At 62.5% G+C, this 223,519-nt stretch carries 234 protein-coding genes, 2 tRNA genes and 1 pseudogene (2 of these 237 cut by a window edge); 110 read left to right on the plus strand and 127 right to left on the minus strand.

The window, feature by feature from the left end; genetic code table 11:
* From arfB to ribA, 5 genes are all read left to right on the plus strand, one after another.
* Positions 1-13, plus strand: partial view of an alternative ribosome rescue aminoacyl-tRNA hydrolase ArfB gene (gene arfB, locus GRI32_RS06475; RefSeq protein ID WP_160590594.1) — the 3' portion only. It extends 404 nt beyond the left edge of the window; 13 of the gene's 417 nt are visible here — the last part of the coding sequence; the start codon falls outside the window, past its left edge; its stop codon occupies positions 11-13.
* Between the two features lie 138 nt (positions 14-151).
* Positions 152-319 carry a 50S ribosomal protein L33 gene (gene rpmG / locus GRI32_RS06480; protein ID WP_160590595.1) on the plus strand — a complete coding sequence of 56 codons (168 nt, stop codon included), beginning with the start codon at positions 152-154 and terminating at the stop codon, positions 317-319.
* Between the two features lie 64 nt (positions 320-383).
* Complete coding sequence (locus tag GRI32_RS06485; RefSeq protein ID WP_160590596.1) at positions 384-1,091, plus strand: LolA family protein; 708 nt, start codon at positions 384-386, stop codon at positions 1,089-1,091.
* A 315-nt stretch (positions 1,092-1,406) separates the two neighbouring features.
* The gene (xth, locus tag GRI32_RS06490) at positions 1,407-2,213 is read left to right on the plus strand and encodes an exodeoxyribonuclease III (protein ID WP_160590597.1); all 807 of its coding nucleotides are present in this window, start codon (positions 1,407-1,409) and stop codon (positions 2,211-2,213) included.
* A 53-nt stretch (positions 2,214-2,266) separates the two neighbouring features.
* Positions 2,267-3,292, plus strand: a complete 1,026-nt coding sequence (gene ribA, locus GRI32_RS06495) for a GTP cyclohydrolase II (RefSeq protein ID WP_337190174.1) — start codon at positions 2,267-2,269, stop codon at positions 3,290-3,292.
* Positions 3,293-3,296: 4 nt separating this feature from the next.
* Here ribA and GRI32_RS06500 read toward each other — a convergent pair whose 3' ends face one another.
* From GRI32_RS06500 to recQ, 6 genes are all read right to left on the minus strand, one after another.
* Positions 3,297-3,560 (minus strand): DksA/TraR family C4-type zinc finger protein, encoded by a 264-nt coding sequence (locus GRI32_RS06500; protein ID WP_160590598.1) that lies wholly within the window; start codon positions 3,558-3,560, stop codon positions 3,297-3,299.
* A gap of 54 nt (positions 3,561-3,614) precedes the next feature.
* The gene (locus GRI32_RS06505) at positions 3,615-4,598 is read right to left on the minus strand and encodes a right-handed parallel beta-helix repeat-containing protein (protein ID WP_160590599.1); all 984 of its coding nucleotides are present in this window, start codon (positions 4,596-4,598) and stop codon (positions 3,615-3,617) included.
* A gap of 61 nt (positions 4,599-4,659) precedes the next feature.
* Positions 4,660-5,670: an LLM class flavin-dependent oxidoreductase gene (locus tag GRI32_RS06510; RefSeq protein ID WP_160590600.1), complete on the minus strand. Its 1,011-nt coding sequence runs from the start codon at positions 5,668-5,670 to the stop codon at positions 4,660-4,662.
* A 63-nt stretch (positions 5,671-5,733) separates the two neighbouring features.
* Positions 5,734-5,949 carry a type II toxin-antitoxin system antitoxin gene (locus GRI32_RS06515; RefSeq protein WP_160590601.1) on the minus strand — a complete coding sequence of 72 codons (216 nt, stop codon included), beginning with the start codon at positions 5,947-5,949 and terminating at the stop codon, positions 5,734-5,736.
* A gap of 7 nt (positions 5,950-5,956) precedes the next feature.
* Positions 5,957-6,871 carry an SPFH domain-containing protein gene (locus GRI32_RS06520; protein ID WP_237437422.1) on the minus strand — a complete coding sequence of 305 codons (915 nt, stop codon included), beginning with the start codon at positions 6,869-6,871 and terminating at the stop codon, positions 5,957-5,959.
* Positions 6,872-6,982: 111 nt separating this feature from the next.
* On the minus strand, positions 6,983-8,809 hold the full coding sequence (recQ, locus tag GRI32_RS06525) for a DNA helicase RecQ (RefSeq protein WP_419866763.1): 1,827 nt from the start codon (positions 8,807-8,809) through the stop codon (positions 6,983-6,985).
* Positions 8,810-8,949: 140 nt separating this feature from the next.
* Here recQ and GRI32_RS06530 point away from each other — a divergent pair, with 140 nt between their 5' ends.
* Both GRI32_RS06530 and GRI32_RS10700 read left to right on the plus strand, forming a co-directional pair.
* Entirely contained in the window at positions 8,950-9,246 is a 297-nt protein-coding gene (locus tag GRI32_RS06530; protein ID WP_160590602.1) for a hypothetical protein, read from the plus strand.
* A gap of 20 nt (positions 9,247-9,266) precedes the next feature.
* Complete coding sequence (locus GRI32_RS10700; protein WP_202386003.1) at positions 9,267-9,500, plus strand: hypothetical protein; 234 nt, start codon at positions 9,267-9,269, stop codon at positions 9,498-9,500.
* A gap of 96 nt (positions 9,501-9,596) precedes the next feature.
* Here the strand turns inward: GRI32_RS10700 and GRI32_RS06535 are convergent, their stop codons facing one another.
* The 5 genes from GRI32_RS06535 to GRI32_RS06555 form a co-directional block, all read right to left on the minus strand.
* Positions 9,597-9,848 (minus strand): hypothetical protein, encoded by a 252-nt coding sequence (locus GRI32_RS06535; RefSeq protein ID WP_160590603.1) that lies wholly within the window; start codon positions 9,846-9,848, stop codon positions 9,597-9,599.
* A 72-nt stretch (positions 9,849-9,920) separates the two neighbouring features.
* On the minus strand, positions 9,921-10,187 hold the full coding sequence (locus GRI32_RS06540; protein WP_160590604.1) for a GlsB/YeaQ/YmgE family stress response membrane protein: 267 nt from the start codon (positions 10,185-10,187) through the stop codon (positions 9,921-9,923).
* Between the two features lie 83 nt (positions 10,188-10,270).
* Entirely contained in the window at positions 10,271-11,083 is an 813-nt protein-coding gene (locus tag GRI32_RS06545; RefSeq protein ID WP_160590605.1) for an undecaprenyl-diphosphate phosphatase, read from the minus strand.
* A gap of 106 nt (positions 11,084-11,189) precedes the next feature.
* Complete coding sequence (locus GRI32_RS06550) at positions 11,190-13,313, minus strand: M13 family metallopeptidase (RefSeq protein WP_160590606.1); 2,124 nt, start codon at positions 13,311-13,313, stop codon at positions 11,190-11,192.
* Between the two features lie 208 nt (positions 13,314-13,521).
* Positions 13,522-15,309, minus strand: a complete 1,788-nt coding sequence (locus tag GRI32_RS06555; RefSeq protein WP_160590607.1) for an ABC transporter transmembrane domain-containing protein — start codon at positions 15,307-15,309, stop codon at positions 13,522-13,524.
* 225 nt (positions 15,310-15,534) lie between these two features.
* Here GRI32_RS06555 and GRI32_RS06560 point away from each other — a divergent pair, with 225 nt between their 5' ends.
* On the plus strand, positions 15,535-16,758 hold the full coding sequence (locus GRI32_RS06560) for a polyhydroxyalkanoate depolymerase (protein WP_160591093.1): 1,224 nt from the start codon (positions 15,535-15,537) through the stop codon (positions 16,756-16,758).
* Positions 16,759-16,820: 62 nt separating this feature from the next.
* On the opposite strand, the gene GRI32_RS06565 is transcribed toward GRI32_RS06560, so the two are convergent.
* Positions 16,821-18,206, minus strand: coding sequence for a putative O-glycosylation ligase, exosortase A system-associated (locus tag GRI32_RS06565; RefSeq protein WP_160590608.1), 1,386 nt, complete (start codon positions 18,204-18,206; stop codon positions 16,821-16,823).
* Positions 18,207-18,210: 4 nt separating this feature from the next.
* Complete coding sequence (locus tag GRI32_RS10705; protein WP_237437423.1) at positions 18,211-18,438, minus strand: hypothetical protein; 228 nt, start codon at positions 18,436-18,438, stop codon at positions 18,211-18,213.
* Positions 18,439-18,491: 53 nt separating this feature from the next.
* Here GRI32_RS10705 and GRI32_RS06570 point away from each other — a divergent pair, with 53 nt between their 5' ends.
* The 5 genes from GRI32_RS06570 to GRI32_RS06590 all read left to right on the plus strand — a co-directional run bounded on the left by GRI32_RS06570 (position 18,492) and on the right by GRI32_RS06590 (position 28,904).
* On the plus strand, positions 18,492-19,721 hold the full coding sequence (locus GRI32_RS06570) for a TIGR04063 family PEP-CTERM/XrtA system glycosyltransferase (RefSeq protein WP_160590609.1): 1,230 nt from the start codon (positions 18,492-18,494) through the stop codon (positions 19,719-19,721).
* 70 nt (positions 19,722-19,791) lie between these two features.
* Positions 19,792-21,774, plus strand: a complete 1,983-nt coding sequence (locus tag GRI32_RS06575; RefSeq protein ID WP_237437424.1) for a hypothetical protein — start codon at positions 19,792-19,794, stop codon at positions 21,772-21,774.
* 215 nt (positions 21,775-21,989) lie between these two features.
* Complete coding sequence (gene gltB, locus GRI32_RS06580) at positions 21,990-26,645, plus strand: glutamate synthase large subunit (protein ID WP_160590611.1); 4,656 nt, start codon at positions 21,990-21,992, stop codon at positions 26,643-26,645.
* A gap of 11 nt (positions 26,646-26,656) precedes the next feature.
* Positions 26,657-28,093, plus strand: coding sequence for a glutamate synthase subunit beta (locus GRI32_RS06585; protein WP_160590612.1), 1,437 nt, complete (start codon positions 26,657-26,659; stop codon positions 28,091-28,093).
* A 106-nt stretch (positions 28,094-28,199) separates the two neighbouring features.
* Positions 28,200-28,904, plus strand: coding sequence for a nuclear transport factor 2 family protein (locus GRI32_RS06590; RefSeq protein ID WP_160590613.1), 705 nt, complete (start codon positions 28,200-28,202; stop codon positions 28,902-28,904).
* Positions 28,905-28,921: 17 nt separating this feature from the next.
* Here GRI32_RS06590 and GRI32_RS06595 read toward each other — a convergent pair whose 3' ends face one another.
* The 5 genes from GRI32_RS06595 to ung all read right to left on the minus strand — a co-directional run bounded on the left by GRI32_RS06595 (position 28,922) and on the right by ung (position 32,544).
* The gene (locus tag GRI32_RS06595; protein WP_237437425.1) at positions 28,922-29,413 is read right to left on the minus strand and encodes a murein L,D-transpeptidase catalytic domain family protein; all 492 of its coding nucleotides are present in this window, start codon (positions 29,411-29,413) and stop codon (positions 28,922-28,924) included.
* Positions 29,414-29,649: 236 nt separating this feature from the next.
* A complete protein-coding gene (locus tag GRI32_RS06600) occupies positions 29,650-30,252 on the minus strand; it encodes a GNAT family N-acetyltransferase (RefSeq protein WP_160590615.1) in 603 nt (200 codons plus the stop codon).
* Positions 30,249-30,584, minus strand: a complete 336-nt coding sequence (locus GRI32_RS06605; protein ID WP_160590616.1) for a TraR/DksA family transcriptional regulator — start codon at positions 30,582-30,584, stop codon at positions 30,249-30,251. The genes GRI32_RS06600 and GRI32_RS06605 overlap by 4 nt, the downstream gene beginning before the upstream one ends.
* Positions 30,585-30,812: 228 nt before the next feature.
* Positions 30,813-31,781, minus strand: a complete 969-nt coding sequence (locus GRI32_RS06610; protein WP_160590617.1) for a TauD/TfdA dioxygenase family protein — start codon at positions 31,779-31,781, stop codon at positions 30,813-30,815.
* Between the two features lie 82 nt (positions 31,782-31,863).
* Positions 31,864-32,544, minus strand: coding sequence for a uracil-DNA glycosylase (gene ung / locus GRI32_RS06615; protein WP_160590618.1), 681 nt, complete (start codon positions 32,542-32,544; stop codon positions 31,864-31,866).
* 81 nt (positions 32,545-32,625) lie between these two features.
* Here ung and GRI32_RS06620 point away from each other — a divergent pair, with 81 nt between their 5' ends.
* From GRI32_RS06620 to GRI32_RS06630, 3 genes are read left to right on the plus strand one after another with little or no spacing between them, the layout of a single operon-like run.
* Complete coding sequence (locus GRI32_RS06620) at positions 32,626-33,243, plus strand: ribonuclease D (protein ID WP_160590619.1); 618 nt, start codon at positions 32,626-32,628, stop codon at positions 33,241-33,243.
* A gap of 27 nt (positions 33,244-33,270) precedes the next feature.
* Positions 33,271-33,927 carry an LPS export ABC transporter periplasmic protein LptC gene (lptC, locus tag GRI32_RS06625; protein ID WP_160590620.1) on the plus strand — a complete coding sequence of 219 codons (657 nt, stop codon included), beginning with the start codon at positions 33,271-33,273 and terminating at the stop codon, positions 33,925-33,927.
* Positions 33,928-33,968: 41 nt separating this feature from the next.
* Positions 33,969-34,520 carry an LptA/OstA family protein gene (locus GRI32_RS06630; RefSeq protein WP_160590621.1) on the plus strand — a complete coding sequence of 184 codons (552 nt, stop codon included), beginning with the start codon at positions 33,969-33,971 and terminating at the stop codon, positions 34,518-34,520.
* Positions 34,521-34,535: 15 nt separating this feature from the next.
* Here the strand turns inward: GRI32_RS06630 and GRI32_RS06635 are convergent, their stop codons facing one another.
* The 4 genes from GRI32_RS06635 to GRI32_RS06650 form a co-directional block, all read right to left on the minus strand.
* On the minus strand, positions 34,536-35,249 hold the full coding sequence (locus tag GRI32_RS06635) for a hypothetical protein (RefSeq protein WP_160590622.1): 714 nt from the start codon (positions 35,247-35,249) through the stop codon (positions 34,536-34,538).
* On the minus strand, positions 35,246-36,505 hold the full coding sequence (locus GRI32_RS06640) for an O-antigen ligase family protein (protein ID WP_160590623.1): 1,260 nt from the start codon (positions 36,503-36,505) through the stop codon (positions 35,246-35,248). Before GRI32_RS06640 ends, GRI32_RS06635 begins: the two co-directional genes overlap by 4 nt.
* Positions 36,506-36,750: 245 nt before the next feature.
* Positions 36,751-37,008, minus strand: coding sequence for a hypothetical protein (locus GRI32_RS06645; RefSeq protein ID WP_160590624.1), 258 nt, complete (start codon positions 37,006-37,008; stop codon positions 36,751-36,753).
* Positions 37,009-37,146: 138 nt separating this feature from the next.
* Positions 37,147-37,578: a lasso peptide biosynthesis B2 protein gene (locus tag GRI32_RS06650; RefSeq protein WP_237437426.1), complete on the minus strand. Its 432-nt coding sequence runs from the start codon at positions 37,576-37,578 to the stop codon at positions 37,147-37,149.
* 269 nt (positions 37,579-37,847) lie between these two features.
* On the opposite strand from GRI32_RS06650, the gene GRI32_RS06655 reads away from it, so the two are divergent.
* From GRI32_RS06655 to GRI32_RS06680, 6 genes are all read left to right on the plus strand, one after another.
* The gene (locus GRI32_RS06655; protein WP_160590626.1) at positions 37,848-38,720 is read left to right on the plus strand and encodes a hypothetical protein; all 873 of its coding nucleotides are present in this window, start codon (positions 37,848-37,850) and stop codon (positions 38,718-38,720) included.
* A gap of 2 nt (positions 38,721-38,722) precedes the next feature.
* Positions 38,723-40,621, plus strand: coding sequence for an asparagine synthetase B family protein (locus GRI32_RS06660; protein WP_160590627.1), 1,899 nt, complete (start codon positions 38,723-38,725; stop codon positions 40,619-40,621).
* 17 nt (positions 40,622-40,638) lie between these two features.
* Complete coding sequence (locus tag GRI32_RS06665; RefSeq protein ID WP_160590628.1) at positions 40,639-40,797, plus strand: lasso RiPP family leader peptide-containing protein; 159 nt, start codon at positions 40,639-40,641, stop codon at positions 40,795-40,797.
* Positions 40,798-40,887: 90 nt separating this feature from the next.
* Complete coding sequence (locus GRI32_RS06670) at positions 40,888-42,012, plus strand: methyltransferase domain-containing protein (RefSeq protein ID WP_160590629.1); 1,125 nt, start codon at positions 40,888-40,890, stop codon at positions 42,010-42,012.
* Positions 42,009-42,857, plus strand: coding sequence for a phosphoenolpyruvate carboxykinase (ATP) (locus GRI32_RS06675; protein ID WP_160590630.1), 849 nt, complete (start codon positions 42,009-42,011; stop codon positions 42,855-42,857). Before GRI32_RS06670 ends, GRI32_RS06675 begins: the two co-directional genes overlap by 4 nt.
* Positions 42,857-43,141: a PqqD family protein gene (locus GRI32_RS06680; protein WP_160590631.1), complete on the plus strand. Its 285-nt coding sequence runs from the start codon at positions 42,857-42,859 to the stop codon at positions 43,139-43,141. Before GRI32_RS06675 ends, GRI32_RS06680 begins: the two co-directional genes overlap by 1 nt.
* A gap of 23 nt (positions 43,142-43,164) precedes the next feature.
* On the opposite strand, the gene GRI32_RS06685 is transcribed toward GRI32_RS06680, so the two are convergent.
* On the minus strand, positions 43,165-44,817 hold the full coding sequence (locus GRI32_RS06685) for an ABC transporter ATP-binding protein (protein WP_237437427.1): 1,653 nt from the start codon (positions 44,815-44,817) through the stop codon (positions 43,165-43,167).
* Positions 44,814-46,031: a nucleotidyltransferase family protein gene (locus tag GRI32_RS06690; protein ID WP_160590632.1), complete on the minus strand. Its 1,218-nt coding sequence runs from the start codon at positions 46,029-46,031 to the stop codon at positions 44,814-44,816. Before GRI32_RS06690 ends, GRI32_RS06685 begins: the two co-directional genes overlap by 4 nt.
* 217 nt (positions 46,032-46,248) lie before the next feature.
* Here GRI32_RS06690 and rfbA point away from each other — a divergent pair, with 217 nt between their 5' ends.
* From rfbA to GRI32_RS06715, 5 genes are read left to right on the plus strand one after another with little or no spacing between them, the layout of a single operon-like run.
* Positions 46,249-47,100 (plus strand): glucose-1-phosphate thymidylyltransferase RfbA, encoded by an 852-nt coding sequence (gene rfbA / locus GRI32_RS06695; RefSeq protein WP_160591097.1) that lies wholly within the window; start codon positions 46,249-46,251, stop codon positions 47,098-47,100.
* 8 nt (positions 47,101-47,108) lie between these two features.
* Entirely contained in the window at positions 47,109-47,654 is a 546-nt protein-coding gene (gene rfbC, locus GRI32_RS06700; RefSeq protein WP_160590633.1) for a dTDP-4-dehydrorhamnose 3,5-epimerase, read from the plus strand.
* Positions 47,651-48,511: a dTDP-4-dehydrorhamnose reductase gene (gene rfbD / locus GRI32_RS06705; protein ID WP_160590634.1), complete on the plus strand. Its 861-nt coding sequence runs from the start codon at positions 47,651-47,653 to the stop codon at positions 48,509-48,511. Before rfbC ends, rfbD begins: the two co-directional genes overlap by 4 nt.
* Positions 48,504-49,559: a dTDP-glucose 4,6-dehydratase gene (gene rfbB / locus GRI32_RS06710; protein WP_160590635.1), complete on the plus strand. Its 1,056-nt coding sequence runs from the start codon at positions 48,504-48,506 to the stop codon at positions 49,557-49,559. The genes rfbD and rfbB overlap by 8 nt, the downstream gene beginning before the upstream one ends.
* A 16-nt stretch (positions 49,560-49,575) precedes the next feature.
* Entirely contained in the window at positions 49,576-51,606 is a 2,031-nt protein-coding gene (locus GRI32_RS06715; RefSeq protein ID WP_160590636.1) for an acyltransferase family protein, read from the plus strand.
* Positions 51,607-51,612: 6 nt separating this feature from the next.
* Here GRI32_RS06715 and GRI32_RS06720 read toward each other — a convergent pair whose 3' ends face one another.
* Both GRI32_RS06720 and GRI32_RS06725 read right to left on the minus strand, forming a co-directional pair.
* The gene (locus tag GRI32_RS06720; protein ID WP_337190190.1) at positions 51,613-52,761 is read right to left on the minus strand and encodes a rhamnosyltransferase WsaF family glycosyltransferase; all 1,149 of its coding nucleotides are present in this window, start codon (positions 52,759-52,761) and stop codon (positions 51,613-51,615) included.
* Positions 52,762-53,010: 249 nt separating this feature from the next.
* Positions 53,011-54,036, minus strand: a complete 1,026-nt coding sequence (locus tag GRI32_RS06725; RefSeq protein WP_160590638.1) for a class I SAM-dependent methyltransferase — start codon at positions 54,034-54,036, stop codon at positions 53,011-53,013.
* 164 nt (positions 54,037-54,200) lie between these two features.
* Between GRI32_RS06725 and GRI32_RS06730 the strand changes: the two genes are divergently transcribed.
* The gene (locus tag GRI32_RS06730) at positions 54,201-55,694 is read left to right on the plus strand and encodes a flippase (RefSeq protein WP_160590639.1); all 1,494 of its coding nucleotides are present in this window, start codon (positions 54,201-54,203) and stop codon (positions 55,692-55,694) included.
* A gap of 53 nt (positions 55,695-55,747) precedes the next feature.
* On the opposite strand, the gene GRI32_RS06735 is transcribed toward GRI32_RS06730, so the two are convergent.
* Together GRI32_RS06735 and GRI32_RS06740 are read right to left on the minus strand one after the other, a co-directional pair.
* Positions 55,748-57,724, minus strand: a complete 1,977-nt coding sequence (locus GRI32_RS06735; protein ID WP_160590640.1) for a hypothetical protein — start codon at positions 57,722-57,724, stop codon at positions 55,748-55,750.
* Between the two features lie 77 nt (positions 57,725-57,801).
* Positions 57,802-58,071 carry a spike base protein, RCAP_Rcc01079 family gene (locus tag GRI32_RS06740; protein WP_160590641.1) on the minus strand — a complete coding sequence of 90 codons (270 nt, stop codon included), beginning with the start codon at positions 58,069-58,071 and terminating at the stop codon, positions 57,802-57,804.
* A 366-nt stretch (positions 58,072-58,437) separates the two neighbouring features.
* Between GRI32_RS06740 and GRI32_RS06745 the strand changes: the two genes are divergently transcribed.
* Positions 58,438-58,860, plus strand: a complete 423-nt coding sequence (locus tag GRI32_RS06745; RefSeq protein WP_202385972.1) for an acyltransferase — start codon at positions 58,438-58,440, stop codon at positions 58,858-58,860.
* 64 nt (positions 58,861-58,924) lie between these two features.
* Here GRI32_RS06745 and GRI32_RS06750 read toward each other — a convergent pair whose 3' ends face one another.
* The gene (locus tag GRI32_RS06750; RefSeq protein ID WP_160590642.1) at positions 58,925-59,965 is read right to left on the minus strand and encodes a glycosyltransferase; all 1,041 of its coding nucleotides are present in this window, start codon (positions 59,963-59,965) and stop codon (positions 58,925-58,927) included.
* A 113-nt stretch (positions 59,966-60,078) separates the two neighbouring features.
* Here GRI32_RS06750 and GRI32_RS06755 point away from each other — a divergent pair, with 113 nt between their 5' ends.
* Positions 60,079-60,741, plus strand: a complete 663-nt coding sequence (locus tag GRI32_RS06755) for a class I SAM-dependent methyltransferase (RefSeq protein WP_160590643.1) — start codon at positions 60,079-60,081, stop codon at positions 60,739-60,741.
* A gap of 88 nt (positions 60,742-60,829) precedes the next feature.
* Here GRI32_RS06755 and GRI32_RS06760 read toward each other — a convergent pair whose 3' ends face one another.
* The 5 genes from GRI32_RS06760 to GRI32_RS06780 all read right to left on the minus strand — a co-directional run bounded on the left by GRI32_RS06760 (position 60,830) and on the right by GRI32_RS06780 (position 67,348).
* A complete protein-coding gene (locus GRI32_RS06760; RefSeq protein ID WP_160590644.1) occupies positions 60,830-61,711 on the minus strand; it encodes a DUF6492 family protein in 882 nt (293 codons plus the stop codon).
* Between the two features lie 3 nt (positions 61,712-61,714).
* Positions 61,715-63,103, minus strand: a complete 1,389-nt coding sequence (locus tag GRI32_RS06765) for an O-antigen ligase family protein (RefSeq protein ID WP_160590645.1) — start codon at positions 63,101-63,103, stop codon at positions 61,715-61,717.
* A gap of 55 nt (positions 63,104-63,158) precedes the next feature.
* The gene (locus GRI32_RS06770) at positions 63,159-64,391 is read right to left on the minus strand and encodes a glycosyltransferase (RefSeq protein ID WP_160590646.1); all 1,233 of its coding nucleotides are present in this window, start codon (positions 64,389-64,391) and stop codon (positions 63,159-63,161) included.
* Between the two features lie 165 nt (positions 64,392-64,556).
* Positions 64,557-66,731, minus strand: a complete 2,175-nt coding sequence (locus tag GRI32_RS06775; protein WP_237437428.1) for a GumC family protein — start codon at positions 66,729-66,731, stop codon at positions 64,557-64,559.
* 14 nt (positions 66,732-66,745) lie between these two features.
* Positions 66,746-67,348, minus strand: a complete 603-nt coding sequence (locus GRI32_RS06780; protein ID WP_337190176.1) for a polysaccharide biosynthesis/export family protein — start codon at positions 67,346-67,348, stop codon at positions 66,746-66,748.
* 369 nt (positions 67,349-67,717) lie between these two features.
* Between GRI32_RS06780 and GRI32_RS06785 the strand changes: the two genes are divergently transcribed.
* A complete protein-coding gene (locus GRI32_RS06785) occupies positions 67,718-68,296 on the plus strand; it encodes a hypothetical protein (protein WP_160590649.1) in 579 nt (192 codons plus the stop codon).
* Here GRI32_RS06785 and GRI32_RS06790 read toward each other — a convergent pair.
* The 3 genes from GRI32_RS06790 to GRI32_RS06800 form a co-directional block, all read right to left on the minus strand.
* The gene (locus GRI32_RS06790) at positions 68,269-69,507 is read right to left on the minus strand and encodes a glycosyltransferase family 4 protein (RefSeq protein WP_337190177.1); all 1,239 of its coding nucleotides are present in this window, start codon (positions 69,505-69,507) and stop codon (positions 68,269-68,271) included. The genes GRI32_RS06785 and GRI32_RS06790 overlap by 28 nt on opposite strands.
* An 11-nt stretch (positions 69,508-69,518) precedes the next feature.
* Positions 69,519-70,784 (minus strand): nucleotide sugar dehydrogenase, encoded by a 1,266-nt coding sequence (locus GRI32_RS06795; protein WP_160590650.1) that lies wholly within the window; start codon positions 70,782-70,784, stop codon positions 69,519-69,521.
* Positions 70,785-70,937: 153 nt separating this feature from the next.
* Complete coding sequence (locus GRI32_RS06800; RefSeq protein ID WP_160590651.1) at positions 70,938-71,810, minus strand: acyltransferase family protein; 873 nt, start codon at positions 71,808-71,810, stop codon at positions 70,938-70,940.
* Positions 71,811-71,925: 115 nt separating this feature from the next.
* Between GRI32_RS06800 and gmd the strand changes: the two genes are divergently transcribed.
* Together gmd and fcl are read left to right on the plus strand one after the other, a co-directional pair.
* The gene (gmd, locus tag GRI32_RS06805; RefSeq protein ID WP_160590652.1) at positions 71,926-73,002 is read left to right on the plus strand and encodes a GDP-mannose 4,6-dehydratase; all 1,077 of its coding nucleotides are present in this window, start codon (positions 71,926-71,928) and stop codon (positions 73,000-73,002) included.
* Positions 73,002-73,931: a GDP-L-fucose synthase gene (gene fcl / locus GRI32_RS06810; RefSeq protein ID WP_160590653.1), complete on the plus strand. Its 930-nt coding sequence runs from the start codon at positions 73,002-73,004 to the stop codon at positions 73,929-73,931. The genes gmd and fcl overlap by 1 nt, the downstream gene beginning before the upstream one ends.
* An 11-nt stretch (positions 73,932-73,942) precedes the next feature.
* Here fcl and GRI32_RS06815 read toward each other — a convergent pair whose 3' ends face one another.
* The 5 genes from GRI32_RS06815 to GRI32_RS06835 all read right to left on the minus strand — a co-directional run bounded on the left by GRI32_RS06815 (position 73,943) and on the right by GRI32_RS06835 (position 80,072).
* Positions 73,943-75,247 (minus strand): exopolysaccharide biosynthesis polyprenyl glycosylphosphotransferase, encoded by a 1,305-nt coding sequence (locus GRI32_RS06815; RefSeq protein ID WP_160590654.1) that lies wholly within the window; start codon positions 75,245-75,247, stop codon positions 73,943-73,945.
* A gap of 273 nt (positions 75,248-75,520) precedes the next feature.
* Positions 75,521-76,555 carry a DNA polymerase III subunit delta gene (gene holA / locus GRI32_RS06820; protein ID WP_160590655.1) on the minus strand — a complete coding sequence of 345 codons (1,035 nt, stop codon included), beginning with the start codon at positions 76,553-76,555 and terminating at the stop codon, positions 75,521-75,523.
* 45 nt (positions 76,556-76,600) lie between these two features.
* Positions 76,601-77,101, minus strand: coding sequence for an LPS assembly lipoprotein LptE (lptE, locus tag GRI32_RS06825; RefSeq protein ID WP_160590656.1), 501 nt, complete (start codon positions 77,099-77,101; stop codon positions 76,601-76,603).
* Positions 77,101-79,638 carry a leucine--tRNA ligase gene (leuS, locus tag GRI32_RS06830; protein ID WP_160590657.1) on the minus strand — a complete coding sequence of 846 codons (2,538 nt, stop codon included), beginning with the start codon at positions 79,636-79,638 and terminating at the stop codon, positions 77,101-77,103. Before leuS ends, lptE begins: the two co-directional genes overlap by 1 nt.
* A 23-nt stretch (positions 79,639-79,661) precedes the next feature.
* Entirely contained in the window at positions 79,662-80,072 is a 411-nt protein-coding gene (locus tag GRI32_RS06835) for a DUF3576 domain-containing protein (protein WP_160591103.1), read from the minus strand.
* Positions 80,073-80,489: 417 nt separating this feature from the next.
* Here GRI32_RS06835 and GRI32_RS06840 point away from each other — a divergent pair, with 417 nt between their 5' ends.
* From GRI32_RS06840 to GRI32_RS06850, 3 genes are all read left to right on the plus strand, one after another.
* Positions 80,490-81,248, plus strand: coding sequence for a hypothetical protein (locus tag GRI32_RS06840; protein ID WP_160590658.1), 759 nt, complete (start codon positions 80,490-80,492; stop codon positions 81,246-81,248).
* Between the two features lie 139 nt (positions 81,249-81,387).
* Entirely contained in the window at positions 81,388-82,110 is a 723-nt protein-coding gene (gene phbB, locus GRI32_RS06845) for an acetoacetyl-CoA reductase (protein WP_160590659.1), read from the plus strand.
* Between the two features lie 12 nt (positions 82,111-82,122).
* Entirely contained in the window at positions 82,123-82,362 is a 240-nt protein-coding gene (locus GRI32_RS06850) for a ribbon-helix-helix domain-containing protein (RefSeq protein WP_160590660.1), read from the plus strand.
* Between the two features lie 4 nt (positions 82,363-82,366).
* Here GRI32_RS06850 and GRI32_RS06855 read toward each other — a convergent pair whose 3' ends face one another.
* Positions 82,367-82,822, minus strand: coding sequence for a DUF305 domain-containing protein (locus GRI32_RS06855; protein ID WP_160591105.1), 456 nt, complete (start codon positions 82,820-82,822; stop codon positions 82,367-82,369).
* Positions 82,823-82,941: 119 nt separating this feature from the next.
* Positions 82,942-83,184 (minus strand): hypothetical protein, encoded by a 243-nt coding sequence (locus GRI32_RS06860; RefSeq protein ID WP_160590661.1) that lies wholly within the window; start codon positions 83,182-83,184, stop codon positions 82,942-82,944.
* Between the two features lie 140 nt (positions 83,185-83,324).
* Here GRI32_RS06860 and galU point away from each other — a divergent pair, with 140 nt between their 5' ends.
* The gene (galU, locus tag GRI32_RS06865) at positions 83,325-84,200 is read left to right on the plus strand and encodes a UTP--glucose-1-phosphate uridylyltransferase GalU (RefSeq protein WP_160590662.1); all 876 of its coding nucleotides are present in this window, start codon (positions 83,325-83,327) and stop codon (positions 84,198-84,200) included.
* Between the two features lie 125 nt (positions 84,201-84,325).
* Here galU and GRI32_RS06870 read toward each other — a convergent pair whose 3' ends face one another.
* The 4 genes from GRI32_RS06870 to glnE form a co-directional block, all read right to left on the minus strand.
* On the minus strand, positions 84,326-85,006 hold the full coding sequence (locus GRI32_RS06870; RefSeq protein ID WP_160590663.1) for a M23 family metallopeptidase: 681 nt from the start codon (positions 85,004-85,006) through the stop codon (positions 84,326-84,328).
* A 154-nt stretch (positions 85,007-85,160) separates the two neighbouring features.
* Positions 85,161-85,949 carry a ferritin-like domain-containing protein gene (locus GRI32_RS06875; RefSeq protein ID WP_160590664.1) on the minus strand — a complete coding sequence of 263 codons (789 nt, stop codon included), beginning with the start codon at positions 85,947-85,949 and terminating at the stop codon, positions 85,161-85,163.
* Positions 85,950-85,954: 5 nt separating this feature from the next.
* Positions 85,955-86,443 carry a peroxiredoxin gene (locus GRI32_RS06880; protein WP_160590665.1) on the minus strand — a complete coding sequence of 163 codons (489 nt, stop codon included), beginning with the start codon at positions 86,441-86,443 and terminating at the stop codon, positions 85,955-85,957.
* On the minus strand, positions 86,443-89,100 hold the full coding sequence (gene glnE / locus GRI32_RS06885; RefSeq protein ID WP_160590666.1) for a bifunctional [glutamate--ammonia ligase]-adenylyl-L-tyrosine phosphorylase/[glutamate--ammonia-ligase] adenylyltransferase: 2,658 nt from the start codon (positions 89,098-89,100) through the stop codon (positions 86,443-86,445). Before glnE ends, GRI32_RS06880 begins: the two co-directional genes overlap by 1 nt.
* 133 nt (positions 89,101-89,233) lie before the next feature.
* Here glnE and GRI32_RS06890 point away from each other — a divergent pair, with 133 nt between their 5' ends.
* On the plus strand, positions 89,234-90,214 hold the full coding sequence (locus tag GRI32_RS06890; protein WP_160590667.1) for an agmatine deiminase family protein: 981 nt from the start codon (positions 89,234-89,236) through the stop codon (positions 90,212-90,214).
* Between the two features lie 34 nt (positions 90,215-90,248).
* Positions 90,249-90,371, plus strand: coding sequence for a hypothetical protein (locus GRI32_RS10860; RefSeq protein WP_272916785.1), 123 nt, complete (start codon positions 90,249-90,251; stop codon positions 90,369-90,371).
* 180 nt (positions 90,372-90,551) lie between these two features.
* Here the strand turns inward: GRI32_RS10860 and thrS are convergent, their stop codons facing one another.
* On the minus strand, positions 90,552-92,570 hold the full coding sequence (gene thrS / locus GRI32_RS06895; protein WP_160590668.1) for a threonine--tRNA ligase: 2,019 nt from the start codon (positions 92,568-92,570) through the stop codon (positions 90,552-90,554).
* A gap of 147 nt (positions 92,571-92,717) precedes the next feature.
* Entirely contained in the window at positions 92,718-93,641 is a 924-nt protein-coding gene (locus GRI32_RS06900; RefSeq protein ID WP_160590669.1) for a beta-1,6-N-acetylglucosaminyltransferase, read from the minus strand.
* Between the two features lie 159 nt (positions 93,642-93,800).
* Here GRI32_RS06900 and GRI32_RS06905 point away from each other — a divergent pair, with 159 nt between their 5' ends.
* From GRI32_RS06905 to GRI32_RS06925, 5 genes are all read left to right on the plus strand, one after another.
* On the plus strand, positions 93,801-94,529 hold the full coding sequence (locus GRI32_RS06905; RefSeq protein ID WP_419866766.1) for an alpha/beta fold hydrolase: 729 nt from the start codon (positions 93,801-93,803) through the stop codon (positions 94,527-94,529).
* A gap of 15 nt (positions 94,530-94,544) precedes the next feature.
* Positions 94,545-95,345: a tetratricopeptide repeat protein gene (locus GRI32_RS06910; protein WP_160590671.1), complete on the plus strand. Its 801-nt coding sequence runs from the start codon at positions 94,545-94,547 to the stop codon at positions 95,343-95,345.
* Positions 95,342-96,325: an LLM class flavin-dependent oxidoreductase gene (locus GRI32_RS06915; RefSeq protein WP_160590672.1), complete on the plus strand. Its 984-nt coding sequence runs from the start codon at positions 95,342-95,344 to the stop codon at positions 96,323-96,325. The genes GRI32_RS06910 and GRI32_RS06915 overlap by 4 nt, the downstream gene beginning before the upstream one ends.
* 159 nt (positions 96,326-96,484) lie before the next feature.
* A complete protein-coding gene (locus GRI32_RS06920; RefSeq protein WP_160590673.1) occupies positions 96,485-101,215 on the plus strand; it encodes an NAD-glutamate dehydrogenase in 4,731 nt (1,576 codons plus the stop codon).
* 71 nt (positions 101,216-101,286) lie between these two features.
* On the plus strand, positions 101,287-102,525 hold the full coding sequence (locus tag GRI32_RS06925; RefSeq protein ID WP_160590674.1) for an NAD(P)/FAD-dependent oxidoreductase: 1,239 nt from the start codon (positions 101,287-101,289) through the stop codon (positions 102,523-102,525).
* Here the strand turns inward: GRI32_RS06925 and queG are convergent.
* Positions 102,509-103,582 (minus strand): tRNA epoxyqueuosine(34) reductase QueG, encoded by a 1,074-nt coding sequence (gene queG, locus GRI32_RS06930; RefSeq protein ID WP_160590675.1) that lies wholly within the window; start codon positions 103,580-103,582, stop codon positions 102,509-102,511. The two genes, GRI32_RS06925 and queG, sit on opposite strands and share 17 nt — an antisense overlap.
* Before the next feature lie 20 nt (positions 103,583-103,602).
* Here queG and GRI32_RS06935 point away from each other — a divergent pair, with 20 nt between their 5' ends.
* The 3 genes from GRI32_RS06935 to msrB are packed head-to-tail and all read left to right on the plus strand — an operon-like array spanning position 103,603 to position 106,353.
* Positions 103,603-104,586 carry an ABC transporter ATP-binding protein gene (locus GRI32_RS06935; protein ID WP_237437430.1) on the plus strand — a complete coding sequence of 328 codons (984 nt, stop codon included), beginning with the start codon at positions 103,603-103,605 and terminating at the stop codon, positions 104,584-104,586.
* Positions 104,586-105,851, plus strand: a complete 1,266-nt coding sequence (locus GRI32_RS06940; RefSeq protein WP_160590676.1) for an ABC transporter permease — start codon at positions 104,586-104,588, stop codon at positions 105,849-105,851. Before GRI32_RS06935 ends, GRI32_RS06940 begins: the two co-directional genes overlap by 1 nt.
* 10 nt (positions 105,852-105,861) lie before the next feature.
* Positions 105,862-106,353 (plus strand): peptide-methionine (R)-S-oxide reductase MsrB, encoded by a 492-nt coding sequence (msrB, locus tag GRI32_RS06945; RefSeq protein ID WP_160590677.1) that lies wholly within the window; start codon positions 105,862-105,864, stop codon positions 106,351-106,353.
* Positions 106,354-106,400: 47 nt separating this feature from the next.
* On the opposite strand, the gene GRI32_RS06950 is transcribed toward msrB, so the two are convergent.
* From GRI32_RS06950 to GRI32_RS06975, 6 genes are all read right to left on the minus strand, one after another.
* Positions 106,401-107,033, minus strand: coding sequence for a PilZ domain-containing protein (locus GRI32_RS06950; RefSeq protein WP_160590678.1), 633 nt, complete (start codon positions 107,031-107,033; stop codon positions 106,401-106,403).
* A gap of 158 nt (positions 107,034-107,191) precedes the next feature.
* Positions 107,192-107,277, minus strand: a tRNA-Leu gene (locus tag GRI32_RS06955).
* 36 nt (positions 107,278-107,313) lie between these two features.
* Entirely contained in the window at positions 107,314-108,435 is a 1,122-nt protein-coding gene (locus GRI32_RS06960) for a uroporphyrinogen decarboxylase/cobalamine-independent methonine synthase family protein (RefSeq protein WP_160590679.1), read from the minus strand.
* Positions 108,432-109,463 carry a uroporphyrinogen decarboxylase family protein gene (locus GRI32_RS06965; protein ID WP_160590680.1) on the minus strand — a complete coding sequence of 344 codons (1,032 nt, stop codon included), beginning with the start codon at positions 109,461-109,463 and terminating at the stop codon, positions 108,432-108,434. Before GRI32_RS06965 ends, GRI32_RS06960 begins: the two co-directional genes overlap by 4 nt.
* An 85-nt stretch (positions 109,464-109,548) precedes the next feature.
* The gene (locus GRI32_RS06970) at positions 109,549-110,088 is read right to left on the minus strand and encodes a VOC family protein (protein ID WP_160590681.1); all 540 of its coding nucleotides are present in this window, start codon (positions 110,086-110,088) and stop codon (positions 109,549-109,551) included.
* 96 nt (positions 110,089-110,184) lie between these two features.
* Positions 110,185-111,315: a CaiB/BaiF CoA transferase family protein gene (locus GRI32_RS06975; RefSeq protein WP_160590682.1), complete on the minus strand. Its 1,131-nt coding sequence runs from the start codon at positions 111,313-111,315 to the stop codon at positions 110,185-110,187.
* A 67-nt stretch (positions 111,316-111,382) separates the two neighbouring features.
* Between GRI32_RS06975 and GRI32_RS06980 the strand changes: the two genes are divergently transcribed.
* The 8 genes from GRI32_RS06980 to GRI32_RS07015 all read left to right on the plus strand — a co-directional run bounded on the left by GRI32_RS06980 (position 111,383) and on the right by GRI32_RS07015 (position 118,961).
* On the plus strand, positions 111,383-112,165 hold the full coding sequence (locus GRI32_RS06980; RefSeq protein WP_160590683.1) for a citryl-CoA lyase: 783 nt from the start codon (positions 111,383-111,385) through the stop codon (positions 112,163-112,165).
* A 21-nt stretch (positions 112,166-112,186) separates the two neighbouring features.
* On the plus strand, positions 112,187-112,921 hold the full coding sequence (locus GRI32_RS06985) for a DUF3800 domain-containing protein (protein WP_160590684.1): 735 nt from the start codon (positions 112,187-112,189) through the stop codon (positions 112,919-112,921).
* A gap of 59 nt (positions 112,922-112,980) precedes the next feature.
* Positions 112,981-113,388: a c-type cytochrome gene (locus GRI32_RS06990; RefSeq protein ID WP_160590685.1), complete on the plus strand. Its 408-nt coding sequence runs from the start codon at positions 112,981-112,983 to the stop codon at positions 113,386-113,388.
* An 85-nt stretch (positions 113,389-113,473) separates the two neighbouring features.
* The gene (locus GRI32_RS06995; RefSeq protein WP_160590686.1) at positions 113,474-115,144 is read left to right on the plus strand and encodes a GMC family oxidoreductase; all 1,671 of its coding nucleotides are present in this window, start codon (positions 113,474-113,476) and stop codon (positions 115,142-115,144) included.
* A 14-nt stretch (positions 115,145-115,158) separates the two neighbouring features.
* Positions 115,159-116,052 (plus strand): MBL fold metallo-hydrolase, encoded by an 894-nt coding sequence (locus tag GRI32_RS07000; RefSeq protein ID WP_160590687.1) that lies wholly within the window; start codon positions 115,159-115,161, stop codon positions 116,050-116,052.
* A gap of 3 nt (positions 116,053-116,055) precedes the next feature.
* Positions 116,056-117,237, plus strand: a complete 1,182-nt coding sequence (locus GRI32_RS07005; RefSeq protein WP_160590688.1) for a cytochrome P450 — start codon at positions 116,056-116,058, stop codon at positions 117,235-117,237.
* A 36-nt stretch (positions 117,238-117,273) separates the two neighbouring features.
* Positions 117,274-118,074, plus strand: coding sequence for an N-acyl homoserine lactonase family protein (locus GRI32_RS07010; protein WP_160590689.1), 801 nt, complete (start codon positions 117,274-117,276; stop codon positions 118,072-118,074).
* A complete protein-coding gene (locus GRI32_RS07015; RefSeq protein ID WP_160590690.1) occupies positions 118,071-118,961 on the plus strand; it encodes an NAD(P)-dependent oxidoreductase in 891 nt (296 codons plus the stop codon). Before GRI32_RS07010 ends, GRI32_RS07015 begins: the two co-directional genes overlap by 4 nt.
* Here GRI32_RS07015 and GRI32_RS07020 read toward each other — a convergent pair whose 3' ends face one another.
* Positions 118,962-119,189, minus strand: a complete 228-nt coding sequence (locus GRI32_RS07020) for a hypothetical protein (RefSeq protein WP_160590691.1) — start codon at positions 119,187-119,189, stop codon at positions 118,962-118,964.
* Between the two features lie 72 nt (positions 119,190-119,261).
* Here GRI32_RS07020 and GRI32_RS07025 point away from each other — a divergent pair, with 72 nt between their 5' ends.
* Positions 119,262-119,648: a hypothetical protein gene (locus tag GRI32_RS07025; RefSeq protein WP_160590692.1), complete on the plus strand. Its 387-nt coding sequence runs from the start codon at positions 119,262-119,264 to the stop codon at positions 119,646-119,648.
* A gap of 46 nt (positions 119,649-119,694) precedes the next feature.
* Here the strand turns inward: GRI32_RS07025 and GRI32_RS07030 are convergent, their stop codons facing one another.
* The 10 genes from GRI32_RS07030 to GRI32_RS07075 all read right to left on the minus strand — a co-directional run bounded on the left by GRI32_RS07030 (position 119,695) and on the right by GRI32_RS07075 (position 127,369).
* Positions 119,695-120,483 (minus strand): SDR family NAD(P)-dependent oxidoreductase, encoded by a 789-nt coding sequence (locus GRI32_RS07030; RefSeq protein ID WP_160590693.1) that lies wholly within the window; start codon positions 120,481-120,483, stop codon positions 119,695-119,697.
* The gene (locus tag GRI32_RS07035; RefSeq protein ID WP_160590694.1) at positions 120,480-120,698 is read right to left on the minus strand and encodes a hypothetical protein; all 219 of its coding nucleotides are present in this window, start codon (positions 120,696-120,698) and stop codon (positions 120,480-120,482) included. The genes GRI32_RS07030 and GRI32_RS07035 overlap by 4 nt, the downstream gene beginning before the upstream one ends.
* Complete coding sequence (locus tag GRI32_RS07040; protein WP_160590695.1) at positions 120,695-122,269, minus strand: phytoene desaturase family protein; 1,575 nt, start codon at positions 122,267-122,269, stop codon at positions 120,695-120,697. The genes GRI32_RS07035 and GRI32_RS07040 overlap by 4 nt, the downstream gene beginning before the upstream one ends.
* An 11-nt stretch (positions 122,270-122,280) precedes the next feature.
* Positions 122,281-123,426, minus strand: a complete 1,146-nt coding sequence (locus tag GRI32_RS07045) for a serine hydrolase domain-containing protein (RefSeq protein ID WP_160590696.1) — start codon at positions 123,424-123,426, stop codon at positions 122,281-122,283.
* A 12-nt stretch (positions 123,427-123,438) separates the two neighbouring features.
* Entirely contained in the window at positions 123,439-124,203 is a 765-nt protein-coding gene (locus GRI32_RS07050; RefSeq protein WP_160590697.1) for an SDR family NAD(P)-dependent oxidoreductase, read from the minus strand.
* Between the two features lie 156 nt (positions 124,204-124,359).
* Positions 124,360-124,770: a nuclear transport factor 2 family protein gene (locus GRI32_RS07055; RefSeq protein WP_160590698.1), complete on the minus strand. Its 411-nt coding sequence runs from the start codon at positions 124,768-124,770 to the stop codon at positions 124,360-124,362.
* Positions 124,770-125,261: a nuclear transport factor 2 family protein gene (locus GRI32_RS07060; protein WP_160590699.1), complete on the minus strand. Its 492-nt coding sequence runs from the start codon at positions 125,259-125,261 to the stop codon at positions 124,770-124,772. Before GRI32_RS07060 ends, GRI32_RS07055 begins: the two co-directional genes overlap by 1 nt.
* Positions 125,261-125,695 carry a carboxymuconolactone decarboxylase family protein gene (locus GRI32_RS07065; RefSeq protein ID WP_237437431.1) on the minus strand — a complete coding sequence of 145 codons (435 nt, stop codon included), beginning with the start codon at positions 125,693-125,695 and terminating at the stop codon, positions 125,261-125,263. The genes GRI32_RS07060 and GRI32_RS07065 overlap by 1 nt, the downstream gene beginning before the upstream one ends.
* A gap of 19 nt (positions 125,696-125,714) precedes the next feature.
* The gene (locus GRI32_RS07070; protein WP_160590700.1) at positions 125,715-126,113 is read right to left on the minus strand and encodes a hypothetical protein; all 399 of its coding nucleotides are present in this window, start codon (positions 126,111-126,113) and stop codon (positions 125,715-125,717) included.
* A gap of 23 nt (positions 126,114-126,136) precedes the next feature.
* Positions 126,137-127,369 carry a serine hydrolase domain-containing protein gene (locus GRI32_RS07075; protein ID WP_160590701.1) on the minus strand — a complete coding sequence of 411 codons (1,233 nt, stop codon included), beginning with the start codon at positions 127,367-127,369 and terminating at the stop codon, positions 126,137-126,139.
* Between the two features lie 129 nt (positions 127,370-127,498).
* Between GRI32_RS07075 and GRI32_RS07080 the strand changes: the two genes are divergently transcribed.
* Positions 127,499-128,677: an FAD-dependent oxidoreductase gene (locus GRI32_RS07080; protein WP_160590702.1), complete on the plus strand. Its 1,179-nt coding sequence runs from the start codon at positions 127,499-127,501 to the stop codon at positions 128,675-128,677.
* A 33-nt stretch (positions 128,678-128,710) separates the two neighbouring features.
* Positions 128,711-129,220 (plus strand): hypothetical protein, encoded by a 510-nt coding sequence (locus GRI32_RS07085; RefSeq protein ID WP_237437432.1) that lies wholly within the window; start codon positions 128,711-128,713, stop codon positions 129,218-129,220.
* A gap of 18 nt (positions 129,221-129,238) precedes the next feature.
* Here the strand turns inward: GRI32_RS07085 and GRI32_RS07090 are convergent, their stop codons facing one another.
* Positions 129,239-130,042 (minus strand): CmcJ/NvfI family oxidoreductase, encoded by an 804-nt coding sequence (locus GRI32_RS07090; protein ID WP_160590704.1) that lies wholly within the window; start codon positions 130,040-130,042, stop codon positions 129,239-129,241.
* A 105-nt stretch (positions 130,043-130,147) separates the two neighbouring features.
* On the opposite strand from GRI32_RS07090, the gene GRI32_RS07095 reads away from it, so the two are divergent.
* Positions 130,148-131,506 (plus strand): MFS transporter, encoded by a 1,359-nt coding sequence (locus tag GRI32_RS07095; protein ID WP_160590705.1) that lies wholly within the window; start codon positions 130,148-130,150, stop codon positions 131,504-131,506.
* Positions 131,507-131,534: 28 nt separating this feature from the next.
* On the opposite strand, the gene GRI32_RS07100 is transcribed toward GRI32_RS07095, so the two are convergent.
* Positions 131,535-131,915, minus strand: coding sequence for a nuclear transport factor 2 family protein (locus GRI32_RS07100; RefSeq protein ID WP_160590706.1), 381 nt, complete (start codon positions 131,913-131,915; stop codon positions 131,535-131,537).
* Positions 131,912-133,195 carry an MFS transporter gene (locus GRI32_RS07105; RefSeq protein WP_160590707.1) on the minus strand — a complete coding sequence of 428 codons (1,284 nt, stop codon included), beginning with the start codon at positions 133,193-133,195 and terminating at the stop codon, positions 131,912-131,914. The genes GRI32_RS07100 and GRI32_RS07105 overlap by 4 nt, the downstream gene beginning before the upstream one ends.
* 403 nt (positions 133,196-133,598) lie before the next feature.
* On the opposite strand from GRI32_RS07105, the gene GRI32_RS07110 reads away from it, so the two are divergent.
* Positions 133,599-136,178 (plus strand): TonB-dependent receptor, encoded by a 2,580-nt coding sequence (locus GRI32_RS07110; protein ID WP_237437433.1) that lies wholly within the window; start codon positions 133,599-133,601, stop codon positions 136,176-136,178.
* Positions 136,179-136,327: 149 nt separating this feature from the next.
* Here GRI32_RS07110 and GRI32_RS07115 read toward each other — a convergent pair whose 3' ends face one another.
* Both GRI32_RS07115 and GRI32_RS07120 read right to left on the minus strand, forming a co-directional pair.
* Complete coding sequence (locus GRI32_RS07115) at positions 136,328-136,609, minus strand: integration host factor subunit beta (protein WP_160590709.1); 282 nt, start codon at positions 136,607-136,609, stop codon at positions 136,328-136,330.
* A 223-nt stretch (positions 136,610-136,832) separates the two neighbouring features.
* Positions 136,833-137,171 (minus strand): GntR family transcriptional regulator, encoded by a 339-nt coding sequence (locus GRI32_RS07120; protein WP_160590710.1) that lies wholly within the window; start codon positions 137,169-137,171, stop codon positions 136,833-136,835.
* A gap of 179 nt (positions 137,172-137,350) precedes the next feature.
* Between GRI32_RS07120 and GRI32_RS07125 the strand changes: the two genes are divergently transcribed.
* Entirely contained in the window at positions 137,351-138,979 is a 1,629-nt protein-coding gene (locus tag GRI32_RS07125) for a peptide MFS transporter (RefSeq protein WP_160590711.1), read from the plus strand.
* Positions 138,980-139,047: 68 nt separating this feature from the next.
* On the opposite strand, the gene dxs is transcribed toward GRI32_RS07125, so the two are convergent.
* The 6 genes from dxs to rpe form a co-directional block, all read right to left on the minus strand.
* The gene (gene dxs, locus GRI32_RS07130) at positions 139,048-140,979 is read right to left on the minus strand and encodes a 1-deoxy-D-xylulose-5-phosphate synthase (RefSeq protein ID WP_160590712.1); all 1,932 of its coding nucleotides are present in this window, start codon (positions 140,977-140,979) and stop codon (positions 139,048-139,050) included.
* Positions 140,980-141,032: 53 nt separating this feature from the next.
* Positions 141,033-141,494 (minus strand): Fur family transcriptional regulator, encoded by a 462-nt coding sequence (locus GRI32_RS07135; RefSeq protein WP_160590713.1) that lies wholly within the window; start codon positions 141,492-141,494, stop codon positions 141,033-141,035.
* Positions 141,495-141,541: 47 nt separating this feature from the next.
* A complete protein-coding gene (gene msrA, locus GRI32_RS07140) occupies positions 141,542-142,216 on the minus strand; it encodes a peptide-methionine (S)-S-oxide reductase MsrA (protein WP_202385974.1) in 675 nt (224 codons plus the stop codon).
* Positions 142,217-142,529: 313 nt separating this feature from the next.
* Complete coding sequence (gene purH, locus GRI32_RS07145; protein WP_160590714.1) at positions 142,530-144,152, minus strand: bifunctional phosphoribosylaminoimidazolecarboxamide formyltransferase/IMP cyclohydrolase; 1,623 nt, start codon at positions 144,150-144,152, stop codon at positions 142,530-142,532.
* Between the two features lie 11 nt (positions 144,153-144,163).
* Positions 144,164-146,020 carry a heparinase II/III family protein gene (locus tag GRI32_RS07150; RefSeq protein WP_202385975.1) on the minus strand — a complete coding sequence of 619 codons (1,857 nt, stop codon included), beginning with the start codon at positions 146,018-146,020 and terminating at the stop codon, positions 144,164-144,166.
* Positions 146,021-146,100: 80 nt separating this feature from the next.
* On the minus strand, positions 146,101-146,760 hold the full coding sequence (gene rpe, locus GRI32_RS07155; protein ID WP_160590716.1) for a ribulose-phosphate 3-epimerase: 660 nt from the start codon (positions 146,758-146,760) through the stop codon (positions 146,101-146,103).
* Between the two features lie 276 nt (positions 146,761-147,036).
* Between rpe and GRI32_RS07160 the strand changes: the two genes are divergently transcribed.
* Complete coding sequence (locus GRI32_RS07160) at positions 147,037-147,495, plus strand: DUF2141 domain-containing protein (RefSeq protein WP_237437434.1); 459 nt, start codon at positions 147,037-147,039, stop codon at positions 147,493-147,495.
* Between the two features lie 46 nt (positions 147,496-147,541).
* Here GRI32_RS07160 and GRI32_RS07165 read toward each other — a convergent pair whose 3' ends face one another.
* Both GRI32_RS07165 and GRI32_RS07170 read right to left on the minus strand, forming a co-directional pair.
* A complete protein-coding gene (locus tag GRI32_RS07165) occupies positions 147,542-148,435 on the minus strand; it encodes a hypothetical protein (protein WP_160590718.1) in 894 nt (297 codons plus the stop codon).
* Positions 148,432-149,460: a diacylglycerol/lipid kinase family protein gene (locus GRI32_RS07170; protein ID WP_160590719.1), complete on the minus strand. Its 1,029-nt coding sequence runs from the start codon at positions 149,458-149,460 to the stop codon at positions 148,432-148,434. The genes GRI32_RS07165 and GRI32_RS07170 overlap by 4 nt, the downstream gene beginning before the upstream one ends.
* Positions 149,461-149,717: 257 nt before the next feature.
* Here GRI32_RS07170 and GRI32_RS07175 point away from each other — a divergent pair, with 257 nt between their 5' ends.
* On the plus strand, positions 149,718-150,914 hold the full coding sequence (locus GRI32_RS07175) for a M20 metallopeptidase family protein (protein ID WP_160590720.1): 1,197 nt from the start codon (positions 149,718-149,720) through the stop codon (positions 150,912-150,914).
* Between the two features lie 79 nt (positions 150,915-150,993).
* Here the strand turns inward: GRI32_RS07175 and GRI32_RS07180 are convergent.
* Together GRI32_RS07180 and GRI32_RS07185 are read right to left on the minus strand one after the other, a co-directional pair.
* Positions 150,994-151,070, minus strand: a tRNA-Arg gene (locus GRI32_RS07180).
* A 100-nt stretch (positions 151,071-151,170) separates the two neighbouring features.
* Entirely contained in the window at positions 151,171-151,575 is a 405-nt protein-coding gene (locus GRI32_RS07185; RefSeq protein WP_160590721.1) for a DUF6152 family protein, read from the minus strand.
* A gap of 182 nt (positions 151,576-151,757) precedes the next feature.
* Here GRI32_RS07185 and GRI32_RS07190 point away from each other — a divergent pair, with 182 nt between their 5' ends.
* The 3 genes from GRI32_RS07190 to GRI32_RS07200 all read left to right on the plus strand — a co-directional run bounded on the left by GRI32_RS07190 (position 151,758) and on the right by GRI32_RS07200 (position 153,654).
* Positions 151,758-152,558 (plus strand): hypothetical protein, encoded by an 801-nt coding sequence (locus GRI32_RS07190; protein WP_160590722.1) that lies wholly within the window; start codon positions 151,758-151,760, stop codon positions 152,556-152,558.
* 137 nt (positions 152,559-152,695) lie between these two features.
* On the plus strand, positions 152,696-153,046 hold the full coding sequence (locus GRI32_RS07195) for a hypothetical protein (RefSeq protein ID WP_160590723.1): 351 nt from the start codon (positions 152,696-152,698) through the stop codon (positions 153,044-153,046).
* 101 nt (positions 153,047-153,147) lie between these two features.
* Positions 153,148-153,654, plus strand: a complete 507-nt coding sequence (locus tag GRI32_RS07200; protein WP_160590724.1) for an MmcB family DNA repair protein — start codon at positions 153,148-153,150, stop codon at positions 153,652-153,654.
* Between the two features lie 74 nt (positions 153,655-153,728).
* Here GRI32_RS07200 and GRI32_RS07205 read toward each other — a convergent pair.
* Both GRI32_RS07205 and GRI32_RS07210 read right to left on the minus strand, forming a co-directional pair.
* Positions 153,729-153,908, minus strand: a pseudogene (locus GRI32_RS07205) (helix-turn-helix transcriptional regulator); the annotation flags it as partial.
* A complete protein-coding gene (locus GRI32_RS07210) occupies positions 153,901-154,359 on the minus strand; it encodes a hypothetical protein (RefSeq protein WP_160590726.1) in 459 nt (152 codons plus the stop codon). The gene GRI32_RS07210 and the pseudogene GRI32_RS07205, both read right to left, overlap by 8 nt.
* Before the next feature lie 148 nt (positions 154,360-154,507).
* Here GRI32_RS07210 and GRI32_RS07215 point away from each other — a divergent pair, with 148 nt between their 5' ends.
* The 11 genes from GRI32_RS07215 to GRI32_RS07265 all read left to right on the plus strand — a co-directional run bounded on the left by GRI32_RS07215 (position 154,508) and on the right by GRI32_RS07265 (position 164,668).
* Positions 154,508-155,227, plus strand: coding sequence for a sterol desaturase family protein (locus GRI32_RS07215; RefSeq protein ID WP_160590727.1), 720 nt, complete (start codon positions 154,508-154,510; stop codon positions 155,225-155,227).
* A gap of 47 nt (positions 155,228-155,274) precedes the next feature.
* On the plus strand, positions 155,275-155,640 hold the full coding sequence (locus GRI32_RS07220; protein WP_337190179.1) for a DUF2141 domain-containing protein: 366 nt from the start codon (positions 155,275-155,277) through the stop codon (positions 155,638-155,640).
* Positions 155,641-155,762: 122 nt separating this feature from the next.
* The gene (locus GRI32_RS07225; RefSeq protein WP_160590729.1) at positions 155,763-157,142 is read left to right on the plus strand and encodes a PAS domain-containing protein; all 1,380 of its coding nucleotides are present in this window, start codon (positions 155,763-155,765) and stop codon (positions 157,140-157,142) included.
* A gap of 65 nt (positions 157,143-157,207) precedes the next feature.
* Positions 157,208-158,350 carry a phosphatase domain-containing protein gene (locus GRI32_RS07230; RefSeq protein WP_160590730.1) on the plus strand — a complete coding sequence of 381 codons (1,143 nt, stop codon included), beginning with the start codon at positions 157,208-157,210 and terminating at the stop codon, positions 158,348-158,350.
* 52 nt (positions 158,351-158,402) lie between these two features.
* Positions 158,403-159,758 (plus strand): M48 family metalloprotease, encoded by a 1,356-nt coding sequence (locus tag GRI32_RS07235; protein WP_160590731.1) that lies wholly within the window; start codon positions 158,403-158,405, stop codon positions 159,756-159,758.
* Positions 159,759-159,768: 10 nt separating this feature from the next.
* Entirely contained in the window at positions 159,769-160,461 is a 693-nt protein-coding gene (locus tag GRI32_RS07240; RefSeq protein ID WP_160590732.1) for a DsbA family protein, read from the plus strand.
* Positions 160,462-160,542: 81 nt separating this feature from the next.
* Entirely contained in the window at positions 160,543-161,742 is a 1,200-nt protein-coding gene (locus GRI32_RS07245) for a histidine kinase (protein ID WP_160591113.1), read from the plus strand.
* A complete protein-coding gene (locus GRI32_RS07250; RefSeq protein WP_160590733.1) occupies positions 161,739-162,533 on the plus strand; it encodes a LytR/AlgR family response regulator transcription factor in 795 nt (264 codons plus the stop codon). Before GRI32_RS07245 ends, GRI32_RS07250 begins: the two co-directional genes overlap by 4 nt.
* A 122-nt stretch (positions 162,534-162,655) precedes the next feature.
* A complete protein-coding gene (gene nadC, locus GRI32_RS07255; RefSeq protein ID WP_160590734.1) occupies positions 162,656-163,519 on the plus strand; it encodes a carboxylating nicotinate-nucleotide diphosphorylase in 864 nt (287 codons plus the stop codon).
* A gap of 53 nt (positions 163,520-163,572) precedes the next feature.
* Complete coding sequence (locus GRI32_RS07260; protein WP_160590735.1) at positions 163,573-163,968, plus strand: hypothetical protein; 396 nt, start codon at positions 163,573-163,575, stop codon at positions 163,966-163,968.
* A 31-nt stretch (positions 163,969-163,999) separates the two neighbouring features.
* Positions 164,000-164,668, plus strand: a complete 669-nt coding sequence (locus tag GRI32_RS07265; protein WP_160590736.1) for a ribonuclease T2 family protein — start codon at positions 164,000-164,002, stop codon at positions 164,666-164,668.
* 3 nt (positions 164,669-164,671) lie between these two features.
* Here the strand turns inward: GRI32_RS07265 and GRI32_RS07270 are convergent, their stop codons facing one another.
* A complete protein-coding gene (locus GRI32_RS07270) occupies positions 164,672-165,127 on the minus strand; it encodes a nucleoside deaminase (protein ID WP_160590737.1) in 456 nt (151 codons plus the stop codon).
* Positions 165,128-165,277: 150 nt separating this feature from the next.
* On the opposite strand from GRI32_RS07270, the gene rpmB reads away from it, so the two are divergent.
* Positions 165,278-165,580, plus strand: a complete 303-nt coding sequence (gene rpmB, locus GRI32_RS07275) for a 50S ribosomal protein L28 (RefSeq protein ID WP_160590738.1) — start codon at positions 165,278-165,280, stop codon at positions 165,578-165,580.
* An 85-nt stretch (positions 165,581-165,665) separates the two neighbouring features.
* Here the strand turns inward: rpmB and GRI32_RS07280 are convergent, their stop codons facing one another.
* Genes GRI32_RS07280 through xseA form a run of 4 tightly spaced genes read right to left on the minus strand, consistent with a single transcriptional unit; the run spans position 165,666 to position 169,303 of the window.
* Positions 165,666-166,682, minus strand: coding sequence for an esterase-like activity of phytase family protein (locus tag GRI32_RS07280; protein ID WP_160590739.1), 1,017 nt, complete (start codon positions 166,680-166,682; stop codon positions 165,666-165,668).
* A 21-nt stretch (positions 166,683-166,703) separates the two neighbouring features.
* Positions 166,704-167,630 carry a M23 family metallopeptidase gene (locus tag GRI32_RS07285; protein ID WP_337190180.1) on the minus strand — a complete coding sequence of 309 codons (927 nt, stop codon included), beginning with the start codon at positions 167,628-167,630 and terminating at the stop codon, positions 166,704-166,706.
* Positions 167,627-167,830, minus strand: coding sequence for a DUF2093 domain-containing protein (locus tag GRI32_RS07290; RefSeq protein ID WP_160590740.1), 204 nt, complete (start codon positions 167,828-167,830; stop codon positions 167,627-167,629). Before GRI32_RS07290 ends, GRI32_RS07285 begins: the two co-directional genes overlap by 4 nt.
* A gap of 27 nt (positions 167,831-167,857) precedes the next feature.
* Positions 167,858-169,303 (minus strand): exodeoxyribonuclease VII large subunit, encoded by a 1,446-nt coding sequence (xseA, locus tag GRI32_RS07295; RefSeq protein ID WP_160590741.1) that lies wholly within the window; start codon positions 169,301-169,303, stop codon positions 167,858-167,860.
* Here xseA and purD point away from each other — a divergent pair.
* On the plus strand, positions 169,302-170,600 hold the full coding sequence (gene purD, locus GRI32_RS07300) for a phosphoribosylamine--glycine ligase (protein ID WP_160590742.1): 1,299 nt from the start codon (positions 169,302-169,304) through the stop codon (positions 170,598-170,600). The genes xseA and purD overlap by 2 nt on opposite strands.
* Here purD and GRI32_RS07305 read toward each other — a convergent pair.
* Entirely contained in the window at positions 170,597-171,358 is a 762-nt protein-coding gene (locus tag GRI32_RS07305; RefSeq protein ID WP_160590743.1) for a COG4705 family protein, read from the minus strand. The genes purD and GRI32_RS07305 overlap by 4 nt on opposite strands.
* Before the next feature lie 101 nt (positions 171,359-171,459).
* On the opposite strand from GRI32_RS07305, the gene GRI32_RS07310 reads away from it, so the two are divergent.
* Positions 171,460-171,969 (plus strand): helix-turn-helix transcriptional regulator, encoded by a 510-nt coding sequence (locus tag GRI32_RS07310; RefSeq protein ID WP_160590744.1) that lies wholly within the window; start codon positions 171,460-171,462, stop codon positions 171,967-171,969.
* Here GRI32_RS07310 and GRI32_RS07315 read toward each other — a convergent pair.
* Positions 171,966-172,961, minus strand: coding sequence for an adenosine kinase (locus tag GRI32_RS07315; protein ID WP_160590745.1), 996 nt, complete (start codon positions 172,959-172,961; stop codon positions 171,966-171,968). The genes GRI32_RS07310 and GRI32_RS07315 overlap by 4 nt on opposite strands.
* Before the next feature lie 97 nt (positions 172,962-173,058).
* Between GRI32_RS07315 and GRI32_RS07320 the strand changes: the two genes are divergently transcribed.
* The 3 genes from GRI32_RS07320 (at position 173,059) to GRI32_RS07330 (ending at position 175,183) form a co-directional block, all read left to right on the plus strand.
* The gene (locus GRI32_RS07320; protein WP_237437435.1) at positions 173,059-173,730 is read left to right on the plus strand and encodes an EI24 domain-containing protein; all 672 of its coding nucleotides are present in this window, start codon (positions 173,059-173,061) and stop codon (positions 173,728-173,730) included.
* 1 nt (position 173,731) lies between these two features.
* Positions 173,732-174,166: a hypothetical protein gene (locus GRI32_RS07325; RefSeq protein ID WP_160590747.1), complete on the plus strand. Its 435-nt coding sequence runs from the start codon at positions 173,732-173,734 to the stop codon at positions 174,164-174,166.
* A 75-nt stretch (positions 174,167-174,241) separates the two neighbouring features.
* Entirely contained in the window at positions 174,242-175,183 is a 942-nt protein-coding gene (locus GRI32_RS07330; protein ID WP_160590748.1) for a hypothetical protein, read from the plus strand.
* A 46-nt stretch (positions 175,184-175,229) separates the two neighbouring features.
* Here GRI32_RS07330 and GRI32_RS07335 read toward each other — a convergent pair whose 3' ends face one another.
* The 11 genes from GRI32_RS07335 to GRI32_RS07385 are packed head-to-tail and all read right to left on the minus strand — an operon-like array spanning position 175,230 to position 182,463.
* Positions 175,230-175,592: a HesB/IscA family protein gene (locus GRI32_RS07335; protein WP_160590749.1), complete on the minus strand. Its 363-nt coding sequence runs from the start codon at positions 175,590-175,592 to the stop codon at positions 175,230-175,232.
* Complete coding sequence (locus GRI32_RS07340) at positions 175,589-176,089, minus strand: GNAT family N-acetyltransferase (RefSeq protein WP_337190181.1); 501 nt, start codon at positions 176,087-176,089, stop codon at positions 175,589-175,591. The genes GRI32_RS07335 and GRI32_RS07340 overlap by 4 nt, the downstream gene beginning before the upstream one ends.
* On the minus strand, positions 176,086-176,616 hold the full coding sequence (locus GRI32_RS07345; protein ID WP_160590750.1) for an SUF system Fe-S cluster assembly protein: 531 nt from the start codon (positions 176,614-176,616) through the stop codon (positions 176,086-176,088). Before GRI32_RS07345 ends, GRI32_RS07340 begins: the two co-directional genes overlap by 4 nt.
* Positions 176,616-177,845 (minus strand): aminotransferase class V-fold PLP-dependent enzyme, encoded by a 1,230-nt coding sequence (locus GRI32_RS07350; protein ID WP_337190182.1) that lies wholly within the window; start codon positions 177,843-177,845, stop codon positions 176,616-176,618. Before GRI32_RS07350 ends, GRI32_RS07345 begins: the two co-directional genes overlap by 1 nt.
* Positions 177,836-178,240, minus strand: coding sequence for a hypothetical protein (locus tag GRI32_RS07355; protein ID WP_160590752.1), 405 nt, complete (start codon positions 178,238-178,240; stop codon positions 177,836-177,838). Before GRI32_RS07355 ends, GRI32_RS07350 begins: the two co-directional genes overlap by 10 nt.
* Entirely contained in the window at positions 178,240-179,007 is a 768-nt protein-coding gene (locus tag GRI32_RS07360; protein ID WP_160590753.1) for a SufD family Fe-S cluster assembly protein, read from the minus strand. Before GRI32_RS07360 ends, GRI32_RS07355 begins: the two co-directional genes overlap by 1 nt.
* The gene (sufC, locus tag GRI32_RS07365; protein WP_160590754.1) at positions 179,004-179,747 is read right to left on the minus strand and encodes a Fe-S cluster assembly ATPase SufC; all 744 of its coding nucleotides are present in this window, start codon (positions 179,745-179,747) and stop codon (positions 179,004-179,006) included. Before sufC ends, GRI32_RS07360 begins: the two co-directional genes overlap by 4 nt.
* Positions 179,747-180,292, minus strand: coding sequence for an endonuclease domain-containing protein (locus GRI32_RS07370; protein WP_160590755.1), 546 nt, complete (start codon positions 180,290-180,292; stop codon positions 179,747-179,749). The genes sufC and GRI32_RS07370 overlap by 1 nt, the downstream gene beginning before the upstream one ends.
* Complete coding sequence (locus tag GRI32_RS07375; RefSeq protein ID WP_160590756.1) at positions 180,285-180,524, minus strand: hypothetical protein; 240 nt, start codon at positions 180,522-180,524, stop codon at positions 180,285-180,287. Before GRI32_RS07375 ends, GRI32_RS07370 begins: the two co-directional genes overlap by 8 nt.
* Positions 180,521-182,032: a Fe-S cluster assembly protein SufB gene (gene sufB, locus GRI32_RS07380; RefSeq protein ID WP_160590757.1), complete on the minus strand. Its 1,512-nt coding sequence runs from the start codon at positions 182,030-182,032 to the stop codon at positions 180,521-180,523. Before sufB ends, GRI32_RS07375 begins: the two co-directional genes overlap by 4 nt.
* Positions 182,029-182,463 (minus strand): SUF system Fe-S cluster assembly regulator, encoded by a 435-nt coding sequence (locus GRI32_RS07385; RefSeq protein ID WP_160590758.1) that lies wholly within the window; start codon positions 182,461-182,463, stop codon positions 182,029-182,031. The genes sufB and GRI32_RS07385 overlap by 4 nt, the downstream gene beginning before the upstream one ends.
* Before the next feature lie 378 nt (positions 182,464-182,841).
* Between GRI32_RS07385 and GRI32_RS07390 the strand changes: the two genes are divergently transcribed.
* The 4 genes from GRI32_RS07390 (at position 182,842) to GRI32_RS07405 (ending at position 187,904) form a co-directional block, all read left to right on the plus strand.
* The gene (locus GRI32_RS07390) at positions 182,842-183,873 is read left to right on the plus strand and encodes a quinone-dependent dihydroorotate dehydrogenase (RefSeq protein ID WP_160590759.1); all 1,032 of its coding nucleotides are present in this window, start codon (positions 182,842-182,844) and stop codon (positions 183,871-183,873) included.
* A gap of 9 nt (positions 183,874-183,882) precedes the next feature.
* The gene (gene ggt / locus GRI32_RS07395; protein ID WP_160590760.1) at positions 183,883-185,613 is read left to right on the plus strand and encodes a gamma-glutamyltransferase; all 1,731 of its coding nucleotides are present in this window, start codon (positions 183,883-183,885) and stop codon (positions 185,611-185,613) included.
* 108 nt (positions 185,614-185,721) lie between these two features.
* Complete coding sequence (locus tag GRI32_RS07400) at positions 185,722-187,518, plus strand: AMP-binding protein (RefSeq protein ID WP_160590761.1); 1,797 nt, start codon at positions 185,722-185,724, stop codon at positions 187,516-187,518.
* Positions 187,515-187,904, plus strand: coding sequence for a hypothetical protein (locus tag GRI32_RS07405; protein WP_160590762.1), 390 nt, complete (start codon positions 187,515-187,517; stop codon positions 187,902-187,904). Before GRI32_RS07400 ends, GRI32_RS07405 begins: the two co-directional genes overlap by 4 nt.
* Position 187,905: 1 nt before the next feature.
* Here GRI32_RS07405 and GRI32_RS07410 read toward each other — a convergent pair whose 3' ends face one another.
* The 4 genes from GRI32_RS07410 to GRI32_RS07420 form a co-directional block, all read right to left on the minus strand.
* The gene (locus GRI32_RS07410; protein ID WP_160590763.1) at positions 187,906-188,433 is read right to left on the minus strand and encodes a hypothetical protein; all 528 of its coding nucleotides are present in this window, start codon (positions 188,431-188,433) and stop codon (positions 187,906-187,908) included.
* A 96-nt stretch (positions 188,434-188,529) separates the two neighbouring features.
* Positions 188,530-189,333 carry a thiazole synthase gene (locus tag GRI32_RS07415; RefSeq protein WP_237437436.1) on the minus strand — a complete coding sequence of 268 codons (804 nt, stop codon included), beginning with the start codon at positions 189,331-189,333 and terminating at the stop codon, positions 188,530-188,532.
* A gap of 66 nt (positions 189,334-189,399) precedes the next feature.
* The gene (gene thiS, locus GRI32_RS10785; protein ID WP_237437437.1) at positions 189,400-189,609 is read right to left on the minus strand and encodes a sulfur carrier protein ThiS; all 210 of its coding nucleotides are present in this window, start codon (positions 189,607-189,609) and stop codon (positions 189,400-189,402) included.
* 19 nt (positions 189,610-189,628) lie between these two features.
* On the minus strand, positions 189,629-190,000 hold the full coding sequence (locus tag GRI32_RS07420) for a MerC domain-containing protein (RefSeq protein ID WP_160590764.1): 372 nt from the start codon (positions 189,998-190,000) through the stop codon (positions 189,629-189,631).
* Positions 190,001-190,119: 119 nt separating this feature from the next.
* Here GRI32_RS07420 and GRI32_RS07425 point away from each other — a divergent pair, with 119 nt between their 5' ends.
* The 5 genes from GRI32_RS07425 to rpsI all read left to right on the plus strand — a co-directional run bounded on the left by GRI32_RS07425 (position 190,120) and on the right by rpsI (position 193,454).
* Positions 190,120-191,184, plus strand: a complete 1,065-nt coding sequence (locus GRI32_RS07425; protein ID WP_160590765.1) for a COX15/CtaA family protein — start codon at positions 190,120-190,122, stop codon at positions 191,182-191,184.
* Complete coding sequence (gene cutA / locus GRI32_RS07430; RefSeq protein ID WP_337190183.1) at positions 191,181-191,516, plus strand: divalent-cation tolerance protein CutA; 336 nt, start codon at positions 191,181-191,183, stop codon at positions 191,514-191,516. Before GRI32_RS07425 ends, cutA begins: the two co-directional genes overlap by 4 nt.
* Entirely contained in the window at positions 191,513-192,268 is a 756-nt protein-coding gene (locus GRI32_RS07435; protein ID WP_160590767.1) for a hypothetical protein, read from the plus strand. Before cutA ends, GRI32_RS07435 begins: the two co-directional genes overlap by 4 nt.
* 182 nt (positions 192,269-192,450) lie before the next feature.
* Positions 192,451-192,930 (plus strand): 50S ribosomal protein L13, encoded by a 480-nt coding sequence (gene rplM / locus GRI32_RS07440; RefSeq protein WP_160590768.1) that lies wholly within the window; start codon positions 192,451-192,453, stop codon positions 192,928-192,930.
* Positions 192,930-193,454, plus strand: a complete 525-nt coding sequence (gene rpsI / locus GRI32_RS07445) for a 30S ribosomal protein S9 (RefSeq protein ID WP_160590769.1) — start codon at positions 192,930-192,932, stop codon at positions 193,452-193,454. The genes rplM and rpsI overlap by 1 nt, the downstream gene beginning before the upstream one ends.
* 132 nt (positions 193,455-193,586) lie before the next feature.
* On the opposite strand, the gene GRI32_RS07450 is transcribed toward rpsI, so the two are convergent.
* From GRI32_RS07450 to GRI32_RS07460, 3 genes are all read right to left on the minus strand, one after another.
* The gene (locus GRI32_RS07450) at positions 193,587-193,955 is read right to left on the minus strand and encodes a response regulator (protein WP_160590770.1); all 369 of its coding nucleotides are present in this window, start codon (positions 193,953-193,955) and stop codon (positions 193,587-193,589) included.
* Positions 193,956-194,051: 96 nt separating this feature from the next.
* A complete protein-coding gene (locus GRI32_RS07455; RefSeq protein ID WP_160590771.1) occupies positions 194,052-194,909 on the minus strand; it encodes a metallophosphoesterase family protein in 858 nt (285 codons plus the stop codon).
* A 46-nt stretch (positions 194,910-194,955) separates the two neighbouring features.
* Positions 194,956-195,222 (minus strand): hypothetical protein, encoded by a 267-nt coding sequence (locus GRI32_RS07460; protein ID WP_160590772.1) that lies wholly within the window; start codon positions 195,220-195,222, stop codon positions 194,956-194,958.
* A gap of 249 nt (positions 195,223-195,471) precedes the next feature.
* Here GRI32_RS07460 and GRI32_RS07465 point away from each other — a divergent pair, with 249 nt between their 5' ends.
* On the plus strand, positions 195,472-195,780 hold the full coding sequence (locus GRI32_RS07465) for a UrcA family protein (protein ID WP_160590773.1): 309 nt from the start codon (positions 195,472-195,474) through the stop codon (positions 195,778-195,780).
* A gap of 46 nt (positions 195,781-195,826) precedes the next feature.
* On the opposite strand, the gene GRI32_RS07470 is transcribed toward GRI32_RS07465, so the two are convergent.
* The 4 genes from GRI32_RS07470 to GRI32_RS07485 form a co-directional block, all read right to left on the minus strand.
* Entirely contained in the window at positions 195,827-196,180 is a 354-nt protein-coding gene (locus GRI32_RS07470) for a hypothetical protein (protein WP_160590774.1), read from the minus strand.
* Entirely contained in the window at positions 196,177-196,935 is a 759-nt protein-coding gene (locus GRI32_RS07475) for a LytR/AlgR family response regulator transcription factor (protein ID WP_160590775.1), read from the minus strand. Before GRI32_RS07475 ends, GRI32_RS07470 begins: the two co-directional genes overlap by 4 nt.
* The gene (locus GRI32_RS07480; RefSeq protein ID WP_160590776.1) at positions 196,932-198,176 is read right to left on the minus strand and encodes a sensor histidine kinase; all 1,245 of its coding nucleotides are present in this window, start codon (positions 198,174-198,176) and stop codon (positions 196,932-196,934) included. The genes GRI32_RS07475 and GRI32_RS07480 overlap by 4 nt, the downstream gene beginning before the upstream one ends.
* 81 nt (positions 198,177-198,257) lie before the next feature.
* A complete protein-coding gene (locus tag GRI32_RS07485) occupies positions 198,258-199,784 on the minus strand; it encodes a fumarate hydratase (RefSeq protein WP_160590777.1) in 1,527 nt (508 codons plus the stop codon).
* Between the two features lie 137 nt (positions 199,785-199,921).
* Here GRI32_RS07485 and GRI32_RS07490 point away from each other — a divergent pair, with 137 nt between their 5' ends.
* Genes GRI32_RS07490 through GRI32_RS07505 form a run of 4 tightly spaced genes read left to right on the plus strand, consistent with a single transcriptional unit; the run spans position 199,922 to position 202,958 of the window.
* Entirely contained in the window at positions 199,922-200,521 is a 600-nt protein-coding gene (locus GRI32_RS07490) for a protein-L-isoaspartate O-methyltransferase family protein (protein WP_237437438.1), read from the plus strand.
* Positions 200,522-200,523: 2 nt separating this feature from the next.
* Positions 200,524-201,972, plus strand: coding sequence for a TolC family outer membrane protein (locus GRI32_RS07495; protein ID WP_160590779.1), 1,449 nt, complete (start codon positions 200,524-200,526; stop codon positions 201,970-201,972).
* A 58-nt stretch (positions 201,973-202,030) separates the two neighbouring features.
* Complete coding sequence (locus tag GRI32_RS07500) at positions 202,031-202,498, plus strand: DUF2497 domain-containing protein (RefSeq protein ID WP_160590780.1); 468 nt, start codon at positions 202,031-202,033, stop codon at positions 202,496-202,498.
* Positions 202,499-202,538: 40 nt separating this feature from the next.
* Positions 202,539-202,958 (plus strand): (2Fe-2S) ferredoxin domain-containing protein, encoded by a 420-nt coding sequence (locus tag GRI32_RS07505; RefSeq protein ID WP_160590781.1) that lies wholly within the window; start codon positions 202,539-202,541, stop codon positions 202,956-202,958.
* Here the strand turns inward: GRI32_RS07505 and GRI32_RS07510 are convergent, their stop codons facing one another.
* A complete protein-coding gene (locus tag GRI32_RS07510) occupies positions 202,959-203,255 on the minus strand; it encodes a hypothetical protein (protein WP_160590782.1) in 297 nt (98 codons plus the stop codon). It lies immediately after the preceding gene.
* A 120-nt stretch (positions 203,256-203,375) separates the two neighbouring features.
* On the opposite strand from GRI32_RS07510, the gene GRI32_RS07515 reads away from it, so the two are divergent.
* The 3 genes from GRI32_RS07515 to xth (GRI32_RS07525) are packed head-to-tail and all read left to right on the plus strand — an operon-like array spanning position 203,376 to position 204,982.
* Positions 203,376-203,804, plus strand: coding sequence for a CBS domain-containing protein (locus GRI32_RS07515; RefSeq protein ID WP_160590783.1), 429 nt, complete (start codon positions 203,376-203,378; stop codon positions 203,802-203,804).
* Between the two features lie 55 nt (positions 203,805-203,859).
* Entirely contained in the window at positions 203,860-204,189 is a 330-nt protein-coding gene (erpA, locus tag GRI32_RS07520) for an iron-sulfur cluster insertion protein ErpA (protein WP_160590784.1), read from the plus strand.
* A gap of 19 nt (positions 204,190-204,208) precedes the next feature.
* Positions 204,209-204,982 (plus strand): exodeoxyribonuclease III, encoded by a 774-nt coding sequence (gene xth / locus GRI32_RS07525; protein ID WP_237437439.1) that lies wholly within the window; start codon positions 204,209-204,211, stop codon positions 204,980-204,982.
* A 53-nt stretch (positions 204,983-205,035) separates the two neighbouring features.
* Here xth (GRI32_RS07525) and GRI32_RS07530 read toward each other — a convergent pair whose 3' ends face one another.
* The 10 genes from GRI32_RS07530 to GRI32_RS07575 all read right to left on the minus strand — a co-directional run bounded on the left by GRI32_RS07530 (position 205,036) and on the right by GRI32_RS07575 (position 211,565).
* Positions 205,036-205,656, minus strand: coding sequence for a cell wall hydrolase (locus tag GRI32_RS07530; protein ID WP_237437440.1), 621 nt, complete (start codon positions 205,654-205,656; stop codon positions 205,036-205,038).
* 269 nt (positions 205,657-205,925) lie between these two features.
* Positions 205,926-206,249, minus strand: a complete 324-nt coding sequence (locus tag GRI32_RS07535) for a DUF1491 family protein (RefSeq protein WP_160590787.1) — start codon at positions 206,247-206,249, stop codon at positions 205,926-205,928.
* A gap of 5 nt (positions 206,250-206,254) precedes the next feature.
* Positions 206,255-206,737 carry a PaaI family thioesterase gene (locus GRI32_RS07540; protein ID WP_160590788.1) on the minus strand — a complete coding sequence of 161 codons (483 nt, stop codon included), beginning with the start codon at positions 206,735-206,737 and terminating at the stop codon, positions 206,255-206,257.
* Positions 206,712-207,173: a PTS sugar transporter subunit IIA gene (locus tag GRI32_RS07545; protein ID WP_160591119.1), complete on the minus strand. Its 462-nt coding sequence runs from the start codon at positions 207,171-207,173 to the stop codon at positions 206,712-206,714. The genes GRI32_RS07540 and GRI32_RS07545 overlap by 26 nt, the downstream gene beginning before the upstream one ends.
* 123 nt (positions 207,174-207,296) lie before the next feature.
* A complete protein-coding gene (hpf, locus tag GRI32_RS07550; protein ID WP_160590789.1) occupies positions 207,297-207,863 on the minus strand; it encodes a ribosome hibernation-promoting factor, HPF/YfiA family in 567 nt (188 codons plus the stop codon).
* Positions 207,864-207,930: 67 nt separating this feature from the next.
* On the minus strand, positions 207,931-208,614 hold the full coding sequence (dnaQ, locus tag GRI32_RS07555) for a DNA polymerase III subunit epsilon (RefSeq protein WP_160590790.1): 684 nt from the start codon (positions 208,612-208,614) through the stop codon (positions 207,931-207,933).
* 46 nt (positions 208,615-208,660) lie between these two features.
* Entirely contained in the window at positions 208,661-209,266 is a 606-nt protein-coding gene (gene coaE / locus GRI32_RS07560) for a dephospho-CoA kinase (RefSeq protein ID WP_160590791.1), read from the minus strand.
* A complete protein-coding gene (gene aroE, locus GRI32_RS07565) occupies positions 209,263-210,123 on the minus strand; it encodes a shikimate dehydrogenase (RefSeq protein WP_160590792.1) in 861 nt (286 codons plus the stop codon). Before aroE ends, coaE begins: the two co-directional genes overlap by 4 nt.
* On the minus strand, positions 210,120-210,698 hold the full coding sequence (locus GRI32_RS07570; protein ID WP_160590793.1) for a Maf family protein: 579 nt from the start codon (positions 210,696-210,698) through the stop codon (positions 210,120-210,122). Before GRI32_RS07570 ends, aroE begins: the two co-directional genes overlap by 4 nt.
* Positions 210,699-210,719: 21 nt before the next feature.
* A complete protein-coding gene (locus GRI32_RS07575) occupies positions 210,720-211,565 on the minus strand; it encodes a pyruvate, water dikinase regulatory protein (RefSeq protein WP_160590794.1) in 846 nt (281 codons plus the stop codon).
* 300 nt (positions 211,566-211,865) lie between these two features.
* Here GRI32_RS07575 and hemE point away from each other — a divergent pair, with 300 nt between their 5' ends.
* The 9 genes from hemE to GRI32_RS07620 all read left to right on the plus strand — a co-directional run bounded on the left by hemE (position 211,866) and on the right by GRI32_RS07620 (position 220,875).
* Positions 211,866-212,891 carry a uroporphyrinogen decarboxylase gene (gene hemE / locus GRI32_RS07580; protein ID WP_160590795.1) on the plus strand — a complete coding sequence of 342 codons (1,026 nt, stop codon included), beginning with the start codon at positions 211,866-211,868 and terminating at the stop codon, positions 212,889-212,891.
* Between the two features lie 67 nt (positions 212,892-212,958).
* On the plus strand, positions 212,959-213,402 hold the full coding sequence (locus GRI32_RS07585) for a CopD family protein (RefSeq protein WP_160590796.1): 444 nt from the start codon (positions 212,959-212,961) through the stop codon (positions 213,400-213,402).
* Positions 213,403-213,575: 173 nt separating this feature from the next.
* A complete protein-coding gene (gene rho, locus GRI32_RS07590; RefSeq protein ID WP_160590797.1) occupies positions 213,576-214,832 on the plus strand; it encodes a transcription termination factor Rho in 1,257 nt (418 codons plus the stop codon).
* Positions 214,833-215,014: 182 nt separating this feature from the next.
* Positions 215,015-215,284, plus strand: a complete 270-nt coding sequence (locus tag GRI32_RS07595; protein ID WP_160590798.1) for a DUF6489 family protein — start codon at positions 215,015-215,017, stop codon at positions 215,282-215,284.
* Positions 215,285-215,292: 8 nt separating this feature from the next.
* Complete coding sequence (gene mnmE / locus GRI32_RS07600) at positions 215,293-216,570, plus strand: tRNA uridine-5-carboxymethylaminomethyl(34) synthesis GTPase MnmE (protein WP_160590799.1); 1,278 nt, start codon at positions 215,293-215,295, stop codon at positions 216,568-216,570.
* A 69-nt stretch (positions 216,571-216,639) separates the two neighbouring features.
* Positions 216,640-218,499, plus strand: a complete 1,860-nt coding sequence (gene mnmG / locus GRI32_RS07605) for a tRNA uridine-5-carboxymethylaminomethyl(34) synthesis enzyme MnmG (RefSeq protein WP_160590800.1) — start codon at positions 216,640-216,642, stop codon at positions 218,497-218,499.
* A gap of 56 nt (positions 218,500-218,555) precedes the next feature.
* Entirely contained in the window at positions 218,556-219,122 is a 567-nt protein-coding gene (gene rsmG / locus GRI32_RS07610; RefSeq protein ID WP_419866764.1) for a 16S rRNA (guanine(527)-N(7))-methyltransferase RsmG, read from the plus strand.
* Positions 219,119-219,895: a ParA family protein gene (locus tag GRI32_RS07615; protein ID WP_160590802.1), complete on the plus strand. Its 777-nt coding sequence runs from the start codon at positions 219,119-219,121 to the stop codon at positions 219,893-219,895. Before rsmG ends, GRI32_RS07615 begins: the two co-directional genes overlap by 4 nt.
* Positions 219,892-220,875, plus strand: coding sequence for a ParB/RepB/Spo0J family partition protein (locus tag GRI32_RS07620; RefSeq protein WP_160590803.1), 984 nt, complete (start codon positions 219,892-219,894; stop codon positions 220,873-220,875). The genes GRI32_RS07615 and GRI32_RS07620 overlap by 4 nt, the downstream gene beginning before the upstream one ends.
* Positions 220,876-220,947: 72 nt before the next feature.
* On the opposite strand, the gene GRI32_RS07625 is transcribed toward GRI32_RS07620, so the two are convergent.
* Both GRI32_RS07625 and GRI32_RS07630 read right to left on the minus strand, forming a co-directional pair.
* Complete coding sequence (locus GRI32_RS07625; protein WP_237437441.1) at positions 220,948-221,880, minus strand: glycine zipper domain-containing protein; 933 nt, start codon at positions 221,878-221,880, stop codon at positions 220,948-220,950.
* Between the two features lie 132 nt (positions 221,881-222,012).
* Positions 222,013-222,495, minus strand: coding sequence for a GAF domain-containing protein (locus GRI32_RS07630; protein WP_160590804.1), 483 nt, complete (start codon positions 222,493-222,495; stop codon positions 222,013-222,015).
* Between the two features lie 62 nt (positions 222,496-222,557).
* On the opposite strand from GRI32_RS07630, the gene GRI32_RS07635 reads away from it, so the two are divergent.
* Positions 222,558-223,519, plus strand: the 5' portion of a protein-coding gene (locus tag GRI32_RS07635) for a PQQ-dependent sugar dehydrogenase (protein WP_160590805.1). The gene runs 505 nt beyond the window's last position; the window shows 962 of its 1,467 coding nt (coding positions 1-962); its start codon is at positions 222,558-222,560; its stop codon lies off the right edge, out of view.

Here is a 223,519-nt window from a genome sequence, read left to right on the forward strand (position 1 = left end):
GGTGGATTGGTAGGGCAGGCTGGCAGGGCCTGTCTTGCTTGACTTTGCACCGATTCTGCCCCAATGGCCCGCGCTTGAGGGCGGCGCTTGCGCGTCGCCTGTATTTTTTCGGGCCTGACCGGCCCCAGCGAACCTTTTGGGAACTTAAGACATGGCGAAGCCAGCAACCGTCAAGATCCGCCTGAATTCGACCGCGGACACCGGATTTTTCTACGTAACGAAGAAGAACCCGCGCAACATCACCGAGAAGATGGTCTTCCGCAAGTATGACCCGGTTGCGAAGAAGCATGTCGAATTCAAGGAAGGCAAGATCAAGTAAGCTGAACTCCGGGAACGAACCGGGTTCACCATCGGTTCAATGCCCCACCGCCAGGACTGGGAGCATGAACACCTTGATTAGCTTCAAAAGCACGCCCTTCACAGGCAAGACACTGAGCGCCGCGATTGCCGGCGCTCTTGCCGTTTGCACGCCGCTTGCGCTGGTGGCTCCGGCCATCCCCGCCGCTGCGCAATCTGCATCGCAATCAACTTCGCAGGCCGATACCGCCAGGATCAACCGCGCCGTGCGGGCGCTTCGCGGCATCTCCACCATGCGCGCCGATTTCACCCAGACCGATCGCAACGGCCAGGTGGTGACAGGCGTGCTGACGATGAAGAACCCCGGCCGCATCCGCTTCGAATACGAAGAATCGGTCAATATGGTGATCGTCTCCAACGGCCGGTCGCTGACCATGGCCGATTATGACGTGCAGCAGCTGGAACGCTGGCCGATCAGCGATACGCCGCTGGGCGCGCTGCTCGATCCCGATCGCAACGTGGCGCAATATGGCCGCATCGTGCCCAGCGCCAATCCCAATGTGGTGAGCATCGCCGTTACCGTTCCCACCAGGCCCGAGTTCGGCGAGATCGTGCTGATCTTCCTGCAGAACAGCGCTGCCCCCGGCGGGCTGGAACTGGTCAGCTGGGTAGCCAATGATTCGCAGAATATCCGCACCACGGTGCGCCTGCGCAATCACCGTTATGGCGTGGCCGTTCCTGACAGCACATTTCAGGTTCGCGACCCGCGGCAATCGTCCCGTCGCCCACGCTGAACGCTTCGCAGGTGAAATGTTGTAGATTTGCGACAAACTGCGACGGTTTATTCATATCAGCGACAGGCTGACCTGCGTATAAATGATCTTGCAAGCCAGCCTCGGGCCCGGATTTCCCCCCTGTTGTCCGCCCCTCTAACAGGCAGCTTGCAAGCGTGACGAACGCTAAATGGAACCCTCGTCCCACTTGCCCCCGGGACGAGGGTTTTCCTTTGTCCGGGCCATGCGCCGCCAGACCAGCCGCGCCGCCCGCATGGCAATGCCCGGCTGCCCGACACCTTGCCGCCCGGCGCCTTCGCACCTAAGCACGTTGCCATGATCTCTATCGCCAGCTGGAACATCAATTCCGCCCGCCTGCGCATGCCCATAATCGCGCGTTTCCTTGAACAGGAGGCGCCCGACATCCTGTGCCTGCAGGAGATCAAGTGCCAGGAGCATCAGTTCCCCTACAAGGCGTTCGAGGAGCTGGGTTATACCCACTTCGCCGTGCACGGGCAGAAGGGCTATCACGGCGTGGCCACCGTCAGCCGCATCCCCATCAGCGAATTTTCGCGCCATGACTGGCAGGACAATGGCGAGGCGCGCCATGTCGGAGTGGAGCTGACCGGCCCCGAAGCGGGCGCCCTGGCGGGCATGGTGCTGGAAAATGTCTATATCCCCGCCGGCGGCGATGAGCCTGACCGCGCGATCAATCCCAAGTTCGGCCAGAAGCTCGATTTCCTCGAGCGGATGACTCGCTGGGCAGACAAGGTGGACCGGCCGACCATGATCGTCGGCGATTTCAACATCGCACCGCTGGAATCGGATGTGTGGAGCCACAAGGCGCTGCTCAAGGTCGTGTCACACACGCCGCTGGAAGTGGAGACGCTGAAGCGCTTTCAGGATGCGCATGGCTGGACAGATGTGGGCCGCGAGTTCATCCGCGATCCGCAGCGCTATTACACCTGGTGGAGCTATCGCAACAAGGACCACACGGTGAACGATCGCGGGCGCAGGCTGGATCACATGTGGGCCAGCCCGCAGCTGGCGCAGCAGGCCACCGGGCACCGCATCGTGGAAGATGCGCGCACCTGGGAAAAGCCGTCCGACCATATCCCGCTGATTACGGAGATGGCCAGCTGAGCGCGGCTCCCGCCTCGACCAGTGCATCCCCCGCGCGCCGGGTGGCGCAGGCGGTGGATGCCTTGCGCCACGGCTGGCCGATCCGGATTGGCGAGGCGCCCGTGCTGCTGCCGGTGGAAACCGCGCTGGCCCCGCAGGCCAGCTCTGACCGGGCGCTGATCTCCGCCGCGCGCGCCGCCACGCTCAAGCTGGCCAACCAGCGCGAGGCCGCCAGCGGCCATGCGCCCGTGCTGATTCGCAGTTCCGCGCCGATGGGACTGGATGAAGCGCGCCCGATTGCCGATCCCGCGCTCGACCTGGTGGTGCCGCTGAAAGGGCCTTTCCGGGCCGAGACCATCGCCTGCAAGGCAGAGGCCGAGGCGGCGATGGAGCTGGCGCGCTTGGCCGGCATATTGCCCGCCTTCCTGTTCGATCCCGCCCACGCCGGGGAGCCGGTGCGGCTGGCGGCATCCGACCTTGCCGCCTGGAGCGATCAGGTGGCGCTGACCATCGCCACCCGCGCGCGCCTGCCGATCAGCGCCAGCGAGGAAGCCGAGGTGATCGCCTTCCGCAAGCTGGACGATATGCGCGAGCATGTGGCGCTGGTGATCGGCAATCCCGATTTTGACCGCGTGCCGCTGGTGCGCCTGCATTCCGAATGCCTGACCGGCGATATCTTCGGCAGTCTCAAATGCGATTGCGGCCCGCAGCTGGACGCGGCGCTGGCGCGCATGGCGGAGGAGGCCAAGGCGGGCGGCTGGGGCATATTGCTCTATTTGCGGCAGGAAGGGCGCGGCATCGGCCTGATCAACAAGTTACGCGCCTATCGCCTGCAGGATGCCGGGTTCGACACTGTGGATGCCAATGCGCGACTGGGCCTGCCGGTGGAAGCGCGCGATTTTCCCGTGGCGGCGCGCATGCTCGATCTGCTGGGGGTGAACGCGGTGCGGCTGCTGACCAACAACCCGGCCAAGGTGGCTGCGCTGGAGGCGGCTGGCGTGACGGTGGCGGAGCGCGTGGAGCATCAGCTGCCTGCCAACGCGCATAACCAGCGCTATCTTGCCACCAAGCGTGACCGCGCGGGGCATCTGCTGAAATAGATTTTCAGCGCAGCTGGCTGTCCTTGCTTCCGCGCCGGTTGATCGCGGAATGGCGGATCTGGCTATCCTGACCAGACTGACAGGCCACGCAGCGGCGCACACCGGGAACGGCCATGCGGCGCTTTTGCGGAATAGGTTCACCGCAATCGTCGCAATATTCAGCGCTTTCGCCTTTGGGCAGGCGGGCGCGCGCGGCTTCCACCGCGTCTTTCACCGTGTCGTCAATCTGATCCTGAACCGCGCCATCGCGCGACCAACCGCCTGCCATATCGTGTCTCCTGCCCAATAAACCGATCAAGGGTGGGCTGGGTTCCGAACGGTGTCAGCGCTGCTCGTAGGTGGTCAGGCCCGGATCGAGGCGATTGTCCGAGATCCGGCTGACTTCGCCCGACCAGTCGGCCACGAAGGCGGAATTGCGGTCCACGCCCGGCGCAAAGCGCGCAGTGTTGGCCGCTACGGTCAGCCCGGCGCTGGAGTGATCGCGGCTTTCGGCAGCAACGGCGATGAAGGCGGAGTAATTCTCCTTGTCTCGCCCCTGCACGAACCAGTTGTTGGATATCTGCCCGCTGGCCCCGGCAGGCAGGTCGATCATGTAATTGGTTTCATGCCCGTTCGAATCGTCAAAGCTGCTGCTGGCCACGTCCACCCGGCCCGCGCGCAGTTTGACATAATGGCCGCCCTGCCCGCGCTCGAACCGGCTGTTGGTGATGCGCACCTGGCCATAATTGCCGGTGTAGATCGAATGGGCGCAGCCGCCCGATCCCTCGCACGTGCCAAGGCCGGAGAAGGTGGAGCGGTCGATCACCAGCGTGGAGCCGGTATCGTCGGCGGTCAGGATGCCCTGCTGGCTATCGCGGAACCAGCTTTGCGCCACGGTCAGGTTGCCGGCTTCCAGGCGAATGCCTGCGCCGTTGAAATCGCGCACATTCATGTTCTGGAAGGTGAGGCCGGACACTTCCGCCCCGCGCCCGCGCAACACCAGCGCGGCCTTGCCCTCGCAGGTCACGCCATCGAAGATCACTTCGCCCGGAACTGCGGCGAGATAGGAGATCACCCCGCCCTGCTGCACCGCGCACTGGCGGTGGGTGCCCACGGCAATAGCGATCGAGCCGCGCCCGTCACCAATCGCATCCACCGCCTGTTGCAGCGAATTGAAGGTCTGCCCGGTCTCGACAATCGTATAGGGGGCGGCAGGTGCCTGCGCGAACAGCGCCGTCAGCGGGATGGCCGCGATGGCGGCAGCGGCAAGGGCAGCTGCGAATTTCATCGACGGGCGGGTCGGCACAATTTGCGCATCATGGGTCATGCGTAGCGGACTACGCCAGATTGGTTAAGAGCTCGCAAAGCCTGTTCTCAGGTGCAAGTTCTCAGGCGAAAGCGGGCATGACCTCGCGGGCGAACAATTGCGCGGATCGCGTCACATCGTCCACCCGCAGATCGCCAAAGGCGAACCAGCCGACCATGTAATTGATGCCGCTGCCATCCGCCTCGCGCAGCACGAAGTCGCGCACGGTGGAGGGGCTGCCGGCGCAGCCGTGGCCCATCGCCTCGGCTGCGTCCCATTCGGGCGGATAGAGATCGCCCAGCGGAAATCCGCCGCCGCGATCTTCCCACAATCTGGCAAGGCTGGCGCGCCAGCGGGCATAGGCTGGCCGGGCCAGGTCGCGCGCCTGGGCATCGCTGTCTGCCACCACGATATGACGGCTGATGCCCACCAGCGGCAGGTTTTCCGCCGCGCCGCCGCCCGCTTCCCATTCCTTGCGGAACAGGCCGCTGACCTGCTTCACCCGGTCCCCCAGCGCGAGGCTGACGATATTGACGCCGTTATGCGCCGCCCAGGTGATCGATTCGGGACTGCCCGCGCCGTACCACAGCGGCGGATGCGGGCGCTGCACGGGGCGCATGGTCATGGGCACATCGTCGAAGCTGAAGAACCTGCCCTCGTGGCTCAGCCGGTCGCTGGAAAGACCCTTGAGCAGGACCTCCAGCGTCTCGTCAAAAATCTCCCGCTGCTGGGCCATGTCGATGCCGTAGAAACCCATTTCGATGGGCGAGACGCCGCGCCCCACGCCCAGCTGGAAGCGCCCGCCGGACAGCGCATCCAGCATCGCCACCTCCTCGATCAGCCGCAGCGGATGATACAGCGGAAGCAGATAGACCAGCGGGCCGAACAGGATGCGGCTGGTGCGCTGGGACAGGGCGGAAAACAGCATGCCGGGCGATGGCGCATGGCCCAGCGGCGTGCCGTGGTGTTCCGCCACATGGTAACAATGAAAGCCCGCCGCCTCATAGGCGCAGGCCATGTCCAGCCGCGCCGCCAGATGCTGTGCCAATGGCAGGCCGCTGTCATCGACATGGTCGAATACGCCGAATTTCATATGCACCGCTCTCCCTCTCTCCCGCCAGACTAGCGGGCAATCCCGGCCGGGCAATGGCGGATGCTAGTCTACCTTCGGCGGACGGCCACGGCGCGGGCGCTCGCCCATCGGCACATCAATGCCGCGCCGCTTCAACGCTTCGCGGATCAGCACTTCCAGCTCGGCATTGACCGAACGCAGTTCCGTGGCCGCCAGACGCTCCACCGCATCGTGGAGCGCCGGGTCGAGCCGCAGGGCAAAGGCTTTCTTGCCGGGTGTAGGTTTGCTGCGTCCGGCCATGGCGGAGTTACTGGTACAAAGATCCTGCGTTGACGACGGGGTTCACCTCACGGTCGCCGCACAGGACCACCATCAGGTTGGAAACCATCGCCGCGCGGCGCTCATCATCCAGATGGACGATGTCGTCGGCGGACAGCTTCTCCAGCGCCATTTCGACCATGCTGACCGCGCCCAGCACCAGCTTGGCGCGCGCCGAGATGACCGCATCGGCCTGCTGGCGGCGGAGCATGGCTCCGGCAATTTCCGGCGCGTAGGCGAGGTGGGTCAGGCCCGCCTCATCAACCACGATACCGGCGGCAGACAGGCGCTCGTTCAGCTCGGTCTGCAATTCGCTGTTCACCACGTCCGCATCAGAGCGAAGCGTGGTTTCCGCCTCCTCGATATCGTCATAGGGGTAGCGTGATCCGACCGTGCGCAGCCCGGCCTCGATCTGGATGTTCACGAACTCCTTGTAATCATCCACGTCGAACGCCGCCTGCGCGGTGTCGGCCACACGCCACACCACATTGCAGGCGATTTCGATCGGATTGCCGCGCAGATCGTTGATCTTGACCTTCTCCGAATGGATGTTGTGCGCGCGCACGGACAGTTTGTTGCGGCCCATCCACGGCCAGCGCCAGCGCAGACCTTCCTTGCGGTCTGTTCCCCGGTACTCGCCGAACAGCGTGATCACCGCGCCCTGGTTGGGCTGGATCATGTAGAAGCCGACCGAGAAGAACAGCACGGCAAAGCCCGACCCGAAAGTGGTCAGCACGAACATGATCTTGATCAGCTTGCTCGAACCCTTGGGCGGAATGCCCGTGCTCAGGACGAACAGCGCCAAAGCGACGATCGCCAGCAGCACCAGCAGCATGGGATAGCCGCTATACGTGCTGGCCGGGCCTTCCCGGCTGCGGATCATGGCTTCTTGCCCCTTTGACATATCGAATCTCCTGTTTGTTTAATTATGATATCATTATTATATCAAATTACAGGTTTTCGCAATCAAAACCGGATTTTCGGACCGGCAGCGGGCGGCCATTGTTGCTGGCCATCAATATTGGCGGATGATGGCCAGGAACGCATCGCCATAGGCTTCCAGCTTCCTGGCCCCGATGCCCGAGATAGTGCCCATCGCATCAAGGCTGCCCGGTCGGCGCGAAGCCATTTCGCGCAAGGTGGCATCGTGGAAGATGACATAGGGCGGCACCTGCGCCTCCGCCGCCAGCGAGCGGCGCAGTTCGCGCAAGGCATCGAACAGCGGATCGCCAACCGGATTGGGCGCCTGCGCGCTGCCCTTGCGGCCCCGGCGCTGGCTGCGTTCGGGCGGGCGAATGATCGCGACATCGCTCTCCCCCTTCAGGATCGAGCGGGCATCGCCGCCCAGCGCCAGCCCGCCATGTTCTGTCGCCACCAGCGCCCCGCGTGCCTGCAATGCGCGGGCGAGCGGCTGGAGCAGGCGCGCCTCCTCCCCCTCGACAATGCCGAACACGCTGAGCTGGTCATGCGCGCGCTGGGTGATGCGATCATCCTGCGCCCCGGTCAGCACTTTCTGGATATGGCCGAAGCCGAAGCTCTGCCCGGTGCGATAGACCGCACTCAGCAGCTTGCGCGCCAGTTCGGTGACTTCGATCACCTGCGGCGGCTCCAGGCAATTGTCGCAATTGCCACAGGTCTGCGGCGGGTCCTCGCCGAAATGGCGCAGCAGCACGGCTCGGCGACAGGTGGGCGTTTCCACCAGCGCGGCCAGTGCGTCCAGCCGGGTCCGCTCCCCCTGCTGGCGCGCCTCATCCACTTCGGACAGCCTTTGCCGCGCCTGCACGAAATCGCCCGCACCCCACAGCATCAAGGCCAGCGCGGGATCGCCATCGCGGCCCGCGCGCCCGGTTTCCTGGTAATAGGCCTCGATCGATTTGGGGATGCCGGCATGCGCCACAAAGCGCACGTCCGGCTTGTCTATCCCCATGCCGAACGCGATGGTGGCCACGATCACCATGTCCTCGCTGGAAACGAATGCAGCCTGGTTGGCGGCGCGCACTTCGGGGGCCAGCCCGGCGTGATAGGGCAACACCTGCCTGCCCGAGCCAGAGCCGGATCCAGACCGAGAGCCTGCGCCCAGCTTTTCCGCCAGTTCCTCCACCTTGCGGCGGGTGGGGGCATAGATGATGCCGGGGCCGGAATGCTCATCCAGCAGCGCGGCAAGCTGCGCGCCCATGCTGTCACGGTGGCGAATGGCGTAGCGGATGTTCGGGCGGTCGAACCCGGCCACGATCATCCCGTCCTCACCAATGCCCAGCTGGTGCAGGATATCGCGCCTGGTATGCGCATCGGCGGTGGCGGTCAGCGCCAGCCGCGGAACCTGCGGGAACATATCCATCAGCGGCCGCAGCTGGCGGTAATCGGGGCGGAAATCATGCCCCCATTCGGATACGCAATGCGCCTCATCCACCGCGAACAGGGCGATCCGGCCCTGCCCCAGCAGATCACGGAAATGCGGCTGGCTGGCACGTTCGGGCGCGACATAGAGCAGGTCCAGCGCGCCGCTGCGGAAGGCGTCCACCGTCTGCATCCCATCGGTATCGACGCTGGTCAGCGATGCCGCGCGAATGCCGTTGGCACGGGCCGAGCGCAGCTGGTCATGCATCAGCGCGATCAGCGGGGAGATGACCACGCAGGTCCCCTCCAGCATGGTGGCGGGCAGTTGGTAGGTCAGCGATTTGCCCGCGCCGGTGGGCATCACCGCCAGCGTGGATTGCCCGGCCAGCACGCGCGAGAGCACCTGTTCCTGCGCGCCGCGAAACTCCTCGAAGCCGAAGGTGCGGCGCAGCGCGGCACGCGCCTGTTCCAGCCCCGGCCGGTCAATCATGTCGGATGACGTCATCTGCCCACCGATTGCACAGGCTTTGCTCCACCGGAACCGGCGCAGGCGCTTTTTGCGATTTTATTCCCCGGCGCGCTGGGGTAATTCACCCTTATCAGGCGCAAATGCCTGAGCGGGACCATTCCACTGGAGATAATACCATGAAGAAAATCGCCCCCCTGGCTATCGCCGCCACGGCCCTGCTCACGCTTTCCGCGTGCGGTTCCACCACCGATGCATCCGAAGACGCGATGGCCGACACGGTCGAAATGCCCGCCGATCAGGCCCTGGCAGGCACGCCCGAGCCGGCAATGGATGAAGACGCCGTGACCGACGCCGCAGACGCCGCTTCTGGCGATGCGGAGATTGACGCGATGGAAGCCGCCGCTGCTGCCGAAGGCATGGTCAATGAAGATGTCGAAGCCGCCATCGGCAGCGCCGAATCGTCGATGGAATGAGTTGGGGAGTAAGGTGGGGAATGAGTGGGGGAGTAAGCGCGATCAACGCCCGATACCTCCCCGCCCTGGCCGCCTGCGCGATGCTGTGCGGATGCGGTGCGGGAGACAATGATCCCGGTCCCGGCGGCGTGAGCGTGGGGGAAGCGGCGGCGCTGGATCAGGCGGCCGAGATGCTCGACCAGCAACGCCTGCCCGCCGAAGCGCTGAGCGAGCCGGGCGATGAAGCGCCACCCGCCGCCGAACAGGCGCCCTAGCCAGGCAACCTAGACTGCAAACGAAAGGGCCGGCCCCGCCATGATGGCGGGACCGGCCCCAATTCTTGTCCGCTCCTGAAGGAGCGGCGCGGAAGTTTATTCCGCGGCTTCGTCCATCGCTTCGCCGGTTTCTTCCATGGCATCAGCGCGGTCTTCGGCAGCGTCGGTCATGGCATCGGCCTGGTCGTCGCTGATCATGCCGGCATCTTCCATGGCTTCGGCCTGGTCGTTCACGACTTCAGCAGCCTGCTCGCCTTCGTCTTCCATGGCATTTTCGTTGGCGCCGTCACAAGCGACAACACCCAGAGCCAGCACAGCAGCAGACGCGACAGAAATAATCTTCTTCATTGGTATTCCCCTTCAAGATTCGGGACGGCCAGGCCGACCCATAAAACGAGCCATCGGCTCATCACGCAAAATTCATCGCAATTCGCGGTGTCGCAAAATATTGACTGACGCCAGCAGGACGACAGAGCCGCCCAGCGAAATCAGCAACGCCGCGATACTATATCCCCCGGCCAGCAAGTTCCCTTCGCCGATCAGGGGATTGACCAGCAGCCCGCCAACCAGCGCGCCACCGATTCCCGATGCCAGATTGACCTTCAGGGCATTGCCGCCGGTCTGCAGGACAATTGTTGTCAACCAGCCAAGCAGCGCGCCGGATCCTATGAGGAAAATCAGGCCCATCCGAGATAGTTTCCAGACATCATGCCTAGAAAACACCGCGGCAACCGCTTGGTTCCAAGTCAAATTGCGGGGAGGCGCAAGCCCTAGCGCAGCGTCAGCCAGGCAATTGCCACTGTGCCCACCACGATCCGGTACCAGGCGAAGGGGGTAAAGCCGCGGCGGCTGACAAAGGCCACGAACAGGCGAATGACGATCAGCGCCACGATAAAGCTGACCACAAAGCCGATGGCGATTTCATACCAGCCCACGCTTGTGGTGCCGGCCATCAGCGCATCGCCCTTCTGGAACAGTTCCAGTGTGGTGGCGCCGATCATGGTGGGCACGGCCAGAAAGAAGGAGAACTCCGCCGCCGTCTTGCGGTTCACGCCCATCGCCAGCGCGCCCATGATGGTGGCGCCTGATCGGCTGACACCGGGGATCATCGCCGTGCACTGGGCCAGGCCAATACCGATCACCGTCTTCATCGGCAGGTCGGCAACCTTCACCTCGTCACCCGGGCTGGAGGCTTTTTCGATCCCGATAATGGCAATGCCGCCCAGGATCAGCGCCCACGCCACGATTGACGGGCTGCCCAGCATGATGTCGATATAATCCTTGAACGCCAGCCCCAGGATCACGCTGGGAATGAACGCCAGCAGGATGTTGCGGGCAAAGCGCAGGCCTTCGCTTTCCAGCTTCAGCACGCCCATGCCCGCGCCCCAGAATGTGGGCCAGTACTGATACACCACCGCCAGGATCGCGCCCAGCTGGATAACCACGTTGAACATCGCCCACTCATCGGCATCATAGCCGAACATCTCCGTGGCGAGGATCAGGTGGCCGGTGGAGGAGACCGGCAGGAATTCTGTCAGCCCCTCGACAATGCCGAGCAATACTGCGGTGAGAGTGGTGTCCATTGCTGCCGAGCAATTGGCAGGGCGGGCGGTTTAGTCAAGCCAAACCGCCCCCCAACATCAGCAGCCCACACCAGCGGCGCACCGTGACCCTGCGCCGCAACCTGTCCTACCAGATCGAAACGCGATCCTGCGGCGGCAGGTACAGCGGATCATCCTCGCCCACATCGAAGGCATCATACCATGCGTCCAGCTGGCGTACGGTGTTGTTGAGGCGGAAATCGCCCGGAGGATGCGAATCGGACAGCATTTGCGAACGCTTGCGCTCGGGCCGCAGCTTCTCGCGCCAGTTCTGCGCAAAGCCGAGGAAGAAGCGCTGGTCGCCGGTCAGCCCGTCAATCACCGGAGCCTCAGCTCCATTCAGCGACAGGCGATAGGCGCGGTAGGCCATTTGCAGGCCGACCACATCGCCCAGCGTCTCTCCCAGAGCCAGCCGCCCGGTCAGGCAGGTTTCCCCGTCATCGGTGCAATAGGCCTCGATCAGCGGAATGAGCTTGCCCGCGCGCGCTTCAAAGCCCGCCCGGTCCACGTCCTGCCACCAGTTGCGCAGCGTGCCGGTGCTGTCGAACCGCGACCCGGAATCGTCAAAACCATGGCCAATCTCATGGCCGATGATCGCGCCGATTGCGCCATAGTTCACCGCCGCTTCGGCATTGGGGTTGAAATAGGGTGCCTGCAGGATGGCGGCGGGAAACACCACCTGGTTGAAGATCGCCATGTAATAGGCATTCACCGTCTGCGGCAGCATGGCCCATTCGGTGCGATCCACCGGCTTGCCCAGGCGCGAAAGCGAATCCGCCTGATTCCACGCAATGGCGCTGATGCGGTTGGCCAGCGGATTGCCCGGCGTGATCTCCAGCCCGTCATACGTCTCGAATTCATCGGGATAGCCGATCATCGGGGTGAAGCTTGCCAGCTTGGCCCGCGCTTCGGCCAGCGTGGCCGGGGTCAGCCAGTCATTATCGTCCAGATCCTCACCCATCGCGCGCAGCAGGTTGGCCACCAGCTCATCCATCTGCGCCTTGCTTTCAGGCGGGAAATAGCGCGCAGCGTAGAGCGCGCCCAGCTGCTCACCCAGCAGGCCTTCAACCTCGCCGATGGCGCGCTTTTCACGCGGGCGCGGGCTGTCCTGCCCGCTCATCACCGTACCGTAAAAGGCGAAATTCGCATCATCGATGTCGCTTGGCAGCACGGCGGCATAGGATGACAGGAAACGCACCGCCATATAGGCCTTGAGATTGGCCAGCGGGGTCTGCGTGAGCAATTGCATCATCGCCGGCAGGCCGCCGCCCATCATGCCCATTTGTTCATCGTCCAGACCCAGCGCGGCAGCTTCTTCGGCATCGGGCAGCAACTGGCTGGCCAGGAAGCGATCGACATCGCCGAAGCCGCCCGATTGCAGCAGCGTCTCGGTGGGAAAATCGGGGGCGAGCGCGATCAGCTCGTCGCGGCTCAGCACATTATAGGTCAGCTCCGGAATGCGGAACATCTGGCTGTCCCACTCCAGTTCGGCCACCTGATGCTCAAAATCATACACCACGCGGGCCGCGGCCGCCGGATCGCCGTAGCCTGCCTTGCCCAGCATGAAGGTGAGGAAATCCATGTATGCCGCGCGGATTTCCAGGTTCCGCTCATTGTCGACCAGATAATAATCGCGGTCATCCAGCCCCATGCCGGTGAAGCCGACCGATACCACATAGGAATTGGGATCGCGGCTATCGACGGTGACGCCTGCGGAAACCATCGCCGGATAGCCCGGCTGTTCGAACAGATGGGCAAGTGCATCCAGATCGGGCGCGTTGAAAATCTGCGTCAGATAGGGATAGGCAGGCGCAAGCCCCGCCGCATCGATGGCAGGCCGGTCCGCATAGGCATTATAGGCATCGACAATGCGGCGCTGGGTGGTTCCGGGCGCCGGATCGGCTGCAACCAGCTCCGTCACCAGCGTCTCGACATCGTCCACCGCGCCTTCGGCCAGAATGTCGAACGGGCCATAGCCGGATCGATCGGCGGGAATTTCGGTCGCTGCCACCCATTTGCCATTCACATAGGCATCGAAATCGGCACCGGGATCGACCGACGGGTCCAGCTGCGTCAGATCGACGCCCCATGCGCCGAACGACATTGCCGGGGTGGCCCGCTCCGGCGCCTCCTGCGCCTCCTGAGCCAGGGCCGGCATGGCGGCGGCGAGCGCAATGGCGGAAATGCCGGTAGCGAATATCTTGCGAATCATCGAGCGTCCCTTGATCTGTTCCGCCGCGCAGGATCAGCGCCCGCGGAATCGAAGTGAAATATCGGTTTAGCGCCAAGCCCGGAAAGGCGACGTCATTCATCGGTTTCATATGATACTTCGTCGATTAGCAGGGGCTTAACCCCTGTCTCAATCGAATTCTCAACCGGAAACTTCGTGTGCTTCGCCGGTCAGGCGGGCAAGCGGGCCGTCAGGCGGCCTGATCGTCAAATTGCAGCGCGGCGAGATGGGCATAAAGCCCACCCTTGGCAATCAGGCTGGCGTGATCGCCCTGCTCGACAATGCGGCCATCGTCCAGCACCACGATCCGGTCTGCCGCGCGCACCGTGGCCAGGCGGTGGGCGATGACCAGCGTGGTGCGGTTCTCCATCAGCTTTTCCAGCGCCTGCTGCACCAGCCGTTCGCTTTCGGCATCCAGCGCGCTGGTGGCTTCATCCAGCAGCAGGATCGGGGCATCGCGCAGCAGCGCGCGGGCGATTGCCACGCGCTGGCGCTGGCCGCCCGAAAGACGCGCCCCGCCTTCGCCCAGATAGGTATCGAGGCCATCGGGCAGTTCGCGCAGGAATTTTTCCGCATTGGCTGCGCGCGCCGCGTCCCAGATAGCCTCTTCATCGGCATCCCACGCGCCATAGCGCAGATTGTCGCGCGCGCTGGCGGCGAACAAGACGCCTTCCTGCGGAACCAGCGCCATGCGTCCGCGAATGGCGGCAGGGTCGGCCTGATCCAGCGGAACGCCGTCCATGCGGATGGTGCCCACCTGCGGATCGTAGAAACGCTCCACCAGCTGGAAAATGGTCGATTTGCCGGCGCCCGATGGCCCCACGATGGCCACTGTCTCACCCGGCTCAACGGTCAGGGTGAACCCCTCGATCGCCTTGTCCTGCAAGCGCGTGGGATAGCTGAAGCCGACATTCTGGAACGACAGGCTGCCGCGCGGCGGCTCCGGCAGGGCCTGCGGACGCGCGGGCGGCGCGATTGCGGGTGCCTGGTTGAGCAATTCGTTCAGCCGACCAGCCGCACCGGCACCGCGCAGAAGATCCCCGTAAACCTCGGTCAGCGATCCGAATGCACCCGCCACCAGCACGCCGGTGAGCACGAAGGCGGCGATGGTGCCGCCCGAAAGCGTGCCTTCGGCCACCTGCATCGCCCCGCGCCACATCAGCGCGGTGATCGCGCCGAAGATCACCGCAATGATGATCGCGGTCATGGTCGAGCGCAGCACGATGCGCCGCCGGGCGGTTTCGAAAGTGGCCTCCACACTGGCGGCAAAGCGGGCCTGTTCGCGGCTTTCCTGGTTGAAGCCCTGGACGATTTTCATCGCGCCCAGCACTTCGGAAATCATCGCGCCGACATCGGCCACGCGGTCCTGGCTCTCACGGCTGACAGCGCGCAGGCGGCGACCGAACATGGCAATCGGAATGATCACCACCGGAATGGCCACCACCATCATCCCGGTCAGCGCGGGCGCGAGGTAAACCAGATAGGCCGTGCCGCCCACCGCCATGATGGCATTGCGCAGCGCGACCGAGACGGTGGTGCCCACCACATGTTCGATCTGCGCGGTGTCGGCGGTCATCCGGCTGGAAATCTCCGACGGGCTGTTCTCCTCGAAGAAGCCGGGGGACAGGCGCAGCAGGTTCTGCTGAACGGCAAGGCGGATATCGGCCACCACGCGTTCACCCAGCAGGCTGACGAAATAGAACCGGCAGGCCGTGCCCAGTGCCAGCACCACCACGATGCCGAACAGATAGCGGAACCAGCGGCCGATCTCGTCCGGGTTGCTGCCCTCGGCAAAGCCGCGATCGATGATCAGGCGGAAACCGGCGGGGATCGCCAGCGTGGCCGCTGCCGTCACCATCAGGGCGATACAGGCGAACACGATCATGCCGGGATAGCGCCCGGCGGCGCGGAAAATCATCGCCAGCGGACCCAGGTTATCTGCGGGCTCTACATCATCGGAGGAAGCGCGGCTGGCCATTTCGCTGCTGCGCCTAGCCGATAAGATCGCGCGATTGAAGCACTTGCCCGCCGGAATTCTGCATTATTGCGGTTTTTCCGGGCACAAGCCCCTTTTGCTGCAATGCAACATCGCTTACATTGGATGCACAAGTCAGGCTATGGCATGGTGCAGACAACACAATTGCGCGCCGTGCCGGGATCGCAGCAGATCCACCTGGCACATGGTTCGCATCAGGGGACGCACATGCTCTATTCCGCCTATGAAATGCATCGATCGATGATGCATTCGGCCAGCAATCTGGCGTCTTTCGGGGCCCAATTGCTGAGCAATCCGGCGCTTCCCATCGGGTATTTCGGCATGGGGCCAGCCATGGCCTCCGCGCTGAAGGTGTTCGCCCACGTCTATGAAGAGCGCGGCAAGCCCGAATTCGGCATCGAATCGGTCACCGTCGATGGCAAGGCCCATGCGGTGTCCGAAAACGTGGTGCTGGAAAAGCCGTTCGGATCGCTGCGTCATTTCAAGCGCGAGGGCCTGCCCGCCGATGCGCCCAAGCTGCTGCTGGTTGCGCCGATGAGCGGCCACTACGCCACGCTGCTGCGCGGTACGCTGGCGCGCATGCTGGAAAATCAGGAAGTGTGGGTGACAGACTGGGCCGACGCCAAGCTGGTGCCACTGTCCGCCGGTGATTTCGATCTGGACGACTATATCGATTACCTGATCGAATTCCTCCGGTTCATCGGTGAAAACACGCATGTGCTGGCGGTGTGCCAGCCCTCTGTTCCCGCCTTTGCCGCCACGGCGGTGATGGCGGCGGAAGGCGATGCGTGCCGCCCCGCCACGCTGACCATGATGGGCGGCCCGATCGATACGCGCGCCAGCCCGACCAGCGTCAACGATGTGGCGATGGACAAGCCGCACAGCTGGTTCGTCGACAATGTGATTGCCACCGTGCCGCTGAATTATCCCGGAGCGGGCCGCAAGGTCTATCCCGGCTTCCTGCAGCTGGCGGGCTTCCTGTCGATGAACATGGAAAGCCACATGCTGAGCCATTACGAGATGTTCAAGCACCTGACCGTTGGGGATCAGGAAAGCGCCGACAAGACTAAGGATTTCTACGACGAATATCTCTCTCACTGCGACATGACGGCGGAGTTCTATTTGCAGACGATCCACCACGTGTTCCAGGAACACTCGCTGCCCAAGGGTGAATTCGTGCACCGCGGCAAGGCCATCGATCCTGATGCCATCCGCGACACCGCCCTGCTGGCGATCGAGGGTGAGAACGACGATATCTCAGGCGTGGGCCAGACCCGCGCGGCGCTGGACCTGACCAAGCACCTGCCAGCCGATCAGAAGAAGTACTACCTGGCCACAGATGTGGGCCATTACGGCATCTTCAACGGCAGCAAATGGCGCGGCAAGATCGCTCCCGTGGTGGAAGACTGGATCCGCGCCCATTCGCGCTGATCAGCGCTGATCGGCGCGGGCCGACGCAGCATGGGACACGCTGTCGACAGGACGCGCGCAGGTCAGGCGGCTGACGGCACCTGCGCCGTTTCGGCAGGCTGGCCGGACCGGGCCTTGCGCGCATCGCCCTGCGTGCGCCGGACATAGGACCACAGGCCGCATTGCAGGCCAACCAGCATGAAGATGAACGGCTGATAGGCAATGCCCACGAACAGCGCGCCCACCAGATAGGCCAGCTGGGCCTGCTGCAGGGCGGTGGCCAGACCCCATTGCCAGCTCTTGCGGCCATCGGCTGCGTCCTGATCGCCTGCCGTGCGGGAGAAGCGCCAGCGGATGCGCTCCATCTGCCACACGCCCAGCCCCTGCAACCACAGCCACAGCAGCAGGCCCGGCCAGCCCTGCTCGCCCAGCAGCTCGAAATAGGAGGAGTGATAGGCGCGCGCTTCTTCCGTCACTTCGCGGAATTCGACCTGCTGGTTATTGCCCTCTCCGGTCACCACGCGGGTGTTGTAGGTGAAGGAATTGGCGCGATAGGCATCGAAGCCGCCGCCCAGCGGATGATCCTTCGAATAGTCATAGGTCCATTGCCACACCGCCAGCCTGGTGGAGGCGGACTGGTCGCTCTGATAGCCGGTGATCGTGCCCATCCGTTCAAGATAGCTCTGCGGCAGGAAGGGTATCGCCGCCATCAGCACCAGACCCGCCAGCGCACCATAGACAAAGCGATAGCGCACCGACCGCAGCATCAGCACCCCCAGCACGGCAAGGCACACCAGCCCGGTGCGCGCAGACGTGCCGATCGGGATCAGCAGACAGGAAAAGATCAGCGCGCCGCTGAATGTCCACACCCGCCAGTCCGGCTTGAAGATGGTGCCGTGGCGCGCCAGCCATACGATCAGCGGGATTGTGGCAATCGCCGCGGTGGAGATGATCGAGCCTTCGTACAGCCCGGAATTCTCATCCACCAGCAGCTTGAGCGTGGCATAGCCGCCGCCGCCGAAAACGGTCTTCATCCCGCCGTTGATGATGATCGCGCCGATGGACAGCACCAGGATCAGGACCGCCGCCTCTATCCGCAGCCGCGTGCGCAATGTCAGCGGCAGGAAAGTGGCGAACACCAGCGCCTTCCACACCCAGTCCCACTTCTCCCACGCCGAATCCTGGAACTGCGCCGCCATCGTGGTCAGCCCGCAATAGACCAGCAGCGCCACGATAAGCCCCTGGCGGAAAGTGAAGCGCATGCCCTGCTTGCTGTCGAAGAACAGCCAGCCGCAAAACGCCGCGGCAAAGGCCATCAGCGATAGCGGCAAGGCCTGGATCAGCCCCCAGCCGATCTTCTGCGGGGCCACGACATCGATATAGATATAGACCAGCACCCAGATGAACGGGCGCTTCAGCCCCATCGCCAGCAGCAGGCCGATAAAGCCGATCAGGACAAGGTCGAGCACGCGCTCAGCCGTCCTTGTTCGTGCTGCGGCCAGCGTTGGGGCGCGCATAGGGAGAGAACTTGCCCTTTGGGCGCGGCGCCGGGGCGGTATCGGCAGCCGCCGCCTCATCCTCGCGATCGAGATCGTCGCGCGTCAGCAGCCGGAAAGCGGCAAGCGCGATCAGGCCGTGTGTCAGCGCGATGGTGAAATAGTCGATCACAGATAGATTTCCGGCAGCTTCATCGGCAGCCATAGCCCAGACAAATTGACGCGCCGTTAAGGTTGTCGTGGCAAGGATTTGCGTCAATGACACGCATTCTGCACATCCTTGACCACTCGCTGCCGATGCACAGCGGCTATACCTTCCGCACGCGGGCGATCATGCGCGCGCAATTGGCGCAGGGCCTGGAAGTGCGCGGCATAACCGGTCTGCGCCACACCGCCGATGGTCCCGATGTGGAAGCGGCCGAGGGGCTGACCTTTCACCGCACACGCGGAGAAGCCTCCGGCCCGCCCGCTGTGCGTGAATGGCGCGAGATTTCCGCCCTGGCAGACGCGATTGTCGATCTGGCGCAGGGCTGGCGGCCCGATATCCTGCATGCCCATTCGCCCGCGCTGGGCGGGATGGCGGCGGTTCGCGCCGGGCGAAAGCTGGGCATACCGGTGGTGTATGAAATCCGCGCCTTCTGGGAAGATGCCGCCGTGGGCAACGGCGTGGGCAAGGCCGGATCGCTCAAATACCGCCTCACCCGCAGCCTGGAAAACCACGTGGTGGCGCAGGCGGGCCGGGTGGTGACCATTTGCGAAGGTCTGCGCGCCGATCTGGTGGCGCGCGGTGTTGCCGCAAGCAAGATTGCGATCATGCCCAATGGCGTGGATTTGACGCTGTTCGGCAATCCGGTGCCCCGCGATGGCGCGCTGGCGCGCTCGCTCGGTCTGGGAGATGGCCCGGTGATCGGCTTCATCGGCAGCTTCTATGATTATGAAGGGCTGGACGACCTGATCGATGCCATGCCCGCACTGGTGCAGCGCCATGGCGATGCGCGGCTGCTGCTGGTGGGCGGCGGACCGATGGAAGATGCGCTCAAGGCGCGCGCCGAAGCCTCCCCCGCCAGCCATGCGATTCGCTTTGTCGGCCGCGTGCCGCACGATCAGGTGGAACGATATTACGCGCTGGCCGACATCATGGCCTATCCGCGCAAGGCCAGCCGGCTGACGGACCTCGTCACCCCGCTCAAGCCGCTGGAAGCGATGGCGCAGGGCAAGTTGGTCGCCGCCAGCGATGTGGGCGGACACCGCGAGCTGATGGAGGACGGGGTCACCGGCACGCTGTTCACCCCCGACGATCCGCAGTCATGCGCCCGCGCGCTGGCCGATCTGCTGGATGCGCGCGGCAACTGGGACACCATGCGTCAGACCGCTCGCCAGCATGTTGCCAGCCATCATGACTGGGCCTGCAACGTTCAACGTTATCAAGCTGTTTACCAAGTGCTGTTAGGCCACGATCCGAACAGCCGGATTTGCGCCGCAGCCTGACAGGTGGCGGCAAGATGGACCGGCGCGAAACCTGGGTGATCAATTGGCTAGCATGGCACAAGAAACCGGCATGAAGCGAGGGGGCGCAAAGGCCCCCATCAGCACGCATCCGGCGTTCCCGTTTATCGTGGCCCTGTGGTTTGCCGCCCTTCTGGGCATGGGCAGTCTGGTGGTCCCTGTCCCGGTGATCGAACAGATCGCCGTATCGACCGGCCTTTCCTCCATCGTGCCTGCCACCGCGCCGCCGCTCGGCTTTACCGCCCGCGCGCTGATGGCGCTCGGCTTCACCGTGCTGGGGGCGATTTCCGGCCTGCTGATCGCGCGCCAGGTGGCCAGGGCCCATTCCCCTGCCGCCCCGCAGCGTTCTCGCGCCGCCAAGAAAGGCTCAGCCAAGCGCTCACCGATCAATGCGCATGAGGAGCTGGGCGAAAGAGGGTTTGACGATACCGGGCCGCGCCGCCGCGCGCTGGCCATAGATGTGGATGAAGGTCACAGCGAATATTTCGATTTCGCCCCGCTGCCCGGCAACCCCGGCGCCAGATTTCTTGCTGCCGCCAAGGCCGCCGACATGCCCGACTTCGATCTGGAAGCAGCAGTCGAAGAATCAGCAAGAGTCGCCAGCGACGATCATTTTGATGACGTGATGGAACTGTCGGAAATGGCGCCTGCCGCCAGCTTTGGCGAAGACATGGACGGGGATGAACCAATGATCGACGGGCCGGAATTCGCAGCCGCCATCGAAGCGCCAGTGCCCGCCGGTCTTGATGCAGAGCCCGATGTACACGAGGCGGAAGACCAGTTCGACACGGCCTGGTTCGAGGCTGAGGATGACAGCGAAGCCGCTGTGGATGCCCTGGCCTTCTCCCCGCCATCGATGAAGCGCGGCGAGTCCGCTGAAGGGCCGGTCAAGGGGCCTTCTGACGAACCCTCTGCAGAGCCTGCACCATCGCCTGCACGATTCCTGGCTCCGCTGCCGGAAGATGACATTTACAACGAGGACACCATGATCGAGTCCAGTTTCGAGCCTGCCGCCGAGCCTGATCAAGCCGAAGCCGATATCTCAACGGACGCTGCGCCCGCGCAGTGGGACGAGGCGGAACTGGGCGACCTGGCGCTGGTGCAGCTGGCACAGCGCCTCGGCTCCTCGATCGAGAAACACCGCCAGATGCGCGCCGCCCGGGCCAGGCTGGCCGCTTCCGCACCGATCCCCGCGCACGCCATGCGCGCCATGCCCAGTGGCTTCGACGTGGCCGAGCCGGACGAGGCCGCCGAGGCGATGAAGGCCTATTTCGGCCGCACCGAATCCGCCGCAGATCCGATCACGTCTGCTGCCGCAGAACCAGCGCCCTTTGCCGATTTCTCCTCACCTGCGCAGGGCTTGGACGAGCCTGACGCCGATCTCGACGATGCTGCCGGTCATGACGATGCCGATTATGAGGACGCGGCCCCTTTTGAAGACGCGGCCCCTTTTGAAGACGCAGGCGAAGAACAGCCGCCACAAGACAGCGAATTCCGGCTGTTCGCCAATTTCGCCCATCTGAGCGGGCTTGATGCCGAGGATGACACGGATGAGGATGACCTCACCGCGTCTTTCAATCTTCCGCTTGAGCGCATGCGCACCGAAACGGCCCGGGCCAAGGCACCTGCCGCCCGCAAGCCGCTCGATTTCTCCCGGCCCGCCGATACCGCTCCGTCAGAGCAAGAAGGCGATGACGCGGAGGACTTCGCCTCGCTGGTCGCGATGAACAATCCCTTCCGGCAGCGGGCGGAGGAATTCGTCCGGATCGAGGATGAGCCGCAGGCCGCAGACGACCATGTCGAGCCTGCCGTGGTGTTCCCGCACGAGGCTGCAAGCAGCTCCGCACAGGAAGACGCCGCTCTTGCTGCCATTTCCACCGGCACCCGGCGCCCCTTCGATGCGCCGTCAGACCAGGGCGCAGCACAGGCCAAACCTGCGGCTGCGGAACAGGCCCGGCCGGTCAATGCAGAGGAAAATGAGCGCGTCCTGCGCGAAGCCCTGCTCAACCTCCAGCGGATGAGCGGCGTCGCCTGATCGCGCACTGGCGCTAAACATCTGGAATCCCGGCACAAGGCCATGAATTGACCATTGTGCATTGCAGCAAACCTTGCCAAAACACTTTCCTGTCGCCATGGGGTTCCTTCGCGACATTTTCGATAAGCACCCAAGCTGGGTGAGTCGCGTTTCGCTGCTGGCTTTTGCCGGTGTCGGAGCGTGCAAAACCATCGGCTTGAGACAGGATAGAAGAGTTGACCGATTTTCCAGCCCCACAGGGCCTTTACGATCCGCGCAATGAACATGATAACTGCGGTGTAGGCTTTGTAGCCCATATCAAGGGCGTCAAATCGCACGACATCGTGACCCAGGCGCTGCAGATTCTGGAAAATATCGACCATCGCGGCGCTGTGGGCGCTGATCCACTGCTGGGCGATGGCGCGGGTATCCTGATGCAGATCCCGGACAAGCTCTATCGCAAATGGGCCACGGGCGAAGGGCTGAGCCTGCCGCCGGCCGGCGATTATGCCGTGGCCATGTGCTTCCTGCCGCAGGAAGATGCAGCGCGCGAGTTCATCACCGAACAGTTCGAGAAGTTCATCGCCAAGGAAGGCCAGACGCTGATCGGCTGGCGCGATGTGCCCTGCACGCTGGACGGCCTGGGCAAGGCCGTGCTCGATTCGATGCCGATGATCCGCCAGTGCTTCATCGCGCGCGGCGAAAATTGCGAGGACCATGACGCGTTCGAGCGCAAGCTGATCGTGATTCGCAAGCAGACGCAGAACCCGCTCAAGGAACTGGCCGAAAAGCACAACATGCCCGGCCTGCTGAAGCTGTACATGCCCAGCTTCTCCAGCCGCACGGTGGTGTACAAGGGCCTGCTGCTGGCCAATCAGGTGGGCAGTTTCTATGACGATCTGCGCGATCCCGATTGCGAAAGCGCGCTGGGCCTGGTGCACCAGCGCTTCTCCACCAACACCTTCCCCAGCTGGCGCCTGGCACAGCCGTTCCGCCTGATCGCGCATAATGGCGAGATCAACACGGTTCGCGGCAATGTGAACTGGATGAACGCCCGCCGCCGCACGATGGAAAGCGACCTGCTGGGCGCCGACCTCGACAAATTGTGGCCGATCGTGCCGCATGGCCAGTCTGACACCGCCTGCCTCGATAACGCGCTGGAGCTGCTGCTGCTGGGCGGATATTCGCTGGCCCATGCGATGATGATGCTGATCCCGGAAGCGTGGGCGCGCGATCCGATGATCGATCCCGCGCGCAAGGCGTTCTACGAATATCACGCCGCGCTTATGGAACCCTGGGACGGCCCCGCCGCCGTGGCCTTTACCGATGGCCGCCAGATCGCCGCCACGCTGGACCGCAACGGCCTGCGTCCGGCGCGCTTTGTGGTGACCCGGGACGATATCGTCTGCCTCGCATCGGAAAGCGGCGTGCTGCCGTTTGCCGAAACCGACATCATCCGCAAATGGCGCCTGCAACCGGGCAAGATGCTGCTGATCGACCTCGAAGAAGGCCGCATCGTCGAAGATGCCGAGCTGAAGGCGGAGCTGGCCGCCGCGCATCCATATGAAAAATGGCTCAAGCAGGCGCAGTACAAACTGCGCGACCTTGAAACCATTGAGACCGACCGCGATGCCGTGCGCGCGCCGGAAGATTCGCTGCTCGATCGCCAGCAGGCCTTTGGCTACACGCAGGAAGACATCTCGCGCTTTCTGGAGCCGATGGCCGTCAACGCCGACGATCCGCTGGGGTCGATGGGCACCGACACGCCGATTGCCGTGCTGTCCGCCAGGAGCCGGCTGCTGTATGATTACTTCAAGCAGAACTTCGCCCAGGTAACCAACCCGCCGATCGATCCGATCCGCGAGGAACTGGTGATGAGCCTGCTGTCGATGATCGGCCCGCGTCCCAACCTGCTGGGCCATGATGGCGGCCTGCACAAGCGTCTGGAAGTCGATCAGCCGATCCTGACCAACAAGGATGTCGAGAAGATCCGCTCTGTCGAAAGCAGCCTGGATGGCGCTTTCCGGACCGAGACGATCGACATCACCTGGGATGCCGAAACCGGCGCCGAGGGGCTGGAAATGGCGATCAAGGAAATGTGCTGGGCTGCCACCGAAGCGGTGCTGCAGGACAAGAACATCCTGATCCTGTCCGACCGCGCGGCCAACAAGGACCGCATTCCCATGCCCGCGCTGCTGGCAACCGCAGCCGTGCACCATCATCTGGTGCGCCAGGGCCTGCGCATGCAGACCGGCCTGGTGGTGGAGACCGGCGAAGCGCGCGAAGTGCATCATTTCTGCGCGCTGGCGGGCTATGGCGCCGAAGCCATCAACCCCTATCTCGCGTTCGAGACGCTGGAGGATATCCGCGCCGAGAAATATCAGGACATGGACCCCGTTCAGGTCCGCCGCAACTATATCAAGGCGGTCGGCAAGGGCATCCAGAAGGTCATGTCCAAGATGGGCATTTCGACCTACCAGTCCTATTGCGGTGCGCAGATCTTCGATGCGGTCGGCCTGTCGACCGAGTTCGTGGAGAAATATTTCACCGGCACCGCCACCACCATCGAAGGCATCGGCCTGATCGACGTGGCGGAGGAAGCGGTGCGCCGCCATGCGGCTGCCTATGGCGACAACCCGATCTATCGCAACATGCTGGACGTGGGCGGTATCTACCAGTTCCGTCTGCGCGGTGAGGATCACGCCTGGACGCCTGCCAATGTCGCCCATTTGCAGCACGCCGTGCGCGGCACGGACCCGGCCAGCAACTGGGCCAATTACGCCGAGTTCGCCAAGTCGATCAACGAGCAGTCCGAACGCCTGCTGACGATCCGCGGGCTGATGGAACTCAAGCCAGCCAACACGCCGCTGGACATCTCCGAAGTCGAAACGGCGGCGGAAATCGTCAAGCGCTTCGCCACCGGCGCGATGAGCTATGGCTCCATCAGCTGGGAAGCGCACACCACGCTGGCAAAGGCGATGAACCGCATCGGCGGCAAGTCCAACACCGGTGAAGGCGGGGAAGATCCCAGCCGCTTCACGCCGATGGCCAATGGCGATTCGATGCGTTCGGCGATCAAGCAGGTGGCATCGGGCCGGTTTGGCGTGACCACCGAATATCTGGTCAATGCCGACGATATCCAGATCAAGATGGCGCAGGGCGCAAAGCCCGGTGAAGGCGGCCAGCTGCCCGGTCACAAGGTCGACAAGACCATTGGCGCAACCCGCCATTCAACCCCTGGCGTGGGCCTGATCTCCCCGCCGCCGCATCACGATATCTACTCGATCGAAGACCTTGCGCAGCTGATCCACGATCTCAAGAACGTGAACCCGGTCGCGCGTATTTCGGTCAAGCTGGTGTCCGAAGTGGGCGTGGGCACGGTGGCTGCGGGCGTTTCCAAGGCGCGCGCCGACCATGTGACCATCTCGGGTTATGAAGGCGGCACCGGCGCAAGTCCGCTGACCAGCCTGACGCATGCCGGCTCGCCGTGGGAAATCGGCCTGGCGGAAACGCAGCAGACGCTGCTGCTCAACGATCTACGCAGCCGCATTGCGGTGCAGGTCGATGGCGGCCTGCGCACTGGCCGCGATGTCGCCATTGGCGCGCTGCTGGGCGCGGACGAGTTCGGCTTTGCCACCGCTCCGCTGATCGCAGCGGGCTGCATCATGATGCGCAAGTGCCACCTCAACACCTGCCCGGTGGGCGTGGCCACGCAGAACCCCGAACTGCGCAAGCGCTTTGTCGGCCAGCCCGAACATGTGATCAATTACTTCTTCTTCGTGGCCGAGGAGCTGCGCGCGATCATGGCCGAAATGGGCTTCCGCACGCTGCAGGAGATGATCGGCCGGGTTGACCGGATCGACATGAAGCGCGCCGTTCGCCACTGGAAGGCAGACGGCGTGGATCTGACCCGCCTGCTGACGTCGATCCCCGTGCCCGAAGGCAAGGAACTCTATCACACCGAAACGCAGGATCACGGCCTTCAGGCTGCGCTCGACAACGACCTGATCCAGGCTGCGCGTCCGGCGATCGAACATGGCGAAACGCTGGTGCTCGATTTCCCGATCCGCAATGTCAACCGCACGGTCGGCACGATGCTGTCGGGCCAGATCGCGCAGAAGTTCGGCCATGCCGGCCTCAAGCCGGAACAGCTGCGGATCAACTTCACCGGCGTTGCCGGGCAGAGCTTTGCCGCATGGCTGGCGCATGGCGTCACGCTGGATCTGGTGGGCGATGCCAACGACTATGTCGGCAAGGGGCTTTCGGGCGGCCGCGTGATCGTGCGCCCGCCGTCCAATGTGGACCGCGATCCGACGCAGAACATCATCGTGGGCAACACCGTGCTGTATGGCGCGATTGCCGGCGAGGCCTATTTCGGCGGCGTTGCGGGTGAACGCTTCGCGGTGCGCAATTCGGGCGCCGTGGCGGTGGTTGAAGGCACCGGCGATCACGGCTGCGAATATATGACCGGCGGCGTGGTCTGCGTGCTGGGCGGCACGGGCCGCAACTTTGCCGCCGGGATGAGCGGCGGCGTGGCCTATGTCTATGACGCCGATGGCTCGTTCAAGGATCGCTGCAACATGGCGCAGGTCGATCTGGAACCGATCAGCCCCGCACCTTCTGCCGAAGAAGGCACCGGCCGTCCGCAGCAGCGCGCCACCAGCGTTACCGATTTCGGCATGGGCGACATGCTCTATCACGATGCCGAGCGGCTGCGCATTCTGGTGGAGCGGCACAAGCTGCACACCGGCTCTGCCAGGGCGAGCGCACTGCTCGAAGACTGGGACAATGCGCTGGGTAAATTCGTCAAGGTCATGCCGCGCGATTATGCAAACGCGCTGAGGCAGCTTGAAGCGGAGCGTAATGCTGCCGCCTCCGTGGCTGCCGAGTAAGGAACACTACAATGGGCAAGGAAACCGGCTTTCTCGAAGTCGATCGCGAAGAGCGCAGCTATGAAGCTCCCGCCAAGCGGCTGAAGAACTACAAGGAATTCGTGATCCAGCCGAGCGAGGAGAAACTTCGCTCGCAGGCATCGCGCTGCATGAATTGCGGCATTCCCTATTGTCACAACGGCTGCCCGGTGAACAACATCATCCCGGACTGGAACGATCTGGTTTACAAGGGCGACTGGCAGAACGCGCTGGAAGTGCTGCATTCGACCAACAACTTCCCCGAGTTCACCGGCCGCATCTGCCCCGCCCCGTGCGAGGCGAGCTGCACGCTGAACATCACTGACGAGCCGGTGACGATCAAGAGCATCGAATGCGCCATCGTCGACAAGGGGTGGAAGGAAGACTGGATCAAGCCGCAGGTCCCGGCCAAGCGCACGGGCAAGAACATTGCCGTGGTCGGCTCCGGCCCCGCGGGCATGGCCTGCGCACAGCAGCTGGCACGCGCCGGCCATTCGGTAACCCTGTTCGAGAAGAATGACCGGATCGGCGGACTGCTGCGTTACGGCATCCCTGACTTCAAGATGGAAAAGCACCTGATCAACCGCCGCGCGGTGCAGATGGAAGCCGAAGGCGTGACCATCCGCACCTCCACCGAAGTGGGCGTGGATGTGTCGATCAAGAGCCTGAAGGAAAACTTCGACGCCATCGTGATGTCGGGCGGCGCAGAAGATGCACGCATGCTGCAGATCCCCGGTGCGGAACTGCCCGGCGTGCGTCTGGCGATGGAATTCCTGACCCAGCAGAACAAGCGCAACGCCGGTGACAGCGAAGAACGCGCCGCACCGCGCGGCACGCTGACCGCAACGGGCAAGAACGTGATCGTGATCGGCGGCGGCGACACCGGCTCTGACTGCGTGGGCACGTCCAACCGCCAGGGCGCCAAGAGCGTGACCCAGATCGAAATCATGCCCGAACCTCCGGTGCATGAGAACAAGCTGCTGACCTGGCCCGACTGGCCGATGAAGCTGCGCACCTCCTCCAGCCATGAAGAAGGCGTGGCCCGCGACTGGGCCGTGCTGACCAAGGAAGTGGAGAGTGAGGACGGCAAGGTTACCGGCCTCAAATGCGTGCGCGCGGACTGGTCCGAGGGCAAGCTGAAGGAAGTGCCCGGCACCGAGTTTACCCTGCCTGCCGACCTGATCCTGCTGGCGATGGGCTTTGTCGGCCCGCGCAAGGCCGGGATGATAGACCAGTCGGGCGTGGAACTGACCGATCGCGGCAATATCGATGCCAACACCGAAGATTACCGCACCTCCGACGAACAGATCTGGGCCTGCGGTGACATGCGCCGTGGCCAGTCGCTGGTGGTCTGGGCCATCCGCGAAGGCCGCCAGTGCGCGCGCAGCGTGGACGAGGCGCTGATGGGCGTGAGCGAACTGCCGCGCTGATCGCCGCACCCCTGTGACATCGAGCAAGGGCGTGCCTGACAGGGCGCGCCCTTCTTGTTTGCGCGCACCACCTGGTGCACTCTGAATACAGGTGGAGGGACATGCGATGGACAGGCTGGACGAGTTGACGCAGGCGCTGCGCGCGCTGGAGGCGACGGTGGCACAGCAGGCAGACGAGCTTGCCCGCACACGCCACCAGCTGGGCCTGCTGGAAGACCGCGCCGAAATCGAGCGCCTGCAATATGCCTATGGCTATTTCATCGATAACCGCATGTTTCGCGAAATGGCCGACCTGTTCTGCGATGAAGGCGCGTGGATAGAGATCGGCCAGCGCGGGCGCTATCTGGGCAAGGAGCGGATACACGCCTTCCTGCTGCGCGTGCTGGGAGATGGCCGCTGGGGGCTGGCGAAGGATGAGGTGATCAACCACGTCCAGCAGCAGCCAATCATCACCATCGCCGATGACCGGCAGAGCGCAAAGTCACGCGCGCGGGCGCAGGTGCAGGGAAATTCCCCTCCCGATACGCCGCATTTCCTGCTGGCAGACGGCATTTACGAGAACGAATATGTGCGTGAGGACGGCCAATGGAAAATCCGCGGGATCGGCGTGACCATGACCTTCTATGCCGCGCTGGAACGGGCGAAGATCTGGTTCCCCTCCGCCCCGCCGAGCGAGGATATGCCGCCCGATAGCCCCAGCCTGCCCGTGGTCGAAGCACTGGGCCGCCAGTTCAACCCCTGGCACTTCACCCATCCGGTAAAGGGTTACAAGCTCGCCATTCCGGCATCGGATCTGGCAACCGGGGGCTGATCACACCGCAGGGGAACCTATTTCGAGGCGAACAGCAGGCAGCCTTCCGGCAGCTTCTCCAGCACCGCTTCGATCTCACGCATTTCGACGGTGAAGCACCCCAGGCTGCGGCCGATGCGGCCCTGCTGGCGGGCCATGTCCCGGTCCACATAATTTGCGCCGTGGATCACGATTGCCCGGTCAAGCGCGAGGTTGTTCTGCGGCTCCAGACCAATCAGGCGCCGCGAACGGCCATGCCTGCCGACATAGGCGTTGGCGATCAGGAAGCTCCCGCGAGAGGAGGCGTTGGAACCCGGCTGGTTGGAAAACTGGCTGACAAAGCCGCTGTTGGCCCGATCGGACCCGCGGCCATGGGCGACCAGCCATTCCGCCGCAACATCTCCGCTGGCGACATTCACCAGCTGGAAGCGCAATTCACGCGAATGGGCGGAGAAGTCGACAAGACCGATCACGTCCCGCTGGGTGATCTGGCTGGAATGGGTATCGAGGGCGGTCAGGGCTTGCGGCAACAGGCGGGGCCTTGACGTTGTCCACGGCGCGGCAAATGCACGCGGGGCCGCCAGGCAGGAAGTAGCCGCAACCGACGCGCCCAGAAACTGGCGTCGATTGAATATCACTGTATGATTCCACTTATCTGATTTGATCAATATCTGGCGTGAGAGGCCCGATTTTCAAGGTGCAGCAGGGTGTGCCAGCCCTGCTCTGGCGACAGATCGGGGCAGAAACCGGACAGGCTGCGCCCATTTTACAGATCGATGCGGAACCATTCGATGGTGTCGCCATGCCGATAGGCGGCGGGCTTGGCCGCAGTGCCGGTGTGATAGCCGCCAGCCCTGGCGATGGTGCGCAGCGATGCCGGATTATCATGATCGGTGGTGATGGTGACCCAGCGCATGCCCAGCGCCCGCGCCTCTGGCAAAATGTCGCGCACGGCCTGCGCGGCATAGGCTCTGCCCCGCCTCCACGGCACCACGCCATAGCCGATATGGCCCAGCAGATGCGGCGGCAGCGCTTCAGTCCCTTCCATCCAGCGAAAGCCGATCTGGCCGCAGAATTCACCGCCGCTTTGCCCGCCGCCTTGGCCGCCCGCGCTATCTGCTGAGTCTTCCCACATCCATTTGCGGATGCCCGGCAGGCGTTTGACGAAGCTGCCATCGGGCAATTGGACATCGCCCGCCTTCGCCTCCCGGTCGGTCATGCTGGCGAGGAAGCTGTCCGCATCATCGGCGATCTCGGCCAGTTCGCGCAGGCGGTGGCGCTCTGAATCCATGTTGTTGGGCGACCATCCGCGTTCCAGTGCGGCGATATAGGATGGCAGATGTGCGCGTGTGGGCGTGACCAGCCTCATCGCCTGCCGCCCGCGCATTGCACGCATGTCGCCAGCGAGGGATCGCCGCTCAACCGTCCCTCGGCGATCTGCTCACCGCAGGTGACGCACCAGCCCCATTCGCCCTCATCCAGCCGTGCCAGCGCAGCGGCGATGCGGGTGCGCTCGGCTTCCCGCCGACGCTGTTCGGCCTGCGCCATCGCCTGTTGCTGCATGGCATCGATGCGGCTGAGGCGGCCCACGCTATCCTGCTGCAAGGTCACCGGCGCGCGGCCTTCCGCGCTCATCGCCTGTAACTGGTCAAGCTCGGCAAGCCGGGCCTCCAGGGCCTTGCGGGCGGCATCTTCGGTCATGGAGAGGCGATGCTGTCCTACATGCCTGCCCTATGTCAAAGGCCTTGCGGCTCTTTCCCATTGTCGGTGCATATTCCAGCCATTTCCGGCGCGGGTATGGCTGCAACCCTCGCGTAATATTATTACGCAGATGGATAAGATAATTTTTCCTTCAGCCTGTTTCCGCGTACCCCCGATACAGGCCGCAAAGCCGCAGGAATCCTGGGTTTATGGCAGTGCTACCCGGCTTTACACCGTGTCACTTGTGTAAACCCCAGCCTCTTCCCCAGCCTCTATCCCAGCCTCTTCTTCGGCCTTGCGTTTGGAGTTGTTGAACATGGTGCTGAAATGGTCATCCGCCGCTTCCACGCCCGCTTCGCGCACGGTGGTGCGGCGCATGTCGCGTGCCCAGGCGGTATCGTCGAATTCTCCGGCGCGGTGGGCGCCGGCCAGATTGTCCCAGATCGACATGTCACCGGGCTGGTAATCGACAGAGATCAGATATTTGTCCTGCGTCATCCACGCATTCAGCTCGTCTATCAGCGCGCGGCCTTCCTCGCGGCTCAGGCCGATGATGTCGCGCGCGTGATTGCCAAGATAGAGCGTGCGGCGGCCGCTGGCCTTGTGCTCCAGAACCACCGGCTGGTGGGCGTGCGGCATGGCATCCAGCTCCTCCTCCGTGGTCGGGTAACCAGCCTTCATCCGCGAATAGAAATAGCAATGGCGCGCGGTCAGCCCCTCGATCCTGTCCTTCATGCTTTGCGGCAGGTCGTCCCAGGCGCTGCGCGCATCGGCAAACCATGTCGGCGCGGGCATCGGCGGGGCGGAATGGCACAGCAGCAGGGCCTGCGCGCTGCGCACCTCCATATATGAGCTGTCGATATGCCACAGCCGGTTGCCGGCATTGATCAGGCGGCGCAGATCATTGTCGATGATATTGCCGTCGGCATCGACATTGCTGGCATCGAACAGTTCCGGCTCACTGAAACGCGGTGGCTTGCCCTTGTGGCGCGGGGCCAGTTCGACATGGCCGAAGATGCGGCTGAAGGCGACATGGCTGGCATCGTCCAGCCCGGTCTGGCGCCACACGGTCACGCCCCATTTGTCCTGCGCCGCGCGGATTTCCGCCTTGGTGGCTTCATCCAGCGGGCGGCTGATGTCGACGCCGGAAATCTCCGCGCCAAAGCGCTCGCTGATCGGGGTGACGGTGATCGCCATGGCAGTCCTCTCTTGTTCTTGCGCGCTTCATATCGCCGCTGACCGGACTAGGCCAGCATGCAGGTGCGTGCCTTGATCCAGGTCAGAGAGACCAGTCGATCGCGCCGCGGCCGTTTTCCTCCAGGAAGCGATTGGCCTGGCTGAACGGGCGCGATCCGAAGAAGCCGCGATGGGCAGAAAGCGGGCTGGGGTGCGGGGAAGAGATCACCAGGTGGTGGCCATTTTTCAGCGCGTCGATTCGCTGCGCCTTCTTCTGTGCATGGCTGCCCCAAAGAATGAATACCGATGGCTGGGGCCGGGCAGCGACGGCGGCGATGGCGGCATCGGTGATTTCCTCCCACCCGCGCTGCTGGTGCGATCCGGCCTGCCCCGCCTCCACCGTCAGCGCATTGTTGAGCAGCAACACGCCCTGGCTCGCCCAGCTTTCCAGATTGCCGTGATCGGGCCGCTCTATCCCGCAATCGCTGTGCAGTTCCTTGAGCATATTCATCAGCGACGGCGGCTGGCGCACCCCCGGCGGGACGGAGAAGCTGAGACCATGCGCCTGCCCCGGCCCGTGATAGGGGTCCTGCCCCAGGATCACCACTTTCACCGTGTCCAGCGGGGTCAGCTCCAGCGCGCGCAGGCGCATCCCGCGCGGTGGATAAATCGCCTTGCCCGCATCCTCCTGCGCCCGCAGCCAGCCGCCCAGTTGCCGCGCCGCAGGAGTTGCCAGCACGGGGCCAAGCGCATCGCGCCAGCTATCGGGGATTTGCTCTGCCATGATGCTTTCCTACTGCCCTGTTCCGTGTGCAGCCAGCACACCCTTTCCCTCTTTCCCCAATCCGCCTAAGGCAAATTGCATATGGCTGTATATTATCACGAAGAAGACCTGCCCGCCGATGTGCTGGCTCCCGGACCCGTTGCCGTCGATACGGAAACCATGGGCCTTGTCACCACGCGCGACAGGCTGTGCGTGGTGCAGATATCCGATGGCAATGGCGACGAGCATCTTGTGCGCTTTGCCAATGGCAGCGCCTATGATGCGCCCAATCTGAAGGCGGTGCTGGCCGATCCTGCGCGGATCAAGCTGTATCATTATGCCCGCTTCGATCTGGCCGCCATCCACCATTACCTGGGCGTGATGGCCGCGCCGGTGTTCTGCACCAAGATCGCCAGCAAGCTGGTCCGCACCTATACGGATCGTCACGGGCTGAAGATGCTGGTGAGTGAACTGCTGGGTGAAGACATGTCCAAGCAGCAGCAGTCGAGCGACTGGGGCGCGGACGAACTGTCGCAGGCGCAGCGTGAATATGCCGCGTCCGACGTGCGCTTTTTGCACCGCATGCGGGACATTCTGATCGTCAGGCTGGAACGCGAAGGCCGGCTTGAAATTGCCCAGGCCTGTTTCGAATTCCTGCCCACCCGCGCCTTGCTCGATATTGCCGGATGGGCGGACAAGGACATCTTCAGCCACGAGTAAGCTCGTAAAGGCGAATTGCACCACCGCATGACTGTTGAAGCTGACAAGATCCGTTCGCGCCGCCAGGCCTTTGCCGCTCCCGGCAGCAGGCTGGATACCATGGTGCGGGTGCTGGCCATTGGCCTGCCGGCGCTGGTGGGCGTGGTTGCGGCGATGATGCTGATCACCCCGCTTTCGCCGCGCGGAGAGGTCAGCTTCCTGCTCGATCGCAACAAGGTGGCGATTGCCGAGGACCGCCTGCGGGTGGACAATGCCATGTACCGCGGCGAGGATTCCTCTGGCCGCCCTTTCTCGCTCGCCGCCGGTGATGCCGTGCAGACCAGCCGGACGGTTCCGGTGGTGGAAATGCACGATCTGGTGGCGCGGATTATCCTGCCTGAAGGCCCCGCCGTACTCACTGCCGACACCGGCACCTATGCCATCGACAAGGAGCAGGTGGGCATTCCCGGCGTGGTCGAATTTACCGCTGCGGATGGCTATCACATGGTGGCCCGCAACGTGGTGGTGGACCTGCCGACCCGTTCGCTGGTGAGCGATGGGCGGGTGGAAGGTTCCATCCCCGCCGGCACGTTCGAGGCTGATTCGCTGCGCGCCAATCTGGCGGAGCGGACCCTGTCGCTGATCGGCAATGCGCGGCTGCGCATGGTGCCCAGCCAGCTGCGCCTGCCCAGGGGCGTGCAATGACCTGCTTGCCTCAGAAGCCTGATCGTTTATCGGAGTCTGCCATGCACGCCCTTCGTCCTTCACTCAGCCAACTGGCCCTGCGCGGGCTCGCGGGTGGCCTGCTGGCTGGCGGAATTGCGGCCCTGGGCTTTTCCTCACTGGCCGGTGCGCAGGCCTTTGCCAGCTTCAACACCAACCAGCCGGTGAATTACGAAGCGGACCGGATCGATCTGCAGGACCGCCAGAACCGCGTTGTCGCCAGCGGCGATGTGGTGATTTCGCAGGGTGACATGCGGTTGACCGCACAGCGCACCACCATCGCCTATAGCCGCGATGGCGGGCTCACCATTCACCGGCTCGATGCCACCGGCGGCGTCACCGTGACCCGCGGCAATGAGCGGGCCAGCGGCGCGGCTGCGGTTTATGATGTGGATCGGCGGCTGATCATCATGTCAGGCGGAGTGGCGCTGCGGCGCGGCAATGACACGCTCAACGGTGGCCGGCTGGTTATCGATCTCAATACCGGCGTATCCAGCGTGGATGGCAATGCGGCAGGCAATACCGGCCGGGGTGGCCGCGTATCGGGAACTTTCGCCGTTCCTGACAAGAACTAGGCTTGCGAGCAGGCGTCAGCGGGCCGGGCAGGCGCCGGGCCAGAAGCGGGCCACAAGGTCTTCCTCGCCATCTGCCAGACCCCTCTCGGCAACCGCCTGTAACTGCCCGCAATCCAGCAGCGCGCCCTTTGCCCGTGCCCGTTCGATGGTATCGGCGAATTGTTCCAAAGTGCCCGCCTGCGCAAGTTGCCCGGCGAAGTACTTGGTCCAGCGGCCACCAAGCGCCATCTGGCTGGCCAGCGCCTCGCGCCCTTCGGCACTATCCAGCATAATGCCCAGCAAGCGATTGGTTTCTTCCGGATATCCGCCCATCGCGGTCAGCGCCGCGATGCGCTGCGCGGCCGATGGATAATTGCCCGAGATCACTCCGGCCTGCGCCACCGCAAGCTGGGGGAACGGTTCGCGCCAGCCGCGCAAGGCCGCGCCTTCAAGCGCTCGTATTGCCAGGTCGGTATCCCCGCTCACCTGCGCAGCCTGAGCCAGCAGCACCAGGTGCCGGGCCGGCAGTGGCCGCCTGCGAAGCAGTTCGCGCGCCATGCCGGCAGATTGTGCAGTCCCGCCAGCGACCAGTTGCGCTTCCAGCAAACGCTCCTGCGCGACGGCCCGCAGCGGTTCGGGCACCACCAGCCCCAGTTGCGGATCGTCCAGTGCCTGCCGGTCTAGCTGCACGCTGACCACCAGCCCGGCCAAGGCCAGCAGCAGGCCATAAAACGCAATCCGCCCGATCATCGCACGGCCCTTCTTGGCGGGAACAGCAAGACGATCATGATAGCCGCGACGCACAGCATCGCCTCATTGCGCAGCGGGTAGTCTATTCCCGATTGCAGCGCGATACACGCCAGCGATGCCGCCGCGCCAAAGGCCAGCCAGCGGTCGCTGTCGCCTGTGCGCCTTGTCGCCGCCATGCCTATCCAGACGAACCACGCGAGCACAAGCAGCGGGCCGAGCAGTCCAGATTCAATGGCGATTTCAACGTAGTCATTATGTGCCCTGCCCGCGCGCGCCAGAGAGACATATTCGAGCGATTCGTCGATCTGGAAAACTTCGTCGAACGTGCCTGTACCGCTGCCGACCGGCCAGTAGCGCTGGGCCACGTAAATGCCGTCTTCCCACACTTCGGTGCGATCCGTATCGAGGTTGGCGAAGCGCTCGACACTGCTGGATGCCCGCCCGCCAAATGCCAGCGAAGCGGCAATGGCGCAGACCATGGCGAGGCCAAGGATGGCAGCAAGATAGACCGCCTTGCGCGAAGCCTGTGCTGCGCCCTTCGGCGTTTGGGCGTCCTTCCGGGCAGGCGCGCGTGCGGCCCAGAAATGTGCGCCAAGCCGCAGGGTCAGGAAGGCTAGAAAGACCAGCAGCAGCGCCATGCTGGAACGCGACTGCGTCAATATCGTCGCGATCACCATCAGCGAACCGGCGGCGATCTGGGCAAGCAACAGACCGGAGCGCCCTGCACTGGGCAGCGCCGCCACTATTATCGCGGCGATAACGAAGAATATGCCGGTCGAGTTGCGGTTGGAGAAGGTGGCGTAAAGGACATTGGTGTCTGGACTGATGGCCTGAAGAATGCCCGAAGTATTCGCCGTCGACAGCTGATATGCGCCCAGCAGCAGCGCAAGCAGGCTGGCGACGATCAGGGTGAGCGCCAGGCGCAGCCTCATCGGCGAGGACAGGCTCCACCCGATCACAATGATCGCAGCGGGCGCGATCGTGCTGCAAAAGGCCACCAGCGTGCGGACAGGGTCCACGCTCCAGGTGAACCAGCTGTCGCCGTCAATTCCGGCGATGTCATAAGTCTGGCTCACCAGTTCCCGGCCCGGCAAGGCCTGCCAGATGGCTGCGGGCAGCGGCACAATCTGCAACAGCGGCAGGGCCAGCGAGAGCAGCACGATGCCAACCAGCGCCCGCGGAGCTTCCCTGAAGAACTGGCTCACGGCCTGCCGGTTCAGCGCCATAATAGCCAGGGCCACCAGTTGAATGGCCATGTGGCGCAGGCCATAGGCGATGCCTCCGCCCCCAAGACCTATCGCAAGAACCAGAAGAATCTGGAGCTGGGTCACAGAAAGCCGGATAATCTGGGCAGGATTCCGCATGCCGGGCACAGACCTATCCATCAATATCCCAACGCATCACAATGACCGGCCACATTGATGGAGCCACAAATGAAAAAGGGAGCTTGCATACACTGCAAGCTCCCTTTTTCGAATTCCTTGATGTCCGGAAATCAATCTTAGTGAATGATGCCCTTGGACGATGTCAGCTCGATGATGCCCCAGATCACGACAAGACCGCCAATAATGAGGAACACAGGCGAAATTTCGCCGTCAAGCGCTTCATTCTGGCCGATAGCCGAAGGAAGGCGAGCCTGCGAGGACGAAAGCGGTGCGAGAGAAACCTCGCTTGCATTGGCACGTGTTCCAGCCTGAGCCGCAAGAGGAGCAAGCGCCAGGCCTGCAGCCGCTGCGCATGCAAAAATATTCTTAATCATGGGCATGGCTCCTAAAATTGATTCGCAATTCCGTATTTCCAAGACTGTCGATACCGCAGTGCACAATGAAATGCAATCAAAACTGCGTAAAAATGCTTAATTTCCTTAAACAACTGACTACCCGGCTTCGCCAACACCCTATTCACGGCTTTCCGGCCCGCTTTCTGGCCCACTCTCCGGACTCGTCTCCAGCAGGGTGGTGAAGGCCGAAACGTCGCCCCCGGTAACGGTTCGATCACCGTATTCCAGCCAGGCGTGGGCGGCAAAGCCGGTCTCGGCAGGCCGGTCGACGCCGATAACGATGGCGGTGGCGATCCCTCTGGCCGTCAGCAGGCGCTGTGCCGCAATCGCCTGAATCAGACAGTCGGAGCGCCAGGGTATGTGACGCGCAACGCCTGGCACGGCCCTTGCCACCAGATCAACCTGCGCCGCATCACCCGCCAGCGCCTTACCGGCGGCCCGACCCGATCTGGCGGCAATCCGGTTGTACAGGTGGATATCGCCAGCCTCGAGCCGCACCAGCCGCAACCGCGCACGCGCCAGTTCCATCAGCGCGCGGATTGCCAGCAAGGGCAGGCCTGTCGCAAGGCCCGGTCCAGACCTATCCCGCACAGATCCGGATCGCCCCGGGCTTTCGGGAGGAGGCGGGGCCGCAGGAGATGGTGTCTCGTCCACAGGCTCAGAAATGGCAGCTTTGCGGGTTGGTGCCAAGCTTGCATTCTTCCCGGCCAGACCTATCCTGAGAGCACAGGACAAGGGTTGTTGATGCGTATCTGCCCCGCTGCTTTCGCATCGTGACCCGTTCCGTGAAGGCTTGCCGTTTGCCGGAGTAAGAGTTGATGGTTCAGTCTTTCAAGGAACGGATGAAGGACCATGACTACGGGCAGATGCACCTGCTCGCCATCTCTCTGATGCAGAGTAATCGCAAGGTCCCCTGGTACGATGCCCATTTCCTCAGAAGCTTCGAGATCGCCAAGCAATATCTGCAGCTTGTCCGGCCAGACAGGCTGGACGAATTCATTGCCGGATTTGCTCCGATCAGGACCCCGGCCGATTTCACGGTGAAGAAGGTTCGCGACCTTTTCCCGGGTGAATTGCAGGCGGAAATGCGCGCCATAGTCGCCGGACTGAAAGAGCAGCAGCTGGAGAAGCACGAACTGGCAAGCTTCGGCCGCCACGTGGTGCATGACCACCCGTTCTTCCTCGATCTGCAACGCCAGATACTGCCACGCGTGAGCGAACTGGCCGGTCAGGAGGTGGAAGCCGGTTACAACTTCCTCAGCCTCTACGGCAATGCCGGCCGGTGCGAACCGCATATGGACGAGCCTGTCTCCATGTATACGCTGGACTATTGCATCGACCAGGAAGGGGACTGGCCGATATATTTCAGCAGGGTGGTGGATTGGCCCGGCGCGGCCGAATTGCAGAACTGGAACCCGGAGGAAGTTCTGCGCGATCCTTCGATGGATTTCCGCGCGGAAGTCATCCAGCCCAATGAAGCGATCCTGTTCGCTGGCAGTTCTCAATGGCACTATCGCAAGGCCATGCCTCCGGGCGGTTATTGCAACCTTCTGTTCTTTCATTACTTTCCGGCAGGTTGCAGCGACCTGATCACGCCGACGGGATGGGCGCGCTATTTCGATATCCCGGAGATGGAACCCTTGTGTGACCTGTTCGCCGATTTCTACTCGGTGTCGGCCGGGGACCAGTAGGCTTGGCGGGCATAGCCGGAATCTTTCATGCCGGCGGCAAGCCGGCCACCCGGCAGGCGATCACCGCGGCGGGCGAGGCCATGCGCTATCGTGGGCCGGACGGCATAACCCACTGGATTGGCGCACGTGCGGCGCTGGCGCACTGCCGCATGTGCACCACGCCCGAATCGCTGGAGGAGTGCCAGCCCGCTGCCAATGATGCCAGTGAAGACGCCGCCATTGTTCTGGTGATGGACGGCTTCTTGTCCAACTGGGAAGAGTTGCGGCGCGATTTCACCGCCCGCGGCATCCGTCTGCGCAATCGATCCGATGCCGAACTGGCGCTGCGGGCATATGAGGTCTGGGGGGAGGATTGCCCGCGCCATCTGGACGGAGAATTTGCCCTCATAGTCTCTGACGCGCGCAACCACTCGCTGTTCGCCTGCACCGATCATCAGGGGCTGCGCACACTGCACTGGCACTGGGATGGAGCCACGCTGTTTCTGGCCACCGATGTCGCGGGCGTTCTGGCCGCGATGGAACAGGCACCGTCGGTTAATCTGGGCTACTTCACCGAAATACTCGCCGATGAGTGGTATTCGCTGGACGAAACCGTGTGGAAGGGCGTGATGCGCCTGCCTCCGGCCCACTCCTTGCGGCTGGGCCGGGGTGAGCCTCGACTGACCGAATACTGGCAAGTCAGTCCCGAAATAAGCATCGTTTACGCAGACGAGCGCGACTATGCCGAGCATTACCGCGAGCTGCTGTTCGATTGCGTTCGCAGGACTTCGCGCAGTCACCTGCCTCTGGCCATTGAAGTCAGCGGCGGGCTCGATTCCTCGGCACTGTATTGCGTAGGGCACGAACTGGACAGACAAGGACGGCTGCTGGCACCGGAAATGCGCGGCTACGCCCTTGCCGGCATCCCCGGCACGGGTTCGGACGAGCTGGCCTATGTCAACGCGGTGGAGGAGCATGTGGGGCGGGTCATCCAGCGCGAGCCCCTGTTCCTTGCCGGGCTGGATTGGTACGAACGCCGGTCCCGGCTCGACCGCGACCTTCCGCCGCGACCGAACGCGGCGATGGGACTGAACATGCAGCAAAGGCTGGTCGCGGACGGATGCCGTGTTTCCATCAACGGTCACGGCGGCGACCAGTGGCTGGACGGAACGCAGAATTACTATTTCGAGATGATGGCGGCCGGCCAGTGGAAACAACTGGCCAGTGCCTATGGTGCCGATTGCAGATCCTATGGCTGGAGGCCCGCAACCGGCTTCCTCACCCGCTACGGGATCTGGCAATTTGCTCCGGACGGCCTGCGACGCCTGCGTAAAGCTCTGGCTCCGCAACAGAATGATGACTGCAATGGCTGGGTGCTTTCCCCGCAGGCCGGCAAGGAACTGGCCGAACGCAAGGACCGCTATTTTGCGCCGCTGCCAAAACCGGCACGGCTGCGCTACAAGCAGCAAAAGCACCTCTTCCCCTACCTGCCATTGGCCCTGTCTCAGGGCGAGCGGCAGCTGGCGCATGTTGGCGCCGAACCGCGCAGCCCGATGCTGTCACGGGCTTTCATCGAATTTTCCGCGGCAACGCCGGAACACATCCGCCTTCGCGGCGGGGAAAGACGCCGGGTCCACCGCACAGGATTGCGTGGAATACTGCCCGAATTGGTTCGGAATCGTGCCGACAAGGCCGAATTCTCCGCATCAATCGAACATTCGGCCGCCGAGTTTACCAAATTTGTTACCCAACCGATGCCAACGGCGATTCATCAACTGATTGATTCTGAAGACTTATCGAAAATATTGTCATCGTATTGCAACGCACCAATTGACCAGAGGCCCCTTTGGCAAGTATGGAGCCTTTACGAAATTTACTTAATTCTTCGGCTTAACCAGCCGTTAGAAGTACAGAACCCTTGAAGAACAGGACAGACGTGATGGCTCATAACGGCGTAACCGGTGAATCCATGAAGAAGGCCTACGCGGCCCCGGCGCTGACCGAGTTCGGTTCGGTGCGCAACCTGACCGGTGGCAGCGGCGGCTCCAATCCCGACTTCGGCGGCATGCGTATGGTGGTATTCGTTCCGCCAATGTGATCAACTCCGGCTTTCTCTCGAAAGTCATAGGGTGATTTACTGGATTGCGGCGCGTTTCGCGGCTTCCTTTTGCTGAATTGATGCCGGCGAATGAGCGCGATCCTCGAAGAACATCAGGAATACATGTCCCTCACCGGTCGATATGACCGGTATTCGGCGGCAATCGAAAAAGTGATCAAGTCAGGCGACGTGGTCGCCGATCTGGGCTGCGGTTTTGGCGTGCTGGGCATTCAGTGTCTGGAAGCCGGCGCCAGCCAGATTTATGGCATCGATCATTCCGATGCGATTGAGATCGCCCGCGAAAGCGTTAAACGCGCCGGGCTTGCTGATCGTTACACTTGCATCCGTGGCTCTTCCTTCTCCGCAGTGCTGCCGGAAAAGGTCGATGTGCTCATCTGCGACCATGTCGGGTTCTTCGGCGTGGATTATGGCATCATGGAAATGGTGCTGGATGCCCGGCGCCGCTTCCTGAAACCTGGCGGACGGATCGTGCCGCGCCGGATCACCTTGATGATATCGGCAGTTCAGTCTCCCGAATGCCGCGCCAAGGTGGATTTCTGGGATAGCGGAAAGGCCCCCGCCGTCTATCAGTGGCTCAGCGAACAGGGCGTCAACACCAAATATCAGTATGATTTCCCGGGCGCCCAACTGTGCGCGCAGCCGGTCACCCTGGGCGATATCGATTTGCATTCCGACATCCCCGAGAACCTGTCATTCTCGGCCACTTTGCTGGCCACGCGCGATGCGCAGTTTGATGGTCTGGTCGGCTGGTTCAATTGCGAGATTGCCGAAGATGTGTGGATGACCAATTCACCGCTCGATGAACAGGCGATCGAACGGCCCAACGCCTTCTTTCCCTGCAGCGAGCCATTTCAGGTCCGTGCTGGCGATGAGATCGGTATCTCCATCCGCGTGCGGCAAGATGCCGAGACCATTGCCTGGACAATCCGCCCGCCCAATGGTGCACCCAGACAGAAGATGTCGACATGGCAGACGCGCATCCTGGCCCCGCAGGATCTGGCTGAGAATGCCGACACCCCGCTGCGCCTCAACACGCGCGGTGAAGCACATAAGGCGATACTGGCGCTGATTGATGGCCAGCGCACAATGGCACAAATCGAAGACGCCATGCTTGCAAGTCATGCCAACCTCTTTTCAACCGAAACGCTCCTGCGCCGCTTCGTTCGACAGGCAATGGCCAAGGACACGTCTTGACGTCATTCGCCGAAGCTCCACCGCAGTCCCAGAAGGCCGTCCGCACCAGCCCCTATGACAGTTGGGTAAGCCCCGATGGTTCCACCATTGCGCAGTTTTACCGCAGGGATGGCGGCTATCTGGTGCGCTTTCCCGACCAGGCCGATTTCGAGATCGCATCGGGCACCTTGAGCACGCGCGCCTGCGCGGTGAGCGAGGACATGCGCCCGGTTGCAATAACCCTGTATCACAATGCCATCCTGCCGATGATCGGCAATTATCGCGGTGGGCTGAACCTGCATGGCAGCGCGATTGATCTGGATGGCAGGGCAGCGGCATTCCTGGGTGCTTCACGGCGCGGCAAGACAACGCTGGCAGGCGCATTTGCCAAGGCTGGCCATCCCTATCTTTCCGAAGATGTCGTCGCCATCGAAGCGGATGAAGATGCATTTCTGGTCAATCCGGCGCGCGCGGTTTTGCGGCTGTTTCATGACAGCGCGTCTTTCCTGCTTGGCCATGATCCGGATTGGACGGATGAAGACGGCAAGCAGGAACTGGCGACAGGAGCATCGCTTCCGTTCAGCCGGGACAGCGTGCCGCTCGCCAGTATCTATCTGCTTGGGCCGGGCGACGCCACGAAGCCGCAGATTCGCCGGATCGAACCGCAGCGCGCCCTGGCCCAACTGCTGCCCCACGCCTTCATTCTGGACGTGGAAGACAAGGGTCGATTGCGCGGCCATTTTGAGAGACTCGGCAATCTGTCATTCAAGTTGCCGTGCTACGAACTCGATTACCCGCGTGAATTTGAGATACTTCCACAGGTTATCGATGCTATTCGCAACCACATGAAAGAATCGGACGCTTAATGGACAAGAATGCCAAGGTTGAGACCTCTGACGACGTTGTATCTCGCTCCGTGGGTGGTGAAGCCGTGTTGCTCAACTTGTCCAGTGGCACCTATTTCGGCCTCAACGAAGTTGGCAGCGCAATCTGGGAATTGCTCGACAAGCAGAGCCTGAACCTTGCCGGTATCTGCGACCAAATCGAGGAAGAATTCGACGTCACCCGCGACCAGCTTGAAAGCGACGTGGCGGCACTGGTCGAAAAGCTGCTCGAAAACGATCTGCTGATAACTTCCAGCGATGCCTGACAGCCCTTTGTCCAAGCGATAACTCAGCCAGGGTCTGAGGTGGTGATCCGCCCGTGATCCAGCCGAATGATGCGATTGGCCAGCGCCAGGCTGGCGGGCCGATGCGTCACCAGAATTACCGTCCGGCCCGCCAGCGCCGTCTGACACTCCTCCACAAGAGCCAGCTCGGCCTCCAGATCATACATCGATGTCGCTTCATCCATGATCAGGATGGGCGGGTTGAGCACCAGTGCCCGCGCCAGCGCAATCCGCTGCCTCTGGCCGCCTGACAGGCGCACGCCGTTGTCACCGATCCAGGTTTCGTATCCATCGGGCAATTCGGCAATGAATTCGTCCGCCTGCGCCAGCTGCACGGCCTGCTCTATCCGCTGGTCATGGGGATCATCCAGCGCCAGCGCGATATTGTCGCGAACGGTGCCATCGAACAGCAGGGCGCGCTGGGGGACAAGCGCGATCTGCCGCCGCAGCGCCTGCACCTGAAAGGTGGAAATGTCCTGCCCGTCCAGCAAAATCCGGCCAGCGTCGGGCACGTAGAATTGCTGTAGCAGGCTGATCAAGGTGGATTTGCCCGCGCCATTCTCACCGGTCAGCGCAACGATTTCACCCGCCTTGATATCAAGATCTATGTTGCTGAGTGTTGCGCGCCGTCCCGGATAGGCGAAGGATACGTCTTCAAACCGGATCGCGCCCCTGACGGCGCCCGGATCACCCGCCAGCGCATAGCCGGGCTCAGCCTTTTCGCCGAGCAGGGCTTCAAGCCGGGCAAGAGTTCCCGCCGCCCATTGATAGCGGCCATAGAAATCCGCCAGCGCGCCCACCGGCCGGGTCAACAAGGCGGCGTAGAGCAGGAAGCGGAACATATCCGCTGGCGTGCGGTTCGCCGTGGTCAGATCGCTCATGCCAAATACGATCAGCGCGATAATTCCCAGCCCGGCCAGCAGCCCCACCGCAGGCCCCAGGATCGAATCCACCCGCGCCTGATGAAACTGCAACTGGCGCGCCTGTTCCACATGGTCTGCGTAAACGGCATCCTGCCGTTCCTCGATGGCAAAGGACTTGATCGCAGGAAGAATGGCCAGCTGGCGCTCGGCCGTCATGAACACGGTGGCTTCGGCGTCCCGGCTCCGCTCTCCCAGCCGCCTTATCCGCCGTCCGCCGATCTTCATCAGCAGGAAGAACCCCGGAATGATCAGCGGTATGAAAAGCGCCAGCATCGGGTCGATCATGAACAGCAGGATCGTGGCGCCTGCCCCGGTGATGAGCATGGCCGGCGCCCGCGCCAGCGTGGAGGACAGGAAGGAGCTGAGAAGCGTGACCTCATATGTCATCAGCGCCAGCAGATCGCCTTGGCGGCTGCGATCGTGAAATCCGATCGGCAGGCTCTGGACATGGGCATGGGTGCGATTGCGCAGGTCGGCCAGTATCTTGCCCGAGGTGGAGGCCGACAGAATTGCCGCCGCCGAATGCAGCGCGCTGATGGCGATCAGGCCGATTATCAGCAGCCCCACGCCCATATTGGCAAGCTGCGCCTGCGCCGCCACCACATCGCCCAGCACGTTGCCGGCCAGCCACGGCAGCGCCAGCATGGCAAGCGATTCCCCGGTCGCCAGCAGGGCGATCAGCACCAGACTGCCGCGGTATTCGCGCGCCTTGGCCAGCATGAAACCCGCCTTCATGACCGGCTCCTCCGGGCAAGGAGGCGGAACGGTCCGGCGACCAGCCGCAGCAGATAGAGGATCGGCAGCGGCCAATCCCCCAAATCCGGAAAACGCTCACGCATCTGGTCACGGCCAGGACACAGGCGCGCTGTCACAAGGTCGAACCTGGACCTCATGTCCGGGCAGCCCTGCAGATCTGACCGGAACCTGGAAAACCCGTTTGCCGTGCCGATGTAATGCGTCACCCAATTGGTGGATGGTGCGGCCCGCCACTGTTCCAGCGTGGCCTGCGGAACCTGCGTGCCGAACAGGCTGACGGTTTGTTCCAGCATGGCAAGACAAATCGGTGCCAGATGGCGTTGCATCACGCTTCCGGTCAGCTCGCTCCAGTCCTCCTGCGAGAAGGAAGAGGCGAGCAGGTGGTTATCCAGCAGCCAGATCAGCCGCACGGTGCCTTTCAGCTTTTCCCCGTCGACATAATAGCCGTAATGTTCGTGCAGCGACTGGTTCACGCATCCCTGCATGAAAGTTGTGACCGGATCGGTGCCGCGCGCGCTGCCGCACAGCTTGGGCAGCGGCCTGGACCGGGCGAAACACTCCTCCACATCGAAAAGGCGGCGCAGGGCAGGCATGTTCGTGACCTGCCAATGGAGATCGAAGCTGTGCACGAAGCCGATGCCGGAATCGGCCCACCAGCTTTCCTGAAAGATCCGTCCCTGAGCCAGGCAATCATACCCGCATTCGCCCAGAATCTCTCTGGCGCGGGCCAGCTGTTCCTTTCTGACCAGCAGATCACTATCGGTGCGCGATCGGGCGGCAGCGGATGGATAGAGCGAATAGGCCAGCGCCGTGCCCTTCATCACCAGGACATCAATCCCCGCTGCGTGAAACAGCTCCAGCACATGCACCAAGGTTGCGCGATGCGATTCTTCCCACAGCGCCTGCAAGGCAGCCGCCTTGCGCAGGTCCTGCAAAAGTCCGGCGGGGAAATTCGCCAGTTCGGGCAATCTTGCATGCAGCTGGTGAACCACGCCGTGGAAATTCACCCGCTGCATGACGGCGCTTGCCGATACTGGCGCCAGGTCCGTGGGCCACACCATCGGCCCCGGCCGCCCAAGCCCGGCAAGGAACTCGTCTATCGCCGGAATATCCCCCTCGCCGACAGCCGGATTCGCGATGGAAGGGCCGGCAAATTCGACGTCTGAAGAATTGGCGATCGCCCGGTCCTGCATCGTTCAATCTTGCAGGAGTGGGTCGGCGCGGTCAATCGCGCTGACACGATGAGCAGGCGGCCACAGCGTCATAAATTCCACCCTGAATTACCGCTCGAAACCGCATTACGTGATTGACCGTAGCTGCCAATGCTGCAATGCAGCACCGTGTCTTCTGAGCGAGTTTCGAATATCAGGAAGGGATGCAAAAGTGGTGATTGCGCGCAAGGGAATAATACTGGCGGGCGGTTCGGGCACCAGGCTTTTTCCCCTGACCAAAGGCGTGTCTAAGCAGCTCATGCCGGTCTTCGACAAGCCGATGATCTATTACCCGCTCAGCACGCTGATGTTGGCGGGGATCCGCGATATACTGATCATCACCACGCCAGAGGACGCAGACCAGTTCCGGCGTGTGCTGGGAGACGGGTCCGCTTTCGGCATCGATCTCTCCTACGCTGTCCAGCCCAACCCTGAAGGTCTGGCGCAGGCCTTCCATATCGGTGCCGATTTCGTCGGCAACGGGCCGAGCGCGCTCGTGCTGGGTGACAATATCTTTTACGGCCATGGCCTGCCCAACCTGCTCAAGAATGCGACCGACTGCCAGGATGGCGCCAGCGTGTTCGCCTACCGCGTCAACAATCCCGAAGCCTATGGCGTGGTCGCTTTCGATGCCGATGGCGTCGCGTCCTCGATTGAGGAAAAGCCCGCCAAGCCCAAATCCAACTACGCCGTCACCGGCCTGTATTTCTATGACGGAACAGTGGTTGATCGCGCGCGCGACCTGAAGCCTTCCCCGCGCGGCGAGCTGGAGATTACCGATCTCAACCGGCTGTACATGGATGAGGGCAAGCTCAACGTTGAAATCATGGGCCGCGGCTATGCCTGGCTCGATACCGGGACGCACGGTTCGCTGATCGATGCCGCGCAATATGTGCGCATTACCGAGGATCGGCAGGGGCTGAAGATCTGCTGTCCTGAAGAAATCGCATGGCGTCAGGGCTTTATCGACGATGCCAAATTGCAGGAAATCGCCGAGCCGCTGCGCAAGTCGGGCTATGGCGAATATCTGATGCAGCTGCTGGATAGCTGAGGCGCACCATGAAGATCATCCGCACCGCCATCGAAGACCTGCTGATCATCGAGCCTCCGGTCTTCGGCGATGAGCGGGGTTTCTTCCTGGAAAGCTGGAACGCGCAGAAATTTGCCGATGCCGGGCTGGACCTGACCTTCGTGCAGGACAACCACAGCCGGTCGCAGAAGGGCGTGCTGCGCGGCATGCATTTTCAGAACCCCGGTCCGCAAGGCAAGCTGGTGCGGGTGGTGGCAGGCGCGGTCTATGATGTGGCGGTCGATCTCAGGCGCTCCTCGCCGACATTCGGCCAGTGGGTGGGCGTGGAACTGTCGGCCGCCAACAAGCGCATGTTCTGGGTGCCCGAGGGCTTCGGCCATGGTTTCCTGACGCTGGAGGACAACACCGATTTCCTCTACAAATGCACCGCTCCCTATGCGCCGCAGAACGAACACAGCCTGGCCTGGGACGATCCTGAAGTGGGCATAGAATGGCCACTGGGCAGCTCCCGGCCGCAGCTTTCCGCCAAGGACCAGCAAGGCCAGAGCCTGTCGCAGATTGAGGCCTTCGCATGAAGGTTCTGGTGACCGGGGCCGGCGGACAGCTGGGCCGCGCGCTGATCGCCAGCGCGCCCGAAGGGTGCGAGCTTGAAGCAATCGACATTGCCGATCTCGACCTGACCGACGCCGAGGCCATTCGCGCCAGAATAATGACCGGCAGGCCCGATCTGGTGATGAACGCCGCCGCCTATACCGCAGTCGACAAGGCGGAGAGCGAGGAAGATCTGGCGCTGGCCATCAACGGCACCGCCGTGGCGGCGATGGCATCCGCGCTCGCTGAAACCGGCGGCAGGCTGGTCCACGTCTCGACCGATTTCGTGTTCGACGGAACCTCCTCGCGCGCCTACCGGCCCGAAGACTCGCCCGCGCCGATTTCCGCCTATGGCCGCACCAAGCTGACCGGCGAGCAGGCTGCCGCAGACAGCGGCGCGCTGATAGTGCGCACCGCATGGGTCTATACCGCTGGCGGCGCCAATTTCGTGCGCACGATGATCCGCCTGATGCGCGAGAAGGACGAGCTGCGGGTCGTGGCCGACCAGATTGGCACGCCCACCTGGGCACCGGGTCTGGCAACCGTGCTGTGGGGGCTGGCCGCACAGGGGGCCAGCGGCATTTATCATCACAGCGATGCCGGCGTGGCCAGCTGGTATGATTTTGCCGTCGCGATCCAGGACGAGGCGCTTGCGGCCGGGCTGCTGGACAAGGCGATCCCGCTGCACCCGATCACCACTGCGGATTATCCCACACCGGCGGTGCGTCCGGCATTCTCACTGCTGGATTGCAGTGCCACCCGCGCATTGCTGCAAGATGGCTGGACGCATTGGCGTCACAACCTGCGGACCATGTTGAAAGAGGAAAAGGCTCTTGGCTAACGTACTGGTAACCGGCGGTGCCGGTTTCATCGGCGGCAATTTCGTCCATTACTGGGCGGACAAACACCCCGATGACGCCATCATCGTGCTCGATTGTCTGACCTATGCTGGCAACAGGTCCACCATTGCCGGCGTGGAACAGGCCGAGCTGGTGGTGGGCAATATCCTCGATACCGATCTGGCCGAAAAGCTGCTGCGTGAACGCGATATTGCAACCATCGTTCACTTCGCTGCCGAGAGCCATGTCGACCGGTCGATCTCCGGCCCAGATGCCTTTATCGAAACCAATATCCTTGGCACCAACAGCCTGCTGAAGGCCGCGCGCAAGGTCTGGCTGGATGTGGACGGCGGCAAGCCGCACCGCTTCCACCATATCTCGACAGACGAGGTGTTCGGCACGCTTGGCCCGCAGGACCCCGCCTTCAGCGAGACGACGCCCTATGCGCCAAACTCGCCCTATTCGGCGTCAAAGGCATCTTCGGACCATCTGGTGCGCGCCTACCACCACACTTATGGGCTGGAAGTGACCACCACCAATTGTTCCAACAATTACGGTCCCTACCAATATCCGGAAAAGCTGATTCCGCTGTTCCTGCTCAACGCGCTCTCGGGCAAGCCATTGCCGATCTATGGTGATGGCATGAACGTGCGCGACTGGCTGCATGTGGAAGACCATTGCCGCGGGATCGAAGCGTGCCTTTCCGCGGGCAAGCCGGGTGAGACCTATAATATCGGCGGCGGCGAGGAACTGCAAAACATGGCCGTGATAGACCGCATCTGTGCAGAGGTTGACCGCGCCTTCGCCGAGATTGACGGGCTTGCCGATCGCTATCCCGATGCGCCGGCCGCAAAGGGCCGCGCCACCAGCGAGCTGAAGCACTTCGTCACCGACCGCGTCGGCCATGATCGCCGCTATGCGATTGACGAACGCAAGGCCAAGGCCGAACTTGGCTATATGCCACAGCATGATTTCGAAAGCGGTCTGGCGGGAACACTGCGCTGGTATCTTGAAAACGAAGCGTGGTGGAGTCCTCTGCTGCGCGGTTGAGCGCGCGAGGTGGCTGATGAGCGGAACCGGACATCCTGGCCTGACGTACCGCGCTGATATCGATGGCCTGCGATCGCTGGCCATCATCCCCGTACTGCTGTTCCACGCCAATCTGGGCGTGCCGGGCGGCTTTGTTGGCGTTGACGTGTTCTTCGTCATCTCCGGATTCCTGATCACGCGCATCATCTTTGGCGAGATGACGGCGGGCACCTTCAGCTACGCCGATTTCTACGAGCGGCGCATTCGCCGCCTGCTGCCAGCCGCCTTCGTGGTGTTCCTGGCCTCGGCGATTTACGCGCTGCTGGCCATGGCGTGGTTCGATGTCGCCAGCTTCGGCCGCAGCCTGTTCAGTGCCGCACTCTATCTGGCCAATTTCAATTTCTACTGGGACACCGGCTACTTCAGCGATGATGCCACCACCATGCTGCTGCTGCACACGTGGTCGCTGGCGGTGGAAGAGCAGTTCTACATCGTCGTGCCGATCCTGTTCGCACTGCTGATCCGCTGGATACCGCGGCGGCTGATCCTGCCCATTCTCATCGCCATGACTATCGCGGGCTTCGTGCTGTGCGTCGTGTTGACCAATGTGAGCTTGATGGCGGCCTATTTCCTGCTGCCTGCCAGAGCATGGGAACTGGGCGTGGGCGGGGTGCTGGCGCTGACGGGAACGGGCTGGGTCAGGTCCCGGCCAGTGGCGGAGGCGATCACGCTCGCCGGTGCAGGTCTGATTCTGGCGTCGTGTTACGTGATTGACGAGGCCACACCCTTTCCGGGCAGCTATGTCGCCATGCCGGTGCTGGGTGCTGCTGCGCTGCTGGCGGCAGGCCATTATCCCGGCACGATCATGCACCGCGTGCTGCGGCTCTCGCCCTTGGTGTGGATCGGCAAATTGTCCTATTCGCTGTACCTGTGGCACTGGCCGGTGATCGTCGCGCTCAGCTATGGCCGCGAGGAGATAGGGGGATGGCGCGGAGCAATCGCGCTGCTGATCTCGCTGGTGCTGGCCTATGCCTCCTTGCAGCTTGTCGAAACTCCCGTACGCCGCAAGCGTGTGCTGGCGGGCAGAAAGCCGCTTTTCCTGGCGGCGGCGGGCGGAACGGCATTGTTCGTGGCTGCGGGCTTTGCGATGTATCTGGGCGGCGGCTTCCCGCAACGATTTGACAATAGGCAGGAACTCGAAGCGCTGCTGGACACTCAGAGCCGGAGCGACCTGCGCGGTGAATGCTACAATCTGGAAGAAGGCGATATCAGCGCCGGAGACTTCTGCATCCGGGGGCGCGAAGGCGTGGCCCCGACATTTGCGCTGATCGGTGACAGCCATGCCGGGGCACTCTCCCCGCCAATATTCCAGGCCGCCGATGCGCTTGGCGTGTCAGGGGCGCAATTGTCCTCTGCCGGCTACGTCCCCATGCCCGGGCGGCGAAACCTGGGTGCCAATTATGCCCCTAACCTGACCCCGGAGGTGTTCGGCTGGCTGGATGCCAATCCGCAGATCCACACCGTCGTGATGGCGGGCTATTGGCAATATGAGGCGACCAGCCGGACATATCGCCACAATGGCACTATCTTCGCGGATGAGGATTATGACGGATCGGGCACGGACTATAATCCGCGCGCCTTTGCCAACGCTCTGAACCGGCTGGTTGCGCGTTTTCCCGATCGGCAGTTTGTTTTCCTGGACGATGTGCCCACCGGACGCGAGCTGTACGTGCGCCATTACGTGCGCGGCGTGGTCAGCCATGGAAGCGGGCTGGATGCCCTGCCGCGCGCAGCGGCGGAGGAGCAACGGGCGCTCTATGCCCCGATCCTGTCACAGCTGGCCGCGACGCACAGCAATGTCGCCTATGAGCAGTTTCTGACAGATGCGATTTGTGGCCCGGTGGACTGCCCGCTGTTCGGCCCCGAAGGCCAGCTGCGATATTCGGATGGCGATCACCTTTCGGTGCCGTACTCGCTGCAACTCTCACCGGTCCTGCAGGCAAGGCTGGCGCCTTATCTGGCAGGCGCGTTATCGCAATCCAATCAGGCCCCGCCAGCCGCAGACTGACCGGGCTCAGGCCAGTTCGGCGGTGATTTCGGCAACCAGCTGCGCAAGGAAAGGGTAGGAATCCTCGCGCAGATATTCCGCATTGCCTTCATCGCTGACCGGCTGGCCATAGCTGGCGCAGGCCTGCGCAATGGCCGCTGCCAACGGTTCCTCGGCGATGGATCGCACCGACACGATATTGCCGTGAAAGCTGGACAGATCTTTGCAGGCATAGGTGTTGGTGATGGTCCGCAGCCCGAAATGCGCCATTTCCAGCGGCGGATAGCTGGGATGGGGAGACGCCATCAGGCTGACACCGACCGAGCATTTGAGCAACGTATCGGCGTAATCATCCAGCGAGAGCTTGCCGACCGAGCGGATCTCGCGGTCACCCACCAGCGGCACCGGTGGATGCTCCGTGCCGGCAGAGATGATCTCCCAATCCGCATATTCCGGGTAATCCCGCGCCCAGCGACGCAGGCCCCTGACCAGCGCCGGAAAACAGTTACGCTCCACCGTCGGGCGGCCATAGACGAGGATCTTCTTTTCCCGCTGGCTCGCCGGCACCATGCCAAGATATGGCCGCAGGGACCCGCTGACGACCGGCTCGAACACAAAACTACGCTCCATCCGGTGACCGAGAAGATCAACGAAATTCTTGAGATTGGAACTGTTGAGAATGGTCCAGAGCCGAGGCACTGTATCAAGAGCTTCTCTCGCCAGCATATGGGATGAAGAGAACTCGTGAAACATTGGCTCATAATCTTGCATAAGGTAGATCAACGGGAGCGGAGATCGGCCAAAATGTACCGTCTGCTGATCAATCAGTTTTTGTATATTTAGTGTTGTCCACCAGTTATAAGTAAAAAAGATATCGTTCTTCCTTACCGTGATGTTGTCGCTGCTCGACCTGACCAGCGAAATATCTTCAGGCGAAACAGTTTCACCTGCCTTTTCCGCACGCCGCGTGAATATCCCCGGGTCGCTCTGAGTAGTGTAATCGGTGACGATCAGGCGCATGTCGATCTGGCAAGAGGCACGCAAATCACGCACCAGCCGCAGGAAGAGTTCAATTCCGGTTGAGACACCGCCGAAATCGCTTCCTGCCGTGAGCGCGGGCATTACGAGGTTAATGCGCGGCATCTCGGAAGCTTCCGGCACCATTTTGAAGTCCATCAACACGACATCGTCAATTGGAGGCCGTCGAAGCTGTGCGCGGGCGAAACGAAGGGCTCTTACAACAGAATCTGGCGCCCGCTCCTTCAACCGAACTCGAAGCGCTTGTACAAATTGCGTTTTATCCATTTTAGAACAGCCCCAAATTAGGATATAAATTTTAAATAGATTACCGATTTCAACATCGGTTTCCTGCAGAAAAAATTCTTGAATATACTGATGCTGAATGAAGTCTCAAACTCCCTCAAATCACTTTATTTGAGGCTTCTGCAATGCAAATGCCAAATACTCAGAATTTTCTATATTTTCCTCTTGGGCGTCTCGCCAACGCTCATTAACCTCACCTCGTTCATCTTCTTTGATGACAGAAAGTGACCGCTCCCAAACCCATGATCTGACCTGCCTCACAATCGCAGACTGAGGGTTTGCAAATCCAGCATGCTTGAGCGCTGTCAAAAGTCCGACCCGGCTTGGAATCGCGAGGTGCCGTGGCGCTTCGAGGCCGCGCCAGTACCGACCAAAAACTGCCAGACCTTCTGCATTCGCATGCGGCGCTTCAACATAGATTATGCCGCCCGGCTTGAGCCAGGAATAAACCTGCTGAAGCAATGCCCGGGGGTCAGGCACATGTTCGATCACATGGCTCAATGTTACAGCGTCGAACTTCTCGGACCAGTCCAATTCCGCCGCTTGATCAGGAGTAAAAACAGGGATCTCGCTTTGCGCCGCAACTGCGATTGCAGCGAGGTCAAAATCGACGCCGCTAACATCATGCCCCATGCCGCGCATAATTCTGAGCCAGTCACCATTCCCGCATCCATAGTCGAGAATTTTAGCGGGGCCTCTTGGCGTATATCTGTACCGGACATCCAATCTGTCCAGTTCACGGGCGACGAGTCGATAGGATATTGCCCCCAGAACGTCGGCCATGCGCGCGCTGTTCGCGAAACGCCAGCGAACGTAACATTCGCGCAAAGCCTCCTTCAAACCACCAGATTTGACCTGATCCGGCTCAGCCGAGGGAAGTTCATGAGTATAATAATTCTTGTAGGTCTGGGCCAGCAGGTGCGGCACCAGTCGTTTTTGCTGCCACAGGCTCCCACAATCGGAGCAGCGCGCGAAATCGCTGGTTCCATCGTAAGTGGCGAAGAAATAGTCCGCTACATCACTGACATCGGCAGAATGACTTGTGCTGCGACAAAAAGGACAGGCTTCGACACTTTCGAAACTGGCCTCCCTCGCGCCAATTCTTTCTTCCGATCCAGAAGGCGTCATTTTATTGGCGTCTCATGTTGCATTGCAGCATCTCTAAAGGCGCGTACTGGAGATGCCAACCAATTTCTGCTTGTCGTTGGCTGCATCCAAGAGCAGGCAGCGGGCGATGGCCGGAGCCGGAACCGGCTCTTGAACAAGCTGCGGATGCGAAGTCTGGAGATCGAATGAAAATCGCCACCAACAGCTTGCTGAGCTTTCTTCCCGCATGTCTGGCCATTGTCATCGGCATTGCGACCGTGCCGATCTACATCAACATGATCGGCAATGATCGATATGGCGCGCTGATGATCGCCTGGCTGCTGCTGGGATACTTCGGTCAGGCCGATTTCGGGATCGGCCGGGCGATTGCCCAGCGCATCGGCGCCATGGCGAAGGATGACCGCAGCGGCATGGCGCGGGCAGTCTGGTCCGCCCTGTTCAGCGTCGCGGCTTTCGGCTTTGTCGGCGCAGCGCTGATCTATGCCATGTCCAGCCTGTTCTTCAGCGAGTTGTTCAAGGTCGATGAGGTCCTGCGCGCCGAATTGCTGGATTCGCTGTGGTTGCTGGCCTTGTGCGTGCCGTTGATCGCCATTGCCGGGGTGGTGTCTGGCGCGCTGACCGGTCTGGAGAGGTTCAAGCTCGTCTCGCTTGGCAACACCTTCAGCAATGCCGCTTCACAGATCCTCCCCCTGGTGGTGGCATGGCAGTTCAGTCACGAGCTCAAATATCTGATCGGCTCCGCGCTCGTCGGGCGACTGCTGGGCCTGGCAATGGTGTCGTTCGGCGTCTGGAAAACCTTCCTGAAGGGTGAGTCCATCGCGCCTTCAAAAGACGAATTTCGCCGCCTTGCGGGTTTTGGCGCGTGGATCATGGTGACGGCATTCGTTGGCCCGCTGATGACGATCTCCGATCGCTTCGTGATTGGCGCGGTCATGGGCGCGGCAGCGGTCGTCGCCTATTCCGTGCCCTTCCAGATTGCCCTTCGCACGATGATCTTCCCCTATGGCATCATTCAGGCGCTGTTCCCGCGAATGGCCGCCCAGGAACATGGGGAATCAATCGAACTGTCGCGCACTTCGCTGGTTTTCATCGGTCAGCTTTATGCGCCGATCATCATCGGGCTGATCTGCCTTGCCGGCCCGTTGATGAAGCTGTGGCTGGGCGACAACCTCGATCTGCGATCAATCCTGATCGGCCAGATCGTTCTGGTGGGCTTCTGGGTCAACGCGCTGGCGAATGTCCCTTATACTTTCCTTCAGGCGCGCGGAAATCCGCGCTTCACCGCAATCCTGCACGTCTGCGAATTGCCCGCCTATTTCCTGCTGCTGTATTTCCTGGGAACATCTTTCGGCCTGGCCGGCGCCGCCATTGCGTTCGCGCTGCGCTGCGCCCTCGATTGCATCGTGCTGTTGTACAAGGCCCGCCTGCTGACCGCCCCGATGTTGCGCAAGCTGGCGGCGCCCGGCGGTCTGGTGGCGATCGCACTGGCACTTTGCGCCGAAACGCAAGACTGGTTCCCCAACCTGTTCATCGGGGTGGTTCTGGGCAGTCTGGCTGTGCTTGTCACCCTGCTGCAGATGCCCGATGCCATCCGCCAAAGCATCGCGGCGAGCAAGTTTGCCCGGTACATGCCGCCGTTTGCCAGGAAGGGCGACGCAACGCCTGACGGGGCAGGATAACACGCCGATTGATCAATCCGCGCGCCACCCTGCCCGATCCATCTACGTCCTGACTACCTCAACGCTCCGGCTGCTGCCGTTGCGCCGCGGTCACTGCCAACCAGGTCGATTTTCAGGATTGGCACTTTCAGATTGGTCAGCAACTCGCCCGCCGGGGTGAAGTCGCCATTCGCGGCATCGGCAAACAGGCTGGCAGCGGTGCCGCCAGTAGTCGTCCCTGTCGCCCCGTCTGGTATGCCTGCCCCGCCATGCATATGGTTATCGGCCATCACCAGATCGGCATCGGGCGTCCCGCTCACCACGAAGCCGGGGAACACGTTGTTGCTCATCAGGCAATAGCCATCGGGGTTGTATTTGAACGAGCCGGTAATATCGACGCGCAGATACATCGCCTGGTTGGCGCTGGAATTATGCGCCACCATGAAGTGGCTCTGTGCGCCGGACAGCTGGTGGAAAATCACCGTCGCTTCGGGGTTTGTCGGGTCAAGGTGGAAGCTGTTGTTGGCCACCAGAACGTCCCTCATGCCGGATGCGGAACCCATGTAGATGTTCTGCGTTCCCATGTCCCAGCAGCGCAGGCCCCACATTACGATATTGTCCAGCGACGTGCCGCTCTGCCAAAGATCGGAGTGCTGATCGAACATTGCAATCAGCGTCAACGGCGCGGTTTTCACGTCCGTATCGCCAAAGGCCGCGCCCGCAGATCCAGCCTTGCCCAGCGCGGTGGCGCGGCGGGTATCGTCCAGCGTGGTGGCGGTCCAGTCAGTCAGGCCGTTCAGCCACGCGACCACGTCAGACACGTCATAATTGCCCGCCGGGTTGTTGTTGACCACCACATAGGTGCCAACGGACACGCCGCCCACCTTGGCAGTGAAGGTGCGGGAAATTGCGTCATTGGCGCCCGAAAGCGCCAGCGTGGCGGTGGCTCCTGCGCCGGTATATTGCACACTCAGGGCGGGGACTTCCTCGCGCCATTCCTTGCTGGTCCAGTTGGTGATGGTGTTGTCCACCATGCACGTGGCATCGCTCATCACATCTCGGCAGCCGTCATGGATATGGCACCCGCGCACCAGCGTTGAACCATTGCAATAATCCTGCACGTTGCTGATGTCGCATTCGGTGAAAATGCCGCCATAACGAACGCCGGTGGAAATCTTCTGGCCCTTGTTGACGAGGTAGTAATTGCCCGCGCTGTCAGTGATCGTGATCCCGTCCAGCCAGTGCCTGCGGGCCGAGCCTTCGTGGTAAAGCTGCTGGATATTCACCATGTCGAGCGTGATGTTTTCGCCCTTGAAGTGAATACCGTCCCAGCGTGGGCGCATGAGGCCAGATGACGCGCGGCCAATCGTCACAGGCACATCCGCTTCAATCGTCAGATACCCCTGCCCCTGATACGTGCCCATCCAGGTTGGCAGATCATAGGTTCCCGCTTCCAGTATCTGGACATGGGGATTCTGCCCCCTCAATGAGGCATTGTTTGCCATGTTGTAGAAGAGCTGGTTGAAATCCATGAAACGGCCATTGGGGATGTCATTCGGCAGCGACGGCTGAATGGTGTAATATCTGTCATGCAACGCAGCCTGCGGGCTGAACTGATATGGCCCCATGACGCGGTGCTGCATCGTCGCGTCTTTGGGCACAGCCTCGAAATAGAGATTGGCATGGCCTGCCACCCCCACCGGCTTCTTCAGACTTACCCACCAGCCGAAATAGGTAACCGGCTTGCCATTGGCATCGGCGAAAGTGTGGAAGCTGGGCGCCATAATGTCGACGCTGGCGCCCTCGAAATGGGCGACGACCTTCACCAGGCCGAGATTGGCGAGCAAAGACCCGTTGTGATTTGCCGCCGCGATCACGCCAACGGTCAACTCGTCGGTGAAATACTGGTTTGGTGGAACCAGCAGGCGGCAGACCGGCTTGGCCGTGGTGCGCACCGGATCGGCCGGAGCGGCCACAAAGCCGCTGCCCGCCGTGCCGGTCCACGCGCCGGAAGGGGAGATGGTGGAGAGCATGGGCTGCCCTTCGGGCACTCCCCCTCCGCCAGACCCAGGATGCACGTGCATGCGCACCCGGCCCTGGGAACCGAAGCCAAACCCGAAACCACCCATCAGGCGAGGCCCACGATATCAGCTGCCGTTGTGTCGGTCGCCTTCACCGCACGGACCCGCACGTCCAGGATGGCTCCCGAGGGAAGATTGCGAAATGTCACGGGATTCTCCCCGCGCACCGGGACCAGAGTTACATCTCCGCCGGTGCCAACATAAAGCGCCTTGGTCGCAAAATCGATGTCGACGTTGTCATCGGGGGTGATCGGAAAGCACCTTTCGGCTGGCGCCATCGGAGAATCGACCGAGTTGCGGAAAGTGTCTTTGAACATGTCCTGCTCCTTCTTGTGAATCAGATAGGACATGGCGCTTATGAGTGGTCTCTGACTGTAGGAAAGAACAAAATATGAACAATTTGTGACATGAAGCCAGTCCCGCCCGCCATCCGCTATTTGCCATATTGGCGATTGTTGGCCGCGGAGTATGGACGCTTGACCGGCGAATGCATTACCCGTGTAGCACGTCCCCCAGCTAGCACCGAAGGTAACGCGATGGATGCGCCGGTTCAAAAGGTAAATCTCTCCAGGCGGCAGCGGCTGTGGCAACTGGTAGAATCCGTTATCGATCCGCGCGCATGGCTGCACCTGTTCAAATTTGTGAATTATTACAATTATATGCACGTCCGCCCTTTGCGCGTCATGCAGCTTGGCAGCACACCGCGCATCAGCCCCGACGCGGTATTCTCCCATGCCGAACGGATAGAAATCGGAGACCGCGTCAGAATCGGATCGCGTTGTCATCTTTGGGCGGGGCCGGGGTCTGGCCGGATCATCATCGGCAATGATGTGCTGTTCGGTCCCGAAGTCATGCTGACCGCCGCAACGTATAATTACAACGATGGCGCGCCGATTACAGATCAGCCGATGACCGAAGGTGATGTGATCATCGGCAATGATGTCTGGCTGGCCACGCGCGCGGTTGTGCTTCCGGGTACGCGGATCGGTGACGGGGCGATTATCGCGGCCGGGGCCGTTGTGAAGGGCGATATTCCGCCGATGGCCATCGTCGCGGGATCACCTGGCCGGATCGTCAGCCAGCGCCAGCTTGCGCAGCCTGAATAGACCGATCTTCGAAGCACGCCTGCCAGTCCCATGCGCGGGTTCCCCCGGCGCAAGGGCACACCGCCTATGAACTGGTCCTGCGCGGATCAGCCGAGGTGACATAGCCGCGCATCCAGATCCATGGCTGCAGGCCGACTTGCCTGAAGCCGCGCGCCATCCGGGCATATTTCGGCTTGCGCCAGGACATCAACACACCGCCGGCCAGGCGCGTAAGAGCGACCAGCCACAAGGTGGCCAGGCAGGCAAAGGCATAGGCGCCCGAATAATGCTTGCGATAGAAGTGCGCGTTGCCGGTGAACTGGAAGACCATCCGCAATGCGGAGAAACTCTCCCCGCTCCCCACATCGTGGTAGATGCAGCTGCCCGGAACGAAGCCGACCTTGCCGCCCCCCGATTTGACGCGCCAGCAGAAGTCCATCTCTTCCGCGTAAAGGAAGAAGGCGTTGTCCATCCCGCCAAGCTGTTGCCAAAGTGCGGAGCGGACGAGCAGGAATTCGCCGCTCACTGCGTCGACCTCGGCGATTTCGTCTTTGGTCATACCCATTCGTGCCGATGACGCGCGGCCGATCACGCCTTGCCAAAGACTGCCGATGGTCGGGAATTCCAGCGCGGTCAGCGTCTGCGGCTGGCCGTCATCGGTCAGACGCATGCCGCCGAACACAGCATAATCACTGTGCCGCTCCGCCGTTTGGAGGAGGGTGTCGATCGCGCCTTCGCACAGGCGTGTATCGGGGTTGAGCAGCAGCAGCCATTGTCCACGGGCCTGCGCTGCCAGATAATTGTTGGCCTGCGCGAAGCCGACGTTCCCACGGCTTTGCAAGACGCGCACATCGGGGAAGCGGCGGGCAATAAATGCTTCGGAATTGTCCGTACCATTGTTTACGAACAGAACTTCGCAAGAATAGCTGGCGGCTGCTTGCGGTATCGATCCAAGGCACTCCTCAAGATGCTTGAGGGAGTTGTAGCCTACAATCAGGATGCTGACATCGATACCGGCTTCGGTCATTCCTTGTGGAACCTCTAATGCGGCTGCACGATGGACGCGCTCGTAGGATTTATTTTGCAGTGCAGCAACTGAAGAGTTTTGTGCAGTGCAAAAACACACTATGGTGACCGGTAACGATCGGAGTAGTGGATTTGTTCAGGAAACCTAACGAAACCTACGGCAATCATCGCGTGGCGGCGGCGCCTGGAACGCATCAGAAAATTGCCGAGCTGATGCTCCAGCACGTTCCGCTGGACGCCAAGATTCTGGATCTGGGGGCTTACACAGGGGCGTTGATTTCCCGGCTGAGGGCCAACGGATATACCCGCCTTCTGGCTGCCGATCTGGCCAATCACCTGACTGAAAAGGTCGACGACCACTGGGCCTGCGATTTCAATGAGGATTTTTCCGAGGCAATCTCCGAACGCAATTTCGATGCAATTGTCGCCTGCGAGGTGATCGAGCATCTCGACGATCCGCGGGCTTTCCTGAAGCAATGCCGCAAGTTGCTGAAGGATGGCGGCCACGTGGTGATCTCCACACCCAACATCGCCTTCTTCGAAGGTCGCATAAAGTTTGCGCTGACCGGCAATCTGTGGGGCTTCGGAGAGCGTAACTATCGCAGCCAGCGGCATATTTCGCCGATCCAGGAAGGGCAGCTTCCGCTGATGACTGCCGAGTGCGGCTTCGACTGTATTGAAACCACCACGGCAGGCTCGTTCGCCACCCCCATGCGCCGGATGCTGACTGCCCCGATCTGGTTGCCGATGCGAGCAGCTTTCGGCCCCAGGACGCTTGGTGAATCGTTGTTCTGCGTTGCCAGGGCTTCGGCTTCTGCAGATGAGACCGGTTCATCCGGTTCCACCCCCTGGCGGGTTTCAGTTCCGGCGGAGTGATCGTCCTTGCAGTGATGCCTACTGTGGCAGGCCAGAGCTTCCGGGTTCGCCTGACGTTATCTCTGCCTGACGCCAACTCTGCCTGACGTTAGCCTTGAGCCGATTCGTTAGCGGAAAAGCGTTCAAAAATCCGGTCACGCTCCGCCGCAGGCATATGCAGGTTGGACTGGATCAATATCGCCACATGGTGATCGCTGAACCCGGCGATGAAGTCCTCCACACCGGCTGGTGTTGAGAGATCGTGATGCCAGGAACAATGGCAAATCTCGCGATCGGTTGGCGCCACCATGGCCTGATGCGGACCGGGAACCTGCTCGCAGAACACACCGTAAAGAACATATTCGGAGAACCGAAACCGCCCGATCAGCGCCTTGACCCATTGCGAACCGCTGACGTTTTCAATGCGCCTGATCATCGCCCGGACAATTTCCGGCGACCACACCACCGCCTGCGAGATATAGTCAAAGCCCGTGTAGCCGGTTTCCGGCAGCCCGAATGAGCGCAGGCCGATATTGTGCCACTTGTCCGATTGCGCCACGCCGCCCGAAGGATTGTCCGGATTGTGGAACAGGATCACCCGGTCACCGTCAAACACATGCCGGTCTTCTACCGGACGCAGGAACTGGGCGTCACTGTCGACCAGCACGATGGCATCTTCCGTGCACCGGGCGACGAACTGTATCTTCGCCAACTGCTGATAGATCCATCCGCGGACGAGTTTGGCAGGCGGAGCCCACCACAGCCTCCTGCCCATGAATTCGAACTCATGGAATCCCGGCAGAAGTTCGCTGCAATCGACGATGATCCGGCGCTCGGACTTGAAGCGGCTGAACAGTTCCAGATCGCTGTGGTCGATGAGGACATAATGCCGGCGATCGGGCATGTGCTCATCTATCGTTGCACATAGTTTCTCGAATTCGGGAAGATCATTCCGGAAGGTCTTGGTGAGCAGGGAAAAGTCCTTGGCCATCTGCTAAACCCTGCCAGCAATTCGGGTGCTGGCATATGCTGGCGAAGCCCCCGAAGGCTCCGCGCCGTTTCTGATTGGCAGTGACCGAACCCGCTGGGTCCCCAGACTCACTGACAGGCCTGCAAGAAGGTACATCCAGCTGACGACGCCTTCCCAGATGTGCACAGTGACCCCGCAAAAGGCGAAGGCTGTCAAAGCGATTGCGGTTGCATATCCGGTGTTGCGATCCTCACTGGATACGTTGGAATTGTTCTTCACAGCCTCGAAGATGCCGCCGAATACCACCATCAGCACCGCAAAGCCGAGAGGAAAGCCATGACGCATCGTGATGGCGAGCCAGAATGCGTCAATGGTCGGATCGAACATCCAGTCCGGTCGATGCCAGTCACGCACGCCTATTCCAAAGATTGGATTGTTCAAGGCTTCCGCGCCAGCATAATTCCAGATCAGCAGTCGGTAATAGCCGCTGCCGGGGTCAAGCGTCAGATAGCGGATAGCGACCGACAGAATACCACTCTCGGATACAACACTGGTCAGCAAGAGCATCAGCATGATGTAAAACGCCGCAATCGTCAGGGCAGGAATCTGAAAATGACGACGGATGAGCAGTAGCGAAATCAACCCCACGCCCAGGATGGCAGCCAAAACCGCTGCGGAACTGAAGGTGAAGATACCACATGCGGCCGCTATCAAACCGAGCACTCGAACCCGATTGTTGCGCGCGCCAAACCATGCCAGCGGTATCAACGAAGACATGATGACGCCTGCCACGATCGGGTGTGCGAAGGGCCCCATGGCGCGCGTCAATCCGAAACGCGGCTTGCTGTAGAAATATGCCGGGAGGTTGCCGAACAATTCCCCCACAAATGGCCGTAACAAGGTGCGATTGGCTATGCTCTCTGCCGCAAGAATAGCCGCGACCGCCAGAAGTCCTGGTATAAGACAGGCGAAAAATGTCCGGAAATCGTGGTAGCTGCGGATCGCTGCACGGCCGGCTATATAGGCGAAGGCAAGGTCGATCAGCTGGGACACCCCGACGATCAGCGCGTCTTCCACGGTATCCATGACAAGCAGCGACAGCACGAACCACAGGCTTGCGAGACCCGCAAACAGATCGACGATCGAGAAGCGGACCGGGTCCTTGATAAGGGAGCGAATGACCCAGGGCAGGACGAGTATCATCATGACCCGCCATGGGAACAGGTTTGCGCCGACAACATCGACACTCATTTCCTTGGGCAACAGGCAGCTGTAACCAACAAGAATTGCCGGCCACAGGCGTGCCGGAATCCGCTCCCTGATTTTCCTGCCAATGGCGGGCCTGGCTGCCACTGCTCCGTTGTTGCTCGCCCCGCCGCTCATTGGCCTGCTGTTCATTGCCCCGTTGCTCATTGCGCCGCCTGCCAAGCCTGATGCCCGGAAGGCGAGGGGAGGTCTCGAAGCCTGCTCATCGTGCCATCACTGCCTGAGTGACCGCAGCGGCGAAGGACTGGCCGATCTGCGCACGGGTAAATCGGCGCGCTGCTGGCGATTGCTGCCATTGTGCCAATTCCCCTTTGAGTTCAGCCTGGTGGTCAATAATGGTGCGCATAGCCGCGGCGATCGACGCAGGATCGCCTGCATCTGCTGCAATAGCGAAATTGCAGCCTTCAAAATAGCCGTCAATCGCGGCCCCGCGCGGATAAATCACCGGCAGGCCGGCGAAAAGCGCCTCCACAAACACCATTCCGAAGCTCTCTCGCAACGAGGGCAGGAGAAAACCCGCAAACCCGTTGAGAAAAGGCCCGAGTTCCTCGCGCCCTATCGGCCCATCGAAGGTGATATTGGGCAGGTTCTTCGCGGCCTTGCGGCACAGCTCAACCTGACGCGGGCTACCGCCGCCTCGCACGGAAAGACGGGTTTTCGGCCCCACGTCCGACAGCAATTGCATGGCTGCGACCATGCCTTTGAGGTTCTTGCGGACGTGGCTTCTGAGATGGAAGACCGAAACGAAGCCATCGCCGCCCAATTGCGGGTCCATCGGGCGGTCAATGTCGGTTGCGCAGGGCAACATCTGGACCGGGCCGTGACGCTTGCCGAACTGCTGTTCGAATGCGGTAAGCGTCCACGGGGCCAGCGGAAAGACCACAGCGGCTTCATGGAAAATGCGCGCAAACGTCCCGGCAAGGTCCGGGCGCGCCTTGAGGATCTTGAGGTCCGTGTCGCCCATGATCCCCACTGCGAACGGCCGCCCGAGACGTTCTGCAACGTGCCGGGCAACGATGCCTTCCACGGTCAGCTTGTGACCTATCACCAGGTCCGGGACCGGACCGGCCTGCTGTTGTGCGCAAATCCTCTCGGCGAGGTCCAGCAGGCATGTCTGGTGGTAGATACCGCGCGCGGGCGCCTGATATCTCAGGCACTTGCCGTAGGGAAAGTCATGCTGTTCGACCCGGCAGGGCGGGCGGCCCCAATGGGCCAGCGTGCGGGCAGCGAAAGGGAGAAGAGCTGGGCTGACCCTGTTCAGAGAGATCACCTCGTGCTGAAACTGGTGTTGTGTCAGATCAACCAGCCATCGCACCGCTTTGGTCTTGGATTCCTCGATCGGATCCGGAAAATCGGCCGAAATATGAAGGATTCTGGAGCCTGACGGCCGGTCATCAGCGGGCTTGAGGACGCTGAACGCATCCAGGGCGTTCATCTTGAACCCCCGTGAGCATGGAGAGCGTCGATCTGCGGCGGCTGGGATCCGGCATCAGTGCCCTCCCCGCGCAGTATCGAACAGGCTCTCGCCTTCACCTCGTGGAGCATGGCCGCCCGTCCCGATCGGATATCCCGAGGATGACTTGCGGCAGCCAGCTGCACGCTAGTCGCCAGCCTTGCCGTAGCTGTAATATTCGTACTGGTACGCGTAATTATCGCCAGCATCCAGCGCCCGATATTTGGTCAGCAATGCACCAAGAATGGGTGCCCTGGCGTCATTCAGGCGGCGGATAGCGGCGCGCGCCTGCCTGCTGTGAATGTTGTTGGCCTCCACGACAACGACAACGCCATCGACATAACGCGACAGCAAGGGTGCATCGGCGATCCCCAGGATCGGCGAGCCGTCGAGAATGATGACATCATAGGCCTGCCGACATTTATCCAGGAATTCGCCAGTCAGACCCGACGAAAGTATCTCGATCGGATTGGACGGAAGAGTGCCGATTGGCAGGATATCAAGGTTCTTGACGACGTCCTTCACCACGGTCTGGTCGAGCGAAGCGTTGCCGTAGATCACTTCGACCACGCCAGCGTCACGGCGTGGCAGATCAAACACCTTGGCCACAGCGGGACGCCGCAAATCCATATCGACCAGCAACACCCGCTTGCCGATACCGGCATATTTGCGGGCGAGCGCGGTTGAGCTGGTGGTCTTGCCTTCAACCGCCTGCCCGCTGGTGACCAGGATAACAGGATGGGGAATGTCCCTGATCGCATAATCCAGCGTCGCCCGGAGCGAGGCATAAGACTCGCTGAGCGGGCTGAATGTATCCGTGACCGCCTCCTGCACGTCGCCGGAAACGTCCGGGGTAGTGCCCAGCGGGCGCAGACCCAGCTTGCGCTCGACATCCTCGATGTTGCGCAGTCGGTCATCGAGGAATTCGCGCAGGATTGCGACAACCACGGCAAGACCAATTCCCAGGATCAGGGCCACCAGCAGATTCTGGCTCAGGTTCGGTGCCGAAGGTGCCCCAGGCACCATTGCCCGATCGAGGATTGTCGCCTCGCGCGCCTGAATGTTTGACGCGGCGGAGATATCGTTGAAACGATCCAGCAGTGCCGCCATTTGATCGCGATAGGACTGCACCTCGCGTTCGATGACGTTATAGGCAACGCGGCTATCCTGCTCATCGAGCGTCAGACCGGCAACCCGCTCCAGCTCGCCCCCAAGCGCGGACTCTTGCCGCTGGGCGATTTCGTACTGCCGACGGATACCGGCCTTGATGTCAGCCGCGGCACTGTCGATCTGTTGCTGGAGAACTTCGGTCCGTACAATAAGCTCCCGCACCTCGGGATAGTCATCGCGATAGCGCTCACGCAGAGTTGTAAGCTGGCTGAGCAGCTCTGCCCGCTGCGCCTGCAGGGACAAAACGGTGGCGTTCTGCTGAATCTCGGGAAGCTGCCCGGCAGGGACATTGGCAATTGCCAGCCAGCGCTGTTGCGCGGCGATCCGGGCAGACCGGGTCTGGGCATATACCGTATTGGCTGCGGACAGGTTGGAGGCGGAGACGGTCGACGCGGCGGGGCCTTCCCCATCATCGGATGCTGGCGAGCCAAATATACGGTTGTTGCGCGCATAATTATTGGCGCGCTGCTCGGCATCCTGCAGCTGCTCGCGCACACTTACGATCTGTTCCTGAAGATATTCGCGGGCGTACTGGTTGGCCGCCATCGACCGGGTGAGATCGTAAGCGAGGAACGCGTCGGCATAACCATTGGCGATCTGCGCCGCGATTGCGGGATCGCGCGAGGTGTAACTGATCGTCATCACCCGGTTTTCAAGCGGCACAGCGACCTCGACTTCGGACATTATCGTCTCGACAGCCGCGTCCTTCGCCATATCGCCGGAGGCTACTGTGACACCCTCGTCCAGCACAGATTCCATGAAGCTCTGGTTGCTGGTCAGCCCCAGTTCGTCGACAACCGCCATGCCGACATTCCGGCTGCGAATAACCGCCGCCATCGTCTCCATGTACCGGGTGATATCGTTCGACGCGATGCTCGTTCCAGTCAGCTCCTGCCCTTCAATGATGGCCTGCTGATTGGGTTCGATCTGCATGGTGACAGATGCGCGGTAGGTCGCCGGTGTGAGCAGGGTGTAGACAAAGGCCCCCAGCATAACGAGGGCGACGACCCCGATGAGCACATAGCGCTGGCGCCAGAATATTCCGCGAATGTCCGCGAGATTGATTTGAGCCAGCGCCGGCTGTGCCGCAGCAAACTCTTCAGATCGACCCGCATTGGCATGGCCTTGGCCGGGAGCATATTCCTGCATCATGGCTCCTTGGTGCCTCAAATATTCATGTTGGTGAAAATGGCGAACACCGGAAGCGCGCGCAGCGCATCCTGCCAGAGTTGCGAGAGCCCGTCCGTGCCCACCACTATTCGGTCACCAGGCTGCAAGACCGGGTCAAGCATGGTGCCCGATTGCACCGCAGCATAATCGAACTTGGCGACCATCAGGCCTTCGGGCGTGCGCCGGAATACCGCCAGATTATTGGCATCGGCCACGCGCGATGTGCCCGCGGCCAGCGCAATGGCGCCAGACAGGCGAGTGCCGGGCTGGAATTCGAACAACCCGGCCCGCGTTACCGCGCCCTCCACCGTGACCATGTGCGAGCCATATTTCAGCACGTTGACCGAAACGTTGGGATCGCGAAGGAAACGTGCACCCAGAAGCTGTTCCACCCGCTGTTCCAGCTGGTGCGCCGTCAGCCCCGCCGCATCAACGGCACCTACAAGTGGCAGTGAGACTTTTCCGTCAGCCGAAAGCGGCATGGAATCGAGTGACAAATCTTCCTCACGGAAGACAGTAATGCTGATGACGTCCGCCGGCCTGAGAATATAGTCTGATGCAACATCGGCCGAATAGCCCGTCTGCCCCAAAGCAGTCACAGGGGTGGTGGATGCGATGCCAGGGGAGATTTGCGGGCCCCCGCCGCAGCCGCCAATCAACAGGATTGCGCCGAGCCCGGCCATCATGGAACCCAGTCGTTTCGAAAGCCTAATCTGCGGTAATTCGATCACGCTCTGCCCCGTATCAAACTGGTTTGAACTGCCTTGGCTTAGCGGTAGAGTTCCTGGGCAACAACCCGTATTGTGCGATTGCGGCCTATTTTGGTGCATTGCAGCAAAATGTCATCAGTTCTATCCTTCGATCCGACATTGGATCGACGATATTGTGCATTTGAGTACCGTATCTCACCCGGATGTCAGTTTGGGCTGATGGCATGATGGCCGGATTTTTGAAGGAGTGCGAACGCCATGTTAGGTCTGATCGCCGTGGGGCTGTACGCAGCAGTGGCCCTGGCGGCCATGGGCGCGGCGCTCGCCGGGCATTTTGGCAAGCGCCCCTGGAAAGACGGTGCCGCGTGGATTTTTGCCTCAATTTTCATGCTTTTGCTGGCAGCGATGAGGCTGACCAATGCCGAGGATCGCATTCGGCAGTTCCTGCGCGTAATGATCAAGGCAAATGGCGAGTATGGCCATCGCTGGGAATATCAGGCGCCATTGACGGCAATTGTGGTCGTCCTTGCGGCGGCAGGACTTGTGGCGGCTTTCTATCTGGTAAAGCGATGGCAACGGCAGGGGAAAGAGCTGAGCCAAACGGTCATCGCGCAGCTGGCAATGCTTGGATTTGTTCCGCTGTTCGGCCTGCGGATCGTGTCGCTACACCTTACCGACCGCCTGCTTTACGCAGGACCGCTGCGCCTCAACTGGCTAATCGATATCGGACTTACGCTGACCATCGGTGGCGCCGCCATCCTGTACATATTGCACTGCAAAAGAGGCGCGCACGCTGACGCGAGGCGCACTCAGGGGCGGCGAAGGGCGCGGCGATAGGCTGCGATCAGCGGATCGACCTGATGCAGCCAGCTGAGTTCTTCCTGCACGCGCTTGCGGCCAAAACTGCCCATCGCGTCGCGCTGCGCGGGATCATCCAGCAATTGGACGATTTTTTCGGCCATATCGACCGGATCGTTCGCCCTGGCATAGAGTGATGCGTCCTGGGCGGAAAAGCGCCCCTCGGTCACGTCGAACTGAACCATGGCTTTGCCCAGAGACATGTATTCCATGATCTTGTTCATGGTCGACTTGTCATTCATCGCATTGACGCGGTCCGGGTTGACGCCGATGTCCATTGTGGAGAGCACTTCGAACAGGTCCTGATCGGGCGCGCGGCCGGTGAAATGGACCCATTCCTCCAGCTGCTTTTCACGCACCAGGGCCTTGAGTTTCTCCAGGCTGGGACCGCCGCCCACAAGCGTAAACTGGATGTCCGTGCGGCCCTTTTCGCGCACCAGCCACTCGGCACAATCGATCAGCAGGTCGATGCCTTCCTGATCCCCCATCACGCCGACATAGCCCACCATGAAGCGCTTGCCGCGCTTCCAGCTATCGACCGGCTCAACGCGCTTGAGACGGGACAGATCGGGACCTGAACGCACCACAAAGACCTTGTCCGGGTCCATTCCGCCGCGCTCTATCGCAATCTTGCGATAGGACTGGTTGGTGGCCATCGAGACATCCGCCGATTTGAAGTTCAGCTTTTCGAACAGCACCATCAGTTTCCAGAAAAAGCCGCGCCTGCCAAACTTCGCTTCGTAAAGCTCTGGATTGATATCGTGGTGATCGAAGATGTATTTCACGCCCAGCAGCTTGAACGGCAGCGCCACCAGAAAGATCAGGTCGGGCGGATTGCAGCCCTGGATCACATCGATCCCGCGCTTGAAGTAGATTGTCCACGCCAGCACCGTTTCCCAGAACAGCGCCGCGCCATATTCCAGCAGGAAACCCAGCGCCCCTTCAGCCTCTATCGGCAGCGGATGGCGGTGGATGTGGACGCCTTCGATTTCCTCGTAGCGCTTTTCATAGCCCTTGCCGGTGGGGCAGATGACCGACACCGTCGCCCCGGCCGCTTTCAGCGTGCGCGCTTCCTGCCACACGCGGCGATCAAACGGCAGGGGCAGGTTCTCCACCACGATCAGGACACTTTTGCCGGCCAGCGGCTGCCCCTCAATATGCGTGGGGAATTCAAAATCGTCGCCAGTCACAGCCCCACCGGTCAAGCGATGACACTCAGATTGATGACCGGCGTTGCGCCTGTATCCAGCGTATCGATCAGCCGGTTGGTGGCGATGATGCGCGCATAGGCGCCGCTCTCTGCCTGCGCCTTGTCCACCAGCAGGTTCTCTATCGAGGGCAGGAAGGCAAAGGCATAGCCAAGGTTCTGCCCCACCAGCATTTCCGGCTTCAGCCCCGGATCATACACATCGAGGTCGAAGCCTGCATCGATCAGCTTGCGCGCCATGTCCACCGCCGGACTTTCGCGCAGATCATCCGTCTCGGCCTTGAACGACAGGCCGGCCAGCAGCACTTTTGCGCCCGGTTCAAGACCCTGCGTCGCCTTCTGGAACTGATGGTGCTTATGCGCTTCATTACTGCGCAGCAGCGAATCCACCAGATGCGTGTTGGCGCCGATGTCAGCGGCGATATATTGCAGGGCGCGCACGTCCTTTGGCAGGCACGATCCGCCAAATGCCCCGCCCGGACGCGTGTAATAGGGCGAGATGTTGAGCTTGGTATCGCTGACGAAAATCTGGTGCACCTGCTGCGCCGAGATATCGAGGTTCTGGCACACGCGGCCGATCTCATTGGCGAAGGCGACCTTCACCGCATGCCAGGTGTTATCGACGAACTTGGTCACTTCGGCTTCGCGAATGCCAACATGGAAGACCGGCGCATCGATCCCTTCATGGAGCTTTTCCATGTTTGCAGAAGGGGTCCCGTCCAGCGTGCCGAGCACGATCTTGGGCGGATCGAAATAATCGGCGATGGCGGTCGCTTCGCGCAGGAATTCGGGATTGTAGACCAGTTCCACCACCTGCCCCACCGCATCGCCGAACCGGGCCTGAAAGATCGGCAGAATGATCTGCTCCATCGTGCCCGGCCGCATGGTGGAGCGATAGGCCACCGTCAGCGGAGTGGCACGGTCAGCCTTGAGCGCGGCGGCGATCGAGCGGGTGACCTGCGCGATATAGCTCATGTTGTGTGCGCCATCCACACCGCTGGGCGTGCCCACGCAAATGATCGCAATATCGCAGTCATCCAGCTCTGCCCCGGCATCGCGCAGGGCGTAAAGCCGTCCTTCGCGCCGGGCCTTGGCCATCAGCTCGTCCAGGCCCGGTTCGCGGACGGGCGATTGCCCGGCATTGATCGCGGCGACCTTGCCCTCGCTCACGTCGATTCCAACGACGGTATGCCCCTGGCTGGTGATGCAGCCGGCCGCTGTGCAGCCAACGTAACCCATTCCGAAAATTGCTATTTTCAAGATATCTCCGCGCCCGGATAATCCGGCATAGCGCGCGGCCTGAAACGCCCCGCAGGCGATCTTCTACGGTCTTGTACGTAGGTTCCGCAAGGTTTTATTGCACCGCACAATAATGCCGGGTCGCCCGGCAAGGACTGGCCCCGGAAAGGACTGTCAAAGCACTCTTTGCGCCGGGCGAATGTACTTGCGCGCAAACCACACCCCGGCGAGCGATGCCAGAAACGTGGCACATACGGTCAGCAGCTGATGCTCCCCCAGAATGCGGTTGAAGACGGCGAGCGCGAGCAGGTGGACCAGATAGACCCCGTACATGCAATCCGAGATCGGGCGAACGTTCAGGCGCAGCTGCGGCAACACCAGCGCCGCGATCAGCGACCCGCCGCCAACCAGATAGACAGTGCTGACGCCGGGGACCTGCCACAAGGCGCTCAGCAACAGGGCCAGTGCCAGAACCAGATAGGTCGGGCGCGTCCTGCCTGCCGCCATCGCGGACCCGAGCGCCAGACCGATGAACACCGCCGGCATGGCGTGAATCCACTGGGGCACAGGTGCATCGAAGCCGTTCATCGCCGATCGCCACCAGGGAACCGTGGCCAGCGAAACCAGCGCCAGCAGCACGGAGGCCAGCAACATGGTCCGCGCGCTGATGGCTCGTTTTATCGATCCCACCAGCACAAGCACGGTGAAGATAAACGGCAGGAACCACAGATGAGCTCCTGTACCCATGAGAACCGCGTTCAGCGGTGGAAGATCGGGATCGAGGGCACGGCCCTTCACAACCAGATTCAGCACGCCATAAATCACCAGCCAGAACGCCCAGGGCACCAGCAGCTTCTGGGCAAGAGTGCCCGCACCGGACTTCCGATCCCCGCTTGACGCTTCAAACAGGCAGGACATCGCGACGAATACGATCAGTCCGGCATAGCCAACCTCCGCACCTGGCGCGCCTGCATGAAACTGGACGATGCCGAAGGCAGCAGCGATGCGGAGCAGTTCGACATTCTGATTGCGTGTCTTCGCGGCCATGGACTGGTCCTTTCGAAATTCAGCGAATCGAGCAGCTTCGCGTTTACATTGAGTAACATCTTGCCACCATGCAGCCCGCTGGCTTAGGCGCGGTGCGGGTTTTGTGGAGTATGGAATGAGCAACAGTGGAAATGGCAAGCGCGCGCTGATCACGGGCGTGACCGGTCAGGACGGTGCCTATCTTGCGCATCTGCTGCTTGAAAAGGGTTATGAGGTGCACGGCCTCAAGCGCCGGTCTTCCTCTTTCAACACCGGCCGGATCGAGGATATCTATCAGGACCCCCATGTCGATAACCAGCGCTTCCACCTGCATTATGGCGACCTGACCGATTCCACCAATCTGATCCGCATCGTGCAGGAAGTGCAGCCGACCGAGATCTATAACCTAGCCGCGCAGAGCCATGTGGCAGTCAGCTTCGAAACCCCCGAATACACTGCCAACGCCGATGCCATCGGCACTCTGCGGCTGCTGGAGGCCATGCGTATTCTGGGGTTGGAAAAGAGCTGCCGCTTCTATCAGGCATCGACATCGGAGCTGTACGGGCTGGTGCAGGAAGTGCCGCAGCGAGAGACCACGCCGTTCTATCCGCGCTCACCCTATGGGGCGGCCAAGCTTTATGCCTACTGGATCACGGTGAATTACCGCGAGGCCTATGGCATGCATGCCAGCAACGGCATCCTGTTCAACCATGAAAGCCCGCTGCGCGGAGAGACATTCGTGACCCGCAAGATCACCCGCGCGGCGGCGGCAATCAGTCTCGGGCGGCAGGAAAAGCTCTACCTCGGCAATCTCGATGCCCGGCGCGACTGGGGACATGCCAGGGAATATGTCCGCGGCATGTGGATGATGATGCAGCAGGATGAGCCGGACGACTTTGTGCTGGCAACCGGAGAGACCACCTATGTGCGCGATTTCGTGCGCTGGGCGTTCGAGGACGCGGGCATTCCCATCGAATTTCGCGGGGAGGGCGTGGACGAGAAGGGCTATGCGCTGGGCGATGGCCGACTGCTGATAGAGATCGATCCGCGCTATTTCCGCCCGACCGAGGTTGAACTGCTGATCGGCGATCCGTCCAAGGCGCACCAGAAGCTCGGCTGGCGGCATGAGACTTCGGTCAGGGAACTGGCCCGCGAAATGGTCGAGGCAGATCTGCAGATCATGCGTGAGGCCCCCATTGCCGAGTATGACTGATGTATCAGCTGGCCGGTAAGCGCGTCTATGTCGCCGGGCATCGCGGGATGGTGGGATCGGCCATCGTGCGGCGGCTGGCACAGGAAAACTGCGAGCTGCTGACATCTCCGCGCGAGGTCGACCTGCGCGAGCAGGCGGCGGTGCGCGAATGGTTTGCCGCCAACCGGCCCGATACGGTGGTGGTCGCTGCGGCAAAGGTCGGCGGCATTCTGGCCAATGACAGCTATCCGGCGCAGTTCCTCTATGACAACCTGATGATAGAGGCGAATGTCATCGATGCCGCCCATCGCAGCGGCGCGCAGAAACTGCTCTTCCTCGGCTCATCCTGCATCTATCCCCGCATGGCGCCGCAGCCGATCCCGGAAGAGGCCTTGCTGACCGGCCCGCTGGAACCGACCAATGAATGGTATGCGATCGCCAAGATCGCCGGGATCAAGCTGTGTCAGGCCTACCGGCGGGAATATGGCTGCGATTTCATCAGCGCCATGCCCACCAACCTGTATGGCCCGGGCGATAATTTCGACCTCACCTCCAGCCATGTGCTGCCCGCCCTGATCCGCAAGGCGCATGAGGCAAAGGTGGCGGGCGCACCTTCAATCGAGATCTGGGGCAGCGGAACGCCGCGGCGCGAATTCCTGCATGTGGACGATCTGGCCGATGGCTGCATCTTCCTGCTGAAGAATTATTCCGGCGAGGAGCACATCAACCTGGGATCGGGCAAGGACCTGCCGATCATCGAACTGGCGCAGCTGGTGTGTGACGTGGTCGGATTTGAAGGCCAGATCACCAAGGATACCAGCAAGCCCGATGGCACACCGCGCAAATTGATGAGCGGTGACAGGATCGCAAAGATGGGCTGGGCTCCGCGCATTTCCCTGCGCGCCGGGATCGAGGATGCCTATCGCGCCTTTCTGGAGCAGCAGGCCTGAGGGGTCGGGTCCTAGAAAGCGCGGTGGTGCACCAGCACGCTGAGGGTGGAGAGGACGATCTTCACATCGCCCCACAGGCTCCAGCTGTTCATATATTCAAGGTCGGCCTGCAGGCGGTTGGCCAGGTCGACTTCGCGATCCGTCGCGCCGCGAAAGCCGCGAACCTGCGCCAGGCCGGTGATACCGGGGCGCAGCGAATGGCGCTGCCAGTACTTGCGATCGACCTGCCAGAACATCTTCTTGCCGGCCAGCGATCCCAGCGCATGCGGACGAGGGCCGACTATGCTCATGTCTCCGCGCAGGACGTTGATCAGCTGTGGCAGCTCATCCAGGCTGGTGCGCCGCATGATGCGGCCGATGCGGGTGACCCGGTCATCATCCCTGGAGGCTGAGAGCGCGCCATCGGCATCGGCCTTTGCCTCGCGCATGCTGCGAAATTTGAAGATGTCGAAAAACTGGTTGCCGCGCCCCATGCGCCTCTGCATGAAGAACACAGGGCCGCCATCTTCCAGCTTGATGGCCAGCGCGCACAGCAGCATCAGCGGCGACAGGAGAATCAGGCCAAGCAGGGAAGAGATCACGTCGAATGCACGCTTGGTTGCGCGCGAACGCAAGCCCAGATGTCCGGACGAGACCAGCAAGGCGGAAACCTGCGCCTGATCGTGATGGATCACCCCGAGTGCGCCAATTTCCCGCGCGAATTCGCTGATCACCTCGCCATGGATGCCCGACCCCTTGAGCACCTCGGCCCAGCCAAGCCGCTCCGAAATCTTGCAGCTGACGATCACCTCGTCCATGTTTTGCAGATATTTCGCCAGGCGATCCAGCGCGACCGGATCGGTAATATCGGGGCTGAGGCCATGCTCATCGGCCCGCACGCGGTAAAGGTGCGGGATGTTGACCTGCGGCCCGCCCGCTTCGATCAGCAGGCGGTTGGTGGCGCTGGGCCCCCAGCGGCTGGTGATCCAGCGCGACACGCCATAGCGGAACGCCGTCATGCCAATCGCGGTCAGCATCATCCCTGCGGCAAATACGACGCGGGAAAACTCGGCATTCATCTTGGCAAAGAATGCGAAGAAATTGAGCAGCAATGCCGATATCAGCATGGCGCCAATCGCCCGCGCGCTCGATTTGCGCCACTCCGTCAGGCCGCCGCGCGAATAGGTTGCGTTGTAGAATGCAATCGTCTGGAACAGCGGCAGAAGCAGATATGCGGCGAGCATCGCATCGTTGTTCAGCCCGTTGGTTTCGTAAATCTCCACCGCCAGCGCAAAGCAGCCCAGCATGATGAAAACATCGGCCAGAAGCTGGACCATATAGACCTGCAGCCGTCGACGTTCCAGCGAGGAGGCAAGGCCGTTTTTGGGTGGGCGCGGCAGGCGCCTCTCATCCGACGGGACAAAAGCGGATATATCCTCTGCCGTCAGCGCAGCATCGGCTTGTGTAGCCTGGGTCTGTGCGGCTGAAATATCCATTACTTCCGTCGATACCCCCAGAGCAGTATGGCTACGGAGTAATACCTATACCAGCGACAACTATTGCAGACCAGCCGATATTGCATCTGCAATATTGCAAATGCGAAAGAATGATCAGCGGTGTGGCGCGGCGAACCTGGCGATCTGGGTAAGTGACTGACGAAGGATCAGATCCGCGTTCTGGCTGTTGCCAAGCAATGCAGCATGCATATCCGCCAGTCGCGGCACCAGTCGTTCCAGCTTCTTACTGGGCCAGCGCCGCAGCTGAACACTCAAATCCCGCTTGTCCCGAAAGAACACACGCTGACGGTCAAGCACTGCGCCGATATCGCTGCCCGGCTCCAGCTTGGCGGCCAGCGACGCCAGCTGCGCCGCGCGCCGTTCCAGCGCCAGCGCCACGCCCACGGGATTGAGCCCGACGTGCTGCATTCGCTCAAGTTCGGCCGGCAGCTTGCGCACTTCGCCGGAAAGGACGGCGTTGACCAGCGGCATGAAGCCGTCTTCCTCGGTCCTGGCGCCAATCAGCTCAAAAGCTTCACCATCGGCCAGCTTGGGCGACTGCGGCGATGCGTCAAGAAACAGCGCCAGCTTGTCGACTTCCGATTGCGCCAGCCGCACATCCAGCCCGGCGGCGCGGGCAATCTGTTCGGCCAGATCGCCGCCCAGCCGCAGGCCTGCCGCATCGGCCATGGTGCGCACCTCTGCCGTAACGGTGCGAAGATCGGGCGCATAGAACATCGCCACCAGCCCATCATCGCGGCCGATCAGGAGCTTGGCGGAACGCGATTTGTCGGTTGCCGATGTGGCGACGATGAAGATCGGGCAGGCGCCGCTGGTCTCTCCCAGATCGGCCATTTCGAGGAAGGACTTGATCGCATCATGCGTCTCCTCCCCCGCTGCGCGCACCATGATGTGGCGCGTTGTGCCGAACAGCGATGTTGACCTCGCCTCGTCCACCAGGCGCACCGGATCGGACCGCAGATCCCCCCCGCTCAGCTCGATTCGTTCTCCGGGATCGGGCAGCATGGCGACCATTCTGGCCGCGGCGGCAGAGGCCCCGGCTTCATCCGGGCCACAGAAGAAGGCAATCGCGCAATTCCCGGCTGCGCGCTGCGCCACTGCCAGGAAATCACGCTGGGTTGCCTTCATGCCTGAAACACCTTCACAGCTGAAACACCTTCACGCCCATCAACCTTACGATTGCGCGCTGAGCGCCAGCGTCAGGCGCGTCACGATCCTGTCCGCTACCTGCTGGGCGAGATTTTCGAGCGCGCGCTCTTCCGCCGCAATGGTGGCATATTCGGACGAGACGACATCGATGCCTGCGTCCGAGCCCGCTGTGGCGTCCACCATCACCACGCCGCTGGCAAGATCGACCAGCTGATAGCGGGCACGCAGGGTGCGCCGCTCCCGCCCGATGGTATCATCAGTCAGCAGCCCCAGCCCTTCAAGCTGGTCATCCAGCAATATATCAAGACGATAGCGCGGCGCGGTATTGGCTCCGCCCTGGCCCAGCCGGTCAATCAGCGCATTGCGCACCAGCCAGCCTTCGCGGCCCGCAACCGGAGACACCTCGACCGCAGCCAGTCCCTGCGCAACCGCGCCCTGTGCGCCGCCGGCATAGATCGGGCGCAGGCCGCACGCAGACAGCGCCGGAAGCAGGGCCACAGCCAGGGCAAGGCGCAGCGCATGCATCACGTGACGATATTCACCAGCCTGTCGGGCACCACGATCACCTTTCGCACTTGCGCTCCATCGATCGAACGCTGGACCTTCTCGCTCGCCAGTGCAAGCGCCTCCAGCTCTTCCCTGGGCAGGCCCTTGGCGGCGGTGATCGTATCGCGCAGCTTGCCCATGTGCTGGATGGCGATGGTAACCTCGTCCTCCACCAGCAGAGCCTCGTCCACCTGCGGCCAGTCTGCCTCGGCAGCCAGACCGTTGCCTCCCAGCGCTTCCCAGCCCTCTTCGGCAAGATGCGGCATCATCGGGGACACCAGCAGCAGGATCGTGCGAATCGCCTCATTCCGCGATGCCGAGTCTGCAGCCTTTTCGGCAGCGGAAGTCAGCTCATAAATGCGCGCCACGGCCTTGTTGAAGGCCAGGGCTTCAATATCCTGCGCCACGGCGGCAATGGTCTGGTGCGTCTTTTGCGCCAGCTTCCTGTCCTCACCCGTCGCGCCATCCTGATACTGGCCGAACAGCCGCCACAGGCGCTGGACGAAGCGGCCACAGCCTTCGATCCCGCTTTCGGACCACGGCAGGTCGCGCTCTGGCGGGCTGTCGGACAGCATGAACCAGCGCACGGCATCGGCACCGTACTGGGCGATGATATCCTCCGGATCGACGACGTTCTTCTTCGACTTGGACATCTTGATGACCTTGCCGATTTCCACCGGCTGGCCATCGGCCTTGAGGATCGCGCCATCGCTGCTGCGGTCAACTTCGGCGGGGCTGAAATAGAGTTCTCGCGGCCCGTCCCTGCGGGAATAAGTCTCATGCGTGACCATGCCCTGCGTGAACAGCGAAGCGAACGGCTCGGTCACGTCGATCAGGCCGACATGCGCCAGCGCGCGGGTCCAGAAGCGGGCATAGAGCAGGTGCAGGATCGCATGTTCGATCCCGCCGATATATTGCTCAACCGGCATCCACTTGGCGACTTCGGCCGCATCGAAGGGCTTGTCCGCCGGCTGGCTGGCGAAGCGCAGGAAATACCAGCTGGAATTGACGAACGTGTCGAGCGTATCGGTCTCCCGCTCTGCCTTGCCGCCACATATGGGGCACTCCACGTGCTTCCATGTGGCATGGCGCTGCAACGGATTGCCGGGGACGGAAAAGTCGACATCCTCGGGCAGTTTCACCGGCAGCTGGTCCTTGGGCACGGGCACCACGCCGCAGGCATCGCAATGGATGAAGGGAATAGGCGTGCCCCAGTAACGCTGGCGGGAAACGCCCCAGTCGCGCAGGCGGTACTGCGTCTCACCCTGCCCCCAGCCATCGTGCTGGGCCTTGGCGATCACCGCAGCCTTGGCCTCGTCCACGCTCATGCCGCTGAGCCATTCCGAATTCACGATTCGGCCCGGACCGGTATAGGCCTCATCGCCGCGGAATTCGGCTTCGGTCTGGTCGCCATCGGCCACCACGCGGGTAACCGGCAATTCGTACTTGCGCGCGAAATCGAGATCGCGCTGATCGTGTGCCGGACAGCCGAATACGGCCCCGGTGCCATAGTCCATCAGCACGAAATTGGCGACATAGACGGGCAGGTGCCAGTTCTTCGACAGCGGGTGCTCCACCGAATAACCGGTGAAAAAGCCCATTTTTTCAGCCGTTTCCAGTTCCGCCGCAGTGGTGCCGCCGCGCTTGCACTCGGCAATGAATTCCGCCAGCCGGGGAACGTGCCTGGCCTGTTCCTGCGCGAAGGGATGATCGGCAGCAATGGCCACGAAACTGGCGCCGAACATCGTATCAGGCCGGGTGGTGAACACCTCGATCCCTTGCGTGCTGTCAACGAAATGGAAGGTGCAGCGCAGGCCCTTGCTCTTGCCGATCCAGTTTTCCTGCATCAGCCGGACCTTGTCGGGCCAGTTCTTCAGCGTGCCCAGACCGTCGAGCAGTTCGTCAGCGAACTGGGTGATCTTGAGGAACCACTGGTTCAGCTTGCGCTTCTCAACTTCCGCACCCGAACGCCAGCCGCGCCCGTCGATCACCTGTTCGTTGGCCAGCACGGTCATGTCGACCGGGTCCCAGTTGACCGCGCTTTCACGGCGATAGACCAGCCCCGCCTCGTACAGATCGATGAACAGCGATTGCTCATGCCCGTAATATTCGGGATCGCATGTCGCCAGCTCGCGGCTCCAGTCCAGCGCAAAGCCCAGCTGCTTGAGCTGGGCCTTCATCGCGGCGATATTGTCATAGGTCCAGCCGGCCGGGTGAACGCCCTTTTCCATCGCGGCGTTTTCCGCCGGCATGCCGAATGCGTCCCAGCCCATCGGGTGCAGCACTTCGAACCCGCGCATCGCCTTGTAGCGCGCCAGCACGTCACCCATGGTGTAATTGCGCACATGGCCGATGTGGATGCGGCCGCTGGGATAGGGAAACATCTCCAGCACATAGCTCTTGGGCCTGGCGGAGTTGCTGTCAGCTTCGAAACAGCGCGCCTCGTCCCACGCCTTTTGCCAGCGAGAGTCAGCCTGCCCGGCATCAAACCGGACATCGAAACGCGTTGTAGTCATGTAAAAATCCTGCGGGTTGCGGATCAGCCGATAGCGGAACGGCGCAAGTCGCGCGCCTTGGTGAGGATGATGTCCTCCAGCCGCTGCACCGTGGCTGCCTGAACCGTGGCTTCCACCCAGACACCGTTCTGCAGCACCTGGCGGCTGGCGGCGACGCGCAAGGCATCGGCGCGCAGATCCTGATCGAGGATGGAGACAGAAACCTTCACCCGCTCTTCCGGACTATCGGGATTGGCATACCAGTCGGTGACGATAACGCCGCCAGCACTATCCGCCTGCGTCAGCGGCATGAACGACAAGGTCTCCAGACTGGCGCGCCACAGATAGGAATTCACGCCGATCTGCGTCACCTGCGATGCGGCAAGGTCGGCGCGCGGACGTTCATCGCCCCCGCCGCAGCCGGCTACGCCGAGCGCAAGCCCGCCAAGCACCATTGCGCGCAGGGCGCGAGACAACAGCGGATTGCCGGATGAAGCCATGCGGATATTGGAAAAAGCCATTCTTGGTCCTGTACTCAAAGCCTGCAAGACGCAGCACGGATAAAGCGCCTCTATAAACAGCCAGCCGCCTGCGGCAAGGCGAAGCGAAATCTCACCCACGATTGCAGTGGCGTATAACGGACTTCGACAGTGAACCCCTGCTTAATGTGAACGCGGGTCCGGCGCGAGTCTGTGGACCGGCTGCAACACTCTGAAAAAACAGCATGGCTTTCGTGCGATGCGCTGGTCAAAGCCCGGCGGCAGGATTACATATCCGAATCGGAGAAGAGACTCGGCGGGCATGCGCTAAGGAACCATTCAGTTTCCTGCGTGTCTATGGACAGGGTCTATTGGGGAAAAGAGGCTGATCGCGTGAGCAAGATTGCTTCATCTGGCTTCAGGAGCCGACTGGCTGCCGGCATTGCCGGGGCAGCCCTTGCGCTTGCCATTCCCAGTGCCGTCTTCGCCGTGAACCTGCTCAACGATGGGTCTGATGACGTATCGATGAAGAGTTTTGCGTCCTTCACGCCCGCCATTTCCGACCCGCGCCTGATCGAAATGATCGAATCGCGCAGCGGCGGCAAGGCCCGCATGAAGCGCTTCACCCCCGCAGGCGTGACCGGCAACAGCGATCGCGCCATCACCGTGGCAGTACGCGTCGATGAAGAATCGGCGAAGGCGATTTCCGTCCGCTCGGCAATCGCTTCCGTGCGTGAACAGGCGGTGGCAGAAGCCACCCCGCGTGTTGCCCAGACGCGTTACAATCTGGGCCTTGCCCGCGGCTATCACAGCTTCGCGCAGGCTCCGGTCCTTGCGCCCGCGCTGACCGATGCCGCCATCCCGGATCTTTCGCAGTTTGAACCGTCACCCGGTGTTCGCGAAACGCCTAGCCGGTTTGCCGCACGCATCGCCCTGGCCGAAGAACAGCGCGCATCGCGCCCCGCACCGCAGACATTTGATGCGCTGACGGACCAGTCGCTCGATGTGGCAGGCAGCTACCGCCTGACCCGCAACATCGATGTTACCGCTGGCGTGCGTTACCAGCAGGAGCGTGACCGCCTGTCATCGCTTCCCAGCATTGATCAGCAGGATAGCCAGGCAGTCTATATCGGAACGCAGTTCCGCTTCTGATCGCACCTGTTCCGGAACGGCGCGGCTGTTCTGGACTGGCAAAGCCCCGCTTCGGCGGGGTTTTTCTTTACCAGGCGACCATGCGCCGCCTAAGAACGATGCAATCACTCGATCATCTGACTTTGAAAGGGAAATGATAATGGCACGTGTCGCAGTTGTTACCGGTGGGACAAGAGGAATTGGCCGGGCCATATCTGAAACGCTCAAGCGCGATGGTTTCACCGTGGTCGCCAATTACGCCGGTAATGAGGAAAAGGCGCGCGCCTTCACCGATGAAACGGGCATTCCGGCCTACAAGTTCAATGTCGGTGATTATGACGCAACCCAGGCCGCCTGCGCACGCATTGCCGAGGAAGTTGGCCCGATTGACGTGCTGGTCAACAATGCCGGCATCACCCGCGACGGCACGCTGATGAAGATGAGCTATGACGACTGGACCGAAGTCCTGCGCGTCAATCTGGGTGGCTGTTTCAACATGGCCAAGGCCTGCTTCCCGCACATGCGCGACCAGAAGTGGGGCCGGATCGTCAACATCGGTTCCATCAACGGACAGGCCGGGCAATATGGCCAGGTCAACTACGCTGCTGCAAAGAGCGGCATCCACGGCTTTACCAAGGCGCTGGCACAGGAAGGCGCGCGCGCCGGGATCACCGTCAATGCCATCGCACCCGGCTATATCGACACGGAGATGGTGGCCGCAGTTCCTGAGAACGTGCTGGAAAAGATCGTCGCCAAGATCCCGGTCGGCCGTCTTGGCCATGCCGAGGAAATCGCCCGCGGGGTGAGCTTCCTGGCCTCTGAAGACGCCGGATTCGTCACCGGATCGACGCTGTCGATCAACGGCGGCCAGCACATGTACTGATCGGCCTGACCGGTGGAAGACATCTATCATCCGCCGGTCAAGCACTCGGTAGAGATCGCCGGTCACAAGACCTCGATCAGCCTTGAGCCATTTTTCTGGAACCTGCTGCGCGAGGCTGCCGAGGCTGAAGGCCTGCCGGTAAACGCGCTGGTCGCGCGGATCGATGCGGAGCGGATCGTGGCGGAAAACCCGCCCGGCCTCGCCAGTGCCATCAGGCTGTGGCTGGCCAGCAGCGGGCGTAGTCCGGATTGATGACCTAGCTTACGGGGGCGAGCTGTCCCGGCGCGTCGCCATTTGCCTCGATATCGGCGATCAGAGCTTTCATCTCGTCAATTTCCCGCACCTGCGCCTCGATGATATTGTTGGCGAGGTCGCGCACGCGCGGATCGCTGATATGCGCCCGGCGGCTGGTAAGGATGGCGATGGAATGGTGCGGAATCATCGCCTTCATATAGGAAATGTCGCCTACGGTGCTCTGGCTGCGCACTAGCCCGACCGACATGCCAAACAGCAGCAATGACCCGGCATAAATGGCCAGATTGGTCGGCTTGTGCCGATACATGCCGCGCATGAAGGTGAGCATGACCACCGCCATTGCGGCGACCATGATCATCGTCATCCACAGCCGGGTCTGGCTGAAGAAGACGTGATCCAGCGCATAGGTGTTCAGGTACATCAGCGCGTACATCAGCACACCGGACGTGGCGATCATGGCGAAGAATTTGCCATATCGTGATGGATTTTGTGCGGAATTTTCCACGGCCAACTCCTTTTCGAATCCGATCTCACGGTGAAGCAGGCGAGTACGGCCTGCCTGCAGCAATCAGACGATCAGTAATTCGCCGGCGGATCGCTGGCGGGGAAGCTTTCGTCGCCCTGCTCATCCACCTTGGTCCATTCGCGCACCGGTGGGTCTGCCATGGCCTCCGGGCCGGCATCGCGCACCTGCGTGGTATTCTCACCACCTGCCTGACCTTCGGCAAATGCTTCATTCTGCTTGCCGGTCTGCATATGGTAATATTTGTAGCCCAGAAAGCCCAGCACGCCGAGCGTAACAGTTCTTAGTAGAGACATATCTATCCTTCCTTTCTGGTGTCACAACGAACGAAAGCCGGGAAGGTTCAAAGTTCCTCATTTGTTGAAGCGCCTATCTGTCTGAAACGGGTGACAATTGCGGTTGACCGCATGGTTGCCGCCTAACTATTGGATTGTGCATGAGCGAAAAGAAACCGATCCGCAAAGCCGTGTTCCCCGTTGCTGGGCTTGGCACCCGCTTCCTGCCGGCGACCAAGGCGATCCCGAAAGAGCTGCTGCCCATCGTTGACAGGCCGCTGATTCAATATGCCGTGGACGAGGCGCGCGAGGCGGGGATCGAGCAGATGATCTTCGTCACCGGGCGCGGCAAGACCGCCATCGTCGAGCATTTCGACGTCGCATATGAACTTGAAAGCACGATGAGCGAACGCGGCAAGTCGCTCGACGTGCTGGAAGCCACCCGCGCCACACCCGGCGACATCATCACCGTTCGCCAGCAAGTGCCGCTTGGGCTGGGCCATGCCATCTGGTGCGCGCGGGCGATCGTGGGCGATGAACCCTTCGCCATCATGCTGCCCGATGAACTGATGGTAGGCACGCCTGGCTGCATGAAGCAGATGGTGGATGCCTATAACGAAGTTGGCGGCAATCTGATATCTGTGCTCGAAGTCCCGCGCGAGGAAGTCTCCAGCTATGGCGTGATCGATCCGGGCGCCGTGTCAGGCGCGCTGACGGAAGTGCTGGGCCTGGTGGAGAAGCCGCCCGTCGATCAGGCACCATCGAACAAGATCATCTCAGGGCGCTACATCCTGCAACCCGATGTCATGCGGACGCTGGAAAATCAGGGCAAGGGCGCCGGCGGGGAAATCCAGCTGACAGACGCCATGGCGCGGATGATCGGCCACCAGCCGTTCCACGCGGTGACCTTCAACGGCAGGCGGTTCGATTGCGGCAGCAAGGCCGGCTTTGTGGAAGCGACGCTGGCTCTGGCGCTGGAACGCGAAGACATGGGCGAGGAAGTCCGCCGCATTGCCGAGCGTCTGCTGAAACGCTGATCCGGGGGTCATCGTCCGCACTTCGGATGTGAAAATCCGGCCAGTTGCGAACCACATACGCACCAGATACGAAAAAGCCGGCAGGGTGACCTGCCGGCTTTTTCATGCGCAAATTGTATCTTGCGTTATTCGGGGCCGCCCCGTCCGCCTTCGCCCTGGTCCAGCTCTGCGTATTGAGCGACCATGTAGGGAATGGGATTCACCGCTTCACCTTCAACCCGCACTTCATAATGCAGGTGCGGGCCGGTCGAACGGCCAGTGCTGCCGATATAGCCGATCAGGTCGCCCTTGTTGACCTCGTCACCAGCGCTGACGGTGTAGGATGACAGATGGGCATAACGGGTTTCAAGATCGCCGCCGTGCTCGATCTGCACGTAATTGCCATAGGAACCGTAATATTCGGCGCGGCCCACAAGGCCATCAGCCGTCGCAAAGACCGGCGTACCGCTGGGTGCGGCCAGGTCCACGCCATTATGCTGGCGGCGCTGGCTCAGGATCGGGTGATTGCGCATTCCGTAGCCGCTGGTCAGCCGCACACCGTCAACCGGCATGCGAGAAGGGACAGAAACGCTGCTGTGCGGAGCAGGAGTGATCAGGCCGGCGGCATTGACGCGGCCGCCATCGTCAAGAGCTTCCCAGCTGGAGAAGAGTTCACGGAATTCGTTGTCGCCATTGTCAGTAATGCCGTCGCTGGCTGTTTCGATGGAGCTGGCGACCTGCGTGGAAATCGCTGCGTCCTTTGCCAGGGCAGGTGTTGCCCCGATGAACAGACTTGCGACGAGTCCGATTGCTGACTTGATGATCATGCGATCCCTTTTGGTTTTCGAACATCTTGCGATGCCGTTCGCCTCATTCCGGACCCCTTTTTCCTTTGCAGGAACCCCGTCCGGGCAGATTTTGAACTTCCTGCGGAACCTTTTGGCCCGCTCTTGATTGTGTTGGTAAGCGGGTGAAGGTTAATCACGCAAGCGCGGTGTAGGCTTCCCGCGACAGACCGGCTGCAAGACGCGCCGAGTCGTTGAATGGCGGTTTCAAACCGCCTTTGAAGTGACGCTTCACCAAAATTTTCCAGCATTCCTGCGGTTCTGAGCCCCTTGAGGCGCAAACCGCGTCAAAATGGGTTGATCCCGCGCGGACGTGGCGGATTTCGTCGTCAAGGATTCGTTTGAGGATTCGCGCGCCGCCCGAATCGCCCTGGCTGCGCACGCGCTCTATCATGGCGGGCGTTACATCAAGCCCGCGCGCCTCCAGCACCATGGGCACGATGGCGAGACGGGCGGCGACATCGTGGCGCGTATCGAATGCCGCGCTCCACAGGCCATCATGCACCGGCAGATCGCCATAGCTTGCGCCCAGCGTGCGCAGTTTTCGCTCTATCAGCACGAAGTGCATCGCTTCATCGGCGGCGACCGAGAGGAAATCCGCGATGAAGGCCTGATCCATCCCGGCGCCGAACCGGCCGACGATGTCCAGCGCCAGATCGATCGCCACGAATTCGATATGCGCCAGCGAATGCCACAGGGCGATCCTGTTGCGGTCCGATCCGCCGCCGCCGCGCCGGGGCATCTGGCCGGGTGGCAGGAGTTCCAGCCGCTCTGGCCAGCAGGGCCGATCGGGCATGTCCGCGCGAAAACCAGTGGCCAGTTCACCCCGCCGCCATTGGCGCACCAGTCTTCGGGTCGCCTTGACCTTGGCCAGCGATTCGCCGGTCAGCAGGGCGCTGCGAATCGCATTCGAGAGGTCCGGCATGCTGCTCAGCCAGCCAGCGCCCTGGCGGCATCCAGCACTTCCTGCGCGTGGCCCTTGACCTTCACCTTGTTCCACACCCTGGCGATCTTGCCGCTGGCATCCACCAGATAAGTGGTGCGCATCATGCCCATATAGGTGCGGCCATACATGCTCTTTTCGGTCCAGATACCCAGTGCATCGGCAATACCGGCAGGGCCTTCTGCGGGCGTATCGGATGCCAGCGGAGCGGTCAGATCGTGCTTGGCGGCAAATTTCTGGTGCCTTGCCGGCGGGTCCTTGCTGATCCCCAACAGCGCCACGCCAGCGGCATCGAATTCACCCTTCAGCGCGCTGAAATCCTTGTTTTCGGTGGTGCAGCCGGGCGTGTCATCCTTGGGATAGAAGAACATTACCAGCGGGTTGCCCGCAAAATCCGATGGCTTCACGCTTGCGCCGTCGGGGGTTGCCATGGCGATATCGGGCATCATGTCGCCCACATCAGGGTGTTCACTCATCATTCGATCTCCAGTTTCTCACCGAAATGCCGTTCCCATTGCGCCGCGATGGCCTGACGGGCCACGGTCATGCTGCGCAGCAGGTCTGCGAAGCTCTCTTCACGGCATGCGCGGGCAAGTGCAATACCGGCTGCGGGCGGTGGCTCGGTGCCATCCGGGGCCAGCAGCCGTGCCGAAACAAGCAGCCGGGTAAGAGCGGCATGGTGGGCGGCGAAATCCGCGGGCAGGTGGCCAGCGCCTGCCAGCTGGCCGATCGCCACTTCCAGCGCAGGATCAAACGCCATGCCTTCACGCAACTGCAGGAAATGGACGAGGAACTCGCAATCAACCAGTCCGCCGCGCTGCAATTTGACATCCAGCAGCCCGCGCGGCGGCTTGTGGGCGGCAATGTCGCCGCGCATCTTGAGTACGTCTGCGCGCAGCGTGTCTGCATCACGCGGAGCTTCGAGCACGTCCCTGATAATTGCCTGCAATTTCGCCCGCGCGGCGGGAGAACCGAGCAAGGGGCGGGAGCGGCACAGGGCCATGTGTTCCCATGTCCACGCGCTTTCCCGCTGATACAGGGCGAAGCTCTCCAGACTGACTGCCAGCGGGCCCTGATTGCCCTGCGGGCGCAGGCGGGTATCGATTTCGTATAATGCGCCCTCCGCCGTGGGCACGCTGAGCGCTGCGGTGACACGGGTGGCGAGGCGGTTGAAATAGAGCGACGCGGTGAGCGGGCGCGGCCCGTCGGACTCGTCGCCGATTTCGCCATCGAACAGATAGACCAGGTCGAGGTCCGAGGCATGCGTCAGCGCGCCGCCGCCCAGCCGCCCAAGCCCCAGCACCACCAGCTCACTCGATCCCACGCGTCCATGCTTGGCCTCGAATTCGCCAATCGCCGCCCCGGCCCCGGTCAGCAGCGCCGCTTCAGCCACACGGCACAGGCCTTCGGCAATGTCGAGCGGGTCATGGCGCGCTTCGATCAGCTGCACGCCCAGGGCAAAACGTTCTTCCCCAACCACCTGCCGGATCTGGTCCAGCCGCGATTCGTAATCGTCATCCTCGCAGCTGGCCATGCGCGCGGCGAGGTCCGCCACAGGGGGCGGCAGGTCAAACGCGCTGGTATCGATCAGCGCATCGAGCAGCTCGGGCCGGCGCGACAGTGCGTCTGCCAGCGGCGGAGCCAGTGTCAGCGCGGCGAGCACCTGTCCAAGCAGGCCCGGCCTTTGTTCGAACAGGCGGAACAGGTTAATTGCAGTTGGCAAATGTGCCAAAAGGGTTTCCCAGCGCACCATTGCCCGCTGCGGATCGGGCGCGTTGGAAAACGCCTCATACAGATCGGGCAGGATGGCTGTGAGCGCCAGGCGCGCTTCCTCCCCGCGCAGGGCGCGAATGGTATCCTGCCAGACATCGACCCGCGCCAGGAAGTCGGCGGGGATCTCGCCTTCAGGCTTTTCCTTGCCGTTCGCCCGCCCGGCCTCATCCTCGCCCAGCAACTGGCCATAACGATCAGCCACCTGCGCGCAGATTTCGCGCAGTTCGGCAATCAGCGCCGCACCGTCCGCCAGCCCGTCCAGCCGGGCCACATTGTCGATGGCCGCAACATCGCCGGGCAGTTCATGCGTCTGCCGGTCATCGACCATCTGCAACCGGTGTTCGACAATGCGCAGCCGGTCATAGGCAGTGCCCAGCATGGCGGCATCATCGGTGGAGATGAGCCCTTCCGCCGCCAGCGCATCCAGCGCCGCACGGGTGCCGCGCAGGCGCAGCGAAGGCTGCCGTCCGCCATAGATCAGCTGGTGCGTCTGGGCGAAGAATTCGATCTCCCGAATCCCGCCGCGCCCGCGCTTGAGATCAAAGCCCGGCCCCGGCTGGCGCGGGCCGTCATAGGCCTGGCGGATGCGCGCGGTCAGGCGGCGGATTTCCTCAATCGCGGTGAAATCGAGGCTGCGCCGCCACACGAACGGGCGGATCTGGTCGAGAAAATGCTCACCCGCGGCAATATCTCCGCCCGCGGCGCGCGCACGAATATAGGCCGCCCGCTCCCACGCCAGCGCTGAACTTTCATAATGGCTGAGCGCTGCGGCGAAGGAGATCGCCAGCGGGCTGACTTCGGACGCCGGGCGCAGCCGCAAGTCCACCCGAAAGACGTATCCCTCCCCGGTCTGGTGGGCCAGCAGCTCCACCACATGGCGGGCATAACGCTGCGCCGCCTCGCCCGGATCGTCACGCTCCCGGCGCGGCAGCAGATCGGGATCGAACAGCAGAATCGGGTCTATGTCGGAGCTGTAGTTCAGTTCGCCTGCACCCTGCTTGCCAAGAGCGATGGCGCAGAAGCCCTGGGGCGAAGCATCGGGCACGCGCCGGGCGATGGCAGCGGTGATGGCGGTATCCAGCGCACGATCGGCAAAGCCGGACAATTCGCCCATCACCCTGGTCAGCGAATAATGGCCCGCAAGGTCGCCGATCCCCAGCACCAGCGCCAGACCCAGCCGTTCCCGCCGCAGGGCAACGCCCACATCGTCATGATGCTGGCCGACAATGGCAGAAAAGGCGGCATCCGCCTCCCCCCGGCCCAGCAGATCGGCCAGATCGGGCCGCCGTTGCAGCGCGAGCGAAAGGAAGGGCGAATGGCCGCGCGCACGCTCTATGGCATTTGTCCAGTCACCTTGCATGACAGGCGAAGTGCATTGCATCGGCGCCAAGGGCAAGGCCCAAGCTTGCAGCTTGCCGCGCGCTTTGCCACAGCGCGCGCACGCTTTCCGCGTGATATGCGCAAATTGTACCGTCTGGAGGATGCCGAGAATCATGACCATGCTGATGCCGGCCGAATGGGCCAAGCAGGACTGGATCTGGATCGGCTTCCCGGCCGCCGCCGATTTGTGGGAGGACGACCTTGCCCCCGCACAGGAACAGGTGGCCGCTTTCGCCAATGCCATTGCCGAAACCGGGCAGCAGGTGCGACTGGTGGTGCGAGACGACGCCAGCGAGGCCGCCGCGCGAAAGCTGGCGCATGGATCGGTGATTTTCGAGCAGCACCCCTATGGCGACATCTGGGTGCGCGACACCGGCCCGGTGGCCCTGCTGGGCAATGGCCGGCGCTTTGCGCAGCGCTTCGGCTTCAATGGCTGGGGCGGAAAGTATCTGCTGGAGGGCGATCAGGAAACGGGCCTCTCGCTGGCGCAGGCAGGCGGGCTGGAGAGCGCCAAGGCTGACTGGATCCTGGAAGGCGGCGCGATTGACAGCGATGGCAGCGGGCTGGTGGTGACGACCGAGCAATGCCTGCTCAATCCCAATCGCAACCCACAGCTGACGCGCGAGCAGATTGCCATGCGCTTGCAGCGGGACCTCGGCTTCGATCGCATCCTGTGGCTCGGCAACGGACTGCTGGGCGATCATACCGACGGCCATGTCGATAATCTTGCGCGCTTCGTGGCGCCGGGCAGGATTGCCATTCCGGTGGCCACTGGCAGCGACGATCCCAACGCCGCAACCTATGACGATGCCGCCGCACGGGCCGCCGCCTTCGGGCTGGAGGTCGCGCGCATTCCGTCTCCCGGCGCGATGGGGCAGGGCGACGATGTGGAGCCTGCCAGCTACATGAATTTCGTCATCGCCAATGATGTGGTGGTGGTGCCAACCTATGGCTCGGCGCAGGACGATCTGGCGGTGGCGGCCATTGGCGCGCTGTTCCCCGGCCGCTCCGCTGTGGGCCTGCGCGCCGATGCGGTGCTGACCGGCGGCGGCAGTTTCCACTGTTGCAGCTGCCACGTTCCGGCGGTGGTTTAACGATTCATTAGCATCTGCAGGCCAGAAGGGCGGGATGAGCAAGACCATTGCCCACACCCGCCAGATTGCAGCGCGCAGCATCGAAGCCGCGCGCCTTTCCATTGTGGTGATTTGCGGCAGCGCGCTGGTCGCAGCGGGTCAGGCTCTGCCTTTCTAAACCGCTCCGGTCTGCGGGCGAACGCTCAGTCAGCTTCCGCTCAAATTCCGCCCAGCTTCAACCCAGCATCAACAGTGCTGCCATAGTCGCCGCCCACAACCACCACGCGCCTGGCCCCGCCCTGCAGCAATGGCGAGGGCCGATGCTTCTGGCGGCAGATCGTGAAAGATCGCCCGTGCCTTAGTCCGCCAGCTGGTCGGGCGGCGTTGCGGCGCTGGTCAGCAGGGCAATCGCCTCCTCCAGCGAAAGGAACTTCTGCTCCTTCTCACCCAGCGTCCGAAGCGCAATCGTGCCCTCTTCCGCCTCTCGCTTGCCGACCACCAGCATATAGGGGACCTTGGCCACGGAATGCTCGCGCACCTTGTAGTTGATCTTCTCGTTACGCAGATCGGTATCGGCGCGAATGCCCGCCGCTTCCAGCCGGGCCGCCACGTCCTTCGCATAATCGTCCGCGTCCGAAACGATGGTGGCCACCACCGCCTGAACCGGAGCGATCCACACCGGCAGCTTGCCGGCAAAATGCTCGATCAGAATGCCGATGAACCGCTCATACGATCCGAAGATCGCCCGGTGCAGCATGACCGGGCGCTGGCGCGAGCCATCCTCTGCCACATAAGTGGCGTCGAGACGTTCGGGTAGAACGCGGTCGGACTGGATCGTGCCCACCTGCCAGGTGCGGCCGATGGCATCGGTCAGGTGCCATTCCAGCTTGGGCGCATAGAACGCGCCTTCGCCGGGCAGTTCTTCCCAGCCGAATTCTTCCGTGGCCATGCCGGCATCGACAACCGCCTGGCGCAGCTCGGCCTCGGCCTTGTCCCAGTCCTCATCGGAGCCGAATCGCTGATCCGGGCGCAGCGCCAGCTTGATCGAATAGGTGAACCCGAAGTCGGCATAGATCCGATCGGCCAGCTCGCAGAACTTGCGCACCTCCTCCACGATCTGGTCTTCGCGGCAGAAGATATGCGCATCGTCCTGCGTGAACTGGCGCACGCGCATCAGTCCGTGCAGCGCGCCATGCGGCTCGTTCCGGTGGCAGCAGCCGTTCTCATACAGCCGCAGCGGCAGGTCGCGATAGGAGGTGATGCCCTGCTTGAAGACCTGCACATGCGCCGGGCAGTTCATCGGCTTGAGCGCCATCCATTCGGCGGCGTCGGAGACAATCGGGCCTTCATCCTCGGTGTTGGGAACCTCGTCCGGGATCACGAACATGTTTTCGCGATATTTGCCCCAATGGCCGGATTTCTCCCACTGGCGGGCATCCATCACCTGCGGCGTCTTGATTTCCAGATAGCCTGCGGCATCGATAGCGCGGCGCATATAGGCCTCCAGCTCGCGCCAGATGCGATAGCCGTGCGGGTGCCAGAACACGCTGCCGTGCGCTTCTTCCTGCAGGTGGAACAGGTCCATCTCTCGGCCCAGCTTGCGATGGTCACGCTTGGCGGCTTCCTCCAGCCGCATCAGATGTTCGTTCAGCTGCTTCTTGTTGAGCCAGCCGGTGCCATAGATGCGCGTCAGCTGGGCATTCTTCTGGTCGCCGCGCCAGTAAGCGCCAGCGGTGCGCATCAGCTTGAAGGCTTGCGGGTCGAGCTTGCCGGTAGAGGGCAGATGCGGCCCGCGGCACATATCCATCCATGCCGTGGGATCATTGGCATCGCCGGACCAGTAGACCGACAGCTCCTCGCCTTCGGGCAGTTCAGCGGCCCATTCGGCCTTGAACTGCTCGCCATCGTCGGACCACTTCCTGATCAGGTCGGCACGGCTCCACACTTCACGGCGCAGCGGCTTGTCGGCCTTGATGATCTCGCGCATCTTCTCTTCGATCGCGGGCAGGTCATCCATGCCGAACGGTTCGCGGGAGGCGGGCGCCATCACGTCATAGTAAAAGCCGTCATCGGTGGCCGGGCCAAAGGTGATCTGCGTGCCGGGCCACAGCGCCTGCACAGCCTCTGCCAGCACGTGGGCATAATCGTGCCGCGCCAGTTCCAGCGCATCCGCCTCATCGCGCGACGTGACCAGCGCCAGCTGCACATCGTCATGCAGAGGCGCGGTGAGATCGCGCAGCTCACCATTGATGCGGGCGGCAAGCGCCGCCTTGGCAAGGCCGGGACCGATATCCGCTGCCACGTCGGCCGCGCTCGATCCTGCTTCCATTTGCCGCGACGATCCGTCGGGCAGGGTAATCGTGATGTACTTCGTCATTGAGATAATAGCCGTTCAAACTGGTTGCAGGCGCAATGGCACATGGTGCGATCCGGCGAAAGGGGCAAGCCCCCGCGGGCCGCGCGCCGTGCACTCCCCGCCCGGGAGCGCAGCATGCCGGGAATGCGGCCTCTGCAATGGCGTCCATCAGCTCCCCGGATTGAGCAGCTCGCGGTCGATCCTGTCCAGCAGTGGCGCGTTGCGGGCGCTCGTCAATTTGCGGGCGAAGTACTTTCCGCTGTTGCGGATCATGTCGAAATCGCTGTCCGTATTGCCGAAATCGCGGGTGCCTGTGGGGTAAATGAAGTGCAGCGGAGCCTCATACAGCGTCTCTCCCCCCCGGTCAGTGACCGGCACGCATGCCGGTGCATAGGCAGAGTTGCCCATGATCGTCTGGAAGAATTGTTCGTCGGCAGCCCAGACCGAAGTGAAGGCCTTGGCCAGCCGCGGCTCCTGATCCGATTGCTCCAGCGCGAACCGGCATGCGTCAGGCGTCATCGCCCACCAGGTGCTGCCAAAATACATCGCGCGGTCGATTTCCCGGCTGATATCCCGCCCGATCAGCTTGGCGAAGCGGTTGCGCCAGTTGCGCAGCGCGGTGTCCGCCCTGGCCAGCGCCGGACGGGATTTCAGCGCGGTCCATGAAACCATTGGCGAAAGCGCCCAGTGGCGGCCTGAAAGCCCTGCCAGATGCGAACCTGGCGCCACCTTGACCAAGGCCAGATCCTGATGGCCGGGGTTCTCTTCAAAGTGCCGGACCAGTTCATCCAGCGGGCGAACCGGATAGCAGGTGCCCGATATCAGCATCAGGCGCAGGAACTGCTCCCCGTCTGCCAGAGCCGCGCGCATCAACGCCAGAATGGCTTTCACCATCGGGAAGCTTGCCCAGAACACCGTTTCCCGCGTCTTGATGACGGTGACGTTATCCAGGGCCTCGATCCGCTCGACAGGGAAGCCGGTGGCCTTGGCATCCACATGCACAAACACCCGGTGCGGGGCCAGACGGGTGCACAGGCGTTCGGTCATGGCGGGATCATCATGCGTCAGCAGCAGAAATGCGATGCGGTTCATGGATGTCCCCCGATAATCCAGATTTTTCAATTGCCCGTGCCTCATGGCAGCAGCCTATTCGCGCTGCAATCGCTAGCTGGCCATGTCCGTGCCCGGCGCGCGGGCGCATTTCACTTGAATTGATGCGCCCAAGCTTTCACTCATTTGGTCATGGCCGATATGGATTTTGCCCACACGAATATCGCCGGCCGGACAATTGCCTTGCGCCATGTGCGGGGCAGTGGCCCGGCCATGGTCTTCCTGCCCGGATACATGTCCGACATGGCCGGCAGCAAGGCGACGGCGCTGTTCGACTGGTGCACCGCAGCCGGGCGCGAATGCCTGTTGCTGGATTATTCGGGTTGCGGGGAAAGCCCCGGCGATTTTGCCGACGGCACCTTGTCCCGCTGGTGCGAGGAAGTGGTCGGTCTGGCAGAACAGACCCTCGTCTGTGACCGGATGGTGCTGGTCGGTTCTTCCATGGGCGGGTGGCTGATGCTGCTGGCGGCCCGCCAGTTGCAGGACAGACTCGCCGGCCTGGTGGGCATCGCCGCAGCGCCGGATTTCACCAGCTGGGGCTATGACGATAGCGAAAAGGCGCGGCTGGCCGGGGGACACACAGTGCTGCGCGACAATCCCTATGGCCCGGACCCGACCCCGACCCACGCCGCCTTCTGGGCCGATGGGCAGGAGCAGTTGCAGCTGGTGGATGAGATCCCGCTCGATTGTCCGGTGCGGCTGCTGCACGGGCAGGAAGACGGCGACGTGCCGGTCGAAATCTCCCTGCGGCTGGCAGCAGCCCTGCGTTCACCCGATGTGCAGGTGACGCTGGTCAAGGGGGGCGACCACCGCTTGTCGCGTGAGGGGGATATCGCCCTTTTGCTGCGCACGGCGGCATCGATACGCTGATCCGGACATGCGCTGATGATTGCCTTTGCCTTTACGCTTCTGGCCGCCGCCCAGACTTCGGCCCCGCTCATCCATCAGCCACCTGCCCTCCAGCCACTCACATTGCAGGAAGACCGGCTGCGCGCCTGCATGACACAGGCCCGCCGCGATCCGCCCACCGCCATCACCACGGCGGTGGAATGGATGGAAGGCACCTATGGCGGTGACCTCAGCTATCCACAGCAGTGCCTGGGATTTGCCTATATGAGCCTGCTGCGCTGGGATTCCGCCCGCGTGGCATTCATCGCCGCGCGCGATTCGCGGCCGGAAACCGATCATGCCGGGCGCGCAAGGCTGGGTGGCATGGCAGGAAATGCGGCATTGGGGGCGGAGGACTTCGCCGCTGCCGCTCCGTTGCTGGCCACTGCGCAGGCAGACGCGCTGGCAGCAGGCGATAACCCGCTGGCAGGACAAATGGCGACCGATCGCGCCCGCGCGCTGGTGGGGCTTGGTTCCAATCAGGAGGCCGCCGCCGTCCTTGAACAGGCGCGCGAGCTGGCCCCGCAGGAAGGCGCCATCTGGCTGCTGTCTGCCACTCTGGCGCGGCGGATGGATGATCTTGCTGCGGCGCAGGGGTGGATACGCACCGCCGCGCTGCTCGATCCGCAAAACCCCGCTGTCGGGCTGGAGGCCGGGCTGATCGCCGCGCTGGGCGGGTTTGACGATGCCGCACGCAGCAGCTGGCAATCGGTGCTTGCACTTGCCCCCGGCACCGCCGAAGCCATGACCGCCCAGACATATCTGGCGCAACTGGATGGAGAACCTCCCGCGCGATGATACCCCTGTCGGTCCTCGATCTCGTCCCCATTCGCGAAGGCAGCGATGTCGCGCAGGCGCTGACACAGGCGGGCCAGCTGGCCGCAGTGGCGGACAAGGCCGGATACAAGCGCTTCTGGGTGGCGGAGCATCATGCAACGCCGGGCATCGCAGGCGGCGCAACGTCGGTGGTGCTGGCGCATATCGGCCATTGCACCAGCACCATCCGCATCGGCGCGGGCGGGATCATGCTGCCCAATCACAACCCGTTCGTGATCGCAGAACAGTTCGGCACGCTGGACGGCCTGTTTCCCGGCCGGGTGGACCTGGGGCTTGGCCGCGCGCCGGGTGCCGGACAGATACTGGGTCAGGCGCTGCGCAAGGACTTGCACCAGAACGCCGAATATTTCCCGCAGGACGTGGTCGAGCTGCGCGCCATGCTGACCGGCGACATCGATCTGCCGATCACCGCCACGCCGGGCCTTGGGGCAAAGGTGGAGCTGTGGATGCTCGGCTCCAGCCTGTTTGGCGCGCAGCTGGCCGCGCGGCTGGGCCTGCCCTATGCCTTTGCCAGCCATTTCGCGCCCGACCACCTCGATGCCGCGCTGGAAACCTATCGCAGCCACTTCCGCCCTTCAGAGGCGCTGGAAAAGCCGCATGTGATGGCCGCCATGACGATGATCTGCGCCGAAACGGACCGTGAGGCGCAGGATCTGGCCAGTTCGCAGGACCAGTCCTTTGTGCGCCTGCGCACCGGCGATCCGGGCAAGCTGCCGCCGCCCGTGCCCGGTTACCGCGACAGCCTGCCGGTGTCCGCGCGCGCCATGCTGGACCGGCTCGACACCGCGCGCGCAGTCGGCTCGCCGCAAACCGTGCGCGAGCGGATCGGGCGCTTTGTGGCGCGCACGCAGGCGGATGAGATCATCACCTCCGGCGCGACATTCGATCCCGAGGCGCGCTGCGAATCGCTGCGGCTGGCCAGGGCCGCACTTGCCAAATGAGCCGGGGAATCTAACGGGGAATCTAAGTGGTTTCACAAATTACCAGTTTAAGGGTGCCAAGCCCCTGAGCGCATAGTAGAGGCATGGCAAGCTGCCGGACCTGCCGGCAATCAGACCAATAAGACGGCCCGGGAGAGGGCCAGACAGAAGGGCCAGGACATGGCAAAAGCCAAGGCACCAGTTTCCACGGCAAAGAGCGGCACGGGTGAGCAGGCCGGGCAGGATGTCCTGTTGCAGACCCTGCGCGATCGCATCGCCAGATCCATCCTTCCCGGCGAACTGCCGCTGGATGGGCCGGCGCTCGACGATGCCGCCCGGTTCCTGCTGGAAGCCGCACAACATCGCGGCGATGGCAAGCCTTCCATCCTGATCCGCTCCGCCAGTGGCGAGAAGCGCTTCACCCGCATCGCCATCGTCAATCGCGACGTGCCCTTCCTGGTCGATTCGATTGCCCATGCCATTGCCGCGCGCGGATTGACGATTGACCGGCTGGTCCATCCGATCCTGCCCGTGCGGCGGGACGCGAACCGCAATCTGGCCGAATTGCCGCAGGGCAATGGCACCGGCGAAAAGCACGAATCCTTCGTCTATATCGAATGTGACCGCATCGATGCGAAGGAACGCCGCGCGGTACAGGCCGATCTGGACAGCGCCATTGCCGATGTCCGCGCGACCGTGGCCGACTGGCCCAGAATGCGCGAGATCATTGCCAGCGATGCCGACCGGCTGAGCGATGCCGAAGGCGCGGCGCTGCTGCGCTGGCTGGGCGGGGGCATGATGACCCAGCTTGGCCATCTGGTCCGCCGCCGCGACGGAGCAACATCGGGCCATCTGGGCATTTGCCGCAAGAGCGCGCACGAATTGCTGGCCGATTCCACTTATGAGCGCGCCTTTGCCTGGTTCGACGGGGTCAAGGGCACACCGGGCCGTTCGCCGCTGATCATCAAGGCCAACCGGCTCAGCCTGGTGCATCGCCGCGTGCCGCTGGACCTGTTCATCGTTCCGCTGTTCGAGGACGGACGCGTGGCTGCCCTGTCGGTCCATGCCGGCATCTGGACCAGCGCCGCGCTGACCTCCCCGCCGGAAACCGTGCCGGTGATGCGCCAGCAACTCAAATCGATCATGGACCGGCTGAACTTCACGCCCGGCGGCCACGATCACAAGGCGCTGATCCATGCGTTGAGCGTGCTGCCGCATGACCTGATCATCAGCTTTGCCGAGGATGACACGCTGCGGATCGCCACCACGCTGATGGCGCTGATCGATCGCCCGCGCCCGCGCGTGGCCATCGTCGCCGCACCGCTGGAAAGGCATGTGTTCGCGTTTGTCTGGTTGCCGCGCGACATGCTCTCCACCACCGTGCGCCTGCAGATCCAGGGTCTGCTGGAAGAGACCACCCACACCCACACGCTCGACTGGAGCCTGATGGTGGAAGGCGGCAATCTGGCGCTGCTGCGCTTCGTGCTCGATGCCCGCGGCGCGAATTTCGAGCCGGATGAAGCAGCTATCGATGCCCGCCTGCAGGATATGCTGCGCGGCTGGGGTGACGCGGTGGAATCCGCGCTGGGCGAGACGGAGGAGCCAAGCCGCGCCGCCGCGCTGGCGCTGCGCTATGCCGCCAGTTTCCCGATCCCGTACCGTGCCGCCTATGGCGCGATCGAGGCCGCCCGCGATATCGAACGGCTGCGCCATATGGCCGGCGAGGATGCGCAAAAGCCACTGGGCCGCGATGCCCGCCTCTACCGGCTGGAAAGCGATGCGGCGGACCAGCTGCGCCTGAAGATTTACCAGACCAGCGGATCGCTGCCGCTGTCGGATGCGGTGCCCGCGCTGGAGAACTTCGGTTTCCGTGTGCTGTCCGAAATTCCCACAAAGCTGGGCGGTAACGATCACGGCACGATCCACGATTTCCTGCTCGGCATGCCGACCGGCGAACAGAGCGCCCCGCTGCTTGAACGCGCGGAAGCGATCGAGCAGGCCATTACCAGCGTGCTGAACGAGAGGGCGGAGGACGATGTCTTCAACCGCCTGGTCATTTCCACCACGCTTTCCGCGCAGGAAGCCGAATGGCTGCGCGCGTTCTATCGCTACCTGCGCCAGGCCAATACCGCCTTCACCATCTACACCGTGGTCAACGCGCTGACCCGTGCGCCCGATGTGACCCGGGCGCTGATCCAGCTGTTCCGCACCAGTCACGATCCGTCCTTCAAGGGCGACCGCGTACAGGCCTGCGAGGCCGCAGAGGACGCCATTCGCACCGGGCTGGTGGATGTGGGCGCCATCAACGATGACCGCATCCTGCGCCTTTACTGGCAGATTGTGCGTGCGGTCCTGCGCACCAATGTGTTCGCCCCGGCAGCGATCGAAGCGCTCGCCTTCAAGATCGATTCCTCGCAGGTTCCCGGCCTGCCAAAGCCCGTGCCATGGCGCGAAATCTTCGTCTATTCGCGGCGCGTGGAAGGCATTCACCTGCGGGCCGGACCGGTTGCCCGCGGCGGCATTCGCTGGTCCGACCGGCGCGACGATTTCCGCACCGAGATTCTGGGCCTGATGAAGGCGCAGCGGGTGAAGAACGCGGTGATCGTGCCAACCGGCGCCAAGGGCGGCTTTTACCCCAAGCGCCTGCCCAACCCCGCGCTCGACCGCGATGCGTGGTTTGAGGAAGGGCGCGAGAGCTACAAGCTGTTCATCCGCACGCTGCTGTCCGTCACCGACAACATCGTGGATGACAAGGTGATCCACCCGCAGGACGTGGTGATCCATGACGGCGAGGACCCCTATTTCGTGGTCGCCGCCGACAAGGGCACCGCCAGCTTCTCCGACACCGCCAACGCCATCGCGCTGGAGCGGGGCTTCTGGCTGGGCGACGCCTTCGCCAGCGGCGGGTCGAACGGATATGACCACAAGGTCATGGGCATTACCGCGCGCGGCGCGTGGATTTCGGTCCAGCGCCACTTCCTGGAAATGGGCGTGGACGTACAGACAGAGGCGACCCGCGTGGTCGGCTGCGGCGATATGTCGGGCGATGTGTTCGGCAATGGCATGCTGCTGTCCAGGGCGATCAAGCTGGTGGCAGCCTTCGATCACCGCCATATCTTCATCGATCCCGATCCCGATCCGGCGGTCAGCTGGAAGGAACGCCAGCGGCTGTTCGACATGCCGCGATCCAGCTGGGCGGAATATGATGCCAAGCTGCTGTCCAAGGGCGGCGGCGTCTTTGCGCGCAGCATGAAGCGCATTCCGTTGTCAAAACAGGCGCGCGCGCTGCTGGACGTCACCGAAGAGGCGCTCGATCCCGAAAGCCTGATCTCGGCCATATTGAAGAGCCATGCCGACCTGATCTGGTTCGGCGGCATCGGCACCTACATCAAGGCCGAGAACGAGACGAATGCCGAAGTGGGCGATCCGGCCAATGACGGGCTGCGCGTCAGCGCCCGCGACGTGCGCGCCAAGGCAATTGGCGAAGGCGCGAATCTGGGTGTGACGCAGGCGGGCCGCATCGAATTCGCACTGCGCGGCGGGCGCATCAACACCGATTTCATCGACAATTCGGCAGGCGTCGATTGTTCGGACAATGAGGTGAACATCAAGATCGCCCTCACTGCCGCTCGCAAGGCCGGTCGCCTGTCCGAAGAACGCCGCAACGCCCTGTTGCAGGAAATGACCACGCAGGTGGGCGAGCTGGTGCTGGAGGATAACCGCCTGCAGGCTCTGGCCCTGTCGATTGCCCAGCAGGGCGGGGCCCAGGCGATGGGCGCGCATCTGCGGCTGATCGAGACGCTGGAGGAAATTGGCGATCTTGACCGGCGCACCGAGGGCCTGGCCGAAAGTGACGTGCTTGCCCGCCGGGCCAGCGATGGCTTTGGCCTGACCCGTCCCGAACTCGCCATCCTGCTGTCCAACGCCAAGCTGGTGTTGCAGGATGCGGTGGAAGGCTGCGCGCTGGCAGACGATGCGGCGGCACAGCCGCTGCTGATGGGCGATTTCCCCGAGCAATTGCAGCAGGCCTTCCCCAAGGCGATCCTGAGCCACCGCCTGCGCAAGGAAATTGTCGGCACGGTCGTGGCCAACCAGATCGTCAACCGCATGGGCATGATCTATCCCTTCGAACTGGCCGAGGAAGAAGGCGTGGGCCTGAGCCAGGTCGCCTGTGCCTTTGTCGCCGCCTGCGACCTGATCGGCATGGATGCAATCTGGCGCGCGCTGGACGAGGCTGCCATGCCCGAAGCCGCGCGTCTGGCTCTGTTTGACCAGGCTGCACTTGGCCTGCGCGGCCATATGGCGGACCTGCTCAGGGCCGGCGGCTGCCAGATTCCTCCCTCGCAGCTCAAGGCTGAAATCGGCACCATGGTGGCGGATCTTTCGGCCCATGCGGATGATGCACTGGGGGTTGAGGCGCGCAGCCATGTGACGGCAATTTCCGCGCAGCTCATCGAAGCCGGATCGCCCGTGAAGCTGGCGCATATGGTGGCCGAGCTGTTCGCGCAGGATGGCGTTATCGGGCTGGCCCGGCTGGCCAGCGACTGCCGGATGGACCCGGTGGAACTGGCCAATGCCTTTGTCGATCTGGGCAGCCGCCTGGGGCTCGACTGGGCGCAGACCCGCGCTTCGGTGATGAACCCGTCCGATCCGTGGGAACGCCTGCTGGTTGCGGGGCTGGCGCGCGATTTCCAGCAGATGCGCTTCGATTTCCTGCGCAGTCAGGCCCAGTCTCGCAAGGGCCGGGACGATATTGGCAGCAGCATTGATAAATGGGCAGGTGCCAACAGCGGAGCGATCGAGCAGTTCCGCCGGATAGTCACCCGCGCGCAGGCCAGCGTACCGGTCTCCTCCGCCATACTGGCGCAGATCGGCAGCCAGGCACGCAATTTGCTGCAACGGTCCTCCTGATCCGGTGGCCTTGACCCGGTGCTTGACCCAGCGTCCTTGACGCAGCCGCCGAATCCAGCGAACCGTTGGCCATGAACAGCGCTGATGTCGTGATAGTGGGAACGGGCCATGGCGGCGCACAGGCAGCCATTGCCCTGCGCCAGAACGGGTTTGCAGGATCAATCCTGATGATCGGGCGAGACAAGTCTCCGCCCTATGAGCGCCCGCCGCTGTCCAAGGAATATCTCGCCGGAGACAAACCTTTCGAGCGTCTGCTGATCCGGCCCGAACAGTTCTGGCCTGACAAGCAGATCGATCTGATGCTGGATACTTCGGTCACCCGCATCGATCCCCATGCGAAGGAAATCACCCTCTCCAAAGGCGGACCGGTGCGCTATGGCACGCTGATCTGGGCTGCTGGCGGCGATGCCCGGCGGCTGTCATGCCCCGGCGCGCATCTGGCCGGGACGCACGCCGTGCGCCACAAGCCCGATGTCGATGGCATGATGGCGGACCTGCAGGGCGGGGCCAAGCGCGTGGTGGTTGTGGGCGGCGGCTATATCGGCCTGGAAGCCGCAGCCGTGCTGACCAAGCTGAATTGCCTGGTCACGCTGGTTGAAGCACAGGACCGCGTGCTGGCGCGCGTGGCGGGAGAGGATCTTTCGCGCTTTTTCGAAGCCGAACATCGCCGCCACGGGGTCGACATTCGCCTGTCCGCCTCGGTCGACTGCCTGCTGGGCGATGGTGAAGGCGATCAAGAGCGCGTGAAGGCAGTGCGGCTTGAAAGTGGCGAGGAAATCGCCTGCGATATCGTGGTTGCCGGGATCGGCATCGTGCCCGCCGTCGGGCCGCTGATCGCTGCGGGAGCGGCCGGGGCGGACGGCGTGGACGTGGACGAATATTGCCACACCAGCCTGCCCGACGTCTATGCGATCGGCGATTGCGCAGCCCATGCCAATGCCTTTGCCGATGGCGCGATCATCCGGCTGGAAAGCGTGCAGAACGCCAATGACATGGCCACCACTGCCGCCAAGGCCATTTGCGGCCAGCCCCAGCCCTATCACGCGATTCCGTGGTTCTGGTCGAACCAGTATGACCTCAAGCTGCAGACCGCCGGCCTCAGCATCGGACATGACACTACCGTCCTGCGCGGCGACCCGGCAGAGCGCAGCTTCAGCGTGGTCTATCTCAAGGACAGGCGCGTCATCGCCATCGACTGCGTGAACCGGGTGAAGGATTATGTGCAGGGCCGCAAACTGGTGGAGGCGCGGGCGGAAGTAGATGCCGCGGCGCTGATGGACGCCGATATACCGCTCAAGGATTACCTGTAAGCTGTTCAAGCGCCCATCGGGCACTTTCAGCCACCGTTTCATCCCCGTCACCCAGCAACGCCCGGACCGGACCGGCCAGCGCCCGATTGCCGCTGTTTCCCGCCGCAATCAGGCAGTTGCGCACAAACCGGTCACGCCCGATGCGCTTGATCGGAGAGCCTGAGAACTTCGCCCGAAAGCCTGCGTCGTCCAGCGTCAGAAGATCGCGCAACAGCGGCCCGGCCAGATCGTCGCGCGCGGTAAAGGCAAGGTTGCGCCCGGCCGCCTCGGCAAATTTGTTCCACGGGCAGACTGCCAGGCAATCATCGCAGCCATAGATGCGATTGCCGATGGCGGCGCGAAATTCCAGCGGGATCGGTCCCTTGTGCTCGATCGTCAGATAGGAAATGCAGCGCCTTGCATCCAGTTGATAAGGCGCGGGAAAAGCATCTGTCGGGCAGGCCTGCTGGCAAGCGTTGCACGATCCGCAGTGGTCTTTCTCCGGCATATCCGGGGCAAACGGCAATGTGGTGTAGATCGCGCCCAGGAACAGCCAGCTGCCATGCTCGCGGCTCACCAGATTGGTATGCTTGCCCTGCCAGCCGATGCCCGCCGCCTGCCCCAGCGGCTTTTCCATCACCGGCGCGGTATCGACGAATACCTTCAGCTGCATCTCCAGCCCGGCATCCTGCGCCGCGGCAGCCAGCCACCGGGCCAGTGCCTTCAGCGCCTTCTTGACCACATCGTGATAGTCCCGGCCCTGCGCATAGACCGATATGCGCGCCTTCTCGTCATCGCCCTCCAGCGCCAGCGGATCGCCATCCGGCGCATAGGACATGCCCAGCGCGATCACGCTTTGCGCCTCGCTCCACATGCTTTGCGGGCCCTGGCGCACATCGGCCCTGTCTTCCATCCACGCCATGTCGCCGTGAAAGCCTGCATCGAGCCATTCGCGCAGGCGCTGCGCCTGCTGCGGATTATCCGCCGCCGGTGCAAAACCGATGGCCGCAAAGCCCAGCTGCGCCGCCTGCTGCCGCAATTCGTGCTGAAGTGAATTGATGACGGCCGCGTTAACCATAAACCTGCTTGCTCGTGTTCATGCTTGGGCTGTACCGCGAGCAGATGGACAATGCGACATCAGACACAACGGGGCTGGCAATCGAAGTTCGCGGCCTCGTCAAACGCTTTGACGATACGCTGGCGGTGGACGGGGTTGATCTGAGCGTAAAGCGCGGATCGATCTACGGCATTCTTGGCCCCAACGGCGCGGGCAAGACCACCACCTTGCGGATGATTCTGGGTATTATCGATCCCGATGCGGGAATGCGCCGCGTGCTGGGCCACAAGGACCCGCAGGATGTCGCCCGGCTGATCGGCTATTTGCCCGAAGAGCGCGGCCTCTATCCGGCGATGAAAGCCTATGAGGCGATCGCCTTCATGGGCGCGCTGCGCGGCCTGCCACTGGCCGAAGGGCGCAGGCGCGGGCGCGAGCTGCTGGAAAATCACGACCTTGGCCATGCCGCAGACCGGCAGATCCGGCAATTGTCCAAGGGCATGGCGCAGATCGTGCAATTGCTGGGCACGCTGGTGCATGACCCTGAGCTGGTGATTCTGGATGAGCCATTCTCCGGCCTCGACGCCATTAATCAGGGCAAGCTGGAAGTGCTGATCAGGTCGCTGGCGGACAAGGGCACCACAGTCATCTTCTCCACCCATGTGATCGCCCATGCCGAGCGCCTGTGCGAAGGCATTGCCATTATCGCCGGCGGCAAGGTGCCCTTTGCCGGGCGGGTGGACGACGCGCGCGATCGCATTCCCGCGCAGGTCCGCCTGGAAACCAGCGCAAGCGAAGGTCCGTGGAAGGCCGCCCTGCCGCAGGAAACGCGCCGGGTGGGACAGTTCTGGTATTTCCCGCTTCCCGAGACAGGGATTGAGCCACTGCTGCGCGCGCTGATCGATGGCAACGCCGGCATCCAGTCGCTTTCCATAGAACGGGCTGGCCTGCATGATGCCTTTGTCGCCATTGCCGGTGAAGCCGCCGCCGCCGATCTGGTAACCCGGCCCCTAAGCGAGGTAGCGTGATGAACCAGTCCAGCCAATCGGGCCGCCTGTCGCTGTGGCGCGCCGCCTTCGTGGTGGCCCGCCGCGATTTTACCGCGATCCTGTTCAGCCGCGCATTCATCTTCTTCCTGCTCGGCCCGCTGTTCCCGATTGTGGTGCTGGTGCTGGCGAGCACGGTCGGCGCGCAAGTGCAGACGTCTGCCATCACGGCCGATGTGGGCGTTGCCATGCAGGGCGATGATGTGGATGCCATGCTGGCCGCACGCAACGATCTGGCATCGCATATAGGCCCGGCCATTCCGCCCATGGTGGAACTGAAGAGGCTGGAGCCGGGTGAGAGCTTTGATGCCCGTGCCGTGCTGGAAGGCCGGGAAGGCAGCCTGGCCGCCATCGTCACCGGTACACCCGAAAACCCCGAACTGACCGCCCCCGCCGGCAATCTGGCGCGCTGGGAAGGCACCATTGCGATGATCGCGGCGGGCGCATCCAGGGCGGAGCCGGCAGCCTATCCGCATGTCACCACCAGTGCCGTTGCCACCAGCGGGGCGAGCGAGAACCGCGGCCGGCTGGGAACGGCGCAGAGCGGGCAGTTGATGTTGTTCCTGCTGATCATGTTGCTGGCCAGTATGGTGCTGTCCAATCTGGTTGAGGAAAAGGGCAACAAGATCATCGAGATCCTTGCCGCCGCCATCCCGATGGATGCCGTGTTCATGGGCAAATTGTTCGCGATGCTGGCGATTTCCGTATTCGGTATCGCCGTGTGGGGAACGGCGGGCGCCACCTTGCTGGCGCTGGGCGGCAGGTCTCTGTCCGAATTCGCCAATCCGGGGGTCGGCTGGCCGTTGTTCTTCACGCTGGGGGCGCTCTATTTCGGCATGGGTTATCTGCTGCTCGGCTCCATCTTCCTGACCATCGGATCGATGGCGCCTACCGTGCGCGATGTGCAGACCATGGCCATGCCCGCCACCATGACGCAGGTGCTGGTGTTCTTTTTTGCCAGCCTGGCGGTAACCAGAACGGGGGAGTGGATCGAATATGCAGCTATCGTGTTCCCGCTCAGCTCACCCTTTGCCATGCTTGCCCGTGCCGCGCTGGATGAAGCCATCTGGCCGCATGTGCTGGCGCTTGGCTGGCAACTTGTCTGCGTGGCCGTGTTCATCAAGGTCGGGGCTGGATTGTTCCGCAAGAAGGTGATGAAATCGGGACCGCAGGCCGTCAGGCAGCGTCCGCGCGGCCTGGCCCTGATTGTGAGCATGTTCAGGAACGGTTCCGACAAACCAGCGTAGGAATATCATCATGACCCGGCAGCAAATTGATCGACGCAAGCTTTTGGCCTGGTTGGGCATGGGCGCAGCAATGCCTGCCATTGCCGCCTGTGGTTTCAGCGCCAAGGCGCAGAGTTTTCGCGTTTCTTATACCGAAGCCGAATGGCGCCGCCGCCTGACGCCTGAAGAATTCCGCGTGTTGCGAGAGGAAGGGACGGAGCGCGCCTTCACGTCCCCGCTCAATAACGAGCACCGCACCGGCACATTCCTGTGCGCGGGCTGCGCGAATGAAATCTATTCCTCCGCCACCAAGTATGACAGCCGCACCGGCTGGCCCAGCTTCTATCGCGAGATCGCAGGAGCGGTCGGATTTTCTACCGATTACAAGCTCGGCTATCCGCGCCGCGAAGTGCATTGCGGTGATTGCGGCGGGCATCTGGGCCATGTATTCGATGATGGTCCGCAGCCTACCGGCAAGCGGCATTGCATCAATGGTGTGGCGATGGACTTCCGCCCCGCCTGAGCCTGATCGGCCCCTGATCGGCCCTGTGCGGGCCGGACTTTCCGGATTCAGGCAGGTTTCCGGGATTGCATGGCGGCAATGATCCGCGCCAGATCGCCGAATTGGAACGTATCTTCAAACACCAGGCCAAAGGCATTGTCGCGCCGCCAGCGAATCTTGGCATTAACTTCGGGCAGGTCTTGCGCAGAAAGCCTGACACGCTGGTCGATTGAGAAGCGGTGATCGCTGGTGATCTTGGCACCTTGCTGGGAGATATCATGGATATGGGCCGCAGCACGCTCATCTCCGCTGGCGACAATAGCCGGAACCTCCAGATTGATCCGAATGGGGCGTTTGGCAAAGCGACTGGGGCTTTCGACGATTCGAGCGATATTTGCCGGGCCAAGAAACTTGAGGCCTGCCCGGTCGCTATCCTGCCAGATCAGCTCCAGCTCATGCTGGTCACCATTCTGCATTTCCAGCATCATCGCGCCGCAGTCGGGCAGGGCATGGAAGACCCTGACATTGACGCCGGTCTCCGATGCATCTCGCACAACGCACAGAAATTCCCCCTCGGGCGTGATGAGCTTGGCCGCCCGAATCAGCAAAGCGAATCGGGGTGCTCCGCGCTGATCGCTGCCCGATTGTGCAGCCCCGGCGGAATGCGCAGTGGCAGTGTCGCGGCGTAATCCGTCGCGCATGGCGTCTCCAAAAGTCTACGCGGCGGCTGCCCCAATCAACCGGCCCGCTGGCTGCGAACAGAATTAATCTAACCCCATGTGGTTGATGAATGGATAACGCAGCGAGACATTCGTTTCAGACGCGGATGCGTCGGTGGCCAAGCATTGGCGCGGAAAGCTGGTGCGGGCGGCGGGACTCGAACCCGCACGAGCAAAGCTCAGGGGATTTTAAGTCCCCGGCGTCTACCAATTCCGCCACGCCCACATCGTTAAAAAAGTGCCTAGCGCGGGCTTTACCCGCTTACCAGTATCGCTTGCTGGCGATCTCGGCACCTTGTGCCAACGTGGCCAGCTTTGCCCACACCACATCGGGATCAAGGTTGTTGCTGCCGGCATGGACGGAAAAGCCGCAATCCACGCCCGCCATCACCCGCTCACGGCCCAGCAGATCGGCATAGCGGCCAATCCTCTGCGCAATCAGCTCAGGGTGTTCGATATAGGTCGATTGCGGTTCGATCATGCCCGGGCACAGCACCTTGCCTTCGGGCAGCGGATTGTCCTCAAAGAAGGCGAATTCATGCGCGTGGCGCGGGTTTGCGCCTTCCAGCAGCACGGCATGCGGCTTGGCGCTCCACACGATGTCGGCAATTTCGTCCAGCGCCACGTCGCAGTGATGCGGGCCGGGATAATTGCCCCAACACAGGTGCATGCGGCATTGCTCTGCCGGAATATTGCGCAGCGCATGGTTAAGCGCGGCGATGTTCATGCCGATCCGCTTGCGGAATTCCTCCAGGCTGAGATTGGTGAACTGCACATGGCGGCCCATCGCCAGATCCGGGCAATCGACCTGCAGGGTGATCCCGGCAGCGGCAATCGTCTCATATTCGTGGCGCAATCCCTCGGCCAGGGCGAAGACATATTCCTCGTCACTGGGGTAATATTGGTTGGGGAAGAACAGCGCGGTGACACCCGGAGATGCGGCGGACATGAAGCTGTCATGGCCAGCGGCAATGCGCGTCAATCGCTCCGCATCGATGCGCGGAGCTTCCATGTCGATCACTTCGATGGGGCTGGTGCAGGCAGGGGCGGACCGCTTGGCGCGGCCCTTGTTGCCAAACACCTGTGCCTTGGCGCCGGGGAATTCCTCCAGGTCCTGAAACTCGTACTGGCCCGCTTCGCCGCCGAAGCCCGACAGGCGGTGCTTGATATAGGTGGCGTAGGACGGCTTGGACATTTCACCATCGCCGACGATGGAAATGCCCGCCGCCTTCTGGTGGCCGATCACCTCCGCCGTGGCCCGGTCAATCGCCTCATCCAGGGCCGGCTGATCGACCCCGTCGCCGCCTTCGCGGGCGAACATCAGGTCTAGCAGGTACTCTGGGCGTGGCAGGCTGCCGGTATGGGTGGTCTTGAACCCGCTCACGCCAGCTCCTCGCGCACCATCCGCGCACCTTCAACCATGGCCCGCATCTTGCCGAAGGCAACCTCGCGCGGGAGGTATTTCAGCCCGCAATCAGGAGCCACGATGATGCGCCTGGCATCGACATGGGGCAGCGCCTTGCGAATGCGCGCGGCAACGGTTTCCGGCTCCTCCACCGCATGGGTCGACAGGTCCAGAACGCCCAGGATGATGGTCTTGCCCGGCAGGGTTTCCAGCACCTTGGTATCGAGCTTCGACTGCGCCGTCTCGATCGAGATCTGCTGCACCGCGCTCGCTGAAAGTTCGGGCAGGAAGCTGTAACCTTCGGGCCGCTCGTGAATCAGGTGGGCATAGCCAAAGCAGATGTGCAGCGCGGTGGTGCCCTGCACGCCTTCCAGCGCGCGTTCGAGTGCCACCAGGCCGAACTGGCGCGCCTTGTCGGGCCGTGCCTGCATGTAAGGCTCGTCCAGCTGGACCACGTCGGCGCCGGCGGCGAACAGGTCCTTGATCTCCTCGTTCACGGCGGCGGCATAGCCCAGCGCCAGCGCTTCGGGATCGCCGTAGTAATCGTCCTGCGCCTGCTGGCTCATGGTGAAGGGGCCGGGCACGGTGATCTTGATCGCCTTGTCGGTATGCTGCTTCATGAACTCAACGTCGCGCACCTGCACCGCATGGCGGCGGCTGATCGGTCCGGTCACGCGCGGCACAGGCACCGGCTCCCCGCTGCGATCCAGCGCGGTGCCGTGATTGTCCATGTCCACCCCGTCCAGCGCCGTGGCGAAACGGTTGGAATAGCTCTCACGCCGCATCTCGCCATCGGTGATGATGTCCAGCCCGGCACGCTCCTGCGCTTCCATCGCCATGATCGTGGCATCGTCCCATGCTTCCTCGAGCATGTCTTCCGGAATGCGCCACAATTCCTTCTGCCTTGTGCGCGGCGGGAACCGCCCGGCCAGCTTGGCACGGTCGATCAGCCATTCGGGCTGGGCGTAGGAGCCGACCAGCGAAGTCGGGAGCAGCGGAAGGGTCATTCAGTATCCTCTCAATTATAAGCACGCAGCACGCGCCGGGCGGTATCCGCCTCGCAGCGCCAGTTCAGGTGGCGGAACCTGCTGTTCAGGCAGCTTCCTCTTCGCTGCGGAAGTCGTTGTTGGAGGTGTAGTCTCCGGCCAGCCAGCGCTTCAGCTCGTCATGCGCCTTGGCCTTGCGCGCCGCGTCACCTGCCGCTGCCCGCGGATCGTCATGGGTGAACTCCACCGTCATGCCATTGGGATCGACGACATAGACCGACCGGCAATAGCCGTGCTCCAGCACGTAGGTTGCATCCAGCCCGGCGTCCTTGATCCGCCGCTCCAGTTCCACCTGCGTTTCCTTGTCCACGTCCAGCGCGAGGTGGACGAAAGGCGTCTGCGGAATATCGGGGACGAACAGCTCCTCGTCCTCCTTGTTGGCGAACTGGAAGAAAGCCAGCGCGCCGCCATCGCCAATGCCGAAGAAGCAGTGGCAATAGGTGCGCATCTTGCCGAACAGCATGTCTGATTCGCACCAGGTGGCCACCAGCGGCAGGCCGAGGATATCCTCGTAGAAATGGCGCGTCGCTTCCATGTCCTTGGTGACGTAAGCGGTATGGTGCAGGCGGTTAGGCAGTCTGGACATCTTGAATTCTCCCTTCGGCCGATTCTTCTCGGTCCCTGATGCAGTCAGTCTATCAAACTGGGGCGTTGGCGCAATTGACGAGTGCCGCGCCCTGGATCACCCTTTGCGCCCGAGGATTTCCGCATTGTCCGCGCCCAGCTCTGGCGGCGGCACGACCGTGTCCTCTATCTCGCCGTCAAAGCGGATGGGGTTGCGGATGGTACGGAACGTACCGCGCGGTCCTTCGCCCGAAATTTTCACCCTGTGGTGCTTTGCCAGCGGGCCTTCGAGCACCTCCTTCGACGAATAGACCGCCGAATGCGGCACTTCGAGAGCGGTCAGCCGCTCCTCCCAATATGCGCGCGGCTGGGTGGCGAAGATCGGCGCGAGGAAGGCGATCACATTCTCGTAATTGGCAATTCTCGCCGGGCGGCTTTCGAACTCCGGACGCTGGAGCATGTCGGGCTGGCCCACCGCTTCTGCCAGGTTTTCCCAGAACTTGGGCGGGGAGGACATGTGCAGCGCGATCCAGCCGCCGTCGGCACATTCGAACACATAGCTCTGGCTGACATGCGGGCGAGACCACGGCCCCATGACCTCGTCCACGCTGAGGTAATGGGTGAAATCATCGAGGTTGAAGTGGCACATCGCCTCGAACATCGACGTTTCGACCCGGCGGCCCTTGCCCGTCTTCTCCCGCTCATACAGCGCGGCAAGAATGCCAAAGGCGGTGTAGAAGCCGGTCACAGCGTCACCTATCGCGGGGCCAACCACGCGCGGATTGCCCGGATTGACCAGCAGCCGCAGAAACCCGCTGCACGCCTGCGCCACCGTGTCGAAAGCGGGGCGATCCTTCCACGGGCCATCGTTACCGAAGCCGGAGATATCGGCATAGATCAGCCGCGGATTGATGCCCTGCAGCCGCTCTGCCCCCACGCCCAGCCGCTCGGCCACGCCGGGACGGAAGTTCTGGATGAATACGTCCGCGGTCTTCACCAGCTCGTCCAGCGCCGCCAGATCTTCCGGGTTCTTCTTGGTGTTGAGCGTGATGGATTTCTTGTTGCGGTTATACGTCTGGTAATGCGGCGAATAGAGATCGCCCTTGAAGGCGCGGAAGGGATCGCCCGTTTCGGGCATTTCCACCTTGATCACTTCGGCGCCCAAGTCGGCCAGCAACATGCCGGCAGCCGGCCCGGTGATGAAAGTGCCCATATCGAGCACGCGTATGCCTTCAAGCGGCCTGGCCATTCGTCTCTCCTGTTCCTCTTTGCGTGGATCGCTATAGGTTGAAAGCTTGATCGGCAAGGAGAGACAAATGCGCATCGGCAAACAGGACCAACCCTTCAGCGCTATCTGTAAATCGGATGCGACCAGCATCACGGTAAGGGGCAGAGACCTGTGCGGCGACATCATCGGAAAAATGGATTTCAGCTCCTACTTCTGGCTGCTGGTGACGGGGGAGGAGCCGAACGAGGACCAGTCCTTCTTCCTCAACGCCGTTCTGTGCGCGCTGGCCGAACACGGACTGGTGCCCAGCGTCGTGGCCGCCCGCATGACCCTGGCCGCCGCGCCAGAGGCAGTGCAGGGCGCCGTGGCGGCAGGGCTGCTGGGCTGCGGATCGGTGGTACTGGGCAGCGCCGAAGTGGCGGGCAAATTCTACGCGCAGTGCGTGGCCGACCAGCGCGAGACGGGCGACGATGTGGCGGACGTGGCCAAGCGTAATATCGTGGAACTGCGCAAGACCACCAAGGCCGTGCCCGGCTTTGGCCACCCGCAACACTCAGAAGGCGACCCGCGTGCCAACCTGCTGCTCAAGCTGGCAGACGAGCGCGGCGTATCGGGCGAACACGTGGCCATGATGCGCGCATTGCAGGCCGCCCTGCCCGAAACCATCGGCCGCGAACTGCCCGTCAACGTCAACGGCCCGATCCCGGCGATCATGCTCGACCTGGGCTGGCCCGTCGCGGCGCTGAAAGGCATCGGCCTGCTGTGCCGCACCGGCGGCCTGATCGGCCACCTGACCGAGGAGGCCGAGCGACCGATCGGCTTTGTGCTGAGCGGTGCTGCGGCGCAGGCGATTGAGTATGATGGGGAGTGAGAGAATACGCAGGCGGTTACCATGGCGTTCGTGATTGAGCACGATCGCACCGCAACTGAATTTGACGATGACACTCTCTTAGTCTTTGTTGACGAGACGGGAGATGAGAGGCTTTCGTCTTTCGAGGTGCCCTATTTTGGCTTTGGGGGCTGCCTCTGTCGAGCCTCGGATTATGAAACCGCGATTGAACGATCTTGGACAATCTTGGAATCGAAATTCTCCTATAAAGGTAGTCGGCTGCACGCATCAGAGTTGAATCCGAAAGAACTTAGCGATGCGCAAAAATCTGCATTAGGCACATATTTCGCGAAGGGAGCTTTTGGCCGCTTCGCAGCAATTGCAAAATCGAGCATGATAAACGAAACGGAGCATAGCGCCTTCCATCTCACAGCTTACATGGCGATCCAGCAAATGCTGGAAGTCATAAAGAGGATGGGAGGAGACTTTAGCGGGATCGTCATGCTATTTGAACATTCACAACGATTGGACTCGCTCTACAACGACTATTTTAGGCGTTATGACTTCCGTCGTAAGGATGGCGCGAAAGTCCCTTGTTTTTTTGCCACCCAAGCGAAAAATACGGGAAAGGAGCTTCTCGCCGGCCTCGTGGTTGCAGACTTTGTTGCGCATACGGCAGGAAGCATGTCGCGAACAACGCAAGGCGGAACAGTCAAAGCAAAGCGTAGGGATTTTGCTGCTATTTTTTCACATGAGTTCGCAAGTCATATGTTTATTGATGCAATCAGGAGCCAATGACGCAAGAGCCTTGCCAAGCCTCCTGCCCCTCCGCACAGTGCCCTCAGGAGAGACACCACTTGACCGCTGCCACGCCCGACCACATCGCCGCCCGCACAGGCTCGCCTCGCGCGGTCCTCGCCAAGCTTGGCCTGCCGTGCCTGCTGCTGGCTCTGGCGGCTTGCGCAACCACCACCGATGGCGCGCCTTATGCGCCCGACGCCTCTATGGGTATGCTGATCGCGCGCGATTCCTGTGCGGAGTGTCATGCAACGGGCAGGACCGGGGATTCCCCGAATGAGGACGCAACCGCCTTCCGCGAAATCGCAGGCCGTCCCGCCATGACCCAGCAGGCGCTGGCTGCATGGCTTACCGATGGTCACAATTATCCGGCCGAAATGGGCTTCACTCTGGAGCAGCACCAGATCGAATCGCTGGCCGCCTTCATGATCCGCCTGCGGGCAGGTGGGGCGGATTCCGCATCCTAGAATGAGGTCCGGGGCAGCTGCTGCTCACGTTCCGCCTTGCCAAGCCTGCGTCCGCCTCGCACAGTAATTCTCGGGAGAGAGATACATGATCGCTGGCGAATTCGATTACCTTGTTATCGGCGCAGGTTCTGCCGGTGCGGCGCTGGCCGCGCGGCTTTCAGAGGATGAGACCAAGACCGTCTGCGTGCTGGAAGCGGGCGGGCATGACAGCCATCCGTTCATCCACGTGCCCAGCTTCGTTGCCGCCGCGATTGGCCGCAAGGAGACGAACTGGAGCTTTGAAACCGTGCCGCAGCCGGGCATGGCGGGCCGCAAGATCGGCGTGCCGCGCGGGCGGGTGCTGGGCGGATCGGGCGCGATCAACGGCATGGTCTATTTTCGCGGCCATCCCACCGATTATGATGACTGGTCGGACGCGGGCTGCACCGGCTGGTCCTATGCCGAAGTGCTGCCCTATTTCACCCGCACCGAGCATAATGAGAATTATCCCGCCAGCGTGTTCCACGGCACCGATGGCCCGATCAACGTCAAGCACGTGGAGAACCCCAACCAGCTCAATTACTCCTTCATGGATGCGCTGGCGTCGCTGCAATTTCCCGCCTGCCCGGATTTCAACGGGCCTGACCCGGAAGGCTATGGCCGCCGTCAGGGCCTGATCGGCAAGGGCCTGCGCCAGAGCACCGCGCGGCAGATGCTGCTGCCCGCGATGGAGCGCGGCAATATCCATTTGCAGACCGATGCCCGCGTGGCGCGCATATTGGTGGAAGACGGACGGGCCATTGGCGTGGAGCTGGTGGACGGCAAGGTGATCCGCGCGCGGCACGAAGTGGTGCTGTCTGCCGGAACGGTGCAGACGCCGCAGATATTGATGTTGTCCGGCATTGGCCCCGCCGCCCATCTGAAGGAAATGGGCGTGGACGTGGTGCATGATCTGCCCGCCGTGGGCGAAAACTATCACGATCATGTGGCCAGCCCACTGCACATGGAAACCAGCGATTCCACCAGTTACGGCATCAGCTGGAAGGCTGCCCCGCGCGATATCGCCTGGTTCTTCTATTACCTCGCCACCCGCAAGGGACCGCTGGCGGGCAATGTGTTTGAAAGCGTGGCCTTCCTGCGCACCGATCCCAGCCTGACAAAGCCGGACGTGCAATTCGTGTTCCAGCCGGCCAAACGCCTGACGGTGAAGGGCGTGCCGTTCCCGGTGGGCCACGGCTATGCCATCAGCCCGGTGGCGCTGTATCCCAAGAGCCGCGGCACCATTCGCCTGGGCAGCAATGATCCCGCCGCCGCGCCGCTGATCGATCCCAGGCTGTTGCAGGAGCCGGAGGATATCCAGCCGCTGATCCGCGCGCTGAAGATCGCCCGCGCCGCCTTCGCCAGCGATGCCTTCAAGCGCTACAACGGCACCGAAGTGGCACCGGGCGCAGAGGTCACCAGTGATGCCGCGCTCGACGCCTATATCCGCGAGACCGGCTATACCGTTCACCACCCCGTGGGCACGTGCAAGATGGGCGCAGCGGGCGATGCCAGCGCTGTGGTCGATCCACAGCTGCGGGTTCGGGGCATTACAGGCCTGCGCGTGGCCGACGCCAGCGTCATGCCATCGGTCATCGGCGGCAACACCAATGCGCCCTGCGTGATGATTGGTGAGCGCTGTGCCGATTTCATCCTCGGCAAACCCGCATTGCCCGCCGCACAATTGCCGCCGACAAGCGTCGCACGTTACAAACCCGGAGCGGCAGAAGCCGCCTGACTGGAGAGAGAGCCTTGGCAAAGGAAACCATGATGAGCTGGCAGGTGGGTGATGTGAAAATCACCCGCATTGTCGAGATCTATAATTTCACCGACAACATCAACATGACCATCTCCGACGCGACGCCCGAAGAGGTGATCGCGCTGAAATGGCTGCACCCGCATTATGCCACGCCCGATGGCCAGCAGCGGATGAACTTTCAGGGCTTCGTGGTGCAGACGCCGGACCGCAACATCGTGGTCGACAGCTGCATCGGCGCCGGGCGCGAGCGTGAGTTCGATGTGTTCTGCAACCTGCCCGAAGGCTTCCTGCAGGACCTGGAGAGCCTGGGCATTTCGCGCGAGGATGTGGACACGGTGATGTGCACGCACCTGCACTTCGACCATGTCGGCTGGAACACCTACAAGGACCCGGCAACGGGCGAGTACAGGCCCACGTTCCCCAATGCCAAATACCTGTTCGGCAAGACCGAATTCGACGCCTGGCAGAACACCTTGCGCAGCGACGGCATCCACAACCCCAACCACATGATCGAATGCGTCGATCCGATCGTGGCGGCGGGCATGGCACAGTTCATCGACAATTATCACCAGATCGCGCCGGGTATTACGACCGAGCCGAGCCACGGCCACACGCCCGGCCACGTGCATGTGTGCATTGAAAGCAAGGGGGAGCGCGCGGTGATTACCGGCGACCTGATGCATCACCCGATGCAATGCGCCATGCCGCACCGCACCGCCACTTTCGACATGGACAAGGATGCCGGGCGCAACTCCCGCACCACTTTCGTCGACAAGTACAAGGACAGCGGCGTGGTGGTGATCGGCGCGCATTTCTTCGATCCCACGGCAGGCCATATCAACACGCATGGCGAAGGCGATGTGCGTTTTGACGGGCTGGGGCTGTAGGCCATGAGCACACCCATCCCCGATTATCCGCTCGACATCTTCACTCCCGATGCGGTGCGCAATGCGCGCGCGGTGGATGATGCCTTGCGTGAATTCGCCCCCGCCGTGCGCCTGCACGATGGCACGGTGATGATCGCGCGGCATGAACATGTGACCAGCGGCCTGCTCGACTGGAAGAGCTTTTCCAGCGCCAGCCGTCCGTGGCATGATCCCAATTCGCCAAGGCCGGAAATCCTCCTGACCGATGATCCGCCCAAGCATACGCAGGTGCGCAAGGTCGTGTCCGATGCGCTCAGCCCGCGTGCGCTGGAGCGAACCAAGGCGATCTTCCAGCAGGCCGCGCAGGAATTCGTGGATGAGCTTCGCGCCCGGGAGGGTGAGGCGGTGGACGCCGTGGGCGAGATCACCCAGGCCTTCATCTTCCGCGTGCTGCCCGATGTGCTGGGCCTGCCGCAGGAAGGCCGCCACCATATGCACGGCTTCAGCCAGATGGTCTGGGCCACGATGGGCCCGCCCGGAGAGCTGTTTGACGAGGCGATGGACGCCGATTTCTCCGCGGTGATCGAGTGGCTGGACAAGGTCTGCGCCCGCGATGCCATCGATCCCGAAGGCATCGGGGCGGAGTTCTTCCGTGCTGCCGACCGCGGGCAGGTGACGCTGGATGAGGCAAAGCTGCTGCTGCAGACCGTGCTCAGCGCCGGGGCCGACACCACCTATCTCACCATGGCCAACGCCATTCGCGCATGGGCCCTGTTCCCCGGCGAGTATGACAAGCTGCGCGCCAATCCCAAGCTGCTCCGTAATGCCTTTGACGAGAGCCTGCGGTGGGATTCGCCCAGCCGCATGGCCGGCCGCATCACCACCTGCGATGTGCCGATTGACGATTACATCGTGCCGGCTGGCACTCGCTGCGGGCTGATGTTCGCCGCCGCCAACCGCGATCCGCGTTACTGGGATGCGCCCGATGAATACCGGATAGAGCGAGATACCAAGCATTCGCTCGGCTGGGGATACGGAGTGCATGGCTGCGTGGGACGGATGCTGGCGCAGACAGAGGCGCAGGCGCTGCTGGGCACGATCGTGCGCGAAGTGGCGAGCTTCGAGATTGCCGGCGATTACGAACCGTGGATGACCACCGTCGGCCACGGTCCGATCAAGCAGCCCGTGCGGCTGAAGTTCGCCTGACACATAGTGGGATCGCCTGAATCAGCTCCGGTCACCATGATTCAGGCGATCCGCTATGCCCGGCATGAACGCACCGCCGCGGCCAATTTCACCGCGCCGGTGGACGATCATGACCTGCCCATGCCGCTGGATTATTATGTCTGGGCGATCCATCGCGAAGGCTTGCCGCCAGTGGTGGTCGATACCGGTTTCGGGGCGGCGGCGGCAGCGGCGCGGGGGCGGGAAATTACCCGCCCTATCCGCAAGTCCCTGCGCGATGCAGGCGTGGACCGGCTGGGCGTGACCGATGTGATCCTGACCCACCTGCATTACGATCATGCCGGCGGGATGGAGGATTTCCCCAACGCCCGCTTCCACGTGCAGGATGCCGAACTGGCCTTCGCCACCAGCCGTCACGTCTGCGACCACGGCGTGCGCGCACCTTTCGATGGGGAGCCGGTGGCGCAGCTGGTGCGCAAATTATACGCCGACCGCGTGGTGTTTCATGAGGGGGACGAGGAGTTCGCCCCCGGCATCCGCCTTCACCTCGCCCATGGCCATACGGCGGGGTTGCAGGTTGTCGCCTGCGACACGTCGCGCGGAACGGTGATCCTGGCCAGCGATGCCGCGCATCTCTACGCCAATATCACCCGCAGGCTGCCATTCCCCATTTTCATTGATGAGGCGGACTATGGCCGCGCGCAGCAGCGGGTGATGGAACTGGCGGGCGGATCGCTCGATCACGTCATTCCCGGCCATGATCCGCTGGTGCTGGCGTGCTTTCCTTCGCACAACGATATTGCCCGCGTCGACCTGCCGCCGCATAGGCCCGTTGCTGCGGCTTTGGAGGCATTATGACGACTATCGGATTTCTGGGACTGGGCCGCATGGGCGCGCCCATGGCCGCCAATCTGCTCAAGACCGGCCACACGCTGCTGGTGCATGACCTTTCGGATGAGGCAATTGCCGCGCTGGTGGCAAAGGGCGCCCAGGCAGCCGGATCAACCGCCGCATTGGGTGAGCGTTGCGACATCGTTTTCACCAGCCTGCCCACCCCCGCCATCGTGCGCGATGCGGTGCTGGGGCCGGACGGCATCTTCTCACGCGGCAAGCCTTCGATCTTCTGTGACCTGTCCACTTCCGGACCGCAGCTGGCGCAGGACCTTTCCGCCGCGCTGACCCCGCAGGGCGTCGCCTGTTTCGATGCGCCGGTATCGGGCGGGATCAAGGGTGCGGTGGACGGCACGATCTCGATCATGGTCGGCGGTCCTGAGGAGGAATATCAGCTTCTGCGTCCGCTGCTGGAAGCGATCGGCAAGCCCACGCACATGGGCGAAACGCCCGGCTCCGGCCAGACGATGAAGCTGGTCAACAATCTGCTGGGCGCGGTCGCCATCGGGGTGACGGCGGAAGGCATGGCCTTTGGCATCAAGGCCGGGCTGGACCCTGCGCGGATGATCGACGTGCTCAACCAGTCCACCGGCATCAATTCCGCCACGCGCGACAAATGGCCACGTTCCGTGCTGCCGCGCACGTTCGATTTCGGCTTTGCCGCCGCGCTCAGCCTGAAGGACACAAAGCTGCTGATGGATGAGGCCGCCGCAGCTGGCGTGCCCCTGCCACTGGGCAGGATCGTGCAGGATTACCTTGAACGCACGCTGGAACGCGAAGGGCCGGACGCCGACTTTACCGCCATCGCCAAGGTGGTGGAGGAAGCCGCCGGGCTGGACCCTGACTGCGGCTGATCACTCCGCAGGCGGAGTTGGCGCGGCAGCCTCATCCTGCCGTTTGCGGTCGATCAGCTTCTTGGCCACATAGCCGCCTGCGCCAAGCGCCACTATCGTTCCGATGCGCATTCTGCGCAGCACGGGCACGGCGATCATGCCCAGAACCGCGCCGCCTGTTCCGCCAATGCTGCGGGTGAATTTGGATGCCTGTGCGCCTGCGACAGCGCCGAAAATCTTGCCAATCATGTTGGGCTCCTTTGCTTTGCCTCCTAAACTGCCGGATAATGATGTTTGTTCCGCAATTCTGGAGTCGCCCCCATGCTGGCCGCCCTGCTCACCCTTATTGCCGCACAGTTCGATCCTGGCGCGCCGCTGACCGGCCAGTTCGATGGAACATGCCTTTATCCCGAAACCCTTCGCGAGCGGGCCGAAGGCGACAATCTGGTCACCTGCAACAGAGTGACCGTGGATGACAAGGGGATCGTTTTTGCATCGCGAAGCTGGGGCGTGAGGATGCGCTTTTCCGGCACATTCGAAGGCGACCGGATGACCGTGACCAGCATCGCCGGGCGCAATGGCGAACAGGTGGAGGCGCGCGGCACGTGCCAGATCTATTACGCCAACGAGGAAGTATCGACCATCGCCTGCACCGCCATCGCCCATGGCCGCGCCCACCTGGCCAATTTCGTGGTCTCCCGGCTCTAGGAAGGCGCCTGCCCAAGCTGACGCGCCGCCCTGTGCAGAAAATTGCTCAAATATCGTTGCGGATCGTCGCCAGCGCGCCGCCGTCGATTTCCCACTTGGCGCCGTTGACGTAGCTGGCTTCGTCACTGAGCAGGAAGCTGACCACATTGCCGACTTCAGGTGGCTGGCCAACACGGTTGAGCGTGGCCACTTCGCCCAGCTTCTTCATGCCCGCTTCCACGCTGTCGAACATCTGTTCCAGCATGCCCACGAGCAGCGGGGTCTCGATCACGCCGGGCATCACGCAGTTCACCCGCACGCCCTTTTGCGCCACTTCGGATGCCGCCGTGCGGGTCAGGCCGACCGCGCCGTGCTTGGTGGCATTATAGGCGCAGGCGCCCGCCAGTCCGCGTTCGGAACCGATGCTGGCGGTGTTGACCACCGCGCCCTTTCCAGCGGCGACCATGTGCGGAAGCACGAAGCGAAGGCCCAGGAACATGCCGCGCAAATTCACGTGCAGGACCTTGTCGAACATGGCGATGTCATATTCATGGGTGGGGGCCAGATCGCCCTCGATCCCGGCATTGTTGAAGAAGCCGTCGATCTTGCCGAACGCCTCCATCGCCGCCTTGGCATACCCTTCGACGGCGGCCTCATCGGCGCAATCGGCGACATGGGTGATGACGTGATAGCCCTTGGCCCGCAGCACATGGCCGCATTTCTCCAGCCGGTCTGCGGCGATGTCCACCATCAGCACTTCGGCCCCTTCGCGGGCGAGGATTTCGCAGGTGGCATAGCCGATTGCCCCGGCAGCACCGGTAACGATGACGGAATTTCCCACGTGGCGTTTGGTCATTTGGCAGCCTTTGACTTGCGGAAGGGCATGGTGAGCAGGAACAGGATCAGCTTTGGCGTCAGCAACTTCATCGCCTCTTTCGCCTGTTCGGGCGTGAGCGTGGCGGTCATCGGCATGGTGCCATAGACCTTGCCCTTCAGCACCAGATCATTGCCTTTGCGCTCGATCTTGCTGACCTGCATCAGCTCGGACTTGTCGGCGGCGTAGATCTTCATATGCGGATCTCGTCAAAATCGACGCCGATATCCTCGGCCATCACCATTGCCGTGGCGCGGCCTGCGCCGAACACGCCGCCGCCGGGATGCTGGAACGGGCCGACCAGATAGAGGCGGTCCACGCCCGGCACGCGGTACTGGCCCAGTTCCGGCGTGGGGCGGTGCGATCCGGACTGGTAGGTGGTGGTGGCAATGCCGTGCAGGTCGCCGCGGAAGAAGCTGGGCGATGTGCGCTCCATATCGACCGGTGAATCGCAGTGATAATCGAGCACGATGTCAGGCACATTCTCGATGAAATCCCCCATGCGGGCGATCATCTTCTCGGCGAATTCGCCCTTGGCCTCATCCCAGTTGCGGCCATCCTTGCGAGCATAGGGCACGTAATCCCAGGCGTGGAAGATGGCCTTGCCATCGGGCGCGCGGCTGGGGTCATGCTGGGTCAGCTGGCCCACACCCACCAGCGGCGTGGGGGAGAAATTGCCATAGCGCAGCTCGTCGAATGCGCGGCGCATGTCCTCATAACTATCGGGCATCAGCTCATACATAACCGCCGACAGCTCGCCGCCCTGCGCATCCTTCGCCTTGAACTTCATCGGCGCGTCGAGCGCGGCATGGACGGTGAAGCAGGCGGCATCGGTGATATGCGTGCGCCGCGCGTTCTTCGCCACGTTCGCGGGCAGGCTGGGCACCATGTCGGGCAGCACATGCGGATGGATCGCGCCGATAATGCCATCATTGGCAGACAGGCGATCGCCATTGTCGAGCACCACGCCGGTGGCACGGCTGCCATCGGAGACGATCTCGCGCACCTGCGAATTATTGACCACCTTGCCGCCGTGATCCTCGATGCAGGCGATCAGCGCATTGGTGAGCGAACCGGAGCCGCCAACGGGCACGCCGAAGCCGAATTTCTCGAGGAAGCCGAGGAAGACATAGGCGCCGATACCGGTGGCCTTTTCATCCGGGCTGACGAGGTTTTCACCCGCCACGCGGCCGAAATGCGCCTTCACCTTCTCATGCTCGAACAGCTCATCCATCAGGTCGAACGTGCTGACGGCCATGGTTCGCATGATCTCCCGCCCCTCGGCGGACTGGTCCATCATCGCGGTCTGCGCGCCCACCGGCATGGGCGGCGAATACAGCCCCGCCTGAATCATCGGCAGCCATTCAGCCGCCTGACGGCTCATTTCGAGGAAGGTCCTGGCGTCCTTCTCGCTGAAGTGACGAATGGCTTCGGCGGATTTGTGCGGATCGCGGTTGAGCGGCAGGGTGGCGCCATCCTCCCACACACTCATCATCGGCACTTCGGGGAAGAGATATTTCAGGCCGTATTTCGATTTCAGCCCCAGCTCGTCATTCAACAGCAGCGGATTGCCCTGGATGAAGATGTGGCTCATCGAATGCTGATCGTGATGGAAGCCGGGCCGGGTCAGCTCACGCGTCACCACGCCGCCGCCGTGCCATTCATTGCGTTCCAGCACGAGCACGCTCTTGCCAGCAACCGCCAGATAGGCGGCGGCGACAAGCCCGTTATGGCCCGATCCGATGACAATGATATCTGCGTCTGACATGCAATAATCCCTTAAAGGCAGGCCGACAGCGCGATGTCGGAGAGTTTCTGGCAGCGCACGATATTGGCCGCCTGCGTCATCACGCCCGCGCTGAGGAAGGAGAAGCTGACGTCGGCTTCCGGGTCGACCCAGAACAGCGTGCTGCCCGCGCCGTAATTGCCGAATGTCTCCGGACTGGCGAGCTGGCCGAACAGGTGGTGGAACACGCCGGTGCCGCGCACCTGGAAGCCCAGTCCCTGATTGCCCGGCGGAACGTCCCACCCGGCGCGCAGGGCCACTGCGCGGTAAAGCTCGTTCGGCATGTCGCCGGTGTGCACCTTGCGCGCCAGGCGGATCATGCGCGGGGAGAGGAGGCGTGTGCCCTCCAGCTCACCCTCGCGCCGCAGCATTTCGGCAAAGCGCCACAAATCGCCGGTGGTCGACGCGCAGCCGACATGCGGCGCCTCCACGGCAGGGTCCTCGAACAGCGCATGATCGCCTTCGATATTGCGCGACAGATGCTTGATCGGAACGGTGCCGCGCATGTCTGGCTTCACGTGGCGCGGATGAAGATCGGTACGCAGGCCCATGCTGGTGGAGTTCATCTTCAGTGGCGCGAACAGGTCTTCATGCAGCAGCGTCTGGTAATTGCGGCCCCTGGCATCGGTGCGCACCAGTGCCGTGCCCATCAGCACGTGGTTGACCAGCGGCGAATAATCGCAGCGCTCACCCGGCGGGGTGGCCCCGTGGACGTTGGCGATGCTCTCGTCGTAAAGCTCCTCCAGCCGGTCCAGATACATGCCCGGCTTGGGGCTCCACACACCCGGCATGCCCGCCGTGTGGGTCAGCAGGTGATAGAACGTGGCTTCCTGGCGCGGGATGCCGGTGAATTCCGGCAGCACGTCGCGCACCTTGGTGGTCAGCGCAAAGCGGCCTTCCTCAATCGCCTTCATGATCAGCACATTGGTGAAGGCCTTGGTGACGGAGAACAGCGAGAACACGTTGTCCTTCACCAGCGGCTTTGTGCCCGCCGCATCCTGCGCGCCGATCGCTTCATCGAACACCACCACGCCGCCGCGCCCGATTTGCAGCACTGCGCCGTAATAATCGCCGCGCGCGATGTCCTGCTCGATCACCGTTTTGAGATGATCCAGACGTTCCTGCCAAACTGCACCCATGATATTCTTTCCCTATCCGGCAGCGATGATGCCGCCATCTACAGCCAGCATTGCCCCGTTGATGAATGATGCCTCGTCGCTGAGCAGGAAGGCCACTGCCTGCGCTACGTCGGGCACCGTGCCGTTGCGGCGCAGCGGGATGTTCTTCGCCCTCTGCTCATATTGTTCGGCGGTGACGAAGCCTTGCGTAGCAGGCGTCGGCACGCTGCCCGGCGCGATGGCGTTGACGCGGATGTTCCGCGGGCCAAGTTCGCCCGCCAGCACCTTGGTGAGGCCGGCAATGCCCGCCTTGATCGTGGTGTAGGCGCCGGTGCCCGGCCGTCCGCGATAGGCGACGGGGCTGGAGTAATTGAGGATATTGCCCTGCGCACTCTCATCGCGGTGGGCAAGGAAGGCCTGCACGCCCCAGAACACGCTTTTCAGTCCTGCCGACAGCATGGTGTCGAGCGTTTCCTCGGTCACCTGCTCGATCGGTTCGTACACCAGCACCGATGCATTGTTGATCACCGCGCGCAGCGGCCCTGCATCCTTCGCGAAGTCCTCTGCCAGCTGGAAGAAGGCATCGCGGCTGCCGCAATCGGCGCCATAGCTGAAGGCCCGGCCGCCCGCGTCAATGATGGCATTGGCCACTTCGAACGCGGATTCCCCGTGAATATCCGCCACGCCGACAATCGCGCCTTCGGATGCGAGGTGTTTCGCAATCCCCTCACCAAGACCGCGTCCGGCGCCGGAGATCAGGATCGGCTGACCATCGAATCGATTGGCAGTACGCGCCATTTATTGAGCTCCAGACTTGTGTCGATCTGTGCCCCAGACCGGGCCGAAAATTGTGGGTTTCGAGAACCGGCGCGCAGCGGCCTTTTCGGGCCGTGAGCACCGGAAGCTCAGAAAGTCGCGATTTGCAGGCCGGTTTCGGGCGCAGAGCGGCATAAGTCAGTCCATCCCGAAGAGCTTGGCGGTGTAATGGCTGTCCATATATTCGCGCATCTTGTCGATCTTGCCGTTCGATATCTCGAACACCCAGCAATAGTCATTGTCATAGACCTTGCCGTCGGGAAGGCCGCCGGTGGAGTTGCTCTCCACGCAGACCCAGCCGTCGCGCGAAAACATGTTGTGCACATGAACCTTGGGATCGCCAGGGTTGAACATGCCGCGCACGGGGGCCAGGAACTTGTCGATGATGTCCATGCCGATGTGCTTTCCGGCACCGGCAATGTCCTTCACCTTTGGCTCCCACACGCTGTCATCGTGATAGAAGCCGCGCAGCTTCTCCAGATCGCCGGAGGACAGGACTTCGAAGAAATCGAGCACCAGCTGTTCGTTTGCATTTGCGGCCTTGACCATCACTTCAACTCCTCTTCGCCCAAACCACGGGCAGCATCCGACGGGGCCGGAATATTGGGCATGGCGCCGCCCTGATGCAGCGCCACCATTCCATACCGGCTCATGAACTTCCATGTCCCCTCGGTCTTCACATAGTGATCCTCGAACCCGCCGACATAGATCGCGCCCGATGGCTGCGGCGGCGTGGTGCCTTCGTGGCTGGAGAGCATGGTCAGGTAATTGGTCCCGCGCGCCTCGTTCTCGGAGATCACCTCCACCAGCACATTGGTGACGATGTGGCGCACCAGTATCGGCGGGCGGTCACGGAAGATCGCCTGCACGCGGTCACGCCCGTGATAGGGGTGATCGGGCTGGAACGGCCGCGCCAGTATGCAGTCTTGCGTGAACAGTTCGGCCAGCGCGGCGTGATCGCCGTTATCGGCATATCTGGCGAACAGCAGCGGCAGTTTGCCGCATTCATGCTCGATCAGCAGGCGTTTCTTGTCCTTCATCACTCGGCTCCCCCAGCTTGGGCTTCGGCATCGATTTCAGCAAAGGCTTCATTGACGATGCGGAAGCTGTCCACTGCCGCCGGGATGCCGGCATAGATGCCCACCTGCAGCAGAACTTCGCGGATTTCCTCCCGCGTCAGCCCATTGTTCAGTGCACCGCGTGTGTGGATTTTCAGTTCGTGGCTGCGGCCCAGCACCGCGATCATGGCCAGGTTGATGAGGCTGCGATCCCGGCGCGGAAGCTCTTCCTCGCGTCCCCAGTTCCAGCCCCAGCAATAGGTGGCGACCAGTTCCTGCAGCGGCGCGTTGAAAGGATTGGGATTGGATGTCGCCTTGTTCACATAGGCATCGCCCAGAACCTCGCGGCGGATTGTCATGCCGCGTTCGAACATTTCGGCGCCGGTCATTTCGGAAGGGTTCTTCGTGTCACTCATTGTGTCTATCCTCAAATCCTCATTGCAGCCGGAGATCGGCTGCATCGTCAAATGGGTGGAAATATTCGACGTCCTGCCCGCAAACAGAATGCCCCATCGCCGAGACCCCGGCTCTCCCCTCCAGCCATTTGGAATAGGCGCGAAACAAGGCGATACGCCCCTGCAGATTGTTCACGGAATCTGCTGGGCTGATGAAGGCTGAGCCGCCGAGGAGACCCATCGCCTGCCTGCAGGCCGCATTCTCCGGGAACCCAGCAACACAAATGGTATTGTAGCAGGCCTGGGCCTGACCAACAAAGACCCTCGTCCTTTCAATGCCCGCAGCGTTTTCGGTTTCGAGTTTCCTGGTTTGCCAGCCATCATACAGCATTTGCGCGCCGATGGTCACAGCAGAGACGACGACCGCAAATGGCGCCATTCGTGCGAACCTGGCCAAGCCCTTCATCCGATCACCCCGTAAACCGCATCAATCAGCCGCCTTGCGCGCGGGCCGTTATCGCCCACGGCATGCATCTGGTTGCAGCAGTATGAGAAGCCGAGCTTCGCGTCAGGATCGCCAAAGCCGATCGATCCGCCAAGGCCGTGATGGCCGAAGCTGCGCATGTTGGGCCCCATATAGACTGCTTCCGGGGTGTTGAGCAGCACACCCAGCGCCTGGTGATAAGGCCGGTCCTGCAGCAGCTCCATCTGGTTGTGCTGTTCGGTAATCATCGCTTCGAGCTGGTTCTTCGACAGCAGTGAAATGCCGTCCACCTCGCCCGTGGCCGCGCCATAGATGCGCGCCACGCCCCGCGCATTGCCGTGGCCCGATCCGCTGGCGATCTCCACTTCGCGCCAGCGCGGCGAGTTCATCGTGGCGTGCCATGGTTCGGACGGGTTCTGCAGGAAGGCAAAGCTGCGCAGCACCGCGCCATCCTGCCAGCCTTCGGGCGTGGTCGGCTTGTCCGGCACCGCCTGGTCCTTGGCCGCGAACAGCCGCGCGCCGGTGTTGGGCAGGACTTCGGCGACATGGCTCTGTTCAGCCGCATCCATTCCGCCAATGTTGTATTCCGCATGCAGCGGCCCGGTAACCTTTTCGCGCAGGAACGGCCCCACGGTCTTGCCCGTGACCCGGCGCATGATCTCTCCCAGCAGGAAGCCCTGATTATGCACGTGATAGGCCGCGCGCGTGCCCGGCTGCCACAACGGCTCCTGCACTTCCAGCGCATGGATATAGGCATCGAAATCGAAGAAGCCGCCGGGATACATGGTGTCCGTGGTCAGCACCGGAATGCCCGCGCGGTGATCGAGGCACCAGCGCACGAGGATGTCCTCTTTTCCATTCTGCGCGAACTCCGGCCAGTAATGCGCCACCGGCTTGTCGATATCGATCAGCCCGGCATCGACACACATGTTGAAGGCAATGCCGGTCACGCCCTTGGCCACACTCATCATGCAGACGGTGGAATGCTCGTCCCATTGCTGCGTGCGGGCGGAATTGGCCCAGCCGCCCCAAAGGTCGACCACGGTCTCGCCATCGATGACGACAGAGCAGCCCGCGCCCAGCTCCTCCTCTTCGCGGAAATTCTCGATGAAGGCGTCCACGGCCGGGCGGAAACGTTCATCATAGCGGCCCTTCAGCGGGAAGCTCCCGCCGCGTGCCTCAATCGTTTCGCTGAATTCCGCCTGCGACAAACCGTATCTCCCCAATATCGTGGTCTTTGCGACTCTAACGTACGTTACAACTAGGGAAGTGAGTCCACATGCGAAAGTGGCTTTGCAGCTTCAATTGCAATCGGCCATGATATGCGCCGGGAGAGTGTGATGCATGATGTGATTATCGCGGGCGGCGGGCCAACCGGCTTCCTCACCGCGCTGGGTCTGGCGCAGGCGGGCTGCGACGTGCTGCTGCTGGAAGCGGGCGATACCATTATCGATAGCCCGCGTGCGGCGGTCTATCACTGGTCGCTGCTGGACGGGCTGGAGCGGCTGGGCATTCGCGAGGAGGCCGAGGCCACCGGCATCGTGAAGGATGACTATACCTGGCTGATCAAGCGCACGGACGAGCACATCCGCTACCGGCTGGATGTGCTGGGCGATGTCACCCCGTTCAATTACAACATCAACATGGGTCAGGACGTGCTGGCCGGAATCGCCAGGGCGCGGCTGGAGAAGCTATCCAATGCCGAGATCCGCTTTGGCGCAAGGGTGGAGACGCTGGCGCAGGACGACGCCGGAGTAACGGTTACGCTGGCAGGTGGTGAGGAATTGCGCGCCAAATATGTGGTGGGCGCAGATGGCGCGGGCAGCACGGTGCGCGGGTGCCTGGGCCTGACATTCGATGGCTTCACCTGGCCGGAGCGCTTCGTTGCCACCAATGTCTATCATGACTTTGCCGGCGCTGGTTATGGCCTCTCCACCATGGTGGTGGACGAGAAATGGGGCGCGGTGATCGTGATCATCGCCCGCGATGGCCTGTGGCGCTGCACCTATATGGAAGATGCCTCACTGCCGGAGGAGACCTATCTCGACCGCCTGCCCGCCGCTTACGAGCACCTGCTACCCGGTAAGGATGGCTACCGCCTGTCCAGCGCCGCGCCTTACAAGATGCACCAGCGCTGCGCCTCCACCTTCCGCAAGGGCCGCGTGCTGCTGGCGGGTGACAGCGCGCATGTCACCAACCCCACCGGCGGCTTTGGCCTGACCACCGGCCTGTTTGACAGCTATGCGCTGTGGCCCACGCTGGCCGCCGTGGTGCTGGAAGGCGCGGACCCGGCGCTGCTGGACGTGTGGGCCAAGGAACGGCGCGACGTGTTCCTGGACAAGACCAGCCCGATGGCGATCCACTACAAGGACTTCCTGTTCCACGCCTTCCGCGGCGATGATGCGAAATTGCAGGATGCCGTGGCCGGAATGCGCCGGATGCAGAACGATCCCGACTATTGCCGCGAGCGGCTGATGTTCACCAAAGGGCTGGAGACGACCAGTCCGGCGGAGCGGTGATGGCTTTCCAAAGGTTCAGATTAGGGCTGCTGAATGATCATTTACTCTACCAAAACCCCGCCCAGAATGCTCTACCAAAGGCTCGTCATCGGTTTGATAATCATCACATTATTCATGCTGATGTATATCCTGCCTCTGTTCATGAATCGTGCAATTTCTGAAAAGTGGCTCGCCGACTTTTTGATTATTTGCGGTATTTTTTCGACATATTTGGTGATCATGCAATTCGCGCACAAAAACTACCGCGTGCGCGTTGATGAGGATTTTGTATGTTGGCGGAAAGTTGGCTTCAACCGCTCAGAAAAATCCGAGATCGCAGTTGGTCTTGGCGATTTTTCCGCACTGGTCGCTGAGGTTGGCACCCATGGCATGAACCCATTCGAAGCAGTGTTTCTGTTTCAGGACGCTGAGGAAACGCCAAGCATCACTCTGTCTCGGCAATATTTGCGCGACGCTGACATTGCCGAGCTGTTGCAACTTATCATCGCCGAATCCGACCCGGTCTGCGATCCGCTGTTGCTGGAATTTATCGCCAATCAATGAGTATCCGGATACTTCGGATCAATCCAGATACGCAATCGTCCGCAGCTCCACGCTCTGCCTAGGGGCGGCTCCAGCCAGCGCGGTGGTATCCTGAAAGGCGGAGTGCGCGGTGAACTGCACCGCGTCGCGCTCGGAGTCGAACAGCTTGAAGGCCAGCGCCTCGCTCGGCTGCATCTGCGGCACCCAGTACCATTTGTGCTCCGGATTGTAGGCCAGGTTGAAGCCCCATAGCGAGCGCGATGCGCCGCCGAGGCCGCCGATGATCTCGCTGTCGAACAGGTCGTCACGCGTCACCGTGCGCGCATCGCACAGGGCCAGCGGGGCGCTTTCGACCGGCAGGATCGGCCGCCAGACGTTGATCAGCATGTGCCGCTTCGCCAGCCGCCGCTCTGCCTCTTCCGCAGGCAGCAGGTCGCGCGTGTAGTCGGCCACGGTGCGTGCGCCGTAATCGACATGGGCGCCGAATGCGGGCTGGTTGTGGCCGTGGGTGCCACTGGCACTGGTGCGGATGATCGGGCCGAAGCTGACCACCTTGTCCGCCCCGGTCAGCGCTTGCACCAGTGCCTCGGTCTGGCGGCAATAGGTGGCCAGCTGGTCTGCATCGGTATAGTCGGCAATGCCGCTGGACCGGTCCACCAGCACGAAGCCGTTGCGCTCCAGCGCCAGCTCTTCTGAGTGCGGGCGCAGGTCGTGAATCGTGATCTGCCGCTCGTCTCCGGGCCAATAGCTGCGCTCGCGGTCGCCCGCATAGAAAGTCGCCTTCTCGCCGCGCACGACATATTTCATCGTGGTTTGCACGTCGCGGGTCTGGGTGTGGGTCATGCTGGCATCCTTGGCGGTCTTATTCTTTTGACGGACCTTATTTAGCACCATAGCCTTGCGTGCAAGCCGCCATCGAGCGGCATGGGAGAGGGAGGCCAAGGGGCCATGCACGTAGTCGATCCGCGTATCGTGATGCGCGAGCGTCCGATGAACCTGAAGCAATACGGCGTGGTGGCGCTGTGCGTGCTGATCAACATGATCGACGGGTATGACATTCTGGCACTGGCGCAGGCAGGCAGCGCGCTGAAGACCGAATGGGGCATGAGCGATGCTGCGCTGGGCACATTGCTGGCCATGAACCTGGTCGGCATGGCGGTGGGCGCGCTGGGCGTATCGCCGGTGGCGGACCAGTGGGGCCGCCGCCCGGCGATGCTGATCTGCCTGCTGTTCATGAGCATCGGCATGGCGATATCCGCCGGGTCTGACGGCTTCCTGGTGATGGCGACGGGCCGCCTGATCACTGGCATCGGCATTGGCGGGATGACCAGCACCGCAGGCACTCTGGCGCTGGAATATGCCAGCCAGAAGCGGCGCGAATTTGCCACCAGCGCGGTGGCGGCGGCCTATCCCGTGGGGACCATCATCGGTGCCTATGTCGCGGTGGCGGTGCTCGACACCTATGGCTGGCGCGGTATCTTCTGGGTGGGCGGATCGCTGTCTGCCATCCTGTTCCCGATCGCCTTCATCTGGCTGCCCGAAAGCCTCGACTTCCTGCTGACGCGCCAGCCCAAGGGCGCGCTGGAAACCACCAACAAGGTTCTGCGACGCATGCGCGTGCCGGAGATTTCACAGCTTCCGCCGCGCCCGCAGGATTCGACCGAAGGCTCCACCGCGCTGAGCGAAATCCTCCAACCGGTTCACCGAAACGAGCTGATCTTCAAACTGTTCATCGCCCATGCGCTGAACATGTTCGCCTGGTATTTCATCATCAACTGGGGACCGCCGCTGGTGGCAGAGGCAGGCGCGTCTGACGCGCTGGGCGCGCGCTATTCGGCGTGGGTTTCCTATGGCGGGATCATCGGCGGCCTGTCCGCGGGCTTCTTCTGCGGCGTGGTGGGCGTGAAACGGATGATGTGGCTGACGATGGTCAGCCTGGCCATACTGATCACCCTGTTCGGCATGTTCGTGGGCAATCCCGGTGCGCTGCTGATCATCGCCCCGCTGATGGGCGCGGCGCTGTTCGGCTCCGCCGTCGCCAACTGGCTGACGATTGCCTATGCCTTCCCGCCCTATCTGCGCGCCACCGGGCTGGGCTTTGCCACCACGGCGGGCCGCGTGGGATCGATCTTCGGACCGATCGTGGGCGGCGCACTGCTGGGCACGCGCGAGGCCCCGCTCGACCTTGGCTTTGCCACCATCGACATCAGCATGAGCGTGGCCGCAGTCTGCGCAGTGATGGCGGTTCCGGCGATCCTGTCAGCCCTGACCTTCAACCGCGCACGGCGGGTAGAGCCGGGACGCTAGCGAGGGCTGTCAGAACCGTTCCGGGCGGTCAGGAGTGGAAGGCGGCCACGGCGGGGCCGCTGTCGGTATATTCGCGCATGCGGGCGATCTTGCCGTCTTCATCGAAGGTGAAGACGAAGCAGAAGTCGTTCACATAAGAACCGCCCCTGATCAGCGGGCTGTCACAGGCGGTCATCACCACCACGTTGTTGCCATCGATCAGCGTGCCCTGATGGGTGAAGCGAATGCCGTCCACCAGCAGTGAGCGCGCGCCATCCAGCAGCGCCGCCAGCTGCGATGGCTCCATCCATCCCTGCCCCGGCAGCCAGATTTTCGCACCCTCGGCGAAATAGCCCAGCATGGCCTTGGTATCGAGCGCGCGCACGCATTCCAGATAGGCAAGCGCTGTCTTTTCCGGATCGAAGCTCATGCAGCCATTCCTTCTGTCTTGCGCGCCAGTATGCGCGGATTGGTTTCGGCCACGAACAGCGCCACCAGGCCGCCCAGCGCGGCCAGCCCCAGTTGCACATACAGCGCCACGTCGAGCGAGTAGCTGTCTGCCAGCCGCCCGGTGATAGGTGGCAGGGCAAAGCCGCCGAAGATCTCTCCCACCGCCACAACCGCGCCCATGGCGGTGGCGGCGCGCACACGGCCCAGCGTTTCCGCCGGGATGATGCCCATGAACAGGGGGAAGGAGCCAAGGCCCATCCAGCTGACAAACAGTAGCGCCGCGAGCATGGGCGCGGGACCCTGCACCCACAGCAATGTGGCGGGCGCGATCATCATCAGCGATACGAACAGCACCAGCGCAGGCTTGCGTCCCACGCGCTCTGAAAGCAGGCCAGCCAGCACCGCGCCCGCTGCCGGCGAGAAACCGATGGTGGCCATGATGTTGCTCCATGTTGCAGGAGCGATGCCGCGCGGGCCATCAAGGTAGAGCGGCATGAAGATCGATCCGATCACCACCGTGCCCACCCCGAAGATGCTGACGATCGCACACAGCAGGATATTGCGGGTGGCCATGAGCGAGCGCATTTCGCGCAGTTCGCGCATTACCAGTGCGCCAATGCCCAGCGATGCAGCGGATTTGCGGGCGGCCACCGTTGCGGGATCAGGCTCCGGCTCTGAAATCTTGCGCCAGATGATGGCGGCCAGGATCAGGCCGGGCACACCGGCCAGGAAGAAGGCCATCCGCCAGTCATAGGCCTCGGCGATGCGCACCAGCACGATAGGGGCGAGCGCTGTGCCGATGATCGAACCGAACACGTTCTGGACGATGCCCGCGTTCAGGCCCTTGCGGCTTTCTGCCGAGGCGGCGACCATGATCGCCAGGCAGATGGGCAGGAACGGCCCCTCCGCCGCGCCCATCACGATCCGGCTGGCCAGCAGCGAACCGAAGCTCCACGCCAGGCCGGACATCATCGAGCAGAAGGAGAAGATCACCAGCGCCGCAATCAGGAACGGTTTGCGCCGGCCGATCAGATCGGACCAGCGGCCCACGAAATAGGCGCCCAGCGCCCAGGTCAGCGACAGGCCGGAGCCGAGCCAGCCCAGTTGTTCATTGCTCAGGCCCATGTCGGCCTGCACCGCAGGGCCAAGGAAGGTCATGGACATGCGATCGAAATAGGCAAAGCCATAGGCCAGACCCAACAGCAGCAAGACTGTCAGCTCATAGCCTCTGGGAAATTTGGTCCCCTTGTTTTCGCTCATGAATTTCCCTCCCCAATGAACGTTTATGGCCGAGTTTCAGCCATTTGGACCTGTTGTGCAAGCGCAACATTGGTCAATCTGGCTATGCGATTGCTGCTGAAACCGGTGCTTTTTGTGTTGCTTGATTACGACAATGGCCACGCAATGGAATGGTTTTCTGCCTAGATGCCCTTGCTCCGACCCAAACTACAGCTAGAGATGCACACAGGGAGAGGAGACGGTCGGCTTCTTTGCGAGTCTGGCATGCTTCCTCCTTACCGGTCTTAGAGCACAGCTGTTTAAAGGCGTGCCAGGACACAATCGTAACACCAAGCGAGCGCCTCTTTCGGGTCTCGCCAGGGGAGGATGCCTGATGAAGTTCAAGACGCTCAGCGTTGCGTCGTCGCTTGCCATAGTGGCAAGCATGGCCGCGCCAGCATATGCTCAGGACGCCGAAGGTGATGAAGGTGCGCGCACCAACACCATCGTCGTGACTGCGGAATTCCGCGAAACCAACCTGCAGGACACGCCAATCGCCATTACCGCCGTCAACGCGGAAATGCTCGAAGCGCGCGGCCAGACCGACATTGCACAGGTCGCCGCACAGGCACCGAACGTAACTCTCAAGCCGCAGCCCCAGAACGGTGGCTCGGGCCTGATCGCCTTTATTCGTGGCGTCGGCCAGGTCGACTTCAACTACGCGCTCGATCCGGGTGTGGGTGTCTATGTCGATGACGTGTTCATCCCGACGCTCTCCAGCTCGCTGCTGGAACTGATGGATCTCGATCGCATCGAAGTTCTGCGCGGTCCGCAGGGCACGCTGGCTGGCAAGAACTCCATCGGTGGTTCGATCAAGCTGTTCAGCGCCCGTCCTGAAGGCAGCGGCGAAGGCTATCTGCGCGCAACCTACGGTTCTTTTGACCGTATGGAACTGCGCGGCATGGCCGACTTCGAAGTGGCTGATAATCTGTTCGCCCGCGTATCCGGCTTCGGCCGCAGCGTGGACGGCTATGTCACCCAGCTCGATTACGGCCTGACCCATCCGGGTTCCAACGTTCCCAGCAACAATGCTCGTGGACGCGGCAACCCTGACAACACCACGATGGGCGGTTCCAACACGACTGCTGGTCGTATTGCGCTGCGCTGGGTTCCGACCGATCGCCTGGAAGTGAACATCTCGGCTGACTTCTCCTCCACCAAGGGTGAAGCTGGTCCGACCGTTCTGCTGGCTGCCGGTAAGGCAACCGGTGGTGCGACAGCGTTCGATCCGTTCTCTGACAATCCTGCCGCAAGTGTCGGCAATGGCATTGCCGGAACCGAGATCTATAACGATGATGATGAGCTCGTCGGTTACGGTGCTTACGAATCGCTGCCTTGGCTCACGGGCCTTGATGGCGACGCTGTTCCGGTAAACTGCGCCTTCGTTCCGAACGGCCCATACAGCTGCGACAACATCGGCAACGCCTTTGGTGATCCGGGCTTCATCGCATATTCCAACTTCCTGGATGCGCGCACCCCGACTTCCCAGGCGCCTTACAAGCCCTATTCTGCCTTGCAGAACCAGGACTTCACCGGCTGGGGCATTCACAGCAATGTCACCTATGATCTGATGGACGACCTGCAGGTTGTCTGGATCAGCTCCTGGCGTGAATATGAATCCAAGTGGGGCCAGGATCAGGACGCAACTCCTGTTCCCGTGGCACAGCTGGACAACCAGCTGAACCACCGCGCATGGAGCCAGGAACTGCGCCTGAACTTCGAACTCGCCGATGGCATGGTCGAAGGTACGGTTGGCGGCTTCCTGCTTGATCAGGCTGGCGAATATACCGCGCGTGTTGACCTCAACTACGCTGGTATTGACTTCATCCACGGTCCGGACACCACGCCCAGCACGACCAAGGCAATCTTCGGTACTGCTACGCTCCATCCGACCCCGGATATGAGCATCACCGGTGGTCTGCGTTATACGAAGGACAAGAAGGTCTACACCTACTTCCGGTCCAACCCGGATGGGTCCTATCCCTTCGATGACTACAACCCGGAAACCGATGGTCCGCCGATCTGCGAATACTTCTACGGTGCCGATCCTGACTTCGGTGGCCCGGTTTCGCTTGGCAACACGCCTAACTGTCTGCTGACCGGCCTGTTCGGCCTGTCTGACTCCTTCCGGGGTGATCGTTTCGACTGGCGTGTCTCGGCCGACTACCGCTTCTCCGACGAGTTGCTGATGTATGCGTCGGTTTCGACGGGCTTCAAGGGCGGCGGTGTTAACCCGCGTCCGTTCTTTGGTCCTTCGGCCGGTAGCTGTGACCCTGCAGAGGGTTATGTCGGCGGTCCGTGTAACCAGCTGAAGTCGTTCAATCCTGAAACGATTGTCACGTACGAAGTAGGCTTCAAGGCCGACTTGCTTGACCGTCGCCTGCGCTTGAACGGTGCTGCATTCTACAATGATTATTCCAACATCATTCTGCAGCTCTCGGCTTGCCCGGCATCTCCCTGCCTCCAGCCCAACAACGTCGGCTCTGCCGAGGTCAAGGGCTTCGAGCTCGAGTTCGCAGCCTTCCCGGTTGACGGTCTCTCGTTCGATGGTGGCCTGTCCTACCTGGACTTCCAGTATGATACGGCTTCGGTCGCTCCTGCTGGCCTGACCGGTAACGAGGTAACGCCTTACACGCCGGAATGGACCTACAGCCTGGGTGGTCAGTACGACTATGAAATGGACGCCGGTACGGTCATGTTCCGTGTCGACGGTGCGTATCAGTCGGCTATCTACACCGACAGCTTCAACACCAGCTGGAGCAAGATCGACGGTTACTTCGTAGCCAACGGTCGCATCGGCTTCACCACTGCTGATGAAGAGTGGAACGTTGCTCTGGAAGTCCAGAACATGTTCGACAAGTACTACTTCAACAGTGTCAGCGACGTTACCGGTTCGCTCGGCCTGGTTACCGGTGTGCCCGGCCTGCCGCGCACCTGGTCACTGTCCGTCGGACGCCGCTTCTAATCGGATATGCCCCCGCCTCGTGCGGGGGCAGATTCGGTCCGGAAGGATCACAAGAAAAAGGGGCGCGGATCACATCGATCCGCGCCCCTTTTCTTATGCCTGCCTTTCGCGTGGAGGCATTGCTGCCGTCACACCGCGCTTGGCCGGTGCTATCCTGAATTCAGCCTTTCGCGCATTTCCTTGCCCGGCTTGAAATAGGGTACGCGCTTGGCCGGCACTTCCACCGCATCCCCAGTGCGCGGATTGCGGCCGAGGCGCGCATCGCGTTCCCGGGTGGAGAACGTGCCGAAGCCGCGCAGTTCAACCCGTCCGCCTTCGGCAAGACGCGCAGAAATTTCCTCGAAGAAAACATCGACAACCTGCTCGATTTCCTCAGGACGCAGGTCCGGATTGTCTTCGGCGAGTGATTGCAGCAGTTCGGATCTTATCATTTCCGTCCCTTTCGGCCCGGCGAAAGCCAGACACATATTGCCAAGCTTGCGGCATACCCGACCCGATGGCATGCCGACATGATCGTGAACATGACAGAAGTGTGTGCCCTGCGCAATTGTCGAGTTTTTACAAGTCCTGCGCGGCGCATTGGGACGCGCTACCAAGCCTTGAGACAGGCCCGCTACAGGTGATGTCAGGCGCTGCGAGGCGCTGCGAGGCGCTTCAGGCCAGGTCGGTCAGCTCTGCAAGAGAGATATCAAGCCGTTCCATCTTGCGGCGGATTTCGGGCCATTCTTCCTGCAGGAAGATATCCCTTTCCGCATTGCGCAGCTTGTCTGCCGCCCCTTCGCGAACGAACATGCCCACGCCGCGCTGCACGCGGATCAGACCGTCTGCCTGAAACTGCTGATAGGCCTTGGCCACGGTCAGCGGGTTTGCGCCCTGGTCCGCAGCGAAGGCGCGCACCGATGGCAGCATCCCGCCCTCGGCATACTCCCCCTCGATAATCGAGGCGGCAATCCGGTCGCGCAGGCGGAGATATACGGGCTTGGTTTCGCTCATGTCAGGTGATGCAGTGCCATAATACAGCGTGTCGGGTCAAGCTGCATGCGGCAGGCCGCCCGGTTTCGCATGCAACAAAACAGGCTTCACAGCCGCGTTTCTGCCGTTAGGGTGCCACGCTTGGCGCGCGCAAAGCGCCTGACAAAGGGGCTGGGGATCGCAATGAAAGACATGGGCCGATGAAAGAGCTGGCACTTTGGAACGAGGGCGACTGGGTCGCCGCCATCGCCGCGGTCATTCTTGCCGCCTTCCTGGTGGCAGGCGGATTGATCGCCGCCAGCCGCCAGCCGGAACCACTGGGCCATCCCAAGGGCCTGTACATGCTGTTCTTCGCCGAGATGTGGGAGCGGTTCTCCTATTACGGCATGCGCGCCCTGCTGATCTTCTACCTGACCCAACACTGGCTGTTCAGCGATGGCGAAAGCACGGTGATCTACGGCGCCTATGGCAGCCTGGTCTATATCACTCCGGTTCTGGGCGGCTGGCTGGCAGATCGCTATCTGGGCCAGCGCAAGGCAGTGTTGTTTGGCGGCGTGTTGCTGGCGATGGGCCATCTGTTCATGGCCTTCGAAGGCACGGGCGGACAAGGCGATTCCACGATCAACATATTCTGGCTGGCACTGGCCCTGATCATCGTCGGTTCCGGTTTCCTGAAAGCCAACATCTCGGTGATGGTGGGCCAACTCTACACGCTCACCGATGGCCGGCGTGATGCAGCCTACACAATCTTCTACATGGGCATCAATGTGGGCGCGGCGGCAGGTACGATCCTGGTCGGCTATCTCGGTCAAACCATTGGCTGGGCCTTTGGCTTCGGACTTGCCGGAATCGGCATGGTCGCGGGCCTGATCGTCTTCGTGCTGGGCAAGGGCCTGCTGCGTGGAGCGGGTGAAGCGCCCCACATGCTCGCCAGGAGCAAGGAAATCACGATCTACGTTGCCGCAATTGCCTCGGTGGGCCTGATGTGGGGTCTGATCCAGTACCGCGACGTGATCCAGACGCTGCTGATCGTGTCGGGCGTGGGCCTGCTGGGATATGTGCTTTACGAGGCGTTCAAGCTGCCCAAGCAGCCACGCGAACGCATTTTCGCCATCCTGTTCCTGATCGCCCTGAACCCGCTGTTCTGGGGCCTGTTCGAACAGGCCGGCGGCAGCCTCAACCTCTACACCGATCGCTATGTGGAGATCGGCAATGTGCCGTCATCGGTGTTCCAGTCGATCAACCCCATTTACATCATCCTGTTCGCCCCGCTGTTCGCCATGCTGTGGCAGTGGCTGGGCAAGCGGGGGCTGGAACCTTCCGCCCCGGCCAAGTTCGCCCTGGCATTGTTCCAGGTGGGTGCGGGCTTCCTGGTGTTTGTCTGGGGTGCGAACACCGTCGGCCCCGAAGTGATGACCCCGGTGCTGTTTGTCTTCCTGATCTACCTTTTGCACACCACGGGTGAGCTGTGCCTCAGCCCCGTTGGCCTCTCCGCCATGAACCGCCTTGCCCCCAGTTTCATGGCATCGTTAATCATGGGCGCATGGTTCTACATGACCGCAGTGGGCAATTTCGTCGGCGGCAAAATCGGCGAAGCGACCGGCGGCGAGGGCGGCGAGATGAGCCGCGACCTGGTGCTGACAGTCTACAACCAGATAGGCTGGGTGGCGATTGGCGTGGGCGCGGTGGTGCTGGCGCTCAGCCCGATTGTGAAGCGGTGGATGCACCTCGATACGCTGGAGGACGACAATGTGGGCGATGACCTGCTGGGCCAGAGCGAAGTGGGTGAACCGTCAGCCGGCGGCATGCATCCGGAGGTGCGGGGGTAGGGTTAGGCCCGTAGTCTGCTGCTGATAGCCTGCCTGCACATGGGTGCGGGCAAGCCAGTCAGGCACTCCTAGGCCCGCGCTTCTTCCACGCCGGCGCTGTTGTGGCGCAATGCATTGAGCACGGTTTCCACGATATGCGGGGCATTGAGGCCGGCCTGCTCATATTGCTTTTCAGGCGTGTCGTGATCCTGGAAGATATCGGGCAGGCGCAATGTGCGGATCTTCAGGCCGCCATCCAGCAGCCCCTCGTCACTGGCCAGCGTCAGCACGTGGGCGCCCAGCCCGCCGATGGAGCCTTCCTCCACCGTCACCACCACTTCATGGGTGGTGGCCAGCTTGCGGATCAGATCTGCATCCAGCGGCTTGACGAAGCGCAGGTCCGCCACCGTGGTGGAAAGGCCCTTGGCCACCAGCGTATCAGCCGCAGCCAGCGCTTCTGCCAGACGCGAGCCGAGCGAAAGGATGGCCACCTTGCCGCCCTTTTCGTCCCCGCGAACAATCCGGCCCTTGCCGATTTCCAGCTTTTGCGGAACCTCCGGCATGGCCGCGCCCACGCCATTGCCGCGTGGATAGCGGAAGGCGATGGGGCCATCGTCATATTCGGCGGCGGTATAGGTCATGTGGACCAGCTCCGCTTCATCCGAAGGGGACATCACCACCATGTTGGGCAGCGTGGCCAGATAGGTCAGGTCAAAACTGCCCGCATGGGTTGCGCCATCCGCGCCCACCAGTCCGGCGCGATCGATGGCGAAGCGTACCGGCAGGTTCTGGATCGCCACATCGTGCACGATCTGGTCAAAAGCGCGCTGCAGGAAGGTGGAATAGATTGCCGCAAATGGCCGCATGCCCTGCGCGGCAAGGCCGGCGGCAAAGGTCACACCGTGCTGTTCGGCAATGCCGACATCAAAGGCGCGCTCAGGATGAGCGGCGGCGAATTTGTCCACCCCGGTGCCCGAAGGCATGGCGGCGGTGATGGCGCAGATCTTCTCATCGCTTTGCGCCAGCATCGCCAGCGTTTCCCCGAATACGTTCTGATAGGCGGGCGGTCCGGCCTTGGACTTGGCCTTTTCACCCGTCACCACATCAAACTTGGGCACGCCGTGATATTTGTCAGCCGATTCCTCGGCCGGGGCATAGCCCTTGCCCTTTTGCGTCACGACATGGATCAGCACCGGGCCTTGTTCACTGTCGCGGACATTTTCCAGCACCGGCAGCAGATGGTCCAGATTATGGCCATCGATAGGGCCGACGTAATAGAAGCCCAGCTCCTCGAACAGAGTGCCGCCGGTCACCATGCCGCGGGTATATTCCTCTGCCTTGCCGAGCGACTGGTGCACCCGGCGTGACAGCTTCTTGGCCAGCTTGGAGGCGATCGAGCGCAGGCCGAGATATTCGCTGCTGGAGATCAGCCGCGCCAGATAGGCCGAAAGCCCGCCCACCGGCGGCGCAATCGACATGTCGTTGTCATTCAGGATGACCACCAGCCGGTTGCCCGCCTGTTCGGCATTGTTCATCGCTTCATAGGCCATGCCCGCGCTCATCGCGCCATCGCCGATCACCGCAATGGCCTTGCCCGGATTGCCGGTCAGCTTGTTGGCGACGGCAAAGCCAAGCCCTGCGGAAATGGAGGTGGAGCTGTGCGCCGCGCCGAACGGATCATATTCGCTTTCAGACCGCTTGGTGAAGCCGGACAGCCCGCCGCCCTGGCGCAAGGTGCGAATCCGGTCGCGCCGCCCGGTGATGATCTTGTGCGGATAGGCCTGGTGGCCAACATCCCAGATCAGCCGGTCCTGCGGCGTGTTGAACACATAGTGCAGGGCCACGGTCAGTTCGACCACGCCCAGGCCCGATCCCAGATGCCCGCCGGTGGAACCGACAGCATCGATCATCTCGGCGCGCAGTTCATCTGCCAGTTGCCGCAATTGTGCGGGTTCCAGCTTTCGCAGATCCAGAGGAGTGTCGACCTGGTCGAGCAGCGGAGTTTCGGGCCGTAAAGTCATTACAGGGTCTTACAACCACCAACCCAAGCTGTCGATGAACGAGAACGTGGCATTCAACCGGCGCATTCTGAGCATAGTCCGCGCAGCTCCACCACCGGGCGCACATCGGAAAAACCGGCCTTTTGCCCCGCTTCGCGCAGGGCGGTGGTCAATTTGTCATCATCGAAATGGTCTGCCTGGCCGCAATCATCGCAGATCAGGAAGATGCAATCATGCCGGCATCCGGGATGGCTGTTGGCGAGATAGGCGTTGGCGCTTTCAATCCGGTTGGCCAGATTCGTGCGCACGAACAGGTCCAGGATTCGGTAAACGCTGTTGGCCGCAACGCGCTTGCCGCGGTTCTGGCCGACCAGTTCGGCAATGTCATAGGCGCTGGCAGGGCGTTCCTGCGCGGCCAGAGCGCGAAACACATCCGCGCGCATGGCTGTCCACTGCTCACCCGCCTGCGTGAGGACCTGTTCAGCCTCCTCAATCAGCCGGAGGCCCGAATGTTCGTGATGCTTGTGACCCGTCATCGCACCGATATAGGTGCAGCTTCCCCCATGGGCAAATGCCGCGGCGTTTATCCGGTGCGGAAAGTGCTGCGGTACAGCTGCGGGAACTCTTCGCGCAGTGCCTCCACCTTGGGAGCATCCCAACGGCGGATATAGGGATTGGTGGGATTCCTGAGCGAGAAATCCTGATGATATTCCTCCGCCTCATAAAAAGCGCGCGGGTTCTCGATCGCCACCACGATGGGCCTGTCCCACACCCCGCTGCGCCCCATTTGCGCCAGGTAAGCCTGCGCCACGGCGCGCTGTTCGGCGTTCATCGGGACGATGGCGGAGCGATACTGCGTGCCGTGATCGGGACCCTGGCGGTTGAGCAGGGTCGGATCGGCACCAACCGAGAAGAGGATTTGCAGCAGCTGGTCATAACGGACCACAGACGGGTCATAAACCACCTTCACCGCCTCTGCATGACCGGTCACGCCAGACGATACCAGCGAGTAGCTCGCCTGCTGCTGTGTGCCGCCGTGATAGCCCGATACGGCGCTTTGCACGCCGCGCGTGTGGGAGAAGATCGCCTCGATCCCCCAGAAGCAGCCTCCTGCGAAAATGGCGGTCTGCAAGCCGCTCTCATCCGCCTGCCTAGTGGCGACGGGCGCGTTGAAGACCTCTTCAGCGGAAGAGGGCGTGGCGGTGATGGCTACGCCGGCAAGCGCGGCGGCAAGGAGTGCGGCTTTGAACTTCATCATGAACCTCCAAGGTGTGGGAGGATATTCGCGGCAAGTACCACGGCAGTTACACCGAAGCCGAGAAGGAATGAACGATAAAGTTCGGCGGTAAACAGACCCATGGGAAATTGCTTTCTGCGAATTCTTTATTGCACCCTATGTAGGCACGAATGTCTTGCATGCGGCTGAACAGGCGCAAACTCGCCGCAGCGCTGCGTCGCTTCATCGTGATTCGGGCGGGGAAGCAGGCTTTGCGGCCCCGAAAGGCCGGTATCACAGGCCCGATATCAGAATTCCTGAAGCTTCAGCGCAGCAGTGGCGCATCAGTGGAGCATCAGTGGCGGAAATGGCGCATCCCGGTGAAAACCATCGCCAGGCCCGCGTCATCGGCCGCCTTGATCACCTCGTCATCGCGCATCGCGCCACCCGGCTGGATCACGACGCTGGCACCGGCTTCCAGCGCCACTTCAATGCCGTCGGCAAAGGGCAGGAAGGCATCGGACGCCATCGCGCTGCCAATGGTGCGCGGATTGTCCCAGCCGGCGGTCTGCGCCGCTTCGCGCGCCCGCGCGGCGGCGATGCGCCCGCTGTCACGCCTGTTCATCTGGCCAGCGCCAATGCCAGCCGTGGCGCCATCCCTGGCAAAGACGATGGCATTGGACTTCACGTGCTTGGCCACTTTCCAGGCGAACAGGCAATCGGCCAGTTCTTGTGCACTGGGCGCGCGCTTGCTGACCACTTTCAGGTCACCCGGTCCGATATCGCCCGCATCGCGCGATTGCAGCAGCATGCCGCCGGCAATGGATTTCATCTGCAGGCCGGGACGCGCGGCATCGGGCAGATCTTCCACCAGCAGCAGGCGCAGGTTCTTCTTGGCGGCAAAGGCCGCGCGCGCAGCATCGTCCGCACCCGGCGCGATCACCACTTCGGTGAAGATCTCGCAGATCGCCCGCGCGGTTTCTCCATCCAGCGGGACATTGGTGGCAACAATCCCGCCAAAGGCAGACACGCTGTCGCAGGCCAGCGCCTCGCGCCAGGCTTGCAGCAGGGACGGTGCCTGGGCCACGCCGCAGGGGTTGGCATGCTTGACGATCACCACCGCCGGATCGCCGCCGGCAAATTCCGCAACCAGTTCCAGCGCCGCATCGGCATCGTTGTAATTGTTGTAGGACAGCTCCTTGCCCTGCACCTGCTGCGCCTGCGGAATGCCGCGCGCGCCCACGCTCTGCGGCAGATAGACCGCAGCCGTCTGGTGCGGGTTTTCGCCGTAGCGCAAAGTGTCCTTCAGGGTGAAAGCCAGCGGCAGCTTGTCGACAAAGGGCGTGGCTTTCAGCGCGTCTGGCCCCAGCGGATTGGAGAAGGCATCGGCAAAGGCGAACCAGTTGGCGATGGCGGCATCATAGCTGGCGGTCTTGGCAAAGGCCTTGCCTGCCATGCGGATGCGGAAGGCGAGGCTGGTGGCACCGTCCTGCGCGTCCAGCTCCGCCAGCAGTTCTGCATAGTCGGATGGATCGGTGACGATGGTCACGAAACCATGGTTCTTGGAGGCGGAGCGGACCATTGCCGGGCCGCCGATATCGATGTTCTCGATGATCTCGTCCCGGCTCGCCCCGCGCGCCACGGTCTGTTCGAACGGGTAGAGGTTGACCACCAGCAGATCGATCGCGCCGATCCCGTGGCTGTCCATCGCGGCCTTGTGCTCGGCATTGTCGCGCACGGCCAGCAATCCGCCATGCACCACCGGGTGCAAGGTCTTGACCCTTCCGTCCATCATCTCGGGGAAACCGGTCAGGTCAGAAACGTCTTTCACCTCCAGCCCGGCATCGCGGATCGCCTTGGCAGTGCCGCCGGTGGAAACAAGCTCCACCCCATTGGCTGCCAGCGCGCGGGCCAGTTCCACAATACCGTCCTTGTCGGACACTGAGAGGAGCGCCCGTTTGATCGTAACCTGTGTCATGTCGTGAATTTCTATCCCATTCTCTTCAGCAGCCAGCTGAAATTGCCGCCGCCGCGCGAAGCGAGTCCCTGAATCACCAGCTGCTCTACAGGATGCGGGCGTCCATCGCCATCGACCCACAGGCTTTCTTCAGTTTCCAGCTTTTCTGCCCCGGTCATGAATTGCCAATAGCTGCCATCGGGCAGCGATAATGTGGCGCCGCGCCCGTTGTCGGCCAGCTTGAGGGTCACCTGCGGGCCAAGATGGAAGCGCAGGGCATAGGGCACCTTGCCGCGCTTGCCCTTGCGGCCGGAGGGGACCAGCAGGTCCTCCCCGCGCAGTTCACTGCCATCGTCGCGCAGGATCAGGATGCGGCGGTGGATCAGGCCAAAACGCGTGGCATAGCCATCATGGCTGGCCTCGATCCTGGTGGCCCCGCCATTGTCCAGCTTGATCGTGCGGCGGTCCACCTCCACTTCGCCCACGCCCGTTCCCAGCTTGCCGTTGATCAGCACGGCGGTGGAATTGGCATCGCCCAGCACCAGCGTGGAATGGGCAGCAGTGGCGCGCAGGCCCTGTTCGATGCGCACCGGCACCTGCCCGCCCGCCAGTGCGGAGCCGCCGCAATTGACGATCAGCCGGTGATCCCCGTGCGAGAGTTCGAACGCCAGCGTGGATGCGCAACCATTGCGGGCATGGCGCGCCAGCGGCGGCGGCGAGGTATCGAATTGCAGGATCGCGGGCTTGGCGGCGATCCGTTGATAGCCCCATTGGCGCGCATCGCGCAGCGGGCGGGCGCGAATGCCGCTGGCCTTCACCAGCGCCTCTATCCGCTCCGCCTTCACCGCGCCGGAGCCCTGCCAGTTGCCCAGCGAGCCATCGGCATGGGTCAGCGCCAGCAGCGGCGGCACCAGCAGCGCCTGCATTGTCTCTATCGCCTGAGGAGGATCGCGCCGTACCGCGCGGTAACAGGCGGTAACGTCGATCAGTGCCGCGATCACATGCATCTGCGCCACCGGGCTGCGTGACAACACGCCGCCATCGTCGCCCACCAGTTCTCCCAGAGCGCGCACCAGTCCCGCTTCGCCAAACAGGCGGCGCGGCTTGCCTTCGGGCAGCAGCAAACCGGCGGCGATTATCGCGCACCAGCCGATCACCTCGCCATGACGATCGTCGGCGCGGGTAACGTTGCGATCCAGCCAGCGCGCCGTATCGGCCATCGCATCCAGCACTTGCTGGCGCAGCGCCTTGTCCTGACCCGACAGGATCAGCGGCGCATGCACCAGCCATGCAAGCAGGCGGTGCCCGGCATTTTCGACCTTCCACGCCGCGCCCTTGTCGGCGGACTTGTTCGCCTGCATCCACGCCTGGAGGATACGCTCTGCCGTGGCATTGCCTTGCGGACGCGGGGCGCAGCAATCGAGATCACGCAGCCACGAGAAGCCCTGCACCGCGCGCTCAAAAGGCGGGGTCAGCTTGGCGACAGACGCGAAATCGAGCTGCGCGATCGGCGCCTTCACCCCGTGGACAAGGAAATGGCCTGCCCGCAGCGCCATGCCGGCAACACGGTCCCCCTCCAGCGGCGTTTCCACCGTGGCCAGCAGGCGCGGGCGCAGCGGCTTGCGGAAAGGCGCGGACAAGGTGGAGCCGGGAACACCCAGGCGATAGGCAAAGCGCAGCAGCCGTTCACCGGCGCTGATGTCTGGCGGGTTGAAATCGGACAGCGCCAGTTCGCGCCCTGCCCCCACCGGCGCGTCTGCGGAATAGTCTTTGGCCATGTCTGCGGGCATATCTGCGGACATATCTGCGGACATATCTGCGGACTTGCTGGCAATGGCGCTTTTCAGAGCCAGTTCCTCTGGTCGATCATCATCAAGGGGTATCGCCATTTGCATGGGTCCTTCCCGCAAACCATCATCGGAATCCCCATCCGAGCCATGATGCAGCCGGGTGGAAAGATCGTCCATGCCTAGCAGCCCTTCAGCGCGGCGATGTTGGCGGCGTAGCAATCTGGCCCGCCCTTGAAGGTGGCGGAACCGGCAACCAGCACATCCGCGCCCGCATCCACGCAGCGGCGCGCATTGTCGGCTGTTACCCCGCCATCCACTTCGATCAGGACATCGTGCCCGCCCTTGTCGATCATCTTGCGCACGGCCTCGATCTTGCGCAGCTGGCTTTCGATGAAGCTCTGCCCGCCAAAGCCGGGATTGACGCTCATGATCAGTACCAGGTCGATTTCCTCGATCAGATAGTCGAGCATCTTGGCAGGCGTTGCCGGATTGAGCGAAATGCCCGCCTTCTTGCCCAGCGCCTTCACCGCCTGCACGCTGCGATGGACATGCGGTCCCGCTTCGGGGTGCACGGTGATGATATCGGCACCCGCATCGGCGAATTGCTCGATCCACATATCGACAGGTGAGACCATCAGGTGGACATCGAAGACCTTCGCGCTGTGCGGTCGCAGCGCCTTCACCACCGCCGGACCGATGGTGAGGTTGGGGACATAATGCCCGTCCATCACATCGACATGGATCCAGTCTGCCCCGGCTGCATCCACGGCGCGCACCTCTTCACCCAGCCGGGCGAAATCGGCGGATAAAATCGAGGGCGAGATGAGTGGTGATTTCATGATTGCCATAATGCGATAGGCTGCGGCGAATCGGCGAACAAGCTGGGCGGGGGACATTTTCCACACAGGGGCCATTCTGTGCCCGAATATTTACACGCGGCTGACGGCATTCTTCACATGCTGTTCAGTGGCAAATATCCAATAACCGGCGCAAACAGGGGTCAAACCCTGCGCGATTGCACGGCAAGACCCGGCGGGGTCAGTGATCGCAATGGTCGCGAGTTTGAAACAGGATTATTCATGCGTCTATCTGTTCGTAATGGCTTTGCAGCCCTGATGATTGCCATTGCGGGCGTTTCGCTTGCGGTTCCGGCCTATGCGCAGTTCCGCCAGGAAATCCGCAACGATCCCGCACCCTGCCGTGGCAGCGGGCCTGCCATCCGCATCAATGTGGCCGGTGTCAGCAACTCCAATGGCGTAGTGCGCGTACAGCTGTATCGCGGGATCGAGTCCGACTGGCTGGAAAGCGGGCGGTGGATCTATCGCATGGAAGCCCCGGCGCGGCAGGGCAACATGAGCTTCTGCATGCCCGTTCCGCAGGCCGGCACCTATGGCATTGCCGTGCGCCATGACGTGAACGGCAATGGCAGCACCGATATCCGCACAGACGGCGGGGCCATGTCCAACAATCCCAATCTGAACATCTTCAACCTGGGCAAGCCCAATTATCGCCGCACCCGCTTTGATGTCGGCAACAGCGTGATCACGCTCAATTTGCAGATGCGCTACCTGTAAGGCGCGCCAGCAGGCTGCTTAGCCAGACCGGGTCAGCCTGACCCGCTCAGCCATGCCGCTTCGCGCGCCAGATTTTCCACATCACGCCGGGTGCGGACAGCAGCGGATGTTTTTCGCGCCAGGGCGTCACTTCCACTTTGACGCCGGTGTGGCGCTCCACCTTCCACGCCGCATATCGCCCCGCCCCATCGAATGTGCGCGTGGCCCGCAGCAGGCGCGCGATGTTGAGCGGCTTGCCCATCCGCCGACGCCTGCGCCACCAGCGCAGAATCGCGCGGCGGCGCTGGCTGGACAGCTGCGGCACGATCAGCTGCCCCTGCCGCTCATAACCGATCCCGGCCGCATCAAGCGCGGCAGTCAGCAATCCATCGAAATGGGCGGCGTTGGCTTCAAGGATAGTGTCTTCGCGCCCCGGCTTCTCCACCCGCAGTTCTGCCCGGTAGGTCGCCCGGAACAGCGCGCGCCAGAAGTCGGCGGCATTCCCGGCTGATGGGCCAACAGCCACCGCCAGCCGCGCCGCCGTCTGCGCGGCCTGCGCCAGTGCATCGCCAACCGCCGCGCGCGCTGCATCGTCACGCGCCCAGATCAGTGCACTGGGCTGAACGAAGCGCGCCCAGATGGTCGTGTCGATCGTCTCACCGCGCGCGGCCTGGGCGAATTTCTCCAGCGACATGGTGGCGATCTTGGCCCGCAACACCTCCCCCTCATGCTGCCATTCGCGGTAGGAAACGCGCGGCCACAGGCCGGTTTCGGCGGGGCCGGGCAGCAACAGGTAGAAATCGACCACCCCTTCCAGCACGCCCGTGCGCAGGTTGGAGCCATAGAACAGCACCGCGCAGGCACCGGCCTCCTCGGCCAGGAAGCGCGCATAATCGGCGATGGCAGGGTGGACCTGGCGCGTCTGCGCGGCGTTGATCCGCGCGCGCAGATCCATGCTCACGGAACGATAAAGCGCAGGCGCGGGCCGGGCGTCACGCGGTAGGAGCCGGGCGGAAATGCCTCGCCATCGAGGATGAAGCGATCGGCAATATCGAATTCCAGCTGTTCCAGCCCATGCGTGTGATAGCCGCCGCGCCGCGTGGCCTCGCCCACATTGCCGCGAAAAATTGCCGGAATGCGCAGCAACAGACGGCGGCGCGAATTGTCGAACACCGCCACGCGCAGGGCGGCCTCCATGTCCTTGAACGGACGCAGGCCAGCCGGGAATGTCCGCAAGGTGGATGCGAACATGAAAAACCGCTCATCCGCAGGAGCAAATCCGGCATGTTCCAGATCCACGCCGGCTTCATCGCGCAGGCGCATGCGCGTGCCGCGCCGCCACGGATTGTCCTGCCTGCCGAAAAACGCCTGCAACGCGCTCCAGATAGCGGTCACGCCCACGGCGGCGGCATTGAAGGCGCCAAAATTATGCGCGTCCTGCCCCAGGCTGATGGCGGAGGTATAGGCCCCGGCACCCATCACGAAACCACGCACCTGCGCCGCTTCATTGTCACGCTGCGCCACCACCAGCGGGCGGCGCATGACCATCCGGTCATTCTTCGCAGCTTCCAGCGCCTTGGCCAGATTCCAGTCATCACCAATGCCCAGATCATGCGCCAGCGCATTGGTCTTGCCGCTGGGCAGCAGGATCAGTTCAGGCCAGGTTTCACCAAACGAACCCGCACCGCAAGTCAGCACATCGCGCACCGTGCCGTCACCGCCATCGATGGCGATATAGTCCACGCGCTTGGCGGCAAAATCGGCCAGAATTTCGTGCAGTTCGCTGCGCCGCGATGGCGAGGCGGTGATGACGCCTGCAATGGCATCGCTGTCCTGCGGCGAACCTTCATTGCCGTGACTGTGCGGATTGCGGATAAGGCCCACCAGCGGCTGGGCCCGCACCTGCACCGATGTGCGGCTTTCTGCCGAATCCTGCGCGACATCAACCTGCGGCAGGCGGTCGAACAGATGTATGGTCCCGTGCATACTCACCGCCTTAACCTCGCACCCTATGCAATTACTACGGAAATAATTCAAATTGCCCGCAAGCTGTCGCCGCACGGCAACAGTTCGCCGCAACACTGCAATATTTGCGCAACACCGAACTGGCATTGGCCACCATTTGGTCACCAATTGCCAAGTTAGGTATCACTCCGCAACCGACAAGCCCATAGCTCTCGTCCGTATGGCTGTGCAGGCGAAATAGTTTTGCGCGCATCAGGCACGCGCGGTAGACAGTCGGCATGCTGACTGAGACACTGATCCTCGCCGCCCGGGAAATTGAGCCGCGTATCGTCGCCCTGCGGCGCGCCATCCATGCAGAACCGGAACTGGGGCTGGAAACGCCCAGGACGCTGGCCAAGGTGCGGGCAGAGCTGGCGGATCTGCCGCTGGCATGGCGCGAGGGCACCTCTGCCACAGGCGCGGTGGCCGTGCTGCAAGGTGGCAAGCCAGGCCGGACTGCGCTGCTGCGCGGTGACATGGATGCCCTGCCGATGCAGGAGGACACCGGCCTGCCGTTCGCCTCCACCATTCCCGGACGGATGCATGCCTGCGGCCACGATACGCACACCGCCATGCTGGCCGGTGCCGCGCGCATACTGGCAGAACGGCGTGAGGAGATTTGCGGCGAGGTGCATTTCATGTTCCAGCCGGGCGAGGAGGGTTTTCACGGCGCGCGCTACATGATCGAGGACGGCCTGCTCGATCCCTGGCCCGATGCCGCCTTTGCCCTGCATATCATGCCCAATTCGCCGCATGGCGTGATCGCCGGCAGGCATGGCGCGATGATGGCTGCTGCCGACATGGTGGAGATCACCCTGACCGGGCGCGGCGGCCATGCCTCCATGCCGCATGACACGCGCGATCCCATCCCAGCCGCAGCCGAAATCGTGACCGCGCTGCAGACCATGGTCACCCGGCGCTTTGCCGCGGCAGAGGCCTGCGTGGTCACCATCACCCAGATGGAAGCGGGCAGCGCGCATAATATCATCCCCGACACCGCCCTGCTACGTGGCACGATCCGCACGCTTTCCGCCCAGCGCCGCCAGGCCCTGCGCGCGGCCATCGTCGAAGTGGCGGAAAATGTCGCCCGCGCGCACGGCTGCACCGCCAGCGTCAATATCGAGGAAGGCTTCCCGGTCACCGTCAACGATGGCCGGGCAGTTGATCTTGGCCGGCAAGTGGCGCTGCAAATGGGCGGCGAGCAAGCCTATCAGCAGCTGGCCCACGCGCTGATGGGTGCCGAAGACTTCGCCTATGTGCTGGAAAAAGTCCCGGGCGCGATGTTCTTCCTGGGCGTGGCGGAAGAGGGATCGGACTGGAAGAGCTGCTGCGGCATCCATTCCAGCAAGATGATGGTCGACGAGAGCGTCCTGCCCACCGGCTCCGCCTTCCTGGCCAGCTGCGCGGTGCGCTTCCTGGAAAACGGCTGGGAATAGGGCCGGTACTCCACGGGCGAATAGCTGGCCGACAAATGTCTGAAAAAGAAAAAGCCGCCCTCACGGACGGCTCATTCCTTGGTGCACCCGACAGGATTCGAACCTGTGGCCTCTGCCTTCGGAGGGCAGCGCTCTATCCAGCTGAGCTACGGGTGCAACAGGGCAGCCGCCTAGCAATCAGCGCGCGGCGCGCCAAGCTATATTCGCCTGATCGCTGAAGTGCGGTGCTGACCAGTCGACCCGGTCACTATCGCGATTACTGGGTAGTGCCGCGATCGCCGAACTGGAACAAGCGCGAGCCATCAGGCTTGGTCACGGTGACGTTGAAGCCGCCATTGCGGCCATCACGCAGGGGGTAATAGGTGAGGTTCACCTTCTCACCCGGCTGCAGCGACCGGCGCGACCAGCCATAGCGGACCAGGTGATTCGGGCTCATCCCCTCAAATGCCCAGCGCGTGCCCTGGGCATCGCGGGCGTAAAGGAAGGTGTGCGGATTGGTCCATTCCCAGCGCTCGACAGTCATGTTCGTCATGGTCGATTCCTGGCCCCATGTGAACATGGCGGTGGAATGGTGGGCGGAGCTTGGCACAGACAGGCTGGCAGCCCCGGCCAGAGCGAAGGCGAAGCCGAGCGCAGCGCGGCGAAAGGTTTTGCTATTCATGTTCACTCTCCTGGCGCAGGGTAGCTGAACGGTCCCTGATCACCTTTGCAATTCTTTTGCCAGCAATTGCCGGACAGAATCAACCCATCGACTTGACTTGATACGTTTTGCGACATCAATCTAATGGGCAAAGGCAACCAATTCGGCAAAAACCGAGGGAAATTCTCCGGGAAGGGATGAGAATGAGAGCTATCGCATGGATTTCGCGGGCGGCAGTCTGCGGCGCCGCACTTATGGCAGCCAGCGCCGCCACGGCGCAGGTCGCAGCCGATTCGCCGCGGGCAACCGCTTATCAGGAGGTGCTGCAACTGCCCGACTGGACGGGTATCTGGTATCCGGACTGGACGCGCCTGTTTGCCGATCGCGCGGCCCCGCCCCAGCTGACGCCAACCGCGCAGGCCGCGTTTGACGCCTATCAGGCATCGATCCGCGAGAACGGACCCAATCAGGAGGCGCAGGCGCAGTGCCTGCCGCCGGGCATTCCCGGCGTGATGCAACAGCCATACCCGATCGAGATCCTGTTCTCACCGGGCCGCGTGACGATTCTGACCGAAGCCTATGAGCAGGTGCGCCGGATCTACACCGATGGCCGCGCCCTGCCTGCTGATCCGGACCTGTTCTTCAACGGCGAATCGGTCGGCTACTGGGATGGTGACATGCTGGTGGTGGATACGGTGGGCCTGCACCCGCTGACCAATATCGCCGCCGGTATCCCGCATACCGAAAAGAGCCGCGTGCATGAGCATATCTATCTGAGCGGGCCGGGTGAGCTGATGATCGAATTCACCATCACCAATCCCGATGTGCTGCGCGTGCCCTATGTCACGCGCGTGGCCTATCGGCTGGATAATGAGTTCCCCTTGCGCGAATATGTCTGTGCCGAGAACAACCGCCTGACATCGGGTGAAGACGGGGCGAATATCGATCTTGGCTTCGACCATCTGGAAGAGGACGACCCGTTCGGCGCTCCTCCTTCGGAATAGCGCGCTTTCGATCGAACCGTGATGTGGCGGGCCCGGTGTCGCACCGGGCCCGCTAACCAATTGGCAAGCACACTGGCGCTATGGCTGGTGTCATGAAAATTGCCACGCCAAATATTGTCCCGCGCCCCGATCGCGCAATGCTCGGCGCAAGCGCCACCAGCATGCGCTGGGGTGCGTTGAGCGAGGCGGGCTCGGTGGTTTCCATGCTGGCCGGGTTGCCGGCGGAATCGCCAGACAAGCTGGCCCGCAATTTTCCCGCCCTGATCCGTGATTGCCCGCCCTGGCGCCGCCAGCTGGCGGAAAACGCCGTGGCGGATCTGGCTGCCATCATGGAGCCGGGACTGGCCGCCCTGCTGGCGGTGAATGCGCGCGGGGCCGATCCGCGCCCGGCGGCCACCGCGCTGTGGCACGAATTCATGAGCGCCCGCGCGGCCATTCTGGGCCTTTTGCCGCAGAGCAGCCATCTGGGTCCGCGCCGAAGCGCCTGAGCCTTTCGGCAGACCTCTGCCTGCCGGAAGCAACACCAGCAAAGTAACAGCAGCGCGGCAAGGCGCTTGACGATGTTCCCATTTCGTTCCAGTTTCGCGGCATGGGTGATTCGCTACCAATCCAGACTTCCGCAAAGAAGGATCAGCTGCGCTCGCACGCTGTCGCCAGGGGAATTTGCCGGCTGTTTGCCCGCAACGACATATGGGTCATGCCTGAGATGACGCTGCGCAACGGGCGGCGGGCAGATCTGATGGGCGTGGATGGCAAGGGTCGAATCGTGATCGTGGAGATCAAGACCGCGCGCGGCGATCTGATGGGCGATGGCAAATGGCCCGACTATCTCGATTTTTGTGACCGGTTTTTCTGGGGCTTGCCGCCAGAGCTCGACCGCGCCTGTCTGGAAGGGGAGGATTTCCGCCCCGATCTGTGCGGCGTGATCGTGGCCGATGAATATGATGCGGAGATTATCCGCCCGGCCCCCAGCCATCCGCTCGCCGCAGCGCGCCGCAAGACAGAGGTGGAACGCCTGGCCCGGGCCGCCCTTCGCCGCAATGTGGTGCAGAGCGATCCCCATTGCGAGAACTGGGGCATGCGCCTGGAGGGTTAGGGTTCCTGCCCGCCGTTCGCGCCATCTTCATCATCCAGCCCGGCATCATCCAAGCCGGTATCTTCCAGTCCGGCAAAGATTGCCTCGATCGGCTGGCCGAACACCTGCGATATCTTGAACGCCAGCGTCAGGCTGGGATCGTGCTTGTCGACCTCGATCGCGTTCACCGTCTGGCGTGAGACATCGAGCATCTGTGCCAGCGCAGCCTGCGACAAGGCGCGCTCTGCCCGCAGCACGCGCAGCCTGTTACGCATTGAGCCGCCTCGCCGCGCGCAGCACACTGAACGAAAAGCTGAGCGCCAGTGCGGCAAGTGCGAAGGTCAGCCCCCACAGCGCAGAAGCACCCATCGGTGCCGCCATCAGAAAGGTCGAGCCGACCGCCATTGCCGCACCGCTGCCCACGCCCAGGCCTTGCAGATGAACCTTGCGCAGCAATTCGTCCGCCTGATGAAGGAAGCGCAGGTAAGACCTGATGGTGCACACGCCGATCACCAGCGGCACGGCAATGATGACCGCGCCCATTATCGGGGTCGGCTGGAGCCGGGAGATCAGGAAAGTCGCGCCCACGAACGCGAGCGCCCAGGCACAGCACCACATGTTCACCACGCGCGCATTGCGCAGATCCTGTGGCCGCATGCCCGCCTGCCAGGCAGCGGGGCTGAACCAGTGCGGCGCTTGCCCGCCTTCTGCATCGCAATCCGTCATGTCAAATCCTCTTGTCTGTATGTCTAATCTTCTTGACGACTCGCGATGTATGTAATTCTTGACCTTATGTCAATATTACTTGTCACCCTTTTCCTATGGCCCAAGGAATGCCTATCGCGCGCGGCGCGCAATTGATAAGCCCGCAGCGATGACCGCAATCCTCCTCTCCGCGCTTGCCATGACGGTGATAGTGGGCGTGCGCTACCTGCTCACCAGCGGCGCATTCGCCTGGGTGACGAGCAAGGTGCGGCCGGGCCTCTATCGCGGGCTGGAGCCGCAGATCAGCAGGGAAATCTGGTGGTCGCTGCTGTCGGCGGCGATCTACGGCGTGCCTGCCGGAATTGTCGCCTGGGGCTGGCGGGAACTGGGCTGGACGCAGATTTACACGCAATGGAACGATTACCCGCTGTGGTACCTGCCGCTATCGCTGTTCGCGTATCTGTTCGCGCATGACACGTGGTTCTACTGGACACACCGCTGGATGCACCGGCCCAGATTGTTCCGCATCGCCCATGCGGTGCATCACGCCAGCCGCCCGCCCACCGCATGGGCGGCGATGAGCTTTCACCCGGTGGAGGCGCTGACCGGCGCGCTGGTGATTCCGCTGCTGGTGTTCGTGATCCCCATTCATGTGGCCATGCTGGGCACGGTGCTGTTGATAATGACGGTGATGGGCGTGACCAATCACATGGGCTGGGAGATGTTCCCGCGATGGTTCGTTCATTCCCCATTGGGAAATTGGGTGATAACGGCCAGCCACCATCAACGTCACCATGACGAGTATCTATGCAATTTCGGACTTTATTTCCGCTTCTGGGATCGCCTGTGCAGCACCGATCGCGGCATATCCTCAAAGCTGGAACGCTGATCGCGGCGCCCTTGCTGATGGGCGCTGCGCCAGAGCACACGGTTGAGGTGAGCATTTCGGTCACCAACCTGCGCAATACGCACGGCGTGGTGATGGCCTGCATGACCGATGATCCCGAACGATTCCCGCGCTGCCGGAACGATGCGCATTCGCACCGCGTCACCGTGCCGGCGGCCTCCACGCTGACGCTGCATTTCGAAGGCGTGCAGCCCGGCACCTATGCCATTGCCTTGCTGCACGATGAGAATCAGAACGGCCGCGCCGACCGCGCGCTGACCATGATCCCGCGCGAAGGCTTTGGCTTTTCCCGCGATGCGCCGGTGCGGCTTGGCCCGCCGGATTTTGACGAGGCTGCCTTCGAAGTGGGCAGCAGGCCGGTGAGCCAGACCATCCGCATGCGCTATATGCTGTGATCGCTCGACCCGCAGACTGGCCCAGGCCAGCATAAGTCCACCACCATCGGCACAACTTCATCAATTATTTACCACGTCGCGCCAAAAGGCTCCTGACACATGGTTCAAGGGGTTTTGGTGCGATGGACACGCAACGTGGCAATTTTGACGGTTTCGATGGCGCCTATGGCGACGACGCGATCGATGATGAGCTGGAACACGACGCTCCGCCCCCTCAGATCGGCGCGGATGAGCGGCGGATGCAAGTGCGCGCCTATAATTTCTGGGCCAGCCTGCTGGACAATCGCAACTTTCCCAATGTCGAGGATCTTGATCCGCAAAAGCTGCCCGACTTTGGCCCGCACGGCGTGTTGCTCGATTTCTCCCATGGCGTGGAGGACCCGGCAATTGCCTTCCTGGGCAGCGAACTGGCTGGCGAGTGCGGTGCCAACGGAATGGTCATCAACCGCCTGTCCGATGTCCCCTCGCGCTCATTGCTCAGCCGCATCACCGATCATTACATGCAGATCCTGGCCAACCAGGCGCCGATCGGATTTGAGGCCGAATTCGTCAACCAGCGCGGTGTGACGATCCTTTATCGCGGCATTCTGCTGCCTTTCTCCAGCGATGACGAGACGATTGATTTCATCTTCGGCGCGATCAACTGGAAGGAAATGGCGGATAGCAAGGACGCCGATGAATTGCTGCTGGAAATCGACCAGGCGCTGGAACGGTCCGGCGTGCGCAGCCGCTCACCCGAGGCGCCGATGGCAGACTGGGCCGATGGTCCCGGATCGATGACCGGCGGCACCGGTTTTGCCGCGCCGGAAATGGATGACCTTCCCCGCCCCTCCTTCGGGCTTGACCTGACCAGCCATGCTGCGGCTTCTGACGGGACAAACGAACGCGATACCGCCGACATGGGCCTGGCTGACTGGCTCGCTGCGGCCCGCGAGCTGGCGCAGACTGCATGCAGCAGCGAAGATCGCACCCGCAAGGCTTTGTACGATGCCATCGGGCGCGCCTATGATTTTGCCCTGGCAGCAGCGCAAGAGCCGGGCGAATTCGCCGAAATGCTCGAAGATGCCGGTCTTGCCATGCAGCAACGCGCGCCGATGACGCCGGTGGTCAAGCTGGTGTTCGGCGCCGATTACGACAAGACGCGGCTGACCGAATATGCCGCAGCGCTGACCCATGCACAGCGCATCGGGCTGGAACGCGGCGCATTGGGCAGTTTCCTGCGCGCTGCCGATGGCGGGTTGAAGGGCGTGGTCCAGGCCGAACGCCGCCTGCGCCGACAGGACGGTGACACGCGCGCCGCGGTGCAGACCGGGCCGCGCAAGGCGCTTGCCCGCAAGTTGCGCGCCATCCAGCCGCGCCAGCTTTCTGCCATTGGCACTCAGGGCGAGGAATTCGCGCTGGTGATGGTGCGCCGGACAGATGATGGCGACGTGGTCCTGCTGGGCGAAGTCCCCGAAGACAATGCCCTGATCGAAAAGGCCGCGCGCAAGCTGATCGGCTGACTGGCTGCCCGGTCCGGCAACTCGCACCTGTCAAAACGCGGGCCGGGCCTGTAGCCTTGGCGGGAATGGCCCTGTTCAGCGCAACTCCCAAGTCCTCGCCGGTCCGCATCCAGCCCTATTTCGGCTATCGCAGCCATGCACGGCTGGTGCTGAAGGCGCGCGCCCTGCGATCTGGCCAACTGCGATCAGGAGATCACGATTATTCAGGTGGCGGGCGCTGGCTGGCAGTGCGCACAATGCTCGCCCAGTTTGCCTCGCGCGAAGTGGCCGGAGTCAGGGTGACGCTGGCATTGCAGCGCCCGGATGGCGATCTGCTGCACCACAGCGCGCACAGCGATGCCGAAGGCTTCGTGCATTTCGATCTGGCGCTCGATCCGCACTGGGACCTGCCCGATCACCCGGCATGGGAAATGGTCCGGCTGAGCTGGCCGGATGATGACGGCGAACAGAGTCTGGCAGGCCACGTCCTGGCGCCCGGGCGGCTGAGCGATCTGGCGGTCATTTCCGACATTGACGATACGATCATCGAAACCGGCATCACCGGCGGTATTCGTCCGCTGCTGCGCAACTGGCAGCGGCTGCTGGCGCAATGGCCACAGGACCGTATCGCCGTGCCGGGTACCGATGTGTTCTTCTCGGCGCTTGGCGGCGGCATTCCCGAAACGCCGCATGGAGAGCCTGACGCCATCCGTCTTGCCGCCTCGCACCGGCCGTTCTTCTATGTTTCGTCCAGCCCGTGGAACCTGTTTTCCTACCTCGTCGCCTTCAAGCGCGCCAAGCGCCTGCCGCTGGGTCCGCTGATGCTGCGCGACTGGGCCATGGACCGCGCCACTCTGGGCGGCGCAGGCCATGGGGCGCACAAGTCTGCATCGATCGGGCATATAGTGGAGATGTATCCGCAGCTTCGCTTCGCCCTGATCGGCGATGACACGCAAGGGGACCTGCCGGCCTTTGCCGATGTAGTGGACCGCCATCCCGGCAGGATCGCCGCCATCTTCCTGCGCCGGATTGCCACCGATGACTTGAGCGAGGCCGAGCGGGCCGCACAGCAAATGATCGAACAGGCCGGCGTGCCGCTGTGGATGGGGCCATCCTATGATGCGGGTCTGGCCTTCCTGCGCCAGGCCGGTCTTGACCACAATATTGAGGCCAGCCGCATCGTGGCAGCGGTGGGCGAGGCTGCTGCGGACGCCCGCCCCGGCGATTGAGCAGTAATCTTCAGTTCCCGTTCAGGGCGAAGCGGGCTAGCACTGCATCTGCATGCGCATTCTTGCCCATATCTTTGCCGCACTGGCCCTCACCATGCTGGCAGCACATCCCGCTGCCGCGCAGAGCATATTGCGCGATGCAGAGACCGAACAGTTGCTGCAGGACATGGTCGATCCGCTGGCCGAAGCTGCCGGACTGGGTGAGGGATCGGTCGAAGTCGTGCTGCTGGATGACAATTCGATCAATGCTTTCGTGGCCGGTGGCCAGCGCATCTATGTCCATTCCGGGCTGATCGCCGCCGCCGATACCGCCAATGAAGTGCAGGGCGTTCTGGCGCATGAGCTGGGCCATGTGATGGGCGGCCACATCATCCGCTATTCCGAAGGCGCGACCAATGCCACGCGCATCACCCTGCTTTCCGCGCTGGCCGCCATCGGCGCCGCGCTGGCGGGCAGCGGCGATGCGGCGATGGGCATTTTCGCCATGGGCCAGCAGGCCGCAATGGGCAGCTTCCTCACCTTCACCCGCACGCAGGAAGCCAGCGCCGATGCGGCGGGCGCGCAATATCTCTCGGACGCCGGCATCACCGGTCGCGGCAGTCTGGAATTCTTCCGCAAGCTGCAGAATTATGAATTCCGCCGCGGCATCAGCCAGACCGCCGAACAGGAATTTGCCCGTACCCACCCGCTTTCCGGCAGCCGTATCGCCGCCCTGCGCGCGGGCTATGAGGCGGACCCGGCATGGGATGTTCCGCCCGATCCGGTGCAGCAGATGCGGTTTGAGCGGATCAAGGCCAAGCTGTTCGGCTTTCAGGCCGATCCGGCGCGCACGCTGAACGCGTTCCCCGTTTACATGACAGGCGTGCCCGCGCGCTATGCCAGGGCCTATGCCTATAACAAGGAAGCCCTGATCGACAATGCGCTGGCAGAAACCGACGCCCTGATCGCGCAGGAGCCGGACAACCCCTATTTCCTTGAGCTCAAGGGCCAGATCCTGCTTGAATCAGGCCGCGCGGAAGAGGCGCTGCTGCCGCTGCGCCGGTCGGTGGAGCTGACCAATTACAACCCGCTGATTGCACCAATGCTGGGCCATGCCCTGCTGGCCACCGAAAACCCCGCCTATCTGGAGGAGGCAGAGCGCGTGCTGCGCGCCGCCGTGGGGCGTGACCGGCTCAACCCCTTTGCCTGGTATCAGCTGGGCGTGGTCTATGGTCAGCGCGGCGATTTTCCGCGCGCACGGCTGGCCAGCGCCGAACAGCAGATCATGTCAGGCAATCCGCGCGCGGCGCTGCAAAGCGCTCGTACCGCAGAAGCGGGCCTGCCCGAAGGCACGCCAGACTGGATTCGCGCACAGGACGTGGCGATTGAAGCACGCGCGATGATTGAACGATTGGATGAACGCGGTTAGGCCGTTTGACATGCGCTGGATTTCCACTTCCCTGATCGCCCTTGTCGCCGGTTTTGCCGGAGCTGCCCTGTGGTCCTTCTCCGGGCTGGGGGACAACCACACGCGCGATTACCTGCTTTCCAATCCCGAAGTCCTGCCGCAGGCGATGGAGGAGTTGCAGCGGCGTGACACACTTGCCCGGATCGAACCGCTGCGCGATGAGCTGGAAGCGGCCTTCCCCGGCGCCGTGCTGGGCAATCCCGATGGCGCGGTGACGCTGGTCGAATTTACCGATTACGCCTGCACCTACTGCCGCCAGAGCGTGGCCGATGTGAATGCGCTGATCGCCTCCAACCCCGATCTCAAGGTGGTGGTGCGCGAATATCCCATCCTTACCGAACAGAGCGCCGATGCCGCCCGCATGGCGCTGGCTGCGGCGCAGCAGGGCCGGTTTGAACAATTCCACCTCGCCATGTTTGCGCAAGGGCAGGTGACGCAGGAAACCATCACCGCCGCCGCAACGCAGGCCGGCGTGGATGTGGAACAGGCGCTGGCAGCGATATCGGCGGGCCAGTTCGAATCGCAGTTGCAGAACAACATCTTCCTCGCGCAGAGCCTTGGCATAACCGGAACGCCCAGCTGGATAGTGGGTGACAAGGCGCTCAACGGTGCAATCGGCGCTGAATCGATCGGCCGGGCAATCGCCGAAGCGCGCGATTCCTGATAGGGAGAGAGCGCCATGAAAGCGCTCATCAAGTCACTTTCCTTTCGCAAGGCCAAGCCCAAGCCGGATGTGACCGGCAGCATCGTCATGCTGCCGTTCCGGCCAACGCCGTTTTTTGCTGACAAGAACCGTGCATTCTGGCGCTTGCAGCTGATTGGCTGGGGCGGAGCGATGGTGCTGCGTTCGGCCACCGCCATCGCCAATGAACGCCCTCTGGATTTCCTGGTGCTGGTGCTGATCGCCACCATCACCGGCTTTTCCATCAGCCTGATCCTGTCGGTGATCTACGGCCAGCTGATCAATCGCCGCCCGCTGGTGACCTGGGGCGCGACCACGCTGGTGCTGGCTGCCGCGGTGGTGGTTTCGGCCATCATCAACGCCTGGACCATCAGCCTGTATCAGGCCGGGAGCGAGGCCAATTTCGCCAGCCTGGTGCTGGGCGTGTTCTACCTCGACATGACGCTGCTGGGCGCGTGGTCGGCGCTGTATTACGCGATCAATTTTTTCCTTCAGGTGGAAGAACAGGCAGACAGGCTGGAGCGGCTGGAGGCGCAGACGACGGCTGCGCAGCTGGCCATGCTGCGATACCAGCTCAATCCGCATTTCCTGTTCAACACGCTCAATTCGATCAGCACGCTGGTGCTGATGAAGCAGACCGCGCCCGCCAATGCGATGCTGACACGCCTGTCCAGCTTTCTGCGCCACACGCTGGTGACCCAGCCTGGCGGGAAAGTGACCGTGGCGCAGGAGGTGGAGACGCTGCAACTCTATCTGGAGATTGAGCGGATGCGGTTTGAGGAGCGCTTGCGCACCGAATTTCGCATCGATCCCGCCGCCGCCAATGCCGCCATCCCCTCCATGCTGCTGCAACCGCTGATCGAAAACGCGATCAAGTACGGCGTCTCCGCGCAGGAGGAAGGGGCGCGTATCAGCCTTGCCGCGCAATTGCTGGGCAACAAGCTGCGGATTACCGTTTCGGACACCGGGCCGGGCCTTCAGGGATCGCGCCGCACCGAGATCATCGGCAATACGCCCACCGCCAGCAGGTCTGATTCCACCGGCGTTGGACTGGCCAATATTCGTGACCGCCTGGCGCAGGCCTATGGCGAGGACCATCGCTTCGACATTGAAACCCCGCCGGACGGCGGCTTCACCGTCATCATTGAAATTCCATATGAAGCGACCATGTCCGAAGAAGATGACCGCCTGAGCGGGAAACTTCCACCGCCCCGGCCCGTTCAGGCCGAACCCTCCCAGCAACCGATCGGAACCAGCTCATGACCATTCGCACCATTGTTGTCGATGACGAGAAACTGGCCATTCAGGGCCTGCTGTTGCGGCTGGAGCCCTTCGCCGACGTCGAAGTGATCGAGACCTGCGCCAACGGGCGCGAGGCGATCCGGGCGATCAAGACGCTCAAGCCCGATCTGGTGTTCCTCGACATCCAGATGCCCGGCTTTGACGGCTTTTCCGTGGTCAAGGGCGTGATGGAAATCGAACCGCCGCTGTTCGTGTTCGTCACCGCCTATCAGGAACACGCCATCCGCGCGTTTGAAGCCAATGCGGTGAATTACCTGATGAAGCCGGTGGATGAGGCGAAGCTGGCCGATACGCTGGAGCGCGTGCGCGTGCGACTGGCGGAGAAACGCTCCGCCGAAGAGGCGCTGAAGCTGAAGGACGTGCTGGCCGAGGTTTCGCCAGAGAGCCTTGAAGGCATGGACGGCGATGAAGAAGCCGCCGCGCGCTATGAGAAGATCATCAACATCAAGGATCAGGGCAAGATCTTCCGTGTCGACGTGGACAGCATCGAACATATCGACGCCGCCGGGGATTACATGTGCATCTTCACCGGCGAGAATTCGCTGATCCTGCGCGAGACGATGAAGGATCTGGAGCGCCGGCTCGACCCCAAGAACTTCCAGCGCGTGCACCGCTCCACCATCGTCAATCTCGACCTGGTGCGCCAGGTCCGCCCGCACACCAATGGCGAATGCTTCCTGGTGCTGGAATCGGGCGCCGAGGTGAAAGTCAGTCGCAGCTACCGCGATGTGGTCGCGCGGTTCGTGCATTAGCATTTGGTTTTACGCCCGCGCAGCCGCGCGTGCGGATGCGCGGGCGTAAAACAAAAATCCCCGCGCGCGAATCACAAACTCCTCCGCTTGAGGCTCTGCCAAAAATCCTTCACACGCGGGGCATGAGCAATTTCACACTTCCCGGCTTCGACCTTGCGGCCTTCGTCCGTGCCACTCTGGATGAGGACCTTGGCGTGGGACTGCCCGGCGGCGGGCATGACGTGACTGCCGAGAGCGTGATTCCCGCCGATGCGCAGTTTTCCGGCGTGATGGACAGCCGCGATCCGATCGTGGTGGCGGGCCTCCCGGTGGCAGAGGCCTTTTTCCGCGCGCTGGACCCTGACATGCGGATCGATATTCTGGTTGCAGAAGGCGCGCAGGTTCCCGCAGGTTCCGATCTGATGCGGCTGAAAGGCAATGCCCGCGCCATGCTGACGGCAGAGCGCAGCGCGCTCAACACCGTTCAGCACCTGTCCGGCATTGCCACCATGGCGCGCGAATATGTCGATGCGATGGGCGAAACCAGCGCCCGCCTGCTCGATACGCGCAAGACCATTCCCGGCCTGCGCCATCTGGAGAAATACGCCACCACGATGGGCGGTGCGCACAACCACCGCATGGGCCTGTGGGATGCCGCGATGATCAAGGACAACCACATCCTCGTCGCCGGAAGCGTGGGCGAAGCGGTCCGCCGCGCACGCGAGGCCGGGGTGAAGGACATCATCTGCGAGGTTGACCGGATCGACCAGATCGAAGCGGCACTGGCAGCGGGCGCAAACCACATTTTGCTCGACAATATGGACCCGGCCACCCTGCGCGCATCGGTGCAGCTGATCGCCGGGCGCGCGAAGACAGAGGCATCGGGCGGTATCAACCTGGACACCATCGCCGCCAAGGCCGCAACGGGCGTGGACTATGTCTCCGTCGGCCGCCTGACGCAAAGTGCGCCTGCTGCCGATATCGGGCTCGACTTCACGCCGCTGTGAGAAGGGCGTCTGGCCCAAGGCCACTGGCAATCCGCCTGTTCGCGGCGGCATTCATGCTTCAGGCCCTGCTGGCCTTTGTGTGGGAGATCTCTCACCGAGAAGAGGTGGCAATAAGCGTGCTTGCAGGAAGTGGTGTCGCGCTGACCGATGATTGGGTGATTGTCATCACCAGCGCACGGCTATCGATCGCCTTGATTCCAGTTCTGCTGGTGTGGTTCCTCGCGAGCAGGTTTGCCCGGTGGATGGTTACCGTTCTTGCCATAGGCAGGCTTATCAATATGCCCGCCATCGTTGGCCTGCTGCTGCAGAGCGATGGAGCTACATTCTACCCTGTCACGTTTCTCGGCGCGCAGGCCCTTGCCCTGTTTGCCGCTGGCATGCTCTTTACGCCTCAGGCACGGAACTGGTTTGACTGGAAGGGGCGTCCGCATGCGGAACACTTCGATTAGCGCGATCACGCTTGCCACGCTCCTGACATTGATGACCGCCACCGCTCACGCTCAGGCCTATCAGTGCACCATACCGACCACGGGCATATCCGTGCCGCGCATCACGCAGGATGGGCCAACACGGCAGATGCCGGTGGCAGGCTATACGCTGGCCCTGTCATGGTCGCCGGAGTTTTGTCGGAATCGCGAGGACAATCCGCGCAACGCCCGCCAGTGTTCCGGGCAGGGCGGCAGTTTCGGTTTCATTGTCCACGGCCTGTGGCCCAATGGCCGGGGCAATTCCTTCCCGCAGTGGTGCCCGGTGCGCAGCGAGCCATCGCCCGCCATCCTGCGCCAGAACCTGTGCCTGACGCCCGATGCGTGGCTGCTGGCGCATGAATGGGCCAAGCATGGCAGCTGCATGGGCGTGCGCCCGCAAACCTATTTCCGCGTCACGCAGGTGCTGTGGAGCTCGCTGCGCTGGCCCGATTACGATCGCATTTCCCGGCGGGACGGCCTGACGGCTGGCGACATCCGCAACGCTTTTGCCGAGGCCAATCCCTATTGGGAGGCCGGGCATATCGGTCTGAAGATCAATGCGCGCGGCTGGCTGGAGGAAATGCGGCTGTGTTACGCGCGCGATTTCAAGCCGGTCCGCTGCACGCCGCAGCAATATGGGCCTGCCGATGATGAGCAGGTGCGAATCTGGCGCGGATTGTAGGGTCTATCGGCGGTCGCTGAAGAAATCGCGCAGCAACTTTGCCGCCTCTCCCTCGCCAATGCCGGAATAGACATCTGGCCGGTGCAGGCACTGGACCTGATCGAACACGCGCGCGCCGTGCTCCACCGCGCCGCCTTTGGGATCGGCTGCGCCGTAATAGAGGCGGGCGATCCGGGCGTGGGAAATGGCGCCCGCACACATGGCGCAAGGCTCCAGCGTCACGAACAGGTCGCACTCGCCCAGCCGCTCACTGCCCAGCTTGCGTGCAGCCTCGCGCAGGGCGACAATTTCCGCATGGGCGGTGGGATCGCAGTCGGTGCGGGTCAGGTTGAAGCCACCGGCGATAATCTCGCCGCGCAGCACCACCACCGCGCCCACCGGCACTTCGCCCGAATCGGCAGCCTTGCGCGCAAGGTCGAGCGCCTCCATCATGGGTGCAGGAATAGGCCAGCGGGTCATGCGATGCGGGCTATACGCTGGCGCAAGTCACGGCAATGGGCGGTTTTCACGCCCGCCTTTGCTTGACGTGCCGCCAACCCCCCTGTATGCGCCCGCCTTTCCCAGCGAACGCTGTTTACTGATTCACCTTTCGAGCGAGAGAGTTTCGTCATGTCGCGCATCTGCGAACTTACAGGCAAAGGCCGCCAGGTCGGCAACAATGTCAGCCATGCCAACAACAAGACCAAGCGTGTGTTCCTGCCCAATCTGCAGAACGTCACGCTGATCTCCGAAAAGCTGGACCGCAGCTTCAAGTTCCGCGTTTGCACGCAGGGCCTGCGCTCGGTGGAGCACAACGGCGGTCTGGATAACTGGCTGCTGAAGACCAAGGACGAAAAGCTGTCCACGCGCGCCGTCAAGGTGAAGCGTGAGCTGAAGAAGGCAACTGCGGCGGCAACCGCCGAAGCTGCCTGATCACATTTGTGATGGCTTGAAAAACGGGCGCCCGCCGCAAGGCAGGGCGCCCTTTTTCGTGGCCCTACCCATTGTTGCCCGCCCGCTATTGCCCGCTGGCGGTCGCATCCGGGTCCCAGCGCAGGCGCACCAGCAGGCTGCGCTGGATCGCGGCCATGTTATCGTCGGAGACAAGCCACACGGTAAGCGCGCCATCGCCGCGGGGTGACACCGCGATCCCTTCGTAATTGTCGCGCGGGATGATGTTTTCCAGATCGGCAGCGGGGTGATGATCCGAACCCGCGATCTCCTCCCACTGCCAGCCTTCTTGCGATTCGAAATCGGGCGCGTCGGCAAGGAACAGCCGGATCGAAAAGGGCGGATAGGCCAGCGCCAGCGAACGGGTCAGCACCAGCAGGCGGCCATCTGGCAGCGCCGCCATGTCCGTCACCGCATAACCCGGCGGAACCGGATAGGTGATTCGCTGCGGCTGCCCGTCCTGGCTGGTGGGATCAAAGGGGAAGAACAGGCCCTTTCCGCCGTTCTCCCGCATCACCAGCAGGCCTTTGCCCGGCAACCATGCCATCGCCTCCACCCCGGCATTCAGCGGCCAGCCGCGCATGGCGGGCGGGCGCACAAGGGGGAAGCTGGCATCGCCATCACCGATCTGGCGGATCGCATTGGCATTCTCGTAACCCAGCCAGATGCGCCCCGTTGCCGGGTCCGCCGCGACCGATTCGATATCCGGAAAGGCATTCTTGCCATTCTTGTCGAGCACGCCGGGGAGCAGGTAATCCTGATACTCCGGGATCGAATTGCCGGAGCCGGGCGGGTGGAAGGTGATGCTGCCGCCGCGATCGGAGAATGCCGTCAGCCGTCCATCTGGCCGTGCCAGCAAGGCGGAGAACCCGCCGAAGAAGGGATCGGTGCTGCGAATTTCCCACGCGGCCTCTGCCGTAAGCCTTGCATCGCCCGAACTGCCGGAAGGCAGGGCCAGCGGCACAAAGCGCACCTGCGCATCGGCAACAGGCGCCATTTCGCTGCGCCAGAAAGTTCCCGGGATCAGCAGCACGGCCAGCAGGACAAGGGCGGCAAGGCGCCACTTGCGCCGGCTATAAGGCACGGCGTCGCGCCTTTTGCAGCATCACGGCATGGGGCCGGTGAACAGCAGCGGATCGAGCCGCGCATCGTGCCATTTCAGGCTCCAGTGCAGATGCGGCCCGGTAGCGCGCCCGGAAGAGCCGATGCGCCCCAGATATTGCCCCTGTTCCACCACATCGCCCGGTTTCACGGCGATTTCGGACAGGTGCAGGAAGGCGCTGTTGAGGCCCTGCCCGTGATCGATGATCAGCAGATATCCCTCCAGGCTGAACGGCGTTTCCGCTGCCAGCGTCACCACCCCTGCGGCAGGCGCGACAAACGGGTTGCCGGTGCCGCCGGTGGCGATGTCGATCCCCGAATGATAGCTGCCCGGTTCCCCGCGATAGATGCGCTGCGATCCGAAGCGGCCCGAAATGCGGCCCGTCAGCGGCCAGATGAAGCGCTCGCTCCAGCCGGTGGCGGGGGCATCGACATTGCGTGCGGCATTGATCCGCGCCAGTTCCGGGCGGCGGCGCTCCATGAATTCCGCACTTGCACCGCCGGCAGTGCGCGCCACGTTGACGCGTTCTATCTGCCAGTCGCGCGGGGCTACCGCCAGATTTGCCGTCACCTCGCGGCCATCTTCAAGCTGCGCGACCAGCTGCGCTTGCGGCCCTGCATCGCGGTCAAAGGCGGCGAAGAAATATCCTTCTTCGTTGAAAGTCAGGTCCTGATCGCCCAGCCGCGCAGCGACGGTGCCGTGCGGCACTCGTCCACGCAGCCAGCCGCCCTGGGTGGTATCCCCTTCGAACACGAAGCCATCGGACATGTCGGCCACTCGCGATGCGGTTTCCAGCGCCGGGAAAGCGGATGAAGCTGCGCCTTGTCTGGCAGCCTCGCCTGTCTGGCCCTGCTGCGATGAAGCAAGCGCATAGCCGCCCGCCAGGGCAACGCCTGAGATCAGGGCCAGAAGCCTGAAGGCCAGTTTCACTTCAGGCCAAGGGCGCGCTGGGTGGAAAGTTCCGCGCTGGCATAGGCTTCCTGCCGGTCCACGCTCCAATAGCGCAGCTCCTCCAGCGGAACGGGTTCGCCGCTGACGGCGCAGACGACAAAGTGGCCGGGCTTGATCACGCGAAACCCGTTGGGGCCGTAAATCAGCGTTGCGGCATTTTCGGAAGAAGACATCAACATGCGCGCATCCCTATCAAGAGGCTGGTCTTAAAGCAATTTGGGCTGGCCACCTTCTGCCGCTGGAGCCTTGGGCTGGGCCGGTTTTTTCCTGCCCGCCGGCACCACCTGAAGATCGCCATCGCGAAAACGTATGGCGAGCGAAGGCTTTACCTGCGCTGAAGCCTTGTCCGTCACCGGCCTGCCCGCTGCATCGAAAACCATCGCATATCCGCGCTGGAGCGGCTTTTCGGGATGCAATTGCTCGGCCAGCCGCGCCAGTGCCGCCAGTTTCTGCGCCTTTTCGGCAATCGGCCGCGTGACCAGCATGGGCGAGAGTCGGACGGTATCGAGCCGCTGCTTCGATTCGCGCCAGTTGCGCTCCAGCACAGCGGGCGAGAGGCGCAGCGCGCCCAGCCGCTCCCGCCCCGAAGCTGCACGGTCGAGCAGGCCGCGGCGCAATTTCTCACCCAGGTCATCCAGTTTCTGCGCGGGCAATTGCAGCAATTGTTCGGGCCGGGGCAGGCGCTGTGCACGCGCCTCCAGCCGCTCGCGTCCAAGAGTGACGGGGCGCAGAGCGGTCTTGCGCTGGCGCAGGCCCAGATCATCCAGCGTATTGGCCAGGTCCGCCCGCACCGGCACCGCCATTTCGGCGGCGGCGGTGGGCGTGGGTGCGCGCGCATCGGCGGCAAAATCGGCCAGCGTGGTATCGGTTTCATGCCCCACCGCGCTAATGGTGGGGATCGGCGAGGCAGCGATGGCGCGCACCACCACCTCTTCATTGAAGGCCCACAGATCCTCTATCGATCCGCCGCCGCGCGCCACGATCAGCAGATCGGGCCGTACGCCTTCGGGCATCGCCCCAAAGCCGTTTATCGCAGCCGAGATCTGCGCGGCGGCGCCATTGCCCTGCACCAGCACCGGCCACACCAGCACATGGCTGGGAAAGCGATCGGCCAGCCGGTGGAGGATATCGCGAATCACCGCACCGGTGGGCGATGTGACCACGCCGATGGTTGTGGGAATGAACGGCAGCTGCCGCTTGCGCTCAGGCGCGAACAGGCCTTCCGCCTCCAGCCGCTTGCGGGTCTTTTCCAGCAGGGCGAGCAGCGCGCCTTCACCGGCGATCTCCATCCGCTCCATCACGATCTGGTATTTCGACCGGCCCGGATAGGTCGTCAGCTTGCCCGTCGCGATCACTTCAATGCCGTCTTCGGGCACGAAGGACAGGCGCTGCGTCGATCCGCGCCACATCACCCCGTCAATCACCGCGCCTTCATCCTTCAGGCTGCAATAGAGGTGGCCGGAGGCGGCGCGCTTCACGCCCGAAAGCTCGCCGCGCAGCTTCACATGGCCGAACCGGTCCTCCACCGTGCGCTTGAGTGCCTGCGAAATCTCGGTGATGGTCAAGGCACCGGAATTGTCCCCGGCGCTCTCCTTGGCTACCAGCCCATCACTTGCAGAATCAAAATCGGAACTGGAATTGGAGCCGGGCATGAACATCCTCTTGCTGGGATCGGGCGGACGCGAACATGCGCTTAGCTGGAAGCTGGCGCAATCCCGTGTGATCGCCGAAGAAGGCGGAAAGCTGTTCGCATCCCCGGGAAATCCGGGAATCGCGGACCATGCCGAATGTCTCAACATCGACGTGACCGACCATGAACTGGTGATCGCCTTTTGCGAGCAGGAGCAGATCGGCCTGGTGGTGATCGGCCCCGAAGCACCGCTGGTGGACGGGCTTGCCGACTCCCTGCGCGCAGAGGGCTTCGCCGTGTTCGGCCCCTCCGCCGCCGCTGCCCAGCTGGAAGGGAGCAAGGGCTTCACCAAGCAGTTGTGCGACCGCGCCAATATTCCCACCGCCGGATATGTCCGCGCCACATCGCTGGAACAGGCAGTGGCCGCACTGGACGGGTTCAAGGCCCCATACGTGCTCAAGGCCGATGGGCTGGCGGCGGGCAAGGGCGTGGTGATTGCCGAAAACCGCGCCGATGCCGAAGCCGCGCTGGCAGACATGTTTGACGGCGCATTCGGCGATGCGGGTGCCGAAGTGGTGATCGAGGAATTCATGACCGGCGAGGAAGTGAGCCTGTTCGCGATCACCGATGGCGCCACCATCGTGACTTTCGGCAGTGCGCAGGATCATAAGCGCGTGGGCGAAGGCGACACCGGCCCCAACACCGGCGGCATGGGCGCATACAGCCCCGCGCGCGTGCTCACCCCGGAACTGCGGGCGGAAGTGATGCAGAAGATCATCGCCCCCACGGTAAAGCAGATGGCGGATGAGGGCATGCCCTATTCCGGCGTGCTCTATGCCGGGCTGATGCTGACCGACGAAGGTCCCAAGCTGGTGGAGTACAACTGCCGCTTCGGCGATCCGGAATGCCAGGTATTGATGATGCGGCTGGAATCCGACCTGACCGATTACCTGCTGGCCTGCGCCAACAACAGCCTTGCCGCGATGGAGCGTCCGCGCTTCTCCCGCGATGCCGCCCTGACCGTGGTGATGGCCGCCAGGGGCTACCCCGGCACGCCCGAAAAAGGCGGCACCATCGGCGGCATTGCCGAAGCAGAGGCAGACGGCGCCAAGGTCTTCCACGCCGGCACCACGCTGGACGAGGATGACGGCACCTTGCGCGCCAGCGGCGGACGGGTGCTGAACGTCACAGGCAGGGGCACGGACGTGCAGGCGGCACAACAAGCCGCCTACGCCGCCGTGGCCAAGGTGGATTTCCCCAGCGGGTTCTACCGCAGCGACATCGGCTGGCGCGAAATTGCGCGGACCAAGGGCGGCTAGGCAGCAGCAGCCCTGCTCCCGGCCCGCTGCGGCACCAGCCACACCAGCAGCACGATCGCCGCGCCCAGCACCAGCGAGGCCGCACCGCGGCTGAGTTCGAGGCCGCCACTGGCGACCGGCTTGTCGAGGAAATCGCCGACCACTGCGCCCAGCGGGCGGGTGAGGATGAAGGCCAGCCAGAACAGTACCACATGGCTCACCTTGGTGCGCCAGTAGGCCACCGCGACCAGCGCCAGCAAGCCACCGAAGATTACCGCCGCGCCCAGATATCCCAGCGGCCCATCGGCCACCCAGTCACCCAGCGCCGTGCCCAGCGTCTGCGAGAAGGTGATGGTGACCCAGTAATAGATCTCCGCCTTGGGCTCATGCACCGAATCGACCGATATCGTGCCCAGAGCCATACGCCACGCCAGCAGCGACAGCAGCACCAGCCCCAGCAGCAAAAGCGAACCGCCGGGATAGCCGATCCCCATCGAGCGCGTGGCAAAATCCGCCATCGTCGTGCCCGCAGTGGTGGAGGCGATGATGGTGGTCCAGTAAAGCGCCGGGTGGAACCTTGTCGCACGGATCTGCCAGATCACCAGCGCCAGCAGAATCGCAGCAAAGATGGCCGTGCCGACAAGATAGCCCAGATTCATCGACATGCTGACCGTGTCGCCCGCAGTCTCCCCAAAGGTGGTGGCCAGGATCTTGATGATCCAGAAACCGAGCGTGACCGCAGGCACCTTTGTCAGTGCGGATTTCAGATTGTCGTCCAACGCATATCTCCTGCTGCGTGATGCATGCAGGTGAGATACGTCTGGCCTCAGAAACAGTGTATAAGCAGATGTTCAAACCGGCGGGGATCAACATAAGTACCATGGCAGCAACACCCGCGAACAAGCCCGCGATGGCGCTGGCCGTGATCGGCCTTCAGGCCGTGGCCGCGATCTATTTCATCTTCGATGCGGTGGGCGAAAGTCGCTGGTCCCGGGATGGCAAGTTCGGCCCGCTGTTTGCGCTGGACCTGCTGGTCGGCTTCGCCCTGCTGGCCGGAATCGCCTATGCCGCATTGACCTTCACGCGGCTCCAGAGCGAGGCACGCCGCCGCGATCGGGCATTGTCCGCCGCGCGCGGGGCACTGGGCCAGTTGATCCAGGACCGCTTTGCCGACTGGGGCCTGTCGCGATCCGAAGCCGAAGTGGCGCTGTTTGCGCTGAAGGGCTTTTCAAGCGCCGAGATCGCCGAGATGCGCGGAGCCGCCGGTGGCACCGTCCGCTCGCAACTGAGCCAGGTCTATGCCAAGGCCGAAGTGACCGGGCAGCCCATGCTCATGTCGCTGTTTCTCGACGATCTTCTCGGCGAATCCGGTTTCGATAACCAGCCCTAGCCCAGCTTCTCCTGCATCAGCTTTGCCAGATCGGCCTCCGGCCGGGCACCGTAGTGGCTGATAACTTCTGCGGCGGCGATGGAGCCCATGCGCAGGCAAGTCTCCAGCGGCTTGCTGCGGACATAGCCGAACAGGAAACCGGCGGCGAAAAGGTCGCCCGCGCCGGTGGTGTCGACCACGTGTTCGACCGGTTCGGCGGATACTGCCGCCCGTTCGCCATGGGCGATGGAAACCGCGCCCTTCTCACTGCGGGTCACCACCAGCACCGGGACCTTGCCCTCCAGCGTGGCGAGGCCGGCCTCGAAGTCTGCCTCGCCGGTAATGGCGGCCAGCTCCACTTCATTGGCGAACAATATGTCGATCAGTCCATCGGCGATCAGCGCGCGGAAGTCATCGCCATAGCGATCGATCACGAAGGCATCCGACAGGGTGAAAGCGACCTTGCGGCCCGCCGCCTTGGCGCTTTCAATAGCGCGGCGCATGGCTGCGCGCGGCTCTTCCGGGTCCCACAGATAGCCTTCCAGATAGAGGATCTGTGCGCCGCCCACGGCTTCCTCATCCAGAGCATCGGCGGGCAGGAATTGCGATGCGCCCAGGAAGGTGTTCATGGTGCGCTGGCCATCGGGCGTGACGAAGATCAGGCAGCGCGCGGTGGGCGGTTCGCCTTCGCGCGCGGCAATATCGAAATCGATCCCCACGGCGCGGATATCATGGGCGAAGACCTGCCCCAGCTGATCATCCGCCACCTGCCCCACGAAAGCGCATTGCGCGCCCAGGGCGGACAGGCCGGCCAGCGTGTTGGCCGCCGATCCGCCGCTGATTTCACGCGCCGGACCCATCGCATCATAAAGGTCGCGCGCCTGGTCGGCATCGATCAGGGTCATGCCGCCGCGCGTCATACCCAGCTCCTCGATCAGCTCGTCTGAACAGGAGGCCACTACATCGACAATGGCATTACCGATGGCGATTACATCATAACGTGGTTCGGACATGTTTATTCCCGTGGTTCCAAGATAGGGTCGAAAGATTGACTTGGCCGCTCACAGAAGCAATCGCAAGCCAACAATGCCAGCAATTGCCACCTCTCTGATGCTCGCGATCGGCCAGCTTGCCGATGGCAAGGTGTTGCGCATTCTTTTCAAGAGCATTGGCGTGACCATCGTCGCCTTTGTCGCGCTGGCCTGGGCGGGCTGGTACGCCTTCGATGCGGCGCTGGAATGGCTGGGACTGGGCGATGCCATGTTCACCGGCGCGGGCAACCTGCGCGAAGTGGCGTCTGCCCTGCTGGCGCTGACGGGATTGTGGCTGACCTGGCGCATCACCGCGATGGCGGTGATCCAGTTCTATGCCGAAGACGTGGTCCATGCGGTGGAGGCGCGGCACTATCCGCATGCCGCCAGTGCCGCGCGGGAGCTGACTTTTGCCGAGCAGATGCGCAACAGCCTGCGCGGAGCGGGCCGCGCTCTGCTGGCCAATCTGATCGCCCTGCCCTTCGCGCTGGCGCTGCTGTTTACAGGCGTCGGAACGGCGCTGCTGTTCTGGCTGGTCAACGCCCTGTTGGTGGGGCGCGAATTGCAGGACATGGTCTGGCTGCGCCATCGCCAGCAACCGCAAGACCTGTGCCCGGTCAGCAAGTGGGAGCGATTTGTGCTTGGCGGCGTTGTAGCCGCTATGCTGGCGGTACCCTTCGTTAACTTCCTTGCGCCAGTACTGGGGGCGGCCGGTGCCGCGCATCTGGTCCATAGAAAGAATGCCTGCTGACATGCGCATCATCGCAACCCTGGGCCTGACCCTTCTGCTCTCTGCCTGCGTCAGCGCGCCGCAAGGACCGGCTGGCCCGCCGCCGCCCAGCCGTGTGCCCACTCAGCAGCCGGCCCCACCACCCACCTCTCCGCCCCCGCCGCCCGTGGCAGGCTTTCGCATGCCGGAAATCCAGAGCGGGCCGGGTCTGAGCGGAGTAATCCGCGAGGATGCGCGCAGTCTGGTGCGGCAATTCGGCGATCCGCGGCTGGATGTCACCGAAGGCGATATGCGCAAGCTGCAATTTGCTGCCCCGGCCTGCGTCATGGACATTTATCTCTATCCGCTGCGGCCCGGGGGTGAGCCGGTGGCGACATGGCTGGAGGCCCGCCGGGCCAGCGATGGCGCGGAAGTGGACCGCTACTCCTGCATGCAGGCGCTGCGCCGACAGCGCTGAGGGTGGCGCGGGTAAGGAGAATTTAAGCCTATTGCGCGATAGACACCCCTTCCGATCAAGGGGACGATGCGAGCAATGACTGCCCAATTTGCCGATTTCACGCGCCAGGCCGCAGTTGACGGTGCCATTTCCGATGATGAGATTCTGCAGCTACGCGCCGCAGGCTGGGCCAATGGCACGATCACGCGGGAGGAGGCTTCGGCCATCTTCTCGCTGCAACGCGCAATTGCAGATCGCACGCCCGTTTGGAGCGATTTCTTTGTCGAGGCGATCAAGGAATATGTCCTCAACGGCACCGAGCCGCGCGGCTATGCCAGCGACAGCGAGGCTGGCTGGCTGATCGTCGAGATCGAGCGCGACGGCCATCTGTGCTCCATGACAGAGCTGCAATTGCTGGTGGAGATCACCGACAAGGCCTGCAACGTCCCCGAAGCGCTGAAATACTTCGTGCTGCGGGAAATTGAACGCGCCGTCCTGACCGGCGTTGGCCCCACCCGCGATGGCGGAGAACTGTCCAACACCCATGTGACGCCCAGCGAATGCACCATCATGCGCCGGGTCATTTTCGGTCAGGCGAGTGACCGGCCCGCTGCCGTAAGCCAGCGCGAAGCTGAAATGCTCTTTCGCCTGAAGGACGCGACACTCGAAGCAGCCAATGCGCCGGAATTCATGGAACTGTTCGTCCAGGGCGTGGGCAATTACCTGATGGGTTTTGCCTCACCCAGCGCCCAGCTCAGCCGTGAGCGGATGGTGGAGTTGGAGAGCTTTGTCAGCCGCAACAAGCCAAACATCGGCCATTTCATGGGCCGCATGGCACAATCTGCGCCCAATGCCTTTGGGGTGGTGTTTGGCCAAAAGGGGCAGCTCCCCGGCCGCGATGAACTGGTGCAGGAGGCGGCTTCGTTTTCGCTCTATGAGCAGGACTGGCTCGACCAGCAGATCGCCGCCAACGGGCTGAGCGACCATTATGACCAGGCGCTGATGGCCTTCATTGCCGAGGAACTGGGCGAGGCCTGAGGACTGGCTTCAACGGACCCGGCGATTGCCGCCGGTCCGCGGGATTTCAGACCATGAAGCTTTCGCCGCACCCGCAGGCGCCCTTGGCGTTGGGGTTGGCGAAGGTGAATCCGGCGGTGAAGTCGTCCTCCACCCAGTCCATCACGCTGCCCACCAGATAGAGCACGCTGGCGCCATCGATGTAGAGCGTGCCGCCGGGCGTGACGATCTTCTCGTCAAATGCCACTTCCGCGGTCACATAATCGACAGAATAGGCGAGGCCCGAACAGCCGCGGCGCGGGGTCGAGAGCTTGACCCCGATCGCATCTTCGGGCGCCTTGGCCATCAGATCGGCGATGCGCTGCTCGGCGCGCGGCGTCAGCGTGACGGCGGCGGGAATCTGGCGGGTCTTGATCTTGGTTTCCCTCATGTCAGCCTCTTCTGCCAGAACACCGCGTGGCCAGCCTCGGGATCGAGGACATAGTCACCATAACCGCAGGCGGCATACAGGCCCCTGGCAGTTTCGTTTCCGGTCAATACTTCCAATGTGATCTTGCAGGCACCGCGTTTCAATGCCTCGGCCTCAACCGCGGCCATCAGCGCGCGGCCAATTCCCTTGCCGCGGTGGCCGGGCAAGACCGCCATATCGTGGATATTGACCAGCGGCGCGGCGGCGAATGTCGAATAGCCCATGATGCAATTGGCCAGCCCCAGCGCCTGCCCATCGACCCGCGCGATCAGCGAGAACGCGCCCGGCGTGGCGGCAAGACCGGAGGCCAGGTTTGCGCGCGCCTTGTCAGACAGGGGCTCGCCCCCGCCCATCGGATCGCGCGCATAGGCATCAAGCAGCGCCACCAGATCCGCCGCATCGCGCGGATCGGAGTAATCGGCCAGATCGACCGTGAGGGAGGGAGCCTGTGTGCTCACAGCATCCCCAGCTCAAGGCGGGCTTCGTCGCTCATCTTGGCCGGGTCCCAAGGCGGGTCCCACGTCACGTTGACCTCGGCATCGCGCACGCCGGGAATGGAGCCAATGCGCATCTCGATATCGGCGGGCATGGATTCGGCCACCGGACAATGCGGCGTGGTCAGCGTCATGGTGACGACCACGTCCGCCTCGTCCGACACGTCGACCCCGTAAATCAGGCCAAGATCATAGATATTCACCGGGATTTCCGGATCGTAGATGTCCTTCAGCGCCGCGATAACTTCCTCATACAGATCGCCGCCGGGTTCACCGGGGGAGACATTCTGCGGCTTCTGCTGGAGGAAACCGTCAAGGTAATCGCGCTTGCGCTCGAGCTTTTCGGCGGCGCTTTCTACCGGTGTATCCTCCGCAGCATCTTCTACGGCATCTTCTACCCGGGCGCGTGGCGGTTTTGTCGCTTCGGCAACAACCTGCGCATTGGGCGGCGGTGCCGCGACAAATTCCTTCTTGTCTTCTGGCTTGTTCATCAGCCGAAAATCCTCTTGGTTCGTTCAATGCCGCGGACCAGTGCGGCAACATCTGTCTCATCGCTGTAAATGCCGAAGCTGGCGCGCGCCGTGGCCGGTACTCCCAGCTTGTCCATCAGGGGCTGCGCGCAATGATGGCCAGCCCTTATGGCGACGTTTTCCTCATCCAGGATCGTACCCAGATCATGCGGGTGGATTCCGTCGATCGAGAAGCTGACGATCCCGGCACTGTCTTCCGGGCCAAACAGCGTGATGTCGTTCATCTGGCGCAGCGCGTCGCGCGTTTGCGCCACCAGCTCCGCCTCATGCGCGTGAATGGCCTCCAGCCCGATGGCGGAGACATAATCGCAGGCCGCACCGAAGGCGATTGCCTCCACGATGGCGGGCGTTCCGGCCTCGAAACGCTGCGGTGCGGGGGCATAGGTGGTGCGCGCGAAAGTGACCTTGTCGATCATCGCACCGCCGCCCTGCCACGGCGGCATGGCATTCAAGATATCCGCTTTCGCCCACAATGCGCCAATGCCGGTGGGGCCATAAAGCTTGTGCGCGCTGAAGGCATAGAAATCGCAATCCAGCGCGGTGACATCAACCGGCAGGCGCGGCACGGCCTGACAGCCATCGATCAATATCTTCGCGCCTACTGCGTGAGCCAGATCGGCCGCGCGGCGCGCATCCAGCACGGAGCCGAGCACGTTGGAGACATGGGCAAAGGCCACCAGTTTGTGATCGCTGGTCAATATCGCCTGCGCCGCGTCCAGATCGATCCGGCCATCGTCGGTCAGCGGGCAGACATCGATCTGCGCGCCCACGCGCTCAGCCAGCATCTGCCACGGCACGATGTTGGAATGATGCTCCAGCTCGGAAAGCAGGATGCGGTCGCCTGACTTGAGATTGGCAAGTCCCCAGCTTTGCGCGACGAGATTTATCGCCTCGGTCGCACCTCTGGTGAAGACGAGCTCATCCTCCTGCCCGCCGATGAACTGCGCCACGCGGCGGCGCGCCGCCTCATAGGCCAGCGTCATTTCCGCCGAGCGCGCATAGACCCCGCGATGGACGGTAGCATAATCGCGGCCCATCGCACGGCTGGCGGCATCGATCACCGCCTGCGGCTTTTGCGCCGTTGCCGCGGAATCGAGATAATGCCATGCCGCGCCCGATGCCGTTACCAGCCCGGGAAAATCGGCCCGGCGCGCAAGCGCGGCCACCTTATGATCGGTGCTTACGGACACAGATCGCGCTGCCAGTTTCCGGCATTGGGACCGCGATAGCATTTGTACCGCTTGCCCGCCTGGATCACCAGATAGCCGATGTCGCTGCTGTCCAGCGCGACGCGCCATTGCTCACCCTGAACCGAATCGTCGGCATAATTGTCTGTCGAGAACAGCAGGACGCGGTCAGCATTTCCGGTGCCGTCCCGGCCCAGCTGGCTGGTCACTTCCTCACTGCCGCGGCCATCGAGCCGCAGGTAATAATCGATCACCCAGCGCTCGGTTGCAAAGACGCGGTCGGCGCGTTCGATCGGCCGGAATTCGCTTGCCGGAATGGTGATCGGCTCAAGACTTCCAACGGTGGCACAACCCGCCAGCAAAGCGGCGGGAAGAAGGGTCAAAACATGTTTTTTCATCATCTCTCTCCCAGTGTTTTCAGTGCAATTTCGAGCAGTCCGTCCCGCGCATCCTCGTCATCAAGAGCGGCGAAGGCATCGGCGATGAAGGCGCGGATCAGCAGTTCGCGCGCGATGTCGGGCGCGATGCCCCGGCTGGCCATGTAATAGCGGGCCATTTCGTCCATCTGGCCGATGGCCGCGCCATGCGCGCATTTCACGTCATCCGCATAGATTTCCAGCTCGGGCCTGGCATTGGCCGAAGCTCCGCGCTCCAGCAGAACGGCCTTGAAATCCTGCGCCGCATCGGTGCGCTGGCCATCGCGGCCCACGTCGATCCGGCCAAGGAAATTGCCCGTGGCCTGGCCCCAGTGGACGCTGCGAACCACCTGGTTTGATGTGGCATCGGGCGCGCCGTGATCCAGCCGCGTGACGAATTCGCGCGTGGCATCGCCGCCGCCAATGGTCACGCCGCCAAATTCGAAATGTGCGCCTTCGGCAAGGCTGACGGCCAGCTCCACACGGGCATAATCGCCCGCCGCATTGACTGCGAACACTTCGGCGCGTGCACCCTTGGCCACATTGATGCGGATGCGGCGCAAGGTCGGTGCGGCGCTATCCAGAATGAAGCATTCGCGGAAGGTTTCGCCTGCCGCCACGTCAATCTCGCGCCATTCATCGAAGGCTTCGGGTGCGAAAGTCGTAATCGCATCGAAATCGGCATAGCGCCATGCTTCGTCGCGCATGGTGGGCCGTGTGACTGGCTGGGTGATGGGTGCCGCGCTCATGCAGTCACCGCCTCATAGCCTTCGCTTTCCAGCTGCAATGCCAGCTCCGGCCCGCCGGTCTTGACGATGCGGCCGGCGGCCAGAACGTGCACCTTGTCCGGCTTCACATAGTCGAGCAGGCGCTGGTAATGGGTGATCAGCAGCACGCCCTTGTCCGGCGCGCGCATGATGGCGTTGATGCCATCGCCCACGGTGCGCAGGGCATCGATATCGAGGCCGCTGTCGGTTTCATCCAGCACGGCAAAGGCGGGATCGAGAATGCCCATCTGGACCATCTCTGCGCGCTTCTTTTCGCCGCCCGAAAAGCCGACGTTCACCTGCCGCTTCATCATGTCCATGTCGAGCTTGAGCAGAGCCGCCTTCTCGCGCGCCAGCTTGAGGAATTCGCCGCCCGAAAGCGGCTCCTCCCCGCGGGCGCGGCGCTGCGAATTGAGCGCTTCGCGCAGGAATTGCACATTGGAAACACCGGGGATTTCAACCGGATACTGGAAGCCCAGGAACATGCCGAGCGCGGCGCGCTCATGCGGTTCCAGATCCAGCAGGTCCTGTCCCTTGAAGGTGACGGAACCTGCGGTCACTTCATAGCCCGGACGCCCGCCCAGCACATAGGCCAGCGTGGATTTGCCCGCACCATTGGGGCCCATGATCGCGGCCACTTCACCCGCGGCCACTTCCAGAGTCAGGCCCTTGAGGATCTTGGTGCCACCGATTTCGGCGTGGAGGTTTTCAATTTTCAGCATCAGTACTTCCTGGGGTAATTCGGGCGGTCGGAGCGTCCGGGGCGATCGTTGCGGTCGGAGCCGCCCCGGCGCATTTCATCGCGGTGTGCGGCGCGGGCGACGTTCTTGTCGGCTATGCGCTCCCGCATGACGGTGGTGATGCGGGCGAGCACATCGTCCATGTTCTCGAGGATATCGGCAGCCTTGATGCGCATCACGCGCACGCCGACCGATTCCAGGCTCTTGTCGCGGCGGGTTTCCACCACGCCCGGCTCTTCCTCATCGATGGAGATAGCCAGGCCCAGCGTGTGGCAGCCAAAATCGACAATGGCAGAGCCGATCACCGCATGGCGCTTGAACACATGCCTGCCCATGTCAGCCTTGGAGAAACGCTCCGCCAGCGCCTTGTGCGCCTCGGTCGAATGGCGCCGCAACTTGCGCGCCTGATCGTGCAGATTGTCGAGCCGTTTTTCCGAGATTTCCCAGCCACGCCCCTTCTTCTTGAGATCGGGCGCAGTGTCATCCGCCGACGGGGTGCGGATCTTGAGGGTCTTTTTTTCAGTCATTTTTCTCTACTCGAACAATCGAAGGATCGCGCCCCTCTACACGGGCGTTCCGCCGGTCCCATACTCGCCTGAGCGCCAGAATGAGGAATAATGCACCGGCTCCGATGCCAAGGCCCAAGCGATTCCCATCATCACTTGCGAAACCTTCGTAGGCGGACCAAAACATGTACAGGGCAACTGCGAGCATCGCCCAGGGATAGACGCCGTAATTGTCGGTGTAGATTGTCTTCACCCCACACTCCCTTCCAGCGAGATTGCCAGCAGTTTCTGCGCCTCAACCGCAAATTCCATCGGCAGTTCTTTCAGCACTTCCTTGGCGAAGCCGTTGACGATCAGGGCCACAGCGGCTTCCTGATCCAGCCCGCGCTGCATGGCGTAGAACAGCTGATCGTCGCTGATCTTGGAGGTGGTGGCCTCATGCTCGATCTGCGCGGTGGGGTTGCGCACTTCGATATAGGGCACGGTGTGCGCGCCACATTCGCTGCCCAGAAGGAGCGAGTCACACTGGGTGAAATTGCGGACATTGTCAGCATTCGCGCCCACACGGACGAGGCCGCGATAGGTGTTGTTCGATTTGCCGGCAGAAATACCCTTTGAGATGATGGTCGACCGGCTGCCCTTGCCGTTGTGGATCATCTTGGTGCCGGTATCGGCCTGCTGGAAATTATTGGTGACGGCGACCGAGTAGAACTCGCCCACGCTGTCCTCACCATTGAGCACGCAGGACGGATATTTCCACGTCACCGCGCTGCCGGTTTCCACCTGGGTCCAGCTGACCTTGCTGCGATCGCCCTGGCACAGGGCGCGCTTGGTGACGAAATTATAGATCCCGCCAAGGCCCTCTGCATTGCCGGGATACCAGTTCTGTACGGTCGAATATTTGATCTCGGCATCTTCCATCGCCACCAGTTCCACCACTGCGGCGTGGAGCTGGTTTTCATCGCGCATCGGCGCGGTGCAGCCCTCCAGATAGGAGACGTAGCTGCCCTTTTCAGCAATGATCAGCGTGCGTTCGAACTGGCCGGTATTCTCCGCATTGATGCGGAAATAGGTGCTCAGCTCCATCGGGCAGCGCACGCCTTCGGGGATGTAGACAAAGGTGCCGTCAGAGAAGACCGCGCAGTTGAGCGCGGCGAAATAATTGTCACGCTGGGGCACGACCTTGCCCAGCCACTTCTTCACCAGCTCGGGATATTCCTTCACCGCCTCTGAAATGGAGCGGAAGATGACGCCGGCGCTTTCCAGTTCCTTGCGGAAGGTGGTGGCCACGGAAACGCTGTCAAACACGGCATCCACCGCCACCTTGCGCGCGCCTTCGACGCCGGCGAGCACTTCCTGCTCGGCAATCGGAATGCCCAGCTTTTCGTAAACGCGCAGGATTTCGGGATCGACCTCGTCCAGCGAGCCCAGCTTTGGCTTGGCCTTGGGCTCAGCGTAATAATAGGCGTCCTGGTAATCGATCTTGGGATAGCCGACCTTGGCCCAGTCCGGCTCCTCCATCGTCAACCACAGGCGGAACGCCTTCAGCCGCCATTCCAGCAGCCATTCAGGCTCCCCCTTCTTGGCGGAGATGAAGCGGACGGTATCCTCATTCAGGCCCTTGGGCGCGAATTCCTGCTCGATATCCGAGGAGAAGCCGAATTCGTACGATTCCAGCTTGCGGGCGGCATCACGCGCAGCCTTGTCCTGAATTTCGCCGCCAGAGGTATCGGCTTCAGCGATGGTGGTTTCTTTGTTCATGCGATCTCTTGTTCTTTTGAGGCTGCGGGCAGCTGGGCGAGCTGGTTCAGCTTCACATTGTCCAGCGCGCCGTGCAGCGCCTGGTTCACCACGCCCCAGTGCGGGCGCACGCTGCATTTGGCCTCCAGCGCGCAATCATGGCGGCCCGCCTCGACACAGGCGGTCAGCGCGATCGGCCCTTCGATGGCCTCCACGATATCGGCGAGCGAAATGGCCGCCGCCGGACGGGCCAGCTTTATCCCGCCGCCCGATCCGCGCATGCTCTTGAGCAGACCGGCCTTGGAAAGCGCGCTCACCAGCTTCTGCACGGTGGGCAGGGGCAGGCCCGTTTCTTCCGCCAGATCCGAGGCCGAAACGCGCGCAAAGCCGCAATGGCGCGCGGCGGCGCACATTGTGACAACGGCATAATCGGCCATGCTGGACAGGCGCATAAGACGGTCCCAGGGTTAATCGGAGTGTATCGGTCCGATTTCACCTAGTGACGGATTTGCGCGCTTTCAACGCCAGAGAGCTTGTTGCGAGTCGTTAGCATCATGGCGACATGGTAGAGGCATAAAAAAGGGGCGGCCCCGACATGCGGGACCGCCCTTGAAAGTCGAGAACCCGTCGCGTTAGCGCGTCGAGCCCTTCGGGTCGCAGAAACTTCCTATCCGATTCGTGTGATTCTCAATTGTAAGGAAACGACACGAAACGTGGTTTTTCGGCCAGATTCGGTCTGTTTTTGCACTATTTTCGAAGGAAAAATCCTATCTTTCCAACAGTGGCCCACATTCATCGACAGGTGCCCCGCGCTTTGCCATAGGCAAGCCATGTTCTATCGCCTGATCCGACCGGCCATATTCGCGCTCGACGCGGAAAAGGCGCATCGCCTCGCCATCAACGCACTCAAGATGATGCCGGAGGGCGAAGCGCCCGCCGCCGATGGTCCGCTCAGCACAAAAGTGGCTGGCCTGACATTCCCCAATCCGTTGGGAATGGCGGCAGGCTTCGACAAGGACGGCGAAGTGCCCGATGCGCTGCTGCGGCTGGGCTTTGGCCATGCAGAGGTGGGATCGATCACCCCGCGCCCGCAGCAGGGCAACCCCAAGCCGCGCCTGTTCCGGCTGGCGGAAGATCAGGCGGTGATCAACCGCATGGGCTTCAACAATCGCGGCGGTGAGGAAGCGGCGGCCCGTCTGGCGGAGCGGCGCTGGCGCGGCGGAATCGTGGGTATCAATATCGGCGCCAACAAGGATTCGGAGGACCGCATCGCCGATTATGCCGCGATGACCGACCTGATGGCTCCGCTGGCCGATTACCTGACCGTCAATATCTCCAGCCCCAACACCCCCGGCCTGCGCGCCTTGCAGGATGAGGGCGCGCTGTCCGCCCTGCTCGATGCCGTGCTGGCAGCGCGCGGGGAGGAGCATGTGCCCGTTTTCCTGAAAGTGGCGCCCGATCTGGAACCGGCCGATGTGGATGCCATTGCTCGCATTGCGATGGACAAAGGTCTGGCCGCGCTGATCATATCAAACACCACCATTGCCCGCCCTCCCCTCAAATCCGCGCATGCAGGCGAGGCCGGGGGCCTATCCGGCGCGCCGCTGAGGGACATGGCGTTGCAGCGCCTGCGCGATTTCCGGCAGGCGACGGGCGGGGCAATTCCGCTGGTCGGCGTGGGCGGCATCTCGACAGCGCAGGACGCCTGGCAGCGCATTCGCGCCGGTGCCAGCCTGGTGCAGCTGTACAGCGCCATGATCTATCGCGGCCCCGGCATCGCCAGAGACATTTGCGCCGGTTTGGAATCGCTGATGGAGCGCGATTGTATCGGCTCCATTGCCGAGGCGGTGGGAACCGAATAGGGAATGCGCATGGCCCGCAATTTCCTGATCGCATTTGCAGCCCCGCTGGCGCTTGCAGCTTGCACGACGCGCGAAGCTCCAGCTCTCGAAAATCCGGCTCTGACAAACATTGATCCGGCTGCGCATTCTTCCGGAGTCGTCAGCGCTGCCGACCCCCGCGCTGCCGAGGCCGGTGCGCAGATGTTGCGGCAGGGCGGCAGTTCCACCGATGCGGCCATTGCCACCATGCTGGCGCTGACCGTGGTCGAGCCGCAAAGCTCCGGCATTGGCGGCGGCGGCTTCTATGTGCGCGGAACATCCGATGGCCAGGTGGCAACGCTGGACGGCCGCGAGACCGCTCCCGCCGCAGCCACGCCCGACTGGTTCCTGGGCGAAGACGGCAATCCCGTGCCATTTCCGCAGGCCGTGCTGACCGGCCTATCCATCGGTGTGCCGGGGAATATCCGCCTGGCCGAACAGGCGCATGACCGGTTTGGCCGCCTTGAATGGGCGCAGCTGTTCCAGCCCGCTATCGCTCTGGCGCGGGACGGCTTCGTGATTACCGAGCGGTTCCGCGAATATCTGCAACGCTCGCCCAATCGCGCCGGCAATGTCGAGGCGGGCCGCGCGCTGTTCTATGATGCCGCGGGGGAGCCGCTGCCGGTCGGTACGCTGGTGCGCAATCCCGCGCTTGCCGCCACACTGGAACGGATCGCCACTGAGGGGCCGGACAGTTTCTATACCGGCATGCATGGCCGGGCGATGGCGCAGGTGATTGCCGATGCCACGCCGGGCGCCGCCGACATGTCCGCCACCGACATCGCCAGTTATCGGGCGCTGTGGCGGGAAAGCCCGTGCGGCACATACCGGCAATATCGCATCTGCGGGATGGGTCCGCCTTCCTCTGGCGCGACCACGGTGTTCGCGATCCTCAAGCAGCTGGAGGGGTTTGACATGGGCGCGCTTGGGCCGGCATCGCCCACCGCGTGGCACCTGTTCGCCGAAAGCCAGCGCCTCGCCTATGCCGACCGCGAGCTGTATCTGGCGGATGATGATTTCGTGTCCGTCCCCGTCGCCGGGTTGATGGATGGCAATTACCTGCGCGAACGCGGCACACTGATCTCTGCCGATCGGACATTGCAGATCGTGTCTGCCGGAACGCCGCCGGGAACGCGCGCGATCATGGCCGATGGCGCAGAGCCGGTGGAAAGCGGCACCAGCCATTTCGTGGCGGTGGACCAGTGGGGCGCGGCGGTGTCATGGACCTCCACCGTTGAGGGGTCTTTCGGGTCGGGCCATATGTATGGCGGCTTCTACCTGAATAATGAGCTGACCGATTTCAGCTTTGTGCCGCAGCGCGATGGCATTCCGGTGGCCAACCGCGTGGAGGGATCAAAACGCCCGCGCAGCTCCATGTCGCCAACGCTGGTCTATGGCCCTGACGGCGAACTGGTGATGGCCGTGGGCGCGGCGGGCGGAAGCACCATCCCGGTGCAGGTGGCCCGGGTGCTGATCGGCGTGATCGACTGGGGCCTGCCGCTGGACCGGGCGCTGGCCCTGCCGGTGCTCTATTCGCCGGGTGACACGATTGTGCTGGAGGAAGGCTCTTCCCTGCTGGCGATGCAGCCTGCGCTGGAGGCGCTGGGCCACAAAGTTATGGCCCGCGGCCTGCCACTGAAGACCAATGCCGCGATATTGGTGGATGGCAGCTGGGTCGGCGGAGCCGATCCGCGCAGCGAAGGTGTTGCGATCATTCCCTGATCTTGCCGGCCCTGATCTTGCCCGCGCGCACTCCAGCGCCTAGGAAGTTGCATAAGTAACGTCACTGTTTGTCGGCACGAATCGGCATGGGATGGAGGATCGCGGCAGGTGCAGCTGCAGGATATTGAAAATGCGCGCAGCCTGGTCGGTCTGTTCCTGAAACGCGCGGACGAGCAGGGGGACAAGCCCTTCCTGACCGCCAAGATTGACGGCAAGTGGACTTCCACCAGCTATGCCGAGGCATCGCGGCAGGTCTGCCTGCTGGCGACAAGGCTGACGGCAATGGGCCTGAAGCCGGGTGACCGGGTGATGCTGGTATCCGAAAACCGCCCCGAATGGTGCATTGCCGATCTGGCGATCATGGCCGCAGGCTGCGTCACCACGCCAGCCTACACCACCAACACTAAGCGCGATCACGCGCATATCCTGGACGATAGCGGCGCGCGCGCCGTGGTCGTATCCAACAGCAAGCTGGCCGAGCCATTGTTTACCGCCATGCTGGGATCGGGCCATGCCGAACATGTCATCACGATGGAGGATATTCCATCGGCGCAGGCCAGCGGCTTTGTCATGCATGACTGGCCGGACCTGATTACCGGCGATGCACAGGCCGCACGGGCCGAAGTGGACGCCCGGCTGGAGGGCGTGACGCGCGACGACATTGCCTGCATCATCTATACCAGCGGCACCAGCGGCTCTCCGCGCGGGGTGATGCTGCATCACGGGGCAATCCTGCACAATTGCATCGCTGCGGGCGAGATTCTTGCGGGAGATTTCGGCTGGGGCGAAGACCGCTTCCTGTCCTTCCTGCCGATGAGCCATGCGCTGGAACACACCGCCGGGCTCTACCTTCCGATTGGCCTGGGTGCCGACATCTGGTTTGCCGAGGGGCTGGACAAGCTCTCCACCAATCTGGTGGAAGCACAGCCCACTTTCATGATCGTGGTCCCGCGCCTGTTCGAACTGCTGCGCGGCAAGATCATCAAATCGCTGGAGAAGCAGGGCGGCATCGCCGGTTTCCTGCTGGAACGGGCCATTTCGCTGGGAGAGCGGCAGGTCAGCGGCAAGTGGGCCTTGCGCGATATTCCCACCGGCTGGCTGCTCGACCTGACCCTGCGCCCCAAGATCCGCGATCGCTTCGGCGGCAGGATCAAGGCGCTGGTATCGGGCGGCGCGCCGCTCAACCCGGAAGTGGGCGGCTTCTTCCAGGCCATGGGGCTGACGATGCTGCAAGGCTATGGCCAGACAGAGACCGCGCCCGTGGTCAGCTGCAATTACCCCACCGCCGGAATTCGCCTGAACACGGTTGGCCCGCCGCTGCGCGGTGTCGAAGTGCAATTCGCCGAAGATGGCGAGATCCTGGTGCGCGGCGAATGCGTGATGAAGGGCTATTGGCAAAATCCGGAGGATACCGCCAAGGCACTGCCAGACGACTGGCTGCACACCGGCGACATCGGCCATCTCGATGATGGTGGACGGATCGTGATCACCGATCGCAAGAAAGACATCATCGTCAACGACAAGGGTGACAATATCGCCCCGCAGAAGCTGGAGGGGATGCTGACCCTGCAGCCCGAGATATCGCAGGCCATGGTGAGCGGCGACAAGCGCCCCTATATGGTGGCGCTGATTGTGCCCGATGCCGAATGGGCCGTTGGCTGGGCGCGCGCCAGTGGCGAGAAATTCGACATGGCCGCCCTGCAGGACCTGCCCGCCTTCCGCAGCGCGATCAAGGCAGCGGTGGACCGCACCAATAATGACCTCTCGGTGATCGAGAAGATCCGCAAGTTCACCTTCGCGGATGAATCCTTCAGCGTCGAGAACAACCAGATGACGCCGACGCTCAAGATCCGCCGACCCTTCATTCGCGAGAAATATCAGAACCGGCTGGACGAACTGTATTGATCCACCGTCATTTCATCGCACCAGTTCTTGTTGCCGCCATGCTTGCCGGATGCACAGATGGTTGCGAGAATGTGGTTCTGGAACGCGCCCGCGCGCCTTTTGGAAATGCCGATGCGGTCGCTTTCGAACGAAATTGCGGAGCAACGACAGGCTATTCAACGCAGGTATCGATCGTTGACCGTGATGACGCGCCGACCGACGCGGGCAATATTCTGATTGCTTCCGGGCGATCATTTGCCGAGGATTCAAACCGTCCAACAGTTAGTCTGGAATGGCTTGGTTCTGAACAATTGTCTGTCCGGTACGATGCCAGCCTTGCGATACTATCCCATCATGATCGATACGGGCGCACAATAATTTCGCTCACCCCGATGTCGGGCAATTAACTCACGCCGCTTCGTCTTCGATCCTCTCGGGGAAGAAGCCCGGTTCGCGGGTGGACCATGCGGGCGCTGTGGCGGCCGCCTCGCTCAATGACTGGAGCAGCATCTTGCGCCGTTCAGGGCGGATTTGCGGAAGCGCGGCAGCGCCGCAGAAAGCTGCGGGCAGCCATGGGCGCACCGGCGCACCCAGCAGCCGCTCATACAGGAAGCGATAGGCGGAAAAGCAGCTGAGCTGTTCCTGTGCCAGGTCGGCTGCGGACATACGCACCAGCGCGCCGATGAACTCGGCCACGCCGTCCAGCGATTCGATCGATGGCACACTGCCGCGCAAGGCGCGCAGTTCGCGGTAGGCGATATATTGCCCGCGAATCGCAGAGCAGGAACCGCCTTCCTCCACCCATGACTTGAAGGCATCTCCGCGGCCCAGCCCGACATCGAGGCTGCGCTCGATAAACAGCTGTTCCTCAGCGGTAAAACTGGCGAATTCGCGCAATTCGGCGATGGTCTGCGATGTCGTTTTCGTCTGCGCCATGATCGGCTCCTGCGGATTACAGGTCCGATGTTTCGCCGATCATGGTTAAGAACTGGTAAGCGCCGTGCCGAAGATCAGGTCCAGATCAGGTCCAGATCAGATCAATCCTGCCAGCGGGCTGCTGGGATCGGCATATTTGCGGCGCCCCATGCGGCCCGCCAAATAGGCTTCGCGGCCCGCGATCACGCCGTATTTCATCGCCCGCGCCATGCGGATCGGGTCTTTTGCTTCGGCAATGGCGGTGTTCATCAGCACGCCATCGCAGCCCAGCTCCATCGCCTCAGCCGCTTCGCTGGCGGTGCCCACCCCGGCATCGACCAGCACCGGCACTGTGGCACCTTCGACGATCAGGCGAATGGTCACCTTGTTCTGAATGCCCAGCCCCGATCCGATGGGAGCGCCCAGCGGCATGATCGCCACCGCGCCCGCCTCTTCCAGCTGCCGCGCGGCGATGGGATCGTCCACGCAATAGACCATCGGCTTGAAGCCTTCATTGGCCAGCACTTCGGTGGCTTTCAGCGTCTCACGCATATCGGGATAGAGCGTGCGCGCCTCGCCCAGCACTTCCAGCTTTACCAGATCCCAGCCGCCAGCCTCACGCGCCAGCCGCAATGTGCGGATCGCATCCTCTGCGGTGAAGCAGCCCGCGGTATTGGGCAGATAGGTGATCTTCCTGGGATCGATGAAATCCATCAGCACCGGCTGGGTCGGGTCGGAGATGTTCACCCGGCGAACGGCCACGGTCACGATCTGCGCGCCCGATGCCTCCACGGCGGCTGCGTTCTGGGCGAAGTCCTTGTACTTGCCCGTCCCCACGATCAGGCGCGAGGTAAAGCGGTGGCCGGCCACTTCCCAGCCATCGCTGGAGGCTTCGGGCGAAATTTTCGGCTGGTCAGTCATGCGCGGGGCGGTATCCGCCAAGCAGCGCATAGGCAAGACCGATCCATGCCCCGAGCGGCGCCCGCGTCAGCCGCCGCCCACGAAAGTGACGATCTCCAGCACATCGCCGTCTGCCAGCGGAACATCCTCCAATGTCGAGCGGGGCGCGATCACGCCATTGTGTTCGACCGCGACCTTTTCCGGCTTGAGCGACAGTTCGCGCACCAGATCGGCAATGGTGGAGGCCTGGCTGCGGCGGCTTTCGCCGTTTACGGTGATGGAGATGGGCGTGCTCATAGGCTCGCCGGGATAGCGCCTAGACTGCGCGGCGCAAGTTGAGGATGTGTCCGCTGGCCACCAGCACCACGCCGATCACGGTCAGCACCGCCTCTTCATAGCCATGCCCGATCGCCAGCGCGCCGCCCATGAAGGACAGGCCCGTCATCGCCACCACGAAGGGCAGCGGACGGCGGTGGCGGATTGCGCCAATGCCGATGGCCACGCCGGCAATGATGGTGGCGAGCAGCAGGCCGACCTTGTGAATCGACGGATCGAGCAGGAAAGTGCCGCCAAGGCCCAGGCCCGCAACCAGCACCAGCCCGACCACGCAGTGCACCAGGCACAGGCATGACAAGACCACGCCAACACGGTCAAGCTGGCCGCGAATCCTGAAGATGATTGAGTTCATGTGCGGCTATGTATGTAACGCTATAACATTGCGCAATGTTTTTTGGCTTTTTGCTGTCACGCTCTCCACCGTCCAAATGCGGTCTTGCGATTCGGGGCATCAAAGCGCAAATCGCGCAGATGGTCGCAACCGCAGCAGAAAATGGCCTGGCCCAAGTGCCCGCATCGCCCCTTCGCCCCGCCGCCCTGGCCAGCTGGCTGTTTGGCGTGGCGATCCTCATCCTCCTGATCGTGGCTGTCGGCGGTATTACCCGGCTGACCGAATCGGGCCTGTCGATCACCGAATGGAAGCCGGTCACCGGCGCGATCCCGCCCATTGGCGAGGCGCAGTGGCAGGCGGAATTTGCCGCCTATCAGGCAACGCCGGAATACCGGTTCGAAGCCGGGCCGGCGGGAATGACGCTGAGCGATTTCAAGTTCATCTTCTTCTGGGAATGGTTCCACCGCCTGATCGGGCGGGTGATCGGCATGGCCTTTGCCCTGCCGCTGGCATGGTTCTGGATTCGCGGGGCGATCCCCGCAGGCTACAAGCCGCGCCTTGTGGCGCTGCTGGCGCTGGGCGGTCTGCAGGGCGCGTTCGGCTGGTTCATGGTCCGCTCCGGCCTTTCGGGAGAGATGACCGATGTCAGCCACTTCTGGCTCTCCATCCATCTGCTGACGGCGCTGTTCACGCTCGGCGGCCTGATCTGGACCGCGCGTGACCTGCTGGTGCTGGCAGGCAATCCGCAGGCGCGGCCCGCCCGCCTCACGGCGCTGGGTACGGCGACACTGGCGATATTGTTCATCCAGCTGCTGTTCGGCGCGTGGGTGGCAGGGCTGAATGCGGGACTGGCTTCGGACAGCTGGCCGCTGATGCAAGGACGCCTGTTCCCGGAGATCGGCTGGACCCGCGGCGCGCTGTGGACGCTGACGCATGATCCCTTCCTGATCCACTGGATCCACCGCTGGTGGGCGTGGGTGGCGGTGGCCGCGCTGATCGTGATGGCCCGCGCACTGAAGAAGGCGGGTGACCGGCGCGCCTCTGTCTATATCCACATCGCCTTTGGTACGCAGATCATTCTGGGCATCGCCACGGTGATGACAGGTGTCGCGCTGTGGCTGGCCGTGGCGCATCAGGTGGTGGGGGCTGCACTGGTCGCGGCCACGGCATGGGGCGCGCACAGACTGGGACAAGGTGCACGGTGAGCGAAGGCCCCGCGCTGATCTGGTGCCCCTTTCCCAGTGAAGAGGAGGCGCGCCGCGTTGCCGGGCAGCTGCTTGACGAAAGGCTCATCGCCTGTGCCAATATCGTGCCGGGCATGATCTCGATTTTTGAATGGCAGGGTGAGCGGGGAGAGGCACGCGAAGTGGGTGTTCTGCTGAAGACCCATGGATCGCTGCTGGAGAAATCTGTTGCAAGACTGGCCGACTTGCATTCCTATGATACCCCGGCGGTTGCCGGGTGGATAACCACAGCCAGTGCACAAGCCACCAGCGCATGGATAGACGGACTGACAGGTACGGAGGCATCGCGATGAAGCGTTCTGATCGCCGTAGCGCTATCATGTTGGCTCTGGGTGCCGCCTTGGCGCCTGTGCTCGCCACGCGCGCTGCATGGGCGACAGACAGGTCTTCCGGGGACAGCTCTTCCGGGCACAGGGCATCCGGTATCTTTGCCCCGCCGCCAGTGCCGATGGTCTATACCCGCAAGCTGCAACGCCAGATGGTGGGTGGTGCGATGCTGGAGGTTACGCGCAACTTCAACGTACACTTCGAGCCATTTGGCGCCGGCTACAGGCTGGAGGGCACGCAGCTGTCTGCCAGCGTAGCCGCTCCCAGCCGGATCGCGGAATTTGCCCGGCTGGAAGAACAGCGGGTTGAAACCGGCGTGTTCCCGCTGCTGCTCGATCGGATGGGCCAGATCGTGGATGGTGCGGGCCCGCATGAATCGCACGAGATTGAAGAGGCTCTGGCAGGGCTGAACAGGGAATATGAGCGCAATGGACCTGACGGGCAGGAGCTCGATCTGCTGGTGGAAGCGCTGCACCAGGCCGGTGCGCGCATGACCAGCCAGCTGCCGCGTGACATTTTCGCGCCGGTGGAAACGACCCGCGAACAACAGCAGGAAATAGCCCTTCCCTGGGGCGAGTCCGGAGCAGTGACCACAAGGTTTGTGGCCGTGTGCGATCCGCAGACCGGCCTGATGCACGAAGCCAGCCGCGAGGTTGTTACCGATCTGGCCGGCGATCAACGGCGCACGGTGGAGAGCTGGCGGCTGATTGCTGCCTGACGAAAACACACGCATTCACGCCCTGCATTTGGGTTAAGGTATTATTTTACCTCCCTGCTATGCCGCACGAATGCTTGACTTCCCGCCCCCAAAAGGACAAATGCCGCGCCTTCGCAGGCTGTGACGGTGATTCCCGGCAAGCCCTGCGGCGCACCATTCGCGAAACAAGGAATTTTGAAGCCATGAAGGCTCTGTCGAAGCAGACCCGGTCGATCAAGCCGGCCGAGGTCGAAAAGAAGTGGCATATCATTGATGCCGACGGCCTGGTCGTTGGCCGGCTCGCCACGATTGTCGCCAATATCCTGCGCGGCAAGCACAAGGCCAGCTACACCCCGCACGTCGATTGTGGTGACCACGTGATCATCCTCAATGCGGGCAAGGTGAAGTTCACCGGCAACAAGCTGGGCCAGAAGGTCTATTACAAGCACACCGGCTATCCGGGCGGCATCAAGGGTGTCACCGCTGGCAAGGTGCTGGACGGCCGCTTTCCCGAGCGTGTTCTGGAAAAGGCTGTGGAACGCATGATCCCGCGCGGTCCGCTGGGCCGGGCGCAGATGAAGGCGCTGCACCTCTACAATGGCACCGAGCACCCGCATGACGGCCAACAGCCCGCCGTGCTCGATGTTGCCTCCATGAATCGCAAGAACAAGGCTACTGTCTGATGGCTGAGGAAAACAACACCGTGTCAGATCTCGCCGATCTGAAGGATATCGCTGGCGATGCGCCTGCTTCTGATGAAGTGGCTGCTCCCGTCCGTACCGGACCTGCTGCCGTTCTGCGTGAGCAGGAACTGGACGCGCAGGGCCGTGCCTATGCCACCGGCCGCCGCAAGGACGCCGTGGCCCGCGTATGGATCAAGCCCGGCACCGGCAAGGTAACGGTCAATGGCCGCGACCAGGAAGTGTATTTCGCACGTCCGACGCTGCGCCTGGTGATCAACCAGCCGTTCTCCATCTCTGACCGCGAAGGCCAGTATGATGTCGTCGCTACCGTCAAGGGTGGCGGCCTGTCCGGCCAGGCCGGCGCAGTGAAGCATGGCATCAGCCAGGCACTGACCAAGTTTGAACCCGCGCTGCGTGCGACGGTGAAGGCCGCCGGCTTCCTCACCCGTGACAGCCGCGTGGTGGAACGCAAGAAGTATGGCCGTGCCAAGGCACGCAAGAGCTTCCAGTTCAGCAAGCGCTAATTGGCGCTGCAAGAGTTTCCGCGACGGTGGAAAATGTGAAGGGCGGTCCCCACGAGGGGCCGCCCTTTTTCTTTGCCTGCACACCATGGTCACCGATGGCCCGAACCTGTCGCGCGAACCTGTGGCGCAATCCTATGGCGCGAACAGGCTATCCACCTCTGCCAGCAATTTATCGATCGTAACCGGCTTGGAGAGGTAGCCCTTCGCACCCGCCTCGCGAATACGCGCCTCCTCGCCCTTTCCGGCAAAGGCGGTGATAGCCAGCACGGGGATGGCGCGCGTCACCTCATCACGGTGCAATTTGCGGATCAGGCGCAGGCCGGAAATATGCGGCAGCTGGATGTCCATGGTGATCAGGTCGGGTTCGAAGCGGTGCACCTCGTCAAGCACGTCTGCCCCGTCGGAAACCATCGCCACTTCAAAGCCACGGTTCTGAAGCACCTCATGGTAGAACATGCGGTTGAGGAGGTCGTCTTCGACAACGAGGATCTTGCGGGCCACGCTTTCTAAACGGTTGAAGGCGGCTCTGGTGCCGCCCCGGCACGGCGCTTTGCCTCATGCGCAGAACTGCTCGGCCCGCAAAGAGCCGCCAGCCCCTCAATCCACCGGCGGATCGGTGCGCGGAATGCGGCCGATGGGTGCCACAGGTTCCCCCGCCTCACGCGGCGGCATGGCGTCTTCGGGGACCTCGTCCACCATCATGTCATGCGACGAGATGCCCTCAAGATTGCGCACATGGACGGTGAGCTTGCTGCCATCCCACGTCAGTTCGTTGAATCCCGGCGGGGTGGAGCGAATGCGGTGGGACAGCGTGCCCGCCCCGATCATCCGGACAGGTCCGCTGGGCGTGTCCTGCATCAGGTCGAAAGCGTCGTGCACATGGCCGCTCAGCACGGCGAGAACATTGCGCTGGGCCAGCTGATCCAGCGCATGATTGCCATTGCGGGTCAGCGCGGTGCCATGCGTGCCCGCCTCCCGCAGCGGGTGATGGGCAGTCACGATCACCCGCGTACCGGCAGGCAGGGCGTCAATCTGCGACAGGCAATTGTCCAGCGCCCGGCGGCTGACCCATCCCTTTGACCAGTTCAACCGCGGCTGGGCGGAAACATTGGTGTTGAGCGGCACCAGCGCCAGGCCCGGAAATTCCAGCCGCTTTTCAACCAGATCGCGAAAAGCCTCAAACCGGCCAAGCGGATTGAGATAGCGTGACGGCAGGTGGTAATTGGGCAGGTCATGATTGCCCGGCTCCACCGTCACCGGCGCATCGAGAGAGCGAATCCATGTGGCGGCAGCGGCAAATTCCCGGTGCCGGGCGCGCATGGTCAGATCGCCGGTAATCGCCACCGCATCGGGCTGGCGCGCGGCAATCTCCGCCTTGACCCAGTCGAGCGCGAGATTGTCCTCAAGCCCGAAATGGATGTCGCTGATATGAAAAAGGGTCAGGTGGTCGGCCATCGCGGCAATCGCTAGCAGATCGGCGCAGGCAAGGTAACAGGGCGCTTCATATGCGCCGCGACAGGATCAGCCACGCGGCCAGTCCATTGCCTGCGGTATACAGCGCATAGGCCCAGCCCCACAGCGCCATGCCGTTTCCCACCAGCAACATGGCCGCCAGCAGCAGTGCAAATTCCAGCGCCAGCGTGACCCGGGGGCCAAATACACTTCCCGGCGCAGCTATCGACCGAACCATGGCATGCCCGCTTTCCAGCACGGCGCGGTGCATGGTGAAATTGGCGATTCCCAGCAGGAAGATGATGGCAACACCCATGATCACCCTTGTGCCCAAAGGCGCTGACATTCGCAAATTGCAGTTCGTGGATGGCTCTGGCCTTTTCGTCGGGGCTGGGACTCGCCGGTCGATCCAGAGCAGCCCCAAGTCGAGCATGACAGGACCCGAATCGCGCTCCGCCCTATCCCTGCAATTGCGCCGCAGCCGATACCAGTCCCACCGGTTGCGGCGCGACCCCCCGGGGAAGGGAGGTCGCGAAGGGAATTCAAACGGAGGAAGGAGAAGGGCATGATCAAGACTATTACTCTCGCATTGGCCAGCGCTGCGCTGTTTGCCGCCCCAGCCGCCTCGGCAGCTGAGCGCGAAACGCGGACAACTGGCGTGACGCATACCGATCTCGACCTGACCACGGAAGATGGCCGGGCAGAGCTTGATCGCCGGATCGAAAGTGCCGCCAAGAATGTGTGCGGCATGAACGAACGGGCGACCGGTTCCAACATGACCTCACGCGAGGCGCGCACCTGCTACCGCGATGCAAAGCGCCAGCTTGATAATCATTTTGCGGAGATCATCGACGATCAGCGTCGCGGCGGCTGAATGGCCTTGCTGCGAAGCGGAAGGGCGCCTGCCCCAGGGCGCCCTTCTATGCGTCCGGGTCACTATCGGCAGGTTCATCCGGTGATATCGAAGGGCGCTGGCTGCGCCACCGGCCATAGGCGGTGAAGGCCACCGGCCAGAACATGGTGTTGGCGATATCATGAAAATTTTCAAGCGGTTGCTGCCATTGCAGCAGCCGTGCCAGCCGCAAGATGTCGGCAATCTCTCCCGCGATGCAGAAGCCGAACACGATCACCAGCGGCAGCAGGCTGCCCAGCTTCCGGCCGCTCAGCCAGAGCGCCGCGAAAAACAGCAATATGCTGATATGGATATGCAGCGCATCGCGCGACATGCCCGAATAATTGATCATGTAGAGCTTGGCTTGCTCGAACCCGATCACCGGCCGGCCAGAGCCTTTACCTTGCGCAGATAGGTTCGCCCGATGCGCAGATCCTCACCATCCTGCAATTCCACGCACCACACGCCCAGACCTTCATGGCGCAGGCCGCGGATCTCGTCGCGGCGCAATATGGTGGAGCGGTGGATGCGGATGAATTTGTCCGGGTCCAGCTTGGCCTCAAGCCCGGCAATGGTCTGCAACAGCAGATAGCTGCGCGGCGCTTCATCCGGGCCGGTAACATGCAGGCGCACATAATCCCGCTCGGCATCGATGCGGCTGACCTGATCGGCATCGATCCGCAGCAGTTCAGACCGGTTGGGCACCCAGAATTCGCTCAGCCACTGGACGTCCGGAGACGAACCGGCATTGTCGCGCCGGGCCAGCGCGCGGCCGATGGCGCGTTCCAGCCGGTCAGCGGCGACAGGCTTGAGCACATAATCCACGGCATCCATGTCAAACGCCTCAACGGCGAAATTCTCATGCGCGGTGACGAATATCACCGCTGTGGTGCGACTGACCTTGCCCAGACCGCGCGCCACCGCCAGCCCGTCCATGCCCGGCATGGTCATGTCCAGCAGCAGCAGGTCCGGTTGCAGTTTTTCCGCCAGCCGCAGCGCCGCTTCGCCATCGCTGGCGGTGCCGACAACCGAGATTCCGGCCAGCTCGGCACACAGCACCTGCATCCGCTCAATCGCCAGCGGCTCATCATCCACGATCAGCGTGCGCAGACCGGCGATATCGTTCGCGGCACTCATTCCGCAGCCTCGGCGGCATGGCGGTCGCGCAGGATCGGCAGGCGCAGGTGGGTGGCATAGCCGCCGGGCACGGGGCCGGACACAATCGATGCCTCATGGCCAAAGCGCGCTTCCAGCCGTTCGCGCACATTGGCCAGGCCGATGCCATAGCCGGGACGGGTCTCATCCTTGCCGGCAGCGCTCTGTCCATCGTCGGAAACGGTCACCACCAGCCGCCCGTATTCCTCACGCGCGGCAAGGGTGATGGTCACCTGCCCGGACGATGGAGCGACCGCGTGCTTGACCGAATTTTCCACCAGCGGTTGCAGGATCATGCCGGGAATCAGGCAATCCTGCAGGTCTGGTGGCACCTGGTAATCTGGCACCAGCCGCAGCGGGAAGCGCACCGATTCGATATCGAGGTAGAGCTTTTGCAGCGCAATCTCCTGCTCCAGCGTCACATCGCAGGTGGGATCATCGGCCAGGCTGCGGCGATAGAAGGTGGAAAGCATCTGGATCATCCGCTCCGCCGCCTGCGTCTTGCCGGTCAGCACCAGCGCCGACAGCGAGTTGAGCGTGTTGAACAGGAAGTGCGGATTGACCTGATAGCGCAGCGATCGCAGCTCCGCCGCCTTTGCCGCGCGCCGATAGGTGCCCTCTCGCCGTTCCGCCGCGCGGGCCTTTTCGCCTGTCAGAAGCGCCAGATAGAGCGCGCACCACGCCAGCATCATGAAATAGCGGCCATACGCCACTTCGGTCAGCTGCTGCCACTGCGTGCCTTGCAGGCTGGTGGCATTGACGGTGACGGTGTCGGTGCCGGCTTCCGCGCCCGGCATGGTGGGAATGCCCATCGCGGGAATATCCACCAGCAGGTCACCCGTTTCACTGCGGTGGACGGTAAAGCCGCGCTGTTCCGCCGTGCGCGTGAACACCCGTTCCTCCATCGATGAGAAGACCATCTGGTTGCTCTGTGCGATCAGCATGGCCACCGGCATGGACAGCAGCAGCGCCGCACAGATCTTGAGCCACAAGGGGCGTGGATCGAACAGCCGCAGGATCGACCACAGGCCGATGGTGATGAGTATGCCGAGGAACGATGCCAGCGCGCGGCGCCAGAACGCCTCTGTCACAAAGCCCAGATCAACCAGCTCACCGCGCAGGGTGGTCAGCAGGAAATAGCACACCCACAGTCCGACAATTGATGCCAGTACCGTGCTGAAAGGCACGCGCGCGACCAGATCTTCAGGTTTTTCCCTGTTCATTCCGCTTTACTTACCCCCAGCCAGCCCCCGGACGCCAGCCCCGCGCCATATCCCGGTCGAAGCGGGACGGCATTTGGTCGATCAACCGGGCTGCAACAGGCCTTCCTCGGCAATCCGGCGGCGCCAGTGCAGCGGGGCAAGCGTGTGGACATTATTGCCCCTGGCATCCACCGCCACCGTTACCGGCATGTCCTTCACGGTGAATTCGTAGATCGCCTCCATGCCCAGATCCTCAAAGGCGACCACCTTCGATTCCTTGATGGCGCGGGCGACCAGATAGGCAGCCCCGCCCGTGGCCATCAGATAGGCCACCTTGAAGCGGCTGATCACGTCCACCGCATCGGCCCCGCGCTCGGCCTTGCCGATCATCGCAAGCAGGCCCTGGTCCAGCATCATTTCGGTAAACTTGTCCATCCGGGTGGCGGTAGTGGGGCCCGCCGGGCCGACCACTTCGCCCATCACCGGATCGACCGGGCCGACATAATAAATGGCGCGGCCCCGGAAGCTGACCGGCAGCTCCTCCCCGCGTTCCAGCATGTCCTGAATGCGCTTGTGCGCCGCATCGCGGCCCGTCAGCATCTTGCCGTTCAGCAGCAGGCGGTCGCCGTTCTGCCAGCCGGCAACTTCTTCCGCGGTCAGATTGTCCAGATCGACCTTCTTGGCCGCCGCATCGGGCTGCCAGTGCACATCGGGCCACTGGCTGAGGTCTGGCGGATCGAGATAGGCCGGACCTGATCCGTCCAAGGTGAAATGCGCATGGCGGGTGGCGGCGCAATTGGGGATCATCGCCACCGGCTTGCCCGCCGCATGGCAAGGCGCGTCGAGAATCTTCACATCGAGCACGGTGGAAAGCCCGCCCAGCCCCTGTGCGCCCACGCCCATCGCATTGACCGCGTCATAGATATCGATGCGCAGCTGCTCGATATCGCTCTGCGCGCCGCGCGCCTTGAGCTGACCCATGTCGATCGGTTCCATCAGGCTGAGCTTGGCCAGCTTCATGCAATGTTCCGCCGTGCCGCCAATGCCGATGCCCAGCATGCCTGGTGGGCACCAGCCCGCGCCCATCGAAGGGATCTGTTCGACCACCCAGTCGACGATATTGTCGGACGGGTTCATCATCTTGAACTTGCTCTTGTTCTCGCTGCCGCCGCCCTTGGCCGCGACATCGATGGATACCGTGTTGCCGGGCACCATCTCCACCGACAGCACCGACGGCGTGTTGTCACGCGTGTTGCGGCGGGTGAAAGCGGGATCGGCCAGGATCGAGGCGCGCAGCTTGTTGTCCTTGTGATTATAGGCGCGGCGCACGCCTTCATCGACCACGTCCTGCAAGGCCTTGTCCGATGCCAAGCGGCAATCCTGGCCCCATTTGACGAACACGTTGACGATGCCGGTGTCCTGGCAGATCGGCCGATGCCCCTCCGCGCACATGCGGCTGTTGGTCAGGATCTGGGCGATGGCATCCTTGGCCGCCGGCCCCATTTCCGCATCATAAGCCTTACCCAGAGCCTTGATGTAATCCATCGGATGGTAATAGGAGATGTATTGCAGCGCGTCGGCCACACTCTCGATGATGTCTTCCTCGCGGATAATGGTGACGTCATTCATCGAAGGGTGACTCCTGCTGATACAATTTTCGACATCCCTTAAGGCTGCACCCTGTTATGGTCAAAGGCCTTGGCCTTGCGCTATGTTGCGCTTAAGGCTCCGCCCATTCAAGCGACGAGAGATATATAGCAGTGACCATGGTTGAAACCCGGCCCCTTTCCAGTGGCTCGCAATCCGCCCGCAGGGCGATGATTGACAGCCAGTTGCGCACCAGCGGCGTGGTTGGCGATGACGTTATCCGCCGCATGGGCGAAGTTGCGCGCGAGGATTTCGTGCCCGCATCGGTCAAGGGCGTTGCCTATGTCGACCGGGCCATCCCGCTGGGCGATGGCAAGTTCCTGGCGGCCCCACTGGTGCACGGCAAGATGTTGCAGGAAGCCGCGCCAAAGCCGCATGAAAGCGCGATCGTCGTCGATGGCGGCAGCGGCTATCTGGCCGAATTGCTGCGTCCGCTGGTCGCCTCTCTCAAGGTGCTTACCCCGCAGGAGGCACTGGAAGCCGGGCGCGGGAAAAAGGCCGATCTGCTGATTATTGACGGGGCGGCTGAACATATTCCCGATGCACTGGCCAAGCGCCTGGCCGACAATGGCCGGATCGTTACCGGCATTGTCAGGGATGGGGTTACCCATCTGGCACAGGGCCGCAAGCTGGCAGGAACCATTGCCCTGCAACCGATCGCGGAAATCGGCATTCCTCGCCTTCCCCAATTTGATGAGCCCAAGGGCTGGAGATTCTGAACATGCCCGCCAAAGGGTTGAAAGCGAGTCTGCTCGCCTGCGTCTGTCTAACTGCCAGCCCGGCTGCTGCCGATACGCTGAAGGAAGCGCTGGCACAGACATATTTCAGCAATCCGCAACTGGAAGCCGCGCGTGCACAGTTGCGCGCCACCGATGAAACCGTGCCGATCCAGCGCGCCAGCGGCCTGCCTTCGCTCAGTTCCTCGGCCAGCCTGACCGAATTCCTGAAGCAAAGCTCTGCCAGCTTCATTTCCCCGCAGCGATCGCTGTCGGCCAATATCGATCTTGGCGTGCCGCTCTATTCCGGCGGCAGCGTACGCAATGGCGTTCGCGCGGCGGAAAACCGGGTCGAGGCGGGCCGCGCCGATCTGCGCGGTACCGAAAGCACGATTTTCACGCGCGTCGTCTCCGCCTATATGGACGTCATCCAGAATGAGGCGATCGTCGGCCTGACGGCGAATAACGTCGACGTGCTGTCAACCAATCTGGAAGCCACCAGCGACCGGTTCGAGATTGGCGATCTGACGCGCACCGACGTGGCCCAGTCGGAAAGCCGGCTGGCGCTTGCCCGCAGCGATTATCGCACAGCGCAGGCCAATCTGGTGATCGCGCGGGAAAACTACATCGCGCTGGTTGGCTCTGCTCCCAATGCTCTGGAAGCGCCGCCGCCGCTGCCCGGCCTTCCTGCCGATCTGCAACAGGCCGTGGACCTGGCGCTGGAACATAACCCGGACCTGATCGCCGCGCGGGAGCGCATTCAGGCTGCCGGCTACGATATCGATGCCGCCGGTGCCGGACGCCTGCCGCGGATCGAGGCTTTCGCCAGCAGCGGCTATCAGAATTACCTCGGCACGCTGGGCAGCATTCCCGGCGCCGCGGCACCATCGCAGGTCAGCACCTCGGCACAGGCGGGCCTGCGCCTGTCGATCCCGATTTTTCAGGGTGGCCGTATTTCCGCCCAGCAACGCCAGTCGCAGGCCAATTCCTCGGTCGCGCTGGAGCAGGGCATTGCCACGGAACGCAGCGTGATCGCACAGGTCCGCTCATCCTATTCCAACTGGCAGGCGGCCCGGTCAATCATCGCTTCGACCCAGTCCGCCGTTGATGCCGCAGAGCTCAGCCTGGAAGGCGTGCGCGCGGAAAATTCCATCGGCAACCGGTCGATCCTCGATGTGCTGAATGCCGAGCAGGAATTGCTGCGTGCACAGGTCCAGCTGGTGACGGCCCGCCGCAATGAATATGTCGCCGGGTTTAGCCTGCTGGCCGCGATGGGCCGCGCCGAAGCGCGCGATCTGGGACTGGAGAGCGAAGGCCCGCTGTACGATCCCGTGGTCAATTATGAACGTTCGCGCGGGATCTATCTCGACTGGCACAGCGATCCCGATCCTGTCGCCCGGTCCACGCGCACCGTTGACATACCGGCACAAGATGGCGAGATTTCGCAAGACTGATCAATCGGATCGGGCGCGCGCAGTTCAGACGCGCACAGTTCAGGCAGGCAGGGGCTTTATGCGTCAGGATGGCGAACCGTCAGTCGAGGAGATCCTCGAATCGATCAAGAAGGTGATCGCCCGTGACAATCGCGAGATTGCGCAGGCTGAACGCAAGCGCCGGGAAAGCGCCGGCATGGTTCGCGACGCGTCATATGGTCAGGAACATGTTCAGGCAGATGACGACGTACTCGATCTGGGCATGATCGCCGCTGAAATGGCACAGGATGAAATCGGCGATTCGGGCGAAGGGCTGACCACGGACGAAGCTGCCGATGCCATGCGCCAGTCGCTTGCCGCGCTCAGCATGCTCTCTGGCCCATCAGTGCCGCCACAGATCGTCCGCTCGGGCGAAACCTCTCTCGAGGGGCTGGTTCGCGAAATGCTGCGCCCGATGATGGCGCAATGGCTCGATGCCCACCTGCCCGAGATTGTGGAGCGGCTGGTCAAGGCAGAGATTGCCCGCATCGCCGGCAAGAAGCGCTGATCCTGGCTAGCGCCCTGCAGCGCTTCGGCTGGCTCCGCACATGAGCGATACAGGCCATTCCCCCGATCAGCTGGAACAGGCTTCGCGCGCTCTGCACAAGATTGGCGGAGAGACGATTGAGCGGCACATCTTCCTGTGCGGCATATCCGAAAAGCAGGAATGCTGCCGGCGTGAGGAAGGCGAACGCGCGTGGAAGTTCCTCAAGAAGCGGCTCAAGCAGCTGGGGCTTTTCGGTCCCAAGCGGCAGGATGGCAGCGGCGGTATCCAGCGCAGCAAGGCCGATTGCCTGCAAATCTGCGTTGCCGGGCCAATTGCCATGATCTGGCCCGACCGCATCTGGTATCACTCCTGCAATGAGGACGTGCTGGAGCAAATCATCCAGCAGCACCTGATTGGCGGAGAACCGGTAGAGGAATTCCGCCTGCGCGGGCGCGCGGATCAGGCAGATGAGTCGGCCTAGTCAGGCCTGGTCTGTCTCATCCTTGAGCGGGTCTTCCACCGATTCGTCATGACCGGTGCCGCTGGACAGGAACACCAGCCCCATCAGCGCGCTCATCAACAGCATCGAAAAACCGATCCCCAGCGCGGTGGCGATGAAGAAGTGGACCGATATCATTCCGTTCTGCTTGTAGATCAGTGCCATGGCGATGATCACCACGGCTACCGTCAGCATGAACATGAACCGCATCAGCCGCCGGTAACGCGCCCAGGCGTAGGTAGCTGTCTGTGGATCGTCGAGCGGGGAATGCTTGGCCATGGCCCGCCTCATGCCCTCACAAGAGGGTGCTGGCAACGCGGCATTTCGGCATGATCGGGCCAGAATTTGCCCAGACTCGGCAAAGCGTGGCATGATGACGACGGGATAAGGAGAAAAACGATGTCAATCGCCCGCCTGATAGAAGGTCACAAACAGGACATCATCCAGTGTTCGCCCGGCGACCTGGTCCATCACGCTGCCAGCCTTCTGGCGGAGAAGCGCATCGGCGCACTGCCGGTAACGCAGGATTCCAGGGTTGTGGGCATATTTTCCGAGCGCGACCTGCTCTATTGCATCGCCCGTGAAGGGGCCGATGTGTTGCAGCGGCCGGTCAGTGACGTGATGACGTCACCGGCCATCACTATCGGTCCTGATTGCGATGTGCTCAAGGCGCTTTCGCTGATGACCAAGCGGCGCATCCGCCACCTTCCGGTGGTCGACGGCGATGCGCTGCTGGCCTTCGTGTCCATCGGCGATCTGGTGAAATACCGGATGGGAATTATCGAGGCCGAGGCCGAGCAGATGCGCGAATATATCTCCATGGCCTGAGTGCAGGTGGCCAAGCGCCCTTGAGTGCGGGGCGTGCGCATCCTACATCACGTGCATGGATCAAACGCTCACCCTCACCAAGTCCGCCGCGCAGCGCGTGGGATGGATCGCGCAGAAGCAGGGCAAGCCCGCAATCTTGCGCCTTTCGGTGGAAGGCGGCGGTTGTTCCGGCTTCCAGTACAAGTTCGATCTGGATGACGATCTGCAGGCCGATGACGCAGTGAGCGAGACCGATGGCGTCAAGCTGGTGGTCGATCCCGTCAGTCTGGATCTGGTGGCTGGCTGCGTGGTTGATTTCGTCGAATCGCTTGGCGGTGCGGCGTTCAGGGTGGAAAACCCCAATGCCGCCTCTGGCTGCGGCTGTGGCAGTTCCTTCGGCATCTGACGACGCCAAGGGGGGCACTTTGCGAATAACCAGTTTCAATATCAACGGCATCAAGGCGCGCCTGCCGCGTCTGCTGGAATGGCTGGCGGAAACCCGCCCCGCGGTCGCCTGCCTGCAGGAAATCAAGACGCAGGATCAGGGCTTCCCGGCCGAGGAATTCGAGAAGATCGGCTATCATGCCATCTGGCACGGGCAGAAAAGCTTCAATGGCGTGGCCATATTGGCTGACGGCGTGAAGCCGGTTGAAGTGCAGCGCGGCCTGCCCGGCGACGATAGCGACGAACAGGCGCGCTATCTTGAGGCCGAGGTGAACGGCATACGCATCTGCAATCTCTACCTGCCCAACGGCAATCCGCAGCCCGGCCCCAAATTCGATTACAAGCTGGCGTGGATGAAGCGGTTGCGCGCGCGCATGGCGGAGCATCTGGCGGCAGAGATCCCCGCAGTGGTGCTGGGCGACTACAACGTCATCCCCGAAGACAAGGATGTGTGGTCGATCAAGGCGATGGAGAATGACGCGCTGATGCAGCCGGAATCACGCGATGCCTATCGCCGCCTGCTCAACGATGGCTGGACCGACGCGATCGATACGCTCAACCCGCGCGGCGGAGTGTGGACCTATTGGGATTACCAGGCCGGTGCATGGCAGCGCGATCACGGCTTCCGCATCGATCACCTGCTGCTGTCACCCGCATGCGCAGACCGGCTGGTGGCAGCGGGCGTGGACAAGGAACACCGCGGGCGGGAAAAGGCCAGCGATCACGCTCCTGTGTGGGTGGAACTGGCCGACTGATACCCGGCGACGATACCGGCCGGCGCCCTGATGGGGAGCCAGCCGGCAATCACTCAGCGATAGAAGATGTGGCTGTCGATCCGCGCGCGGGTGGATTTGTTGCGCGCCCAGCGCGGCGAAACATGCGCCGCGTGGAAATACAACGCATCATCGGCTTCGCTGTCCCACAATTCCTGATGCGCGATGCGGGCAATTGCACGGGCCCGTTCCCAGGCCAGCGACGATGTGTTGGGGGTGGGGATATGCCCGCCGCGAACGAATGAGAATTGCGCGCGCTGCGTGACAACCGAGCAATAATCATCGGGGAAGAGATTGGATTCGGCACGGTTGATGATCACCTGCGCCACGGCCAGCTGGCCGGCGAGCGGTTCACCGCGCGATTCGAAATAGACTGCCTCAGCCAGGCACTCCATCTCACGCGACATGGCGTTGCTGACAGGGGTCTTTGCGACCAGTTCACGCAGCGATGATGCTTCCAGTGCCGTGGGGCTATCAACCAGTTCGGGGGCAGGAATGTCCTGCACCATCGGCTGGGAAACGAAGCGCACCGCATTCTGGGGCGCCTGTGTGGCATCTGGAGCCTGAGTTTCGACCTGTTCGAGCGCTGTCGGCTCGGCCTGGTCCTGGGCCATGGCGCCGGTCAGGCCGACACCGAAAAATACTGCAACCAGCATTGCAGCCGAGGCTAACGCCCCGACACGATGGGTCTTGCGATTCATGTTTCCTGTAACTCGAGGCGGTGGGAAACCCGTCACAGGCCAGCGATCGCGGGTTTCACTACAACCCGAAAATGCCGCGATCCTTACAAAAGAAAGACCTGTCGGTTGCCCCCCGTCTGCGCACCATCCGGCCCGGCGTAATTGCCGTATCGCGAATGACTAACGCTTTGGAAGTCGCGGGCCAAATAGCGACGGAGACTTAATAGTCAACCAATGGTTCCCGGTTATAGGATGAAGCGTTCACCATCTGCGATATCCAGTTCAACGATCCACAAATCGCTGTCCTGGCGCTTTCGCCTGTCACAATATTCGGAAAATTCCGATGGATTTTCAGGGTCTTCCCGCTTTGTCAGCACCCATTTTCTGGTGCCATCCGCCTGTGGCATTCTTTCATAAGCACGTAATTTTGTGCCATTTTCGCAACATATTACAAGCAATGTCCCGGCATCGCGTTCACCCTTTGCGATCACCGTGGCAAAGCCGCCAGCGGCCTGCACGGCGCGCAAAAGGCCGGAAACTTCCAGATGGGCGGGAATGCGGGCATCCATACAGCTTAACCTTCTGCCTTGTATCCGGGCAGACCCGAAAGTGCGATGTGGGACCGCATAAAGGTTCCGGTTCCCCGGCCGATCTCGTCACCTTCTTCATCCACCAGGCTGGCTTCGGCCACGAACACGCGGCGCTTGCCGCTCACCCATTTGCCCAGCGCCACCACCCGGCCATGCCGCACGGGCTTGGTGAAATGCAGGTTGAAACCGGTGGTCAGCAGGAAGCGGTCGGACACCAGCGAATTGGCGGCGTAGAAGGCCGCATCATCCAGCATCTTGAAATAGATCGTGCCATGCGCGGCACCGGCAGCATGGTGCATCGCTTCATCGACATCGAAGGTGATGCGCGAAAGACCCTCGCCAATCACTTCCAGCCTTGAGCGGAACATGCTGTTTATCGGCGCGGACGCATAAAGCGACTCAAGCGCGCGAAAATGCACGGCAGCTCCGCTTGGCACGGGATCAGGCGACGGATCTGTCCGAGACATTGGTCAGCAGGCCATAAATGGCCTCTTCATGCGGGGCATCGCGCAATTCTTCCCGAATATCCTCGTCCCGCATGAGGCGGGAGATAGCGGCCAGCGCATGCAGGTGACTGGCGCCGCTGTTTTCAGGTGAGAGCAATCCGAAGAACAGGTCCACCGGAAGCCCGTCGGCGGCGTTGAAACTGGCCGGATGGCGCAGCCGCAACAGCGCGGTAACGGGACGGGAAAGACCCGGGATGCGGGCGTGCGGAATAGCAACGCCGCGGCCAAAGCCGGTGCTTCCCAGCTTTTCCCGCTCATCAAGATGTTCGAGCACCATTGCGGCATCAAGATCCCACGCCCGGGCGAACAACGCGCTCAGGTTCTGCAGGATATCCTGCTTGTCGGCGGCATCAACGATAGCCACCGATTCAGGCTTCATTGCAAAAAGGGCATCCATGATCTTGGGCTTCACAAATCTCTCGGTCACGATTTTCCTGCCGGAAAACCGCTGAAATATCGCAAAAAACTGTGCGAACTTAGAGGTTCAATAACGCCGCCGAGGATTGGGTGCCAGCAACGCTCAGGATGGTTCGACCCAGCCGATCGATCCGTCGTCGCGGCGATAGACCATATTATGCCTTCCAGTTCCAGCATTTTTGAAAAACAGCGCATTGGTATGGCGTAAATCCAGCAGCATCACTGCATCCGAAACGCTGGCTTCAGGGATATCGATGCGGGTTTCGGCAATGACCGGAGGCGCTTCTTCGGGCAGTTCTTCAACCTCAGGTTCCTGCGAGGCGAAGATGGTATAGGCCGCATCCTCTTCCTTCTGCGCATAGGCTGCCTGTTCATGGCGATCCTTCAGGCGCCGCTTGTAGCGTCGCAGCTGCTTCTCGATCTTGTCCGCCGCCTGGTCGAAAGCGATGTGCGCATCGTGCGCCTGGCCATGGCTTTTCAGGAACAGGCCGTGATTCACATGCAGCACGATATCGCAGGCAAAGGCGGACGATGGCGCCTTGCCGAATGTGACAGTGGATGAAAGCGCCCGGCTGAAATGCTTTTCGATGATTGATTCAAGGCGGTCCGAAGCATGCTCCTGCAGCGCCGAGCCCGTATCGATCTGATGGCCGGAAACGCGAATATCCATGTGGGGGTTCTCCTTCTGTTATCTTTCGCACCCTGTAAGCTCAAACCGTATGCGCCCAGATTGGGACTCAATTAAGCCAGAGTGGTGATTCCAACGATTCTAGAAACTCTTTGTGCCTGGCAATTTCCTGTTCCGACGCATTATGCGGGCGGGGCGCACGAAAAGATCCGGTTCGCGGTGTGAAACTGCGGATCGTCACAACTTCTTCCTCAAGCTGCGTGGCCAGCTCCAGCCCGATCTGGCGGCCACCGGTCAGTTCCACATAGACCTGCGCCAGCAATTCGGCATCGAGCAGCGCGCCGTGCTTCACGCGCTGGCTGCGATCGACGCCATAGCGCGAGCACAGCGCATCGAGCGAATGCTTGGCGCCGGGATGGCGCCGCCGGGCAATCGCCAGCGTATCGATCATGCGATCCAGCCCGATCGGGTCCAGCTCGCACGCGGCCAGTTCATGGTTGAGGAAGCCGAAATCGAACTGCGCATTATGCGCCACCAGCGGAGCATCGCCGATGAAGGCCAGCAGATCCTGCGAGATATCCGCAAACAGCGGCTTGTCGGACAGGAAGGCGGCGGAAAGGCCGTGGACCTGCTCTGCCTGCAGCGGCATGTCGCGCTGCGGGTTGCAATATGCGTGAAAGCTCTGCCCGGTCGTGACCCTGTTGACCATTTCGACGCAGCCAATCTCTACCAGCCGGTCACCACTGCCGGGGTCGAGGCCGGTGGTTTCGGTATCGAAGACGATTTCGCGCATGGGCAGACTATTATGCGCGCAGCCAGCGCTGGCAAGAGCCAGTTGATCAATGCACCAGCTTCTCCACCAGCGCCGCAACCGATTTTGCGGTTTCGCCCAGGGGCACCGAGGTATCGATCACATAATCAGCACGCGCGCGCTTGTCCGCATCGGGCATTTGCAGGGCAAGAATCGCGGCCAGCCGCTCCTCGCTCATGCCCGGACGGGCCAGCACGCGGGCGCGCTGGACATCGGCGGGAGCTGACACGACGAGAATCTTGTCGACGTCCTCGCTGCCGCCTTTCTCAAACAACAGCGGAATATCGAACACCACCAGCGGCGCATCGCGGTGCCGGGCCAGAAATGCCTCACGCGCGGCGCGAACGGCGGGGTGGACAATCGCTTCCAGCCGGGCGAGCGCGCCGGGATCGTTGAAGACTATCGCGCCCAGCTTTTCGCGGATCACGCCCTCGGGACCGGTCGAGCCGGGGAACACCTCCTCTATGCGCGCGATCAGCGATCCGCCTGCGCCCTGCATCCGGCGCACCTGCGCATCGGCATCGAACACCGGCACGCCCAGATCGGCAAACATGCCTGCCACGGTGGACTTGCCCATACCGATCGACCCGGTGAGGCCAAGGATGAGCGGCCCGTCCGCCGCATCCCCGGTCATTGGGCAAGAATCTTGCGCAAGGCCGCATCGCCATCTTCGCGCGGCGGGGCGACACCGAAGAATTTCTTGAACGCCGCCGCCGCCTGACCGATCAGCATGTTGAGCCCGTCGAGCGTTTCAAACCCTGCGGCGCGCGCGGATTTGAGCAGCGGCGTATCCAGCGGATGGGTGACGATGTCATAGACCACGCAGCCGGGCGGGACATGGCTCATGTCAAAGGCCAGCTCGGCCTGACCCGCCATACCCAGCGGGCTGGCGTTGACGAGAAGATCGAAACAGCCCTGCCGGTCATCGAAGGCAAAATCGGTGAAGGTGGCGAAATGGGCGATATCGACCGCGTGATGCTGCCCCTCGGGATCGATTTCATCGAGGATGGCCTGCGCCTTGGCGGGATTGCGGCCGGCCAGAACGATGGTGAAACCCTGCTCCGCCAGCGCCGCCACAATCGCCCGCGCTGCGCCGCCTGTCCCCAGCACGCGCGCCATGCGGAACAGGTGCTTTTGCGCCAGATGCGCTTTCAGAGGTTCGAGGAATCCCGCGCCATCGGTGCTGGTTCCGATCAATGCGCCATTGTGACGTCTGGTGACAGTGTTGACCGCTCCGATCAGCTCCGCGCCGATTTCCAGCCGGTCAAGGAAAGGGATCACCGCCTGCTTGTGCGGCATGGTGATATTGCAGCCGCGCCAGTCCGGATCGTCGCGGCGCGAGGCGATATACGCCTCCAGCCCGGCGGCAGTGACGTGGCACGCGCGATATTGCGCATCGAGTCCGAGCCGGTCGATCCAGTAGCCGTGAATTGCGGGCGATTTGGACTGCGCAATCGGATCGCCGATCACCTCTGCATATGCCATGCTCATGCAGGCATCTCCCCCAGATTGCGCAGCGCCGCCAGCACTTGCAGCAAAGGCATGCCCAGCACGGTGAAATGATCGCCTTCGATCTGTTCGAACAATTGCACGCCGGGTCCCTCTATCCGAAAAACCCCCACGCAATAGCTGACCTGCGGCCATTCTTCATCGAGATATGCCTCGATGAAGCTCTCACTCAGGGGACGAACATGCAACGATGCCATCGCCGCACAGCTCCATACGATTTCGCCGCGCTGCGCGATGGCGGCTGCCGAATGGAGCTGCATTTCGCGCCCGGAAAAGAACCGCAGATGCCGGGCGGCTTCATCCCGGCTGCCCGGCTTGTCAAACCGCCGGCCACCAGCGACCACCAGCGAATCGCTGCCCAGCACCAGACTTTCCCCACCATCCACCGCCAGTGCCTTGGCTTTGGCCAGCTCCACGGCGATCCGGCCCGGCAGTGCGCCTTCCAGTTGCTGCTCCAGCGCGCGCTCATCAATGTCGGCACTGCGCGCGTCGAAACGCACACCGGCGGCATCCAGCATGGCCTTGCGGGAGGCGGATTTGGAGGCGAGTATAATCATTGGAGCAAGATCATAGCGGCATCAGATTGGCTTGGGGCCAGACTGTGGCGGCGTATCGCGTGCAGCGCGTTCCTGATGGAGCTTGATCACGGCCGCCGCGGTTTCCTCGATCGATCGGCGGGTGACATCGATCACCGCCCAGCCATTGTCGGCAAACATGCGCCGGGCAAAGCTCAGCTCCTTTTCCACGCGGCTCTCATCGACATAGGCCGTTTGCGCCTTTTCATTGAGTGACAGCAGCCGGTTGCGGCGGATCTGGATCAACCGCTTGGGCGCAGTGGTCAGGCCCACCACCATCGGCCCGCGCAGGCGAAACAGCGATGTGGGGGGCGGGCTTTCCACCACCAGCGGAATATTCGCCACCTTGAAACCGCGATTGGCGAGGTAAATGCTGGTGGGCGTTTTCGACGTGCGCGACACGCCCGCCAGCACGATGTCCGCTTCCTCCCAGTTTTCCCATCCGATCCCGTCATCATGGGCGATGGTGAACTGGATCGCATCGACGCGCCTGAAATAAGCCTCGTCCATCACGTGGCGGGCACCGGGGCGCGAATGGGCTTCCTGGCCCAGCCTTTCGGCCAGTGCGTGCGTCACCGTATCCAGCACCGCCACATGCGGCAGTCCCAGAGTCCTGCACCGTTCTTCCAGGTGGCCCCTTGTCTCCGGATTGGCGAGCGTAAAAAGTACCAGGCCGGGGTTGGCGGTGAAATCCTGCAGGATCCGGTCCAGGTGCTGCTTGGAGCGCACCATCGGCCAGAAATGGCGCGTGACATCGGCGCCATCGAACTGCGCCAGCGCAGCCTTGGCGATCATCTCGAGCGTTTCGCCGGTCGAGTCAGACAGGAGGTGAAGATGCAGCCGGGCCATGTGGACAAATACCAGCATAAACCACGGGAGAGAGCGGCGGACAAGCATGGGAGAGGATTCCACCCCCACTACCGGCTCTTTCAGGCGCAGGCTTGTGGACAGGCCGATGTGGTTTTGGACAGGCTGGGGATAATGGGGAGAAGCTTTGCTTGACCAGTCAAGACCAGCGAGTCGCAGTGCAACCGCCTCTGTTCATTCCGGGAGAAATCGGGCAAGGGCGCGCTATCCCCGAAATCCACAGGACCAACAGACTCCTGCAACCTATATAAATATATAGATATATATTGTTTGGACCCCTCGATGCCTGGCCTTCTTCTCAATACTTTGCGCGGTGCAGTGACCGATCAGCGACCCGTGTGGCTGATGCGGCAGGCTGGCCGATACCTGCCTGAATATCGCGCCCTCAGGGCCGAAAAGGGCGGCTTTCTGGAACTGGTTTACGATAGCGACGCTGCGGCCGAGGTCACCCTCCAGCCGATCCGCCGTTTCGGCTTTGACGGGGCAATCCTGTTTTCCGATATCCTGATCGTTCCCCATGCGCTGGGGCAGAATCTGCAATTCCTGGCAGGCGAGGGCCCGCATCTCTCGCCGCGGCTGGTGGATGCCACGCTCAGCTCGCTTGAAGCTGCCCCGCATCATTTTGAGCCGGTGTACGAGACCGTTCGCAAGGTGCGGGCGGCCCTGGGTCCTGAAACCACCATGTTGGGCTTCATTGGCTCTCCCTGGACCGTGGCGACCTATATGGTGACGGGAGAGGGCAGCCGGGATCACCATGTGGCGCGCGCAATGGCCTATCGCGACCCGGTGGCCTTTGCCGAGATCATCGATGCGATCGTCGAAAGCTCGATCACCTATCTTTCCGGCCAGATCGAAGCGGGTGCCGAGGCGGTGCAATTGTTTGACAGCTGGTCCGGCAGTCTCTCCCCGCAGCAGTTCGAACGCTGGGTGGTCGCGCCCACGGCGCGCATCGTCGATACGATTCGCCAGCGCCATCCGCACGTGCCGATCATTGGCTTTCCAAAGGGCGCTGGCGGCAAATTGCCCGCCTATGCGCGGGAGACCGGCGTTGATGCCATCGGCGTCGATGAGACTGTCGATCCGCACTGGATTCACCGCGAATTGCCAGCCAGCATGCCTGTGCAGGGCAATCTTGATCCGCTGCTGCTGATATCGGGCGGGGCGGAGCTGGAGGAAGCGGCACGCACGGTGCTGCGTGCCTTCGAAGGGCGCCCGCATGTCTTCAACCTGGGTCACGGGATCGACAAGACCACTCCCATCGCCCATGTTGAACGTCTGCTCGAGATCGTCCGGTCGGACAAGGCCTGAAACAGGTCTGCAAACAGGCCCAAAACCAACTGATGACTTGGTGCGAACGAATGCCTAGATCAAACCCATGCTGGATGTGCTTTCGATGACGTATCTGTGGCTCAAGGCCGGTCATATCATCTTCGTGATCTTCTGGATGGCGGGGTTGTTCATGCTGCCGCGCTATTTCGTCTATCATCAGGAAGCCGCCGAAGGATCGCCGGAAGAAGCGACGTGGATCGATCGTGAGCGCAAACTGCTCAAGATCATCCTGCTCCCCTCGATCATCGTGGTGTGGGTGCTGGGGCTGGCGCTGGCCTATACGCTCAATCTGTGGAGCGAAGGCTGGCTGCATGCCAAATTGCTGCTGGTGCTCGGCCTGTCGGGCTATCACGGCTATCTGGCCGCCTATCACAAGAAGCTGGCACGCGGAGAGCGGACGCTGACGGGCAAGCAATTGCGCCTGTTCAACGAAGTGCCCGGAATTGCCGCCGCGGTGATCGTGATCCTGGTGATCGTCCGGCCGTTCTGACCTTACGTCGCGCTTTGCGGCTCGCTTCATCGATTGCGAATTGACCGCGCCACGCGAAAAGCATAATTCGCAACCATTCCGGCTTTTGAGGTCGCCATCCAGAGCGACCGGGTCTGCTTTCTCCAAGCCCAGACGGCCCGCCGGCTCCCAGACTACATACGGAATTACGAATCATGCATTTGAAAGAACTGAAACAGCGGACGCCGGCAGAACTCGTCTCCATGGCAGAGGAACTGGGCGTCGAAGGTGCATCGACCATGCGCCGCCAGGACCTGATGTTCGCCATCCTCAAGGAAGTGGCGGAAGACGGTGAGGAAATCCTCGGCATCGGTACAATCGAGGTTCTGCAGGATGGTTTCGGCTTTCTGCGCAGCCCCGAAGCCAATTATCTGGCCGGGCCCGACGATATCTATGTCTCGCCCAACCAGGTCCGCAAATGGGGCCTGCGCACCGGCGATACGGTGGAAGGCGAGATCCGCGCACCCAAGGACGGGGAGCGTTACTTCGCCCTGACCAAGCTGCTCAAGGTCAATTACGATGATCCTGATGCCGTGCGTCACCGCACCAATTTTGACAATCTCACGCCGCTCTATCCCGATGAACGCCTGAACCTCGATACCAAGGATCCGACGGTCAAGGACAAGTCGGCCCGGGTGATCGATCTGATCGCGCCGCAGGGCAAGGGCCAGCGCGCGCTGATCGTGGCACCGCCGCGTACCGGTAAAACCGTGCTGTTGCAGAACATGGCCAAGGCCATCACCGACAACCATCCCGAAGTGATCCTGCTGGTGCTGCTGGTGGACGAACGTCCCGAGGAAGTGACCGACATGCAGCGCAGCGTGAAGGGTGAAGTGATCTCCTCCACCTTTGACGAACCCGCTACGCGCCACGTGCAAGTTGCTGAAATGGTTATCGAAAAAGCCAAGCGTCTGGTTGAGCACAAGCGCGATGTGGTGATCCTGCTGGATTCCATCACCCGCCTTGGCCGCGCCTACAACACCGTGGTGCCAAGCTCCGGCAAGGTGCTGACCGGCGGTGTGGATGCCAACGCCTTGCAGCGCCCCAAGCGCTTCTTCGGTGCTGCGCGTAACATTGAGGAAGGCGGTTCGCTGTCCATCATCGCCACCGCGCTGATCGATACCGGCAGCCGCATGGACGAGGTCATCTTCGAAGAATTCAAGGGTACGGGTAACTCCGAAATCGTCCTCGACCGCAAGGTTGCCGACAAGCGCATCTTCCCCGCACTCGATGTCGGCAAGTCCGGCACGCGCAAGGAGGAGCTGCTGGTCGACAAGGAACAGCTCTCCAAGATGTGGGTGCTGCGCCGGATTCTGATGCAGATGGGCACGATCGACTCGATGGAATTCCTGCTCGACAAGATGAAGGATTCCAAGACCAACGAAGACTTCTTCGCCACGATGAACCAGTAGAATTGTGGTGCACTGACAAGGAAACGGGGAGCTTCGGCTCCCCGTTTTGCGTTTGGGCCAGATGTGCGTTCGGCCAGCAATTTGTGCCCACCACTGGAAATTTCCACCGTCTTGCTCATATATGACACTTGGACGCGTATCTCGCCAAGGCGGCGATGCGCCGCAAGTGAAGGGCATGTGCCATGAAAATGAATATCGAGATCGATTGCTCCCCGGAGGAAGCACGCCGTTTCATGGGCCTGCCCGATGTGGAGAAGGCCAATGCGGCCTATGTCGACGCCATCAGCAATGCGATGAAGGGTGTGTCCAGTGTCGACCAGCTGGAGGATTATGCCAAGCAGCTGGCGCCGATGGGTCAGCTGGGGCTGAAGATGTTCCAGAACTTCATCGAGAATTCGATGGGCCAGGCTGGAAGCACGCCTTCCGGGAAGAACCGCTCCTCAGGCAACTGACCTCCCCGATGATGGACACGATATTCGCGCTTTCGAGCGGAGCGCCGCCGGCGGGTATCGCAGTCATCCGGGTAACCGGCCCGGCAGCGGGTGATGCTCTCGGCAGGCTGGCAGGAAAATTGCCGGTTCCCAGGCAGGCCACGCGCGCATGGCTGACCGATGATCGGGGCCAGCGGCTGGATGATGGCCTTGTGCTGTGGTTCCCCGGCCCGGCATCGGTGACCGGAGAAGATCTGGCCGAATTTCACTTGCATGGCGGCCGCGCGGTCATCGCTGCGGTGGAAGCCGCTCTCTCAGCCATTCCCGGCCTGCGCAAGGCGAGGGCGGGTGAGTTCACCCGCCGTGCCTTTGCCAATGGCCGGATAGATCTGGCGGAGGCCGAAGGCCTCGCGGACCTGCTCTCGGCAGAGACCGAACTGCAGCGACAGGCGGCTATCCTTTCAGCAGGCGGGCATTTGTCGCGCCAGGTGGAGGGTTGGCGTGAACAGCTACTGCATTTGTCTGCGCAGGTCGAAGCCGTCCTCGATTTTGAGGATGAGGACGATGTCGATGCGCTGCCCGCCGGATTTGCGCAGGATATCGAAGCTCTGGCGCTATCGCTGAGGCAGGCCCTTGATGCTCCGTCCGCGGAACCCTTGCGGGAGGGATACCGGGTGGCGCTGGCTGGACCGCCAAATGCTGGTAAATCCACACTTTTCAACGCTTTGCTTGATAATCAGGCGGCCATTACCGCCGCCATTCCCGGCACCACGCGCGATGTGCTGGTCAGGCCTGTTTCCATGGGTGGCGTGCCGTTTTCCTTCGTCGATATGGCCGGACTTCGCACCGAAAGCGGAGATGAGATCGAGGCCATCGGAATAGATCGTGCCCATGGCGAAATTGCCCGCGCAGACCTGGTGCTGTGGCTTGGCGCGGAAGGGGCTGGTCCTGCAGGCGCGTGGGAGATTGATGCGCAGTGCGACCGCGAAGACCACTGCCCCAAGCTCACCCCCGCGTTTCGCATCTCCGCTGTGACGGGGGAGGGGATGGACGCGTTGAAGTCCGCCCTGGTCATCCATGCCAGCGGGCAGTTGCCCCGGCCCGGCGAGCTGGCGCTGAACAGGCGGCAGCGTGATCTGGTGAGCCTCGCGGCCGACGAGCTGGGCGCGATTGCAGGTGAACGCGACCTCCTGCTGGTCGCTGAAAGGCTGCGTCAGGCGCGGCTTGCCTTTGATGCGCTGCTGGGACGCACGTCGACAGAGGATGTTCTCGATGCGCTGTTCGGCCGGTTCTGCATCGGCAAGTAGCCGCCCGGTGTTCCACGTGAAACATTGCCACTTTGACGCTGGCGCCTCAGCGTTCTATCGGCGGGCAGGATGAGCGCATTTGATATTCTGGTGATCGGTGGAGGTCATGCCGGCTGCGAGGCTGCTTCTGTGGCTGCGCGCATGGGTGCGCGGACGGCCCTCATATCCTTCGATATCGCCACCATCGGCGCGATGAGCTGCAATCCGGCCATTGGCGGGTTGGGCAAGGGCCATCTTGTGCGCGAAGTCGATGCATTCGATGGACTGATCGCCCGCGCAGCCGACGCCGCTGCCATTCATTACCGCATGCTCAACCGATCAAAGGGCAGTGCGGTTCAGGGTCCGCGCGTGCAGGCAGACAGGACCCTGTTCCGCGCCGCGATCCAGAAGATGATCCGCGCGCAGGACAATCTTACCCTGATAGAGGGTGAGGCGGCTTCGCTGCTGTTTCAGGAAGACCGTGTCTGCGGCGTCATTCTGGGCGACGGGACCGAGGTGCCTGCCGGTGCAGTGATCCTGTGTACCGGTACATTCCTGGGCGGCACGCTGTTTCGTGGTGAGGAGCGGCTGACAGGCGGGCGGATCGGCGAATCATCGGCTCAGGTCCTTGCCGCGCAGATGCGCAATTCCGGCCTGCCGATGGCGCGGCTGAAGACAGGTACACCGCCGCGTCTCGATGGGCGCACGATTAACTGGGCGCGTCTGGAAGAACAGCCGTCTGACAGTGATCCGTGGACCATGTCTGCGTTGACGCCGGAGCGCGTCAATCCTCAGGTTTTCTGTGCCATCACCCGCACCAATCCCGCCAGCCACGCGATTATTGCCGATAATTTGCATCGTTCGCCGCTGTTCACCGGGGCAATCGGTGCTGCCGGTCCGCGCTATTGCCCATCGATAGAGGACAAGATTCACCGCTTTGCCGATCGCGACGGTCATCAGGTCTTCCTCGAGCCTGAGGGGCTGGGCACGCATATGGTCTATCCCAATGGTATCAGCACCTCTCTGCCCACCGATGTGCAGCTCGCGATGCTGCGCACGATGGAGGGGTTGGAGCAGGTGGAGATGGTCGTCCCCGGCTATGCGGTGGAATATGACCATATCGATCCACGCGCGCTCGGCCCTGATCTGCAGCTGAAGGAAATGCCCGGCCTGTATTGCGCGGGCCAGATCAACGGCACCACCGGTTATGAGGAGGCCGCTGCACAGGGCCTTATTGCAGGTATGCATGCGGCGGCAAAAGTCCGGGGCGTGGCGCCTGCCCCCATCGACCGGGCAAATTCCTACATGGCGGTGATGGTCGATGACCTGACCTTGCACGGTGTGAGCGAGCCATATCGCATGCTCACCGCGCGGGCCGAATACCGCCTGCGCCTGCGTGCCAATAATGCCACCACCCGGCTGACTCCGCTCGCCATCGATGCGGGTTGTGTCGGGGCGGAGCGCACCGGGTGGGTCACCTCCCGCGAGCAGGAACGGTCAGTGTGGGATAGCGCGCTTGATCGCAAGGTGACCGGCGGTGAATTGATCGACCTGGGTATTTCAGCGAAGCAGGATGCCGGGCGGCTGACGTTGCGGGAATGGCTGCGCTTCCCCAATATCGATCTGCACGCACTCATCCCGCTGCTGCCTGCTGAATGTCGCACCGACAGCGCTCTGGCGGAAGAACTTGCGGAGGATGCGGCTTACGCTCCCTATCTGGAACGGCAGGATGCAGAGCTGCGCGATCTGCGTTCAAGCGAGGCCGTGCTGCTTGGTGACGGGTTCGCCTATGCGCAGGTTCCCGGCCTTTCCAACGAAATGGTCGAGCGGCTCAGCACGGCAAGGCCGGCCAATCTGGCCGCAGCGGGCAGGGTGCGGGGAATTACCCCTGCGGCTCTGGCTGCGGTTCTGGTACACGCGCGGCGTAATTCGGCTACAGAGGCAGCATGATTTCCACCGAGGAAGAAGCGCGCACCTATTGCGCAAACCTGTGCGATGCGGCGGGCATGGAGCGGCTGACCGCCTTCATTGACCTGTTGGCGCGGGAAAATGAGCAGCAGAACCTGATCTCCAACAACAGTCTGGAATCGGTGTGGCAGAGGCATATTGCCGATAGTCTCCAGCTGCTTGCGCATGTTCCACGTGAAACATCGCCCTGGCTCGATCTTGGCAGCGGGGCGGGCATGCCCGGGTTGATACTGGCCATCGCACGGCCGGATCTCGCCTTCCACCTGGTCGAATCGCGCAAGCGCCGGGTGAGTTGGCTGGAGAGCGTTGCCAGGGAATATTCGCTCACCAATTGCCATGTTCATGGGTCCCGTCTGGAAAATGTGGAAAGCTTTGAAAGCGCGGTAATCTGCGCGCGCGCCTTCGCTCCGCTGGGAAAACTCCTCCGCTTATCCGCCCGTTTTTCCACACAGCAGACCGTGTGGCTGTTGCCGAAGGGGCGTTCGGCAGCGCAAGAACTGTCTGAGCAGCCCGAATCGATCAGGGCGATGTTCCACGTGGAACAATCAAGCACGGATCCGCAGGCCGGAATCGTCAAAGGGCACGGGAGGCCACCGATCCAATGATCTGTATCGCCATAGCCAATCAGAAGGGCGGTGTGGGCAAGACCACCACCGCCATCAATATCGCGACCGCCATGGCGGCGACTGGCTGGCGAACCTTGCTGATCGATCTGGACCCGCAGGGAAATGCCTCAACCGGCATCGGCGTGGATGCGTCTCAGCGCGGCCTTTCGACCTACGACATACTGGTGGACAATGTGCCGGTGGATGATTGCATCATGCAGTCGCGCATTCCGGGTCTCGATCTCATCCCGGCAACGGTGGATCTGAGCGGGGCGGAAATCGAACTGGTTGGTGTGGAAGAGCGCACGCATCGCCTGCGCAATGCGCTGAAGCATCATCAGGGCCACGATGTGTGCTTCATCGATTGCCCGCCTTCGCTGGGTCTGCTGACACTCAACGCGCTGTGTGCGGCAGATACGCTGCTGGTGCCGCTGCAGTGTGAGTTCTTTGCGCTGGAAGGCCTCAGCCAGCTTTTGCAGACGGTTGAGCAGGTTCAGCAGCGTTTCAACCCCGATCTGGGTATTGTCGGCATCGTCCTGACCATGTTCGACAGGCGTAACCGCCTGACCGATCAGGTGTCCGACGATGTGCGCGAATGTCTGGGCAAACTTGTTTTTGAGGCGGTGATTCCGCGCAATGTCCGGCTGTCGGAGGCACCAAGCCACGGCCTGCCTGCGCTGGTCTATGATCACGCATGCGCCGGAAGCCGCGCCTACATGGCGCTGGCGCGTGAGTTGATCGGCCGCCTGCCACAGGAAAGGAAAGCCGCATGAGCACGCAGGAAAACGCCGAGACCACGGCCAAGCCATTGCCGCGCCGCAAGCTGGGCCGCGGCCTGGGCGCCTTGATGGGCGAGACGCGCCGTGAAGAGCCGCTGGCGCGCGCTGACGGTCAGTCTGCGGGCGATCGCGCGCAGGGTGCAACACCGGGTGCAAAACTGGGCCAGCGTGACGGTCTGGCCAGTCTGGCGATTGCAGTGATAGAGGCACATCCCGATCAGCCCCGCCGCCACTTTGCGGAGGATGCGCTGGAGGAGTTGGCCGCATCGATTGCGACGCGCGGTGTCATCCAGCCCGTGATTGTCCGCCCCTTGCCCAATGGCCGCTATCAGCTGGTGGCCGGGGAGCGCCGCTGGCGTGCTGCGCAAAAGGCGCAACTTCATGAAATTCCAGCCTTAATTCGCGATCTGGCGGACCGGGACGTGATGGCCCTGGCGCTGATCGAGAATATCCAGCGCGAAGATCTCAATCCGGTGGAGGAGGCCCGCGCCTATCAGCGCCTGTCCGAACTGGAAGACATGACACAGGCGGAAATTGCCCGTCTGGTGGAGAAATCGCGCAGCCATGTGGCCAATCTCCAGCGCCTGCTCAGCCTTCCTGCGGAAGTGCTCGACCATCTCGAAAACGGCAGGCTGGATATGGGCCATGCCCGCGCCCTGATCGGGCGAGACAATGCGGCGGAGCTGGCGAAGCAGGCGATCGACAAGCGGCTTTCGGTGCGTGAGGTGGAAAAGCTGGCCCGCGCATCGCAGGATGGCGGCAAGGTGTCACGCCAGCGTACAGCACGCGAACCACGCGATCCTGCGCGCGATGCGGATATCGCGGCGGTAGAGAACCACCTGGAGGAATTCCTCGGCCTGCCGGTGAAGATCGCCACCGATGCCGATCCGCGATCAGGCGCGGTGACGATCAAGTACCGCACGCTCGACCAGCTGGACCTGATCTGCCAGCGGCTTACCGGCGGTGGTATCTAGGGGATATCGGGGCTGGGCAAAGAGTCGCGCCGCGCGACTCTTTGCTCCACATTACCTTTTTATACCAAGCCTTTACTTGATTTCCTGAAGCTTGGAGGGCTGAGCTTCAACGGCGCGGCGGATGACCCTGCGCGGTGCGGGAGCTGCTGTCTCCTCGCGAGGTTCCTCGATCACGATCTCACGGTGGATCATGGGCCGGCCGCCGCGGCCAAAATTCTGCATTCCGGAGGCGACAGGCATCATCATGACCGGTGCATAGGCGATCCGGGCTGTCTGTGCGGGGCCATAGCCGCGCTCGTAATTGATCAGATAGGCCTCGCAATAATCGATCAGCGGCTTTTCGTCTTCGAAATCGTCCGCGTAGACGATGCGGTGATCGTCCTTGTCCTCGCCGATGGCCGAACCGATCACCGCGCCGGCAATGCCGCCAAGGCCAGCGCCAATCAGCGTGCCGGCAAGGCGTTCACCATCGGCGATCCGGTTGCCGGCAATGCCGCCGACAACTGCGCCCAGCAGGCCGCCCAGAAGGCCGCCATTATTCTCGCGTTCTTCTTCATAATAGACCGGGCGGCGATCATAGCCGTCATTGCGGAGCGCGCGGCACTGGGCCAGCCATTCCTCACGCTCTGCCAGCGAATAGGCGAAACGCGGGCCGGGGCGGCGTCCACCCATGTGGTGACCATCCATGTGGTGACCATCCATGCGGGGACGGCCCATGCGGTGCCTGCCGTCCTGATATACAGGCCGTTCGTCCTGCTCTTCGCCGTTCCAGGTGCCTTCATACTGCGTCTCGATGACATATCCGTCCTCGTCAGCGTAAGTGCCTTCCCATTCGCCGGTGTAGCTGTCCTGATCCTGCCAGTTGCCTTCCCACTCGCCATCATAAGTGCCAGCCTGCGCGATCTCGATATAGCGATCATCGAGCGGGCTCTCCTGCGCCATGGCGGGTGCGGCAATGGCCGCGAGCGACGCAGTGGCGGTCAGGACGGCAATGTACTTCGACATGGGAAATGCCCCTCAAACATAGCGAATCCGCGCGAACAGAGCGGAATTAAGCCGGTGTTTACTATATGTGGAGGGGCCTGTTCCCAAGCCTGTGCGGTGCGCTGTCCCGAAACGGGGCAAATGGCCCTGAAATCAGATCCGGTCAGAGAGGAGTGCGGCCAGTTGCTCCATGGCCGCCGCGTCTTCTGCGTCAAAGCGCGCGGGCAGGGGGCTGTCCAGATCGATGACGGCGATCACCCGGCCCTGCCGCATGACGGGCACGACCAGCTCGGACTTCGTTTGCGCGTCGCAGGCGATATGGCCGGGAAAAGCATGCACATCGGCGACAAGCTGGGTCTCTCCGCTGGCCGCGGCAGCGCCGCAGACGCCCACGCCCAGCGCAATGCGGATGCAGGCGGGCCGTCCGGCAAAGGGGCCGAGCACCAGCTCACCATCAAGCAGGCGATAGAAGCCGGTCCAGTTCACATCGGGCAGCATTTCCCACAGCAGGGCGGCGACATTGGCCATATTGGCCACGCCATCGCTTTCCCCGCTCGTCAGCGCATCGGCAGCCTGCAGCAGATCGCGGTACAGATCGGCTTTGGGAAGGCCGGGGGCGGGGCGAAAATCATACATTCCAACGCCTCTAGCGACCAAAGCATTTGCCGCAAGGCGTCGCAGCGCCTATTTCATCGTCCATGCGCATTATCAGAAACATCGTCATCTTCATCCTCGCCTTTGCCATCGTGGTCGGTGCCGCCTTCTGGTGGCTGACCCGCGGGGATACCGCGCAATACACGATTGAGGAAACGTCGGGCACGGACCCTGTGCTGGCAGAGCCCGATCCGCAGACCATTCCCACCGTGGGTGTGGCAAGGCCGATCGGCTGGGAAGATGGCGAGGCACCTGCCGCCGCCGACGGGCTGGTCGTCACCCGCTTTGCCGAAGGGCTGGAGCATCCGCGCGTGATCTACACCATGCCCAATGGCGATGTGCTGGTAACGCTCTCCAACGCACCCGAACGCGTTGTCGCAGGCGGTAATGCGATCACCAATTTCATTGCCGGCCTGTTGTTCAGCCAGGCAGGCGCTGCGGTCCCATCGCCGAACAAGCTGGTGCTGCTGCGCGACGCGGACAGTGACGGCGTGGCGGAGGAACAGCACGTCCTGCGCGATGATCTCGATTCTCCGTCGGGCATCGCCTGGCGTGACGGCAACCTTTACATCGCCAACCACGATGAGGTGCTGCGCTTCGATTATGCCGAAGGCGCCAACGTGGTTTCCGGCGAGGCGGAGAAGCTGATGGACCTGCCCGGCGCGGGCAACCATTGGATGCGCAACATCATCCTCAACGATGAGGGCACGCTGCTGTATGTCGCGGTCGGTTCGGCCTCCAACATCGGTGAAGGCGGGATGGATATCGAACTGGGCCGCGCCGCCATTCACGAACTCAACCTCGAAAACGGCTCCTCCCGCGTCTATGCCGGGGGCCTGCGCAATCCCAATGGACTGGCGTGGAACCCGTGGAGCGGAGAGCTGTGGACCACGGTGAATGAGCGTGACCAGCTGGGGTCGGACCTGGTGCCTGATTACCTGACCAACGTGCCGCTGGGCGTCAATTACGGCTGGCCGTGGGTTTATTATAACGATGTGATCGACGA

The sequence above is a fragment of the Alteraurantiacibacter aestuarii genome, from assembly GCF_009827405.1.
GTDB lineage: Bacteria > Pseudomonadota > Alphaproteobacteria > Sphingomonadales > Sphingomonadaceae > Alteraurantiacibacter > Alteraurantiacibacter aestuarii.

Coding starts and splice junctions, on each gene's coding strand:
- rpmG (WP_160590595.1), top strand. CDS start 152: ATGGCGAAGCCAGCAACCGTCAAGATCCGCCTGAATTCGACCGCGGAC.
- GRI32_RS06485 (WP_160590596.1), top strand. CDS start 384: ATGAACACCTTGATTAGCTTCAAAAGCACGCCCTTCACAGGCAAGACA.
- xth (WP_160590597.1), top strand. CDS start 1,407: ATGATCTCTATCGCCAGCTGGAACATCAATTCCGCCCGCCTGCGCATG.
- GRI32_RS06500 (WP_160590598.1), bottom strand. CDS start 3,560: ATGGCAGGCGGTTGGTCGCGCGATGGCGCGGTTCAGGATCAGATTGAC.
- GRI32_RS06505 (WP_160590599.1), bottom strand. CDS start 4,598: ATGACCCATGATGCGCAAATTGTGCCGACCCGCCCGTCGATGAAATTC.
- GRI32_RS06510 (WP_160590600.1), bottom strand. CDS start 5,670: ATGAAATTCGGCGTATTCGACCATGTCGATGACAGCGGCCTGCCATTG.
- GRI32_RS06515 (WP_160590601.1), bottom strand. CDS start 5,949: ATGGCCGGACGCAGCAAACCTACACCCGGCAAGAAAGCCTTTGCCCTG.
- GRI32_RS06520 (WP_237437422.1), bottom strand. CDS start 6,871: ATGTCAAAGGGGCAAGAAGCCATGATCCGCAGCCGGGAAGGCCCGGCC.
- recQ (WP_419866763.1), bottom strand. CDS start 8,809: ATGACGTCATCCGACATGATTGACCGGCCGGGGCTGGAACAGGCGCGT.
- GRI32_RS06530 (WP_160590602.1), top strand. CDS start 8,950: ATGAAGAAAATCGCCCCCCTGGCTATCGCCGCCACGGCCCTGCTCACG.
- GRI32_RS10700 (WP_202386003.1), top strand. CDS start 9,267: ATGAGTGGGGGAGTAAGCGCGATCAACGCCCGATACCTCCCCGCCCTG.
- GRI32_RS06535 (WP_160590603.1), bottom strand. CDS start 9,848: ATGAAGAAGATTATTTCTGTCGCGTCTGCTGCTGTGCTGGCTCTGGGT.
- GRI32_RS06540 (WP_160590604.1), bottom strand. CDS start 10,187: ATGGGCCTGATTTTCCTCATAGGATCCGGCGCGCTGCTTGGCTGGTTG.
- GRI32_RS06545 (WP_160590605.1), bottom strand. CDS start 11,083: ATGGACACCACTCTCACCGCAGTATTGCTCGGCATTGTCGAGGGGCTG.
- GRI32_RS06550 (WP_160590606.1), bottom strand. CDS start 13,313: ATGATTCGCAAGATATTCGCTACCGGCATTTCCGCCATTGCGCTCGCC.
- GRI32_RS06555 (WP_160590607.1), bottom strand. CDS start 15,309: ATGGCCAGCCGCGCTTCCTCCGATGATGTAGAGCCCGCAGATAACCTG.
- GRI32_RS06560 (WP_160591093.1), top strand. CDS start 15,535: ATGCTCTATTCCGCCTATGAAATGCATCGATCGATGATGCATTCGGCC.
- GRI32_RS10705 (WP_237437423.1), bottom strand. CDS start 18,438: ATGGCTGCCGATGAAGCTGCCGGAAATCTATCTGTGATCGACTATTTC.
- GRI32_RS06570 (WP_160590609.1), top strand. CDS start 18,492: ATGACACGCATTCTGCACATCCTTGACCACTCGCTGCCGATGCACAGC.
- GRI32_RS06575 (WP_237437424.1), top strand. CDS start 19,792: ATGAAGCGAGGGGGCGCAAAGGCCCCCATCAGCACGCATCCGGCGTTC.
- GRI32_RS06585 (WP_160590612.1), top strand. CDS start 26,657: ATGGGCAAGGAAACCGGCTTTCTCGAAGTCGATCGCGAAGAGCGCAGC.
- GRI32_RS06590 (WP_160590613.1), top strand. CDS start 28,200: ATGGACAGGCTGGACGAGTTGACGCAGGCGCTGCGCGCGCTGGAGGCG.
- GRI32_RS06600 (WP_160590615.1), bottom strand. CDS start 30,252: ATGAGGCTGGTCACGCCCACACGCGCACATCTGCCATCCTATATCGCC.
- GRI32_RS06605 (WP_160590616.1), bottom strand. CDS start 30,584: ATGACCGAAGATGCCGCCCGCAAGGCCCTGGAGGCCCGGCTTGCCGAG.
- GRI32_RS06610 (WP_160590617.1), bottom strand. CDS start 31,781: ATGGCGATCACCGTCACCCCGATCAGCGAGCGCTTTGGCGCGGAGATT.
- ung (WP_160590618.1), bottom strand. CDS start 32,544: ATGGCAGAGCAAATCCCCGATAGCTGGCGCGATGCGCTTGGCCCCGTG.
- GRI32_RS06620 (WP_160590619.1), top strand. CDS start 32,626: ATGGCTGTATATTATCACGAAGAAGACCTGCCCGCCGATGTGCTGGCT.
- lptC (WP_160590620.1), top strand. CDS start 33,271: ATGACTGTTGAAGCTGACAAGATCCGTTCGCGCCGCCAGGCCTTTGCC.
- GRI32_RS06630 (WP_160590621.1), top strand. CDS start 33,969: ATGCACGCCCTTCGTCCTTCACTCAGCCAACTGGCCCTGCGCGGGCTC.
- GRI32_RS06635 (WP_160590622.1), bottom strand. CDS start 35,249: ATGATCGGGCGGATTGCGTTTTATGGCCTGCTGCTGGCCTTGGCCGGG.
- GRI32_RS06640 (WP_160590623.1), bottom strand. CDS start 36,505: ATGGCCATTCAACTGGTGGCCCTGGCTATTATGGCGCTGAACCGGCAG.
- GRI32_RS06645 (WP_160590624.1), bottom strand. CDS start 37,008: ATGATTAAGAATATTTTTGCATGCGCAGCGGCTGCAGGCCTGGCGCTT.
- GRI32_RS06655 (WP_160590626.1), top strand. CDS start 37,848: ATGGTTCAGTCTTTCAAGGAACGGATGAAGGACCATGACTACGGGCAG.
- GRI32_RS06665 (WP_160590628.1), top strand. CDS start 40,639: ATGGCTCATAACGGCGTAACCGGTGAATCCATGAAGAAGGCCTACGCG.
- GRI32_RS06670 (WP_160590629.1), top strand. CDS start 40,888: ATGAGCGCGATCCTCGAAGAACATCAGGAATACATGTCCCTCACCGGT.
- GRI32_RS06680 (WP_160590631.1), top strand. CDS start 42,857: ATGGACAAGAATGCCAAGGTTGAGACCTCTGACGACGTTGTATCTCGC.
- GRI32_RS06685 (WP_237437427.1), bottom strand. CDS start 44,817: ATGAAGGCGGGTTTCATGCTGGCCAAGGCGCGCGAATACCGCGGCAGT.
- GRI32_RS06690 (WP_160590632.1), bottom strand. CDS start 46,031: ATGCAGGACCGGGCGATCGCCAATTCTTCAGACGTCGAATTTGCCGGC.
- rfbC (WP_160590633.1), top strand. CDS start 47,109: ATGAAGATCATCCGCACCGCCATCGAAGACCTGCTGATCATCGAGCCT.
- rfbD (WP_160590634.1), top strand. CDS start 47,651: ATGAAGGTTCTGGTGACCGGGGCCGGCGGACAGCTGGGCCGCGCGCTG.
- GRI32_RS06715 (WP_160590636.1), top strand. CDS start 49,576: ATGAGCGGAACCGGACATCCTGGCCTGACGTACCGCGCTGATATCGAT.
- GRI32_RS06720 (WP_337190190.1), bottom strand. CDS start 52,761: ATGGACTTCAAAATGGTGCCGGAAGCTTCCGAGATGCCGCGCATTAAC.
- GRI32_RS06725 (WP_160590638.1), bottom strand. CDS start 54,036: ATGACGCCTTCTGGATCGGAAGAAAGAATTGGCGCGAGGGAGGCCAGT.
- GRI32_RS06730 (WP_160590639.1), top strand. CDS start 54,201: ATGAAAATCGCCACCAACAGCTTGCTGAGCTTTCTTCCCGCATGTCTG.
- GRI32_RS06740 (WP_160590641.1), bottom strand. CDS start 58,071: ATGTTCAAAGACACTTTCCGCAACTCGGTCGATTCTCCGATGGCGCCA.
- GRI32_RS06745 (WP_202385972.1), top strand. CDS start 58,438: ATGCAGCTTGGCAGCACACCGCGCATCAGCCCCGACGCGGTATTCTCC.
- GRI32_RS06755 (WP_160590643.1), top strand. CDS start 60,079: ATGCTCCAGCACGTTCCGCTGGACGCCAAGATTCTGGATCTGGGGGCT.
- GRI32_RS06760 (WP_160590644.1), bottom strand. CDS start 61,711: ATGGCCAAGGACTTTTCCCTGCTCACCAAGACCTTCCGGAATGATCTT.
- GRI32_RS06765 (WP_160590645.1), bottom strand. CDS start 63,103: ATGAGCAACGGGGCAATGAACAGCAGGCCAATGAGCGGCGGGGCGAGC.
- GRI32_RS06770 (WP_160590646.1), bottom strand. CDS start 64,391: ATGAACGCCCTGGATGCGTTCAGCGTCCTCAAGCCCGCTGATGACCGG.
- GRI32_RS06775 (WP_237437428.1), bottom strand. CDS start 66,731: ATGATGCAGGAATATGCTCCCGGCCAAGGCCATGCCAATGCGGGTCGA.
- GRI32_RS06785 (WP_160590649.1), top strand. CDS start 67,718: ATGTTAGGTCTGATCGCCGTGGGGCTGTACGCAGCAGTGGCCCTGGCG.
- GRI32_RS06800 (WP_160590651.1), bottom strand. CDS start 71,810: ATGGCCGCGAAGACACGCAATCAGAATGTCGAACTGCTCCGCATCGCT.
- gmd (WP_160590652.1), top strand. CDS start 71,926: ATGAGCAACAGTGGAAATGGCAAGCGCGCGCTGATCACGGGCGTGACC.
- fcl (WP_160590653.1), top strand. CDS start 73,002: ATGTATCAGCTGGCCGGTAAGCGCGTCTATGTCGCCGGGCATCGCGGG.
- GRI32_RS06815 (WP_160590654.1), bottom strand. CDS start 75,247: ATGGTCCAGCTTCTGGCCGATGTTTTCATCATGCTGGGCTGCTTTGCG.
- holA (WP_160590655.1), bottom strand. CDS start 76,555: ATGAAGGCAACCCAGCGTGATTTCCTGGCAGTGGCGCAGCGCGCAGCC.
- lptE (WP_160590656.1), bottom strand. CDS start 77,101: ATGCATGCGCTGCGCCTTGCCCTGGCTGTGGCCCTGCTTCCGGCGCTG.
- leuS (WP_160590657.1), bottom strand. CDS start 79,638: ATGACTACAACGCGTTTCGATGTCCGGTTTGATGCCGGGCAGGCTGAC.
- GRI32_RS06835 (WP_160591103.1), bottom strand. CDS start 80,072: ATGGTGCTTGGCGGGCTTGCGCTCGGCGTAGCCGGCTGCGGCGGGGGC.
- phbB (WP_160590659.1), top strand. CDS start 81,388: ATGGCACGTGTCGCAGTTGTTACCGGTGGGACAAGAGGAATTGGCCGG.
- GRI32_RS06855 (WP_160591105.1), bottom strand. CDS start 82,822: ATGATCGCCACGTCCGGTGTGCTGATGTACGCGCTGATGTACCTGAAC.
- GRI32_RS06860 (WP_160590661.1), bottom strand. CDS start 83,184: ATGTCTCTACTAAGAACTGTTACGCTCGGCGTGCTGGGCTTTCTGGGC.
- galU (WP_160590662.1), top strand. CDS start 83,325: ATGAGCGAAAAGAAACCGATCCGCAAAGCCGTGTTCCCCGTTGCTGGG.
- GRI32_RS06870 (WP_160590663.1), bottom strand. CDS start 85,006: ATGATCATCAAGTCAGCAATCGGACTCGTCGCAAGTCTGTTCATCGGG.
- GRI32_RS06875 (WP_160590664.1), bottom strand. CDS start 85,949: ATGCCGGACCTCTCGAATGCGATTCGCAGCGCCCTGCTGACCGGCGAA.
- GRI32_RS06880 (WP_160590665.1), bottom strand. CDS start 86,443: ATGAGTGAACACCCTGATGTGGGCGACATGATGCCCGATATCGCCATG.
- glnE (WP_160590666.1), bottom strand. CDS start 89,100: ATGCAAGGTGACTGGACAAATGCCATAGAGCGTGCGCGCGGCCATTCG.
- GRI32_RS06890 (WP_160590667.1), top strand. CDS start 89,234: ATGACCATGCTGATGCCGGCCGAATGGGCCAAGCAGGACTGGATCTGG.
- GRI32_RS10860 (WP_272916785.1), top strand. CDS start 90,249: ATGAGCAAGACCATTGCCCACACCCGCCAGATTGCAGCGCGCAGCATC.
- thrS (WP_160590668.1), bottom strand. CDS start 92,570: ATGACGAAGTACATCACGATTACCCTGCCCGACGGATCGTCGCGGCAA.
- GRI32_RS06900 (WP_160590669.1), bottom strand. CDS start 93,641: ATGAACCGCATCGCATTTCTGCTGCTGACGCATGATGATCCCGCCATG.
- GRI32_RS06905 (WP_419866766.1), top strand. CDS start 93,801: ATGGATTTTGCCCACACGAATATCGCCGGCCGGACAATTGCCTTGCGC.
- GRI32_RS06910 (WP_160590671.1), top strand. CDS start 94,545: ATGATTGCCTTTGCCTTTACGCTTCTGGCCGCCGCCCAGACTTCGGCC.
- GRI32_RS06915 (WP_160590672.1), top strand. CDS start 95,342: ATGATACCCCTGTCGGTCCTCGATCTCGTCCCCATTCGCGAAGGCAGC.
- GRI32_RS06920 (WP_160590673.1), top strand. CDS start 96,485: ATGGCAAAAGCCAAGGCACCAGTTTCCACGGCAAAGAGCGGCACGGGT.
- GRI32_RS06925 (WP_160590674.1), top strand. CDS start 101,287: ATGAACAGCGCTGATGTCGTGATAGTGGGAACGGGCCATGGCGGCGCA.
- queG (WP_160590675.1), bottom strand. CDS start 103,582: ATGGTTAACGCGGCCGTCATCAATTCACTTCAGCACGAATTGCGGCAG.
- GRI32_RS06935 (WP_237437430.1), top strand. CDS start 103,603: ATGCTTGGGCTGTACCGCGAGCAGATGGACAATGCGACATCAGACACA.
- GRI32_RS06940 (WP_160590676.1), top strand. CDS start 104,586: ATGAACCAGTCCAGCCAATCGGGCCGCCTGTCGCTGTGGCGCGCCGCC.
- msrB (WP_160590677.1), top strand. CDS start 105,862: ATGACCCGGCAGCAAATTGATCGACGCAAGCTTTTGGCCTGGTTGGGC.
- GRI32_RS06950 (WP_160590678.1), bottom strand. CDS start 107,033: ATGCGCGACGGATTACGCCGCGACACTGCCACTGCGCATTCCGCCGGG.
- GRI32_RS06965 (WP_160590680.1), bottom strand. CDS start 109,463: ATGACCCTTCCGCTGCTCCCGACTTCGCTGGTCGGCTCCTACGCCCAG.
- GRI32_RS06970 (WP_160590681.1), bottom strand. CDS start 110,088: ATGTCCAGACTGCCTAACCGCCTGCACCATACCGCTTACGTCACCAAG.
- GRI32_RS06975 (WP_160590682.1), bottom strand. CDS start 111,315: ATGGCCAGGCCGCTTGAAGGCATACGCGTGCTCGATATGGGCACTTTC.
- GRI32_RS06980 (WP_160590683.1), top strand. CDS start 111,383: ATGCGCATCGGCAAACAGGACCAACCCTTCAGCGCTATCTGTAAATCG.
- GRI32_RS06985 (WP_160590684.1), top strand. CDS start 112,187: ATGGCGTTCGTGATTGAGCACGATCGCACCGCAACTGAATTTGACGAT.
- GRI32_RS06995 (WP_160590686.1), top strand. CDS start 113,474: ATGATCGCTGGCGAATTCGATTACCTTGTTATCGGCGCAGGTTCTGCC.
- GRI32_RS07005 (WP_160590688.1), top strand. CDS start 116,056: ATGAGCACACCCATCCCCGATTATCCGCTCGACATCTTCACTCCCGAT.
- GRI32_RS07010 (WP_160590689.1), top strand. CDS start 117,274: ATGATTCAGGCGATCCGCTATGCCCGGCATGAACGCACCGCCGCGGCC.
- GRI32_RS07015 (WP_160590690.1), top strand. CDS start 118,071: ATGACGACTATCGGATTTCTGGGACTGGGCCGCATGGGCGCGCCCATG.
- GRI32_RS07020 (WP_160590691.1), bottom strand. CDS start 119,189: ATGATTGGCAAGATTTTCGGCGCTGTCGCAGGCGCACAGGCATCCAAA.
- GRI32_RS07025 (WP_160590692.1), top strand. CDS start 119,262: ATGCTGGCCGCCCTGCTCACCCTTATTGCCGCACAGTTCGATCCTGGC.
- GRI32_RS07030 (WP_160590693.1), bottom strand. CDS start 120,483: ATGACCAAACGCCACGTGGGAAATTCCGTCATCGTTACCGGTGCTGCC.
- GRI32_RS07035 (WP_160590694.1), bottom strand. CDS start 120,698: ATGAAGATCTACGCCGCCGACAAGTCCGAGCTGATGCAGGTCAGCAAG.
- GRI32_RS07040 (WP_160590695.1), bottom strand. CDS start 122,269: ATGTCAGACGCAGATATCATTGTCATCGGATCGGGCCATAACGGGCTT.
- GRI32_RS07045 (WP_160590696.1), bottom strand. CDS start 123,426: ATGGGTGCAGTTTGGCAGGAACGTCTGGATCATCTCAAAACGGTGATC.
- GRI32_RS07050 (WP_160590697.1), bottom strand. CDS start 124,203: ATGGCGCGTACTGCCAATCGATTCGATGGTCAGCCGATCCTGATCTCC.
- GRI32_RS07055 (WP_160590698.1), bottom strand. CDS start 124,770: ATGGTCAAGGCCGCAAATGCAAACGAACAGCTGGTGCTCGATTTCTTC.
- GRI32_RS07060 (WP_160590699.1), bottom strand. CDS start 125,261: ATGAAGGACAAGAAACGCCTGCTGATCGAGCATGAATGCGGCAAACTG.
- GRI32_RS07065 (WP_237437431.1), bottom strand. CDS start 125,695: ATGAGTGACACGAAGAACCCTTCCGAAATGACCGGCGCCGAAATGTTC.
- GRI32_RS07070 (WP_160590700.1), bottom strand. CDS start 126,113: ATGGCGCCATTTGCGGTCGTCGTCTCTGCTGTGACCATCGGCGCGCAA.
- GRI32_RS07080 (WP_160590702.1), top strand. CDS start 127,499: ATGCATGATGTGATTATCGCGGGCGGCGGGCCAACCGGCTTCCTCACC.
- GRI32_RS07085 (WP_237437432.1), top strand. CDS start 128,711: ATGATCATTTACTCTACCAAAACCCCGCCCAGAATGCTCTACCAAAGG.
- GRI32_RS07090 (WP_160590704.1), bottom strand. CDS start 130,042: ATGACCCACACCCAGACCCGCGACGTGCAAACCACGATGAAATATGTC.
- GRI32_RS07095 (WP_160590705.1), top strand. CDS start 130,148: ATGCACGTAGTCGATCCGCGTATCGTGATGCGCGAGCGTCCGATGAAC.
- GRI32_RS07100 (WP_160590706.1), bottom strand. CDS start 131,915: ATGAGCTTCGATCCGGAAAAGACAGCGCTTGCCTATCTGGAATGCGTG.
- GRI32_RS07105 (WP_160590707.1), bottom strand. CDS start 133,195: ATGAGCGAAAACAAGGGGACCAAATTTCCCAGAGGCTATGAGCTGACA.
- GRI32_RS07110 (WP_237437433.1), top strand. CDS start 133,599: ATGGCCGCGCCAGCATATGCTCAGGACGCCGAAGGTGATGAAGGTGCG.
- GRI32_RS07115 (WP_160590709.1), bottom strand. CDS start 136,609: ATGATAAGATCCGAACTGCTGCAATCACTCGCCGAAGACAATCCGGAC.
- GRI32_RS07120 (WP_160590710.1), bottom strand. CDS start 137,171: ATGAGCGAAACCAAGCCCGTATATCTCCGCCTGCGCGACCGGATTGCC.
- GRI32_RS07125 (WP_160590711.1), top strand. CDS start 137,351: ATGAAAGAGCTGGCACTTTGGAACGAGGGCGACTGGGTCGCCGCCATC.
- dxs (WP_160590712.1), bottom strand. CDS start 140,979: ATGACTTTACGGCCCGAAACTCCGCTGCTCGACCAGGTCGACACTCCT.
- GRI32_RS07135 (WP_160590713.1), bottom strand. CDS start 141,494: ATGACGGGTCACAAGCATCACGAACATTCGGGCCTCCGGCTGATTGAG.
- msrA (WP_202385974.1), bottom strand. CDS start 142,216: ATGATGAAGTTCAAAGCCGCACTCCTTGCCGCCGCGCTTGCCGGCGTA.
- purH (WP_160590714.1), bottom strand. CDS start 144,152: ATGACACAGGTTACGATCAAACGGGCGCTCCTCTCAGTGTCCGACAAG.
- GRI32_RS07150 (WP_202385975.1), bottom strand. CDS start 146,020: ATGGCGATACCCCTTGATGATGATCGACCAGAGGAACTGGCTCTGAAA.
- rpe (WP_160590716.1), bottom strand. CDS start 146,760: ATGAAATCACCACTCATCTCGCCCTCGATTTTATCCGCCGATTTCGCC.
- GRI32_RS07160 (WP_237437434.1), top strand. CDS start 147,037: ATGATTGCCATTGCGGGCGTTTCGCTTGCGGTTCCGGCCTATGCGCAG.
- GRI32_RS07170 (WP_160590719.1), bottom strand. CDS start 149,460: ATGCACGGGACCATACATCTGTTCGACCGCCTGCCGCAGGTTGATGTC.
- GRI32_RS07175 (WP_160590720.1), top strand. CDS start 149,718: ATGCTGACTGAGACACTGATCCTCGCCGCCCGGGAAATTGAGCCGCGT.
- GRI32_RS07185 (WP_160590721.1), bottom strand. CDS start 151,575: ATGAATAGCAAAACCTTTCGCCGCGCTGCGCTCGGCTTCGCCTTCGCT.
- GRI32_RS07190 (WP_160590722.1), top strand. CDS start 151,758: ATGAGAGCTATCGCATGGATTTCGCGGGCGGCAGTCTGCGGCGCCGCA.
- GRI32_RS07195 (WP_160590723.1), top strand. CDS start 152,696: ATGCTCGGCGCAAGCGCCACCAGCATGCGCTGGGGTGCGTTGAGCGAG.
- GRI32_RS07200 (WP_160590724.1), top strand. CDS start 153,148: ATGGGTGATTCGCTACCAATCCAGACTTCCGCAAAGAAGGATCAGCTG.
- GRI32_RS07210 (WP_160590726.1), bottom strand. CDS start 154,359: ATGACGGATTGCGATGCAGAAGGCGGGCAAGCGCCGCACTGGTTCAGC.
- GRI32_RS07215 (WP_160590727.1), top strand. CDS start 154,508: ATGACCGCAATCCTCCTCTCCGCGCTTGCCATGACGGTGATAGTGGGC.
- GRI32_RS07225 (WP_160590729.1), top strand. CDS start 155,763: ATGGACACGCAACGTGGCAATTTTGACGGTTTCGATGGCGCCTATGGC.
- GRI32_RS07230 (WP_160590730.1), top strand. CDS start 157,208: ATGGCCCTGTTCAGCGCAACTCCCAAGTCCTCGCCGGTCCGCATCCAG.
- GRI32_RS07235 (WP_160590731.1), top strand. CDS start 158,403: ATGCGCATTCTTGCCCATATCTTTGCCGCACTGGCCCTCACCATGCTG.
- GRI32_RS07240 (WP_160590732.1), top strand. CDS start 159,769: ATGCGCTGGATTTCCACTTCCCTGATCGCCCTTGTCGCCGGTTTTGCC.
- GRI32_RS07250 (WP_160590733.1), top strand. CDS start 161,739: ATGACCATTCGCACCATTGTTGTCGATGACGAGAAACTGGCCATTCAG.
- nadC (WP_160590734.1), top strand. CDS start 162,656: ATGAGCAATTTCACACTTCCCGGCTTCGACCTTGCGGCCTTCGTCCGT.
- GRI32_RS07260 (WP_160590735.1), top strand. CDS start 163,573: ATGCTTCAGGCCCTGCTGGCCTTTGTGTGGGAGATCTCTCACCGAGAA.
- GRI32_RS07265 (WP_160590736.1), top strand. CDS start 164,000: ATGACCGCCACCGCTCACGCTCAGGCCTATCAGTGCACCATACCGACC.
- GRI32_RS07270 (WP_160590737.1), bottom strand. CDS start 165,127: ATGACCCGCTGGCCTATTCCTGCACCCATGATGGAGGCGCTCGACCTT.
- rpmB (WP_160590738.1), top strand. CDS start 165,278: ATGTCGCGCATCTGCGAACTTACAGGCAAAGGCCGCCAGGTCGGCAAC.
- GRI32_RS07290 (WP_160590740.1), bottom strand. CDS start 167,830: ATGTTGATGTCTTCTTCCGAAAATGCCGCAACGCTGATTTACGGCCCC.
- purD (WP_160590742.1), top strand. CDS start 169,302: ATGAACATCCTCTTGCTGGGATCGGGCGGACGCGAACATGCGCTTAGC.
- xseA (WP_160590741.1), bottom strand. CDS start 169,303: ATGCCCGGCTCCAATTCCAGTTCCGATTTTGATTCTGCAAGTGATGGG.
- GRI32_RS07310 (WP_160590744.1), top strand. CDS start 171,460: ATGGCAGCAACACCCGCGAACAAGCCCGCGATGGCGCTGGCCGTGATC.
- GRI32_RS07315 (WP_160590745.1), bottom strand. CDS start 172,961: ATGTCCGAACCACGTTATGATGTAATCGCCATCGGTAATGCCATTGTC.
- GRI32_RS07320 (WP_237437435.1), top strand. CDS start 173,059: ATGCTCGCGATCGGCCAGCTTGCCGATGGCAAGGTGTTGCGCATTCTT.
- GRI32_RS07325 (WP_160590747.1), top strand. CDS start 173,732: ATGCGCATCATCGCAACCCTGGGCCTGACCCTTCTGCTCTCTGCCTGC.
- GRI32_RS07330 (WP_160590748.1), top strand. CDS start 174,242: ATGACTGCCCAATTTGCCGATTTCACGCGCCAGGCCGCAGTTGACGGT.
- GRI32_RS07335 (WP_160590749.1), bottom strand. CDS start 175,592: ATGAGGGAAACCAAGATCAAGACCCGCCAGATTCCCGCCGCCGTCACG.
- GRI32_RS07345 (WP_160590750.1), bottom strand. CDS start 176,616: ATGAACAAGCCAGAAGACAAGAAGGAATTTGTCGCGGCACCGCCGCCC.
- GRI32_RS07355 (WP_160590752.1), bottom strand. CDS start 178,240: ATGAAAAAACATGTTTTGACCCTTCTTCCCGCCGCTTTGCTGGCGGGT.
- GRI32_RS07360 (WP_160590753.1), bottom strand. CDS start 179,007: ATGAGCGCGGCACCCATCACCCAGCCAGTCACACGGCCCACCATGCGC.
- sufC (WP_160590754.1), bottom strand. CDS start 179,747: ATGCTGAAAATTGAAAACCTCCACGCCGAAATCGGTGGCACCAAGATC.
- GRI32_RS07370 (WP_160590755.1), bottom strand. CDS start 180,292: ATGACTGAAAAAAAGACCCTCAAGATCCGCACCCCGTCGGCGGATGAC.
- sufB (WP_160590757.1), bottom strand. CDS start 182,032: ATGAACAAAGAAACCACCATCGCTGAAGCCGATACCTCTGGCGGCGAA.
- GRI32_RS07385 (WP_160590758.1), bottom strand. CDS start 182,463: ATGCGCCTGTCCAGCATGGCCGATTATGCCGTTGTCACAATGTGCGCC.
- GRI32_RS07390 (WP_160590759.1), top strand. CDS start 182,842: ATGTTCTATCGCCTGATCCGACCGGCCATATTCGCGCTCGACGCGGAA.
- ggt (WP_160590760.1), top strand. CDS start 183,883: ATGGCCCGCAATTTCCTGATCGCATTTGCAGCCCCGCTGGCGCTTGCA.
- GRI32_RS07410 (WP_160590763.1), bottom strand. CDS start 188,433: ATGGCGCAGACGAAAACGACATCGCAGACCATCGCCGAATTGCGCGAA.
- GRI32_RS07415 (WP_237437436.1), bottom strand. CDS start 189,333: ATGACTGACCAGCCGAAAATTTCGCCCGAAGCCTCCAGCGATGGCTGG.
- thiS (WP_237437437.1), bottom strand. CDS start 189,609: ATGAGCACGCCCATCTCCATCACCGTAAACGGCGAAAGCCGCCGCAGC.
- GRI32_RS07420 (WP_160590764.1), bottom strand. CDS start 190,000: ATGAACTCAATCATCTTCAGGATTCGCGGCCAGCTTGACCGTGTTGGC.
- GRI32_RS07425 (WP_160590765.1), top strand. CDS start 190,120: ATGGTCGCAACCGCAGCAGAAAATGGCCTGGCCCAAGTGCCCGCATCG.
- GRI32_RS07435 (WP_160590767.1), top strand. CDS start 191,513: ATGAAGCGTTCTGATCGCCGTAGCGCTATCATGTTGGCTCTGGGTGCC.
- rplM (WP_160590768.1), top strand. CDS start 192,451: ATGAAGGCTCTGTCGAAGCAGACCCGGTCGATCAAGCCGGCCGAGGTC.
- rpsI (WP_160590769.1), top strand. CDS start 192,930: ATGGCTGAGGAAAACAACACCGTGTCAGATCTCGCCGATCTGAAGGAT.
- GRI32_RS07455 (WP_160590771.1), bottom strand. CDS start 194,909: ATGGCCGACCACCTGACCCTTTTTCATATCAGCGACATCCATTTCGGG.
- GRI32_RS07460 (WP_160590772.1), bottom strand. CDS start 195,222: ATGGGTGTTGCCATCATCTTCCTGCTGGGAATCGCCAATTTCACCATG.
- GRI32_RS07465 (WP_160590773.1), top strand. CDS start 195,472: ATGATCAAGACTATTACTCTCGCATTGGCCAGCGCTGCGCTGTTTGCC.
- GRI32_RS07475 (WP_160590775.1), bottom strand. CDS start 196,935: ATGAGTGCCGCGAACGATATCGCCGGTCTGCGCACGCTGATCGTGGAT.
- GRI32_RS07480 (WP_160590776.1), bottom strand. CDS start 198,176: ATGAACAGGGAAAAACCTGAAGATCTGGTCGCGCGCGTGCCTTTCAGC.
- GRI32_RS07485 (WP_160590777.1), bottom strand. CDS start 199,784: ATGAATGACGTCACCATTATCCGCGAGGAAGACATCATCGAGAGTGTG.
- GRI32_RS07490 (WP_237437438.1), top strand. CDS start 199,922: ATGGTTGAAACCCGGCCCCTTTCCAGTGGCTCGCAATCCGCCCGCAGG.
- GRI32_RS07495 (WP_160590779.1), top strand. CDS start 200,524: ATGCCCGCCAAAGGGTTGAAAGCGAGTCTGCTCGCCTGCGTCTGTCTA.
- GRI32_RS07500 (WP_160590780.1), top strand. CDS start 202,031: ATGCGTCAGGATGGCGAACCGTCAGTCGAGGAGATCCTCGAATCGATC.
- GRI32_RS07505 (WP_160590781.1), top strand. CDS start 202,539: ATGAGCGATACAGGCCATTCCCCCGATCAGCTGGAACAGGCTTCGCGC.
- GRI32_RS07510 (WP_160590782.1), bottom strand. CDS start 203,255: ATGGCCAAGCATTCCCCGCTCGACGATCCACAGACAGCTACCTACGCC.
- GRI32_RS07515 (WP_160590783.1), top strand. CDS start 203,376: ATGTCAATCGCCCGCCTGATAGAAGGTCACAAACAGGACATCATCCAG.
- erpA (WP_160590784.1), top strand. CDS start 203,860: ATGGATCAAACGCTCACCCTCACCAAGTCCGCCGCGCAGCGCGTGGGA.
- GRI32_RS07530 (WP_237437440.1), bottom strand. CDS start 205,656: ATGCTGGTTGCAGTATTTTTCGGTGTCGGCCTGACCGGCGCCATGGCC.
- GRI32_RS07535 (WP_160590787.1), bottom strand. CDS start 206,249: ATGGATGCCCGCATTCCCGCCCATCTGGAAGTTTCCGGCCTTTTGCGC.
- GRI32_RS07540 (WP_160590788.1), bottom strand. CDS start 206,737: ATGTCTCGGACAGATCCGTCGCCTGATCCCGTGCCAAGCGGAGCTGCC.
- GRI32_RS07545 (WP_160591119.1), bottom strand. CDS start 207,173: ATGGATGCCCTTTTTGCAATGAAGCCTGAATCGGTGGCTATCGTTGAT.
- hpf (WP_160590789.1), bottom strand. CDS start 207,863: ATGGATATTCGCGTTTCCGGCCATCAGATCGATACGGGCTCGGCGCTG.
- dnaQ (WP_160590790.1), bottom strand. CDS start 208,614: ATGCGCGAAATCGTCTTCGATACCGAAACCACCGGCCTCGACCCCGGC.
- coaE (WP_160590791.1), bottom strand. CDS start 209,266: ATGACCGGGGATGCGGCGGACGGGCCGCTCATCCTTGGCCTCACCGGG.
- aroE (WP_160590792.1), bottom strand. CDS start 210,123: ATGAGCATGGCATATGCAGAGGTGATCGGCGATCCGATTGCGCAGTCC.
- GRI32_RS07570 (WP_160590793.1), bottom strand. CDS start 210,698: ATGATTATACTCGCCTCCAAATCCGCCTCCCGCAAGGCCATGCTGGAT.
- GRI32_RS07575 (WP_160590794.1), bottom strand. CDS start 211,565: ATGGCCCGGCTGCATCTTCACCTCCTGTCTGACTCGACCGGCGAAACG.
- hemE (WP_160590795.1), top strand. CDS start 211,866: ATGCCTGGCCTTCTTCTCAATACTTTGCGCGGTGCAGTGACCGATCAG.
- GRI32_RS07585 (WP_160590796.1), top strand. CDS start 212,959: ATGCTGGATGTGCTTTCGATGACGTATCTGTGGCTCAAGGCCGGTCAT.
- rho (WP_160590797.1), top strand. CDS start 213,576: ATGCATTTGAAAGAACTGAAACAGCGGACGCCGGCAGAACTCGTCTCC.
- GRI32_RS07595 (WP_160590798.1), top strand. CDS start 215,015: ATGAAAATGAATATCGAGATCGATTGCTCCCCGGAGGAAGCACGCCGT.
- mnmE (WP_160590799.1), top strand. CDS start 215,293: ATGATGGACACGATATTCGCGCTTTCGAGCGGAGCGCCGCCGGCGGGT.
- mnmG (WP_160590800.1), top strand. CDS start 216,640: ATGAGCGCATTTGATATTCTGGTGATCGGTGGAGGTCATGCCGGCTGC.
- rsmG (WP_419866764.1), top strand. CDS start 218,556: ATGGAGCGGCTGACCGCCTTCATTGACCTGTTGGCGCGGGAAAATGAG.
- GRI32_RS07615 (WP_160590802.1), top strand. CDS start 219,119: ATGATCTGTATCGCCATAGCCAATCAGAAGGGCGGTGTGGGCAAGACC.
- GRI32_RS07620 (WP_160590803.1), top strand. CDS start 219,892: ATGAGCACGCAGGAAAACGCCGAGACCACGGCCAAGCCATTGCCGCGC.
- GRI32_RS07625 (WP_237437441.1), bottom strand. CDS start 221,880: ATGTCGAAGTACATTGCCGTCCTGACCGCCACTGCGTCGCTCGCGGCC.
- GRI32_RS07630 (WP_160590804.1), bottom strand. CDS start 222,495: ATGTATGATTTTCGCCCCGCCCCCGGCCTTCCCAAAGCCGATCTGTAC.